General features: G+C 71.3%; 209 protein-coding genes and 2 riboswitches (1 of these 211 cut by a window edge). Of the genes, 98 read left to right on the plus strand and 111 right to left on the minus strand.

Translation table 11 applies throughout. From position 1 onward, the window contains the following. Window positions 1-231 (plus strand): hypothetical protein (locus tag EMA17_RS53330; protein WP_218042881.1); only part of this gene is annotated, 231 nt, incomplete at its 5' end. A 60-nt stretch (window positions 232-291) separates the two neighbouring features. Then, a complete protein-coding gene (locus tag EMA17_RS17265; protein ID WP_246126730.1) occupies window positions 292-954 on the plus strand; it encodes a response regulator in 663 nt (220 codons plus the stop codon). On the opposite strand, the gene EMA17_RS17270 is transcribed toward EMA17_RS17265, so the two are convergent. Both EMA17_RS17270 and EMA17_RS17275 read right to left on the minus strand, forming a co-directional pair. After that, window positions 845-1,582, minus strand: coding sequence for a CBS domain-containing protein (locus EMA17_RS17270; RefSeq protein WP_126637941.1), 738 nt, complete (start codon window positions 1,580-1,582; stop codon window positions 845-847). The two genes, EMA17_RS17265 and EMA17_RS17270, sit on opposite strands and share 110 nt — an antisense overlap. Next, the gene (locus EMA17_RS17275; protein ID WP_126637942.1) at window positions 1,579-1,830 is read right to left on the minus strand and encodes a hypothetical protein; all 252 of its coding nucleotides are present in this window, start codon (window positions 1,828-1,830) and stop codon (window positions 1,579-1,581) included. The genes EMA17_RS17270 and EMA17_RS17275 overlap by 4 nt, the downstream gene beginning before the upstream one ends. A gap of 270 nt (window positions 1,831-2,100) precedes the next feature. On the opposite strand from EMA17_RS17275, the gene EMA17_RS17280 reads away from it, so the two are divergent. The 3 genes from EMA17_RS17280 (at window position 2,101) to EMA17_RS17290 (ending at window position 5,283) form a co-directional block, all read left to right on the plus strand. Beyond that, on the plus strand, window positions 2,101-2,754 hold the full coding sequence (locus EMA17_RS17280; protein WP_126637943.1) for a hypothetical protein: 654 nt from the start codon (window positions 2,101-2,103) through the stop codon (window positions 2,752-2,754). Window positions 2,755-3,028: 274 nt separating this feature from the next. Beyond that, window positions 3,029-4,141, plus strand: a complete 1,113-nt coding sequence (locus EMA17_RS17285; RefSeq protein WP_126637944.1) for an acetate/propionate family kinase — start codon at window positions 3,029-3,031, stop codon at window positions 4,139-4,141. 233 nt (window positions 4,142-4,374) lie between these two features. Then, window positions 4,375-5,283: a universal stress protein gene (locus EMA17_RS17290; RefSeq protein WP_160161435.1), complete on the plus strand. Its 909-nt coding sequence runs from the start codon at window positions 4,375-4,377 to the stop codon at window positions 5,281-5,283. A gap of 79 nt (window positions 5,284-5,362) precedes the next feature. Here EMA17_RS17290 and EMA17_RS17295 read toward each other — a convergent pair whose 3' ends face one another. From EMA17_RS17295 to EMA17_RS17315, 5 genes are read right to left on the minus strand one after another with little or no spacing between them, the layout of a single operon-like run. Then, window positions 5,363-6,742 carry a Ni/Fe hydrogenase subunit alpha gene (locus EMA17_RS17295; RefSeq protein ID WP_126637946.1) on the minus strand — a complete coding sequence of 460 codons (1,380 nt, stop codon included), beginning with the start codon at window positions 6,740-6,742 and terminating at the stop codon, window positions 5,363-5,365. Next, entirely contained in the window at window positions 6,739-7,545 is an 807-nt protein-coding gene (locus tag EMA17_RS17300; RefSeq protein ID WP_126637947.1) for an NADH-quinone oxidoreductase subunit B family protein, read from the minus strand. The genes EMA17_RS17295 and EMA17_RS17300 overlap by 4 nt, the downstream gene beginning before the upstream one ends. A 1-nt stretch (window position 7,546) precedes the next feature. Further along, entirely contained in the window at window positions 7,547-8,344 is a 798-nt protein-coding gene (locus tag EMA17_RS17305; RefSeq protein ID WP_126637948.1) for an FAD/NAD(P)-binding protein, read from the minus strand. Continuing rightward, a complete protein-coding gene (locus EMA17_RS17310) occupies window positions 8,341-8,799 on the minus strand; it encodes a cyclic nucleotide-binding domain-containing protein (protein WP_126637949.1) in 459 nt (152 codons plus the stop codon). The genes EMA17_RS17305 and EMA17_RS17310 overlap by 4 nt, the downstream gene beginning before the upstream one ends. Further along, entirely contained in the window at window positions 8,796-9,953 is a 1,158-nt protein-coding gene (locus tag EMA17_RS17315) for a 4Fe-4S dicluster domain-containing protein (RefSeq protein ID WP_126637950.1), read from the minus strand. The genes EMA17_RS17310 and EMA17_RS17315 overlap by 4 nt, the downstream gene beginning before the upstream one ends. Window positions 9,954-10,127: 174 nt before the next feature. Here EMA17_RS17315 and EMA17_RS17320 point away from each other — a divergent pair, with 174 nt between their 5' ends. After that, a complete protein-coding gene (locus EMA17_RS17320; protein WP_126637951.1) occupies window positions 10,128-10,694 on the plus strand; it encodes a hydrogenase maturation protease in 567 nt (188 codons plus the stop codon). Between the two features lie 80 nt (window positions 10,695-10,774). Here the strand turns inward: EMA17_RS17320 and EMA17_RS17325 are convergent, their stop codons facing one another. From EMA17_RS17325 to EMA17_RS17335, 3 genes are all read right to left on the minus strand, one after another. Beyond that, a complete protein-coding gene (locus EMA17_RS17325) occupies window positions 10,775-11,245 on the minus strand; it encodes a Crp/Fnr family transcriptional regulator (RefSeq protein WP_126637952.1) in 471 nt (156 codons plus the stop codon). Between the two features lie 10 nt (window positions 11,246-11,255). Next, on the minus strand, window positions 11,256-11,957 hold the full coding sequence (locus tag EMA17_RS17330) for a CBS domain-containing protein (RefSeq protein ID WP_126637953.1): 702 nt from the start codon (window positions 11,955-11,957) through the stop codon (window positions 11,256-11,258). 277 nt (window positions 11,958-12,234) lie between these two features. Continuing rightward, a complete protein-coding gene (locus EMA17_RS17335) occupies window positions 12,235-12,747 on the minus strand; it encodes a universal stress protein (protein WP_126637954.1) in 513 nt (170 codons plus the stop codon). A 392-nt stretch (window positions 12,748-13,139) separates the two neighbouring features. Between EMA17_RS17335 and EMA17_RS17340 the strand changes: the two genes are divergently transcribed. The 3 genes from EMA17_RS17340 to EMA17_RS17345 all read left to right on the plus strand — a co-directional run bounded on the left by EMA17_RS17340 (window position 13,140) and on the right by EMA17_RS17345 (window position 17,271). Next, window positions 13,140-14,024 carry a universal stress protein gene (locus EMA17_RS17340; RefSeq protein ID WP_126637955.1) on the plus strand — a complete coding sequence of 295 codons (885 nt, stop codon included), beginning with the start codon at window positions 13,140-13,142 and terminating at the stop codon, window positions 14,022-14,024. Window positions 14,025-14,062: 38 nt separating this feature from the next. Further along, window positions 14,063-14,635 (plus strand): Rv1733c family protein, encoded by a 573-nt coding sequence (locus tag EMA17_RS51805; protein ID WP_160161436.1) that lies wholly within the window; start codon window positions 14,063-14,065, stop codon window positions 14,633-14,635. Between the two features lie 161 nt (window positions 14,636-14,796). Beyond that, a complete protein-coding gene (locus tag EMA17_RS17345; protein WP_246126731.1) occupies window positions 14,797-17,271 on the plus strand; it encodes a glycoside hydrolase family 65 protein in 2,475 nt (824 codons plus the stop codon). An 11-nt stretch (window positions 17,272-17,282) separates the two neighbouring features. On the opposite strand, the gene EMA17_RS17350 is transcribed toward EMA17_RS17345, so the two are convergent. From EMA17_RS17350 to EMA17_RS51810, 5 genes are all read right to left on the minus strand, one after another. Further along, a complete protein-coding gene (locus tag EMA17_RS17350) occupies window positions 17,283-17,597 on the minus strand; it encodes an SHOCT domain-containing protein (RefSeq protein ID WP_246126732.1) in 315 nt (104 codons plus the stop codon). 218 nt (window positions 17,598-17,815) lie between these two features. After that, window positions 17,816-20,182, minus strand: a complete 2,367-nt coding sequence (locus tag EMA17_RS17355) for a phosphoketolase family protein (RefSeq protein ID WP_126637956.1) — start codon at window positions 20,180-20,182, stop codon at window positions 17,816-17,818. 300 nt (window positions 20,183-20,482) lie between these two features. Further along, window positions 20,483-21,526 carry an Acg family FMN-binding oxidoreductase gene (locus EMA17_RS17360; RefSeq protein WP_246126733.1) on the minus strand — a complete coding sequence of 348 codons (1,044 nt, stop codon included), beginning with the start codon at window positions 21,524-21,526 and terminating at the stop codon, window positions 20,483-20,485. A 171-nt stretch (window positions 21,527-21,697) separates the two neighbouring features. After that, entirely contained in the window at window positions 21,698-24,319 is a 2,622-nt protein-coding gene (locus EMA17_RS17365) for a cation-translocating P-type ATPase (RefSeq protein WP_246126734.1), read from the minus strand. Between the two features lie 651 nt (window positions 24,320-24,970). Further along, the gene (locus EMA17_RS51810) at window positions 24,971-25,657 is read right to left on the minus strand and encodes a TetR/AcrR family transcriptional regulator (protein ID WP_218042883.1); all 687 of its coding nucleotides are present in this window, start codon (window positions 25,655-25,657) and stop codon (window positions 24,971-24,973) included. Window positions 25,658-26,091: 434 nt separating this feature from the next. On the opposite strand from EMA17_RS51810, the gene EMA17_RS54100 reads away from it, so the two are divergent. From EMA17_RS54100 to EMA17_RS17395, 5 genes are all read left to right on the plus strand, one after another. Then, the gene (locus EMA17_RS54100; RefSeq protein ID WP_160161438.1) at window positions 26,092-27,090 is read left to right on the plus strand and encodes a VOC family protein; all 999 of its coding nucleotides are present in this window, start codon (window positions 26,092-26,094) and stop codon (window positions 27,088-27,090) included. After that, on the plus strand, window positions 27,087-27,998 hold the full coding sequence (locus tag EMA17_RS17380) for a fumarylacetoacetate hydrolase family protein (RefSeq protein WP_126637959.1): 912 nt from the start codon (window positions 27,087-27,089) through the stop codon (window positions 27,996-27,998). The genes EMA17_RS54100 and EMA17_RS17380 overlap by 4 nt, the downstream gene beginning before the upstream one ends. Then, window positions 27,995-29,623 (plus strand): bifunctional 3-(3-hydroxy-phenyl)propionate/3-hydroxycinnamic acid hydroxylase MhpA, encoded by a 1,629-nt coding sequence (mhpA, locus tag EMA17_RS17385; protein WP_126637960.1) that lies wholly within the window; start codon window positions 27,995-27,997, stop codon window positions 29,621-29,623. Before EMA17_RS17380 ends, mhpA begins: the two co-directional genes overlap by 4 nt. Before the next feature lie 219 nt (window positions 29,624-29,842). Further along, on the plus strand, window positions 29,843-30,508 hold the full coding sequence (locus EMA17_RS51815) for a hypothetical protein (protein ID WP_160161439.1): 666 nt from the start codon (window positions 29,843-29,845) through the stop codon (window positions 30,506-30,508). A 204-nt stretch (window positions 30,509-30,712) separates the two neighbouring features. Then, a complete protein-coding gene (locus EMA17_RS17395; protein ID WP_246126735.1) occupies window positions 30,713-31,471 on the plus strand; it encodes an MIP/aquaporin family protein in 759 nt (252 codons plus the stop codon). A 667-nt stretch (window positions 31,472-32,138) separates the two neighbouring features. On the opposite strand, the gene EMA17_RS17400 is transcribed toward EMA17_RS17395, so the two are convergent. The 7 genes from EMA17_RS17400 to mgtA all read right to left on the minus strand — a co-directional run bounded on the left by EMA17_RS17400 (window position 32,139) and on the right by mgtA (window position 39,268). Then, window positions 32,139-32,855, minus strand: a complete 717-nt coding sequence (locus tag EMA17_RS17400) for a cation efflux transmembrane domain-containing protein (protein WP_126637962.1) — start codon at window positions 32,853-32,855, stop codon at window positions 32,139-32,141. Continuing rightward, window positions 32,852-33,190, minus strand: a complete 339-nt coding sequence (locus EMA17_RS17405) for an ArsR/SmtB family transcription factor (RefSeq protein ID WP_126637963.1) — start codon at window positions 33,188-33,190, stop codon at window positions 32,852-32,854. Before EMA17_RS17405 ends, EMA17_RS17400 begins: the two co-directional genes overlap by 4 nt. A gap of 232 nt (window positions 33,191-33,422) precedes the next feature. Next, on the minus strand, window positions 33,423-33,878 hold the full coding sequence (locus tag EMA17_RS52945; RefSeq protein ID WP_174861388.1) for a thioredoxin family protein: 456 nt from the start codon (window positions 33,876-33,878) through the stop codon (window positions 33,423-33,425). Between the two features lie 267 nt (window positions 33,879-34,145). Then, entirely contained in the window at window positions 34,146-34,883 is a 738-nt protein-coding gene (locus EMA17_RS17415; RefSeq protein WP_126637964.1) for a DUF4118 domain-containing protein, read from the minus strand. Window positions 34,884-35,154: 271 nt separating this feature from the next. Further along, a complete protein-coding gene (locus EMA17_RS17420) occupies window positions 35,155-35,478 on the minus strand; it encodes a hypothetical protein (protein ID WP_126637965.1) in 324 nt (107 codons plus the stop codon). A gap of 223 nt (window positions 35,479-35,701) precedes the next feature. Beyond that, window positions 35,702-36,430, minus strand: coding sequence for an MgtC/SapB family protein (locus tag EMA17_RS17425; protein WP_126637966.1), 729 nt, complete (start codon window positions 36,428-36,430; stop codon window positions 35,702-35,704). 120 nt (window positions 36,431-36,550) lie between these two features. Beyond that, a complete protein-coding gene (mgtA, locus tag EMA17_RS17430) occupies window positions 36,551-39,268 on the minus strand; it encodes a magnesium-translocating P-type ATPase (RefSeq protein WP_126637967.1) in 2,718 nt (905 codons plus the stop codon). 457 nt (window positions 39,269-39,725) lie between these two features. After that, a riboswitch (M-box (ykoK) riboswitch) is annotated at window positions 39,726-39,900 on the minus strand. A gap of 100 nt (window positions 39,901-40,000) precedes the next feature. Here mgtA and EMA17_RS17435 point away from each other — a divergent pair. Further along, complete coding sequence (locus EMA17_RS17435; RefSeq protein ID WP_246126736.1) at window positions 40,001-40,375, plus strand: ArsR/SmtB family transcription factor; 375 nt, start codon at window positions 40,001-40,003, stop codon at window positions 40,373-40,375. A gap of 47 nt (window positions 40,376-40,422) precedes the next feature. Here the strand turns inward: EMA17_RS17435 and EMA17_RS17440 are convergent, their stop codons facing one another. From EMA17_RS17440 to EMA17_RS17460, 5 genes are all read right to left on the minus strand, one after another. Further along, a complete protein-coding gene (locus tag EMA17_RS17440) occupies window positions 40,423-41,580 on the minus strand; it encodes an epoxide hydrolase family protein (RefSeq protein ID WP_126637968.1) in 1,158 nt (385 codons plus the stop codon). A 156-nt stretch (window positions 41,581-41,736) separates the two neighbouring features. Then, window positions 41,737-42,549, minus strand: coding sequence for a hypothetical protein (locus tag EMA17_RS17445; RefSeq protein ID WP_126637969.1), 813 nt, complete (start codon window positions 42,547-42,549; stop codon window positions 41,737-41,739). 250 nt (window positions 42,550-42,799) lie between these two features. Next, window positions 42,800-43,216, minus strand: a complete 417-nt coding sequence (locus EMA17_RS17450) for an arsenate reductase ArsC (protein ID WP_126637970.1) — start codon at window positions 43,214-43,216, stop codon at window positions 42,800-42,802. Next, entirely contained in the window at window positions 43,209-44,312 is a 1,104-nt protein-coding gene (arsB, locus tag EMA17_RS17455) for an ACR3 family arsenite efflux transporter (protein WP_126637971.1), read from the minus strand. The genes EMA17_RS17450 and arsB overlap by 8 nt, the downstream gene beginning before the upstream one ends. Next, complete coding sequence (locus EMA17_RS17460) at window positions 44,309-44,707, minus strand: ArsR/SmtB family transcription factor (RefSeq protein ID WP_126637972.1); 399 nt, start codon at window positions 44,705-44,707, stop codon at window positions 44,309-44,311. Before EMA17_RS17460 ends, arsB begins: the two co-directional genes overlap by 4 nt. Window positions 44,708-44,788: 81 nt before the next feature. Here EMA17_RS17460 and EMA17_RS17465 point away from each other — a divergent pair, with 81 nt between their 5' ends. Next, window positions 44,789-45,256: an ArsI/CadI family heavy metal resistance metalloenzyme gene (locus EMA17_RS17465; RefSeq protein ID WP_126637973.1), complete on the plus strand. Its 468-nt coding sequence runs from the start codon at window positions 44,789-44,791 to the stop codon at window positions 45,254-45,256. A gap of 93 nt (window positions 45,257-45,349) precedes the next feature. Here EMA17_RS17465 and EMA17_RS17470 read toward each other — a convergent pair whose 3' ends face one another. The 5 genes from EMA17_RS17470 to EMA17_RS17490 form a co-directional block, all read right to left on the minus strand. Continuing rightward, window positions 45,350-47,134 carry an NHL repeat-containing protein gene (locus EMA17_RS17470; RefSeq protein WP_126637974.1) on the minus strand — a complete coding sequence of 595 codons (1,785 nt, stop codon included), beginning with the start codon at window positions 47,132-47,134 and terminating at the stop codon, window positions 45,350-45,352. A 224-nt stretch (window positions 47,135-47,358) separates the two neighbouring features. Beyond that, window positions 47,359-49,713, minus strand: a complete 2,355-nt coding sequence (locus tag EMA17_RS17475; protein ID WP_160161440.1) for a transglutaminase-like domain-containing protein — start codon at window positions 49,711-49,713, stop codon at window positions 47,359-47,361. Next, window positions 49,710-50,873, minus strand: coding sequence for a DUF58 domain-containing protein (locus EMA17_RS17480; RefSeq protein ID WP_126637976.1), 1,164 nt, complete (start codon window positions 50,871-50,873; stop codon window positions 49,710-49,712). Before EMA17_RS17480 ends, EMA17_RS17475 begins: the two co-directional genes overlap by 4 nt. Continuing rightward, window positions 50,870-51,907: an AAA family ATPase gene (locus EMA17_RS17485; RefSeq protein ID WP_126637977.1), complete on the minus strand. Its 1,038-nt coding sequence runs from the start codon at window positions 51,905-51,907 to the stop codon at window positions 50,870-50,872. Before EMA17_RS17485 ends, EMA17_RS17480 begins: the two co-directional genes overlap by 4 nt. A 64-nt stretch (window positions 51,908-51,971) precedes the next feature. Then, window positions 51,972-52,310 carry a hypothetical protein gene (locus tag EMA17_RS17490; protein ID WP_126637978.1) on the minus strand — a complete coding sequence of 113 codons (339 nt, stop codon included), beginning with the start codon at window positions 52,308-52,310 and terminating at the stop codon, window positions 51,972-51,974. 855 nt (window positions 52,311-53,165) lie between these two features. Here EMA17_RS17490 and EMA17_RS17500 point away from each other — a divergent pair. Next, window positions 53,166-53,642 carry a hypothetical protein gene (locus EMA17_RS17500; protein ID WP_126637979.1) on the plus strand — a complete coding sequence of 159 codons (477 nt, stop codon included), beginning with the start codon at window positions 53,166-53,168 and terminating at the stop codon, window positions 53,640-53,642. 147 nt (window positions 53,643-53,789) lie between these two features. On the opposite strand, the gene EMA17_RS17505 is transcribed toward EMA17_RS17500, so the two are convergent. Together EMA17_RS17505 and EMA17_RS17510 are read right to left on the minus strand one after the other, a co-directional pair. Beyond that, on the minus strand, window positions 53,790-54,734 hold the full coding sequence (locus tag EMA17_RS17505) for a universal stress protein (RefSeq protein ID WP_126637980.1): 945 nt from the start codon (window positions 54,732-54,734) through the stop codon (window positions 53,790-53,792). Between the two features lie 99 nt (window positions 54,735-54,833). Next, the gene (locus EMA17_RS17510) at window positions 54,834-55,742 is read right to left on the minus strand and encodes a universal stress protein (RefSeq protein ID WP_126637981.1); all 909 of its coding nucleotides are present in this window, start codon (window positions 55,740-55,742) and stop codon (window positions 54,834-54,836) included. Window positions 55,743-56,210: 468 nt separating this feature from the next. On the opposite strand from EMA17_RS17510, the gene EMA17_RS17515 reads away from it, so the two are divergent. Further along, window positions 56,211-57,479, plus strand: coding sequence for an APC family permease (locus EMA17_RS17515; RefSeq protein WP_126637982.1), 1,269 nt, complete (start codon window positions 56,211-56,213; stop codon window positions 57,477-57,479). A 109-nt stretch (window positions 57,480-57,588) separates the two neighbouring features. Here the strand turns inward: EMA17_RS17515 and EMA17_RS17520 are convergent, their stop codons facing one another. The 4 genes from EMA17_RS17520 to EMA17_RS17535 form a co-directional block, all read right to left on the minus strand. Then, window positions 57,589-58,143: a DUF4303 domain-containing protein gene (locus EMA17_RS17520; protein WP_126637983.1), complete on the minus strand. Its 555-nt coding sequence runs from the start codon at window positions 58,141-58,143 to the stop codon at window positions 57,589-57,591. 216 nt (window positions 58,144-58,359) lie between these two features. After that, window positions 58,360-59,367 carry a PLL family lectin gene (locus EMA17_RS17525; protein WP_246126737.1) on the minus strand — a complete coding sequence of 336 codons (1,008 nt, stop codon included), beginning with the start codon at window positions 59,365-59,367 and terminating at the stop codon, window positions 58,360-58,362. A 601-nt stretch (window positions 59,368-59,968) separates the two neighbouring features. Next, complete coding sequence (locus EMA17_RS17530) at window positions 59,969-61,156, minus strand: GyrI-like domain-containing protein (RefSeq protein ID WP_126637984.1); 1,188 nt, start codon at window positions 61,154-61,156, stop codon at window positions 59,969-59,971. Window positions 61,157-61,258: 102 nt separating this feature from the next. Further along, window positions 61,259-62,203 carry an NADP-dependent oxidoreductase gene (locus EMA17_RS17535; protein WP_126637985.1) on the minus strand — a complete coding sequence of 315 codons (945 nt, stop codon included), beginning with the start codon at window positions 62,201-62,203 and terminating at the stop codon, window positions 61,259-61,261. 84 nt (window positions 62,204-62,287) lie between these two features. Here EMA17_RS17535 and EMA17_RS17540 point away from each other — a divergent pair, with 84 nt between their 5' ends. Both EMA17_RS17540 and EMA17_RS17545 read left to right on the plus strand, forming a co-directional pair. After that, complete coding sequence (locus EMA17_RS17540) at window positions 62,288-62,857, plus strand: TetR/AcrR family transcriptional regulator (protein WP_126637986.1); 570 nt, start codon at window positions 62,288-62,290, stop codon at window positions 62,855-62,857. A 116-nt stretch (window positions 62,858-62,973) separates the two neighbouring features. Next, entirely contained in the window at window positions 62,974-63,414 is a 441-nt protein-coding gene (locus EMA17_RS17545; RefSeq protein WP_126637987.1) for a hypothetical protein, read from the plus strand. A 76-nt stretch (window positions 63,415-63,490) separates the two neighbouring features. Here the strand turns inward: EMA17_RS17545 and EMA17_RS17550 are convergent, their stop codons facing one another. From EMA17_RS17550 to EMA17_RS17560, 3 genes are all read right to left on the minus strand, one after another. Next, entirely contained in the window at window positions 63,491-64,420 is a 930-nt protein-coding gene (locus EMA17_RS17550; RefSeq protein WP_126637988.1) for a TIGR04222 domain-containing membrane protein, read from the minus strand. A 162-nt stretch (window positions 64,421-64,582) separates the two neighbouring features. Beyond that, window positions 64,583-65,428 (minus strand): TIGR04222 domain-containing membrane protein, encoded by an 846-nt coding sequence (locus EMA17_RS17555; protein ID WP_160161441.1) that lies wholly within the window; start codon window positions 65,426-65,428, stop codon window positions 64,583-64,585. Window positions 65,429-65,485: 57 nt separating this feature from the next. Next, entirely contained in the window at window positions 65,486-65,926 is a 441-nt protein-coding gene (locus tag EMA17_RS17560) for a VOC family protein (protein ID WP_126637990.1), read from the minus strand. 317 nt (window positions 65,927-66,243) lie between these two features. On the opposite strand from EMA17_RS17560, the gene EMA17_RS17565 reads away from it, so the two are divergent. The 3 genes from EMA17_RS17565 (at window position 66,244) to EMA17_RS17575 (ending at window position 68,950) form a co-directional block, all read left to right on the plus strand. Then, window positions 66,244-66,858 carry a cysteine hydrolase family protein gene (locus EMA17_RS17565; RefSeq protein WP_126637991.1) on the plus strand — a complete coding sequence of 205 codons (615 nt, stop codon included), beginning with the start codon at window positions 66,244-66,246 and terminating at the stop codon, window positions 66,856-66,858. 285 nt (window positions 66,859-67,143) lie between these two features. Next, complete coding sequence (locus EMA17_RS17570; protein ID WP_126637992.1) at window positions 67,144-67,506, plus strand: peptidase inhibitor family I36 protein; 363 nt, start codon at window positions 67,144-67,146, stop codon at window positions 67,504-67,506. Window positions 67,507-67,630: 124 nt separating this feature from the next. Further along, a complete protein-coding gene (locus EMA17_RS17575) occupies window positions 67,631-68,950 on the plus strand; it encodes an alpha/beta hydrolase (RefSeq protein WP_126637993.1) in 1,320 nt (439 codons plus the stop codon). A gap of 180 nt (window positions 68,951-69,130) precedes the next feature. On the opposite strand, the gene EMA17_RS17580 is transcribed toward EMA17_RS17575, so the two are convergent. The 3 genes from EMA17_RS17580 to EMA17_RS17590 form a co-directional block, all read right to left on the minus strand. After that, a complete protein-coding gene (locus EMA17_RS17580) occupies window positions 69,131-70,084 on the minus strand; it encodes a phosphotransferase family protein (RefSeq protein ID WP_218042887.1) in 954 nt (317 codons plus the stop codon). Window positions 70,085-70,173: 89 nt separating this feature from the next. Then, window positions 70,174-70,671 carry a DinB family protein gene (locus tag EMA17_RS17585; protein WP_126637994.1) on the minus strand — a complete coding sequence of 166 codons (498 nt, stop codon included), beginning with the start codon at window positions 70,669-70,671 and terminating at the stop codon, window positions 70,174-70,176. Between the two features lie 39 nt (window positions 70,672-70,710). Continuing rightward, window positions 70,711-71,583, minus strand: a complete 873-nt coding sequence (locus EMA17_RS17590) for a LysR family transcriptional regulator (RefSeq protein WP_126637995.1) — start codon at window positions 71,581-71,583, stop codon at window positions 70,711-70,713. 94 nt (window positions 71,584-71,677) lie between these two features. Between EMA17_RS17590 and EMA17_RS17595 the strand changes: the two genes are divergently transcribed. From EMA17_RS17595 to EMA17_RS17605, 3 genes are all read left to right on the plus strand, one after another. Then, entirely contained in the window at window positions 71,678-71,995 is a 318-nt protein-coding gene (locus EMA17_RS17595) for a hypothetical protein (protein WP_126637996.1), read from the plus strand. Between the two features lie 181 nt (window positions 71,996-72,176). Next, window positions 72,177-72,917, plus strand: a complete 741-nt coding sequence (locus EMA17_RS17600; RefSeq protein WP_126637997.1) for a hypothetical protein — start codon at window positions 72,177-72,179, stop codon at window positions 72,915-72,917. Window positions 72,918-72,928: 11 nt separating this feature from the next. Next, entirely contained in the window at window positions 72,929-73,576 is a 648-nt protein-coding gene (locus EMA17_RS17605; RefSeq protein ID WP_126637998.1) for a hypothetical protein, read from the plus strand. 369 nt (window positions 73,577-73,945) lie between these two features. On the opposite strand, the gene EMA17_RS17610 is transcribed toward EMA17_RS17605, so the two are convergent. Beyond that, a complete protein-coding gene (locus EMA17_RS17610; RefSeq protein WP_126637999.1) occupies window positions 73,946-74,389 on the minus strand; it encodes a pyridoxamine 5'-phosphate oxidase family protein in 444 nt (147 codons plus the stop codon). Window positions 74,390-74,484: 95 nt separating this feature from the next. After that, the gene (locus tag EMA17_RS17615; protein WP_218042907.1) at window positions 74,485-75,390 is read right to left on the minus strand and encodes an SMP-30/gluconolactonase/LRE family protein; all 906 of its coding nucleotides are present in this window, start codon (window positions 75,388-75,390) and stop codon (window positions 74,485-74,487) included. 413 nt (window positions 75,391-75,803) lie between these two features. On the opposite strand from EMA17_RS17615, the gene EMA17_RS17620 reads away from it, so the two are divergent. Next, a complete protein-coding gene (locus EMA17_RS17620) occupies window positions 75,804-76,421 on the plus strand; it encodes a hypothetical protein (protein ID WP_126638001.1) in 618 nt (205 codons plus the stop codon). A 62-nt stretch (window positions 76,422-76,483) separates the two neighbouring features. Here the strand turns inward: EMA17_RS17620 and EMA17_RS17625 are convergent, their stop codons facing one another. After that, window positions 76,484-79,765, minus strand: coding sequence for an ATP-binding protein (locus EMA17_RS17625; RefSeq protein ID WP_126638002.1), 3,282 nt, complete (start codon window positions 79,763-79,765; stop codon window positions 76,484-76,486). 311 nt (window positions 79,766-80,076) lie between these two features. Here EMA17_RS17625 and EMA17_RS17630 point away from each other — a divergent pair, with 311 nt between their 5' ends. Next, window positions 80,077-81,204 (plus strand): FAD-dependent oxidoreductase, encoded by a 1,128-nt coding sequence (locus tag EMA17_RS17630; protein WP_126638003.1) that lies wholly within the window; start codon window positions 80,077-80,079, stop codon window positions 81,202-81,204. A gap of 120 nt (window positions 81,205-81,324) precedes the next feature. Here the strand turns inward: EMA17_RS17630 and EMA17_RS17635 are convergent, their stop codons facing one another. Continuing rightward, window positions 81,325-82,452: a sensor histidine kinase gene (locus EMA17_RS17635; RefSeq protein ID WP_126638263.1), complete on the minus strand. Its 1,128-nt coding sequence runs from the start codon at window positions 82,450-82,452 to the stop codon at window positions 81,325-81,327. A gap of 64 nt (window positions 82,453-82,516) precedes the next feature. Then, entirely contained in the window at window positions 82,517-83,212 is a 696-nt protein-coding gene (locus EMA17_RS17640; protein ID WP_126638004.1) for a response regulator transcription factor, read from the minus strand. A 211-nt stretch (window positions 83,213-83,423) separates the two neighbouring features. On the opposite strand from EMA17_RS17640, the gene EMA17_RS17645 reads away from it, so the two are divergent. The 4 genes from EMA17_RS17645 (at window position 83,424) to vanX (ending at window position 87,371) form a co-directional block, all read left to right on the plus strand. Further along, a complete protein-coding gene (locus tag EMA17_RS17645; RefSeq protein ID WP_126638005.1) occupies window positions 83,424-84,578 on the plus strand; it encodes a lipid II:glycine glycyltransferase FemX in 1,155 nt (384 codons plus the stop codon). 114 nt (window positions 84,579-84,692) lie between these two features. Then, window positions 84,693-85,733, plus strand: coding sequence for a D-isomer specific 2-hydroxyacid dehydrogenase family protein (locus EMA17_RS17650; RefSeq protein ID WP_126638006.1), 1,041 nt, complete (start codon window positions 84,693-84,695; stop codon window positions 85,731-85,733). Then, a complete protein-coding gene (gene vanA / locus EMA17_RS17655; RefSeq protein WP_126638007.1) occupies window positions 85,726-86,766 on the plus strand; it encodes a D-alanine--(R)-lactate ligase in 1,041 nt (346 codons plus the stop codon). The genes EMA17_RS17650 and vanA overlap by 8 nt, the downstream gene beginning before the upstream one ends. Further along, the gene (vanX, locus tag EMA17_RS17660) at window positions 86,763-87,371 is read left to right on the plus strand and encodes a D-Ala-D-Ala dipeptidase VanX (RefSeq protein WP_126638008.1); all 609 of its coding nucleotides are present in this window, start codon (window positions 86,763-86,765) and stop codon (window positions 87,369-87,371) included. Before vanA ends, vanX begins: the two co-directional genes overlap by 4 nt. 161 nt (window positions 87,372-87,532) lie before the next feature. On the opposite strand, the gene EMA17_RS17665 is transcribed toward vanX, so the two are convergent. The 7 genes from EMA17_RS17665 to EMA17_RS17700 form a co-directional block, all read right to left on the minus strand. Continuing rightward, window positions 87,533-88,036 (minus strand): oxidoreductase, encoded by a 504-nt coding sequence (locus tag EMA17_RS17665; protein ID WP_126638009.1) that lies wholly within the window; start codon window positions 88,034-88,036, stop codon window positions 87,533-87,535. Next, entirely contained in the window at window positions 88,033-88,995 is a 963-nt protein-coding gene (locus EMA17_RS17670) for a class I SAM-dependent methyltransferase (protein WP_126638010.1), read from the minus strand. Before EMA17_RS17670 ends, EMA17_RS17665 begins: the two co-directional genes overlap by 4 nt. Window positions 88,996-89,285: 290 nt before the next feature. After that, complete coding sequence (locus tag EMA17_RS17675; protein ID WP_126638011.1) at window positions 89,286-89,468, minus strand: hypothetical protein; 183 nt, start codon at window positions 89,466-89,468, stop codon at window positions 89,286-89,288. 54 nt (window positions 89,469-89,522) lie between these two features. After that, on the minus strand, window positions 89,523-89,801 hold the full coding sequence (locus EMA17_RS17680) for a hypothetical protein (protein ID WP_126638012.1): 279 nt from the start codon (window positions 89,799-89,801) through the stop codon (window positions 89,523-89,525). Between the two features lie 16 nt (window positions 89,802-89,817). Further along, window positions 89,818-90,336 carry a hypothetical protein gene (locus EMA17_RS17685; protein WP_126638013.1) on the minus strand — a complete coding sequence of 173 codons (519 nt, stop codon included), beginning with the start codon at window positions 90,334-90,336 and terminating at the stop codon, window positions 89,818-89,820. Window positions 90,337-91,344: 1,008 nt separating this feature from the next. After that, window positions 91,345-91,545 (minus strand): hypothetical protein, encoded by a 201-nt coding sequence (locus EMA17_RS17690; RefSeq protein ID WP_126638014.1) that lies wholly within the window; start codon window positions 91,543-91,545, stop codon window positions 91,345-91,347. Between the two features lie 255 nt (window positions 91,546-91,800). Further along, a complete protein-coding gene (locus EMA17_RS17700) occupies window positions 91,801-92,601 on the minus strand; it encodes an SDR family NAD(P)-dependent oxidoreductase (protein ID WP_126638015.1) in 801 nt (266 codons plus the stop codon). 191 nt (window positions 92,602-92,792) lie between these two features. Between EMA17_RS17700 and EMA17_RS17705 the strand changes: the two genes are divergently transcribed. Continuing rightward, window positions 92,793-93,446, plus strand: coding sequence for a TetR/AcrR family transcriptional regulator (locus EMA17_RS17705; RefSeq protein WP_126638016.1), 654 nt, complete (start codon window positions 92,793-92,795; stop codon window positions 93,444-93,446). A 447-nt stretch (window positions 93,447-93,893) separates the two neighbouring features. Here EMA17_RS17705 and EMA17_RS17710 read toward each other — a convergent pair whose 3' ends face one another. Both EMA17_RS17710 and EMA17_RS17715 read right to left on the minus strand, forming a co-directional pair. Beyond that, window positions 93,894-96,335, minus strand: coding sequence for an ABC transporter permease (locus EMA17_RS17710; protein ID WP_246126739.1), 2,442 nt, complete (start codon window positions 96,333-96,335; stop codon window positions 93,894-93,896). After that, the gene (locus EMA17_RS17715) at window positions 96,314-97,087 is read right to left on the minus strand and encodes an ABC transporter ATP-binding protein (RefSeq protein WP_126638017.1); all 774 of its coding nucleotides are present in this window, start codon (window positions 97,085-97,087) and stop codon (window positions 96,314-96,316) included. The genes EMA17_RS17710 and EMA17_RS17715 overlap by 22 nt, the downstream gene beginning before the upstream one ends. 109 nt (window positions 97,088-97,196) lie before the next feature. Between EMA17_RS17715 and EMA17_RS17720 the strand changes: the two genes are divergently transcribed. The 5 genes from EMA17_RS17720 (at window position 97,197) to EMA17_RS17740 (ending at window position 101,605) form a co-directional block, all read left to right on the plus strand. Beyond that, window positions 97,197-98,417: a sensor histidine kinase gene (locus tag EMA17_RS17720; protein ID WP_126638018.1), complete on the plus strand. Its 1,221-nt coding sequence runs from the start codon at window positions 97,197-97,199 to the stop codon at window positions 98,415-98,417. Beyond that, window positions 98,417-99,049 (plus strand): response regulator transcription factor, encoded by a 633-nt coding sequence (locus EMA17_RS17725; RefSeq protein ID WP_218042909.1) that lies wholly within the window; start codon window positions 98,417-98,419, stop codon window positions 99,047-99,049. The genes EMA17_RS17720 and EMA17_RS17725 overlap by 1 nt, the downstream gene beginning before the upstream one ends. A gap of 298 nt (window positions 99,050-99,347) precedes the next feature. Then, entirely contained in the window at window positions 99,348-100,181 is an 834-nt protein-coding gene (locus tag EMA17_RS17730; protein ID WP_126638020.1) for a trypsin-like serine peptidase, read from the plus strand. Window positions 100,182-100,538: 357 nt separating this feature from the next. Next, entirely contained in the window at window positions 100,539-101,195 is a 657-nt protein-coding gene (locus EMA17_RS17735) for a TetR/AcrR family transcriptional regulator (RefSeq protein WP_126638021.1), read from the plus strand. Further along, window positions 101,192-101,605: a Dabb family protein gene (locus tag EMA17_RS17740; protein ID WP_126638022.1), complete on the plus strand. Its 414-nt coding sequence runs from the start codon at window positions 101,192-101,194 to the stop codon at window positions 101,603-101,605. The genes EMA17_RS17735 and EMA17_RS17740 overlap by 4 nt, the downstream gene beginning before the upstream one ends. A gap of 63 nt (window positions 101,606-101,668) precedes the next feature. On the opposite strand, the gene EMA17_RS17745 is transcribed toward EMA17_RS17740, so the two are convergent. Next, complete coding sequence (locus EMA17_RS17745) at window positions 101,669-102,100, minus strand: hypothetical protein (protein ID WP_126638023.1); 432 nt, start codon at window positions 102,098-102,100, stop codon at window positions 101,669-101,671. A gap of 302 nt (window positions 102,101-102,402) precedes the next feature. Here EMA17_RS17745 and EMA17_RS17750 point away from each other — a divergent pair, with 302 nt between their 5' ends. Next, a complete protein-coding gene (locus tag EMA17_RS17750; RefSeq protein ID WP_126638024.1) occupies window positions 102,403-103,056 on the plus strand; it encodes a class I SAM-dependent methyltransferase in 654 nt (217 codons plus the stop codon). Window positions 103,057-103,156: 100 nt separating this feature from the next. Here the strand turns inward: EMA17_RS17750 and EMA17_RS17755 are convergent, their stop codons facing one another. Genes EMA17_RS17755 through EMA17_RS17770 form a run of 4 tightly spaced genes read right to left on the minus strand, consistent with a single transcriptional unit; the run spans window position 103,157 to window position 106,794 of the window. Continuing rightward, the gene (locus tag EMA17_RS17755; protein ID WP_126638025.1) at window positions 103,157-104,359 is read right to left on the minus strand and encodes an ABC transporter permease; all 1,203 of its coding nucleotides are present in this window, start codon (window positions 104,357-104,359) and stop codon (window positions 103,157-103,159) included. Between the two features lies 1 nt (window position 104,360). Next, window positions 104,361-105,107, minus strand: a complete 747-nt coding sequence (locus EMA17_RS17760; protein ID WP_126638026.1) for an ABC transporter ATP-binding protein — start codon at window positions 105,105-105,107, stop codon at window positions 104,361-104,363. Further along, entirely contained in the window at window positions 105,104-106,195 is a 1,092-nt protein-coding gene (locus EMA17_RS17765; RefSeq protein ID WP_126638027.1) for a peptidoglycan-binding protein, read from the minus strand. Before EMA17_RS17765 ends, EMA17_RS17760 begins: the two co-directional genes overlap by 4 nt. Beyond that, window positions 106,192-106,794 (minus strand): hypothetical protein, encoded by a 603-nt coding sequence (locus EMA17_RS17770; protein ID WP_126638028.1) that lies wholly within the window; start codon window positions 106,792-106,794, stop codon window positions 106,192-106,194. The genes EMA17_RS17765 and EMA17_RS17770 overlap by 4 nt, the downstream gene beginning before the upstream one ends. Before the next feature lie 160 nt (window positions 106,795-106,954). Here EMA17_RS17770 and EMA17_RS17775 point away from each other — a divergent pair, with 160 nt between their 5' ends. Continuing rightward, window positions 106,955-107,611, plus strand: coding sequence for a response regulator transcription factor (locus EMA17_RS17775; protein ID WP_126638029.1), 657 nt, complete (start codon window positions 106,955-106,957; stop codon window positions 107,609-107,611). Next, entirely contained in the window at window positions 107,608-108,864 is a 1,257-nt protein-coding gene (locus tag EMA17_RS17780; RefSeq protein WP_126638030.1) for a sensor histidine kinase, read from the plus strand. The genes EMA17_RS17775 and EMA17_RS17780 overlap by 4 nt, the downstream gene beginning before the upstream one ends. On the opposite strand, the gene EMA17_RS17785 is transcribed toward EMA17_RS17780, so the two are convergent. Continuing rightward, window positions 108,815-110,236 carry an alpha/beta hydrolase gene (locus EMA17_RS17785; protein ID WP_246126740.1) on the minus strand — a complete coding sequence of 474 codons (1,422 nt, stop codon included), beginning with the start codon at window positions 110,234-110,236 and terminating at the stop codon, window positions 108,815-108,817. The genes EMA17_RS17780 and EMA17_RS17785 overlap by 50 nt on opposite strands. A gap of 429 nt (window positions 110,237-110,665) precedes the next feature. On the opposite strand from EMA17_RS17785, the gene EMA17_RS17790 reads away from it, so the two are divergent. Then, a complete protein-coding gene (locus EMA17_RS17790) occupies window positions 110,666-112,210 on the plus strand; it encodes a glycosyl hydrolase family 18 protein (protein ID WP_126638031.1) in 1,545 nt (514 codons plus the stop codon). 59 nt (window positions 112,211-112,269) lie between these two features. On the opposite strand, the gene EMA17_RS17795 is transcribed toward EMA17_RS17790, so the two are convergent. From EMA17_RS17795 to EMA17_RS17805, 3 genes are all read right to left on the minus strand, one after another. Beyond that, the gene (locus EMA17_RS17795) at window positions 112,270-112,938 is read right to left on the minus strand and encodes a response regulator (RefSeq protein WP_126638032.1); all 669 of its coding nucleotides are present in this window, start codon (window positions 112,936-112,938) and stop codon (window positions 112,270-112,272) included. Beyond that, window positions 112,935-114,122, minus strand: coding sequence for a sensor histidine kinase (locus EMA17_RS17800; RefSeq protein WP_126638033.1), 1,188 nt, complete (start codon window positions 114,120-114,122; stop codon window positions 112,935-112,937). Before EMA17_RS17800 ends, EMA17_RS17795 begins: the two co-directional genes overlap by 4 nt. A gap of 75 nt (window positions 114,123-114,197) precedes the next feature. Further along, window positions 114,198-116,396, minus strand: a complete 2,199-nt coding sequence (locus EMA17_RS17805; RefSeq protein ID WP_126638034.1) for an MMPL family transporter — start codon at window positions 116,394-116,396, stop codon at window positions 114,198-114,200. A 362-nt stretch (window positions 116,397-116,758) separates the two neighbouring features. On the opposite strand from EMA17_RS17805, the gene EMA17_RS17810 reads away from it, so the two are divergent. Beyond that, window positions 116,759-117,493: a TetR/AcrR family transcriptional regulator gene (locus tag EMA17_RS17810; RefSeq protein ID WP_126638035.1), complete on the plus strand. Its 735-nt coding sequence runs from the start codon at window positions 116,759-116,761 to the stop codon at window positions 117,491-117,493. Here the strand turns inward: EMA17_RS17810 and EMA17_RS17815 are convergent. After that, entirely contained in the window at window positions 117,477-119,567 is a 2,091-nt protein-coding gene (locus tag EMA17_RS17815) for an ATP-binding SpoIIE family protein phosphatase (RefSeq protein ID WP_126638036.1), read from the minus strand. The two genes, EMA17_RS17810 and EMA17_RS17815, sit on opposite strands and share 17 nt — an antisense overlap. Window positions 119,568-119,741: 174 nt before the next feature. On the opposite strand from EMA17_RS17815, the gene EMA17_RS55370 reads away from it, so the two are divergent. Further along, complete coding sequence (locus tag EMA17_RS55370; protein WP_126638037.1) at window positions 119,742-120,413, plus strand: TetR/AcrR family transcriptional regulator; 672 nt, start codon at window positions 119,742-119,744, stop codon at window positions 120,411-120,413. 60 nt (window positions 120,414-120,473) lie between these two features. Here EMA17_RS55370 and EMA17_RS17825 read toward each other — a convergent pair whose 3' ends face one another. Continuing rightward, window positions 120,474-121,415, minus strand: coding sequence for an aldo/keto reductase (locus tag EMA17_RS17825; RefSeq protein ID WP_126638038.1), 942 nt, complete (start codon window positions 121,413-121,415; stop codon window positions 120,474-120,476). 187 nt (window positions 121,416-121,602) lie between these two features. On the opposite strand from EMA17_RS17825, the gene EMA17_RS17830 reads away from it, so the two are divergent. Genes EMA17_RS17830 through EMA17_RS17840 form a run of 3 tightly spaced genes read left to right on the plus strand, consistent with a single transcriptional unit; the run spans window position 121,603 to window position 124,258 of the window. Continuing rightward, window positions 121,603-122,172: a hypothetical protein gene (locus EMA17_RS17830; RefSeq protein WP_126638039.1), complete on the plus strand. Its 570-nt coding sequence runs from the start codon at window positions 121,603-121,605 to the stop codon at window positions 122,170-122,172. 49 nt (window positions 122,173-122,221) lie between these two features. Then, on the plus strand, window positions 122,222-123,004 hold the full coding sequence (locus EMA17_RS17835) for an SDR family NAD(P)-dependent oxidoreductase (RefSeq protein ID WP_126638040.1): 783 nt from the start codon (window positions 122,222-122,224) through the stop codon (window positions 123,002-123,004). Between the two features lie 30 nt (window positions 123,005-123,034). Further along, window positions 123,035-124,258: a DegT/DnrJ/EryC1/StrS family aminotransferase gene (locus EMA17_RS17840; RefSeq protein ID WP_126638041.1), complete on the plus strand. Its 1,224-nt coding sequence runs from the start codon at window positions 123,035-123,037 to the stop codon at window positions 124,256-124,258. Between the two features lie 53 nt (window positions 124,259-124,311). Here the strand turns inward: EMA17_RS17840 and EMA17_RS17845 are convergent, their stop codons facing one another. The 4 genes from EMA17_RS17845 to EMA17_RS17860 all read right to left on the minus strand — a co-directional run bounded on the left by EMA17_RS17845 (window position 124,312) and on the right by EMA17_RS17860 (window position 130,509). Then, window positions 124,312-125,259, minus strand: coding sequence for an alpha/beta hydrolase (locus EMA17_RS17845; RefSeq protein ID WP_126638042.1), 948 nt, complete (start codon window positions 125,257-125,259; stop codon window positions 124,312-124,314). Window positions 125,260-125,312: 53 nt separating this feature from the next. After that, a complete protein-coding gene (locus EMA17_RS17850) occupies window positions 125,313-127,247 on the minus strand; it encodes a flavin-containing monooxygenase (protein WP_126638043.1) in 1,935 nt (644 codons plus the stop codon). Between the two features lie 339 nt (window positions 127,248-127,586). Beyond that, window positions 127,587-129,212, minus strand: coding sequence for an MFS transporter (locus EMA17_RS17855; protein WP_126638044.1), 1,626 nt, complete (start codon window positions 129,210-129,212; stop codon window positions 127,587-127,589). 244 nt (window positions 129,213-129,456) lie between these two features. After that, entirely contained in the window at window positions 129,457-130,509 is a 1,053-nt protein-coding gene (locus EMA17_RS17860) for a hypothetical protein (protein ID WP_126638045.1), read from the minus strand. Between the two features lie 398 nt (window positions 130,510-130,907). On the opposite strand from EMA17_RS17860, the gene EMA17_RS17865 reads away from it, so the two are divergent. Then, window positions 130,908-131,654, plus strand: a complete 747-nt coding sequence (locus EMA17_RS17865) for a FadR/GntR family transcriptional regulator (RefSeq protein WP_126638046.1) — start codon at window positions 130,908-130,910, stop codon at window positions 131,652-131,654. A 64-nt stretch (window positions 131,655-131,718) separates the two neighbouring features. Here EMA17_RS17865 and EMA17_RS17870 read toward each other — a convergent pair whose 3' ends face one another. Continuing rightward, window positions 131,719-133,125, minus strand: coding sequence for an aldehyde dehydrogenase family protein (locus tag EMA17_RS17870; protein ID WP_126638047.1), 1,407 nt, complete (start codon window positions 133,123-133,125; stop codon window positions 131,719-131,721). A gap of 120 nt (window positions 133,126-133,245) precedes the next feature. Between EMA17_RS17870 and EMA17_RS17875 the strand changes: the two genes are divergently transcribed. The 15 genes from EMA17_RS17875 (at window position 133,246) to EMA17_RS17945 (ending at window position 148,096) form a co-directional block, all read left to right on the plus strand. Then, window positions 133,246-134,355 (plus strand): zinc-binding dehydrogenase, encoded by a 1,110-nt coding sequence (locus tag EMA17_RS17875; protein ID WP_126638048.1) that lies wholly within the window; start codon window positions 133,246-133,248, stop codon window positions 134,353-134,355. Between the two features lie 64 nt (window positions 134,356-134,419). Beyond that, window positions 134,420-135,208, plus strand: coding sequence for an enoyl-CoA hydratase/isomerase family protein (locus EMA17_RS17880; RefSeq protein ID WP_126638049.1), 789 nt, complete (start codon window positions 134,420-134,422; stop codon window positions 135,206-135,208). A 1-nt stretch (window position 135,209) separates the two neighbouring features. After that, on the plus strand, window positions 135,210-136,373 hold the full coding sequence (locus tag EMA17_RS17885) for an acyl-CoA dehydrogenase family protein (protein WP_126638050.1): 1,164 nt from the start codon (window positions 135,210-135,212) through the stop codon (window positions 136,371-136,373). Further along, window positions 136,370-137,350 carry an acyl-CoA dehydrogenase family protein gene (locus EMA17_RS17890; protein WP_160161442.1) on the plus strand — a complete coding sequence of 327 codons (981 nt, stop codon included), beginning with the start codon at window positions 136,370-136,372 and terminating at the stop codon, window positions 137,348-137,350. The genes EMA17_RS17885 and EMA17_RS17890 overlap by 4 nt, the downstream gene beginning before the upstream one ends. Before the next feature lie 242 nt (window positions 137,351-137,592). After that, entirely contained in the window at window positions 137,593-139,182 is a 1,590-nt protein-coding gene (locus EMA17_RS17895; RefSeq protein ID WP_126638052.1) for an alkaline phosphatase D family protein, read from the plus strand. A gap of 104 nt (window positions 139,183-139,286) precedes the next feature. Further along, window positions 139,287-139,829 (plus strand): hypothetical protein, encoded by a 543-nt coding sequence (locus tag EMA17_RS17900; protein ID WP_126638053.1) that lies wholly within the window; start codon window positions 139,287-139,289, stop codon window positions 139,827-139,829. 107 nt (window positions 139,830-139,936) lie between these two features. Continuing rightward, complete coding sequence (locus EMA17_RS17905) at window positions 139,937-141,040, plus strand: sensor histidine kinase (protein WP_371863014.1); 1,104 nt, start codon at window positions 139,937-139,939, stop codon at window positions 141,038-141,040. Beyond that, window positions 141,037-141,720, plus strand: coding sequence for a response regulator transcription factor (locus EMA17_RS17910; RefSeq protein ID WP_126638055.1), 684 nt, complete (start codon window positions 141,037-141,039; stop codon window positions 141,718-141,720). The genes EMA17_RS17905 and EMA17_RS17910 overlap by 4 nt, the downstream gene beginning before the upstream one ends. Window positions 141,721-141,834: 114 nt before the next feature. Beyond that, a riboswitch (cobalamin riboswitch) is annotated at window positions 141,835-142,040 on the plus strand. 18 nt (window positions 142,041-142,058) lie between these two features. Then, window positions 142,059-143,117: an ABC transporter substrate-binding protein gene (locus tag EMA17_RS17915; RefSeq protein WP_126638056.1), complete on the plus strand. Its 1,059-nt coding sequence runs from the start codon at window positions 142,059-142,061 to the stop codon at window positions 143,115-143,117. After that, on the plus strand, window positions 143,114-144,199 hold the full coding sequence (locus EMA17_RS17920) for a FecCD family ABC transporter permease (RefSeq protein WP_126638057.1): 1,086 nt from the start codon (window positions 143,114-143,116) through the stop codon (window positions 144,197-144,199). The genes EMA17_RS17915 and EMA17_RS17920 overlap by 4 nt, the downstream gene beginning before the upstream one ends. After that, window positions 144,196-145,011: an ABC transporter ATP-binding protein gene (locus EMA17_RS17925; protein WP_246126741.1), complete on the plus strand. Its 816-nt coding sequence runs from the start codon at window positions 144,196-144,198 to the stop codon at window positions 145,009-145,011. Before EMA17_RS17920 ends, EMA17_RS17925 begins: the two co-directional genes overlap by 4 nt. After that, a complete protein-coding gene (locus tag EMA17_RS17930; protein ID WP_126638058.1) occupies window positions 145,008-145,760 on the plus strand; it encodes a (2Fe-2S) ferredoxin domain-containing protein in 753 nt (250 codons plus the stop codon). The genes EMA17_RS17925 and EMA17_RS17930 overlap by 4 nt, the downstream gene beginning before the upstream one ends. A 191-nt stretch (window positions 145,761-145,951) precedes the next feature. Continuing rightward, entirely contained in the window at window positions 145,952-146,365 is a 414-nt protein-coding gene (locus EMA17_RS17935; protein ID WP_126638059.1) for a VOC family protein, read from the plus strand. A gap of 72 nt (window positions 146,366-146,437) precedes the next feature. Further along, complete coding sequence (locus tag EMA17_RS17940) at window positions 146,438-146,872, plus strand: YdeI/OmpD-associated family protein (RefSeq protein ID WP_126638060.1); 435 nt, start codon at window positions 146,438-146,440, stop codon at window positions 146,870-146,872. Between the two features lie 132 nt (window positions 146,873-147,004). After that, window positions 147,005-148,096 carry a DUF5937 family protein gene (locus EMA17_RS17945; protein ID WP_126638061.1) on the plus strand — a complete coding sequence of 364 codons (1,092 nt, stop codon included), beginning with the start codon at window positions 147,005-147,007 and terminating at the stop codon, window positions 148,094-148,096. A 10-nt stretch (window positions 148,097-148,106) separates the two neighbouring features. On the opposite strand, the gene EMA17_RS17950 is transcribed toward EMA17_RS17945, so the two are convergent. Continuing rightward, window positions 148,107-148,715, minus strand: a complete 609-nt coding sequence (locus tag EMA17_RS17950; RefSeq protein WP_246126742.1) for a hypothetical protein — start codon at window positions 148,713-148,715, stop codon at window positions 148,107-148,109. Between the two features lie 160 nt (window positions 148,716-148,875). On the opposite strand from EMA17_RS17950, the gene EMA17_RS17955 reads away from it, so the two are divergent. Next, on the plus strand, window positions 148,876-149,547 hold the full coding sequence (locus EMA17_RS17955; protein ID WP_126638062.1) for an SMI1/KNR4 family protein: 672 nt from the start codon (window positions 148,876-148,878) through the stop codon (window positions 149,545-149,547). Window positions 149,548-149,617: 70 nt separating this feature from the next. Here EMA17_RS17955 and EMA17_RS17960 read toward each other — a convergent pair whose 3' ends face one another. Then, window positions 149,618-150,280, minus strand: coding sequence for a response regulator (locus EMA17_RS17960; RefSeq protein WP_126638063.1), 663 nt, complete (start codon window positions 150,278-150,280; stop codon window positions 149,618-149,620). Next, complete coding sequence (locus tag EMA17_RS17965; protein WP_126638064.1) at window positions 150,255-151,427, minus strand: sensor histidine kinase; 1,173 nt, start codon at window positions 151,425-151,427, stop codon at window positions 150,255-150,257. Before EMA17_RS17965 ends, EMA17_RS17960 begins: the two co-directional genes overlap by 26 nt. A gap of 175 nt (window positions 151,428-151,602) precedes the next feature. On the opposite strand from EMA17_RS17965, the gene EMA17_RS17970 reads away from it, so the two are divergent. Then, window positions 151,603-153,882, plus strand: a complete 2,280-nt coding sequence (locus EMA17_RS17970; RefSeq protein WP_126638065.1) for an MMPL family transporter — start codon at window positions 151,603-151,605, stop codon at window positions 153,880-153,882. 145 nt (window positions 153,883-154,027) lie between these two features. Here the strand turns inward: EMA17_RS17970 and EMA17_RS17975 are convergent, their stop codons facing one another. After that, window positions 154,028-154,600, minus strand: a complete 573-nt coding sequence (locus tag EMA17_RS17975) for a hypothetical protein (protein WP_126638066.1) — start codon at window positions 154,598-154,600, stop codon at window positions 154,028-154,030. 272 nt (window positions 154,601-154,872) lie between these two features. Continuing rightward, entirely contained in the window at window positions 154,873-155,358 is a 486-nt protein-coding gene (locus EMA17_RS17980; protein WP_126638067.1) for a ricin-type beta-trefoil lectin domain protein, read from the minus strand. Window positions 155,359-155,919: 561 nt separating this feature from the next. On the opposite strand from EMA17_RS17980, the gene EMA17_RS17985 reads away from it, so the two are divergent. The 6 genes from EMA17_RS17985 (at window position 155,920) to EMA17_RS18010 (ending at window position 162,762) form a co-directional block, all read left to right on the plus strand. Then, window positions 155,920-157,212: a glycosyl hydrolase family 28-related protein gene (locus tag EMA17_RS17985; protein ID WP_281290514.1), complete on the plus strand. Its 1,293-nt coding sequence runs from the start codon at window positions 155,920-155,922 to the stop codon at window positions 157,210-157,212. A 721-nt stretch (window positions 157,213-157,933) separates the two neighbouring features. After that, complete coding sequence (locus tag EMA17_RS17990; protein WP_160161443.1) at window positions 157,934-158,380, plus strand: nuclear transport factor 2 family protein; 447 nt, start codon at window positions 157,934-157,936, stop codon at window positions 158,378-158,380. Window positions 158,381-158,659: 279 nt separating this feature from the next. Then, window positions 158,660-159,241: a snapalysin family zinc-dependent metalloprotease gene (locus EMA17_RS17995; protein ID WP_126638070.1), complete on the plus strand. Its 582-nt coding sequence runs from the start codon at window positions 158,660-158,662 to the stop codon at window positions 159,239-159,241. A gap of 536 nt (window positions 159,242-159,777) precedes the next feature. Then, on the plus strand, window positions 159,778-160,728 hold the full coding sequence (locus EMA17_RS18000; RefSeq protein WP_218042897.1) for an AraC-like ligand-binding domain-containing protein: 951 nt from the start codon (window positions 159,778-159,780) through the stop codon (window positions 160,726-160,728). 147 nt (window positions 160,729-160,875) lie between these two features. Further along, window positions 160,876-162,321 (plus strand): aldehyde dehydrogenase family protein, encoded by a 1,446-nt coding sequence (locus tag EMA17_RS18005; protein ID WP_126638072.1) that lies wholly within the window; start codon window positions 160,876-160,878, stop codon window positions 162,319-162,321. A gap of 36 nt (window positions 162,322-162,357) precedes the next feature. Beyond that, window positions 162,358-162,762 (plus strand): nuclear transport factor 2 family protein, encoded by a 405-nt coding sequence (locus tag EMA17_RS18010; protein ID WP_126638073.1) that lies wholly within the window; start codon window positions 162,358-162,360, stop codon window positions 162,760-162,762. A gap of 110 nt (window positions 162,763-162,872) precedes the next feature. On the opposite strand, the gene EMA17_RS18015 is transcribed toward EMA17_RS18010, so the two are convergent. From EMA17_RS18015 to EMA17_RS55955, 4 genes are all read right to left on the minus strand, one after another. Further along, window positions 162,873-163,766: a hypothetical protein gene (locus EMA17_RS18015; RefSeq protein ID WP_126638074.1), complete on the minus strand. Its 894-nt coding sequence runs from the start codon at window positions 163,764-163,766 to the stop codon at window positions 162,873-162,875. 10 nt (window positions 163,767-163,776) lie between these two features. Beyond that, window positions 163,777-164,340, minus strand: a complete 564-nt coding sequence (locus EMA17_RS18020) for a C39 family peptidase (protein ID WP_126638075.1) — start codon at window positions 164,338-164,340, stop codon at window positions 163,777-163,779. Window positions 164,341-164,516: 176 nt separating this feature from the next. Continuing rightward, entirely contained in the window at window positions 164,517-165,224 is a 708-nt protein-coding gene (locus tag EMA17_RS18025; protein ID WP_126638076.1) for a hypothetical protein, read from the minus strand. 374 nt (window positions 165,225-165,598) lie between these two features. After that, window positions 165,599-166,366, minus strand: a complete 768-nt coding sequence (locus EMA17_RS55955) for a DUF6229 family protein (protein WP_371863012.1) — start codon at window positions 166,364-166,366, stop codon at window positions 165,599-165,601. Between EMA17_RS55955 and EMA17_RS18035 the strand changes: the two genes are divergently transcribed. From EMA17_RS18035 to EMA17_RS52560, 3 genes are all read left to right on the plus strand, one after another. Next, window positions 166,320-167,150, plus strand: a complete 831-nt coding sequence (locus EMA17_RS18035; RefSeq protein ID WP_246126743.1) for a class I SAM-dependent methyltransferase — start codon at window positions 166,320-166,322, stop codon at window positions 167,148-167,150. The genes EMA17_RS55955 and EMA17_RS18035 overlap by 47 nt on opposite strands. Before the next feature lie 228 nt (window positions 167,151-167,378). Beyond that, window positions 167,379-168,707, plus strand: coding sequence for a hypothetical protein (locus tag EMA17_RS18040; protein WP_126638078.1), 1,329 nt, complete (start codon window positions 167,379-167,381; stop codon window positions 168,705-168,707). A 199-nt stretch (window positions 168,708-168,906) separates the two neighbouring features. Next, entirely contained in the window at window positions 168,907-169,407 is a 501-nt protein-coding gene (locus EMA17_RS52560; protein ID WP_170222189.1) for a DUF5959 family protein, read from the plus strand. Window positions 169,408-170,420: 1,013 nt separating this feature from the next. Here EMA17_RS52560 and EMA17_RS51820 read toward each other — a convergent pair. Continuing rightward, window positions 170,421-170,582: a hypothetical protein gene (locus EMA17_RS51820; RefSeq protein ID WP_160161444.1), complete on the minus strand. Its 162-nt coding sequence runs from the start codon at window positions 170,580-170,582 to the stop codon at window positions 170,421-170,423. Window positions 170,583-170,858: 276 nt separating this feature from the next. Continuing rightward, on the minus strand, window positions 170,859-171,665 hold the full coding sequence (locus tag EMA17_RS18050) for a metallophosphoesterase (RefSeq protein WP_126638079.1): 807 nt from the start codon (window positions 171,663-171,665) through the stop codon (window positions 170,859-170,861). Between the two features lie 166 nt (window positions 171,666-171,831). Here EMA17_RS18050 and EMA17_RS18055 point away from each other — a divergent pair, with 166 nt between their 5' ends. After that, entirely contained in the window at window positions 171,832-173,196 is a 1,365-nt protein-coding gene (locus EMA17_RS18055) for a VWA domain-containing protein (protein ID WP_126638080.1), read from the plus strand. Window positions 173,197-173,307: 111 nt separating this feature from the next. Beyond that, window positions 173,308-173,781 (plus strand): NUDIX hydrolase, encoded by a 474-nt coding sequence (locus tag EMA17_RS18060; protein ID WP_126638081.1) that lies wholly within the window; start codon window positions 173,308-173,310, stop codon window positions 173,779-173,781. A 402-nt stretch (window positions 173,782-174,183) separates the two neighbouring features. Here EMA17_RS18060 and EMA17_RS18065 read toward each other — a convergent pair whose 3' ends face one another. Continuing rightward, window positions 174,184-174,672 carry a MarR family winged helix-turn-helix transcriptional regulator gene (locus EMA17_RS18065; RefSeq protein ID WP_126638082.1) on the minus strand — a complete coding sequence of 163 codons (489 nt, stop codon included), beginning with the start codon at window positions 174,670-174,672 and terminating at the stop codon, window positions 174,184-174,186. Between the two features lie 30 nt (window positions 174,673-174,702). Here EMA17_RS18065 and EMA17_RS18070 point away from each other — a divergent pair, with 30 nt between their 5' ends. Then, entirely contained in the window at window positions 174,703-175,767 is a 1,065-nt protein-coding gene (locus EMA17_RS18070; protein ID WP_126638083.1) for a bifunctional NAD(P)H-dependent oxidoreductase/GNAT family N-acetyltransferase, read from the plus strand. Between the two features lie 214 nt (window positions 175,768-175,981). On the opposite strand, the gene EMA17_RS18075 is transcribed toward EMA17_RS18070, so the two are convergent. The 3 genes from EMA17_RS18075 to EMA17_RS18085 form a co-directional block, all read right to left on the minus strand. Next, window positions 175,982-178,198 (minus strand): MMPL family transporter, encoded by a 2,217-nt coding sequence (locus EMA17_RS18075; protein WP_126638084.1) that lies wholly within the window; start codon window positions 178,196-178,198, stop codon window positions 175,982-175,984. 180 nt (window positions 178,199-178,378) lie between these two features. Then, on the minus strand, window positions 178,379-179,062 hold the full coding sequence (locus EMA17_RS18080; protein WP_126638085.1) for a response regulator transcription factor: 684 nt from the start codon (window positions 179,060-179,062) through the stop codon (window positions 178,379-178,381). Between the two features lie 183 nt (window positions 179,063-179,245). Then, entirely contained in the window at window positions 179,246-180,502 is a 1,257-nt protein-coding gene (locus EMA17_RS18085) for a sensor histidine kinase (protein ID WP_126638086.1), read from the minus strand. Window positions 180,503-180,640: 138 nt separating this feature from the next. Between EMA17_RS18085 and EMA17_RS18090 the strand changes: the two genes are divergently transcribed. Continuing rightward, window positions 180,641-181,243 carry a GNAT family N-acetyltransferase gene (locus tag EMA17_RS18090; protein WP_126638087.1) on the plus strand — a complete coding sequence of 201 codons (603 nt, stop codon included), beginning with the start codon at window positions 180,641-180,643 and terminating at the stop codon, window positions 181,241-181,243. A gap of 135 nt (window positions 181,244-181,378) precedes the next feature. On the opposite strand, the gene EMA17_RS18095 is transcribed toward EMA17_RS18090, so the two are convergent. Then, complete coding sequence (locus EMA17_RS18095; RefSeq protein WP_126638088.1) at window positions 181,379-182,461, minus strand: BUD32 family EKC/KEOPS complex subunit; 1,083 nt, start codon at window positions 182,459-182,461, stop codon at window positions 181,379-181,381. Window positions 182,462-182,591: 130 nt separating this feature from the next. Continuing rightward, on the minus strand, window positions 182,592-183,239 hold the full coding sequence (thpR, locus tag EMA17_RS18100; RefSeq protein WP_246126744.1) for an RNA 2',3'-cyclic phosphodiesterase: 648 nt from the start codon (window positions 183,237-183,239) through the stop codon (window positions 182,592-182,594). A gap of 1,736 nt (window positions 183,240-184,975) precedes the next feature. Between thpR and EMA17_RS18105 the strand changes: the two genes are divergently transcribed. After that, the gene (locus tag EMA17_RS18105) at window positions 184,976-186,178 is read left to right on the plus strand and encodes a hypothetical protein (RefSeq protein WP_126638089.1); all 1,203 of its coding nucleotides are present in this window, start codon (window positions 184,976-184,978) and stop codon (window positions 186,176-186,178) included. Window positions 186,179-186,467: 289 nt separating this feature from the next. On the opposite strand, the gene EMA17_RS18110 is transcribed toward EMA17_RS18105, so the two are convergent. After that, complete coding sequence (locus tag EMA17_RS18110) at window positions 186,468-186,734, minus strand: CGNR zinc finger domain-containing protein (RefSeq protein ID WP_371863013.1); 267 nt, start codon at window positions 186,732-186,734, stop codon at window positions 186,468-186,470. Window positions 186,735-186,790: 56 nt separating this feature from the next. Here EMA17_RS18110 and EMA17_RS18115 point away from each other — a divergent pair, with 56 nt between their 5' ends. The 4 genes from EMA17_RS18115 (at window position 186,791) to EMA17_RS18130 (ending at window position 190,946) form a co-directional block, all read left to right on the plus strand. Beyond that, window positions 186,791-187,342 carry a GNAT family N-acetyltransferase gene (locus EMA17_RS18115; RefSeq protein WP_126638091.1) on the plus strand — a complete coding sequence of 184 codons (552 nt, stop codon included), beginning with the start codon at window positions 186,791-186,793 and terminating at the stop codon, window positions 187,340-187,342. Between the two features lie 64 nt (window positions 187,343-187,406). Next, on the plus strand, window positions 187,407-189,014 hold the full coding sequence (locus tag EMA17_RS18120; protein WP_126638092.1) for an alpha/beta hydrolase: 1,608 nt from the start codon (window positions 187,407-187,409) through the stop codon (window positions 189,012-189,014). 175 nt (window positions 189,015-189,189) lie between these two features. Further along, window positions 189,190-190,161: an ATP-binding cassette domain-containing protein gene (locus tag EMA17_RS18125; protein ID WP_126638093.1), complete on the plus strand. Its 972-nt coding sequence runs from the start codon at window positions 189,190-189,192 to the stop codon at window positions 190,159-190,161. After that, complete coding sequence (locus tag EMA17_RS18130) at window positions 190,158-190,946, plus strand: ABC transporter permease (protein ID WP_126638094.1); 789 nt, start codon at window positions 190,158-190,160, stop codon at window positions 190,944-190,946. Before EMA17_RS18125 ends, EMA17_RS18130 begins: the two co-directional genes overlap by 4 nt. Here EMA17_RS18130 and EMA17_RS18135 read toward each other — a convergent pair. From EMA17_RS18135 to EMA17_RS18165, 7 genes are all read right to left on the minus strand, one after another. Continuing rightward, a complete protein-coding gene (locus EMA17_RS18135; RefSeq protein ID WP_126638095.1) occupies window positions 190,873-194,061 on the minus strand; it encodes an ATP-binding protein in 3,189 nt (1,062 codons plus the stop codon). The genes EMA17_RS18130 and EMA17_RS18135 overlap by 74 nt on opposite strands. Window positions 194,062-194,184: 123 nt before the next feature. Continuing rightward, the gene (locus EMA17_RS18140) at window positions 194,185-195,027 is read right to left on the minus strand and encodes a sugar phosphate nucleotidyltransferase (protein ID WP_126638096.1); all 843 of its coding nucleotides are present in this window, start codon (window positions 195,025-195,027) and stop codon (window positions 194,185-194,187) included. A gap of 222 nt (window positions 195,028-195,249) precedes the next feature. After that, on the minus strand, window positions 195,250-196,179 hold the full coding sequence (locus tag EMA17_RS18145; RefSeq protein ID WP_126638097.1) for a PDR/VanB family oxidoreductase: 930 nt from the start codon (window positions 196,177-196,179) through the stop codon (window positions 195,250-195,252). A gap of 301 nt (window positions 196,180-196,480) precedes the next feature. After that, window positions 196,481-197,347: an alpha/beta fold hydrolase gene (locus EMA17_RS18150; RefSeq protein WP_160161446.1), complete on the minus strand. Its 867-nt coding sequence runs from the start codon at window positions 197,345-197,347 to the stop codon at window positions 196,481-196,483. Between the two features lie 51 nt (window positions 197,348-197,398). Beyond that, entirely contained in the window at window positions 197,399-198,274 is an 876-nt protein-coding gene (locus tag EMA17_RS18155) for a VOC family protein (RefSeq protein WP_126638099.1), read from the minus strand. 21 nt (window positions 198,275-198,295) lie between these two features. Then, window positions 198,296-198,832: an aromatic-ring-hydroxylating dioxygenase subunit beta gene (locus EMA17_RS18160; protein ID WP_126638100.1), complete on the minus strand. Its 537-nt coding sequence runs from the start codon at window positions 198,830-198,832 to the stop codon at window positions 198,296-198,298. Continuing rightward, complete coding sequence (locus EMA17_RS18165; RefSeq protein WP_126638101.1) at window positions 198,825-200,120, minus strand: aromatic ring-hydroxylating oxygenase subunit alpha; 1,296 nt, start codon at window positions 200,118-200,120, stop codon at window positions 198,825-198,827. Before EMA17_RS18165 ends, EMA17_RS18160 begins: the two co-directional genes overlap by 8 nt. Window positions 200,121-200,594: 474 nt before the next feature. Between EMA17_RS18165 and EMA17_RS18170 the strand changes: the two genes are divergently transcribed. Then, window positions 200,595-201,458 carry a helix-turn-helix domain-containing protein gene (locus EMA17_RS18170; RefSeq protein ID WP_126638102.1) on the plus strand — a complete coding sequence of 288 codons (864 nt, stop codon included), beginning with the start codon at window positions 200,595-200,597 and terminating at the stop codon, window positions 201,456-201,458. 73 nt (window positions 201,459-201,531) lie between these two features. On the opposite strand, the gene EMA17_RS18175 is transcribed toward EMA17_RS18170, so the two are convergent. The 3 genes from EMA17_RS18175 to EMA17_RS18185 all read right to left on the minus strand — a co-directional run bounded on the left by EMA17_RS18175 (window position 201,532) and on the right by EMA17_RS18185 (window position 207,515). Beyond that, window positions 201,532-203,211, minus strand: a complete 1,680-nt coding sequence (locus EMA17_RS18175) for a hypothetical protein (RefSeq protein WP_126638103.1) — start codon at window positions 203,209-203,211, stop codon at window positions 201,532-201,534. 1,113 nt (window positions 203,212-204,324) lie between these two features. Beyond that, window positions 204,325-204,840, minus strand: coding sequence for a putative immunity protein (locus tag EMA17_RS18180; RefSeq protein WP_126638104.1), 516 nt, complete (start codon window positions 204,838-204,840; stop codon window positions 204,325-204,327). A gap of 122 nt (window positions 204,841-204,962) precedes the next feature. Continuing rightward, window positions 204,963-207,515 carry a hypothetical protein gene (locus EMA17_RS18185; protein ID WP_126638105.1) on the minus strand — a complete coding sequence of 851 codons (2,553 nt, stop codon included), beginning with the start codon at window positions 207,513-207,515 and terminating at the stop codon, window positions 204,963-204,965. Between the two features lie 592 nt (window positions 207,516-208,107). Between EMA17_RS18185 and EMA17_RS18190 the strand changes: the two genes are divergently transcribed. The 3 genes from EMA17_RS18190 to EMA17_RS18200 all read left to right on the plus strand — a co-directional run bounded on the left by EMA17_RS18190 (window position 208,108) and on the right by EMA17_RS18200 (window position 211,100). Continuing rightward, window positions 208,108-209,190: a serine hydrolase domain-containing protein gene (locus EMA17_RS18190; RefSeq protein WP_246126745.1), complete on the plus strand. Its 1,083-nt coding sequence runs from the start codon at window positions 208,108-208,110 to the stop codon at window positions 209,188-209,190. A 165-nt stretch (window positions 209,191-209,355) separates the two neighbouring features. After that, on the plus strand, window positions 209,356-209,925 hold the full coding sequence (locus EMA17_RS18195) for a response regulator transcription factor (RefSeq protein WP_126638106.1): 570 nt from the start codon (window positions 209,356-209,358) through the stop codon (window positions 209,923-209,925). After that, window positions 209,922-211,100, plus strand: coding sequence for a sensor histidine kinase (locus tag EMA17_RS18200; protein ID WP_246126746.1), 1,179 nt, complete (start codon window positions 209,922-209,924; stop codon window positions 211,098-211,100). Before EMA17_RS18195 ends, EMA17_RS18200 begins: the two co-directional genes overlap by 4 nt. A 119-nt stretch (window positions 211,101-211,219) precedes the next feature. Here EMA17_RS18200 and EMA17_RS18205 read toward each other — a convergent pair whose 3' ends face one another. Continuing rightward, a complete protein-coding gene (locus EMA17_RS18205) occupies window positions 211,220-211,933 on the minus strand; it encodes a hypothetical protein (protein ID WP_126638107.1) in 714 nt (237 codons plus the stop codon). A gap of 114 nt (window positions 211,934-212,047) precedes the next feature. After that, window positions 212,048-212,944 (minus strand): MFS transporter, encoded by an 897-nt coding sequence (locus tag EMA17_RS18210; protein WP_307721551.1) that lies wholly within the window; start codon window positions 212,942-212,944, stop codon window positions 212,048-212,050. Between EMA17_RS18210 and EMA17_RS18215 the strand changes: the two genes are divergently transcribed. Next, complete coding sequence (locus tag EMA17_RS18215) at window positions 212,931-213,377, plus strand: hypothetical protein (protein WP_126638109.1); 447 nt, start codon at window positions 212,931-212,933, stop codon at window positions 213,375-213,377. The two genes, EMA17_RS18210 and EMA17_RS18215, sit on opposite strands and share 14 nt — an antisense overlap. Here EMA17_RS18215 and EMA17_RS18220 read toward each other — a convergent pair. Then, complete coding sequence (locus EMA17_RS18220; RefSeq protein WP_160161447.1) at window positions 213,326-214,030, minus strand: siderophore-interacting protein; 705 nt, start codon at window positions 214,028-214,030, stop codon at window positions 213,326-213,328. The genes EMA17_RS18215 and EMA17_RS18220 overlap by 52 nt on opposite strands. A gap of 177 nt (window positions 214,031-214,207) precedes the next feature. On the opposite strand from EMA17_RS18220, the gene EMA17_RS18225 reads away from it, so the two are divergent. Beyond that, the gene (locus EMA17_RS18225; protein WP_126638111.1) at window positions 214,208-214,804 is read left to right on the plus strand and encodes a TetR/AcrR family transcriptional regulator; all 597 of its coding nucleotides are present in this window, start codon (window positions 214,208-214,210) and stop codon (window positions 214,802-214,804) included. Window positions 214,805-214,885: 81 nt separating this feature from the next. On the opposite strand, the gene EMA17_RS18230 is transcribed toward EMA17_RS18225, so the two are convergent. The 4 genes from EMA17_RS18230 to EMA17_RS53340 all read right to left on the minus strand — a co-directional run bounded on the left by EMA17_RS18230 (window position 214,886) and on the right by EMA17_RS53340 (window position 218,350). Then, window positions 214,886-215,608, minus strand: coding sequence for a superantigen-like protein SSL4 (locus EMA17_RS18230; RefSeq protein WP_126638112.1), 723 nt, complete (start codon window positions 215,606-215,608; stop codon window positions 214,886-214,888). Window positions 215,609-215,795: 187 nt separating this feature from the next. Further along, window positions 215,796-215,918, minus strand: a complete 123-nt coding sequence (locus EMA17_RS55375; protein ID WP_281290517.1) for a hypothetical protein — start codon at window positions 215,916-215,918, stop codon at window positions 215,796-215,798. A gap of 6 nt (window positions 215,919-215,924) precedes the next feature. After that, window positions 215,925-216,986: a hypothetical protein gene (locus EMA17_RS18240; protein WP_126638113.1), complete on the minus strand. Its 1,062-nt coding sequence runs from the start codon at window positions 216,984-216,986 to the stop codon at window positions 215,925-215,927. Window positions 216,987-217,726: 740 nt separating this feature from the next. Beyond that, entirely contained in the window at window positions 217,727-218,350 is a 624-nt protein-coding gene (locus EMA17_RS53340) for an immunity protein Imm33 domain-containing protein (RefSeq protein ID WP_218042899.1), read from the minus strand. Between the two features lie 257 nt (window positions 218,351-218,607). Here EMA17_RS53340 and EMA17_RS18250 point away from each other — a divergent pair, with 257 nt between their 5' ends. Beyond that, window positions 218,608-219,249 carry a hypothetical protein gene (locus EMA17_RS18250; RefSeq protein WP_126638114.1) on the plus strand — a complete coding sequence of 214 codons (642 nt, stop codon included), beginning with the start codon at window positions 218,608-218,610 and terminating at the stop codon, window positions 219,247-219,249. 156 nt (window positions 219,250-219,405) lie between these two features. On the opposite strand, the gene EMA17_RS51825 is transcribed toward EMA17_RS18250, so the two are convergent. Then, a complete protein-coding gene (locus EMA17_RS51825) occupies window positions 219,406-219,564 on the minus strand; it encodes a hypothetical protein (RefSeq protein ID WP_160161448.1) in 159 nt (52 codons plus the stop codon). A 349-nt stretch (window positions 219,565-219,913) separates the two neighbouring features. On the opposite strand from EMA17_RS51825, the gene EMA17_RS18255 reads away from it, so the two are divergent. The 3 genes from EMA17_RS18255 to EMA17_RS18270 all read left to right on the plus strand — a co-directional run bounded on the left by EMA17_RS18255 (window position 219,914) and on the right by EMA17_RS18270 (window position 222,940). Further along, window positions 219,914-220,117 carry a hypothetical protein gene (locus tag EMA17_RS18255; protein WP_126638115.1) on the plus strand — a complete coding sequence of 68 codons (204 nt, stop codon included), beginning with the start codon at window positions 219,914-219,916 and terminating at the stop codon, window positions 220,115-220,117. Window positions 220,118-220,303: 186 nt separating this feature from the next. Then, a complete protein-coding gene (locus tag EMA17_RS18260; RefSeq protein WP_126638116.1) occupies window positions 220,304-221,239 on the plus strand; it encodes a hypothetical protein in 936 nt (311 codons plus the stop codon). 1,404 nt (window positions 221,240-222,643) lie between these two features. Next, window positions 222,644-222,940 (plus strand): hypothetical protein, encoded by a 297-nt coding sequence (locus EMA17_RS18270; protein ID WP_126638118.1) that lies wholly within the window; start codon window positions 222,644-222,646, stop codon window positions 222,938-222,940. Window positions 222,941-223,164: 224 nt separating this feature from the next. Here the strand turns inward: EMA17_RS18270 and EMA17_RS18275 are convergent, their stop codons facing one another. Continuing rightward, the gene (locus tag EMA17_RS18275) at window positions 223,165-223,785 is read right to left on the minus strand and encodes a TetR/AcrR family transcriptional regulator (protein ID WP_126638119.1); all 621 of its coding nucleotides are present in this window, start codon (window positions 223,783-223,785) and stop codon (window positions 223,165-223,167) included. Window positions 223,786-223,866: 81 nt separating this feature from the next. Between EMA17_RS18275 and EMA17_RS18280 the strand changes: the two genes are divergently transcribed. The 5 genes from EMA17_RS18280 to EMA17_RS18300 all read left to right on the plus strand — a co-directional run. Then, entirely contained in the window at window positions 223,867-224,691 is an 825-nt protein-coding gene (locus tag EMA17_RS18280) for a dienelactone hydrolase family protein (protein WP_126638120.1), read from the plus strand. A 495-nt stretch (window positions 224,692-225,186) separates the two neighbouring features. Further along, on the plus strand, window positions 225,187-225,390 hold the full coding sequence (locus EMA17_RS18285; RefSeq protein ID WP_126638121.1) for a hypothetical protein: 204 nt from the start codon (window positions 225,187-225,189) through the stop codon (window positions 225,388-225,390). Window positions 225,391-225,534: 144 nt separating this feature from the next. Next, entirely contained in the window at window positions 225,535-226,044 is a 510-nt protein-coding gene (locus EMA17_RS18290; RefSeq protein ID WP_160161449.1) for a MauE/DoxX family redox-associated membrane protein, read from the plus strand. A gap of 187 nt (window positions 226,045-226,231) precedes the next feature. Continuing rightward, window positions 226,232-226,780, plus strand: coding sequence for a TlpA family protein disulfide reductase (locus EMA17_RS18295; protein ID WP_126638123.1), 549 nt, complete (start codon window positions 226,232-226,234; stop codon window positions 226,778-226,780). After that, window positions 226,777-228,004 carry the 5' portion of an ABC transporter ATP-binding protein gene (locus EMA17_RS18300; protein ID WP_126638124.1) on the plus strand. 593 nt of this gene lie beyond the right edge of the window, so only the first 1,228 of its 1,821 coding nucleotides appear in the window; its start codon is at window positions 226,777-226,779; the stop codon falls past the right edge of the window. The genes EMA17_RS18295 and EMA17_RS18300 overlap by 4 nt, the downstream gene beginning before the upstream one ends.

The raw sequence follows: 228,004 nt of genomic DNA on the forward strand, positions 1-228,004 counted from the left end.
GCTCCCGAGGTATCGAAGATCGTCGAAACGCTTCTCGCGCCCATCGTGTCAAACCATGCCCCTCACGTCTTGTCTTCGCCGGACCGGACCCCCGGATCCCGCCTCGTGTACGCCCGCGAACCGGCGCCCGTGATCACCACCCGGCCCCACCACGTCGGCGCGGCGCTCGGGATTCTCACCGACCGTGACCCGCCGACCGTTCTCCTGCGACCGCACCGCCCGATACGGTGACGGACACGGACGCCTACGAGGTCCGACAATGGAGTTGTGTGCGACCTTCGGAGGAGGCCCGTGTCGACATCGCCCATCCGTGTGTTCCTGCTGGACGACCACGAGGTGGTTCGCAGGGGCTTGGCCGACCTTCTCGGCGGTGAACCCGACATCGAGGTGATCGGCGAGTCGGGTTCGGCCGCCGAGGCGGCCCGGCGCATCCCGGCGCTGCGTCCCGATGTCGCCATTCTCGACGGGCGGCTGCCGGACGGCAGCGGCATCGACGTGTGCCGCGAGGTGCGTTCGCGTTTCCCCGAGATCAACGCGTTGATCCTGACCTCGTACGACGACGAGGACGCGCTGTTCGCGGCGATCATGGCCGGCGCGGCGGGCTACGTGCTCAAACAGATCCGCGGCCGGGACCTGATCGCCGCCGTCCGCACGGTCGCCGCCGGACAGTCGCTGCTCGACCCGGCGGTGACCACGCGCGTCCTCGAACGGGTGCGACAGGGACCGGCCGCGGAGCCGGGGCCGACCGGTCTCAGCGAGCGGGAACAACAGGTCCTGGAGCACATCGCCCAGGGTCAGACCAATCGAGAGATCGCCGAGAGCCTGGGCCTGGCGGAGAAGACCGTCAAGAACTACGTTTCGGCGGTTCTGAACAAACTCGGCCTCGAACGCCGGGTCCAGGCGGCGGTGTACATGACCGAGTTGCACCAGGGCAACGAGCGGCATCGGACCTGAGTCCGTGGGTGACCTTCTCGACGCCGTCCACGGCGGCGGAGAGCCGCACCACCACGTCGACGAGGGTGGGGTGGTCGACCTCGCCCGTGAGATGTACGACGGCGTCGCGCACCTCGACCCCGATCGTTCCGGGCTCCAGGCACAGCGCCTCGCCGAGGACCTCACGCTCGATCTCGGCGCGGATCTCCGCGTCCGATCGCACGAGGGCGCCCAGCAGGTCGCAACGACTGACGATGCCCACCAGTCGCCCGGAACGGTCCACCACAGGTAGGCGCTTGACGTGGTGGCGGTCCATCAGTCGAGCCGCCCACAGGGTGCTCGACGTCGTCGTCACGGTGATCACCGGAGCCGTCATCAGCCCCCGGGCGGTCAGCGCCTCTTCGGGTGGCGCTGCCACGTCTTCCCGACCCGAGTCCCGCCGTGTCCGCGACATCCCGGTGCCGGCGACGCGCACGTGCAGCAGGTCCGCCTCCGAGACGATGCCGAGCAGCCGATGGGCGTCGTCCACCACCGGAAGCGCACTCACCTGCCAGGTCTCCAGCACCCCCGCGATGTCACGGAAGCGCGCGCCCGAGCCGACGGTGACGACGTCACGCGTCATCACGTCCCCGATCGTGCCGTGTGTCATGTCGTACCTCCCGTCGTGGGCGTTCGCGGAACGAGCTCGGCGGCGATGCCGTCGGCCCACGCCTCGATCTCGGTCCGGTTCCGGAAGTCGCCGTACCGCCCCCCGACCGGACGGAGGAACAGCCGACCCCGGAAGGCACGCGGGCCGACCCGCGCGTGCAGACCGCGCCCGCGCAGGCGCTCTGCGATGCGGTGGGCGATTGCCCGCGTACCGCCGTGCGCGCTCGCGTACGCGATGAGGACGTTCACCGTGTGTCACCTCCCGGGTGGACACCCTCAGCATGCGCGTGTCGGCGAAGGCGTGACAGGGCCGCGTTGCCCGGCGTCCGGGGCCGTTCGGCCCGGGTGTGTCCCGCGTCCCGATGCGCCACCAGTCCGCGCCACCCGGAGTGGGCCGGCGCGCGGCGGCTCGAACGAACGGGCGTACGGGCTCGGACGAGTCATCTCCGGAGCGACGTTCGGCCCTTCTGCGGGCCTGTCGTCGGCGGGCAGGGTGGGACGCGACCCAGGGGAGGGATCATGCGTCGACGGGGGCTGAAGATCGTGATGACCGAGTCGCACACGGGCGGCTGCGAACCGGTCGCGGGCGAGCTGACCGCGGCCGGGCACAGCGTGCTGCGCTGCCACGGGGGATCGGCGGTCGATTCCGAGGCACCGTGTGTGGCCTGGACGGCGGGGGGTGCGTGCCCACTGCTCGCACCGGACGTCGACGTCGTCGTGGACGTGCGCACCGGGGCCGGGCGGCAGACGGCACGCGAGCAGGGCGCGATGTGCGCGCTCGTGGCCGGTGTGCCGCTGGTGGTCTGTGGACCCGTCGACACCCTCGGCGCGGCCGGGACGCTGTCGCGCGCGGACGTGGTGTGCGGGCCGGCGGACGTCGAGGCCGCGTGCCATCGCGCGTTCTCCCCCGTCGGCCCCACCGCGCACCGGGTGGTGGCGCGTGCGGTGTCCCGCGCGCTCGCCGGGGTGACCGCGCCCGCCGACGTGCACGTCGACCTGACCGCGCGCGAGAGCGTCGTCGTCGCCGACATCACGGTCGCCGCGTCCCCGACGGCCACCGGCTTCCGTCGGGTACGAGGTGCCGTCCGGACGGCCCTCGCCCCCTTCACCCCGACCTGGCCGTATGTCCCGGTGACGCTGTATCACCGCACACCCGGAATCCGGCACGAGTGATCCCGCCGAACACTTCGCAAGCCTCCTCGGGCCCGGCCGTCTTCCGTGCGAGCGGGTCCAACGGCCCTGCCGGAATCCGCGCCGGGGCGGAACCGTCGACAAGTGTCCGGAGGTTTGGACCCGGGTCCGTTCGAGGGAGGTCACCGGTCGCGGGTCGCGTCCCGGAACGGGTGACGCCCGAACCCGTGCGCGTCTCGGTCGCCGAGAGTGCGCGGCGGATGCGATCCCCGTGTCCGCGCATCGAATCCAGATCCATCGTGAGGGAGTACACGTGATGAGCCCGGATCGGGTCCTTGTCGTCAACGCGGGGTCGTCGACGGTGAAAATGTCGGTACTGGAGCCGAACGACACGGTCGTGTGCGCGTCGACCATCGAGTGCCCCGACGAGATTCCGGACGGGGCGGTTTCCGGATTCCTGCGCGAAGCCGGCCCCGTCGACGCGGTCGGTCACCGGGTGGTGCACGGTGGGGCGGAGTTCACCGGCGCGACCCGGCTCGATCCGTCGGTGTTCGCGCGGATCGCCGGCCTCGCGCCGTTGGCGCCGTTGCATCAGGGGCGGGCGCTCGCGGGGATCGACGCGGTTCGCCGGGCGCTGCCGGGCGTGCCGGCGGTCGCCTGCTTCGACACCGCGTTCCACCGCACGCTGCCGGCGGAGGCGAGTACGTACGCCCTGCCGGAGGACTGGCGCACGAAATGGGGGCTGCGCCGGTACGGCTTCCACGGTCTGTCGCACGCGTACGCCGCCCGGCGTGCCTGCGAACTGGCGGGCGTGGACCCGGCGTCGGCGCGGGTGGTGAGCTGCCATCTGGGCGCGGGGGCGTCGCTGGCCGCCGTACGCGGAGGTGAGTCGGTCGACACGACCATGGGGTTCACCCCGGCCGAAGGGTTGGTCATGGCGACCCGGGCGGGCGATGTCGACCCCGGCCTGATCCTGTGGCTCCAGCGCCGGGGGGTCACCGTCGACGACCTCGAACAGGCGCTGGAACACGGCGGGGGCATGGCGGCGCTCGCCGGGCACGGCGGGGACATGCGGGCCATCCGCGCCGCGGCCGAGGCCGGCGATCGGCGCGCCGAAATCGCCCGCCGGATCTACGCCTACCGCCTCCGCGCGAAGATCGCCGCCATGGCCGCCGCGATGGGCGGTCCGGACGTGCTCGCCTTCACCGGGGGAGTCGGCGAACACGACGACGCCATCCGGGCCGACGCCGTCGGCGAACTCGCCTTCCTGGGCGTGCGCCTCGACCCGCGCGCCAACGCCGAAGCACACGGCGACGCCGACGTGGGCGCCCCCGACGCCCCCGTCCGCACGCTCGTCGTCACCGCTCGCGAGGACGTCGAGATCGCCCGACAGACGCGTTCACTGGTCACCTCCGAGAACGGCCAGTGACGTCCCCCGGCAACGCGGCATCGACACTCCAGGACCTGCGTCGGCGACTCGCGCCTGTCGCGGCCTCGACGCGCGTCGGGACGTCCCGGCAGCACCTGGCACCGATGGTCCCGTCCACGGTGCCGCCGGGACGGTCGGTCCGGTGCTCAGGGCCGTCCGGCCCTGTCCGGGGTCCGCCGCGAGCGGGACGGTGGGCGCGAGGCGCCACCCGCTCGTGCGAATGGAGATGTGACATGGACCGGATACCGCTCGTCGTCGCGGCGACCGACGGCTCGCCCGAGGCGACCGCTGCCGTGATCGAGGCCGCCGACGAAGCCGCCCGTCGGGGCGCGGAGTTGGAGATCGTGTTCGCCTGGGAGGGGTCGGTGCACGAGCGGTACGCGGGGTACCGCGAGGTGCTGAGCGACCACGTCGAACGGATCCGCCGGGAGGCCGCCGACGTCGCGCGCTCACGGCAGCCGGGGATCGGGACGCGTTCCCTGGTCGTGCACGACGCCCCCGTCGCCGGATTACTGGAGGTGGCCAAGCGGGCCGACCTGCTGGTCGTGGGCAGTCGTGGGCGAGGTGCGGTCGCCGGGATCCTGCTCGGGTCGGTGAGCCTGGCCCTGGCCGCCCGGGTGCCCTGCCCCGTCCTGGTGGTCCGCAGCCGCGTACACCCCGGGCGTGCGGTGGCCGTCGGCGTCGCCGGCGAGGAAAGTCGACGCGCGCTGGAACGGGCCTTCGCCGAGGCCCGGGCGCGCGACGTGGGCGTGATCGCGGTGCACGCCTGGGACTACCCCGAGATCCCGAGAGCGTTGTGGGAGGCGCGCGGAGCCGAGTCGCCCTACCACCGGGCCGAGGAGTTCGCGCGCCGAGTACTCGCCACGGTGGTTTCGCCGCTGCGGGAGGCAAACCCGCGGATGCCGGTCGAGGAGCGCGTCGTGCGGTCCGGCGCCGCCGCCGCGTTGCTCTCGGCAACGCGGGACGCGGGCCTGATCGTCGTCGGGCGGCATGCTTCGCCGCACCACTTCGGGCCCCGCCTGGGACACGCGACGACCGCGCTGCTTCACCACGCCCACGCACCGCTCCTGGTCGTGCCGTCGGATCCACCCGACGGCCTTGGCTCGTGGGCGGCCGGAACGAGCCGACCGGAAGTCGGCTGATCGGGACGCCGGGAGACGAAGACCCCCGGGTACGTGTATCCGGGAACCGAGCCGCAGTGGTCTTCCGGGCACCGTGCCGTCAGCGTGCGGGGCCGGCTCGGTCCACGGTCAGGTCGAGAAAGTGGGCGGAGCAGGAGATGCACGGGTCGTGATTGCGGATCACGCGTTCGCACAGGGCGGTCAGCGCGGCGTCGGTCGGGTCGCCGGCGTCCAGCCGGTCCTGGACCTGACGGCGCAGGTCCTCTTCGATCGCCCCCTGGTTCTGTGCGGTGGGCGGGACCAGCACGGCGTCGGTGACGGTCCCTCGCGCGTCGAGGGTGTAGCGATGGTAGAGCAGGCCGCGTGGTGCCTCGGTGGCGCCGTGACCGGTGCCGGGGCGCGGTGGCACGGGGACGGCGGGACGCAAGGGGGGTTCGTAGGACGCGATCAGACGCAGCGCCTCGTCGACCGCGTAGAGGACCTCGACGGCGCGGACGATGATGCTGCGGAACGGGTTGCGGCAGACCGCGGCCTGTCGGGGATCGGCCAGCCCGGCGTCCAGGGCGGCCTGGAGCGCGAGCGGGGAGAGCCAGCGCCCGCTGATGGCGTACCGGGCGAGTGAACCGGTCAGGTGGCGGCGGCCGTCCAATCGGGAGTGCAGCGCCGTGGAATGCGGCACTTGGTGTTCGACGACGTGATCGCCGAACGTGGGAAGGGCGAACGTGCGGGTGGGCGGTGCCCGGTTGCCGTCCGGGCGCGGCCCGGCGGTGCGCGGGGCCGGCATGACCGTGGGCGTGCCGGACTCGATGGCGTAGGTTCCGGGTTCCGACAGGGCGAGGAGGTCGTGGTCGCATTCGGCGTCGGGGAACTCGAAGCCGGCCACCCAGCGCACCGTCTGTGCGGCGTCATCGCGTGCCCGAAGCAAAGTCTCCGCGAGGGGGCGTAGTTCGGCGACGGTCGGGACGCGGTGGAAGCCGCCGAGGCGGACGTTGACGGGGTGGATCGCCCGGCCGCCCAGCAGTTCGAGGATCGTGTTGCCGGCCTGCTTGAGCCGCAGGCCGCGTTCGACGTCGCTGCGGTGGGTGCGGGCCAGGTCGATGGCGCTGTCCCGGCCGAGGAAGTCGGGGGCGTGGAGCAGGTGGATGTGCAGGGTCTGGCTTTCGATCCACTCGCCGCAGTAGAGCAGCCGTCGCAGGGCGGCGAGTTGTCCGTCCACCACGACGCCGCAGGCGTCCTCGACCGCACGGCAGGCGCTCAACTGATAGGCGACCGGGCAGATCCCGCAGATCCGTGAGGTGATGTCGGGCGGCTCGGTGTAGGAGCGTCCGCGCAGGAGGGCCTCGAAGAAGCGCGGGGGTTCGTAGATCGCCAGCCGGGCGTGGGTGACCCGGTCACCGATCAGGTTCAGGCGCAGTGCGCTCTCGCCCTCCACCCGGGACAGCGAGCCGACATGCAGCACACGCGAGCCGCGATGAGTCACCGGAGTTCCTCCTCGTCGCGGGAGGCCGCGTCGAATTCCTCGGCGGCGGTGTTGAAGGTGCGCAACACACGCACCACGTCGAGAGTGTCCATGCCGTCGCGGCGAAGCAGCGGGACGAACGCGGGGAGGTTCGTGGAGTCGGAGGGACCGAAGCAGCCGTAGCAGCCGCGCCCCATCGTGGGGCAGAGCGCGCCGCATCCGGCGTGGGTGACCGGGCCGAGACAGGGGGTTCCGTGGGCCACCGTCACGCAGGTGGTGCCGCGCTGCTTGCACTCGAAGCAGACGCTGTGTCGCGGTACACCGGGTGTGCGCCCGGCCAGGTGGGCGGTGATGACCTCCAGCAACTGGCCGCGATCGATGGGGCAGCCGCGCAGCTCGAAGTCGACGGGGACATGGGCGGCGATGGGGGTGGAGGTGGCCAGGGCGGCGACGTAGTCCGGCCGGGCGTAGACGACGGCCTGGAACTCGGCGACATCGGCGTAGTTGCGCAGCGCCTGCACACCGCCGGCCGTCGCGCAGGCGCCGATGGTCACCAGGCGTCGCGAGACGGCCCGCACGTGCCGGATCCGTTCGACGTCCCGGGGCGTGGTGACGGATCCCTCGACCAGGGACAGGTCGTAGGGGCCGGGCGCGGTGGCACTGGACGCTTCGAGGAAGTGTGAGATGTCGACCTTTTCGGCGATGCCGAGGAGTTCGTCCTCGCAGTCCAGCAGGGTGAGCTGGCAGCCGTCGCAGGAGGCGAACTTCCATACGGCGAGTGTCGGACGCCGGGGGGCGCCGCCGGGCGTCTCGTCGGTGGGCACGCTACAACTCCCGGACCATCAGCAGAGGTTCGGCGCGGGTCCAGCCGACGACGGGGCCGTCGCGGCAGAGCAGCAGGGGGCCGAGCTGGCAGTGGCCGCAGTGTCCGGTGCCGCAGTGCATCGTGCGCTCCAGGGAGACCCGGATCCGGTCCGGGTCGACGCCGCGGTGCACCAGGTCGGCGGCGGTGGCCCGGATCATCGGCTCGGGACCGCAGATGAACGCCGCGGTTCGCGGCGGCTCGAAGTCGGCCCGGTCGATCAACGTCGTCACCAGGCCGACCTCTCCGGTCCACGCGGGGCCGGCTCGATCGACGGTGACGCGGACCCCGGCCGCCGCCTGCCAGGGCTCGCCGCAATAGAGGAGGTCGTCGGGCGTCCGTCCGCCGATCAGCACGTTCAGGCGCCGGTAACGCTCGGGTGTGGCGAGTGCGGCCAGTACGAGGGGCCGCAGCGGTGCCAAGCCGATGCCCCCGGCCACCACCACCAGGTCGCGGCCTTCGGCCTCGGAGAGTTCCCAACCGGTGCCGAAGGGGCCGCGCACCCCGACGGTTCGGCCGATTCGCACGTCGTGCAGCGCGCCGGACACGGCTCCGACGGTGCGCACGGTGTGTGCCAGGCGGGGACCGTCGATGTCGCAGACCGACAGCGGGATGTCGCCGACGCCGAAGGCGTACACCATGGCGAACTGCCCCGGAGCGAAAGGCGGCAGGGCCGCGTCGGCGGGTTCCAGGACGATCGTGGCGGTGTCGGGAGTGTCGACCCGGTGTGCCACCACGCGGTAGGGGACGGGGACGGTCATGGTGTGCCGCCGCCGGGGAACCCGTACAGGTCGAGCAGGCGGGTGCGCGTCGCCTTCAGGCGGCGTGCGATCACCTCGGCGACGCAGCGTGTCACCGCGAGTCCGAAGGCCGGGTCCTCCGCACAGGCGAGGCGGACCGGCTCCGCGTCGAACTCGTAGGCGGTGACGGCGGCGTGGCACCGCGCGCCCAGATGCCACCGGTAGGGTTCGAACATCCAGGACCACCCCAGCAGGTCGCCTTCCCCCAGCGTCTCCACCACGGCGGCGCGGCGGCCCGGGACATGGATGTCCAGCGCGACCAGGCCCGAGCGGATGAGCCAGAAACGATCGGCGGCGCCGGCCTCCTCGAAGACGCGGGTCTCGGCGGGAAAGCATGCCTCGCGGGCGAAGGTGAGCAGTCGATCGCGGTGGCCGGGGGCGAGGGCACCGAGGAAGCCGTGCCGGACCACACTCATCCCGCCTCCTGCGCCGTGCTCCGCCCGCGTTCCCGGTTCAGCGCGTGGGCTTCTTCGGTGATGTCGATGCCGACCGGGCACCACACGATGCAACGACCGCATCCGACGCAGCCGGAACTGCCGAATTGGTCGTACCAGGTGCCGAGTTTGTGGGTGGCCCACTGCCGGTATCGGCTGCGGGGGGAGTCGCGGACCGGGCCGGTCGGCACATGGGTGAAGTCCCGATCGAAGCAGGACTCCCAGTGTCGCCACCGCTCGGCGTGGTCACCGGTGAGGTCGGTGACGTCCTCGACGGTGGTGCAGAAGCAGGTCGGGCACACCATCGTGCAGTTGCCGCAGGTCAGACAACGCGACGTCACGTCGTTCCAGCGTTCGGCGTCCAAGGTCTCGCGCATCAGTGTGCGCAGATCGACGAGCGGCATCGTCCGACCCATCCTGTCGGCCGCCTCGGCGACCCGGTCCCGGGCGGCGGACCGGGTGGCGGAGTCGGCGGCGCGGCTCGGCAGTTCGGCGAGGACGGCCGCTCCTTCCCCGCTCCCGGCGCGGACGAGGAAGCGGTGGCCGTCACCGTCGAGCACCTCGGTCAGTGCGAGGTCGTAGCCCGGTCCCACGGCCGGCCCGGTCTCCATCGACACACAGAAGCACGTGGCGCCCGGCTCGGTGCACTCCACGGCCACCAGGAACGCGCCGTCCCGACGGCGGCGGTACGCCGAGTCGCCGTACCGCCCGCCCGTCAGCACGCGGTCCTGTACGGCGATGGCTCGCAGGTCGCAGGGGCGCACCCCGAGAAACGCGTAGGCCGGCACCGGGGTGTCGTCCGCGGTCACCACGATCGTGCCGTCGGCGTCGCGATCGGCGCTCCACTCCCGTACCCGCGGCGGATGCAGGAACGTCTTCCACGACTGCGGGCCCGCGCTGTGCGCGAACGCGGCGCCGTCGTCGCGCGCGACCAGTCGATAGCGTCCGGCCTCCAGTTCCACTCCCCAGCCATAGGGCAGTTCCGCGCCGCCGGAGATCTCCGCGAGGATGATGGCACCGTCGCGGACGGTGGGCCCGACGACCGTGCGCCCTCGCGCGGCGAGGATGGTGATCAGGGCGTCCATGCCGTCCTTGTCGATCACCGCGTCGGCGCTGTCCCGCTCGCACCCCGTCATTCGCCGACCTCCACATGCCGATGCCGATCTCCACCCGAGTATGGTCACGATCCGTGGTCGAACCGTGCTCGACGGTCGTCGCCCCTGCGCCGGATGGTGCAATCGTTCCCTCGTACGGAGTCCGTCGGGGCGCGGTGCGGCCGTCGGGCGACCCGAACGGGGACAGGAAGCGGCATGAGAGCGGGCGGGCGGGTCGTCGTGGTCGGTGTCGGCAACGAATACCGGCGCGACGACGGTGTCGGGTGGGCGGTGGTGGCCCGTCTGGCCGAGCGGGTCACCCGGTCGGCGTGTCGGGCCGATGTCGTGCTGCGGACGTGCGACGGCGACCCTGCCCGGTTGATCACGTTGTGGGACGCTGCCGACTTCGCCGTCGTGGTGGACGCGGCGCACGCCCACCCGGGACACCCCGGCCGGGTACACCGCCTGGAACTCGACGCGAGGCAACTGCCCCGGGGCGGCGGCAGCACGAGTTCGCACGGCCTCGGCCTCGGAGAGGCCGTCGAACTCGCGCGCGTACTGGACCGCCTGCCCGGGCGGCTGGTCGTCTACGCCGTGGAGGGCGCCGACCACAGCCTGGGCAGCGGAATGTCGGGGCCCGTGGCGGCGGCGGTGGAGCCGGTCACCCGACGGATCGCGCAAGAGATCGCCTTCGCATGCCGACCGGTGCCCGATCCCGTCGACAGGGCCCTTCACGGTGGGCGTCGGGACGGTTGTACCCGATGCGGGCCTTCTCGTCGGTGAGTCGCGCGCGGGAGCGCGCGATCCGACGGGACGCCGTCGGATCGGGCTCGGGGCGGCGAACGCGTCGAGACCGCGCCGTCTCAGCGCTCCGCGAGGTCGTCGTTCGCCGCATGGTGTGGTCCGTACAGGTCCAGTAGTCGCAGTCGACTCGCCTGGAGGCGGTCGGCGATCACCTGCGCGCACACGAGGTTGATCGCTCGGCCGAAGTCCGGATCGCGTTCGCATTCGGCCCGCACCGCGCCCGCGTCGAACTCCACGGCCCGGACGGGGCCGACGGCCCGGCCGCCCAGGTGCCATCGGTAGGGAGGGAACAGCCAGCTCCAGCCGACGAGTTCGCCCGGTCCCAGCGTCTCCACGGTCGCCGGGTGCCCGCCGGGGACGTGCACGTCCAGGCAGACGGAGCCACCCTCGACGAGCCAGAAGCTGCGGGCCGGTCGGTCCTCCTCGAACAGGCGCGTGCCGGGCTCGAACGTGACGGGCCGGCCGAAGGCCAGGAGCCGATCCAGGTGTTGTTTGGGGATGAGGCCGATGCGACCGGAGACGTGGAACACGGTGTCCTCCTCAACGGCCGGGCGAGCGGCGACCGAAGTGCGCCGGGCCGGGCGTGATGTGGCTGTCGTCGAAGTCGAAGGTCAGGGTGTGGTTCACGCTCTCGACGCCGTCGACGGCACGACACAGCCGCACCACGATGTCGATGAGACTGCGGTTGTCGACCGCCCCGGACAGACACACCACGGCGTCGCGCACGTCCACCACGATCGTGCCGGGCTCCAGCCACAGGGCGCCGCGCAACACGTCGTGCTCGATCTCGGACCGGATGTCCGCGTCCGGGCGCAGGAACGTGCGCAGCAGGTCGCAGCGGCTGACGATGCCGATCAGGCGACCGTCGGTGTCGACCACGGGGAGGCGCTTGACGCGACGGCGGTCCATCAGGCGCGCGCCGCGCAGTGTGCTGGAGACCGGGTCCACACTCACCACGGGGGTCGTCATCAGGTCGCGTGCGGTGTGACCGTCACCCGTGGTGTGCCGGTTCGTCAGTCGGCGCAGGCCCGTCGGGAAGTGGGCGTCCTCGGCCTGCTCCACCTGGGCGCGCAGCAGGTCCGCCTCCGAAACGATGCCCAGGATCCGCCGCTCGGCGTCGACGACCGGCAGGGCGCTGATCCGCCGGGCATCCAACGCGGCGACGATGTCCCGGAACTCGGCGTCGGGGCCGACGGTGGCGACGTCACGGGTCATGACGTCCTCGATCCTGCGATGCAACATGCGAACCCCCTGGTCGATACGGCGCGTCGCCGAGGTGTGGTGGTGACGTCCTCGGCCGGACACCACGAGCCTGTCGCCGTTGCGAGTGCCGGGACAGGGCCGCTTTGCCCGGTGGGCCGGGTCGTTCGGCCCGGTCCGGCCCGCGCCACGGTGTCGGTGTGCCGTACGACCCGAGCGGGCGCGGCGACGGCCACGCCGCGAGCGTTCGGCAGGCGCGGCTCCGCCACGGCGCACCGCCCCGTCCGGCCGGGCTCGGGCAATCGGGTGATGCGTGGAATCAGGCGTCCGGTGCGGGGACGAACACCACCGGTGTGGCGCTGTGGCGCAGGCAGTACAACCCGGTGGGCCCGGGAATCGTGGGGCATTCGATGCCGCTGGTACCCAGCACCAGCAAGCGGGCGTCCCGCGCACGGGCGACCAGGACCTCGCCCGCCGCGCCGTGCAGCGGGGTGGCCACGATCCGCTCCGGCGGGATCGGCACCCGCACCAGGTTGGCCAGCGCGTGCTCCAGGCGCTCGCGGGCCACGGACAGCCGCGCGTCCGGCCGGTCCAGGGTCGGGCGTTCGGGGTCGGCGTCGGTCCACGCCGCGACCACGTCCAGGACCACGCCGAGTTCGGCGGCCTCGCGTGCGGCCCAGCGCAGGGCGACGGCGGATCCGTACGAACCGTCCAAGCCCACCACGATCCGGCCTTCCGGGCGGTTCTTCGCGCCCTCTTCGGTGGGCACGACGCTTCGTCGAGGCGCCACGCCCGTCGTTTCCCGGTCGAACCGGGTGCCGAGCGATTCCATGTCGAACTCCTTCGGGTGGTCTTGGTGGTCGTGGGTGGCGAGGCGGTGCCGAACGACGGGGCTTGTCGAGCCGATCAGCCGTGGCGCGACGGCGGAAGCGCGGGGAGGTCGTGGAAACCGGTGCGCCGCCGCTCGTCCTCATCGCGCTCGCCTCCTGTGGCTCCGGGGGCCGCGCCCGCGCGGTTCGCCCTGTCTCCACCATCGGGCCCGCGCAACCCCCGGGCACAGGGCCGGTGGGGATGGTCGACCGGGCCGAAAGTCCCGGTCCGGCGGTACCGGGCAGCCCTGTGTCCTTCGGTCGAGCGGGCGCACGCTGAGGACGAGGGGTCGATCGTAGGTCGCGAACCCGACTTCGTCGCCCGGGACGTCGTTCGTCGACGATTGGACAAGTCATGAGCACCGGAACCCATCTCCCCGACCTCGGGGTCCTGGTCGGCTACGACGGCTCGCCCGGTGGCAAACGCGCGCTCGTGTGGGGTGCCCGCGCCGCCGCCGACGCCAAGACGCCGCTCCACCTGACGATGGCCATCCCGGAAGCCGCTCTCGGCGGCCACGCCCGCGCGGACGAGGTCCGCAGGGGCGCCCTGGCCCTCCTGGAAGAGGCGGCGGTCCGGAGCCGGGCGGCACATCCGCACCTGACCGTCGAGACTTCGCTGTTCGAGGGATCGGCCGCGGACACGATCCTGGAGGCAAGTCGGCGGGCGGAGCTGATCGTGCTCGGCACTCGGGGCCACGGCGGTTTCGCCGGGTTGCTGCTCGGGTCGGTGTCGCTGCGGGTGTGCGCGCACACGACCTGTCCCGTGGTGGTCGTGCCCGAGGCAGCCGACGAGGTGGAGACGCCGAGCATCGTCGTGGGCGTCGCCGATCACAGCGACGCGCCGGCGATCGAGTTCGCCGTGGAACGGGCTCGGCTCATCGGCGGCAGGGTTGTTCCCGTCCACGTGTGGACGCTGACCATGGCCGGCTACTTCCCGGGCGTGGTGGCGCCGCCGCTCGGGGACCCCTTGGAGACGGCGGCGACCCACGACCACCTGTTGACCGAGATTCTGGAGCCGATCCGAGCTCGCACGCCGGACGTCACGATCGAGGCGATGGTCACGACCGGCGCGCCCGCCTACGCTCTGATCAGTGTCTCCGCGCACGCGGACCTGCTGGTGGTCGCCGCCCACCGAGCACACGGCCCCTTCCCGATGCGCCTCGGCCCCACCACCCACGCGGTACTCCATCACGCGACCTGTCCGGTGGCCCTGGTGCCGATACCCGCCACCGCGTCATGAACGGCTCCGGGCCGCGAGCACACCGAACGCTCGCCCGCATGCGACGCCGGATCCGCGCCCTGCTCGGCCGTGAGCCGCTGTACCGGCGATGTGACGTCGTCCATCTGCGGTCGACGCTCGCGCTGACGCTCCTGGCCCTGATTCTGGTCCCGTTGGTCGTTTTGGCGGCCGTCCATGCCCAGGCCCGCTCCGGCGAGGCGACCCGGAATCGCCAACTGGCGCACAAGCACCAGGTTTCCGCCGTACTGCTGGTCAAGCCACCCACGGTGGCCGAGCCCGGCGCCGAGACGGTGTCGGCCGGCGTGCGATGGGTCGCGGCCGACGGCACCGCCCACACCGACGACGCGCCGGTGCCGCTCGGCGGGGAGGCGGGCGACACGACTCGAATCTGGCTCGACGTCGAGGGCCGGCCCACGACGCCCCCACCGACCCACAGCGCGATCGTCGACAACGCGATCACCACCGGCATGCTCGTGCTCGCCGCGTCGCTCCTGGTCACCGCAGGGGTCTTCGCCTTGGAGCGACTGCTGATCTCCCGCCGGCGGGACCACGGTTGGGAGCGTGAGTGGGCGGCGGTCGAGCCGGGTTGGACCGGTCGCATCGAGCACTGAGGGCACGAGGGGCCGACGATCGGAGCACGCACGGGAAGCGAACGCGACACCATACCGGCGGCCGGAAGCCGTGACACGGTGTAACGCCGTGCTGATCGTCGGGTTCACCGCCCGTGGCACGCGAGCGCGCGACCCGGTGGAGGGCGCGCGTACCCTGAAAGATGTTCGGCACCTACGTGCCGGTGCGCGCCGAGGTGGTGGTCGATCCGATGAGCGGACCCCGACGTCCACCGGCGCAGGACCCCTGGATCCTCGCCTTCCACGGCTTCGACACCCGGGACGAGGGCCGCCGGGAGGCGTTGTGCGCGCTCGGCAACGGTTACCTGGTGACCCGAGGGGCGGCCCCGGAGTCGGGGGCCGACGGGATCCACTACCCGGGCACCTACCTCGCCGGTGCCTACGATCGTGTCGCTTCGACGATCGACGGCCGGCGGGTGGAGAACGAGGATCTGATCAACTGCCCCAACTGGCTGCCGCTCACGTTCCGAGCCGGTGGCGCGGTCGCGTGGTTCGGCGAGGACCCCACGACGCGGATCGTGTCCCAGCGCCTGGAACTCGACCTGCGTCGGGGGGTACTGACGCGGGACGCCCTGGTCGTCGACGCGGCCGACCGGCGCACGCGGCTGCGTCAACGGCGGCTCGTGAGTCTCGCCGAACCGCACGTCGCGGCCCTGGAAACGGTGCTGACCCCGGAGAACTGGTCCGGCCCCCTGCACATCCGCGCCGCACTGGACGGAACCGTCGCCAATACCGGAGTCGCCCGCTACCGGAGCCTGGTCGGTCGCCACCTGACCCCGGCCGGTCAAGGGGCCGGGAAGGAGGCCCTGTGGCTGCGGGTACAAGCCGTCGGGTCCCCGCTGCAGATCGCCGTGGCCGCGCGCGGTCGCCTCCACCGCGACGGTGGGACGATCGAGGCCGAGCCCGAATTCGAGTCACCTCCCGGCAGACCGGCGCAGGTCTTCACGAGCGAAGCCGTCGCGGGCCGGTCGGTGACCGTCGAGAAGACGGTGGCCGTGTACACCTCCAGGGACCCGGCCCTCGGCGATCCACGGACCGCGGCTCTGCGGACCCTCTCGCGAACGGGTTCCTTCGACACCCTGCTGCACGACCACGCCATCCGCTGGGAACAGCTGTGGCGCCGATTCCGCACCGATACGGAGTTCACCGACCGTGCCGGCGAGGACAACACCCTTCACCTGCACCTGTTTCACACCGCACAGACCTACTCCGAACACACCGTCGACCTCGACGTCGGCATGCCGGCCCGGGGCTGGCACGGCGAGGGATATCGCGGACACGTCTTCTGGGACGAGTTGTTCGTGCTGCGAACGCTCAACCTGCGTACGCCGCGGATCAGCCGCGCCGTGCTGCGATACCGGTACCGGCGCCTGGACGCCGCCAGACGCGCCGCCGCGGACATCGGCCTGCGCGGGGCCATGTACCCGTGGCAAAGTGCCGCCGACGGTACCGAGCAGGCCCCGAGCACCCACCTCAACCCGATGTCCGGACGGTGGCTCCCCGACCGCACACACCTGCAACGCCACGTCGGCCTGGCCGTCGCCTACAACACCTGGCAGTACTACCAGGCCACCGGCGACCTCGACTTCCTCGACACGACCGGCGCGGAAATGCTGCTGGAGATCGCCCGTTTCTGGGCCGACATCGCCCGATACGACCCCGCCCTGGAGCGCTATCGGATCCGCGGCGTGATGGGTCCGGACGAGTATCACGACGCCTACCCGTGGGCCGACCACCCCGGCATCGACGACAACACCTACACGAACGTGCTCGCGTCGTGGGTGCTCTCCCGCGCGCTCGACGCGCTCGACGCGCTCCCGGGATACCGACGCGACGAGTTGACCGAACGACTCGACCTGACCCACGACGAACTCGACCGATGGCACACCGTCGCCCGTCGACTCCACGTCCCCTTCCACGACGGCGTGCCCAGTCAGTTCGCCGGATACGAGCGCCTCGCCGAACTGGACTGGCGGCACTACCGCCGGCTGTACCCGGACAATCGACGCCTCGATCGCATCCTCGAGGCCGAGGGCGACAGCGTGAACCGCTACAAGGCATCCAAACAGGCCGACGTTCTGATGCTCCACTACCTTTTCCCGGCCCGGGAGATCCGCCTGCTGCTGCGACGCCTCGGCTACCCGGCCGGACACGAGATGACACAGCGTACGGTCGACTACTACCGGGCACGAACCGTGCACGGATCGACGCTCAGTTCGGTGGTGCACGCCTGGGTGCTGGCCCGCACCGACCGCCGGCGATCATGGCGGTTCTTCCGCGACGCACTCGGCGGTGACGTCCACGACGTGCAGGGAGGAACCACCGCCGAAGGCATCCACCTCGGAGCCATGGCCGGGACGGTGGACCTGGTGCAACGCTGCTACACCGGGCTGGACACGCGCGGTGACGTGCTTTGGCTCGACCCCTGCCTCCCCGCCCGCCTGCGTCGGTTGGAGGTCGAGCTGTGCTATCGAGGGCACTGGGGCGTGGTGGTCGAGGTCGGCCGACGGCACGTGACCGTGAGCCTGCGCCCGGGCCAGAGCGGCTCGGTCCCGATCGGGATCCGCGGTTCGGTGGTCGACATCCCGGCCGGCGGCAGCCGCACCTTCACCCTCTGACGTACACGCGTTTACGTGGGACCTGTGCCCTTGCGTGGTGTGTGCGCCCCGGCAGTCAGTACCGCCAAGCGCTCCCGGTACTCCTCGGTGTCGATCTCGCCGCGGGCGTAGCGCCGGGCCAGTACCTCGGTCGCCGACGAACCGGCCGGCTCCGAGGGGCCGCGACCGTGCGAGGCGCCTCGGGCCAGGAACCATACCGCCGCGACGATCACCGCGATCAGGACCAGCATCAGCACCGACCCCCATATCCAGTTCCAGCCGTCGTCCTCGTACATGTGCCCCACGTGCCGGGCGGGCGCCACTGCCAGGGCCGAAGCCAACTCCATTGCCCTCACCTTCCTCGGACGCCGAATCGACTTCCACTTTCATGGTGCGTCGGAGACGCGACCCGCGCCGGAGCCCTACGACCCACCCGATGGGGCCGTTCGACCCTCTCGGGGGGCGGCACGGGACTGTGGGGACGAGTGAGCGCGTACGGGCCCGCGAAGTGGGCCGCGGTGCGGCCCGGTTCGGGCGTCGCGTTCCTTCGCGGGCCCGATTCGCGTCAGTGCGGATCGCGGGCGTCGCTCGACCAGGTCCAGTCGCGTACCTCCGGCATGTCCTCGCCGTGTTCGAGGATCCAGGCGCGGTGTCGGGTGCGGGCGTCGACCATGGCCTGGCGTACCGTCGCGGCGCGGGCGCCCAGGCCGGGGACGCGGTCGATGACGTCGATCACCCGCTGGTAGCGGTCCGTGTCGTTGAGGACGACCATGTCGAACGGGGTCGTCGTGGTGCCGTACTCCTTGTAGCCGCGCACGTGCAGGTGGGCGTGGTTGTGCCGGCGGTAGGCGAGGCGGTGGATCAGCCACGGGTAGCCGTGGTACGCGAACACGACCGGGACGTCGGTGCCGAACAGGGCGTCGTACTCCGTGTCGGGCATGCCGTGCGGATGCTCCGTCTCGGGGAGCAGCCGCATCAGGTCGACCACGTTGACCACGCGCACGCGCAGGTCCGGCAGATGACGGCGGATCAGGTCGACGGCGGCGAGGGTTTCCAGCGTGGGTACGTCGCCGGCGCAGGCCAGCACGACATCGGGGTCGCCGTCGTCGTTGGAGGCCCACTCCCAGATCCCGGCGCCGCGTGTGCAGTGCAGGACGGCCTCGTCCATGGTCAGCCAGTCGGGGGTCGGGGTCTTGCCGGCGACGATGACGTTGACCAGGCCGCGGCTGCGCAGGGCGTGATCGCCCACCGACAGAAGGGTGTTGGTGTCCGGGGGCAGGTAGACGCGGACGACTTCGGGGCGTTTGTTGATGACGTTGTCGACGAAGCCGGGGTCCTGGTGGGAGAAGCCGTTCTGGTCCTGGCGCCAGACGTGGGAGGTGAGCAGGTAGTTGAGCGAGGCGATGGGCGGGCGCCAGTCGATCTCGCGACTGGCGTGCAGCCACTTGGCGTGTTGGTTGAACATCGAGGAGACGATGTGCGTGAACGCCTCGTAGCAGGAGAACACGCCGTGTCGGCCGGTGAGCAGATAGCCCTCCAACATGCCCTGGCAGGTGTGTTCGGACAGGATCTCCACCACGCGCCCGTCGGGGGCCAGGTGGGTGTCGAGGTCGGTGACCGGCTCCTGCCACGCCTTGGCGGTGGCGCGGTAGACGGCGCCGAGCCGGTTGGACTCGGTCTCGTCGGGGCCGAACAGCCGGAAGTCGCGGCGGGTCGCGGTGCGGGCGAACACCTCGCGCAGGAACTCGCCCAGCGCGCGGGTGGGTTCGGAGGAGGACGCGCCGGGTTCGGTGACCTTGACCGCGAAGTCGTGCGGGTCCGGCAGCGGCAACTCCCGCAGCAGTGTGCCGCCGTTGGCCTCGGGGACCGCGCCGAGGCGGGTGTCGCCGGCGGGGACGTTGGCGAGCACGATCGGGGTGGGGTGCCCGTCGGCGTCGAAGAGCTCGTCGGGGCGATAGGACCGCATCCACGCGTCGAGCAGGGCCAGGTGCTCCGGGTTTTCGCGGACGCCCGCCAGCGGGACCTGGTGGGAGCGCCAGGTGCCCTCGACGGGGGTGTCGTCGACGGTGTGCGGGCCGGTCCAGCCCTTGGGGGTGCGCAGTACGAGCATCGGCCATCGGGGGCGGGTGTGCGCGGTTGCCTTGAGGTGCGCGATCTCGTCGAGGGCTTCCTCCAGCGCGGCGGCGAACTCGGCGTGTACGCGGGCGGGTTCGTCGCCCTCGACGTGGATGGGGCGCCAGCCGTATCCGGTGAGCAGCGCGTCGAGTTCGGCGCGCGGCATGCGGGCGAGCAGGGTGGGGTTGGCGATCTTCCAGCCGTTGAGGTGCAGGATCGGCAGGACCGCGCCGTCGGTGCGGGGGCTGAGGAACTTGTTCCCGTGCCAGGAGGCGGCCAGCGGTCCGGTCTCGGCCTCGCCGTCGCCGATCACGCACGCGACGACCAGGTCGGGGTTGTCGAAGGCGGCGCCGAACGCGTGCGAGAGGCTGTATCCGAGCTCGCCGCCCTCGTGGATGGAGCCGGGTACGCCGGGGGCGATGTGGCTGGGCACACCGCCGGGCTGGGAGAACTGTCGGAACAGGGTGGCCATACCGGCCGCGTCCCGGGGGACGTTCGGGTGGCGTTCGCTGTACGTACCGTCCAGCCACGACGCGGCGAGCGCCGAAGGGCCGCCGTGGCCGGGGCCGGTGACGTGGAGCGCGTGCGTGCCGCGTTCGCGGACGACCCGGTTCAGGTGTGCGTAGATCAGGTTCAGACCGGGGGAGGTGCCCCAGTGGCCGAGCAGCCGCGGCTTGATGTGCCCGGGCCGCAACGGCTCGGCGAGCAGCGGGTTCTCGCGCAGGTAGATCTGCCCCACGGCGAGATAATTCGCCGCCCGCCACCAGGCGTCGACCATCGTCAGGTCGGGTGCCTCGGGAGTCGTCGCCGTCGTCATCGCTCGTCCTCTCGTCCGTCGCCGTGATTGCGCTCATGCCCACGCTCGTGCCTTCCACATGTCGGGTGAAGGGCCGAACGGCCCTACGGGACGGGCCACACGGGTCGATGCCGCCCACCATGGGGCGACACCGCGGTCGGACGTCGGTCGTGTGCCGAGGAATCCGTATCGGGTGGGGTGGGCACGACGACCGGCGGGCAGCGGGCGTGCGGGTGCCGGTGGTCGGCTTCCCGGCGAACAGCGCCGCGCGCACCACGGGTTCGGCAGCCCGGGTCGAGGGTGGGGAAGGGTTCACGCCGATCAGGCCCGGCCCGCTCCCGTTCCCGTACCGGTTCCGTTCCGGGCCTTCGTGCCGGCGTCGCCCGCGGCCGACCGCAGTGTCTCCGCCACGGGCCGGCGAGGGGTCGGGGCCCCGGGAGGCCCGTACCCCATCCGCAGCACCATCTGGACGTGGCCGGGGCCGGTCCGCGGGTTGCGCAGGGTCGCGCGGGTATCCGGCCATTCGACGGCCTGGTGCAGGACCGACATGCGCAGGCCGTGGACGGTCGCCAGGAGCCATGCCCGTTCCATGGCCTGACCCGTGCGCAGCCAGTCCTCCGGACGGTCGAAGCGTGTGGTGAGGGTGGCCACCCGGGGCAGTGCCTCGAAGTGCCGCGTCGAGGTGGGAAAGGCGGGCGGGTGCCCGGTGAAGGCGCGCACCGGTACCCGGGCGTCGTGGTCCTGCGGGCCCAGGGCCGCATAGGGGATGCCGTCGGTGGTGAGCTCCTCGACGCGCAGCCACGTGCGGGTTTCCGCCTGTCGGGCGAGGTCCGCGGCCGTGCGTCGTTCGGCCTCGGCCGTCAGGTTCAGGACGCGGCGTGCGTCGGTCTCCTCCAATACGTCCAGGACGACGCCTTCCGCCTCGGCGGCGGTGACGAGTTCACCGACCAGGCGCTCCGGCACGTCACGGTCGGTGAACGGCAGTCGACTGGAGTGCCGATCACCGATCGCCGGGTGGAGGTCCGGGCCGTACGGGTGTGGGTCGTGGGTGAACCGACCGAGATCGAGCACGGCCGCCGGAGCCGGTCCGCTCTCGTGAGGCAGCAGCGTCACGCGCGGATCCCGTCCCAGTCGTCCGGCGGCGACGCGCACGTTGAACACCGCCGCACCGACCGAGATATGCAGGGCCCGGCCGTCGGGATCGGTGAGGGGGACGGCACGCGTCCTGTCCGCGTACACCGCGATCCCGCGACCGTCACTCGTGGGGCGGAAGTACCACGGTTGGCTGTTGTGGAGCGAGGGTGCCGCACCGCCCGCGGCAGCCAGATACCGCACGTCGGCGGGACTCAGGGATGCGTTGGCCATGTCGATCTCTCCCCACGGCCCATCGGTGCGGCCGAATACCGGGAACGGCGCGTCGGGGCCGCTGTCGCGGGGCCGGCGCCGGATACGACCAGTCTCGGCGATCCCGAGCGGGGGCCACAAGGCCGGACGCCCCGAAGGGCCCGGGCCATGGGTCCCGCATCCCACTCGGCGCTATCCGCGGGTTCGCGGCCGGCGCGCCGCGATCCATCGGTCGGCGCGGGCGGCGAGGAAGCCGAGGACGGCGCCCGCGAGCGGGATCGGGAGGTCCCCGGCGGGGAGGGCGTGTGTGCCCAGCAGGTCCCGCAACATCGGCACGTACACCCCGGCCAGGCCCAGGGCGGCGGAGGCGAGGACCGTGATCGGCAGGAACGGGTTGTCGCGGGTGAGCAGCCGGGTCCGCAGGCCCGTGACGACACCGAGCTGCGCGCCGAGCAGGGTCAGGAAGAGCAGGCTCTGCCAGGCTCGTCCGGTGTGGTCGCCCCACGCGCCGGCGGCGAGGCCCACGGCGGTGACGCACAGGCCCAGTCGCAGGACCCGCTGCCACAGGCCGTCGCCGAGAATGCTCTGCTCGGGTGGGCGGGGTGCGCGCGTCATCGTGCCGGGGCCGGCGGGTTCGGCACCGAGGGCGACGCCGGTCAGGCCGTGGGTGAGCAGATTGATCCACAGGATCTGGGCGGCGAGCAGCGGCAGCGGCAGTCCCAGGAGCGGTCCGAGCAACATCACGGCGATCTCGGCGGCGCCTCCGGAGAGGCCGTAGACGAGGAAGCGGCGGATGTTGTCGTAGACGCGCCTGCCCTCCTCCACCGCGACGACGACGGTCCCGATCTCGTCGTCGGCCAGGACCAGGTCCGCCGCCTGGCGGGCCACCTCCGTGCCGCGTCCACCCATGGCGACCCCGATGTCGGCCCGGTGCAGGGCGGGACCGTCGTTGACACCGTCGCCGGTCATCGCGGTGACGTCGCCCCGGGTACGCCAGGCCTGAATGATCGCCGGCTTCTGCTCCGGAGTCGTTCGGGCGAACACCCGTGCGGCGGTGGGATCGGGTGCGGGGTCGTTGCTCAGGTCGGCGCCGGTCAGGACGGTGGTGTCGCCGTCCCGCAGGATGCCCAGACGAGTGGCGACGGCCCGTGCGGTGGACGGGTGATCGCCGGTGATCATCACGGGCGTGATGCCCGCGTCCCGGCATGCGGCGATGGTGGCGCGGGCGGCCTCCCGGGGCGGATCGCTGATCGCGATCAGACCGAGCAGGGACATGCCTTCCTCCGCGTCCTCCGCGCGGTCGGGTACGACGTCGAGACGGCGGGTCGCCACGGCCAGGACCCGGTACCCGTCGGCCGCCAGGAGGTCGGCCTCGTAGCGCGCCGCGTGCAGGCGGTCGGGGTCGGTGGTGACGAAGCGCGGACTCAGGACGACCTCCGGGGCGCCCTTGAGGACGGCCCGAAAGCGGCCGTCGTGGTCGCGGTGCACGGTGGTCATGCGTTTGCGGTCGCTGTCGAAGGGAGCCTCCGCCACCCGGGGGTGCTCCTCGCGCAGCGTGGTGTCGTCGATCCCGACCTTGCCGGCGGCGGCGAGCAGGGCCGCCTCCGTCGGATCCCCGAGCGCCGACCACTCGGGGTCCGTTCCCGGGGGTACGAGCGTGGCGTCGTTGCACAACGACGCCGCGGTGAGCAACTCGCGTATCTCCGGGGCGGAACCTTCGTCGAGCGGTCGCCCGTCGACGAGCACCCGGCCCTCGGGCGCGTAGCCCGTACCGGTGAGTTCGGCCGCCGTCCGGGCGGTCCATACCCGTTCGGCGACCATGCGGCCCTCGGTCAACGTGCCGGTCTTGTCCGTGGCGAGCACCGTGACGGACCCGAGCGTCTCGACGGCGGGCAGGTTGCGGACGATGGCGTGCCGCGCCGCCATCCGCCGCGCGCCCAGGGCCAGTCCCAGGGTGACCACCGCCGGCAACGATTCGGGGACCGCGGCGACCGCCAGACTGATCGCGGTGACCGCCATCGACTCGGTCGGCTCTCCCCGTACCAGGCCCAGGACGAAGACGAGCAGACACAGGCCGACGACCACGGCGGCGAGCACCCGTCCGAGGTGAGCGAGTCTGCGCTGCAACGGGGTCGGTCCGGGGCGGTCCCGCATCAGGGCGGCGATGCGCCCCAGGGCACTGTTCGCGCCGGTCGCGGTGACCTCGGCCAGCGCCCGGCCGCGCATGATCACGGTGCCGGCCCGGAGCACGTTGTCGGCGGTGGTCTCACCGGCCGGATCGAGTGCGGACTTGTCCACCGGCACCGATTCGCCGGTCAGGGCGGCCTCGTCGACGAGCAGGCCCGACGCCTCGTACAGGACGGCGTCGGCGGGCACGATGTCGCCTTCGTCCAGCCGGACGATGTCGCCGGGGACGAGATCCGCGGAGGCCACCTCGCCTTCGGTCCCCTCGCGCAACACCCGCACGGTCGGCACCGACAGGTCCGACAGGGCCGTGACGGCCCGGTCGGCGCGGATCTCCTGAACGACGCCGACCAGGGTGTTGACCGCGACGACGAAGAGGATGACCGCCGTGTCGGCCGCATCCCCGGTCAGCGCGGTCAGGACGGCGGCGGCCAGGAGCACCAGGATCAGCGGATCACGCAATTGGGCCGTCACGCGCGTCCGCACCGGAGTACGCCGCGCCTGTCGGACGACGTTGGGGCCGTGTACGGCGCGCCGCTCGCCCACCTGCTCGCGGGTCAGCCCACGAACGAGAGGGGGGTGCTTCGCCGACGAGGTCGACGAGGTCGGGGCAGGGGGCGTCTGGGGCACGGTCGTTCACCGATCTGTGGAATTCGTCCCGCGGGCGACGGCTCGCGGGGCATGGGTCGACGGCGGCCCGGCCGATCGGATGTGCGGGAGGCGGCCGACCCGATGTACCGAGGGCGAAATCACCGCCGGCATCGGTCGCGGTCGGCGTCCCGCCCGCGCTCCGGCGGTCCGGCCACGACCCGGACAGGTCGCGTGCGCGATCACCGGGACGGCGATGCCGCCGGTGGTCATCGACTCCCTGATCAAGGACGACCGCCGACCCGAGCCCGGGACGACCATCGTCGCGTCGGCGGCCTGCTCCCGCAGGACGACGACACCGTGTCGTTTGTCGACGGGGGCCTGGGTGACCTCGGGCCCCGGCGGTCCGGCGCATGGATCGAGGCGCGGGCGAAGTCGGCGACGTTCGGCCTTCTCGGCAGCCCACGGGACCGCGCGTCGGCCTCCGTCGGTGCTCTCGACCCCGACGGCCACGGGTGCCGATTCCTCGAAGGTGCTCACCACGCGTTCCTCTCCGAACGAACCGACCCGTCTCGTCGGCTCCTTCGCCCGACTCTGCTCCCGACCGCCGTCGACGGGCAGGGCCGTTGGACCCGACGGGTGCGACGAAGGACCCCGGGTCGCGCGATCCTCGGCGGACCGCGACACGCCGGGTCAGAGGATGGGAAGGATGAACCCCAGGCAGTCGTCGACGTGCCTCACCGGCCGTGTCTCGTCCGAGCCGCTCCATTCGATGAGTGCCGTGTCGACGGCCGTGGCGACAAGTGCGGCCAGGCAGGACAGTTCACCTTCGGTGTAGGCCGTTCTCGAGTCGGCGGCGATGAAGGCGCCGACGACTCGGGCGAGGGGGTCTCGCCCATAGGCTCGTTTCACCTGCAGGCCGGGGTTGTCCCGGACGAGCCGAAGGCGGGTTCGGAGAATGCCCAGTTCGCTTTCGGGAAGGGCCAGGGCCGCCTCGATGGACGCCTTGAGCCGTGCCGAGACCGAGCCCTGCCGCGGGGACTGTTCGAGCTGCGCGGAGAGCCGGCACGACAGGTCGTCGAGTCCTTCCCAGACGATCTGTTGTTTCGTGGGGTAGAAGCGGGCCAGGCTGGACCGGCTGATCCCCACGGCGGCTGCGATCTGCGCCGTCCCGACCTCTTCGAACCCGAGTTCCTCGAAAAGGGCCAGTGCGACGTCTCGCACGCGGAAGCGGTCGATGTGCGCCGGCCGTCCCCTGGTGGCGTTCCGAGTCAAGGTTCCCTCCAGATTATAGAACAGCGCCTCATTAACCCTATCCTCTCGCGGCGGCGAGATGGCGGGCGGCGTCGGCGGGGCACCCGCCGACGCCTGCTGTGGCACGGCGGTCCGAATGCACTCACGCGCGGATCCCCCCTGCCCGACTGCCGTCTGTGTCGACCTGCCGGCTTCCGGGGTAGCCGCCCCGCCCTCCGGCCCGCCGAACCTCGGGCCCGGCGGACAGGCTCTCCGGGCTCGCCCGGGCATCCCCGAGACGCGGAGGTCGCCACCCCTTCCCCATTATCGGACAGCGTGCTAAAAATGCTTCCGCGAGCTCGCGGCGAACACCGCTCCGCATCCGGGCCCGCTCTGCCGGAGCGGGGGCGGGGGCACCCCGATGTCCCCGTGACGGCGAGGTATCCCGCGTGGGAAGGCTCCCGGCCGAGTGATCGCCGGACGCGACGTCGTGCGCATCCCCGCGACCCCGATCCCCAGGAAACCCAACGGCATACGGCGTCTCGACGAAGCACGCCCACGACCAGCAGAAAGGGATGGAGATGGACCATCTCGTCGCGCACCTCGCGCACGTCGAAATCCGCACACCCACACTCGAGGAGAGCGTCGCTTTCTTCCACGACCTGATCGGCATGGAGGTCGTCCTCGAACACGGCGATTCGGTCTTCCTCAGGACATGGGGCAACTACCTCCCCTACGACCTGATCCTCACGCGGAGCCCGACGACGGGCCTCGGCCACATCGGATGGCGGGCCAGGAGCGCCGAAGCCCTCGATCTCGCGGCGCGGCGGCTCGGCGCGGACAACGGGGGCCTGGGCTGGCAGGAACCGGCCCCCCGACAGGGAAGGGCGTATCTCTTCGTCGGGCCCAACGGGCAGAAGCAGAAGCTCTTCTGGGACGCCGAGCACTACCGGGCACCTCGGCACCTGGCCTCGCCGCTGCCCACCCGCCCGCAGCGCAACCCCGCCCGCGGTGTCGCGGCGCGCCATCTCGACCACGTGAACTTCCCCTCCGCGGACGTGCTCGGGGACGCGCGGTGGTACGAGAGAAACCTCGGCGTCTTCCTCACCGAATGGACGGAGGTGCCCGAGGGAGGCCCGGCCATCTTCGCGACCCTGTCCACCGGTGCGGCGTTCCAACTGGCCTTCCTGCGCGACGACTCCGGGTACCGGGGCCGGTTCCACCACTTCGCCCTGCAGGTCGACGAGCGCGCCGATGTCCTCCGTGCCGCCGAGATCTTCCGCGAGGCCGGAGTCCCGATCGAATGGGGCCCGGGACGCCATGGGCACGGGGAGTCCTTCTCGGTCTACGTGCGCGAACCCGGGGGAATGCGTCTGGAGATCGTTTCCCCCGGCCTTCAGCGCATCGCTCCGGACCACAAGCCGGTCAAGTGGGCTCCGGCCCAGGGATCCTCCGACTTCCACCTCAGCAACCCGCTGCCGGAGGCGTTCCTCGAAGTCCTGCCGGCCGTCTCGACCACCGACCGACCAGCGTCCGCCATCGACGTGGCCGGACTCGGAAACCCCTGGGGCAACCTGTGAGATTCGCAAACGTCAACGGCCGCTCCACCCTCGTCACGGGCAGCGCCACCGGCATCGACCTGGCCCGCGCCGCCGGGGACGAGAGCCTCGCCGACCCGCACACGGCGCTGTCCCGATGGGAGGAGGTCACCGCGCGGGCGGGCGGGCTCGACCGCGCCTCGCTTCCCCCCGGGGCGAGCGTCACCTGGAGCGAGAACGACCTCCTGTGCCCCTCGCCCGCACCCGGGCAGATCATCTGCATCGGCCTCAACTACGTGAGCCACGCGGTCGAGTCCGGCCTCGCCATTCCCGAGCACCCGTTCGTGTTCGCGAAGTTCGTGTCCGCCCTCGCGGGCCCGTTCGGGCCGGTCACCATCGTCGACGACACGGCCGACTGGGAGGCCGAGGTGGTCGTGGTGATCGGCAGGACCGCCCACCGGGTTCCCGAGTCCGAGGCGTGGGGCCATGTGGCGGGCATCACCGCCGGCCAGGACATCTCCGACCGGGCGGTGCAAAACCGGCTGGGAGTGAACAGCCGGCCCACCTTGGGCAAGTCCCGCCCCGGTTACGGCCCGGTCGGGCCGTTGATCGCCACACCGGACGAGTTCGACGATCGGGACGACATCGGCATCACCTGCACCGTCAACGGTGAGATTGTCCAGAGCGGGTCCACCGGGGACCTCATCTTCGATATCCCGAAGGTGGTCGCCTACCTCTCCGACATCGTCGTGCTGCGGCCCGGCGACCTGATCTTCACCGGAACCCCCTCGGGAGTCGGCATCGGCCGCACGCCTCCGCGTTTCCTGACCGACGGGGACGTCCTCGAAACCACCGTCGAGGGGGTCGGGACCATGCGCCACGAGGTGTGTGCGCAAGGGCCCGGTCCGGCCGGAACGAAGGCCGCGACCCGGTCCGGGAGCACACGATGAACGCGCCGTCGATCGACCTGGACGTCTGCGTCGTCGGATACGGCCCGGTGGGCCAGACGCTGGCGGCCCTGCTCGGGCGCAAGGGCTGGAAGGTCGGCGTGTACGAGCGCTGGGAACTGCCGTATCCGCTTCCCAGGGCCGGGCACGTCGACGACGAGATCGTCCGGGTCCTCCAGTCCATCGGCGTCGCCGACCTGTTCGAGGTACGGGCCGTCCCGGCCACCGAGTACGACTGGGTCGACGGCAAGGGAGACCTCCTCTTCCGGATCGACTGGAGCAAGCCCACCACGTCGTCCTGGCGGTCCGACTACATCTTCTACCAGCCCGATCTCGAAGCCCTGCTCTCGCAGGCGGCCGAGGCCCACGAGAACGTCTCCGTCCACCGGGGCTGGGAAGCGGTCGGCCTCGAACAGCACGAGGACCGGGTGGAGGTGACCTTCCGCGGCGGGACGCAGGACGGACACGGATGGGAACCGAACGGCGCCACCACGACCGTCCACGCCCGCTACGTCGTCGGTGCGGACGGAGCCAACTCGTTCGTCCGGAAAGCTGCCGGCATCACCTGGGACGACTTCGGATTCTCCGAGACGCTCTCCATCGTGGACGTCAGACTCCACGAACCGGACCTGAAGATCGCGATGCCGGCCTCCGGTCAGATGTGCGACCCCGAGCGTCCCGTGACCCTCTTTCGCTGGCTGGCCCGCGAGCACGCCCGGTGGGAGTTCATGCTGATGCCGGGGGAGGACCCCGCCGAACTCGTCGGCGAGGCAAGCTGCTGGAGCAAGCTCGAACGCTGGGGCGTCACCCCCGAGAACGCGACGCTGATCCGACGGACCCTCTACACCTTCAACTCCCTGGTCGCCCACGACTTCGTCGCCGGCCGCGCGATCCTGGCCGGCGACGCCGCGCACCTCATGCCGCCGTTCCTGGGACAGGGGATGTGCTCGGGAATCCGCGACGCCGCCAACCTCGCCTGGAAGCTGGACCTGGTCCTGGACGGCACCACCCCGGACGACATCCTGGAGACCTACACGCGGGAACGACGGGACCACGTCCGCGAGATCACCCGGATCGCGATCACGCTGGGCGCGGTCCTGTGCGAGACCGACCCGCGGAAGGCGGCCGCCCGGGACGCCGCGATCCGCCGGGACGGGCCGCCGCCCGTGCCCCCGCTGCCGGCCCTGACGACGGGCTTCCTCGGCGAGGCCGACGGCGATTCCGGCGCGCGAGGCCGGCTCGGAGTACAGGGCCTCATCGTCCACGAGGACAGGGTCAGGCGGTTCGACGACGTCGCGGGATCGGGCTGGACGTTGTTCTGCGCCGACCGCGCCCTCGCCGAGGACGCCCGCCGGGTCCGTGACGCCGCGTCCGGCTTCGTCGGGATCAACGTGGTCTACGTCTCCAGGGCCCCCGTGGACTTCCCGGGCTCCTACGTCGACTTCGACGGTACGTACGACCGATGGTTCGCCTCCTCGAACGCGCGGGCGATCCTCGTCCGTCCCGACTTCTACACCTACGGACAGGCGAACACCTCCGCGGAGGTGACGGATCTCCTCACCGAAATGATCGGCCGGCTACGGAACCCCCTGGACGCCGCGCCCGGTACGGGCCGTACGGCCCGGTAGCCGACGACACCGACCACCAGGTTGCCCGCGCCCGCGCCCGCGTCGTGGCGGAGTCGGTCCGGCCGGCGTCGAGAGTCCGTCGCCTGCCGCGTCCGCGCGCACGATGTACCGCCCGCCCCCGCCTCATCGAACCGGAGAATTCCTCTCCGGTTATGTTATGGTTTAGAAGCAGAGAAAAACTCTCCGCTTAGGGTTTCATCTTGTCGAAAGGAGCACGCCATGAACGGCGCGCTGACCGTCCGGACCGTGATCGACGGCACGGAGTACACGCGGGACGACGTCCGCCGGTGGGAACTGGACCGTGCCCGGAACGCGCTCGCCCTGCTCAAGAACCGGATCGGCGACGAGTCGATGCGGGAACTGCTCGCCGAGGACCTCCTGGTGGCGGACGAGATCATGGCCCCGCTGCCGGACGCCTCGGGCGGCGTCTGGCGGTCCGCCGTGACCGAGATGGAGATCGGCGGGATCACCGCCGAGGAGTTCCTGACCTGGTGGCAGGGCCGGCTCGCGAGCGCCGACCGGACGGCGTTGCTCTCGGCCAACCCCGAGCACTACCTCGCCAACTCCGCCGACGGGGTGGTCGAGATCGTCGAGACCATCGGCTCCGGGCCGCTGCGCTTCTTCCTCACCTTCCACGACGGCGTCGAGATCGAGGACGAGGGCCACGAAACCTACCCCGTGCGGATCGGCGGCACCGGACGGCTCACGGACGGCACCGAGATCTGCCGCGTCATGCACGAGTTCGGCGACGGTCCGAACGGCCTGCGCATCCGCCTGACGATCCAGTTCCCGACACACGCCCCCGAGCACGTCTTCACCGGCCACCAGTGGCACTTCGCCTGCGAATTCCTCAACTGGCTGGAGGCCGCGCACACCGCCCGCTGACGACGGCCGAACGGCGGTGGGGAACCTCCCGCGCTGCCGGGTTCCCCACCCCGCGCCCCCGCCGGCACGCACCAGACACCATCGAGGTCACCCCTCATGCGGCTCGGAAAACCACCCCCGAATCCGGACCCGCCCTCCTGCACGTCGCTTCCCCCGAAGTCCTCCCCGGCCTCTTCCCCGTCAGGGCCCGCCCGCCCCGGCCGAGTGCCCACGGTCGGCCCGCCCCGACACACCCTGCGGCGAGCCGCACACGAGTTCGGCCTCACCGCGCTGCTGCTCTTCCTCGTCGTCACCGCGATGCGATGGCTGCTCGCGCCCGACTCGCCCGCGGCGATCGGGGACCCGGACCTCGCCCCGGTCGTACTCGGCGCACTCGTCGGCGTGCTGCTCACCGCGCTCATCCTGTCGCCTTCCGGGCGGTACTCCGGCGGACACCTGAACCCCGCCGTCACCGTGGCCCTATGGCGTCTCGGAGCGTTTCCCGGGCGGGCCGTCCTCCCGTACATCGCCGCCCAGGCGGCCGGATCCCTGGCCGGCACCGCGCTCGGCGGCCTCCTTTGGGGGACCACTGCCCGCCACGCCCCCATCGCGTACGCGGCCGTGGTGCCCGCGCCGACCTGGAACGCCGCCGCGGTGCTCGCCGCGGAAGCCGGAGCCATCGCCGTCGTGACGCTCATGCTCGGCGCCTTCCTGCGCCGTCCGTCCTCCCTGCCGCTGCTGCCGTACGCCGTGGGCCTGGCCACCGCTCTCATCATCGCGTCACTGGGCTCCCGCAGTGGCGGATCCGCCAACCCCGCACGGCAGTTCGGCCCGGCGCTGCTGTCCGGGAACACCACCCATCTGTGGATCTACCTGTTCGCCCCGGTGATCGGCGCCTTCATCGGCGGGGGCATCCGACACACGCGCGCCGCACCCGCCCACCGGGCGCGGGCCCGCCACGCCCCCGACACGGACTCCGACTGATCGGCCCCGCTCCCGCGTCGGGTCGCCCGGTTCCTTTCGGGACGGCGGTTCGGGCTTACTGCGAATGGGTTCCGCTGGGCAAACCATCGTGTCGGTTATGTTTTTGGGCGAGCGGTCGCGCTTGACCGACATGCGTGGACGATCCCAAGAGCCGTCGCGCTCGCCGGCGCGGACGTCCGTGCGAGCCCTCGCCGAACCACCTTCCCGACCCGGAGACTTCGTCGCCACGGCGTCTCCGGTGACGGGTGAGCCGCCGTCGGCGCGCGGGACTCGGGCACCTCCCGCGCGCCGACCCCCTCTATCTCGCGGGTTCACGACGCCCGCCCGGAGCTTTCGTGGGCGGCGGGACGGATCGGCGTGATCGTCCCAGGGGCGTGATCGAGTCCGCGGTCGGTCGATGTCGTCGGCCATCGGGCCGAGCGGGTGACCATGCGGGCGCGGTGGGCGAGTGAGCGCGCCGCAGCGGTCGCTCCGGCGGCGCGTCGGTGGGTTCGGCGTCGGTGCCGGGCGCGGAGATCGACTTCCCCGGGCTCGGGCGGAACATTGACGGAAGGCTTATGAACGCTTGTGGATGCGCCCCGGGTGTACGTACGTCGCCGCACCGTCGAAGCACCTGATCGCGACGCGACCGAGGGCGCGGCCCGCCACGCCCGCCTGCCGGGATCGGTCAGCGGCAGGAGCAGCCGGCGGGGCATCCGCATGTGTCGCCGCCGGTTTCGGCGGCGGTCTTCGTGGTGGTCGCGGGTGCGCAGCATCCTTGCCCTCGCCAGGCGTTCAGGCCTTCCTTCGTCGCGATCGCGGCGATGACGAGAGCCGCGATCGGGTCCGCCCAGGTCCAGTCGAGGGTGGCGTTGAGGACGAGGCCGAGGAGCAGGACGGCGGACAGGTAGGTGCACAGCAGGGTCTGCTTGGAGTCGGCGACGGCGCTGGCCGAGCCGAGTTCGCGCCCGGCGCGGCGTTGGGCGGCGGACAGGAACGGCATGATCGCGAGGGACAGCGCGGCCAGGGCGATGCCGGTGACGGAGCGGTCCGCCTCGCCGGATCCGGCAAGAGCACGTGCGGCGTCGGCGGCGACGTACGCGGCGAGCACGAAGAACGAGACCGCGATGATCCGCAGGGTCCGCTGTTCGCGGGCTTCGCGCACGTGGTGGTCGCGGGCGGAGAACTGCCAGGCGACCGCCGCGGCGGAGGACACCTCGATGACGGAGTCGAGGCCGAACCCGACCAGCGCGGTCGAGGACGCGACGGTGCCGGCGGTCAGCGCGACGACCGCCTCGACGACGTTGTAGGCGATCGTCGCGGCGACCAACAGCCGTATCCGGCGCGCCAGTGCCTCGCGGCAGGACGGACTCGGGCCCGGGGACAGGGACATGGGGGCGGTCATCGGCAGCAGTCCCGGGTTTCGGCGTCGGGGCAGGAGGGGTTCGCCTCGACCGCCAGGACGGTGGCGCGCAGGCTGTCCAGCGCGGTCGCGAGCCGGGCGTCGGCGAGTTCGTAGCGACTGCGACGCCCGACGGGGACGGCGACGACCAGGCCGCAGTCGCGCAGGCACGCGAGGTGATTCGACAGACGGGTCCGCGAGACGCCGAGCGCGTCGGCGAGATCCGCCGGGTGCGCGGGCGCCTCGCGCAGGGTGAGCAGGATGCGGCAGCGAAGGGGATCCGCGAGGGCCCGCCCGAACCGGGCCAGCACGTCGACATCGGAGGCGAGATGCAACATCCCGCAACAGTACACGGAATCATGAATTCACCAACACCTGAACTCTGGGGATTCGCGACGTTGCCCGTGCACACGAATGCTCGCCCGGTGCGTACGTCCGACCGGAACAGTCGGGCGAGCCCGAGTGCGGCGAAGGCCATGGCGATCGGGAACGGCACGTGGAACGGCGCCATGCGCAGGACTCGGCCGAGGTCGTCGTCGAACTCGGGCACCCGGGAGGCGATCGCGACGATCAGGGTGGTCTCGTTCGACCATCGGTGAGCGGCGGCTTCGTCGCTCGACGGCCGCCCTCGGCCGGAGCCCGCCGGCCTCTCCCGTCCCGCCCGGTCGGCTCCGAGACGCCCTGGTCGGGATGCCCCTGCTCGCGGGCGGCGCGGGATCGCCCGCCCGGCGGGCCGGCGAGGGCTCCGCGCAAGGCCCGAACGTTCGGAGCCCCTTCGGGGCGGCCGTCCGTGTCCCGGTACAGGCGGCACGACAGGCTCGGCATCGCCCCCGGCACCGCGAACGGGTCGATTCCGTCGATCAGCACGGTGGGCGAGCCGGTCATGCCCCGGCGCACGGCCTCCGTCTCGTCCCGCACCTCGACCACGTCGACCTCGACCGCCCGGCCGTCCAGGGCGGCGGCGATCCGTTGCCGTACGACCGGCAGGTTGGGGCAGTGCGGAACAGCCAGAACGGTGATGCGCATCCTGGTGACCTTTCGCCACGTCGGGCCCCGGTGCGGGAAATGTGTCCCGAGGTCACTCGAGAGTCCTCTCCCCGGCCGTCGACGAGCCCGAAACCACTTCCGCAACATCACCCCGTGTCGTCCTCGGGGGCGCGCGCGGCGAACGGCTCGTGGCCGGTACCGGTCGGGGCGGGACCGTGAAGACCCGCCCTTTCCCCGCCCCCGGTGCCGGAAGCGGCGGAGCCGACGCCGTCGTCCGCCCGCAAGTGACGGAGCGCCGAACCGGGTTCAGCGCGCGGCGTGTTCGAAGGCGCTGCCGACCTGGTCGGCGAGGGTGACCGCGACCAGGCGGGCCCGCAGGGACGGCCGGGAGTCGGGCGTGGGGTCGAGCATGAAGCGGCCGTGGAAGTGGTCGCCCCGGTATACGCGCAGTTCGATCTCCTCGGCGGGTAGGCCGTGTCGGTCGACGTCCCGGGCGCACGGTCCGACGGATACCGACCCGTCCTGTTCCAGGCGCGGGGGCCGGCCGATGAGCCTGCCGTATTCGAACCGGCAACCACGCAGGTCGAGGAGCGCGATCAGGTGGGCCCCGACCGCGTCGACCACGGCGTCCGGCGACGTGGACGAGCGGGTGACGTCGGCGACGTCGCGGACGCGGGAGCGGTGATCGGCGTCGGTGCGGGCGATCATCTGCAGGCGACGGGCACGGGCGGCGATCCGCGAGACCGCCAACCCGACCAGGAGCAGCAGCACCGCCATCAGCACGTCGGCCGAGCGGGCGATGCCGAGGCTCCCATAGGGCCTGGAGAAGAAGAAGTCGAACCACAAGGTGGCCGACAGGGCGGTGAGCGCCCCGGCGAGCCGATGGCCGTTCGCAGCCACCGCGACCACGACCACGACCATGCACAGGGCCACGTTCACGCTCGCGAAATGCGCCCGGAACGGCGCCAGTATCCCCGCGACCGCCACCGGCACCACCACGGCCGCGATCACCGCCACCCGGTCCCGGCGGGGATATCGAGGCATCACCGAACACCTCCATCCACGGAATCACACGGCTCGTCGGTCGCCGAAGCCGGCCGCCGCACTGCCGTCGACACCCTTGCCGTGACCAACCGTGCGGTGGATTGCCAGAGTATGTCCCCGTATCCGAATGGACGCGACGACGCGGCGTCAAGGCAGCGACAAGGTTTTCGGCCGTACCACCAAAGGTGTGACAACGCTCGCCGGAACGGCTGCGCTTGACGCTCACAGGTGACAACCGGGCGGCAGCGGCGCCGCGTTGGTGGCGCTTCGGCTACGCGAACGGGTCGGGAGGACTGTTTCGTGTGCTGCGGTATCCACCGGAAACCGGCGAGCGTCCGCCGTCGTCGGCATCGAATTCCGTATCGAATTCCATGGTGACAGGCGAGGCGGCGCCCGCGGTGAGCGACTCGGCCGCCCGTAGGAGGTCGTGCAACGCCTTCGACACCACCTCCAGTTCACGCGCCAGTCGCTCTTCGGAGGGTTCGTGGAACAGTCGAGTCGCGCGCCAACGCATGGTCCGAAGACGGTGGTGAGCGGATTCGACCGCCGTGCGCAACCCTTCGAGATGCTCTCGACGAACGGGGTCCGAAGGCACCGGAGGCCCTCCTTCGCAGTAGCGATTGCCGCAGTGTTCGGCCGAGTCGACGAATCCGGCCGGTGACGGAGCCCAGGACGTCGACCCGGACTCGGGGCTGTCGGACCGGAGCATTCCCGACGATGGAGACTTCCGCCGCGTTACCGAGCGGTCCATACGTCGCGCATACGCAACGAGACCGCATTCGAACAAGCTCTTGACCCCGCACCAGACTGCATCGCGTTCAGGACGAGGTGGCTCGTTCGTCCGTGTTCGAGTGGTCTTCGGTGACGTGCCAGTGCAGGTCGCGGACGTCCGGGGTGAGGGACAGGCGGGCGACGAGTTGTTCGAGCACGGTTCCGACCGGGCCGGTGACGACGAGGACGGCCTCCAGGCGGGCCGTGTCCGCGTCGTCGCGGCGCACGCTCAGGCCCAGGATCAGGATGTCGGGTGTGTCGAGGGCCTGGACGAGCAGGGCCCGCGTCCGAGCCTCGGACGGCCGGTCGCACACGAGGTGGACGGTGGCGGGGGTGGTGATGTCGCCCTCGCCTTGTGGGGCGTGGTCGATCAGGCGTCCGGCGGGCCGCAGCAGCAGGTGTACGGCCAGGACCGCGGCGGTGCCGATGAAGGCGAGGGCCGGTCGGCCGGAGGCGGCGAGGACGCCGACGGCGGCGGAGCACCACAGGGTCGCGGCGGTGTTCAGGCCGCGGACCCCGGCGCCGTCGCGCAGGATGACGCCGCCGCCGAGGAAGCCGATGCCGGAGACCACGTAGGCGGCGATCTGCGTGTTGTTGCCGGTGTCGGTGATGGCCTCGCCGTGGAGGACGAACAGGGTGGCGCCGGTGGCCACCAGGGCGTTGGTGCGCAGTCCGGCCATCCGGGCGCGCCATTGGCGTTCGATCCCGATGAGCGCGCCGCAGCAGACGCCGACCGCGAGCCGGACGAGGAACTCGGTGGTGGTGATGGTGTGCACGGTCGGCACCTCCTCCTCGGGTGTGTGGGTGTGTGGGTGTCGGACGGGGCGGACGCCCGCGGGTCGTCGCCGGCGTGGGGCCCGTCCGGTGCGGGCCCCACGGGTCGAGCCGAACGTGGGCTACAGCCAGGTGCCGTAGCGCCTGATGTAGCGGGTCTTGACGAACTGGGTGAGGGCGCAGTAGGTGAGCAGGGTCGCGGCCAGGATCGGGAAGTACGTCCAGGGCAGGGACTGCATCCGGAGGGTGTCGGCGAGCGGCGAGAACGGCAGGTAGATGCCGATGGCCATGATGACGCCGGTGAGGACCAGGACCGGTGTGGCGGCGCGGGACTGGACGAAGGGGACCTTGCGGGTGCGGATCATGTGCACGATCAGCGTCTGGGAGAGCAGGCCCTCGATGAACCAGCCGGACTGGAACAGGGTTTGTCGCGCCTCGGTGTCGGCGGAGAAGACCCACCACATGACGCAGTAGGTGGTGATGTCGAAGATCGAGCTGATGGGGCCGATGCGCAGCATGAAGCGGGAGAGGTCGTCGGCGGCCCACTTGCGCGGCTTGCGCAGGTACTCCTTGTCCATCTTGTCCCAGGGGATGGACAGTTGCGAGATGTCGTAGCAGAGGTTCTGCACCAGAAGGTGTACGGCGAGCATCGGCAGGAAGGGCAGGAAGGCGGAGGCGACCAGGACGGAGAAGACGTTGCCGAAGTTCGAACTGGCCGTCATCTTGATGTACTTCATGATGTTGCCGAAGGTCCGACGACCCTCGACGACGCCCTGGTCGAGGACCATGAGGTCCTTCTCCAGGAGGATGATGTCGGCGGATTCCTTGGCGATGTCCACCGCGGTGTCGACGGATATGCCGACGTCGGCGTCGCGCAGCGCGGCGGCGTCGTTGATGCCGTCGCCGAGGTAGCCCACGGTGTGCTCGCCGGCCTGGAGGGCGCGGATGATCCGGGCCTTCTGGACCGGGTTGACCTTGGCGAACACCGTGGACTTCTCGGCGAGTTCGCGCAGTTCGTCGTCGTCGAGCGGGTCGATGTCGCGACCGAGCGGGATGTCGCCGACGTCTAGGCCGACCTCGGTGGCGACCTTGCGGGCGACCGGCTCGCTGTCACCGGTGATCACCTTGACCGCGACGCCGTTCTCGTGGAGGGCGGAGATCGCGGCGGAGGCGGAGGCCTTGGGCGGGTCCAGGAAGGCGACGAAGCCGACGAGGGTCAGTTCGGACTCGTCCGCGACACCGTAGCCGGCGCGCGCCGCCGGTACGGAGCGGGTGGCCACCGCGAGCACGCGCAGGCCTTCGCGGTTCTGCGCCTCGGCGACCTCGCGTACTCGCTCGCGGGCCGCGTCGGTGAGCACGATCTCCCGCCGGCCCTCGCGCACCGTGGCGCAGATGTCCAGGATCTCGTCCACCGCACCCTTGGCGATCAGTACGCGGGCACCCTTTTCGCGCTCCAGGATCACCGACATGCGGCGGCGGGTGAAGTCGAAGGGGATCTCGTCGATCTTGGTGAAGCGGGCGGCGGCGAGCAGCCGGTCCCCTTCCTCGACGTGGTCGATGATCGCCCGGTCGAGGAGGTTCTTGAGGCCGGTCTGGAAGGAGCTGTTGAGGTAGGCGTATTCGAGAACCTCGTCGTCCGGTCGCCCGAGGGTGTCGAGGTGGCGTTCGAGGACGATGCGGTCCTCGGTGAGGGTGCCGGTCTTGTCCGTGCACAGCACGTCCATCGCGCCGAAGTTCTGGATGGCGTTGAGGCGCTTGACGATCACCTTGCGCCCGGACATCGCGATCGCGCCGCGAGCCAGGTTGGCGGTGACGATCACCGGCAACATCTCGGGCGTGAGGCCGACGGCCACCGACACCGCGAACAGGAACGCCTCGGGCCAGTCGCCCTTGGTCACCCCGTTGATCACCAGCACGATCGGGGTCATCACCAGCATGAAGCGGATCAGCACCCAACTCACCGACCGCACACCACGATCGAAGCTTGTCTCCGGGCGGGCCCCGGCCAGGTTCTTGGCCATCGACCCGAAGTAGGTCCCCGCCCCGGTCGCGGCCACCACCGCGGTGGCCGACCCGGACACCACAGAGGTGCCCATCAGGCACAGCACGGACGACTCCAGCGGCTCCCCGCCGTCGGCCGCCCGCCCGTCCGCGGCTTTCTCCGCGACCGCGCCGAGCGTGTCGTACTTCTCCACGGGCAACGACTCGCCGGACAACACGGCCTGGGAGACGAACAGGTCCTTGGAGGTGAGCAGTCGGCAGTCGGCGGGGATCATGTCGCCGGCGGCGAGGCGTACGACGTCACCGGGGACCAGGTGCTCGATCGGCACTTCGCGCTCCACCGGGTCGGCGGTGCGGTTGGCGCGGCGTATCACGGTGGCGGTGGTGGTCACCATCGCCTTCAGCGCCTCGGCCGCCTCGGTGGAGCGGAACTCCTGCCAGAACCTGAGGAATACGCTGACCAGGACCATCGTGGTCAGGGTGATCATGCCCTTGAGGTCGTCGGTCAGGAAGAAGACCAGGTCCAGGCAGATCAGCACGACGATGAACGGGTTCTTGACCGTCGACGCCAGTTGTGCGACCCAGTGCGGCGGGCGGTCGTGGCCGACGACGTTCTCGCCGTACTTCTCCAGCCGTTCGACCGCGTCGCGTTCGGTCAGGCCGTGCGTGCCGGTGCGCAGGGTGTGCAGGGTCGTGTCCGTCGGGGCGGCGGCCACCGCGGCGAGTTCGGCGCCGATGCGGGCCGTCGCGGCCCCCAGGGTGTCCCCGCGACGGGCCCTGCGGGCCGGACGCCTGGGCCCCGAACGGCCACGCTCCAGTTCTTCCAGGATCTTGGTCATGAAGTCGTCTCGTCTCTCGGTACGTCCCGACGCCGGCCCGGCCGTGCGCGCGGCGGCCCCGAAACGGCGCGCGTGGGCACACCCGCCCGTGTCACGGGCATGGCGAAGGCTCACTCGGACGTCACGAGGCGGCCCGCGAACGCCGAACGGCGCCGGGGCGGAAGGGAATGAAAAGCGGGAGGTATCGGGGAGGGGCCGTCACGAGCCACCCGGACTCGACCGGCGAACGGGCGAGGCGGGACCGCGAAGCGGCGAGACCGCGAACCGGCGAACCTCCGGGTCGACGCGCTACCGAATCGACGCGCCGTGGTCGGCGCGGGAGTACGGGGAGCAGGGCTGGGGCGGGTTGGTACTACTGCCGCTCGGACTCACTGCTCTCACCTCCTCGCTGCCGAACCGACGATGCGCGGCGCGAGGCATGCCGCTCTCCGCACCCCGACGACGGGGCGGGCGAGGGCGTACACCTCCTCGTCAGAGCTTTGGCACCACGCGGCGTATCCGCCCGATCGGGTCGGGAAGCCACTTGGAGTCACCCCTTGGGCCGGGGAGACCTGTCCTGACCTGGAGCGTCTCTCGACGGGGAAGGTCAGTGGCCTGTGTCCGCGTGGAAGCCTCACCGAACGAGGTGCCACAGCCGTCAGTGAACACCCACCCGTCCTTGATAGTCAAGCGGCCACGCAAGTAACGTGGAGTCACCAGCTACTTTCGCGCCCTACCCGGAGACGCCCGACCGTGACCGATACCCCCGCCGCCGACGACGCGTGCCGGCCTCTCGACGCCCGCACCCTCCAGCAGGCCGCCGCGACCTTCGGCATGCTGGCCGCGACCAACCGCCTCCAGATCATGTGGCTGCTCTCCCAGGGCGAGAGCGACGTGGGCACCATCGCGGACAAGGTCGGCGGCACGGTCGCCACGGTCAGTCAACACCTCGCCAAGCTCAAGCAGGCCGGCATGGTCGGCTCCCGCCGAGAGGGCCGCCGCCGGATCTACGTCCTCGACGACCCGCACATCGCCATCCTGGTCGACCAGGTCGTCGCCCACCAACGCGAACAGGACCTCCGCGGCGGCACGTTCACCGACCGCCTCCCCGGCGGAAAACGCGCCTGAGGCCGCTTGCGGCGGCGCACCACCACCCATCCCGACCCGACGAGGCCCTACCGGTCCTGCTTCCGCAGCGGTCGGAAGAAGTCCCGTAGGTCGCGCGCCAGTTGCTCGGGCTCCTCGTGGGCCATGAAGTGCCCGCCGCGTTCGGGGGTGTGCCACTGCCGCAGGTCGGTGAAGGTGCGTTCGGCGAGGCCGCGTGGCATTCCGCGGAACGCCGCTTCGTTGCTCAGCGTCACGGCGCCGGGCACGGTGATCGGCGGCACCGGCCGGTCGTGCGGCCAGTCGTGGTACTCGCGAAACGACGTGCCGATCGACCCGGTCGTCCAGTAGAGCGTGGCCACCGTCAGCAGCGTGTCGCGGTCCCAGCGCGTCGCCACGTCGCCGCCGCAGTCGCTCCAGTCGCGGTACTTGTCCACGATCCACGCCAGCAGTCCCGCCGGGGAATCGATCAGCGCGGCCGCGACGGTGTCCGGGCGGGTGGACATGATCGCGCTGTAGCCGCCGTCGGCCGCGTCGTACACGGCCAGCGCGTCGAGGAACCGCTGCTCCTCGGGCGTCGGCGGCGCCGCGCCGAAGTCGGTCGGGACCACCGACGAGGTGACCAGCACGCCGGCCACCTCGTTCGGGAACAGCGCGCCGAGCCACTGCGTGACCCCGCCGCCGATGTCGCCGCCCTCGGCACCGAAGCGCGGGTAGCCGAGCACGTCGGTCATGAGCGCGTGCCACGTCCGGGCGACGGCGCGCCGCGTGAACGGGCCGCTCGGCGGCTCGGAGAAGGCGAACCCGGGCAGCGACGGGATCACCACGTCGAACGCGTCCGCCGGGTCTTCGCCGTGCGCGCCCGGGTCGGTCAGCAGTTCGGCGATCCGCAACATCTCCACGAAGCTGCTCGGCCATCCGTGGCTGAGGACCAGCGGCAGCGGCGCCGGTCCTCGGTCCGGGCCCTTGCCGCGCATGTGCACGAAGTGCACCTTGCGGCCGTCGACTTCGGCACGGAAGTGCGGGTACGCGTTCAGTCGGGCCTCGGCCGCCCGCCAGTCGAAGCCGTCCGCCCAGTACGCGACGAGTTCGCGCAGCTCGCCGGGATCGACCCCGGCCGGCCGACGCGCCGCGTTCGTCGCGGTGGTGAACCGAGTGCGTACCAGCCGCTCGCGCAGGTCGTCGAGCACGTGGCCGGGGACCGAGATGTGGAATCGCTCTGTGCTCATGTGTCCTTCGGTGGTTCATCCGCCGGCAGGGCGCGCGTCCCGGTACGACCGGGGCGCGGCCGGCGCGGGCCTCGCGTCGGTAGCTGCCAACGCCGACCGGCCTTCGCTGATTCCGGACGGCCGTGAGCAGGCGGCGCGACGACGCGTGGCGTTCGGTCAGTCGTAGTCGATGTCGCCGCACCCGCCGCCGCATCCCTCGCCGTTCGGCGGCACGGACACCACCGGACGATACGAGTGGGAGGTCAGGATCGCCTCCACGTCCCGGTCCAACCCCGCTCGATCCCGCTCGAGCCGCCGGCAGCAGTGGTCCACCAACTCGGACGCGTCGTTGGCCGCCGGCAGGGAGGCGAGGGCGAACCGGGCGAGCAGCCAGGGCGCCGGCAGGAACGGGACGACCCAGGCGACACGCAGGGCGGGGTGGACGGAATGCGCGTTCAGCGCCGCCGCGCCCGGCACGGTGAGCAGGCACCCACCCATCATGAAGCTCGCCATCCAGATGGCGGCCTCCGCGGCCTGGCGCGACGGTGGGGCGTCGTTCGCGCGCAGATCGTAGAGAAGACGGACGTGGGTGTCACGAACGGCGGCGTAGGGGGCGTGCTCGCCCAACTCGTACGGCTTGTAGCCCTCGTCCGGCAGGAGCCGCGAGAGCGGGAAGAGCGCGGCGGCGCGCACGAGAGGATCGCCCGAGGGCCGCGTCTCGCGGGTGGCCACGGGCGTGACGACGCCCTCGCGCGAGACGTGCACGCGTCCCAGGGCGTGCAGCCGCAGCAGTACCAGCCGGTCGACCAGCACGGTGCCGCCGACGATTCGGGCGGCCTCGTATCCGTTCACGCCCGAACGCACGAGACGGGTCGCGACGTACTCCCGGGTGCGCACTCCGGAGGAGACCACGAGCGCGCACACGCCGTACACCAACGCCCAACACGCCACCAGGACGGACAGCGTGGCGGCCACGGACCCGACGGTCACGACGCGTCACCCCCGGTCCGCGATTCGAACCGGGACGGCGCGAAGACCGCCCCGGCATCGCACGATCACGTCGGCGCGACGGACCCCGGACCGTACCGCCGAGGGGTCGTCGGCCCCGAACACCTTGCCGCACCCGCCCGGGAGGGAACAAGACGCCTCGGCTCGCGCCGTGAGAATCCACAATCGGAAGGCGATCGTCGGTGTGCGGTCCACGCCGACGCCGGCGTGGACGGCCGACGGGGGGCGCCTGTCAGGCCGCCTCGACGCCGAGTTCGGCGAGCAGGGCGCGGACGCGTCGTTCGATCTCGTCGCGGATCGACCGTACGGCCTCGACACCCTGTCCGGCCGGGTCGTCGAGCCTCCAGTCGAGGTATCGCTTGCCGGGGAAGATCGGGCACGTGTCGCCGCAACCCATGGTGATCACCGCGTCGGACGCGCGGACCGCCTCCGTGGTCAGGATCTTCGGCGTTCGGGCGGACATGTCGATGCCGACCTCCGCCATCGCCGCGACGGCGGCCGGATTCACGGCGTCGGCGGGCGCGGATCCGGCGGAGCGCACCTCGACACGGTCACCGGCGATGTGAGTGAGCCAGGCGGCGGCCATCTGGGACCGTCCGGCGTTGTGGACGCATACGAACAGCACGGATGGTGTGGCGAGTTCAGACACGGGCGGGACCTTCCGGGGCGACGGTCGCGGTGGGTGGGGGGAAGTGTCGCCGGGCGGCGAGGGCGACGTACACCAGGCCGATCAGCACCGGCACCTCGATGAGCGGTCCGACGACTCCGGCAAGGGCCTGTCCGGAGCCGGCGCCGAAGGTGGCGATGGCGACCGCGATGGCGAGTTCGAAGTTGTTGCCCGCGGCGGTGAACGCCAGTGTCGTGGCCCGCGCGTGGTCCAGGCCGACCGCGCGTCCGACGGCCATGGACCCGCCCCACATCAGCGCGAAGTAGGCGAGCAGGGGCAGTGCGATCCGGGCGACGTCGAACGGTTTGGAGGTGACGGCGTCGCCCTGGAGGGCGAAGAGCACGACGATGGTGAACAGGAGCCCGTACAGGGCGAACGGGCCGATCCTGGGAAGCACCCTGGTCTCGTACCAGGTCCGGCCGCGGGCCCTCTCGCCGAGGCGGCGGGTGAGGAACCCGGCCAGGAGCGGGATGCCGAGGAAGATCAGCACGCTGCGGGCGATCTCCCACACGGACACGTCCAGCGCGGTGCGTTCCAGGCCGAGCCATCCGGGCAGCACGTCGAGGTAGAACCAGCCGAGTGCGGCGAAGGCGATCACCTGGAACACCGAGTTGAGCGCGACCAGGACGGCGGCGGCCTCACGGTCGCCGCAGGCGAGGTCGTTCCAGATGATCACCATGGCGATGCAGCGGGCCAGGCCGACGACGATCAGGCCGGTGCGGTACTCGGGCAGGTCGGGCAGCATCAGCCACGCGAGGGCGAACATCAGCGCCGGGCCCACGATCCAGTTCAGGACCAGGGACGGCAGGAGCAGCCGACGATCGCGGGTGACGGTGTCGAGCCGGTCCCAGCGGACCTTCGCGAGCACCGGATACATCATCACCAGCAGGCCGAGCGCGATCGGCAACGAGACCCCGGTGACCGTCACCTTCGCGAGCGCGTCGCCCAGGCCGGGGACGAGTCGGCCCAGGCCGAGGCCGGCGGCCATCGCGATCAGGATCCACACCGCGAGGAAACGGTCGAGGAACGACAGTCGCCCGGCGACCGGTCCCGCCGGGGTCGCGGCCGGGGCGCTCACGCGCCGACCGGAGCGGAGGCGGGTTCGGGGAGGGGGTCGCCGGCGGGGCGGGTGAGGATCGCGGCGAGGCGGTCGGTCATGGCGGGCAGGAGCCGGTAGTACACCCATGTCCCGCGCCGTTCGGAGGCGATCAGCCCGGCCTGCTTCAGCAGCTTGAGGTGGTGGGAGATCGTCGGCTGGGACAGATCGAACGCCGGGGTGAGATCGCAGACGCAGATCTCCCCGCCCGCGCGGGAGGCGATCATCGACAGCAGACGCAGCCGCACCGGGTCGCCCAGCGCCTTGAACACCCGCGCCAGGTCGACGGCCCGGTCCTCGTCCAGCGGGGCGGTCAGCAGCGTGGGGCAACATCCCTCGGTGTCCCGGCCGAGTACCACGAGTTCCTGTTTCGACATTCCTCTATGTTGACATTCTTCGATGCAGCGCGCAAGCTTGTATCGACCGACATCGATACAAGCCGATGGGAGACTGTCGTCATGTCCCGTGTGCAACTCGCGCTCAACGTCGCCGACCTCGAAGCCTCGGTGGCCTTCTACACCAGGCTGTTCGGCGTCGAGCCCGCCAAGCGCCGACCCGGCTACGCCAACTTCGCCGTCACCGACCCACCCTTGAAGCTCGTCCTGATCGAGGGCGAGGCCGGCCAGGACACCCGCCTCGACCACCTCGGCGTCGAGGTCGGCTCCACCGACGACGTCACCGCCGCCACCACCCGCCTCAAGGACGCCGGACTCGCCACGTTCGAGGAGAACGACACCTCCTGCTGCTACGCCCTCCAGGACAAGGTGTGGGTTCACGGCCCGGGCAAGGAGCCGTGGGAGGTCTACGTCGTCAAGGCCGACGCCGACCGGATGGGCAAGCCCCCGACACCGGACACCGACACCTGTTGCCCGGTCGAGCCCCCGAACGCCCCATCACCCACCACGACCTGCACCTGCGGCACCTGACGGCAAACCCGACAGACACCACAACCCGCGCCCCGACCGCTGGTGGTTGCGAATCAGGGGGCGTTCCCGAACTGCAATGGAACGCAATGGCGTTCAACATTTCGGAGGCAGCGTCGAGTGGCCCTGCCATGCGAAAGTGGCGAGCTTGGTCATGCCGGTGATCGACGGGGCACCCGGATTCTTGTCGCCGTTGGCGCGCGCCGATTCGTTGTGAATGAAGGTGTTCAGCACCGTATCGGGCGCGATGACGACGTAGTAGGTGATCCGGAGCGTGACCGACGCCGGCCAGGTGGCGAACTGGGTTCCGTGCCAGGATCCTTCCCGTCCGACGGTGACGAGGTGGTAGTAGGTCCCCTGGCCGTGAACTCCGTTCGTGTCGCAACCGGCGCGTTCGGGAACGGTGATGATGGCCAGGCTCTGCCCCCTGGGCAGCGTTCCCGATACGCGACCACTGGTGTCCAGTCGGCCCTTGTTGTGGATCGGGTCTCTGCTGTCCAGGACCACCGTGTCGCAAAAGTCGTACCCTCCACCACCGTTGATCTGTTCGACCGGTACACGAACCCCCGACCCGGCGGCCGGACAAGCCGATGGTCCCCGTGAAGTCGGCGTCTGCGGCGTGAGGGATGTCTTGACGGGGGTATACCCGGGCTTGTCTCCGCCGGGAGCCCGCGGCGTCGAGGTCGCCTTGCCGGGGCTGTTCCCGGGTTTGCCTCCCGTCGGAGTGGTGGCCGTACCTGTGATTCCCGGTGGGGGTGTCTTCCGAGCACTCGACTCCGAAGCCGTCGCCGTGCGGGGGCCGGCTGTCGTGGGTGGGCGTGATGCGGATGAGGTGTCGGACGAAAGCGCGGTGCTCGGTGTCGTGGCGGCCGACGCGGTGGCCGTGCCGCGCTTCGCGACGGTGCGCACGCGTCCGGTGGGATCGATGATTCCGGCCAGATCGGCATCGGGCTCGTTGAAGAAGACGAGGCCGTCGCGGACTGCGAGTTCCACGTCGGTGCCGGCGGCGGTCAGGGGGACTGTGTGGACGGCCCCCATGGTGCCGTCGCCGCGAAGTTCCACGATCGAGACGGTCCCGCGTGTGAGGTTGGGTATGTACGCCCTCCCGTCCACCTCCACGGGGATCCCGAACACGTCCGAGCCCGGCTCGTCGACCAACACCGCCGCATGGCAACGCCGCTCGGCGGTCGTGGAACAGGACAACAGATGTCCGGAAGCCTTGCTCGTGATCAGCACGTGTGGTGCGTCGGAGGTCCCCACGGTGATGTCATCACCTGCGTCAACACCGGGAAGTTCGATGCTCGGGCCGCTCGGAACGCCTGTATCGGGGGCGAGTGGAATCGCCCGACGGCCCGCCGGGTCGACGACGACCGGGCGGTCTGCCGCGGTGGTGATGCGTGCGCCGGGGCCCGCTCCCGTTTCCGTCGGGCCGCCGGTGTACGCGGTCCAGATCGATCCGGACGACCGATCGACAAACCATGGACCCGCTCCGGGAGTTCCGCGGCCACCGGTGTCCACGAGCGTCACGGTCTGTTCCGCCCCGCGCGTCGAGCTGTACGTGACGGGCCCGATGGCTTTCAACGTTTCGGGGTTCACGGTGGCGAACCGACCACCGCGGGTGTCGATGATGTACAGCGCGGTCGGGGTGACCCGCAACTCCGTTGGGCCGGACTCCGGCCATGGGTCGGCCCCGACGGTGAGACGGCCCGTGGCCCCGTCGATGCGGGTGACGCCACCCTGTGGGCCGACGACATAGCCGGTCGTGCCCAGTTGGGCGGTGCGAACACGATCGTCCCCGTCGGAACGGAAGGCAATGTTCGTGGTGACACGGACGGAAGCGCCGTCCAACAGGGTCGCCTGTGCCGGATGGTTCGATGCCAACCACAGCGCTCCGGAGCCCAACCGCACCCGAGTCCCGGGATGGCCGCGGTGGTTCGGAGCCAAGGCCGCCACGACCAGGGTGACGACCGCGCAAGCGGCGACGACCTTCGCGAGTCGGCCGGGCACGACCCTGCGCCGATCACCGTGGCGGCGGTGGGCGAGGGTAGTGGCTCGGAGGGTTCCCTCGGGAGCGTCGTGCGCTGCGGCGGGTCGGGATCGGCGCGTCATGGCACCCCTGTCGACGGGTCCGGACGGGCGGTGAGAGGTTCATCGGTGCGATGGCGGCCACGTCGACCGTCATGTGCTCGTGGGAGTCGCCGAAGTGACCGTGGCGTCAGACGAACCCGGATACGGGAGCGTCGACGAGGAAGGAGCCTGTATCGGATGTCGCGCTCCAACGTCCAGGCCCGGGCGACTCGTCGTGGCTCGACGGGATCGTCGCTGTAGACGACGTCACTGATCATCGCCGCCATCTGCTCGAACGCTTCGAGGTATGCGCGCCGATCCGGTCGGTCGATGCGGAGGGGCATCTCCCTCAAGTGGGCGACGAGTTCGAGCGCGGTTGCGCCGGTCGGCAGGACGAGGCCACGGTCGGTGTGACAATCGCGAACCTCGAGCCAAGCCCCGAGGATACGATCGCGTGGGCACCTCGCGCGGCGCCGAACACGTTTGCGCCGGGCTTTGAGAGCGGATACGGCAAGCGCGGCCGAGCCGATACCGGCGACGGCCGACGCTACGAGCAGCCACATCGTCGCGATCAATACCCGGGTCACGGCATGGGACGACGGATACCCGTTCCGGGACGATGCGCCGGGGCCGGCGGAGGGTGGGCTCGGGGGTGCCGACGGTGGGACCACCCGGGTCGACGGCGGTACGGGTTCCCGCGTGGTGCGCGGCGGGACGGTGGTGCGTCCTTCGGCGTCGAAGGCCACCCAACCGAATCGCTCGGTGCGGATCTCGACCCAGGTGGTGGCATCGGCGGTGGTGACGGTCGTACTGCCGCCGACCGGAGGCCGCAGACGGTAGCCGACGGCCACCCGCGCCGAGAACCCCTGTGAACGAGCCAGTACCGCCAACAGAGCCGCGTGCTGGGCGACGTTTCCACCGGTCGCGATGTCGGGGGACGTGCCGGTCAGGTCGACCAACTGTCGATACGTCGTGCCCGGGGGAGCCTGATCGTCCTCCGGGAGTGAACGCACGTACTCCTGCAGCGCCGCCAGTCGGGCACGGGGCGTGTCCCGGTTCGCGACGTGGTTGCGTGCGGTCTCCGCGAGAGCGTCCGGTGTGTCCGGGGGAGGTGTGTAGGCGGCCACGTCGGCGCCGACGCGGGGCTGGTCGTCCACCGGACTCGGAATCCTCGCGGTCAGTTCGTACTCGCCGTGCGTCGAGGAGACGTTCGGCAGGAGGAGGCTGCCCGACTCGGCCCCCATCGCGAGCCGGCCCTCGGTGTCCTCGCCGCGCATGACGACGTGCGTGGTGTTCCCGACCGTGGGCAGAAAGGGGCCCGCGAACTGATGGAGGAACACCCTGGCGGTGACCGACGCATCCGACGCGAGTGCGGGATCGACGGGAATTGTGCCGGTGGTGGCGGTGAAGGTCTGGTGGGTACGCCACACCGACCCGTCGTATTCTTCCAGAGTCACGCTGCGGACGCGTTGAACACGGGCGGCACCCGGACCTCGTAGAGAGACCGTGAAGAGCGGGCGGGCCGGTTTCTCCTGGCGTTCGGCGACGATTCGGGCGAGGGGAGTGGCCGCGTCGGGCAGTTCGACGCGGGGCGCGTACCAGCGGCGGGGATCCAGCCGCTCGTGCTCTACCGGGGCAGGGATCAGCGCCCCCGCCGCCAGGGCCGACGCGAGGACGAGCGCCAGATATGCCACCGCTCGCACGCGGCGCGCGCGTGTCACCGACTGGTCGGCCCCCTGACTCGTGGCCCTCACGAACGGAGTCCCGGGAGCACGGCCGATCAGCAACAGACCGACGGCACCCGCGAGTATCGTCGCGGGCATCAAGTAGGTTCCAGGTTCGGGCGCGACCAGCAGCAACGCGATCCCGAACGCGACGAGCGGCGGCAGACCCGCCGCCAAACGAGTCGTGGGCCGCAGGGCCAACGTTGCCGCGCAGAAGGCGGACAACCAGGTGACGACGGCGGGTGTGGTCAAGAGATCGGCGTCGACATCGGCGGGCAACATCACGGTCAACATGCGGGCCCAGCCGCCGGTCAAGTCGTGCGTGAAGGCTGTGCCTTCTCGGAGTATCGGCGACCCGGAGCGCGGTTCGTCGTGGTCGCCCATCGTGCGCACCACGACGATCAACGTCAGCAGACCCGAACCCACCACGCCTGCGCCGGCCAGGCCGCCCCGCCATCTCGACCACCGCGAACGACACACGAACAACAGCCAACCGGTGAGCGCCCCCGATAGGGACGCGGCGGCGAGAGGTGGGCGGTAGCCGTCGCCGTCGAAGAAGCCGCCATAGACGCCACAGGCCGCGATGGTGGCGAGAAGGGAAAAACCGATGGCACCGGCCGAAGACCACGACCACGACGCGACTCCCGGACGATCGGCGCGCCGGTTCACGCCGGGCCGTTCCACAGCGCGGCGAACTCTCGGGCGGTGCGAGCCCGGCATACGGTCATCGATCCCGTGTGATGGATCGACGGTCGGGAGTGGTCGCCCATCTTGACGATCAGACACGAGCGCCGGTCGGACCAGGCCCGAACCACGTGCGTCGGCGGTCCCGGCGACTTGCCGCCGGTGACTACGAGAAGCACGTCGGGGTGGTGCCGTGCGATCAGAGCAGGCAACCGCTCCAGACCACCCCCGTCGGTGCCGGGACCGACGACGGCCAGTCGATCCAGAATCGAACTCGCCCGTGGCGGTGTGTCGATGTCTTGATCACCCGACGATTCGACCGGCCCGGTGGTGCACAACGACACGTATCCGTGTGCCCGAATCGCGGCGACGCTCAGTGAGGCGGCCACCTGGACGGCCTCCTCGAAGAGGGCGCCGGGAGGGACGGCCGGGCCGGTGTCCAGCACGACGAGCCGTCCGGACTGTTCGGATTCCACGAAGTGCCGCACGATCAGCGGCCCGAGGCCGCCGGTACGCAACGTCGCCCCCCAGTCGATCGAGCGCCGATCGTCGCCGTCTTGGTATGTCCGCAAGGAGTGGAAGACCGATCCTCCCTGGCGCATCGACGATGCGGCGACGTCCGTTCCCTCGGCCGACGTTCCGCGAAGAGCGGTGTTGAGGAACTGCACCCGCGGGTGCACCCACAGCACGGATGATCGACCACTCCGGCGCACCGTGCGCAACAGCCCGAGCGGGTCACCGATCAGCAGCGTCGGCGGTTCCACCACGAAGCGACCGCGGCGGTCGGTGGGTAGGGCCGCGACCACGCGCTCCTCGGAGCGGCGAGGTGTTGCCGGGAGACGGATCGACATCGGCCCCGAGGGGAGACCGCGCAACTGCGCCGTCAAGGGGGGTGATCGTAGCCGGCCGGGGTTGCGCACGGTCATCTCCACGGTGACTGCTTCACCCGTCTCCACCGCTGTCGATTGCAGTTCCCAGTCGATTCGGGGTCGCCGGTACAGGGTCGTCGACACCAGGAGCAACGCGCCGAGCAGGCCCAAGAGAGCGACTTCGGCGAGCATGATCAACTCCGGTGCCCCGACCCACGAGCCGACCGCGACGAACAACACGACCAGGACCGCGGTAATTTTCCCGACGTATGTCATCGGCGATACCTCGTCCCCCAGCCATCGGGAGGGGGGACCGACGCCACGACGTCCCGAACGAGATTGCTCGGATCAGGCGCCCGACCTTCGCTGTTCACACGAGGGACCAGGCGGTGTGCCAGGACCGGCACGGTCAGAGCCTTGATGTCGTCCGCCGTTACCATCGGACTCATTCGACTGGCCGCGCGCGCCTGGGCCGCCAAGGTGAGAGCGATCCCCGCACGGGGGCTCATCCCCACCTCGATGCCCGGATGTTCGCGTGAGGCGGCGGCAATGTCGACGACGTAATATCTTATTTCCTCGTTCACGACGACATGGCGCACGATATCGATCATTTCCAGGAGTTGGTGTCGATCGACGACCTGGGGAAGCGCCCCGGAATCTCTTCGCCGAGCGGCATCCGCGATGATCGACATCTCCGCGTCCCGGTCCGGGTAGCCGAGGTCGAGGCGCATCATGAAGCGGTCCATCTGGGCCAGGGGAAGTGCGTATGTTCCGGCTTGATCGACGGGATTCTGCGTCGCGATACACAGGAAGGGATCGGGCACACGATGGTCTTGGCCGTCGGCGGTCACCTGGCTCTCCGCCATGACTTCCAGGAGCGCGGCCTGTGTCCTGGGTGAGGCTCGGTTGAGTTCGTCCGCGATCACGATGTTGGCGAAGATCGGCCCCTTACGAAAAGTGAAGCGAGTCACCTCCCGCTCGGATTTCGCCCATCGACCGAGAGGGTCGACCGGCACCATCGTTCCGGTCACATCGGACGGCATGAGATCGGGAGTGAATTGAATTCGATGCAGCACCACATCCTTCACGGACTGCGCGATTGATTTCGCCAGGGACGTCTTGGCGACTCCGGGGCGATCCTCGAGCAGTACGTGTCCTTCGGCGAACAGGCAGAACAGCACCAACCGAACACTGTTCCTTTGTTTGCTCCCGCGGATGAAGCTGCACACGCTGGTTGTGAACGCCTCGAAATTCCGGTGAAAATACTCGAGGTCGAGCCTGGTCGGGGCCGAGTCGTCCGAAGTGGTCATCGCGTCCCCTCGGAGGGTTGAACGGTTGCCGTCGGTCGTGCGCGGCGTCCTTGCCGAACCGCGATCAGGCCCGGGTCTTCGACACCGATTGGGTGGCCACCGGGCGGGCGCCCTGCGGCAGGGCCGTGCGATGGATGTCCCATGAGGTCGTGCCGTCGTTCGCCTGGTTCTCCGCCAGCGACGGTGTGGCCGCGGCATCGGCCAGGACTACGAGCAGGTCTCGACTGGTCCCGACCTGGGCGCCGCTCAGGTCCAACGGGAGCTCGTGATCGCCCGGTGTGGTCGGTACGGGTGCCTTCGCGTAGAACCTGGTACTGGGCGGTGACCCGATATTGGGTACTTTCGCCACCAACCACAGTGAGGAACCCTCGGGGACGGGCGTGGCGTCCAGCGTGATACGCACCGTCGCGTGGCTCCCCATCCCGGGCAGACCGTCGGCGGAAGTCACACTCGCGATGCGGACGCCGATCGGCGCGGAGGCCGTCGTCCTCGTGCTCGGTGGGTCGGTCGGTCGTGGGGTGGTCGAGGACGAGGACGAGGGCGAGGGCGGGGGCTCGGTGGTCGGCGGAGCGGGAGTGGGCGGAGGGGGCGAAGGCGAAGGTGGGGCGTGGGTGGGACGCGCCGAGTCGCCGGCGACGGTGCCGCCGCGGCCGTCGGACGAATCGCTTCGTGTCACGAGCACGTAAAGGGCGGCGATCACCGCGCCGATCAGGACCAAGGAAAGGATTTTCAAGCTCGCGAGCCTTTTCATGAGGCTCTTCATCGCAATGCTCCGCCGGCCGGCGGTCGTTGTGGATCGACCGGTGAAACGATCATGGAATCGATTTCCATGGGACCCCCGCCCCGAAAGGTGCAGACTGCATGCACTTCCAGCTCGATGGTGCCGATCCGACGGATGGCAAACGTCACCCCTGGCGCACCGTCGGCGGCGCTTCCGATGTCGGCCAGTATCCACCTCGCCGGCGCTTGGCGGTGCCGAACTCGAGAATGCCCCGAAAGATATTCCCCGGGTACTACAAGTCGGTCTCGTTCACCGCGTTCGGAAGACTTCTCGAGGGACGGCGGGCACCCTGTCCCAAGAACTTCCACACCGTTCCGCGTCGATCGGATCGAGGTTGCGATGATCTCCGCCGGCGAAATTTGGGAATCAGAATCGTTTCTGCCCGTAGTCGCTCTCGTCGTGGGGACGATAACGGCTGCCATCAGTACTTGGGCCTCGTTGCACGCGGCTCACCCCAGGCTCCGGTTGGTCTATGGAATGCCGTCCGCCACGGCCTTGATGAGCGCGCTGCCCGCGGTCGTACCCACTCTCGCCGTGAGCTGGGGGACGCAGATTCTGGTCCATCCGCACGTGGTCCAGGTACGGGTGGCCAACACGGGACGTCGAGACATCCTGCGCGGTGCGTTCGACGGGAATCAACCGATCGGCATCGATGTGGGGGAGCCCATCCTCGCCGTCCTGGCCACCAGTAGCCCCTGCCCGAGCAGCACCGCGGGCAGCGAACTCCTCATCCCGCCCAGGCTTTTGAAGAAGGACGAGGCGCTGACGTTTTCGCTGCTCGTGGACGGGGCCGCCCCTCGCCTGGTCGGATGTCGGGCGCAACTCAACGATGTCGAGGTGCACAACGAGGCGGATGACGCACGTCAAGCGGCGGTGCGACTGGCCGTCCTGACCCGGGTCGGCGTTGCCATCGCGACCTTCGGCCTGGTGCTGTGGATCGCGACGCTGGTATGAGGTGAGCCGCGTGCGGCGAAGCGGGCGGGATCCCTGCCGGCCTCACCGCACGCCGCCGCAGCGGTCTCGCACGCCAACTCCGGGTCGAGGATGCGGTTCCGCATATGCGGTGTCCCGGGGGTCGTGGGTTGGGGGTGTGGGTGGGATTCAGGGGGTTTCTTCGGGGTTTTGGGTCTTGGTGGGCTCGGGGTGGTTGTGGGTGGGGATGAGGAGGATGGGGGAGTGGGCGTGGTGTAGGGCTGTGTGGATGGCTCGGCCCAGGTTGGGGCCGAAGCGGCCGGTGGGGCGGTGGGCGGCGAGGACCAGGAGGTCGGCGTCGGCGCTTGCGGTGATCAGGGCGTGGGCGGCGGTGTCCAGGACGGCGTCCTCGGTGACGGGGACGTCCGGGTGCTTGTCGCGGAAGGGCTTGACGGCGGTGATCAGGGTGGTTTCCGCCATCGTGCGCCAGTCGTCGATGATCGACACGGCCGGGGCGAACGCCAGGCCGCCGGCCATCGACGCGGGGTAGCGCCACGCGTGGATGGCGCGTACGGGCAGGTTCCGGGCCGCTGCCTGGGCGAAGGCGGCCTCCAGGGCGGGGCCGCAGTCGTCGGCGGAGACGCCGACCACGATCGGCTTCGCCGGACGGTCGGCGGCGGTGTCGTGGTCGGGGTGGACGACCAGGATCGGGCAGCGGGCCGCCGCCGAGACGGGGAGGCTGACCGAGCCCATCAGGAGACCGGCGAAGCCGCCCATCCCTCGGCTGCCGACGACGAGCAGGGCGGCGCGGTCGCTCGCGGCCTCCAACGCGTCGATGGCGTTGGCGAGTTCGACCGTGGCGAGTACCGGCAGGCCCTCGTGCCTGGCGCGTGCGCGGTCGGCGCCTCGGTCGACGATCGCGCGGGCGTTCTCGCGCAGCTGCTGCCCGAAGCGGTCGTCGCCGCCGGCGACTTCGACCCATTCCAGGGCGTGCAGCACCTCGAGGATGGTGTGTCGTCGGGCGGCCTCGTCGGCGGCCAGGTCCACCGCTCGTTCGGCGCCGGGGGAGCCGTCGAAGCCGACGACGACGTGCCCCTGGAGCGGAGCCGGACGGGGGGTCGATTCCCGGGTCATGGCGGGGATTCCCTTCGAGGAGGTGAGAGGAGGTGAGAGGCGGGGGTGGGGGTGGGACGTCGAGGCCGACCGTGCGCCGATGCCCGGTTCGGCCGGGGCTCAGTCGTGGTCGGCGGACGTCTCGTCCGCCGAGGTGGGGACGATCACCAGCGGGCAGCGAGCGTGGTGGATCAAGCCCTGACCGACCGAGCCGAGCAGCAGACCCGCGAAGCCGCCGCGCCCGCGCGAGCCGACGACCAGGCACAGCGCGTGCTCGGCGGCCTCGCGCAGGACCGCGACCGGGTGTCCCACGGCGACCTCGCGGTGTACCGGCACGCTCGGGTACTTCTCCGTCCATCCGGCGAGTGTCTCGGCGAGCCGCAGCCGGCCCTCCTGCATCTCCTCGCGCATCCGCAGCCCGGCCAACAACCCGCCGGACATCTGACGGACGTTGACGGCCACGATCGTGGCGCCGCGCCGGGCCGCCTCGTCGAAGGCGTACGCCACGGCCGGTTCGGAATGCCGCGCCCCGTCCACCGCGACCACGATGGTCGGCGGCTCGCCGCTCGTGTGCTCGGGCTCTCGGACGACGACGACCGGACAGGTCGCGTGCGCGGCGATCGGTACCGCGATTCCGCCGGTGGTCAACATCTCCGCGGCCGTGGACAGGCGGCGCGAGCCGAGCACGATCATCGCCGCGTCCCGGGAGTGTTCGCGCAGCGCGGCCACGGGCGGTCCATCCGCCAGGACCGACTCGGTGCTCAGCCGAGGGTGGCGGGTCGCGACCGACTCGCGGGCTTCGTCCAGGGCTCGGACGCCGGTCGCGCGGAAACGTTCGCCCCAGGTCAGGCGGTGTGGGTTCGACTCGGGGTGACGGTCGGCGCCGATCGGCCAGTCGAGCGCGTGCACCAGGCGCAGCGGCAGGCCTCGGCGGGCGGCCTCGTCGGCGGCCCAGACCACGGCGAGGCGGCCCGCGTCGGTGTGCTCGACGCCGACGACGATCGGTGTTGCTCCCACGTGCGCGGTCACGGTCGACTCCCCTTTCCCGGGGCCGAACGATCGCCTGCCGGCCCGTGCCTCGAACACTGCCCGCCCTGCCGGGACCCGGGCAGGGCCATTGGACCCGAGTCCCCGGACCGGTCGGCCCTGCCCGGCATGTGGGTCGGCGCGATGTCGGCGGCGAATCCGTACCGGTGCTCGGCCTGCGGGCGCTGTTCGGCCTCGGCGGCGTGGTCACCGAGGTCCCGGCGGACCACGGCGCACCCCGTCGACCGCCTCGGACGTGCACACGCTGCTCGTGGGCTTGCGGGGGCGCCGCTGCTCCACGGCCACCGGGGGCGGCGCCGCCCGCATCCGCCTCGCGCCGAGCCCCGGCCGCCCGGCTCCCGCAGTTCCCCTCGTCGTCATCCGTGCGACATCCCCTTCCGATATCGTGCACCGCTGTCGAAGTGCCCGTTCCATCGGCTCCCTGCGGCCGTCGTCGTCGAGGAGTGAGTGATGGGTACGTCCGCGGCGCCCGCCGGCGGGGGAGGTCTGGAACGGCGTCTGGGCGTGTCCGACGCCGTGGTGATCGGATTGGGCTCGATGATCGGGGCCGGGATCTTCGCCTCGCTGGCCCCGGCCGCGTCGGCGGCCGGATCCGGACTGCTGCTCGGCCTGGCGCTGGCGGCGGTGGTGGCGTACTGCAACGCGACGTCCTCGGCGCGGTTGGCGGCCCGCTACCCGCAGTCGGGCGGCACGTACGTCTACGGGCGCGAGCGGCTCGGCGACTTCTGGGGATACCTGGCCGGGTGGGGCTTCGTGGTCGGCAAGACCGCCTCGTGCGCGGCGATGGCGCTGACGGTCGGCTCGTACGTGTGGCCCGAACAGGCGCACGCGGTCGCCGTCGCCGCGGTGGTGGTGCTGACGGCGGTGAACTACGCGGGCGTGCGGAAGTCCGCGCTGTTGACCCGGGCGGTGGTCGCGGTCGTCCTGGCGGTGCTGGCCACGGTGGTCGTGGTGTGCCTGACGTCGGGCTCCGTGGTCGCGACGCGGCTGGATGTCGGTGCGGACACCTCCGCGGGCGGGGTGTTGCAGGCCGCCGGGCTGTTGTTCTTCGCCTTCGCCGGGTACGCGCGCATCGCCACGCTGGGCGAAGAGGTCCGGGATCCGAAGCGGACCATCCCCCGCGCGATCCCGTCGGCCCTCGGCATCACCCTCGTGGTCTACGCGGCGGTCGCCGTCGCCGTCCTGCTGGTGCTGGGGCCGGATCGACTCTCCGACGCCGCCGCGCCGCTGGTCGAAGCGGTCCGCGCGGCGGGTGTCCCGGGCCTGGCCCCCGTGGTCCGGGTCGGCGCCGCCGTCGCCGCCCTCGGTTCGCTCCTGGCGCTGATCCTGGGCGTCTCCCGTACCACCCTGGCGATGGCCCGCGACCGGCACCTGCCGCATGCCCTGGCCGCCGTGCATCCGCGCTTCCACGTCCCGCACCGTGCCGAGCTCGCCGTCGGCTGCGTCGTCGCGGTCCTGGCCGCCACGACGGACGTACGCGGCGCCATCGGCTTCTCCTCCTTCGGCGTGTTGGCCTACTACGCGATCGCCAACGCCGCCGCCTGGACCCTCGCCCCCGAAGAGGGCCGCCCGGCCCGGATCGTGCCGATCGTCGGCACGTCGGGCTGCCTGGTCCTGGCGTTCGCCCTGCCGCTCGCCTCGGTACTCGCCGGAGCCGCCGTGATCACGGCCGGCGCCGCGGCCTACGGCGTCCGCAGAGCGATCGACCGCGACACCTGACGGATCTTCGCCGACCCGGGACCGGACTCGGCTCGGGCGTCGCGTTCACCCGCGACGCGGGTATCGGCCGCCCCGGCGTGTGTTGCCGCGGGTGCGGGCGCGGTGATGGTCACCGGGAGCTTCGGAGTGGTGACGCGGGCGAATTGTCGGCCACGTACGCGGCGGCGGCCGCGGGAGGGTTCAAGGCGCGGGCGCGGGCGGTGTTTTCGGCATCGTCGCCGGGGACCTCGACGACGGCGACGATGGACAGGCGTTGCTCGCCGCCGCCGAAGAGCCCTTCCGCGTCGAGGCGGGCCATGGCCGTGACCATCGCGCGCAGGCGCAGTTCGAACTCGACGTCCCCCTCGTCGTCGGGGAGTTCGAAGACTTGCGGTCGGGCGTCGAAGAGGCTTCTGATCGGGGCGAGGTGCCGCTCCCCATAGGTGCAGAAGGGCGAGTCCGCGTAGGACCACCGCAACATGTCCGCCTCGGCCGCGGATTCGCCCGCCGCGGTGGCCAGGGCCTGGGTCGACCAGGCCGACAGGGACGGGCCGAAGGCCTCGCCCGGCGTGACCAACGCGCAGTAGTAGAAGTCGTGTTCCGGGTATTCCCGGAACAGGTCCGAGACGGCGGCACGGGTGGCCCGGTACACGGCTTCGGTGAGGTCCGCCTCGGTCGGTATCACGTCGACTCCCTTGTGCGCGTTCGAGCGGAACCCCGGCCGACGCCGCCCGCAGGGGCCAACTCTCGCAGACGGACAACCGCCCGTCCCGCGGTGCGGTGGAAGCGGAAGCCGATGCCGCGAGTGGGCCGTGTCGCGGAGCCGGCGATGGGCTGCTCGGCCACGCGACCACGGTGCGGACGCCGGGCGGCGGGCACCGTGGTCGCGCGGATCGTCAGGTCACGGCCGCAGCGCACCGTCGAACTGCTGCCACCCCTGCCAGTTGCCGCCGGGCGTACCTTGGACGCGGTGGTAGATCGCCCCGCCGCTGTTGACGCCGAACAATTCGATCCGCCCATTGGCGTTGGTTTCGGCGGCCACTTGGCTCAGGGATCCGTCGAACTGCTCCCATCCGGACCAGCCGCCGGGGGCGGTGGGGCTCTGCGAGCGGTGGTAGATCGCGCCATTGGAGTTGGCGCCGAAGATTTCGAGCCTCCCGTCGGCGTTGCGCGCCGCGGCGATCGAGCTCAGCGCACCGTCGAATTGGACCCACCCCGACCAGGCTCCGCCCGGGGTGGTCTGCCAGCGGTGGTAGATCGCCCCGCCGCTGTTGACGCCGAACAACTCGACCCGTCCGTCGGCGTTGGTTTCGGCGGCCACTTGGTTCAAGGATCCGTCGAACTGCTCCCATCCGGACCAGCCGCCGGGGGCGGTGGGGCTCTGCGAGCGGTGGTAGATCGCGCCATTGGAGTTGGCGCCGAAGATTTCGAGCCTCCCGTCGGCGTTGCGCGCCGCGGCGATCGAAGTCAGCGCACCGTCGAATTGGACCCACCCCGACCAGGCTCCGCCCGGGGTGGTCTGCCAGCGGTGGTAGATCGCCCCGCCGCTGTTGACCCCGAATAACTCCACCCGTCCGTCGGCATTGGTCTCCGAGGCCACCGCGTGCAGCGCCCCGTCGAATTGCGCCCACCCACCCCAAGGGCCGCCGATGGCGGTCTGGGCGCGGTGGTAGATCGCGTCGCCGCTGTTGACCCCGAAGAGTTCGAGGCGTCCGTCGGCGTTGCGAGCCGCACCGATCGAGGAGCCCCAGATGTCCACGGCGGCGGCGCGCGCGTTCGTGGTCGGGGCGGCCGCCTCCGTGTTCGCGGAGGCGCTGCTCGTCAGGGTCAGACCGGTGGTGGTGGCAAGTGCCACCGCGAGCGAGGAGGCGCCGATCAGCCTGGTGAGGCGCCCGATTCGAGTTCCCATGTCATGCCTTTCAGATGGTGGGGAACGCAATGCACGCATGCCCGGATCCACGTCGCCGAGGACCCGGCCGCGATGCTTGGTGTCGGTACGTGTTGCGGGAATCACGCTACGCACATCCCTCGCGTCCCGGGAACCACAGCCGCACCGGGATGTAAGAACGCAGCAAGTTCCTTTGCCGGTAGGGGAGTTCGAGCCGGGGTCCGATGTGATCCTCGTCGGCCGGCACGCCGGTGGTACGCCGACGCGCGTGTGTGGAACGACCGTGGTGGGGGCTCGTCGCGGTGGCGGCATGGACGTTCGCCCGGAACGCGCCCGGCAACAGCGTCTCCCCGTACCCGCGTCTGATCCGATCCGCGGCGCCCGTGCGTTCGGGCGGTGATCCGCAACGGGGTCACCGCCCGAACGCACGAAGGCCGACCGGATACGTCCGGTCGGACCGAGAACCGGACCACGACGCACCCGACTCGCCCCCACCCCCGGCATCCGTCGAACGCGTTCCGCCCCCCGGTCTCGACGCGGGGGCGGAACGCGGCCGATTCCGGCTGTCCGGCCGCGCGGCTGTCGATGGGGCGCTCCACCCGGAGTACCGGCAATGGCTCCGTCAGCGGTCGACGGGTTCGACCGGCTGGCGCAGGACGGTCTTCATCTTCTCGGGGGCGGTCTTGCGTGGGTCGCTGAGGTAGATCTCGTGGTGCAGACCCCCGTGCCGCAGGGCGTTGGCTTCGAAGTAGGTGTGGTGGAGTTCGTGCAGGACGGGGCCCTCGTCGTCGTAGGGGCCGATGTGCAGCACCTGGGCGCTGGGTCCTTCGTGGAGCGTCAGGTGTCGTACCTCGGAGATCGTGGGCAGCTTCTTCTTCGCGAGGGCCGCCTCCTTGGCGTCCTCGATCATCTTCTTCGTGACCCAGGGGGGCATGGCGATGAGCATCGTCCAGTTCCAGCTGTCCTTGGCGCGGGTGGTGAACACTTCCGGCCGGTCGGCCCACCACAGCCCCTCCAGCGGGGCGACGACGAAATCGCCGGCGTCCGTGCGCTTGGCGGCGAACTTCAGGGTGTAGGCGACCGCGTACAGGGCGCTGACCGCGTCGGCGTAAGCGGGTGAGGTGTTCGGATCCCCGGCGCCGTCGATGGCGATGAACTGCTGTTCGGGAACGTCGACGATGGCCCACGTGGTGTTCTTGGGCGCGTACAGCCCCTTGTGCTCGCGCTTCACGTCGTACGGGGTCATGCGTGCCGCACCTTTCCGGTCGTGGGGTGGTGTGTCGAGCGATGCCCGGTAGTCGGCCAGCCACGTGGCTTCGGCCGACAGTTGGCCGAGGGCGTGGTCGAAGATCGCGCGGACGAAATCCGGGGCATCCCGGTCCGCGGTGGCGGCCCGGCGGACGTGTTCGACGCGTTCGGCGAGCGCGCGGGAACGTCGATCGAGGGCGGAGAGCAGGCGCTCCCGGTCGATGGCCGGGACGTTGGCCAGGCCCACCAGGATGCGTGGGAACACCGGATGCAGCTCCGCGATCGCCTCCTCGGCCGCGGCGGCGCACTCGCGGTGCCCTTCGGGGGTCGCGGTGTAGACCTTGCGCGTCTTGCCGCCCGCGGCTCGTGTCGGATCGGTCGGGGTGATCAGGCCCCGTTCTCGAAGTCTGTTCAGCAGGTAGTAGATGGAGCTGAAGCCGATCTCCGTCCATTCGCGCATGCCGCGCTCGGAGATCACCTCCTCCAGCTCGTAGCCGTGCCTGGGTTGCTCGACCAAAAGGCCGAGCAACGTCAGTTCGGCAGCGGTCAGGCTTCGGTCCATGCCGCTATTCTAGTACTGGAATAGCGGGAGGTGGGCGAGCGGAACCCGCATGGCGACACCGCCCGTCGGCGGGCTCCGCCGGGCGGAGCGCGGCCGCGTCGTTCAGCGGAGGCGGGGTCCCGGCGTGATCACGATCTTGCCGTGGACGTGGCGTCCGGCCTGCAGGGCGACCGCGTCGCGGATCCGCTCGATCGGGAAGGTCTCGGCGATCGGTACGGTGACCGCGCCGGCGAGGATCGCGTCGGTGATCCGCGCCATGGCGTTCGGGTCCGCGTCGAAACCGCCGGTCGCGCGGACGCCGCCGGGAGGGTTGGGCCCCGCGGCGATCGTGGAGATCCGCTCGGGCGGCACACCGAGCGCGAGCGCGGCCTCGGCGGTCTCGACGCCGAACAAATCGGTCGCCGCGGTCACACCCTCCGGAGCCAGGGCCCGTACCCGCTCCGCCAATCCGGGGCCGTAGGCCACGGGCTCGACACCGAACCGGCGCAGGAACTCGAACGTGCTCTGCGCGGCGGTCCCGATCACCCTGGCCCCGGTGAGCCTCGCGAGTTGTATGGCGAACACGCCCACACCGCCCGCGGCGCCGCCGACCAGGACGGTGTCGCCGGAGCGCGGTTCCACAACCGCCAACGCGGCGGCGGCGCTCATGCCGGCCACCGGAAGCGTGGCCGCCACCTCGTCGCCGATGCCCTCCGGCGTGTGCCAGAGCGGCTCGGCCGCCTCGGTGGGCGTGGTGACCACCACGAAATCGGCAACGGCCCTGCCCAGCGCGCCGCCGTGGACACGGTCGCCCACGGCGAAACCCGTGGCGCGGGTGTCGACCTCGTCGACGACCCCGGCGAAGTCGTAACCGAAGCCGGATGGCACGGTGACGCCGAACCGGGCCGCCACCTCGGGCTGCGCGGCGATCCCCCAGTCCATGGGATTCAGACCGGCTGCCGTGACGCGAACGCGGATCTGGCCCGGTCCGGCATGCGGTTCCGCGACCTCTCGCACCTCCAGCACCTCGGGGCCTCCGAACGTCTCGTAGACAACGGCTCGGCTCATACGTACCTCCAGGAGAAAGCGTGATGGGACTTGGTCTCATCACCGTACATCAAGTCACGGGACCAAGTCCCGTACGATGTCCTCATGGCCCGATGGCAACCCCACGCATCCGAGCGACTCGTCGTCGCCGCCCTTGAACTGTTCGAGGAACGGGGCTACGAGAACACGACGGTGATCCAGATCGCGGAGCGCGCCGGACTGACGAAGAGCACCTTCTTCCGGCACTTTCCGGACAAGCGGGAAGTGCTCTTCGGCGGGGGCGCCGTGAGCGGACTGCTCGTCGAGGGGATCGACGCGGCGCCGGCCGGAGCCGGTCCGCTCGAAGCGGTGGCGCATGCCCTGGAGGTGATCGGCGCGGAGGTCTTCACCTCCGATCGTCGCGAGTTCGGCGCCCGGCGGTCGGCGGCGATCGCCGCCAACCCCGAACTGCGGGAACGCGAAGCGTTGAAGGGACTCCGCGTCACCGCGTCGATGACCGACGCGCTCAAGCGCCGCGGCGTTCCCGACCTGGCCGCGCGCGTGGCCGCCGAACTGGGCGCACTCGCCTGGAAGATCGCCTACGAGCGCTGGACGGACGCAGCCAACGGCGACACCTTCGGCGAACTCGCGCGACGAACACTCGCCGAGGTACGGGCGGCCGGCGCCGTGTGCTGACGGCGGCCTCCCGGCCCGGACCCGTACCCGCCGTCCGCACGCGCGGTGCCCGCTGCCGAGGCTTCGTCGAGGTCCTGGTGTGCCGGGACGGTCGCCGGGCAGGCTAGTTTGCTCGGATGAGTCTTCTTGATGACGTGGCCGAACGCGATGGCCGGCGGTGCTGGGTGTGCGACGAACCCGTGGACCTCGACAAGTCGGTGAACGACCCGCAAGGACCCAGCGTCGACAGTCGGACCGCCGACCGGAAGGCCAAGATCGCCGAGCGGCTCGCGCACCGCGCGTGCAACAGCCGCAAGGGCGCGGTCAAGGTGGCCATCGCCTGGCCGGAGCGCCTGTACGTGGTCGAGCCCGCGCCGTTGCTCGCCGTTGCCGCGAGGCTGGAGCGCAAGGGGGGCCGTGAGATCGTGGGCCGCTGTCCGACCGCGCGGGACGCTCGGGAGGCGGCGGATTGGCTGGTGGACCGGTTCTCCCGACTGGTACCGGGCCTGCCGGTGACCGCCGACGTCGAGGCGGGAGGCGGCCAGTTCCTGGTCGTCCTGACCACCGGCCGCCGCTGACCGGGTGCGGGACCGCATCGGCCGCGTCGTCGACCGCCACGGCGGTCCCCGCCACGACACGGGCGGCGCGGTCCGCTCAATCGCCGCCGCATCCGCAACCGCCGCATCCGCCACAACCGCCGCATCCGTCGGCGGCGCAGCCGCTTTCGGAATTCCATACGTCGAAGGCGAACTCGACTTGGTGGTCGCCCGACCGTCCAGCCGCCTTCAGCAGTGCCGTACGCGCCCCGGAAGGCTCCAGGGCGGTGATGCCGAGACAGGCGACCGCCATGAGCGACGTGGCCCGCGCGGCCGTTCCGCCGCCGGCCGGACGTCCGGCCCGAAGCGCCTTGACGTCGGTGCGCACCGCCTTCACGACCCGGCGTCCCGTGGCACTCGCCCGAACCGGCGCTTCCGCCAACGTGATCGCGATGGCGAACACGCCGGGGAGGGACAGGGCGAGCAGGAACGTGGACGCCCATCCGAGGCCGTCCCCGAACACCGAGGGCAACACGACCAAGAGGATTCCGCCGGTCGCGACGGCGAACATCACGTAGGTCGGGATTCGAGCCCGTCGCCGGGTCCCGGGCGCGACGACGAGACCTCGCTCGACCAGACTCCCCTCCAACGCGACGAGCGGCGCGTCGGGCCGGCGCAGTGCCTCGACGGCACCGCTCCGCGTTCCGTCGCGGCGCAACGCGTCGAGCACGGAGCACTCGACCGGATCGTCGTCGTGGACATCGTTCCCGACATCGGGGTGGGAGAGGACCGTGACGTGCCCGTCGGACTCGACCCTGATCCGGCCCCGTTCGAGCAGCGCCGCGAGCGCCGTGTCCGCCACCCGGGCCGCGCCGCCCGCCAGGAACGCCATGTCGTGGCCGCCGATCGAGTGCGGGTCGGCGTTGCGGTCGACCCGACCGCGCGCCAGACGACGCCACACGAGCGCGAGGACCCATCCGAAGCCGGTGACGGCGAGATACAGGACCGGGTATTGCAGATCCCACCGACTCAACGTCGCGAAAGACATGCCGACCCCCTGGTGTACGGCTGTCACGCACCCTGCGATCGGAACATAGCCAGGCCCGTACGCCGCGCGTCAGAGGCAGTTCCCTCTCCTCGCGACGACGGCCCACGCATCGTCACGTTTCCCCGCGTGCCGCGCCGGGTCGAGTCGGTTGGGCGAGCCCGTTCACGGTTCGTCCCGGATTCCGCGTTCGTCGATCGACGCGTCGAACCCCATGACGCGGGCGTGAATCGACTGTCGGGCGGACTTCAGGAGGACGGTGCGCGCCGGGGAGTCCGGCAGGGCCGCGAGGCCGAGGCAGGGCACCGCCATGAGCGACGCGGTCTCCGTGGTCGTCGCCGCGACGGGGCGTCCGGCCCGGTGCGACGACACGTCGGCGGCCAGGGCCCTGCGGGTCGCTCGTCCCGCGGCGGTCTCCCGGACCGGCGTGACCAGTGTGTAGGCGATCCGATAGGTGACGAGCGCGAGCAGGATCGCCGCGAGCGCCGGTACCCCTTCGACGACCCTCGTGAGCACCAGGCCCACCGCGACCGGGGCGACGGCGAAGATCACCGCGCCCGGGACGCAGGCCGCCAGGCGCATCCCGGGCGGGGCGACGAGACCGCGGGCGATCAGCCTGCACTGGGCGTCGAAGGCCGGCGAGTCGGAACTCCGCAGCGCGGTGACGACCTCGTGGCGGGTCGCCCCCGCGCGACCCAGCGCGTCGAACACGTAGCGCGGAGCGGGGGCGTCCGGACGGACGGTCTTCGCGGGCGTGACGCGTCCGTCCCGGTCCACCCGGATCCACCGCCGATCGAGCAACCACGCGAGCGCCGTGTCGGCCACCCGGGCATAGCCTCCGGCCAGGAACGCGACGTCGTAGGCGTCGAGTTCGCCGACGTCGACGGGTGCGCCGGTCCGGCCGCGCACCAGCCGGCGGGCCACCAGCCCGACGGCCCAGAGAACGATGGTGATGCTCACGAGCACGATCACGATCGACACGCCGACCCCCCAGGCCACGGCTGTCACCACGTTGCGACCGAAGGTTATCAACGAACCCGTCCCGGACGGGGAGAAGACGCCCCCCGCTCAGCGCAGTTGCTCGGCGAGGCCGACGATGATGCCCTCCGGGCCGCGGAGATAGCAGAGCAGATGGCTGTCCTCGAACCGGACGATCTCGCCGACGAGTTCGGCGCCGTGGGGGCGCAGGCGGGCAACGGTGTCCTCGAGGTCGTCGACGGCGAACATGACGCGGTGCGTGCCCAGGATGTTGTGCGGCCGGTCGCGCGGTCCCGCGCTGATCGGCGCGGGGCTGCGGTACCTCGCCAGTTCGAGCCGGCTGTGCCCGTCCGGGGTCCGGACCATCGCGATGTCACAGTGGACGCCGTCGAGTCCGGTGCACCCGTCGGCGACCGGGCCCTCGACCTCGGCCCTGCCCTCCAACTCCATACCGAGTTCCACGAAGAACGCGATGGCGGCGTCCATGTCCTCGACGACGATGCCCACATTGTCCATCCGCTGAATCGCCATGCCGATTTCTCCTTCATCCTCGTGCGTCCGGTGCCGGCTGCCGATGTTCCCGGGACGGAGCCGGTGACACGTTCTCGACATCCGCGGACCGCCGGACTTCGAAAAATTCGGATCGTGCCTCGGTACGGCGGCGGCGTCGCGGTGGCGTGCCCCGATCGGGTGGACTTCGGAGGAGTGTGCCGACGTCCGGATCGGTGAATTGTTCGGACACCACCCGACCGGCTCATGGTCCGAGGTTGTCGTTGTGCCGGTGGTCCGTGTCCGGGTCCGGCAGACTGGCCGATGCCGTCGACGGTCCAGGCCACGAAGGAGCCGCCATGTCCGAGACCCTCCGCCTCGATCCGGCGAGGACCGCACTCGTCCTGATCGAGTACCAGAACGATTTCACCAGCGAGGGCGGGGCCCTCAACGGCGCCGTCGCCGCGGTGATGGCGAAGACCGGAATGCTCGCGAACACCGTGGCCCTGGTCGAGGCCGCCCGCGCCGCGGGCGTCACCATCATGCACGCACCCATCACCTTCGCCGCCGGTTACGGTGAACTGTCCCGTCACCCGTACGGCATCCTCAAGGGCGTCGTGGACGGCTCGGCCTTCGTCAAGAACACCTGGGGCGCCGCGATCGTGGACGAACTCGCGCCGGCCGATGGGGACATCGTGATCGAGGGCAAACGCGGGCTCGACACCTTCGCGAGCACGAACCTCGACTTCATCCTGCGCGGCAGGGGGATCGAGACGATCATTCTCGGCGGCTTCCTCACCAACTGCTGTGTCGAGTCGACGATGCGCACCGGGTACGAGAACGGTTTCCGCGTCATCACCCTGTCGGACTGCGTCGCCGCCACATCCCAGGAGGAGCACGAGAACGCGATCACCTACGACTACCCCATGTTCTCGCTGCCCATGACGTCGGCCGAGGTCATCGCCCGCCTCTGACGAGACGCCGCGGCGGGCCCGGACCCACCGTGGAGGCGACCTGCCCGAACCGCCGGTTCGGGCAGGCCGCGCGGTTCACACGTGCGAGGTCGTGGTCCATCGGGTCGACGGGCATCCATTCGGGTGATCGTGGGTTCGGCCCCGCTCGGAAGCGGTCGCGGATGCGTACGATCCTCACGTCGGCCGTCCCGGGCCGCCGACGCAACGGGAGTGGGCGATCGGCGGCGAAGGGGCTTTCGTCGGCGCCTTCGGGGGATTCCCGTCCGTGTGAAAGGAAGTGGCACCATGACCTCCAGGACACGCGCCGCCGCGATGGCCGCCGCACTGCTGGTCGGAGCCGGCGCGATCGCCGCCTCCCCGGCATCGGCGAGAGTGGCGTGGCCGTGTGCCGAGGGGAAGTTCTGCGTCTACCACGGCGCGAACGGCACGGGCCCGCACTACGAACTCCAGGACGGCGCCTCCGATCTGAGCGTGCTGGCCGGCGGGCTCAACGACCACGTGTGGTCGGTCCGGAACAACACCAAGGACGACTGGTGCCTGTTCCGCGACGCCGGGTACAAGAACAAGATCCTCGACATCCTCGACGGCCAGACGATCAACCTGCAGTCGCCGCAGCGGGACCAGGTCAGTTCCACCCGCCGCTGCTGACCCGCGCGAGAGTCGCGGACAGGTGGCTCGGCGTCCGCTGCAACCCTTCGGTTCCCATTCACGTATGCCTTTGAGATCACCGGAGTCGTCGAGATCCCCGGTGCGCGAGGACATGGAGGCATACATGAGGATTCGGGACTTCCGGCGAGCCGCGATCGGGAGTGGTCGGGCCCGAACGTGCTTCGCCGCGGCGGCTGTCGCGGCGCTGCTCGTGGTGCCGGCGCCGGCCCAGGCGGCGGAGGCGTCGGGTGAGGTGCAAGCCGGCTCGCACCGGGTCGCGTCGGTGCGGTACGACCTCGGCGACCGGGCCTTCGTGCCGCCGCCGGTCGAGGCGGGCCAGTACGAGGGGGCGAACGAGCTTGCCGGGGTGGTCCATTACCCGACCGACCTGGCCCGCGGGCGCTTCCCGCTGGTGGTGATCCAACACGGCCTGTGGGACACCTGCGCCGACCGCAGGGCCTCGGTCGACCTCGCGGCGGCGCTCAAGGCCAGGGACGCGGCCATCGCGGCCGGCGACACCGTCGAGGCCGAGCGGCAGCAGAAGTCGGCCGACGTCGCCGCCGACAAGTTGCGCGGTTGGCCGTGTGCGCCCGGGACCGAACAGATCTCCAGCAAGAACGGATACGACTACCTCGCCCGGGACTTGGCCGCCCAGGGCTTCGTGGTGGTGTCCATCGGTACCAACGGCATCAACGCGACGTCGTTCGGGCAGGCGCCCACGGTCTACCACGCCCGGGCCGCGCTGCTCAATCGGCATCTGGCCATGTGGCAGCGGTTGTCCGCGACCGGCGGCGGCGAACTCGCGCACCGCTTCACCGATCCGCGTGACGGCAGGCCCCGTCGGGTCGACTTCCGCGGACGCGTGGACATGGCGAACGTCGGCACGGTGGGCCACTCGATGGGCGGCGGCGGGGTCATGCAGCAGGCCGCCGACCTCCGCCGGGGCGACTGGCCGGCGGGTGTGACGGTGAAGGGCGTGTTCGGCCTGGCGCCGACCGCCAATTGGGACAACGAGCCGGTCACCCGCGTCCCGTTCGCGGTGATGTGGGGGACGTGCGACGCGGTGCGTGGCGGCAACTACTTCGAGTGGAACGCCGGACGGAACACCGTCCCGATCCACAAATTCACCGTACACGGGGCCAATCACGCCTTCTTCAACACCCAGTGGTCACCGAGCAGCGGTCAGGTCAGCGCGCAAGACGACGCGACACCGGGCAGCAAACCCGGCACGTGCCTCTCGTGGGACGGCCGCGACGTCGACGAGGTCGCGTTGACCGAGCCCACTCAACGCACGCTCACGTCCGCGTACGTCTCGGCGTTCTTCCGCCGCTACCTCCACGGTGAGACCACGTTCGACCCGATCCTGGCCGGCACGCGGCGCCCGCCGGGCGTCCCGGCCGACGTCGTCGACACCCGGGTCGGCCCCCCGCTCCCGACCGGCTGAGCGCCCGGACCCGGCGGGCCGTGCGAAGCGGCCTGTCGGGTCCCGGCCACGTGGCACGCCGCCCCGATGCCCCACCGCCCCGTGCCGGCGAGGAGGGGCCGCGTCGCGACGACGAACGCGAAACGCCTGATCCGAGGTCGGTGGCTGCTCGGCCGGTTTCGGCTCCCGGACCGTCTCGGTTCAGGCCGGCGCGTTCATCAGGGCGGTGACGTAGGCGTCCAGGCGCTCCGCCACGACTCGCGTCGTCAGATCCGGCCTCCCGGCCCGTCGCCATGTCCGCGCCACCGACCGCACTTCCTCCGATGTCGCCAGTCCGTCCCGGACCAGCCAGTACAGCCGCTCGCCCGGGTCCGCGGCCCGCACCCCGCCGGCCTGCTCGTACGCCTCGGGGAACCGCAGACCCCACGCCGGACCGTGCAGCAGCGCGAGATTCACGGAGCAGTGCGCCACGTCGAGGTCCGTCGGGCCCCAGGACGTCGTCGCCCAGTCGACGACCCCGGTGATCCGGGCGTCCGCCGGCTTCGCCGGCGGTATGTCGAACAGTACGTTGCCCGGCTGGAAGTCCCGGTGCAGAAACCGCCCTTCACGGGGCGGCGGTGGCTTGCGGATGATGTCGACGGCGGCGGCCCAGACCATCGTGTCGGCACCCTTCGGAATCACGACGGTGTCCGCGGTCGTCAACGCCACATACTCCCGAGGCCGCTCGGCGGGTCGCAGCGCGTGAATCGCCACGAGTTGCCGGGCCAGAAGCGTGACGCGCAGCTCCAGCGCCTCGTCGTCAAGGACCGTCCGGCCCGTCAGACGGGTCATGAGCAGCGACGGATACTCGCAATGCGCGGCGGTCGGGTCGACCGCGACCAGCCCCGGAGCCGGCACGCCGGTCCCCGGGAGCAGGGACAGGGCACCGGTTTCCCGGTCCAGCCGGTCCTCGGCGTCCGCCACGTCGACGTAGGTCCGCAGCACCAGGTCACGGGTGCCTCCGCCGCGGGTGCCGATGGTCAGCCCACGCATCTCGGCGGAGAGGCCACCGTGCAGCACCTCGGCTCCGACAACGTGTTCACCGGCCTCCAGGTGCCGGCTCACCCAGGTCAGGGTCGACGGTCGGACGGTCGCCGCTTCATCGTGGTCGGTCACCGTGCCACCTCACCATCCGGCGGGCCGTCCGCACGAATTCCTCGCGGGTCCGCCGCGTTCCGATGGGACGAACCGGCGCGGCCTCCTCGTCAGGGGACAACCAGCCGTTGGCGGCCGTCGACGAGTTCGCGAACGGCGTCCAGGTGGCCCGCGTGGGTGGCGGTCTCGGTGATCACGTGCAGGACGATCTCGCGGAGGTTGTCGTACCGCCAGTCGGCGAAGAAGTCCGGCCACCAGTTCGGGGCCGCGTCCAGGTCGGCGCCGGCCAGGAAGGTGTCCGCGAGTTCGCCTTCCCGGCGGTAGAGGGCGAAGATCTCCTCGGGCGTCTTCTCGGGGGCGGGCCGCCACGCGTCGTCCCCGGAGCCGAGGATCTCCTCGATCGCCCCTTGTTCTCCCGCGGCGACCGCGCGGAACCAGAACTTCTCGTCGTCCAGGGCGAGATGGTGCACCAGTCCCAGGCACGTCCAGCCGGACGGGAGTACGGGGCGCCGCAGCGCCTCCTCGTCCAGGCCCTCCAGAATGCCCAGGACGTGCTCGCGCTTGCCGTTGAGGACGTGGAGCAGCGTGGTCAGTTCGGTGTCGGCCATGGGCCGGACCGTATCCGACCTCCCCGACGTCGGCCGGCATCACCCGCGTCCACGCGTCGTCCCCGCGGCCTCCACGGCGGCGGCGACGAAGGAGGCGACCATGCGGCGGCGGTCGTCCCGGGACCACGCGAGGACGAGTTCGCTGTCGGGGGCATCGGTCACGGGCCGGTAGACCAGGTCGGGGTGCATGGGCTGGGCCAGCGAGCGGGGCAGGATCGCGATGGTGCGTCCCAGCCTGATCATGTGCAGGGCCTCGGCCGCGTCCGTGACCTCGGGCCCCTGCCCGGCCGCCTCGGGTGCTCCGGTCCAGCGCACGCCTTTCCAGCGAGGCAGTGTTTCCCGGGCGAGGTCGGCGAGAGTGACCTGCGAGCGCGTGGCGAGCCGGTGGTCCGGCGGCAGGATCGCGACGCGTCCTTCGACCAGCAGGATTTCGTGGTCCAGGCCGGTCATGTCGTCGAACGGCGCGTACAGCAGGGCGACATCGGCGCGGCCGGCGCGGACGTGATCGGCGCGGTCGGTGGCTCCGCCGAAGAGGATGTCCACCCGGCGGGCGTCGGGCCGGCCGGCGTAGGCGGCCAGGATGCCGGACAGGAGGTTCGCGTCACCGCCGGGTTTGATCACCAGGCGCAGGTGGGCCTGCCGATCGCCGGCCCGGCGGGCCTTCTCCGCGGCCGCGCCGACGGCGTCGAGGGCGTGCCGGCCGTGGTGCAGGAGCGCTTCGCCGGCGGGGGTGAGGGCGACGTGCCTGCTGGAGCGCTCCAGCAGTCGCACTCCGAGCCGGGATTCCAGGCGCCGGATCGCCTTGGACAGAGCCGGCTGCGCGATCGCCAGGCAGGCCGCGGCGCGACCGAAGTGCAGTTCCTCGGCCACGGCGACGAAGTACTCCAGCTCGCGGGTCTCCAGCTCGGCCATGCGGAAAGGCTACCGCCCGATCCATTCCCACCGGGCATCGAACGAGACCCGATGGATCTTGGACGGGCGCGAGAAACTCCTGTTCCCTGGAGGCATGATTCACCACACGATGATCGTGGCGTTCGACAATCCGATTCCCGCGAGTGAGCTGGACCGGTACCTCCGGGAGTTCGAGGAACTCGTGCGGGGATCCGGTCTGGTCGAGTCGGTCGCGGTCCGGCGACACATCCGCGTTCCGGGCGACGACCACGCCCCGGTGGCCGTCGCCGACGCCGTCCTGCAACTGCGCCTGACCGACCTCGACGCCCTGAACGCGACCTTCTCGATGCCCGGGGCCGTCGACCTCGTCAAGCGCTGGCAGGGGCGCCACCCGTACAAGGTGCTCTGGGCCAACCACGAACCGCTGCCGTAGCGTTCCCGGGTTCCCGCGGGGCACGGTGGTCGACTCGGACGCGCCCGTCCCGGCTGCCACGCGCGCGGCGGGTCGTCCGGCGAGGTCGGGTTCGGCCGGACCGGACTTCCCGCCGCCCCGCGCGTGGTGTTACCGTCCCACTCAGGTTTTGAACACGTTCAATTGTGAAGGTGGCAAGGTGGTGCGGAACGCTCCGAGTGCCGTCGTCGAACTCCGGCCCGCCGGGCCCGACATGCCGGGCGTGCATGGCCCCGCCCGGCTGCTCGTCGTCCTCGCCCTGGTCATACCCGCACTCGGCCTGACGGTCATGGGAGCGCTCGCTCTGGTGGACGACCTCGAGGCGTTCGAGCGCCGGTGGGTGTTCGTGCTGCTCGCGCTGGGCGGCCTGCCCCTTCCGGCTCTGGCCGCGCTCGCCACCACGCGCGACCGCCGCACGTTCCGGATATGGACGCTGGGCGGGGCCCTGGCGACCGCGTGCTTCGGCTTCTGCACGTTCGCCCTCGGCGTCGGGTTCGTGTACCCGCCGTCCGTGGTGCTGCTCCTGCTCGCCTGCGCGGCGACCTATGCCCCCGCGCGCATCCCGACCAACGCGCCGGCGATCGTGGGCGGTCTCGCGGCGTTCGTGTTCGTGGCGGTGGGCGTCGTGAAGGTGGTGGAGGACTCCGCGGAACGCCGCGCCGACCCGCACACGATCTCGGTGGAGTTCGTGGACGAGGCGAGTGAGCAACGTGCCTTCGACTCCTGGGCGCCGACGGCCGCGGGTGACATCCGCGCGCACGGCGCGAGCGGCTACCTGGACACTGTCTCGCGCAGGGTGCACCGGTTGAAGGTCACCTACGACGCCGACCTGACCGACGCCCGAAAGGCCGAGCTCCTGCAACACCTGCGGTACGAACCCGGCGTCGTGTCCGTACACGAATAGGCTCCCCGGGCTTGCGGCACTCGCCCCGCAAGGCGGCGATGCCGCCGTCGACGGAGGCGCAGAGCGCGCTGTACCGCGGCCTGCTGTCCGGCCGTCGGGTGCTGGTGGTGTCGGACAACGCCGCGCACGCCGAGCAGATCCGTCCGCTGTTGCCCGGTTCGCCCGGCTGCCTGGTGCCGGTGACCAGCCGCAACCGGATGCCGGGCCTGGTCGCCGCGGAGGGGGCCGCGCCGACCGTTGTCGATGTGCTGCCCGCCGTCGAGGCCGGGAAGTTGCCGGCGGGCCGGATCGGGCCGCACCGGGTGGCGGCGAAACCGCGGGCGACCGACGAGATCATCACCCGGTGTGCGGGGCTGCCGCCGGCCCCGGCCGTCGTCGCCGTCCGGGCGGCCGGCCACCGTGACTTCTCGCCGGGTGCGCTCGCCGGCGAGCCGAGCGCCGCCCGCACCACCCTCGACCTGTTCGCCGGCGACGACCAGGCCACCGACGTACGGGCGGTGTTCTCCTGCTCGTACCGCACGCTCGACAGCGCGGCGTCCGGACTCTTCCAACTGCTGGGCCCACACCCCGGACCGGACATCACGCCGCCTGCGCTCGTCAGCCTCGACGACCTCGGCCACGACCAGGCGGAAGCGGTACGCACCCGGTTGCGGCGGTAGCCCCCTCGCCCCGGTGCGCGACGGTGGTCGAGCCGGGTTCGTCGGCGAACCCGGCTCGACCCCGCGCAGCGGAACGGCGGGAAGCAGGTGAAGTCGACCATCGCACGGGCCGGTGCCCGGTCCGGCGTGGAGGCCGCGGGTGCGGCCCGGATCCCGGTTCGCTGTTGCTGGGCGAAGACGCTCCCGCCCGATGGGGGCGCCGCCTGCGCCGAAGCCATCGTCGCGATGCCGACGACCATGGCGGCCAGGACCAGTCGCGCAGGTGGCGGACCACCGATGGCACCCTCGTGGGACGCGGGTACCGGAGGACGGGACGTGGGTCCTCGAACTCCCGGTCCGTGGGCCGGTCGACGTTCCTGTGACCGTGGTCTACCGGCCGTCGGGTGTGACCCTGAAGTCGAAGGTGTGCCACCACGCGGGCCGCATGCGGATCGTGATGTAGCCGGCCGGGGTGTCCTCCGTCGCGTCGATGTAGTCGGTGGCGCGGTCCGGGCCCATGTATCGGGCGGCCAGGTCGAAGCGCTCCCGCCTCGGGGTCGGTTCGATCCCGGTCACCGGACCCTCGACCGACACGTACCGGTAGTCGTCGACTCGGGCCACCTGTGCGCACAACGCGAACCGGCCGGCCTCCTCGATGAGCCGGACCTTGCGCAGACCGGGGGAGGTGATCACCGTGACGAGTCCGCCCGGCCGGTACTCGTACCAGATCGGGACGGCCAACGGGGCACGTCCCGCCTCGGCCGTGACGCTCAGGACGGCGACATGCGGCTCTGCGAGGAAGGCATCCCGTTCCTCGCGGGTCATCGGACGCATGACCGTCAGGCTAGCGCCTTGTCGCATTGCCGAGAGGGAGGCAGGCCGGTCGGCGGCCCCGAGCCGGATGTGAACCCGGGCGCCGGGTCGCCTCCTCAGTCGGCCGGGGGGCGGGCCAGGACGACGATGTCGTCCTGGTGCAGGCTGCCCGCGACCAGCGTTCCGTCGTGTTCGGCGACGCCGGTCACGTAGGCGTACGAACCGTCGTCCGTGCGCAGGTCGTGGACGAGGCGTCCGTCGAGGTCGAACGCCATCACCCAGGCGATGGGGGCGGCCTCGGGGCGGATCGCCCGGGGGAGGTTCCACACCAGCAGCCGAAGAAAACCCGGCAGGGGCAACAACCGGTCCAGCAGCGCGTTTCGAGGCGCCACGATGGATACCCACACCAACCCGTCCCGGCCCAGGCTCATGTTGTCGGGCAGGCCGGGGAGGTTGTCGACGAAAGGCTCCATGGCGCCGGCGTTCGGGCCGGTGAGGCGGTAGCGGCTCACGCGGTATCCGCCGGTCTCGGCCACGAGCAGGTGGGAGGCATCCGGTGCGAGGACGAGGCCGTTGGCGAACTTGAGGTCGTTGCGCAGCACGGTGACGGTGCCGTCGCGGTCGCGGCGGACGAGCAGGCCCGTACAGGAGTGCTCCAGGAAGTCGCCGAGGTGGTGTTCCAGGTCCCAGCGACGCGTGGACACCGTGAACCAGACGGTCCCGTCCGGGCCTTCCACCACGTTGCTCGCGAAGGTGAGCGGCCGGTCCTCGACCGTGTCGACGAGTACTTCGACCGATCCGTCGGCGGACATGCGCAGCAGCCCCCGATCGTGATCGCACACCAGAACGCCGCCGTCGGCGCAGGGTTCGAGCCCCAGCGGCCGGCCTCCGGTGTTCCCGAGCACCGTGCGGGCGCCGGTGGCGGGGTCGACGCGCACGATGCTGCCGTCGTCGAGGCCGGCGAGCAGTAGGCCCCGCTCGTCGAAGATCACGTCCTCGGGGCCGTGACCGCCGGTAGCGATGCGGCGGCCGACGACGAAGCGACCGGTGACGCGCGTACGTCCACGATCGACCGGGGCCGGGGGAGGGGTCCAGCGTCGAGGCGAAATAAGGCGACGGTTCGCGGTCACGACAGGCTCCCTGGCCGGGTGTCGACGATGTTCGATGGCGGGGATGGCGGGGATGGCGGGGATGGCGGGCGCGCGGGGCAGTTCCGACGTGGCGATTCCCCCACGTCAGGATCACCGACCGGATGCGGACCATGCCGTCGAGGAGTTCCTGACGGTGGCGCGTCGTTGCCGGTGACCCATCGAAACGAGAACGCGCCTGTGCGCCTTGGAGGGCCCATGTGGCGGCGGCGATGGCCGGGTGCCGTGGACGACGACACCCCCGAAGCCGTGACGGCCTTGTCGTAAGTGGTGGATAACCTGCGGGAATGAGTAACGCGACGTGGGATGCCCTGGCGGCGACACCCCTTCCGGAGGTGCGGCGCCGCGCGGCCGTCATGGACGAGCTCGCCGAGGTCGCACCGGTGGCGGTGACCGGCGCGCGGCGGCTGGCCTGGAACGATCGGGGCGGCCAGTCCGCGGTCTGGTACTTCGCCGAGGACGGCCGCGTGCTGCTGTCGACCTTCGACCACGAGTCGGCGTTGAACCTGTACGCCGAGGAGGATTTCGCCCTTCAGGAGTCCTTCTACCAGGGTGTCCCCGAACCCCTCGTGGCGCTGGTCCGCGACCGTCCCGAGAACTACGAGTCGCTGAACCTCGCGGACGCGACCACGGGTCGGACGATTCACTACGCCGGCGGTGTGTTCTGGTACGACGGTACGCACTGGCGCGTGTCCGACGGCCTGGCGGACTACTGCCGCCGCGAGGACGTGGACCTGTTCGGCGAGTCCGGCTTCGACTACTGCCTGGACGTCTACCGTTTCGGCCGGGACTTCACCGCGGAGACGGTCGTGGCGGTACGGGACGGGCACCGCAGGTACGGGGACGAGCAGGACAAGGCGGCGGACCTGGCCGCCCTCCGGGAAGTCTTCGACCGGCACGGCTGAGGCATATGCTTCCGATCGTCGAAGCGTCGCTCCGACCCACCACCGGCGCGATCGGGTCCCCCTCATCGACGAGTCTCGGGAGAGGGATTCGTTGCCTTCGTGTCGTATGTTGTCGTGGGTGCCCGGTGCGGCCGGGTCGGGTCGATCTCCTGTATGGCCGTCTGTGGGTCCAGTTCGCAGCCCTTCGTGTACGCCGCGGTGAAGGTGTTCGCGCCGAGTGTGGCTCGTCCTCGGTGGGTGATGTCGCGAACGAGTCGATCGGTGTGGTCGTGTGCGCCGCGCAGTCGGGAGGCGGCGCCGAGGAGGACGGCGGCCTCGCCATACCGTCCGTGCGCCTCGGCGAGCGCGGCCACGTGCACCGCCACCAGCGACATCACCGGCAGGTCCCGGGTCCGCAGCGCCGCCGCGTACGCCTTCGCCAGTTCCTGTTCCGCGCCCGTCACGTCGCCCGCCTCCAGACACAGCGAGGCCCGCGCGCCGGCGACCAGGGTCCGCGCGTGGTCTCCGGGGAACGGGCCGTCGCCGCGTAGACCCCGTTCGGCTCCGTCCAGCAGTTCCCGCGCGCGGTCCAGGTCGCCGAGCCGTACCCGCAGGACGGCTTCCCACGCGTCGACCAGGAACGGCATCGCCGGCGAGTTCGCGCGCAGCGCCCGCTCCCGGGCGGTGTCGATCACCGTGACGACCGGGTCGGTGTCGCCGCGCCGCAGGTGCAGGTCGATCCGGCGCAGGTCGGCGAAGATCTCGTCGTCGAGGCCGAGCGAGCCGAACTCGGCCGCCGACGACCGGGCTTCGCGCAGGTCGGCCAGCGCGCCGTCGAGATCGCCGTCGTACTGCCGCAGTTGGGCGCGCATCGGTAGCGTGTTGGCCAGGCCCCAGCGGTCGCCGACCCGCCGGAAGCAGGTCAGGGCCTCCTCCACGTCGGCGCGCGTCCGGTCGAGCTCGCCCGCGTTCTCGGCCAATTGGGCACGGAACATGCGCGCCAACCCGGACAGCCATACGTCGTCGCCCTCGGCCAGGCGCTCGACGATCGCGGGCGTGGCCTTCTCGGCCCGCAGGAACGCGAGCGGCAGCGCGGCGAGCGCGCCGTACGGGCCGGGCAACTCCGGGTACGCGAGCAGCCGGTCGGCCACCGCGCGGATCTCGGCCTGCTCGTCCGCGCCCTCCTCGGCGCTCGTCGCCGGCCGGGCCCCGATCCGGTTGAGCAGGTGGATCGCGCGGGCGCAGTCGCGCTCGGGCGTCGGCTCGCCGCCGGGCACCGCCAGTGCCTCGCCCAGCCAGTGCGCCGCGTCGAGGCGCCGGCCGAACATCTCCCAGTACCAGGTCAGGTTCAGGGCGAGGGCGACCGCGCCGGGGGCGTCGCCGGTGTCGCACCGGCGACGCAGGGCGGCCAGCGTGTTGTCGTACTCGGCACCGATGGCGCGCATGGCCTCCGGCTGACCGGGCCCGCGCAACCGCGGGTCGTACCGGGCCATCAGCTCGGCGAACCAGTCGCCGGCGAGGTCGCGGACGGTGCCGAGGTCGCCCGTCTCGGCCAGGCGCCCGGTGCCGTACTCGCGCAGCGTCTCCAGCATGCGGTATCGGCCCGGGGTGGGCGTGAGGTGCAGCAGCGACCGGTCGACCAGGGCGGCGAGCAACTCGGGGACCTCGGCGACCCGCACGGCGGTGCCGGCGCAGACCGCGCCGGCCGAGGCGGACGTGATGCCGCCGGCCAGGACCGAGACGCGTTCGGCGACCGTACGCTCGTGCTCGTTCAGCAGATCCCAGCTCCAGGCGATGACCGCGCGCAGGGTGCGATGCCGGGGCAGCGCGGTGCGGCTGCCGGTGGTGAGCAGCCGGAACCGATCGGAGAGCCCGTCGGCGAGTTCGGGCAGCGACAGCGTCCGCAGCCGGGCCGCGGCCAGTTCGAGGGCCAGCGGCATGCCGTCCAGGCCGCGGACCACGCGCCGTACGTCGGGCAGCGTGGTCTCGTCGACCTCGAAGCCGGGGCGCACGGCCACGGCCCGCTCGGTGAACAGGCGTACCGCCGCGGCCTGCCGGGCCCGCGCGACGGTGTCGTTCGGGCCGGGCAGCGCCAGCGGGCCGAGCGGAACGAGCGCTTCGCCGTCGATCGCGAGGGGTTCGCGGCTGGTGGCGAGTACGCGGACCCCCGCACAGCGGGACAGCAGTGGCGCGAGCACGTGGGCCACGGCGTCGATCAGATGCTCGCAGTTGTCGACGAGCAACAGGATGTCCCGGCCGCCGAGTCGATCGGCGAGTACGTCCGACTCGTCGCCCTCGACGCGCGTCCGGGCCTCGAACATCGCGCCGGCGCGCGTCCCGATCCCGGCGAGCAGGGCCGCGCCGACCTTGCCCGGCTCGGTGACCGAGGCGAGGTCGATCAGCCGGACGCCGTCGCGGTATTCGTGGCGTCGGCGGCGGGCGGCCTCGACCGCCAGCCGGGTCTTCCCGACGCCGCCGGGGCCGAGCACGGTGACCAGCCGCCCGGCGGCGAGCAGCGTGTCGATCCGGGCGAGGTCGTCGCCGCGCCCGATGAAGCCGGTCAGCGGCGCGGGCAGATTGCTCCACCCGGTCCGCGCGGCGTCCGGGGCGGGCCGTTCGGCGCGCAGCAGCCGCAGGTGGCGCTCGCGCAGGGCGGCGCCCGGGTCGGCGCCGAGGACATCGGCCAGGGTTTCCCGGACCCGCTCGTACAGCGCCAGGGCATCCGCCTGGCGGCCCTGGGCGGTGAGCGCGTCCATCAGCAGCGCCGCCGCCCGCTCGTGGACCGGGTGCTCGGCGAGCAGGGCGGTCAGGCGGGCGGCGGCCGCGTCGGCACGACCCAGGGACGACTCGGCGTCGGCCAGATCGGCGACGGCCTCGATCGAGGCGTGGGCCAGCCGAGCCGCGACGGCCGGCGCCACCGCGGCGACGACCGCGGGTTCGGCGCCGGGAGGGTCCCCCCACAGCGCCACGGCTTCGCCGAGCACGGCCGCCGCGGCATGCGGGTCGCCGGCGCGCAGGTGGTCACGGCCGGCGGCGGCGAGGCGCTCGAACCGCAGCGCGTCCACGTCGGCCGCGTCCACGTCCAGCCGGTAGCCGCCCGCCGATCGTGTGACGTCGCCGGCCGAACCGAGGGCCCGCCGCAGGCGCGAGACCAGGGCCTGCAGGGCATGGGCGGGATCGGCCGGCGGGTCTTCGGCCCAGATCCCGTCGACCAGGACGTGCGGCACGACCGGGCGACCGCCGACCAGCGCCAGCAGTACGACCAGACCCCGCAACCGCGCACCGGCGACGGGCCGCGCGACGTCCCCGCGAGACACCTCGAAGGCGCCGAGCAGCGTGACCCCGAGCCGCGAACCCCTGTCCATCCCCCGATCCTTGCGCGCGCACCGCCGAGTCCCCAAATCAACCGGTCCCGACCCAGGGAGTCCGCTACCCAGGGAGCCCCCGGCCAAGGGAGTCCCGACCCCTGGAGCCCCCCACCCCGGGTCCGCACCGTCATCACCACCGCACCGCAACCGCATCACACGGCCGGCCGCGCTCGCCGCCGCCGCGTGTGCCGCTGTCAGCGCCGCGTGCGGCCCGTGTGAGCGGCCCGGAGCAGCATTCGAGTGCCCGAACATTCCGGTGGCGACGCCGGAGCCCACCGGGCGGCCTCGATCCCGAAGGAGCCACCACCATGAACAGCCCCGTCACGATCATCGGCGCAGGACTCGGCGGACTCGTCCTGGCCCGCGTCCTGCACGTCCACGGCATCGCGGCCACGGTCCACGAGGCCGATCCATCCCCGACCGCGCGCACCCAGGGCGGGATGCTCGACATCCACGACTACAACGGGCAACTCGCCCTCGATGCAGCCGACTTGATCGACGAGTTCCACGCCATCGTCCTGCCCGGCCGACAGTCGATGCGAGTCCTGGACACCGACGGAACCGTCCTGCTCGACAGGGCCGACGACGGCACGGGAGGACGTCCCGAGGTGCAGCGCGGCGAACTGCGACGGATCCTGCTCGACTCGCTCCCGGCCGGCACCGTCCGGTGGGGGCACAGGGTCGCCGACACCCGGCCCCTGGGCGAAGGGCGTCACGAGGTGACGTTCGCCGACGGCGGCACCCTCGTCACCGACCTGCTGGTCGGCGCGGACGGCGCGTGGTCACGGGTCCGGCCGCTGCTCTCCACCGCCACCCCCGAGTACGCGGGCACCTCCTTCGTCGAGATCCACCTCTTCGACGCCGAAACCCGGCACGCCGCCGCCGCGAAGGCGGTCGGCGGCGGATCGATGATCGCGCCCTCGCCCGGCAAGGAGATCTTCGCCCACCGCGAAGACGGCGACACCCTGCACACCTACGTGGCGCTGACCAAGCCACAGGACTGGTTCGCCGCCATCGACTTCACCGACGCCGCCGCGGCCACCGCGCGGATCGCGCGAGAGTTCGACGGCTGGGCACCGGAGCTCACCGCGCTGATCACCGACGGCGACACCGCACCGGTCCTGCGCCCCCACTACGCCCTGCCGAACGGTCACCGCTGGGACCGGCTGCCGGGCGTCACCCTGCTCGGCGACGCCGCCCACCTCACGGCCCCGAACGGCGAAGGCGCCAACCTGGCCATGCTCGACGGCGCCGAACTCGGCAAGGCCATCGCCGCGCGCCCGCACGACATCGAGGCCGCGCTCGCCGAGTACGAACAGGCCATGTTCCTGCGCCCCACCGAGGACGCCGCATTCGAAGGCGCCGAGATCAAGGGGATCGACTCCGCCGACAACACGGCCCACGGCCTGCTCGACACGATCACCCGAACCGGGTAAGACCCCTCCACCCCCGGGTCCTCCGACGCACGGACGGGCCGGGGGGACGGGCCGGAGGCGGCGGGAAGCCGGAGTTCGGCCGATCTCCCGCGCCGTGGCGGCGAATCCCGGCGGGCCCGCTCAGGGTGTCGCGCCCGCATGCCGGGTCTTCGTGCCGGACACCCGCGTCGAGGTGGGCAGTTCGACGGTGATGCGCAGTCCGCCCCAGGGGCGTGGGGTGATGTCGAGGGATCCGTCGTGTACCCGGACGATGCTCTTGACGATCGCCAGCCCCAGGCCGACGCCCGCGTGGTCGTTGCGGATCCGTTCGGTGCCGCGCTGGAAGGGCTCGGTGAGAGTGGAGACCAGCTGTGCGGAAAGCACCTCGCCGCTGTTCTCGACCGTGAGCACCACGGTGTTCGCGCGGACGCCGGTCTCGACCCACACGGCGCCCTGCTCGGGCAGGTTGTGCACGATGGCGTTGTGGACGAGGTTCGTCGTCATCTGGAGCAGAAGCGCCGGTGACCCGACGGCGGGGGTGATCTCGCCGGAGGCGTCGATGGTGACACCACGTCTCTCGGCGAGGGGGAGCAGTGTTTCGGTGGCTTCCTCCACCAGGAGCGACAGATCGACGGGTTCTCGGGTGACCGAGCCCTGGTCGGTGCGGCTGAGGACGAGCAGCGCCTCGGTGAGTTCGATCGCCCGGGCGTTGACGGCGTGCAGGCGGGCGACGAGTTCGCCGTGATCCTGGGTCGGATTGTTGCGGGCCACGTCGAGAAGCGTTTGCGAGATCGCCAGCGGAGTGCGCAGTTCGTGCGAGGCGTTGGCGGCGAATCTTCGCTGTTCGGCGACGTGTTCCTCCAGCCGGGCCAGCATCGCGTCGAAGGTGTCGGCGAGTTCGCGGAACTCGTCCTTGCGGCCCCGCAACCGGATCCGGTGGGAGAGCGACCCGTCGGCGGCCTTGCGTGTGGCGTCCGTGATGCGGGTCAGCGGCGCGAGCATGCGGCCGGCGAGAATCCATCCGCCCACCAGACCGAACACCAACAGGAAGCTCATGATCGTGGTCGCGACCGGCATGAAGGAGCGCAGGAAGACGATGCGACCGTGTCGGGGGACCAGGCCGCCGCTGTCCCTGATCGGCTTGTAGGGCACATAGCGCCACAGGGACCACCACAGCACGATGAGCAGCAGGACGCCGGCCAGCATGAGGAAGCCGGCGTAGCTGAGGGTGAGTTTGAGGCGAGCGCTCAGTCCGGGAGCCCGTTCCACCGGCTGCTCGGGTGTCCCGTGCACGGCCCGCGGGGGTGCTTTGCCCAGGGGCTGTACGGACGCCCTATGCACCGTCGCCGCCCTCGCGTTCGTGCTCCGATCGGGCGTCCATGCGATACCCGACACCGGGGACGGTGAGGATGATCCAGGGTTCGCCGAGCCGTTTGCGCAGGGCCGAGACCGTGATGCGTACCGCGTTGGTGAACGGGTCGGCGTTCTCGTCCCACGCTCGGGCCAGAAGTTCCTCGGCGCTGACGACACCGCCTTCGGCGCCGACGAGGACTTCGAGCACCGCGAACTGCTTTCTCGTCAGCGCCACGTAGCGCCCGTCGCGGTAGACCTCCCGGCGGAAGGGATCCAGCCGCACACCCGCGATCTCGCGTACCGGGGGCCTGCTGTGCGCACGTCTGCGGTCCAGGGCCCTGAGCCTGAGCACGAGTTCGCGCAGTTCGAACGGCTTGGTGAGGTAGTCGTCGGCGCCGAGTTCGAACCCGGTGACCTTGTCGTCGATGCGGTCGGCGGCGGTGAGCATGAGGATGGGCAGGCCGCTGCCGGAGGCGATGATGCGGGTGGCGATCTCGTCGCCGGAGGGCCCGGGGATGTCCCGGTCGAGGATGGCGATGTGGTAGCTGTTGATGCTCAGCAACTCCAGGGCGGTGTCGCCGTCACCGGCGATGTCGGCCGCGATCGCTTCCAGGCGCAGACCATCGCGGATGGCTTCCGCCATGTAGGGCTCGTCCTCGACGATCAGCACACGCATGCCCCGATGCTACGAGGTGCCGCATATCGTCGGTCTATCGAAAAGCGCATACGTACCGGCAACGGCACGCCGCCTTCACTGACGGAATGTCCTACCGCCAGCCGACACCGACACCGACACCGACACCGACGGCGATCCGGCGTCCTCGTCCGCCACGACCGTCCTCCCCGTCCTCCCCGTCCGGCAGGGCCGACGCGGGGACGAGGCGCCGATGAGCCGAACCGCACCCCGCCGAATCACCCCGGCCGAGGGAACACGCCTGACCGTCGCGTCGATCGGCGCGCACGAGCATTTGGCCTTCGTGCGGGCGCAGCGCTCGGTCAGCTTCCTCCAGACCCCGGCGTGGGGCCGCGTCAAGACCGAGTGGCGCAGCGAATCGGTCGGCTGGTACGACGGCCCGCGGCTGGTCGGCGCCGGGCTCGTCCTGCACCGTCCGGTGCCGCGGCTGGAGCGGTACACGCTGGCCTATCTGCCCGAAGGGCCGACCATCGACTGGACCGGTGAGATCGACGCCTGGCTCCACCCGTTGGCGGTCCATCTCAAGGCACGCGGGGCGTTCGCGATCCGGTTGTGCCCGCCGGTGCGGATGGATACGTGGAGCGCGGAACAGGTCAAGGAGGGCGCCGCCGATCCGGGCATCCGGCGGCTCACCGACATCCCCGGTCGCTCGCCCGACCCGGTCGGTGCCCGTGTGAGCGGCCGGCTGCGGGACGCCGGATGGTTGCCGCAGAGCCCGGAGGACGGCTTCGGGCTCGGCCAGCCGCAGTTCAAGTACGAGATTCCGCTGGTCGGCAGGACCGAGGACGACGTGCTCGGGGGCATGAACCAGCTCTGGCGTCGCAACATCAGGAAGGCGGAGAAGGAAGGCGTCCGGGTCACGATCGACACGGACCTGGCGGCGTTCCACGACCTGTACGTGCACACCGCCGAACGCGACCGCTTCATTCCGCGGCCACTGCGCTACTTCGAGAGCATGTTCGCGGCGATGAGCGCGGAGGATCCGGAGCGGATCAAGCTCTACGTGGCTCGCCACGAGGGCGACCCGGTCGCCGCGACCATCCTGGTCCGCGTCGGTGCCCACGCGTGGTACTCCTACGGCGCCTCCTCCACCGACAAGCGCGAGGTGCGCGGTTCCAACGCGTGCCAGTGGGCGATGATCCGCGACTCGCTGGCGGCCGGCTGCGACGTCTACGACCTGCGGGGCATCACCCCCACGCTCGACGCCGACGACCCGCACGTCGGCCTGATCCGGTTCAAGGTCGGCACGGGTGGTCGGGCGGTGAGGTATGTCGGCGAATGGGACCTGCCCCTGCGACCGATGGTCTATCGGGCATTCGACCTGTACATGAGGCGCCGCGGGCGATGACGCCGCGTGGTGCGCGGAATTGCCGCGCCACGATAATACCGGCGAGTAACATAGCGTCCGCATATCGAAACTCGCATACGTTCCGACAACGCCGCGCCGTCTTGACTGGATGGCATGAGTCATCGCGACCCGATACGAACCGAGGCCCGCCGCACCGAATCCGCGACGTCCTCGTCCTCCTCGGCCGCCCGAACCACGGGAATCACGATCTATGGCTGTGAGCGGGACGAGGCCGCTCTGTTCCGAGAAATGTCACCCCGCTTCGACATCGTGCCGACCATTACCGCGGCGGCGCCATCCGAGGCCAACATCGAGCTGGCGTCGGGAAACCGCTGCATCAGCGTCGGCCACAAGACGCGCATCGCCGATGCCACCCTCCTCGCACTCGGTCGGGTCGGCGTGGCGTACATCTCCACACGAAGCATCGGATACAACCACATCGATGTGAAATACGCGGAGAGCGTCGGGATCTCCGTCGGCAACGTCCGCTATTCCCCCGACAGCGTGGCCGACTACACGCTGATGCTCATTCTGATGGCGCTGCGAAACGCACGGTCCATCATCCGCCGGGCGGACGCGCACGACTACTCGCTGAATGATGTGCGCGGGAAGGAATTGCGTGACCTGACCGTCGGGGTGGTGGGAACCGGGCGTATCGGCGCGGCCGTCGTGGACAGGTTGCGAGGCTTCGGCTGTCGCATAGTGGCCCACGACACCACTCCCAAAGTCGCGGTGAATTACGTCGACCTCGACGAACTGCTTCGCGTGAGCGACATCGTGACGCTGCATACGCCGCTCAATGCGGACACCCACCATCTCATCGACGGCCGACGCATCGGGCGGATGAAGAACGGTGCCTTCATCGTCAACACCGGACGCGGCGCACTGATCGAGACCGAGGCCCTGATCGCGGCGCTGGAGCGTGGCGGACTGGGCGGCGCGGCGCTGGACGTGCTCGAAGGAGAGGAAGGAATCTTCTACGCCGACCGCCGGAACACCTCCGTCGAAAGCAAGTCGTTGCTGCGGCTGCACGAGCTTCCGAACGCCCTGATCAGCCCGCACACCGCCTATTACACGGATCACGCCCTCCGTGACACGGTCGAAAACTCCATCGTCAACTGTCTGAAGTTCGAGAGCGGGGATCAGCGTGGCTGAGACAAGAATCGGGATCATATTCGGGGGCGCTTCCGAAGAGCACCCCATCTCCGTCAAATCGGCGCAGCTGGTCGCGAAGAACCTCGACCCGGAAAAATATCTGCCCTTCTATATCGGGATCACGAAGAGCGGCGGCTGGAAGCTGTGCGACGGCCCCGATACGGACTGGGCGGACGGCGATTGCCGTCCGGTCGTACTGGCACCGGACCCCGACGTGCACGGACTGCTCGTCCTGGAGTCGGGTCGCTACGAGACGATCCGCTTGGATGTGGTGTTGCCCGTGCTGCACGGCAAGCTCGGCGAAGACGGCGCGCCGCAGGGTCTGCTGGAGCTCTCCGGAATCCCCTATGTGGGCTGCGACATCCAAAGCTCCGCGCTGTGCATGGACAAATCCCTCGCCTACGCCGTCGCCGCGGGCGCGGGAATCGACACGCCGAATTTCATCACTCTCACCGCGGACGAGGACATCGACGCCGACGGGATTCTCTATCCCGCGTTCGTGAAGCCGGCCCGTTCCGGATCGTCGTTCGGGGTCGGCAAGGTGTCCCGGCCGGAGGAACTGGCCGATGCCATCGCCGCGGCACGTCGCTACGACTCGAAGATCCTGATCGAAGAGGCCGTCGTCGGCAGCGAGGTCGGCTGCGCGATATTGGGCAACGATCCGGATTTGATCACGGGTGAAGTGGACCGCATCGCGCTGTCGCACGGATTCTTCAAGATCCATCAGGAGGCCACGCCCGAAAGCGGCTCCGACAATTCGACCCCGATCGTGCCCGCCGACATCCCGGCGGAGTCGCACGCTCGTGTCCGGGAGACGGCCAAGGCCATATACCGCGCCCTCGGATGCAGGGGGCTGGCGCGCGTGGACATGTTCCTCACGGCGGACGGAAACGTGGTCCTCAACGAGGTCAACACGCTCCCCGGCCTCACCTCGTACAGCCGCTATCCGCGCATGATGGCAGCCGCCGGGTTCCCGTTGTCGGAAGTGATCGACCGGTTGGTGTCGTTGGCGATCGAAGGAAAGAATCGATGAACGACGACTTCGTCTTCGTCGACGAACTGATGCCCGGAGTGCGGTGGGACGCCAAGTACGCCACCTGGGACAACTTCACCGGCAAGCCCGTGGACGGGTATCGGGCCAATCGGATCGTCGGTACCAGGGCCTTGTGCGCGGCCCTGAAACTGGCGCGGGAAGAGGCCGCATCCCTCGGATTCGACCTGCTTCTCTGGGACGGCTACCGCCCCCAGCGCGCCGTCGATCGATTCCGGGAGTGGGCGACCCGGGCGGAGGACGGCCGGACCAAGGCGCGACACTATCCGAATATCGACAGGGCCGAGATGTTCGAAAAGGGATACGTAGCCGCCAAGTCGGGCCACAGCCGGGGCGGCACCGTCGACCTGACACTCCATCACCTGGATACCGGCGACCTGGCCGCCATGGGCGGCCACCACGACCTGATGGACCCGATCTCGCACCACGGAGCACAGGGGATCACACAGGTCGAAACGACCAACCGGCAATATCTCCGCGCCATCATGGAGGTCGGCGGGTTCAGCGCGTACGACTGCGAGTGGTGGCACTACACGCTGAAGGACGAGCCCTACCCGGACACCTATTTCGATTTCCCCATCGCGTAGTCGGGAGGGCCCCGACGGCCACGCCGAGGCTCCGGCGGTTCGCGAGACCGGTGACGGTCACCCCGAACCGCCGAAGCCCTTGGCGACGAGGCCCCGGGCCGACCCCGCGACGGCCGACGTTACGGTTCGTCACGGTGTCGGTGGGTGTGCGGGTGACGTTCCTAGAGTGGTGTTCGGTACCAGCGTCGGTGTACGTACGGCTCGACGAGGAGGATGCCGCTTCCCGCGGTCGCCGCGACGGCCGCGCCGGCGGATGTTCCCCACCCGGCCGCCACGACGCCGCCCACGACCAGCAGTGGCCGCACCATGGTCAACGGGCCGAGCCCGGCGAGGATGGCGAACGTGGCGACGCGGAACGAGCCCGCGAGGTAGCAGAGCATCGACACCGCGACGATCCCGGCGTAGGGCAGCAGGACGGCGAGCATCCGCCATGCGGCCGCGTCGAGTTCGGCGTACCGGGCGCCGCGGTCGTCGGCCGCGCCGAGCACGGCCAGGGCCACCGCGGCGCTCGTGGCGAGTACCGGCACGCCGGGCAGCAGGCCGCGTCGGGCGGCCCGCAGGTCGGCGGCGCGGCGACGGATGCGGCCGTTGCGACCGCCGGAGGCCCGGAAGCCGGACAGCGCCGCGTCGACCAGGGCGAGGGCCACCAGCAGCAGCGCGCTCACCCGGCGACCCCCTGGAGTCTGCGGGCCTCCTTGCCGAGCGCGGCGCGCAGCGGCCCGACGAGGTCGGGGCGGATGCCGAGTACCGGGCGCAGCGTCGTGCACAGGGGGTTGCTGCGGGTCGTCGGCTCGTGGATCAGCGGTACGAGCGGACGCGCGGCGCGGGCGGCGTGCAACAGGGTCGTGTCGTCGTGGGCGCGGCGGGCGGAGGCGACGCCGTCGTGGCGTCCCAGGGGGTCGCGCATGCGGGCGCGGTGGAAGAGCCAGGCGCCGAACGGGGCGATGCGGGTGGCGGCTATGTCGTAGTGGCAGAAGGCGACGGTGTCCGGAGTCGCCTGGGCGGCGAAGAAGGTGTCGAGGTCGGGGCCGCGGAAGTGGTGCAGGAGGCCGGTGGAGATGTAGACCGTCGCCGCACGGACCGCCGCGCCCGGAGTGGGAATCGTCCCGGGCGCGGTCTCGTCGAGCCGGAAGGCGTTCGCGCGCGTGAACCGACAGGGGAGTCCTTCGTCGTCGGCGAGCCGGGTCGCCTCGGCGACCAGTGCGGCGTGCACGTCGGCGCCCACCACCTCGACGTCGGGGCCCAGCACCTCGTGGGCGGCGAGCCAACGCACGACATGGCCGAGGCCGCAGCCGATGTCGACGACCCGGATACGATCCGGCGCGTCCTCGGCGGAGCGGACCGCGGTGAGCAGCGGTCCCAACAGGTGGGCGAGCCGTTCGGGGATGCGCAGTTCCTCGCTCAGGCGCTGCAGTTCGGTGTGCACGGCGACCAGGCGGCGGTCGACGTACGCCGGGTCGAGGAGGCCGCCGTCGAGCACCGGCAGCCGGGCGGCGATCCGCGCCCCCCGGGACTGACCCGCGGCGCGCAACGTCGCGACCACGTCGGCGCGTGCGACCGGCACCCGATCGAGCGAGCCGGGATGGTGGTCGACGATCAGGTCGGAGACTTCGAGAGGGGACACCGGAGCACGGTACGCCGCATGCTCCCGCACCCGTCGACCGACCTCCTCGCCCCCGGAGTTCGTCGCGGTGCGGCAACTCGTCGTGAGTGTCGAGTCGCGTCCGCCGTCGACGACTTCCGCGTGCACGACGCGGCGGATCGCCCGTCCGGCGGACGACTGCCCGGACTCGTATCCGGCGCCGAACACGGCCGTCGCGATGGATGCTCCGGTGCCGGTGCCGGTGCCGGTGCCGGTGTCCGCGCCGTAGGGCCGGAAATGGCCGCCGTCCCGGGCATGTTCGGGGTCCGGGGTCAGCCGTCGCGGGCGCTGCGCAGGAGATCGGCGGCGCGGCGGGTGAGGCGCTCCAGGGTTGCCGCGGGCAGGGTGATGTCGTCGGCGACGGGCGTGACGGTGACGGCGGCGAAACCCGATCCGATCCGGATCACGACGGAATCCACGGTCTTGGGGCCGCCGTGTTCGAGGACGACGCGCATGCGCACGTCGTCCGAGTTCGTGGCGGGTGTCGCTCGTCCGCGATTCCCGCACCGCTACCGGGTATCGGCTCCGGTGGCGCAGTTGCGGGGGCCGCCGGCGCGGGCGCGGCGCAGGCGTTCGAACGCCACGCCGAGCGCGACGGCGTTGGCGTAGCCCACCGTTGTCGCGATCGTGCCCATGGTGGGATCGGTTTCCCGCGGCAGGTCCGAGGCCAGGGTGATCCGCCGGTTCGCGCGGTGGGCCGTCGGCGGCTCGCCGACCAACGCGGTGAACCGTTTGGCGAACGCCGCGCGTCGTCGACGTGACGGTTGCGTTCGACGTCGGTCCGACATGCTTCCGCGGGTCGGATCAGGTCAGGTCGATCGTCAGCCGATCGTCGTCCCTGGTCGGGTGTTCGATCGTGATCGTGCCGGTGGCGGCGATGTGGATACCGGTGCCGCCGGTGACCGCGAAGGTGTGTGACCACGGCGTGTAGGTCACCGCGAATTCGGTGACCGACGGCAGCGGGCGCGGGAATCCGGAGGCGGCGGTGATCAGGCCGCCGTTCAGACTCAGGACGAGGTTCGAGACGACGAAGGCGCCGTCCGGCCCCACGGTCACCGGGACGGTGAACGCGCTTTCCGTGCCCGCCGCCTTCCCGTCCGCGTCGGTCAGGTCGTAGCGCACGAAGAATCCGGCGCCCGGCGTCAGGATGTTCGGGATGTTCGCGCCCGACCGCCTGCCGGTCAGGGTGAACTTCCCGGCCCGGGACGGCGCGGCGCCCGCGACACCCCCGGCCCCGACGGCCAGGCCCGTGCCGGCCGCGGCGGCCGAGGTCAGGCGCAATGCGCTCCGGCGGTCGAAACTCGTACGGTCGGCACTCGTCATGTGTACCCCGCGTTCGTCGTGGACCGGCGCGCGGATCCGCACACCGTGGCGAGGACTTCCTCCCCAATCGGCACGACGACTGCTCCGCCGCGCACCCGGATTCACCACAATGGGCGAACGTCCCCCATTGCGGTGGGGACCGGCCCGCCGACTCGGCGTGTGCTCGGGTGTGTTCCGCCGGTTGCCACGCGCTCACGTGCCCTCGCATCGGCGAGCCGCTGCCGATGCTCAGCCATCCGTCGCCCGGCCCGGGTCCGCGGCACCAACCGACGGTCGCGACCTCGGCGAGCATCGTGTCCGGCTCGAACGCCGGGGGCAGCGTGCCGACGCGGGTCACCACCGGAGTACCTACCGGCCCGTCCTCGGTCGCCGCGAAGCACGGCGGCATCGTCACGGTGAGGGCGTACCGGATCTCGCCGTCCCGGGCCACGGAGAGGCGGAAGGTCGACGGTTCCCGGGGCGCGCCCGCCTCCCGACGGGAGCCGGGGACGCACCACACTGCCACGGCCCGCGATCCCGACGCGGCCGGGCTGCGCAGCCGGTTCGCGTCGGGGCCGCAGGACTCGGGAGCGAACGCGAATCCCCATCCGGGCGACCCCGTCGTCCGGCCCACCACCATCAGGGCGCGGTCGTCCCACGGATCGGCCGAGCACCGATGTCCCGACGCCACGCGGTGTTCGATCAACTCATCCGAAGTGGCGGGAACGGTCGGTCCGTTCTGCTCCCCGTGGCCGAACAGGGCCATGAGGCACGTGGGTTCGACGCCCTCCACCCGTACGAAGCGGTAGCCGTCGCGAAAGGGCCACGTCTCGCCGGCGAGCCGGTCCAGGCCCTCGGGGTCCGGGGCCGGCACCGGCTCGGGCGGCACGCCGGTGCGGCCCGCGCGGGGCATCGCAAGCAACTCCCGACCGCGTTCCGGCGTGATCACCGCGGCGAGCAGCGGATCCGCGAGCAGACCGACCGACGCCACGACGTCCCCGGCGGGCGGGGATCCACGGCGCGAGGCCGTCACGCAGCACCCCACGCGCCGTCGGTGTCGCCCCACCGAGCGGCCTCACGCGCGTGCGGCACCACGGCGCCGAAGGCGCCGAAGGGCTCGTAGACGAAGGTGGCGTCGGCGATGCGTTGAGCCAACTCGCTTACGTGATCCGGAATTTCATCGACCACCTGTTGAGGCCGCCGCCACGAGCGGTGGATCTCGTGGGCCACGCACGCCGGCAGGAACCGACGCCGTCGGTCCGGTCCGCAGGACGGCGTCGGCGGAGAACACCCGAGAGCCCGACCGTGGTTTCGCCGGCCGACATGGCGCCGAGCCGGGTGATCGCGGTGGGGAACCACGGTGACGGCAACCCGTTTATCCGCTCGTACGTCGAGATCGTGACGGCCGCGTACCGCCACTGAGCGTGTCGGGCCCCACGGCCCGGCCGTTGCGGGGCCGCCCGTGGTGCCCGCCTCTCGGTCGGGTCACGCGTTGGCGCCCGCGTCCACCGTTATCGCGGCGCCGGTGATGTGCCGGCCCTCGGGGCCCGCGAGGAGTGCCACCGTCGCCGCGACGTCGTCCGGGTCCAGAAACCGACCCAGGGCGGTGAGTTCGCGTTGGAGGTTCGCGTCGGCGGCGTCGGCCGGGTTCATGTCGGTGTCGGTCGAGCCCGGGTGGACGACGTTCACCGTGATGCCGCGCGGCCCCAGGTCCCGGGCGAGGCCGCGGGTCAGGCCGCCGAGCGCCGCCTTGCTCATCGCGTACAGCGTGACCCCCGCGAACGGGACCCGCTCGGCCAGCGTGCTGCCGATGCCGATGATGCGCCCGCTCCCGTTCGGCAGGTGGCGTGCCGCCGCCTGCGAGGCCAGGAACACCGCGCGTATGTGCACCGCGATCGTGTGGTCCACCTCCGCCGGCGTGACCTCCTCGATCGGGCCGTTGGGGAAGACACCCGCGTTGTTGACCAGGATGTCCAGTCGCCCGAACTCCTCCGCCGTACGCTCGACCGCCGCCACCACCGCCCTCGGATCGGCGGCGTCCGCGCGCAGTGCCAGCGCGCGGCGACCGAGTGCCTTTACGTCGGCCGCGACCTTGCCCGCCTGCTCCTCGCCCGCGGCGCTGACGTACGTGAACACGACGTCGGCACCGTCGCGCGCGAGCCTGCGTACGATCGCCGCGCCGATCCCCCGGCTGCCGCCGGTGACCAGGGCCGTTCTGCCGGCCGGCACGGCGCCGGCCGGGTCGGCCGTGCCGGTGGCGGTGGTGGTGGCGTGGGTTTCGGCCATCGTGGCCCCTTCGCATGGTGCGGGCCGCGCAGGCCGGACGGCGTGGCGGCGTCTGCTGCCGCAGCGGGTGTCCCTCTGTGCCGCGGCTAATTCTGTGTCGATCGACACAGAACACTTCCACGGAGCATTCGACCACGTCAAGCGATATATTGAAGGAACGACACAGAATTCCCGGAGGAAGGGACGACCCCATGCCGAGAGCCGGCCGCCCCCGGAGCTTCGACCGCGACGCCGCACTCGGACAGGCCATGCGCGTCTTCTGGGAACGTGGTTACGAAGCCACCTCCATGGGGGACCTCACCACCGCCATGGGCATCGGTTCACCCAGCCTGTACGCCGCCTTCGGCTCGAAGGAGCAACTCTTCCGCGAGGCCGTCGTCCTCTACGACGCCACTCTCGGCGCCGCCGTCGACCACGCGCTCACCCGGGAACCCACCGCCCGCGCCGCCGTCGCCGCGATCCTTCGCGCCAACACCCGCACCGCGGACGCGGACGGACCCGCCGGCTGCATGCTTGTGGTCGCCGCCACCAACTGCACCGACGCCAACGCCCCCGTACGCGACCTCCTCGCCACCCGGCGGGACGAGGGGCTGCGCGACCTGCGGCTGCGCCTGGACCGCGGCGTGCGCGACGGCGACCTGCCGCCCGACACAGACACCGAAGCCGTCGCCGCCTACTACACGGCCGTGAACCAGGGCCTGTCCATCCGCGCCCGCGACGGCGCCTCGCGAGCCGAACTCACCCGCACCGCCGACCTGGCCATGGCGACATGGGACGTCGTCACCGCGGCAAGGCCGTCCGGCGTACCGCCCGCCGACGACCCGGCCCGACACGCGGGCGGGTGAAACGACATCCGGATCGAACCGCCGCCCGCCGAGATCCGGCCGCAACCCCTCCTGTTTCGTGAGGCGTTGGTCCAGGCGGATGAGGTCCGGACGTCGGCGGTGCCGGATCGGGCGACGAAGGAGACCCCTGGTCGAACCCGAGTGCCGCCGCGCCGGGGGGCGTCCTCCCCGAATCGCGCCTGTTCGACGCGGGCACAGCCGTCCTCACCCCGCGCGGATGGCTTCCGGCCGACGCGGTGGTCCGCGACCCGGTCGGCCGACCCCACCCGCGCCACACTCACCGCTGCGAGACGGTACGGCCGGTGCGCGGCTTGCGCAGCGCCGGCCCACGCCCCACGTGTGGCCTGCATGGCCTGCCGCACGGCCGGCTGGTCCGTGTTCGGCCGCCGTGCCGAAACGGCGGGTGGGGAGTGTGTGTTCGTGGTGGGTCGGATCGGGTGGACCGGTTCATGCCGCGGGTATTCGGTGGCGGTTCGGGCGCAGGGCCAGCCATGCAGGGCCGACGGAGGCGGTGAGGGCGGCGGCGAGGCATGTGGCGATGACGCCGCCGACGAGCGGCCACGGCACGACCAACGGGACCGAGGTGCCGCCGAGATCGCTCAACGCCCAACGCAGGCTCAACAGCGACGGCACGGCGACGACCGCGCCGAGCGCCGTGCCGATGGTCACGACGATGGCCGACTCGGCGGCGATGGCGCACAGCGCCTGCCGGACGGTCGCGCCGGATAGGCGCAGGACACGCAGATCGGGCAGCCGATCGGCGGTGGCCATCATCAGGGTGTTCGCTATCGCGATGGCCGTGTAGCCGACGGAGACCACCACGAGCAGCACGGTGAAGGTCCACACGAGGCGTTGCTCCTCGGCGTCGGCCGACGAGGCGTATGCGGCGACGCTCACCTCCTTGCCGCCCAGCGGCGCCCGCGCGGGATCGGCACCGGTGCGAAAGATGGCCGCCGTCAGCGCCGAGGGATCGTGGGCGCGGACGGTCCCGCGCGGAAACAGGACGTCGTAGGGCGTCGACTCGTCGGCCAGCACGGCGATCACGCGCATCGTCCGGGTGACACCGTCGCGGAAGGTCACCCGCGCGTCGCCGCCGTGTCGCCACCCCAGGCGCGCCGCGGTGCTCTCGGACACCGCCATCGCGGTGGGGCCGCGCAACTCGTCGCACGAGCCCCGGCGAGCCTCGACCCGGTCGCCGATGGCGGCGAATTCGTCGGTGACCACACCCGCCGCCTCGACGACCGAGCCCCCGTCGCCGTAGACCGTCGTGGGTGTCAGCGGGGTGCCCGCCACCTCGGCCACCGCGGCGTCCGTCAGGCCCGGGACGTCGTCGGGCACGATCACGCGCTCGGCCCGCACCGACGCCGCGCGCCGAGCCTCGTACGACTGCGCGGTGGTTGCCACCATGCCCGTGATCAACACCGCGAGGCCGACCGTCGCGAGCACCGGCGCGGCGGTGGCGGCGGTCCGGCGCACGGCCGTCAGCATGCCCTCACGCACGAGCAACCCGATCGCCCCGGCGCCTCGCGACAACGGCCACGTCAGCACCCGCACCACGGGAGGCACGACCGCGGGAGCGAGCATGGTCAGCCCGATGATGAGGGCCATCGGCGGATACAGCCCGAAATCCGCGAGCGCCCGAGGGTCGGCCGTCGCCGTGACCGCCGCCGAGACCACGCCGAGGGCCACGAACAACAGCCCACCGACGACGCGCCCGCGCGACATCGGCCGGTTGTCCACGTCGGCCTCGCGCAGGGCCTCCGAGGGCGCGATCCGCGCGGCACGGCGGGACGCCGACCACACTCCCGCCATGGCCACGACCATGCCCAGCGCGAACGCGCCGACCAGGGGGAGCACGCCGACCTCCACGGTGAAGCCCTCGGGTTCGAAGCCGAGATCGACCAGGACGGCGGCGAGTGTGGGGGACAGCACCCCGCCGAGCACGACGCCCAGCCCGGCCGCGAGCGCGGCGACCACGCCGGCCTCCGCGAACAGCGCGCGACGCACCTGCTTCGGGGTGGCGCCGATGGTGCGCAGCAGACCGAACTCGCGTCGACGCCCCGCGACCGAGAGGGCGAACGTGGACGCCACGACGAACACGGTCGTGAACGCGGCGAGAGCCGTCATCGCGGACAGCACCTGGAGGCCCACCCACCGGGTGAACGCGGCGTGGCCCGGTTCCAGTTCGGCGCGGTCGGAGCCGGTGAGCACCCGACCCTCCGCACCCACCACCGCCCGCACCGCCGCCGGGTCGGGCGCCGCGCCGCCGCCGGCGAGCAGGCCCAACACGCGTACGCCGCCCGCCAGTCGATCCGCTTGGCCATCCGTCAGGTAGATGCCGGGGCCGTCGACGAGACCCGACACCGTGTAGGGCGCGGGTCCGGACGCGGTGAGCACGGTGACCGTGTCGCCGGGGTGCGGCCCGAGCCGGCGGTCGAGCACCACCTCGTGGTCGCCGACGGGTGGCCGGCCCGCGACCGGCGCGTGGGCCGCGAGCGCGGCGCTCGACCAACCGTGCCCCAACGGGTCGTCGAGCCGGGGATCGCCCACGGGGCGCCCGCCGATCACCACCTGCGCGTAGAACGAGCGATCCGTGACGACGCGCCCGACTCCGGGGACGGCCGCGAGACGATCCGCGAGCCGCCGTGCCCGTTCCGCCGACCACGGCGGGCCGTCGTCGAACGGAGGCCCCGGCCGCCGGGCCTCACCACTGCGTACGAGCACCGACGCGGCCGCGAACCGCTCCGGGGTCTCGGGCCCCGAGGACAGCAGTACCACGCCGGTCGTCGCGAGGATCGTCACGCCCAGCCCGAGGCCCACGAAGGAACTCAGGAACGAGACCCACCGGGCCCGCATGGTGGCGAGGGTCAGCACAATTCCTCCAGCCACGCCATGCGGGCCGCGATGGTCTCGGCGGGGACGCCGGCCCCGTCCGCGCCGCGGTGGATCTCGTCGGCCACGCGGCCGTCGGTGAGCAGTACCACTCGATCCGCGAAGGCGGCGGCGGTCGGGTCGTGCGTGACCATCACCACCGTCTGGCCGCGCGCGTCGACGACGTCGCGCAGCAGGCGCAGGACGTCGCGCGACGCCTTCGAGTCGAGCGCGCCGGTCGGCTCGTCGGCGAACACCACCGCGGGCCGGGTGATCAACGCGCGCGCGATGGCGACGCGTTGTCGCTGCCCGCCGGACAACTCGGCCGGTCGATGGCGGGCCCGATCCGCGAGCCCCACCTCGGCCAGGGCCGCCGCGACGCGCGCGGGCTCGGGGCGGCGCCCGGCGAGGCGCAGCGGCAGGGCGACGTTCTGCTCGGCGGTGAGCGCGGAGACCAGATTGAAGGACTGGAAGACGAAGCCGACGCGCGAACGCCGCAACAGCGTCGACTCGTGCTCGTCGAGGGCGCGGACGTCGACGCCGTCGACCCGGATCTCGCCGCCGTCGGCGCGGTCGATGCCGGCCGCGCACTGCAACAACGTGGACTTGCCCGAGCCGGAGGCGCCCATCACCGCCGTCAGCGTGCCGCGCGGGAAGTCGAGGGTGATGCCGTCGAGCGCGGTGACCCGCTGGGCGCCCGCGTGGTGCGTCTTCGTCACGCGGAGCAGGCTCACGGCCGGGCCCGTCGGTGTGGATGTCGCTGTGGTCATGCCCTCCAGGAAACCGTCGGCGAACGGCCGGCACATTGGTGCCAGGGCGAGAGCGGGACTAGCCCTGGCACTACCGACACGGCCGTCGCCCGCCGGTTAACGTCGTCGCATGTTCGCGCAAGCCTCCTGGGACTCGATCGGTCGGCGACCGGTGCGTTTCCTGTTGTCTCCGGTGCCATGGCGGGCCCTGTTCTATCTCGGGGCGAGTTGGGCCGTCGGGGCGGTCGTGGTGGTGACGGTGACGGCGGTCGTGGCCATCGGCGTCGCGACGTGGGAGACATCGGTCGGCCCGGCGCTCACCCCGGCGCTCGGGCTCGTGGCGCTCGCGTGCATGGCGGTCGCCGCCGCGCCGTTCGAGCGGTGGCGGCTGCGGCTCATCGGCGCTCCCGTCGCGGCGCCGGAACGGTCGGGCGGTGTGCGGGCGCGGCTGCGCGAGCCCGCCGGGCGGCGCGAACTGGGCTACGCGCTGGTCTCGTTGCTCGGGCTGTGGTGGGTGGATCTGGGCATCGCGTCGGTGGCGTTGGTGATTCCGGGGATGCTGGTCTCGGCGCCGTTGCAGCCCACGGCGCCGTTGTGGATGGCGGTGGTGCTGCCGATGGTGGGGGTCGTGCTGCTGCCGGTGGCGCTGTTCCTGATCGCGGCGTGGGCGGGCGTGCGGGCGACGATGACCCGCGCCGTGCTCGCGCCTCGCGAGGCGGAGTTGATCGAGGTGGTCCGGTCCAGGGCGCGTCTGGTCGACGCGTTCGAGACGGAGCGCCGGCGGATCGAGCGTGATCTGCACGACGGCGCGCAACAACGCCTGGTCGCGCTGAGCATGAAACTGGGCCTGGCCTCGCTCGACCTGCCGGCCGGGTCGCCCGCCGCCCGTCAGGTCCGGGAGGCACACGAGATGGCGCGGGCGGCGCTGTCCGACCTGCGTGAGCTGATTCGCGGTGTGCACCCCCAGGTGCTCACCGAACGGGGACTGCCGGCCGCCGTCCGCGATGTCGCGGGGCGCTCGCCGGTCCCGGTCGACGTCGATGTCGAACTGGCCGAACGATTGCCCACGGCCGTGGAGGTGACCGCCTACTTCGTGGTGTGCGAGGCGTTGACGAACGTGGCCAAGCACAGCGGTGCGCAACGGTGCGCGATCCGCGGGCGGGTGGCCGACGGGCTGCTGGCGTTGGAGGTGCGCGACGGCGGTGCGGGCGGTGCCGACCCGGAGGCGGGCACCGGGCTGATCGGTCTGGTCGATCGACTCGCGGTCCTCGACGGCAGAATGTTGTTGTCCAGCCCGATGGGTGGCCCGACCCTGTTGCGAGTGGAGATCCCGTGTCCGGCCTCAGAGTAGTGCTCGCGGAGGACGCCGTGCTGTTGCGCGAGGGGCTGGTGGGTCTGCTCGAGCGCTTCGGCCACGAAGTGGCCGCCGCAGTGGGCGACGGTCCTTCGCTGATCGCCGCCACGCGGGAGCATCGCCCCGATGTCGTGATCGCCGACGTGCGCATGCCGCCCGATTTCACCGACGAAGGGCTGCGCGCCGCGCGCGAACTCCAGGCGACACTGCCGTCGTTGGCCGTTCTGGTACTGAGCCAGTATGTCGAGCAGACCTTCGCGGAGGAGCTTTTCGACACGCGCGGCGCCTCGGGCATGGGTTATCTGCTGAAGGAACGCATCGGCGATGTCGAGGAGTTCGCCGACGCCCTGACCCGCGTCGCCAGGGGCGGAACCGTGGTCGACCCCGAGGTGGTCCGCCAACTCCTGGCGCGCCGACGCGATCCCCTGCGGCGCCTGACTCCGCGCGAGCGCGAGGTCCTCGCCCACATGGCCGAGGGGCGTTCCAACGCCGCCATCGCGCGTGCGTTGGTGGTGACGGAGGCCGCCGTGGCCAAACACATCGCGAGCATCCTGACCAAACTCGACCTCCCGCCGGCCCCGGACGACCACCGCCGAGTCCTGGCCGTCCTGGCCTACCTACGCGCCTGAAGCCACCCCGACTCGGCCGCCATATCGAGGCCCCGACACCACCCGAGCCCGGCGCACCGCACTGCCCCGCGGCCGAGAGGAACGCCCGACCCACCGACAACGACCGCCGGTCGACGGGCCCGAACGGCCCACCGGGTTACCGACCGCGCGGCGTGGGTTGCTCCGACGGTCGGCGTGCGCAAAGAAAAACCCAACTCACTTTGGTTACTTGTCTCCCGGGTGTCGAACCCTCAACAATGCGCATGCACCACACAATCGCGCTCCTTCATCGTCCCCACCCTCAAAAGGGGAACCTCACATGAAGAAGTCCATCGTCGGCGCACTGGGCGCCGTCTGTGCCCTGCTGCTCGCTGCCGCGGGCACGGCACCCGCCGTCGGCGCCCCGCCGGCCACCGTCAAGGCGGTCAACTTCGCCGGTACGGTAGCGCTGAGCAACTGTTCGGGATCCGTGATCCGGATGCCCGGCTCGCAACCGGGCGACCCGGCGCTCGTCCTCTCCAACGGCCACTGCCTCGAGACCGGATTTCCCGGTGCCGGCGAGGTCATCACCGACCAGCCGTCGTCCCGTACCTTCTCGCTGCTCGGTGCCTCCGGGTCCAAGGTCGCCACCCTGCGGGCCCACAAGGTCTCGTACGCCACGATGACCGACACGGACATCTCGATCTACGAGCTCACCCAGACCTACACGCAGATTCAGAAGTCGTATGGGATCAGTGCGCTGACCCTCAACGACCGCCACCCGGTGGCCGGTTCGGCGATCAAGGTGGTTTCCGGGTATTGGAAGCGGATCTACAGCTGCAACGTGGACGGCTTCGTCTATCGGCTGAAGGAGGCCGACTGGACCTGGCGGGACTCGGTCCGCTACACGTCGTCCTGCAACACCATCGGCGGTACGTCCGGCTCCCCGGTGATCGACACGGCGACGGGCAAGGTAGTCGCCGTCAACAACACCGGCAACGAGGACGGTGCCACCTGCACGGAGAACAACCCGTGTGAGGTCGACGAGAACGGCAACGTCACCATCCGTCGGGGCATCAACTATGCCCAGGAGACGTACACCATCGTGCCCTGCATAGGTATCGGCAACAAGGTCGACCTGAGCCTGCCGGGCTGTACGCTCCCGAAGCCCTGACGCCCTGACGCCCGCCGGCATGTGTGCCGAAAGGCGAAGCCGCGCACACATGCGGGCGCGCGGGCCGCACCTTGTCGGGACGGCCGGTCCGTCGACCACCCGCACCCCGTGATCCCTGTGTGGCATGCGGGGTGCGGTGGTCGGAAGACCCTGACGGCGGCACTCCGGACGTAGTCCGGGGTGCCGCCGATTCCTTGTCCCGGCGAGCAACCCACCGAGCCGCGAGCGGGAATCGGCAACCTGCGCGTAGGTCCGGGAGCGCCGGTTGTCGTTCGATGTTCGCAACCCCTCTTGACAGAACCGGAGTTCCGGGAAAAGCTAACGGCGTTAGATTTTCTAACGCCGTTAGGAGTTCGGGTGGGCAAGCGGGAAGAGGTTCGTCGGCGGACGTTCGCCGAGATCCTGGACGTCGCCGGCCGCATGGCGGAGGCCGAGGGCTGGCAGGCCGTGACGATCCGGCGGATCGCCGCCGAGATCGGCTACAGCGCACCGGTGATCTACCAGCACTTCGCGAACAAGGAGGCGGTGCTGCGAAAGCTGCTGGAGCGGGCCAATGCCGACCTGCTGGCGCGGATGCGGTCCGCGGTGGCCGACGAGCCGGCGGCACGCGGGCCGCATCTGGCCGCGGCCGCATACCTGGAGTTCGCCCGATCGCAACCCGGCCCGTACCAACTCGTGTCGGGCGGGGCCGGTACGGGCGTCGACGCCGCCACCCGCCGCGCGGCCGCCGCCGAAGTGCTCGCCTTCACCCGCCGGGTCGTCCACGCGTGGGCGGCCGATTCCGCGGCCGGGCCGGTCGACCTCGACGATGCCTGCGACCTGCTGTGGGGCACGTTGCACGGTCTCGCCGGCATCGGGTCGATCGAGGACGTCGGATTCGATCGCGCCCTGCACCTGGCCGAACAGGCGGTGTCGGCGCTGCTCGGCTACTGGTCCGCCCGACCCGCCCCGCCCGCCGACCCCGACGCGCCTCACCCGCACACCCACAGTCCGCATGTCAGGGGAGAGAAATGATCTACCACCACAACCGTTTCGCCTTCAAGGAGACCGTCACCGCCGAGCAGCGCGAGGAGGCCCTGGCGAGCCTGCGCAACCAGGGCGAGTCGATCGACGCGGTCGTGCGGTACGTCGTCGGCAGGGACGTCGGCGGCGACTTCGAGTACGGCGCCGTGTTCGTGCTCGAAGACCTCGACGGGTACTGGGAGTACCTGATGGCGCCCTCCCACGCCCACACCGACCGGATCGGCCTGCCGCTCCTCGAAACCTTCGTCTCCTACGACACCACCGACAGCGACGACCCCGACATCGCCCGCAGGATCGCCGAACTCCACGAACGCCGCTACGCGGGCGACCCGGCCCTCACCAAGCTCGTGGCCGACCTGCCCTCCTACAGCGGCAGCGGCGCGCCCACCCCCAACCTGTAGCCGAACGCGTCGCCGCGGTGCCGGGCTTGTTCCACCACCCGGCACCGCGGCGCGTGGTCGCGGCTACTGGACTCGGCCGCAGCCGTCGGCGATGCCGCCCGCGCGTACGTTGCAGATGCGGAAGCGCACGTCGCGCACGTCGGTGTCGACCAGGGAGAAGCTATACGTCTGGTTGGTACCGATGCCCGCGTAGAACTTCCAACTGTGATCCGTGGTCGATGTTTCGGAGCGCTGCAGCACGGCGCCGGTGACATCGCTGGTGCAGCGGGACTTGGTATTGCTCAGCTTGACGGTGCCCCACGTTTTGTACAGGTTCATCGCCTCGTTGGTGAGTTCCCAGCCGAACGTTCCGGACGCCGTGGTGCATTTGCGGTTGTTGGTGCCGTAGCTCCCGCCGTTGATGGGACCCTCCTGCGCGCTTGCGGCGGAGGGGAGCAGCGCGAGGGCCGCGGCCGTCGCGGTGATGCCGATGAACCGTGCGATTCTGCGTGACATATGGCGTCTCCTGGGTGATCGCGAGTCGGGCCGTCGACGGCGATCGGCCGCCGCGCCCGCCGGGCGGATGTGGTCGAGGAACGACACGGGGATGGGGCCCGTGCCCGCGTCCCCGTGCGAAGGCCGATGGGAACGCCGCTTCTCCCGGACGGGAGCGGTCGTTCCGGGGCCTGCTCCGGATTGCACCAGCGTTCCGGGCCGCCGTCCAGGCCGGCGCGGTGTTCCGCGCCGTCCCGAACATGTCCCGAACAACGACGTTGCGCATCGACCACCCTGTCAGTGGGCTCGTCCATGCTCGCCCGATGACCGAGCTCTCCCACCTGGCCGCTGTCCGTGAGTCGTACGACACCGTCGCGGCCACCTACGTCACACACGTCAAGGGCCCGGCCCAACTGGATCCGGTGTCACGCGCGATGCTCGCCGCGTTCATCGAACTCGTGCGGAGGGCCGACCTCGGGCCGGTCGCGGATCTGGGGTGCGGCCCCGGCAAAGTCACCGCGTATCTGGCCGAGTCGGGGTTGCCCACGTTCGGCGTCGACCTGTCACCCAAGATGATCGAGTCGGCCCGACACGCCTATCCGAGCCTGCGATTCGACGTGGGCTCGATGACCGCACTGGACCTCCCGGACGACGAACTCGGGGGCATCCTGGCCTTCTTCTCCACGCACCACACGCCGCCGGAGCAATTGCCGGTGGTGTTCTCCGAGTTCCACCGCACACTCGCCCCCGGTGGCCGGCTGATGCTGGGCGGCCACATCGGGGACGACGAGCACCTGCGTCCCACACGGGCATACGGTGGTCATCCGGTGTCCTACGAGTCCTACTTTCTGCCGCTCGACCGCATCGCCGAGGTCCTGGGCCAAGCCGGCCTCATCGTCACCGCACGACTGCGGCAGGAACCCGGCGACGGGGCGAAAAGGCCGCATGCCTACCTCCTGGCCCGCAAACCCGAGTGACTCCGCCGGACGCCGAAGACGGCATGCGGGCACCACGGCCGTCGCCGTTGGAGGGAATCGGACCCAGGCGACCGACGGAGCGAACCGAAGGCGCCGCGGATCACGCCGCGGCCAGGGCCTCCGTCGGAGGCAGGCGCGACGCGCGGATGGCCGGGTAGAGGCCGGCGACGGCGCCGATGACCAGGGTGGCGCCGAAGCCGCCCGCCGTCGCCCAGGCCGGGATGACCGCGTCCCAGTTCCGGGTGCTCGCGTACCCGGTGGTGACCGCCATCCCGAGGACGACACCTGCCGATCCGCCGAGTGCGGAGAGCATCAGCGACTCGACCAGGAACTGGGTGCGGATCTGACCGCGGGTGGCGCCCAGCGCGCGGCGGAGGCCGATCTCGGCGCGGCGTTCGAGCACGGTGACGACCATGGTGTTGGCGACCCCGACGCCTCCGACCAACAGCGCCACCGCGCCGAGCCCGAGCAACAGGCCGGTGAACGCCTTGTCGGTCGCCTGCCGCGCCGCCAGCGCGTCCGAGGGACGCGAGACCTTGACCTCGTTGGGGTTCCGCGGGTTGGCCGAACGCGCGAGCACATCGCGCACGGCCGCCACCGCCCTGTCGGACGAACGTGTGTACACGCTGGTCGGGTGCCCGTCGAAGCCGAGGTACGTGCGGGCCGCGGTCCACCCCACCAGGGCCGTCGCGTCGAGTTCGGGCGCGAGCGGCACCGGGTCGAGGATGCCGACGACGGTGAACCGGCGTCCGCCCAGGTACACCTGGACGTCCGGGCCCGGCGCCCCGATGCCGAGCCGGTCCGCCGCCGATCCGCCCAGGACCGTCGCCGGGTAGCGCTCGGTCGCCCCGTTGAACCATGTCCCGAGCCCGACGGTGGCCCCGACGGTCTCGGGCAGTGCGAGATGCGCGGCGGCGACCGTGATGCCGCCGCTCTCCGCGGCCGGGACGCGGTCGTTGCGGTAGACCTTCGCGGACTTGACGACACCGGTCGCGGCAACCCGCCGCACCGGGCCGATGCGGGCGATCGTCGCGGGTGCCTCATCCGGGAGCGACGCGGTGCCGCTGGTCAGCGAATTGCCGGGGGTGACGGTCAGCAGATCGGTGCCCAGCACGGCGAGGCGGGCGTCCAGGTCCGCACGGCCGGACGTGGAGATCCCGGCCACGGCCGTCATCGCCGCGATGCCGATGGCGATGCCGAGCGCGGACAGGAACACCCTCAGCGGACGCGTGCGCAATCCGACGGCACCGACCGCGGCGACATCGCGCGGCCGCAGCCGGGCCGGAGTGTCGACGGTTGCCATGTCAGCCCTCCACCCGTCCGTCGCGCATCGTGATCCGCCGCGGCAGCGACGCCGCGATCTCCCGGTCGTGCGTGATGACCACCACCGCGGTTCCGGCCGCGTGGAGTTCACGCAGCAGGGTCATGACGCCGCGGCCGGACGCCGTGTCGAGGTTGCCCGTCGGTTCGTCGGCGAGCAGCAACACCGGATCGCCCGCCACGGCGCGGGCGATGGCGACGCGTTGCCGTTGCCCGCCGGAGAGTTCGTGCGGCAGGTGGTCGAGCCGGTCGCCGAGGCCGACACGTTCGAGGGTGGCTCGGGCGATGCGGCGGCGCTCGCGCGGCGACAACCCCGCGTACAACAGCCCGTCGGCGACGTTTCCCAACGCGCTGCGTCCGGGAGCGAGGTGGAACTGTTGGAAGACGAACCCGATCCGGCGGGCGCGGAGCGCGGACAGGCGACGGTCGGACAGCGCGGCGACGTCGGATCCGCCGATGCGCACGGTGCCGCTCGTCGGCCGATCGAGGGTGCCGATCAGGTTGAGCATGGTCGACTTGCCGGACCCCGACGGGCCCACGATGCCCACGAGTTCGCCACGCGATATGGCGATGTCCACACCGGCGAGCGCCGTCACTCCGCCGGGGTACTCCTTGCCGACCCCGACGAGTTCGACGTACGACCCGGGCAACTTCTGCTCCACGACGGCCGGTTCGTCCGCGAGCGCGTCCACCGGCAGGTCCGGGAGGGCATCCCCACTCGACAGCCTCATGTCGGCATCCCCACCGTCGTGCCCTGCGCGAGCCCTGAGCCCGTCACCTCGACGCGGCCGCCCGCGAACATGCCGGTCTGCACCGGCACGATCCGCGTCGTGGTCCCCTCGACGACCTGGACGCCATAGCCGCCCTCGGCGAGCGCGAGGAGCGCGGCCACCGGCGCGGTCAGCACGTTCTCGCGGCGCGACGACGTGAACGCGACGTCGATGGAGGCCTGGTCGAGCCCGGCGACGGCCTTCTCGTCGTCCAGGACGACCGTGGCCTTGAGCTTCGTGGTGGGCGTGGCCGGGGCACCGCCGCTCTCCTTGCCCGGATCGATGATCGTGGCGGTCGCGGCGACCTTGCCGGGGACGGTCGTCCGATCCGGCAGCCTGACCGACACGGCGGTGCCGGTCCCGGCCAGACTCGCGTAGGCCATCTCCAGTTCGACGCTCACCACCCGCCTGGTTCCGGTGTAGGTGAGCACGGCCTGCCCCGGCTGCACCGCGTCGCCGAGCGCGGCCTTGTCGACGTCGACGCGGATCTCCCCGGGCGCGTAATGCACGCGCCCGAGCTCGATACCTCCGGTCTCCTCCAGCCCGTTGGCCTTCTGCCACTTCCTCACGGCCGCCGCGGTGCCGTCGGTGTACTTCGTGTCGACGGTGAAACCCGTGTAGCCGAGTTCCGCGAGGTTCCGCTCGAACTGCTCGACGTCGGGCCCTTCGACGCCGGCCGCGAGGTTTCGGTAGGCGGGGAGCGCGCCGTACAGCAGCAGCACCGGCGTGTTGTCCACCCTGTACAGCGGCTTCCCACGAGCGACGGTCGACCCGGGCGCGGCAACGGAGGTGAGCGTGCCGGTGAGCTTGCCGCCGTTGAGGGTCGTGGTGCCGCCGTAGTCGAGCCTGCCGGTCTTGGACGTCGTGTCGACGAGGGTCTCCTTGGTGATCGTGCCGGTGGCCGGGGGCAGTGTGCCGCGCCGAGGCTTCGCGTCGTCCCCGGTGGGCAGCCCGATCCCGGTCGCGGCCGCGGTCGCGGCCCCGGCGGCGAGCACCGCCGCCATCCCGGCGACCACGCGTCCGGCGGTGCGGCGCCTGCGGCGGGTCACGCGCCGGCTCCCGGGCCGCTGGTCTTTTGGCCTCCGTCACCGCCGGGCGGCTTCGGCATGTACGTCGAGCACGCCTGATCGGCGGCCTTGAAGCGCGGGTCGTCCGGTCCCAGGCCCAGGGCGTCGTTGTTGATTTGCAGGCCGCCGTCGGAGGACGGGTCGGGGAACTGCGGGATGCCGTTCTCCCGCATGCACTTGGCGTACCGGCGCAGTTGCTCCGTGACCTTCGGGTCGACCTTCCGGCTCTCGCCGCCGTCGGGCATGAGGCCGCGGCACTTGACCTGCGCGGCGTCGACGACCTTCGGGTCGATGCCTTCGGGGAGGTTCAGCGAGACGCCGCCGTCGCCGCCGAAGGTCGGGTCGGGGAACTGCGGGATGCCGTTCTCGCGCATGCACTTGGCGTAGCGGAGCATCGCGTCGCGGGCGTCGCCGGCGCCCTTGCCGTTTCCGGTCCCGCCACCGCCCGGGGATGCCGAGGTGGTCGCGGTGGGCGTGCCCGCGGAGGCGATCCCGTCGCCGTCGTCGCCCCCGCCGCCGCATCCGGCGAGCGCGCCGAGCATGAGCAGGAGGCCGAGCCCGAGCCCTGTCGTTGTTCGCATCCGGTGATCTCCTCGGGTCGTGGCCGTGCGAGGTCGTGGCCGGGTGAGGCCGCCCTCGTACGGCAGTGGTCGTGGACCCCATTCGAGTCGCCGCCCCGTCATCCCACCGTCATCGCATTCGTTGACGCGGAAGTGACGCCCTCGGCGGGAGGATGGGCGGATGCGAATCCTGGTGGTGGAGGACGAACCGCTCTTCGCGGACGCGGTGGCCGAGTGGCTGCGCGGCGACGCGCACGCGGTGGACGTGGTGTACGACGGCGACACGGCCCTGGGGAACCTCGCCGTCCACGACTACGACGTGGTCGTCCTGGACCGGGACGTGCCCGGTGTGCACGGCGACGACGTGTGCCGCACCATCGCCGCGGGCCAGGGCACGACGCGGGTGCTGATGCTCACCGCCGCGGGCCTGATCGACGACCGCGTGGCGGGCCTGACGCTCGGCGCGGACGACTACCTCGCCAAGCCCGTCGCCTTTCGCGAACTGGGCGCCCGGGTGGTCGCGTTGGGCCGGCGCTCGCGGGCCGCCGCGCCGCCGGTGCTGGAGCGGGCGGGCGTACGGCTGGACCTGCACCGGCGCGAGGTGTACCGAGATGGCCGGTATGTCCCGCTGTCGCGCAAGGAGTTCGCGGTGCTGGCCGAGCTGCTGCGTGCGGACGGCGCCGTGGTGTCGGCCGAACTCCTGTTGGAGAAGGCGTGGGACGAGCACACCGATCCGTTCACGAACGTGGTGCGGATGACGATCCTCAAGCTGCGCCGCAAACTCGGCGAACCGCAACTCGTGGTGACCCAAACGGGAGTGGGGTACCGGATCCCGTGAGGACGAGGCGCGGTGCGGCCCGGTCGGCGCAACCTTCGGGTCTGACGATTCGCGCCCGGCTGACGCTCGTGTACGGCGTGCTGTTCCTGATCGCCGGCGGAGTGGTGCTGGGCGCGACGTATCTGCTGGTGTCCCAGCAGCTGGGAGGCGACTCGCAGGGCACATACAAGAGTTCGGCGACCGGTGGGGCCCCCGTCGGTGGCGGGCCCGTGGGCGACGCCGGGTCCGGGGGCCCGCCGGGCGCGGCGCCGCCGCCGCCCGAGCAGCAGTTCACCCGGTCGACCGACGGCACGCGCGAGGGCGCGCTCAACGCCCTCCTTACGCAGGGCGGCATCGCCCTCGCCGCGGTCGGCATCGCGGCCACGCTGTTCGGCTGGCTCATCGCCGGGCGCATGTTGCAGCCGCTGCACCGCATGACGGAGACGGCGCGGCGCATCGCCGAGGCGCCCGCCGCGGACCGGAACCTGCACGAACGCATCGATCTGGCCGGCCCCGAGGACGAACTCAAACGGCTCGCCGACACGTTCGACCTGATGCTGGAACGCCTGGACCATTCCTTCGACGGCCAACGGCGGTTCATCGCGAACGCCTCGCACGAACTCCGTACACCGCTGGCCCTCAACCAGGCGCTGCTGGAAGTCGCGGTCTTCCGCCGTACCGCGTCGGAGGAGGTGCGCCAGTTGGGCGAGACGCTCCTGGAGATCAACAACCGCCACGAACGGCTGATCGACGGCCTGCTGCTCCTGGCCCGCTCCGAACACGAGGTGCTGGACCGCGCGTTCGTCGACCTCGCGGATGTCGTCGACCACGTCGCGGAGCTGGCGCCCCGGGGGGCCGTCGCCATCGAGATCGAAACCGCCGAGGCCCCGACCACGGGGAACCCGGTGCTGTTGGAACGCCTCGTGCACAACCTCGTCGAGAACGGGACGAGGCACAACACGCCCGAGGGCGGTTGGGTACGCGTCACGAGCCGCACCGGCGCCGACGGATCGGCCGTCGTCGAGGTCTCCAACACCGGACCGGCCGTGCCGAGGTACGAAGTCCCCTCACTCTTCGAGCCGTTCCGCCGCCTCGGCGCCGAACGCCCGGCAACCCGTACGCCCGGCGCCGGCCTCGGCCTGTCGATCGTCCGCGCCGTGGCCCGCGCCCACGGCGGCGACGTCCACGCCGAACCCCGAGAGGGCGGCGGATTGACGGTCACCGTCACCCTCCCGCCCGCCCGGGAACCCGGCGACGGCGCTCCGACACCCTGAACGCGGGTTCGTGGGTCGTCGGGCTCGAAGCGGTGGGGGGATCCGGGCGACAGAACAGGTCGCGCGAGGGTCGAATCCCGGTCGCCAGGAATCGGTCGGCCCCACGCAGCGCGCACGACGGTGCCTCCGGGTCGTAGCCGCCGTGGTTGCCACCGTCCACGGTGATCATGCGCGCCCGGTCGCCCAGGGCCCTGCGCATGCCCAGCGCACCCGCGTAGGGCGTGGCCGGGTCGCGCAGCGTCTGCAGCAGCAGGATGTCGGACGGCCCCCGGTCGGTCACCCGCACCGGTTTCTCGACCGGGTCCGGCCAGAACGCGCACGGCTGGATGTTCGCGCCCGCGCCGCCCAGGATCGGGAACCGGGCACGGCTCGCCGCCACTTCCCGCCGATAGCCGGCGATGTCGCGGGGCGCGCGGGTGTCGCCGCAGGTCACCGCCAACAACACCGCGACCTCGTTGTCCTCGGGTACACCCGGGGTGACCGGGGGCGGACCCCATCGGGGCGCGGGCCCGCCGTGGCGGAGGAACCCGAACCACGCGGCGAATTCGGGGAACTGCAGCGTGTGATAGGCGTTCGACTGCCAGATGGAGCGGAAGAACGCGCCGTCGACGGGGCCCGCGAGCGGGTGTGTCACCGGCGACCGGTCCAGGCGTTCGGCCAGTTCGAGGTAGTTGGCGCGGACCGCGGCCGGGTCGTCGCCGAGGCCCAGGACGGCCGCCCGTTCGGCGGCCCAGGAGGCGAAGTCGCCGAATCGCACGTCGAATCCGCGGTCCCACTCGGCCCATCGTTCGTGCCACGTGCCGTTGGGGTCCGAACTCGCGTCCAGGACGATCCGATCGGTGCGCTCGGGAAACAGTTCGGAGTAGACCGCGCCCAGGTAACTGCCGTACGACGCGCTTCGATACGAGATCCTTCGCTCGCCGAGGGCGATGCGGACGCGGTCCATGTCCCGCGCGGTGTTCGCGGTGGTCACGTGCCGCAACACGTCGCCGCCGTTGGCCAGGCAGTCGCGCGCCAACTCGCGCGCGAACCGCACGTTGGCCTCGATCGCCCCGTCCGGTCCGGGGAACGGGATCACCCGTTCGTGGGGGACCCGGTCGGCGGTGCGTCCGCACGTGACGGGCGTACTGCGTCCGAGACCGCGGGGGTCGAAACCCACGAGGTCGTATCGATCCAGGACTTCCCGAGGGTAGTAATTCGACCACAGTTCGGGCAGATGCAGACTCGGCACACCGGGACCACCGCCGTTGTGCACCAGCACGCCGCGGCGCAGTCCCGGCTTCGCCGTCGAGAGACGGGAGACGGCGATGTCGATCCTGCGCCCCGCCGGCGCCCGGTAGTCGAGCGGGACCTGTACGGTCGTGCATCTCATTCGCGGATCCGCGGGACCGTAAGCCGAAGGCGGACAGTCCCCCCAGACCGGAGCCGGTACCGACGCGGCCGCGCCGGCGGGGACCGTGGACACGAGAATGCACGCCGAGGCGAGCAGCATCGCCGCACGGAGCATCGGGCCCGAGCGTTTCAACATGGTCTGGACCATAGGGAATCGCGGCGCATCGCGACAATCCCCGGAAGCCCTCGAATCGAGCACCGTGCGATCGTGCGATCCGGCCGCCGCCGACGGGAGTTCACGCGCACGGTCGCGAAACTCTGGTCCAGACCAATCTGGTACAGACCATTGACCGGTGGTTCGGACCCTTCCTAGGCTCATGCAGCCGCGACGGGGTGTGTCGTAGCTCTCGACACGCCCGCGCGGCGACGCAGTCTCCCCGTACGTTCGGACCGAGTTCGAGGAGTTCCCTTGAGCACAGGCACCGCACGACCCGTCACGCACACGCGAGACCCCGATCGGCCGGGCACCAGGCGCGGTCGTCTGCTCATCGCTCTGCTCACGGCCCTGCTGTTGCCCCTGGGTGCCCTGGTCGGGCTGACCGGGCCGGCCCATGCCGAGGGCACCGGCGGCTCGGAGACGTCCGGCTGGGGCCGGGACCGGCCGCCGACCGCGCCGGGCAGGCCGCACGCGAGCCACGTCACCGATACGTCGGTCAATCTCTCCTGGCGCGCGGCCAGGGACGACCGGGGCGTGCGCAACTACGACGTGCTGCGCGACGGCGTCAAGGTCGCCACCGTGCGGCACACGTCCTACGTCGACCGCGGCCTCAACACCGGAACCGGCTACACCTACACCGTCGTCGCGCGCGACACGAGGGACCAGGTCGGTCCCGCGAGCGCTCCCGCGAAGGTGCGCACCACCGGCGAAGCGAAGGTCAAGCTGGGCTACTTCACCAACTGGGGCCCCTACCTGGCCAAGAACATCGACACGTCCGGCACGGCCCGCAACATCACCCACATCAACTACGCGTTCGGCAACGTCGTGGACGGCAAGTGTGTGGTCGGCGACCCCTGGGCCGACTACCAGAGGCCCTACACCGCCGCCGACAGCGTCGACGGTGTCGCCGACACCGCGGAGCAGCCGCTGAAGGGCCACTTCAACCAGCTGCGCGAGCTGAAGAAGAAGTACCCGAACCTCAAGATCCTCTACTCGTTCGGCGGCTGGACCTGGTCCGGTGGCTTCACCGAGGCCGTGCGGAACCCGGCCGCGTTCGCCGAGTCGTGCCACAGCGTGGTCGAAGACCCGCGCTGGGCCGACGTGTTCGACGGCATCGACCTGGACTGGGAATACCCGAACGCGTGCGGTCTGACCTGTGACGCGAGCGGCTTCGAGTCGATCAAGACCCTGCTGGACGCCACACGTGCCCGCTTCGGCGCCGGCAACCTGGTCACCGCGGCCATCACGGCCGACGCCGCCCCCGGCGGCAAGCTCGACGTCGCCGACTACGGCGGCGCCTCGGGGGCCGTGGACTGGTACAACGTGATGACGTACGACTTCTTCGGTTCGTGGATGGCGCAGGGTCCGACCGCCCCGCACTCGCCGCTGACGTCGTACCCGGGCATCCCCGTGCCGAACTTCAACTCGGCCGACGCCATCGCCAAGCTCCGGACCAAGGGCGTGCCCGCGAAGAAGCTGCTGCTCGGAATTCCGTTCTACGGTCACGGCTGGACGGGCGTGACCCAGAGCGAACCGGGAGGCACCGCGACCGCGCCCGCGTCGGGTGACGGCAGCTACCGCGCGCTCAAGGTCCGTTGCCCCGCCACCGGCATGGCCGGCGGCACCTCGTACGGCCACTGCGGCAACGAATGGTGGGGCTACGACACGCCGGCCAGCCTCGCCGTCAAGACGAAGTGGGCCAAGGAACAGAAGCTGAGCGGCGCCTTCTTCTGGGAGCTGAGCGGCGACACCGAGAACGGCGAACTCGCCGCAGCGCTCAACGGCGGACTGGGATAACCCACTCGACCCGGGAAAGGTCGCGGCCGGACCGAGTGGGGCCGGCCGCGACCGCGGGCTCAGGCCCCGGGTCTGACGAGGCCGCTCTGATAGGCGATGACGACCAGTTGGGCGCGGTCGCGGGCGCCGAGCTTGGTCATGGCCCGGTTGACGTGGGTCTTCGCGGTGACGGCGGTGACGTGCAGGCGTTCGGCGATGTCGTGGTTGGACAGGCCCAGTGCGGCGAGGATCATCACCTCGCGTTCGCGCGGCGTCAGGAGGTCGAGTCGGCGGCCGGCGCGCGGGTCGGCGGCGGCGGGTTGGGCGACGACCCGCGCGATGAGTTGGCGGGTGGCGGTGGGGGAGAGCAGGGCGTCGCCGGCGGCGACGGTACGGATGGCGTCGAGCAGATCGGGCGGGTCCACGCCCTTGCCCAGGAAGCCGCCGGCTCCGGCGCGCAGGGCGTCGACGAGGTGTTCGTCGACCTCGAACGTGGTGAGGATGAGGATCCGGACGCCGGCGAGGTCCTCGTCGGCGCAGATGCGGGCGGTGGCCTCGATCCCGTCGAGGACGGGCATGCGGATGTCCATCAGGACCACGTCCGCGCGTCGGCTGCGCGCGAGTTCGACCGCCTCGGCACCGTTGGCGGCCTCACCGACGACCTCCATGTCCGGGGCGCTGTCGATGAGGAGTTTGAAGGTGCCGCGCAGGAGTGCCTGGTCGTCGGCGAGGAGGACGCGGATGGTCATCGGGGGGCTCCGGAGTCTCCGGGGGTGAGCGGCAGGGGAAGTTCGGCCGTGACGCGATATCCGCCCCGGTCGCCCGTGCCGGTGTCGAGGGTGCCGCCGAAGGCGTGTGCGCGTTCGCGCATGCCGATCAGGCCGTGCCCGTCGTGGTCCGCGGCGCCGGCCGGGCCGCCCCGGCCGGTGTCGGTGACGTCGACGCGCAGGGTGCCCTCGCCGTAGTCCAGGCGGACGTGGGCGGTGGCGGGTCCGGCGTGCTTGGCCGTGTTGGTGAGTGCTTCCTGGATGATGCGGAACGCGGCGAGCTCGACGGACGGCGCCGCCGGCCGCGGTGTGCCGATGACGGTGACCTCGACCGGGAGCCCGGTACCGCGAAACGACGCGGCGAGGTCGTCCAGATCGGCCAGGGTCGGCGCGGGCGCGCGCGGATCGGTGTCCCCGTCCTGCCGCAACAGCCCCACCGTGGCGCGTAGTTCGTCCAGCGCGGCCCGGCTGGTGTCGGTCAGTTGGGCCAGCGCCCGGTAGGCGGCTTCGGGGTCGGTCAACACCAGATGCCGGGCGACGCCGGCCTGGGCGTTGACCAGGGTGATGTGGTGGGCGACGACGTCGTGCAGGTCACGGGCGATGCGTACGCGCTCGGCGGCGACCCGGCGGGCGGCCTCGTCCTCGCGGGTGCGTTCGGCGCGCTCGGCACGGTCGTGCAGCGTGGCGAGGTAGGCGCGCCGGGAACGGGTGGTGTCCCCGATGGCGACGGCGAGTACGAGTACGTCGAACCACGCGAGCGTGTGCGCGTCGAGGATGCTCCGGGATCGGGCCGCGGCCAGCCCCGCGGTCAGGCCCGCGCAGACGACCAGGCCGATGGCCCAGGCACGAGCCCGGGGCAGCCGCGAGGCCACGGTGTAGAGGGCGACGAGACTCGCGCCCGGCAGCAGCACCGGGTCCGCGACGACGGCGAGTTGCACGCTTTCGACCGCCACGACCGCGGCCAGGACGAGCACGGGCGCGCGGGTGCGCCACACCAGCGGCACACACGCGGCGGCGGTCCACGACACCGGCGCGGCGCGTGGACCGTGCCACCCGGACGGGCCGGCCATCGAGGCGAAGACCGCCAGCACCACCAGCAGCACGGCCGGGAGCGCGTCCCGAGCCCTCGGGTGCCGGGCGAGCCGGTTCCGCGCCGACTTGATCATCTGCACTCCTGTACGGTACGCAGCCGGGACCGGCGCGCGGTGGAACGCGCCGACCCCGGAGCCGGATGTGGCCGCTCAGCGCCCGACGGGCGCCGGCCGGTCGACGGGCCGGACGGGTTCCTCGGGCTCGGGCGCGCCCTCGACGGAGATCCGGGGCAACACCCTGTCCAGCCATCGGGGCAGCCACCAGTTGGCCCGGCCGACCAGGTGCATCAACGCGGGTACCAGGACCATGCGCACCACCAGCGCGTCCAGGGCGATGGCGGCCGCGAGGCCGACGCCGAACGTCGCGATCACCCGCATGCCGCCGCCGGCGAACGCGGCGAACACGGCGAACATTATGGCCGCCGCGACCGCGATGACCCGACCGGTCTCGGCCTGGCCGACCCGGACCGCGCGGTGGTTGTCCCGGGTACGGGTCCATTCCTCGTGCATGCGACTGACCAGGAAGACCTGGTAGTCCATGGACAGTCCGAACATCACACCGATGACCAGGATGGGGATGAACGCCTCGATCGGCCCGGCCGAGCCGACGCCCAGGAGTTCGCTGCCGAACCCGTGCTGGAACACCAGCACGATCGTCCCGAGCGCGGCCCCCAGGGTCAGCACGTTGGTCAGCGCGCCGATCAGCGGTACCAGCAGGCTGCGGAAGGCGATGGTCAGCAGGATGAAACCGAGCACCACGATGATGCCGACGAACAAGGGGAGTTGGGCCACCACGGCGGCGGCGAAGTCGTTGCTCGACGCGGTGGCGCCACCCACGTGGACGCGTAGGGTGCTCTGCCGCTCCGCGGCCGGGATGACGTCGTCGCGCAACCGCTCGATCAGGTCGGTGGTCCGCGCGGACTGCGGGGAGGTGGTCGGTACCACCGAGACAACCGAGAACGTGCGCTCGGGCGAGGCAGCTGGGGCCTGCACGGCGGCGACGCCGTCGGTGTGGGCGAGGCGTTCCACCAGCCGGGCCAGGCCCTGACGGGCCGCGTCGTTGGGGGTCTGGGCGGCCAGCACGAGCGGGCCGTTGAAGCCGGGGCCGAACCCTTCCGCCAGCATGTCGTACGCCTTCCGGCTCGACGACGACGCCGGGTTGTTGCCCGCGTCGGCCGCGCCGAGCCGCAAGGACAGCGCCGGGATCGCGCACACGGTCACGATCACCAGGGCGAGCGCGCCCATCCGCCCGGGCCGGCGCCGGACGTTCGCCGACCAACGACCCCAGAACCCGGCCGCGTCCCGCCGGCGCCGGGGTCCGTTCGCCGCGAGGTCCCGTCGTTGCCGGCGGCCCAGCACCCGCGGACCGAGCATGCCCAACAGGGCCGGCAACAGCGTGACGGCGGCGAGCACGGTCAGCGTCACGGTCAGCGCCGCGCCCAGCGCCATGCCGTCGAGGACGCCGATACCCAGGGTGAGCATGCCCAGGAGGGCGATCACCACCGTCAGGCCGGCGAACACCACCGCCCGCCCGGAGGTGTCCAGGGCCCGCGCCACGGACGCGCCCACGTCGGCGCCGGCCATCAGGCCGCGGCGATGCCGGTCGACGATGAACAGGGCGTAGTCGATGCCCACCCCGAGCCCGATCAACGCGCCCAACGTCGGCGTGACGTCGGACAGGGCCATCACGTGACTCAGCAACATCGTGGCCGACATCGCGGTGAGCACACCCGCCACGGCCGTCACGATCGGCAGCGCCGCCGCCCACGCGGAGCGAAACACCAGGAACAGCACCAGCGCGGCCGCCGCGATGCCGACGACCTCGCTCGACTTCGACGCCGCGGGGGCCGCGGAGAAGGTCTTGCCGCCGAGTTCCACCCGCACGTTGTCGGTGCGGGCGGCACCGGCGATCCGCTCGACCCGGTGCACGTCCGCCTTGTCCAGGGCGTCGCCGGCCTCGGCGAAGTTCACCGTCGCGTAGGCCGTGTCCCGGTCGGCGCCCACCTGTTGGGAGCCCCCGGCCGTGTAGGGACTCTGCACGGCGGCCACGCCGGGCGCGTGCGCGATGGAGTCGAGCACGGCGCTCATGTGCTCGCGCACCGCGGGCGCGGTCGCGTCGGAGCCGTCGACGGTCTGCCAGACCACGATCCCGCTCGCACCCGCCGCGGCCGGTGCGTGTGCCCGCATCAGCTCGACGGCCGTCGCCGACTCGGTGTTCGGCATCTTGGCGTCGCCGTCGAACCTCGGTCCCGCGGACAGCGCCGCGATCCCGAGGGCGAGTAGCACCCCCGCCCACACGAGCACGACGAGCAGCCGGTGCCTGTGGCACCACCGGGCGAGCGGGGACATGGATCCTCCGGGGAGTCTTGCTTGCGGGTGAAGGGGTACGCGCGAGCCCTCGTGCGGCGGACGAGCCGGGAGTCTCGGCGGCCCGTCGACCAAGGGTCGGGGCCCGGTCACCACCATGCCCGGCACGGGCCCCGCGCGTCGTTGCCCGAACGCAGTCATTCGCGCCTACTGCGATCGCGGCAGACCGCGCCGGACGAGGCCACGTCGCGCGGATGTGCGGCGGTCGGCGCGCCGGCCTCCCCGGCCATTTTGTGTAACCGGTATTCTGTTTCCTGATCGCACCCTCGGCGTACGCGTCCGGGCCGCGGCAGCCTGCGGATCGCCCGCTCGGTGCCGGTGAAAAGCACCGTGAAAGGACCTCGATGACCCAGCCGCCGAAGGCCGCGTCCACGCGCGGTCGTGGCCGTCCGCCGCGACTGTCCCGGGAGAAGATCGTCGATGCCGCGGTGGCACTGGTCTACGAGGATCCGCGCACGCCGCTGACGATCAAGCGGGTGGCGGAAGCCGCCGACTCGGCGCCGATGGCGCTGTACCGGTATTTCCCCGATCGCGACGACCTGCTGCACGCGGTGGCCGACCGGGTGTCGTCCGACATGCGGTTCGACGAGCCGACGGGCGCGACCTGGCAGGAGCGGTTGCGCGGCTGGATGTTGCTGAGCATGGAATACCTGCGGCCCTATCCACAGTTGCTGCCGTACATCGCCTCGACCCGCCAACCGAGCTGGCTGCCGTCCTTCGCGCTGCTGACCGAGATGTTGCGGCCGTTGGAACTGGGCGACGAGGACCTGGCCATGGCCATCACGCTCATCGGCACCACCATCGTGGGCCAGGCGACCCTGGCCGCCACGCGCGTGCCCGCGGTCGAGATGTCCGCGGTCCTGCGGGAGGCGCTCGGCGAGGCGGACGCGGAGGAGCGGGCCAGGGTGGGTCCGGTGATCGACGCGCTGCCCGGTGCGTTCGACCGCCTCTACGACGTCGTCATCGACATCACCATCACGGCGGTCGAATCCCTCGCCGGGGACACCTCCACGACGGGGCCCGCGGCGAAGCGGGTGCGCCGGGCACCGACGAACCCGCTCTTCAGCAGCGCTTCGTAGGCAGGGACTGCTCCGCCCAGATGGTCTTGCCGTGTTGCCGGTATCGGCTGCCCCAGCGCCGGGTGAGTTGGGCGACGAGGAACAGCCCGCGACCGCCTTCGTCGGTGGTACGGGCGCGGCGGAGGCGGGGCTGGGTGTTGCTGCCGTCGGAGACCTCGCAGACGAGCACGTCGCCGCGGATCAGCCGCAGGGTGATGGGGCCGTCGCCGCCGTAGCGGAGGGCGTTGGTGACCAGTTCGCTGACGACCAGCTCGGTGGTGAAGGCGAGTTCGTCCAGCCCCCACTCGGCGAGTCGGCGCACCGCCAGGTCGCGGGCCTGTCCGACGCAGGCGGGGTCGGTGGGCAACGCCCATACGGTGCTGTCCCCTTCGGGCAGCGGGTGCACGCGGGCCAGGAGCAGGGTGGCGTCGTCGTCGCGCGGCTCGTGGGCCGGCGCGTCGAGCAGGTCGCGGGCGGCGTCGGCCAGGTCCCGGTGCGTGGCGTCGACGTGCTCGATCCGGTCGAGCAGCGTGCGCATGCCGCCGTCGAGGTCGTGGTCGGGGCCGGTGACCAGGCCGTCGCTGTACAGCACCAGCACGCTGCCGGGCTCCAGGGCGATGTCGGTGAGCTCGAACGGCATACCGCCGACGCCCAGCGGCGGCCCGGGCTCCAGTTCGACGTACCGCGCGCGTCCGTCCGGGCCGACGACGGCGGGCGGCAGGTGTCCGGCGGAAGCCATCCGGCAACGGCCGGAGACCGGATCGTACTCGGCATACAGGCAGGTCGCCCCCGCGATCGCGGTGGAGCCGCCGGGGTCGCCGGGGAGCCGCAGGATCAGGTCGTCGACGTGGGTCAACAACTCGTCCGGCGGCAGATCCAGATCGGCGAGGGCCTGTACGGCGGTACGCAGCCGTCCCATCGTGCCGCTCGCCGCCAGGCCGTGGCCCACCACGTCGCCGACGACGAGGGCCAGCCGCAGGGAGGACAGCGGGATCGCGTCGTACCAGTCGCCGCCGACGCCCGCGGCGGACGCGGTCGGCAGGTAGGCCCCGAACGTCTCGGCGGCCGGCGCGCCGGTGCTCGCGCCGGCCAGGAGGCTGTGTTGCAGGGCCAGCGCGACCCGGCGCTCACGGGTGTATCGACGGGCGTTGTCCACGCTCAGGGCGGCGCGCGAGGCGACCTCCTCCAGCAGTCGGGCGTCGTCCTCGTCGAAGGCGTCCGGGCGCTCGGTGCGCCACAGCTGCACCGCGCCGAGCAGGTGGCCGCGGGCGAACAGCGGCACCGCCAGGATGCTGTGACCGCCGACGGGCAGGACCCGGCGCAGGGTGTCGGGATCCTGGCCCGGCCCGACGACCACTCGCGGTTTCAGCCAGGTCGCCCCGCGCTCCAGGGTCAGCGCCTCCGGCCTGCCCGGCGGGACCAGGGGCGCCTGCCCGACCGGCACGAGATCGACCGGCCACTGTGCGCCGCCCGGCGCGACCGCGGCCCGGATCGCGGGCGTGTAGCCGGTCGCCGGGTCCCGTACGGGCTCGTCGCCGTCCAGGACCGCCCGGGCCAGGTCCACGGCGGCCAGGTCCGCCCAGCGCGGCACGAGCAGGTCGACCAGTTGTTGCGCGGTCTCCGTGACGTCCAAGGACCCGCCGATGGTCGCCGCGCCCTCGTGCACGATGTCGGCTCGTGATTCGGCGCGCACCTGGTCGGTCACGTCGTGGAGGGTCAGCAGGAGTCCGCGCGGCGGACCCTCGCGCGGGGGGACGCGGAAGATCGCGAGCCGCAGATGCAGCGTGCCGCCGCCCGGAATGTGGGCGACGAGCGGTTGCCGGCCGATGACCGGGGCGTCGGCCGTCAGCGCCCGCCGGAGCAGCACGCCGACGTCGTCGATGCCCAGGGCGGCCGGCAGGGTGTCCGCGTGGTCACCGATCCGGACCGCGACGCGACGGAACAGTGCCGCGTCGGCGTTCACGGCGATCACCCGCAGATCGGCGTCGAGCACCACGAGCCCGATCGAGTCCTGGGTGAACAGGGACGCGGCCAGCTGCTCCGCCCACTCGGGGGGCAGCCCGAGCCCTGGGACGAGCCGGTGCTGTTCGTGCATGCTCGGACCGCTTTCGATACCCCGGGAGCCGGCGGGTGCATTCCAGTATCTCCCCGGTGGCCCGAACGGGCAGGTGAAGCCGTCCGGGCCCGCCCGGGGGCGGGCGCGGACGGGGCGAGCGGCGCGTGGCCGGACCGATGTCGGACGTCCGGGTCGGATCGGTACGCTGACGGCATGCCCGCCCCCACGCGCCGATCCGCCGATTCCGCAGGCCGCTCCTCGGCCCCGGACCTGCGTGCCCAGCAGAAGCGGTACACCCGGCAACGACTGATCGCGGCCGCGGCCGGTCTGTTCGAGGCGAAGGGCTACGAGGCCACGACCGTCGACGACATCGTCGCCGAGGCGGGTGCCGCCCGGGCCACGTTCTACCTGCACTTCACCGGCAAGGGCGACATCGTCGCCGAGTTGGCCGACCACATCTGGGCGGACACGGCCGCGATGTTCGCGGCGTTCGGCGAACTGCCCGACTGGTCGCACGCGAGCATCCGGGCGTGGTTGGGCGCGTACGTCACGCGAGGCGAGGAGAACCGGCAGGCGCTGCGGATCTTCGCCGAGCAGCTGCCGCACGCGTTGCGCGACCAGCACCAGGAGCACGTCAAGGAGTTCGTCGCCCTGCTCACCCGCCCGCCCGAGCGCTGGGCACACCTGTCCAAGCCGGAGGCCAAGCGGCGGGCCTACCTGCTGATCACGCAGTTGGAGACGTTCATGCCCTCGTGGATGGCGGGCCGCTGGAGCCGGGAACGCTCCGCCATCCTCGACACGCTGACCGGCATCTGGCGCAACACCCTCGAGGCCGACCGGGTCGATCCCCTCGCGGACGTCGATCCCGCGAGCGCGCGCGGGTGACCCGCGTCGGTCGTCGGCCGACCGGGACACCGGGTTCGTGCGTGGGTACGGCTCCCCGACCTACCCCGGGTGCCCGGCGGCCGCCTCGGTGACGTCCGCGAGCAGTTCGGGGGACGGATCCTCCAGCGCGGCGGCGTTGCCGGCGACCTGCTCGGCGGAGGTGGCGCCGACCAGCACCGAGGCCACGGTCGGCTGGGCGACCAGCCAGGACAGGGCCAGGCCGGTCATGGTGCGCCCGGTGTTCTCGGCCAGCGTCCGCAGTCGCTCGACCACGGCGAAGTTCGCGTCGGTGGCCACGGAGGCGAAGTAGGGCAGGGCCGCCAGCCGCGATCCCTCGGGAAAGCCCTCTTCGCGCCGGTACTTGCCGGTGAGCAGCCCCGAGGCCAGGGGGAAGTACGGGATGACCCCGACCCCGAAGTGCGCGGCCGCGGGTATCGCCTCGTGTTCCGCGGCACGCGAGAGCAGGTTCCACTCCAGTTGGACCGCGGCGAAGCCGACCGTGCCGCGAGCGCGCGAGGTGTGCACGGCGTCGGCCAGTTGCCAGGCGGCGAGGTTGGAGGCGGCGGCGTAGCGGATCTTGCCCGCGCGCACCAGGTCGTCCAGGGCCGCCAGGGTCTCCTCGATCGGCGTCCGCGGATCGGGGTAGTGCTGGAAGTACAGGTCGATGTGGTCGGTGCCCAGCCGGCGCAGACCGGCCTCGCAGGCGCGGATCACGTGTCGCCGGGACGACCCGCCACCGTACGGGCCCGGGGCGATCGCGCCGCCGAACTTCGTGGCGAGCACCACGTCGTCGCGGCGGGCGCCGAGGGCTTTCCCGAGGATCTCCTCGGAGCGTCCGCCCGCGTAGATGTCGGCGGTGTCGAACAGGGTGATGCCGCAGTCCAGGGCGGCGCCGACGACGCGCGAGGCCGCCGCCTGGTCGATGCGCATGCCGAAGTTGTTGCAGCCGAGCCCGAGGGCGGACACCTCGAGCCCGGTCCGACCGACGGTTGTGTAGCGCATGAAGGCTCCTTCGACGAATGGCCGAGGCGACGGGCGCCCGGCAAGTTATGTGTAACGTATACACGAAATCACTCGGCGAACGGGGTCGTCTTCTTGTGAACGTCATCATAACTATGATAGCCATGATTTGACGCTGCGTCAGATCCAGACCGGGCCGACGCGCCCCCCGCGGACGAGGAGTTTCGACATGGCCGAACCCGAGGACGATCCCGTCTCGCGGCGCCTCACCCACGTGGAACTGCTGTACCGCCCCGGTGAGCGCGCGCAGGCCCGGCGACTGCTCGAACTGCTGGGGTGTCGGGTCCTGGACCGGGGCGGCCACTTCTTCAGCGCCTTCGTCGAACCCGGGGTGACCGACTACCGGAGCAACGTCCTGTACGCGTCCGAGGTGACCCCCCGACAGTGGGCCTTCGAACGGCAACTGGCCGCCGAGAGCGCCGACGGGCCGCTCGCCCGGGCACGGTCGGCCTGGGTCGCGGACATGCGGGCGCATCCCCAGTACACGTACCACTTCGGGCTGCGGCTGCCGCCCGAGGACGCACCGGAGGCGGCCCTGGCGCGCGTCGAGGCGGCCGGTCGCGAGGGCGGCGAACTCGCGGGCCGCGTCGAGGTGGTGGCGGTGTTCCGCCCCGGTGATCCCGGCGCCGCGACCGACACCATGATCCAGGCGTTCGTCCGCACCGACATCGTGGCATGCGGCCTGGTCGGCCTCGGGCAACACATCGAACTCCAATGGCACCTGCCCCCCACGCCCTGACCACCACGAGCGCCGCGCTCGTGGGCGACGCCACTCGAAGGGATCCACCATGTACGACCTCGCGGGAAAGGTCGCGCTCGTCACGGGCGCGGCGCAGGGACAGGGGGCCGCGGAGGCGCGCCTGTTCGTCGCCTGCGGCGCGTCGGTGATGCTCGCCGACGTCCTCGTCGAGCAGGGCGCCGCGCTGGCCGACGAGTTGGGCGACAGGGCCGCCTTCGTGCGGCTCGACGTCGCCGACGAGCGGGACTGGGCGACGGCGGTGGACGCGACCGTGTCCCGGTTCGGCGGTATCGACGTCCTGGTCAACAACGCGGCGGCGATGCGAATCGTGGCGCTGGAGGACGAGACGGCCGCCGACTTCCGCCGCATCCTCGACGTCAACCTGCTCGGCCCCTTCCTCGGCATCCGCGCCGTGGCGCCGCACATGCGCGCGGCCGGCGGCGGGTCGATCGTCAACATCGCCTCGGTCAGCGGCGTGCAGGCGCAGGCCTGGGCGTCCGCGTACTCCGCGTCCAAGTGGGGTGTGCGCGGGCTGACCCGCACCGCCGCGCTCGAACTCGGCGAGGCGGGGATCCGGGTCAACGCCATCGTGCCCGGAGCGATTCACACCGCGATGCTGCCGGGCGATCGCAGCGGCTCCGCACAAGACACCAGGTTCGCCCGACTGCCCCTGGGCCGGGCCGGCGAACCCGACGAGATCGCCCACATGGCCGCGTTCCTCGCCTCGCCCGGCGCCTCCTACGCCACCGGCGCCGACTTCACCGTCGACGGCGGCCTCCTCGCCGGCCCGGCCGCGGCCCCGCGCCCCGCCGGCCCGCTGACCTTCCACTGAACCCCCACCGACCACCCGAAGGGCAATCCCATGAGCGAGCAACAACGCGTCGTCTACGCGAGCGCCGTCTACGACCAGGACGAAGTCGACGCCGTCATGGCGGTGCTGACACAGGGTCAGAACGGCCTGCGGATCGGCCCGAACGTCGCCGAGATGGAGCGCCGCGTGGCCGACCTGTTCGGCAAGCGCCACGGCGTCATGGTCAGTTCCGGCTCCGCCGCGCTGTTCCTGGCCCTGGAGATCCTCGACCTGCCGGTCGGCTCCGAGGTGATCACCTCGCCCCTGACGTTCTCCACCGACCTGTCCTGCCTGCTGCGCGCGGGCATGGTGCCGGTGTTCGTGGACGTCGAGCCCGACACCTTCCAGATCGACGTCACCCGGATCGAGGAGATGATCGGCGACGAGACCCGCGCGATCCTCGTGCCCAACCTCGCCGGCAACGCGCCCGACTGGGACGCCATCCGCGCCATCGCCGACCGACACGACCTCAAGGTGATCGAGGACTCCTGCGACGCGGTGGGCGCGACCCTGCGCGGCACGCCCACCGGCGCGCGCTCCGACATCTCGGTCACCAGCTTCTCGCTGTCGCACATCATCACCGCGGCGGGCAGCGGCGGCATGGTCATGCTCGACGACGACGCCATGCGCGACCGCTGCCTGACCCTGCGCGGCTGGGGCCGACGTTCGGAGGCGCAACTGTTCGGGTCCAAGGCCGGTTCCCGGGACTTCTGGACCGACCTGGACGGCATCAGCTACGACAACATGTTCATCTTCGACGAGGCCGGCTGGAACTTCCTGCCCACCGAACTGTGCGCGGCGTTCGGCGTCCAGCAGGTCAGGAAGCTGGACCGCAACTACGAACGCCGGCAGCACAACTTCACCCGGTTCTCCGAAGTGCTGCGCCGCCATCCGAAGCACTTCACGCCGCCCCGGCAGACGGACGGGCTGAACACGGCGTGGTTGTCGTACTGCTTCCTGGTCAGGCCCGACGCCGGGTTCGCCCGCAGCGACCTGCAGCAGTACCTGGAGGGGCACGGCATCGACACCCGTGTGGTGTGGACCGGCAACGCCGCCCGCCAGCCCTTCATGAAGAACGCGACGTTCCGGCAGCCCGCCGCCGGCCTTCCGGGCGCCGACGAGGTGATGGAGTACGGGATGCTGATCTCCTGCAACCACGGCCTCACCGACGACATGATCGACCACGTCGCCGCGCGGATCGACGCGTTCGTCGGCCGACTCGACACACGTTCGTGAGTTCACGCCCGGCCGCGCGAGACGATGGGATCGCGCGGCCGGGCGTGCCGACGTCAATCGGTGGCGAGGGCCGCGCGCAGGGCCGCGCACACCTCGTCGAGTGCCCGCGAGCAGGCCGGGACGGCGGCGAAGTACGACAGGAAGCCGTGCAGCATGCCGGGATACGGACGGAAGTCCACCGCGACGCCGGCTTTCGTCAAGGCGACGGCGTAGGCCGCGAAGTCGTCGCGCCCGTGGTCGTATCCGGGCGCGACGACGATCGCCGGGGGCAGACCGGACAGGTCGCTCGCGTGCAGGGGGGAGAGGTACGGGTCGCGCGGATCGTGCCCGGCCGCGTACGCCGCCCACATGGAACGGGCGGTCTCCGCGCCGACCATGGGCGCGTGGGCCATCTCGGTCCAACCAGCGCGCTCGGACACCGCGTCCAAGCCGGGGTAGGCGAGCAGTTGACAGCGAAACGTCGGCCCGCCGCGGTCGCGGGCCGCCAGGCAGGCGACGGTCGCCAGATTGGCGCCGGCACTGTCCCCGCCCACGGCCACACGCGTGGGGTCGCCGCCGATCTCGGCGGCGTGCCCGGCGACCCACGACGCGGCCGCGTAGAAGTCCGCGGGCCCCGCGGGGTAGGGGTTCTCGGGCGCCAGGCGGTAGTCGACGGACACGACCAACACCTCGGCCCGAACGGCGATCTCCCGGCACAACGCGTCGTGGGTGTCGAGGTCGCAGACGCACCATCCCCCGCCGTGGCCGAAGACCAGCACGGGCAGCGGCGTCGCGGGGGACGGCGTATAGACGCGTACGGGGACGCGGCCGTCCGGGCCGGGCAGGGTGCGGTCCTCGACACGGTGGACCGCGGACCTCGGTTGGCGGGCGGCGGCGACCCTGGCGTGTTCCCGGATCGCTCGCACACTGTCCGCGGTGACGGGGGGCATGGTGGGAACGTCCACCATGAGGGCCGCCAGTTCGGGCGGAAGCAGCGGATAGTCGTTCGGATCGAAGCTCATGACCTACCTCGGGGATGTGGGAGCCGACGGATGTACGGATCGGCCGGGCGGGCTCAGGTGAGGAGGTATTCGTCCTCCCGCGGCGCGCGGGTCATCCACCAGTAGTCGACCAGGCGCCAGGGGTTGGAGACGACCACGCGGCCGGAAGCGTTGCGGTAGTAGCCGCGAACGGAGGGGTGGCTCCAGACGAGACCGTCCAGGGCCCGGTCGACGGTCTCGTTGTAGGCGTCGTGCGCCTGTTCGGTGGGCTCGATCGCGGTGGCGCCGCGGGCGTGCATGAGGCCCAGGCAACCGAGGATGTAGTTGACCTGCGTCTCGCTGACGATGTTGACGCCGGCGCCGTGGTTCGGGGCGGAGTTGGGGCCGCCGATGACGAAGAAGTTCGGGAACCCGGGCACGGTGATCCCGTGCAGGGCGCGGGGGTCCTCCTCGCCCCAGACGTCGCGCAGGGCGACGTGGTCGCGGCCGGTGACGTCGATGCCGTCGAGCATGGGCAGGAGGTGGTACCCGGTGGCCAGGACGACGACGTCGACCTCGACGACCTCGCCGTCGGCGGTGGCCAGGCCCTCGGCGGTGGCGTGGGTGATCGCCGAGGTCTCCAGGCGGACGTGGTCGCGCCGCAACATGCGGTACCAGTCGCAGTCGCGCAGGATGCGCTTGCCGAACGGCGGATAGGCCGGGACGGCCTTCGCGAGGAGGTCGGGCCGGCCGTCGAGTTCCTCGCGGGCGTAGGCGAGCAGCCACTGGCGGGCGTCCTCGTTGGCCCGGGACACCGACTCGGTCATGGTCCAGTCGGGGTCCACGACCACGCGCGGGTAGTTGCCGTCGGCGGTGATCCAGTAGGTGAGGGTGCGGAACCACTCGGCGTAGAACGGCACGTGTCGCATGGCCCAGCGGGCGCCGTCGGGGACGACGAGGCTGTCGGCGCGGCGCGGCATGATCCACGAGGGTTGACGCTGGAAGACGGTGAGTTCACGGACTCGGTCCACGACGGCGGGGCCGAGCTGCATGGCGCTGGCGCCGGTGCCGATCAGGGCGACGCGCTTGCCGGTGAGGTCGACGTCGGGGTCCCAGGCGGCAGTGTGGATCACCGGACCCGCGAACTTCTCCAGGCCGGGGAAGCCGGGGTACATCGGGCCCTGGAAGAACCCTATGGCGCTGATCACGGCGTCGGCCTGCTCCGTGTGTTCGACACCGTCCGGTCCTCGGGTGGTGACGGTCCAGCGGCGGGTGCCCTCGTCGTAGCGGGCGCCGGTGACCTCGGTGTCGAAGGTGGTGTTCTCGCGCAGGCCGTGGGCGTCGGCGCAGGTGCGCAGGTAGTCCCACACCACCCCGCCGTTCGAGTAGTACTCCGGCCAGTCGGGATTGATCTCGAAGGAGAAGGAGTAGAAGTGGCTGGGGGTGTCCACCCCGATGCCGGGATAGCGGTTGGCCAGCCACGTTCCGCCGAAGTCGGCGTTGCGGTCGTAGACGCGGTACCCGTAGCCGGCCTCGGCGAGCTTGATGGCCGCGCACATGCCGCTGAGCCCCGCGCCGACGACCACCACGTGAAAGCCGTTCGGCGGGCTCGCGCGGACCTCGACGGGGACGGCCTCGCGCGCGCTGAAGCCGCCCTGCTCGCGCAGCAGCGGAAGGAACTCGAGGTCGACGTCCTCGCCGACGCAGACGGAGGCCATGCGCCGGAACAGCTCGTCGGGCAGCGGCCGATCGGCATCCGGCGGGGCGGGACGGGTCAGCGCCTCGGCGAGCAGATCGCGGGCCCGGGCGGCGAGGGCCGCCTGTTCGGCCGCCGGTGTCGTCGGCGCGACGGCCGGGGCGAGTTCAGCCAGGAGCGGTGCGTCGCGGGTGAGCTGGATCAACGACATCAACACGATGCGCGGGTCGGCCTGTTCCAACCGTCGTCGGACCTCGGCCCGATCGGTTTGCGGCAGGGGCAGGGCCGCGGCGCGCGGGCGCGGATAGGCGGCTTCGACGGTGGGCGTGGGCATGCGGGCCTCCGGGAGCGTGGTGCGTCGATGGGAGCGATGTGCCTCGATCGCGGTCGGCCCGGGGCGGGATACCTCCCGCCGGCTGACCACCGAGGATGCTCAATGGACACTGTGTCCAGCGAGCCACATGATGCCCATCCGGGTGACAACTGTCCAGAGCCACCGCAGACATCGGATCGTCCGAGGTCAAAAATTTGTGTATCGACCTCTCGAAATTCGTGGGGCGCGTGCGATGGAATGACCGAAGAGCCGCCGCGGGCATGCCCGCGGCGGCTCTTCGGCGAAGCGTCGCCGGCTGGTGGTGGGGGTCGGATCGTTGTCGCGTGGGTGAATCCCGGGTCAATGAACCTCGAGCGCCGCGCCCCCGGTGGCGGGCGTGCGGCCGGTGCGCATGACCACGGCCAGCACGGTGCCGACGAGTGCCGCCGCGGCCAGCACCCACAGGGCGGTGGTCCATCCGGAATCGGTGTACACCTGGGGTATGTCGGTGGTGACCGTGCCCTGCCCGGTGGGGGAGGGCGACGTCATCCGGAACGCGTGCGCGGACAACACCGCCGTCACGACCGCGGTGCCCAGGGCGGCGCCGAACGACTGCGCGACGGCGAGCATCCCGGCCCCGACGCCCGACGACTCCTTCGGTACGGCCTCGACGATGAGGTTGTTGGCGGCCGCGTAGTACATACCCATACCGACGCCGTAGAGGCTCATCACGAGCATCACCGCGAACCAGGTGCCGTGGAAGCCGGCCAGCAGCACCATCGACCCGGTCAGCACGGCCATGGCGGCCACGAGCGGGGCACGCAGGCCGGAGCGTTGTCCCCACCATCCGCCGACCGGGCCGGCGACCATACCGGTCGCCGACATGCCGATGGTGATGTGCACGGCGTACCCGAGCAGACTCAGCCCCAGGGCGTACCCCATCCCGCCCTCGAACCCGATGACTTGACGCATCATCTCGACCGGCGCGTGCGCCTGCGCCGCGGCTCCGGCGAGGATACGATCCGTGATCTCGCCCGCGTCGGTCTGCGCCATGTACGGAACGGCGAGGCCCGCGCCGCCGATCACCACGTTCGCCAGGAATCCGATCGCCAGGACGATCGAGACCTTGGGGGCCCGCAGCAGCCTCGGATCCATCATCGGCGCCGGCGTCCACGTCTCCCAGACCCAGAAGACCACCAGCACCACCAGGCCGGCGAGCAGGTAACCCCAGGCCGAGGGTCTGCTCCAGCCCCAGCTCTGACCCTGGCTCAGGTACACCAGGACGAGCGCGGCGCCCACGCCGACCAGCACCGCGCCCACCCAGTCGAGCTCCTGGCGGGCCCGAACCCTGCTCTCGGGCACCACCCACACCATGAGGGGGATGAGCACGAGCATGTAGACGACCAGGAACCAGAACAACGACCGCCAACTGTGGGACTGCGTCAGTGCGCCGCCCACGAGCGGGGACAACACCCCCGACAACCCGAAGCCCGTCGCCAGCGCGCCGATCGCGACGGGTACGTATCGGCGGGGCACCAGGTCGCGGAGCAGACCCACCGCGATGGCGGTCAGGGCGAAGCAACTCGCCTGCAGGGCCCGGCCGATCAGGAACAGGGTCCAGTCGTGCGTCGTCGCGCACAGCAGGGACCCGGCGAGGAAGGAGACGCTGCCCGCCAGCATGACGCGGCGTTTGCCGTACAGGTCCGCGAGGTTGCCCACGATCGGCGTCGTCGCTCCGCCGACCAGGCCCAGGATGATGACCATCCAGGTGAGGTTGTCCCCGACCTCGGGCCAGGTGTGGCCCACCTGCTGGACCGCCGGCGCGATCATGGCGTATTGCAGGGGCACCACCTCGGCGAACATGATGACGACGGCCACGACCGCGAACACGCGCCCCGGCCCGGCGCCGTCGAGCCGGCCGGTGTCGACCTCGATTTCGTTTCCGACTTTCCCGGCAGGAGGCTCGGCCTCGGTCCGAGTGGCCATGGGGGTTCCTTTCGCGCGGTGGTTCGTCTCCCCGGGACGTGGGCGCGCACGGCGCGACACCGGGGAGGGACGCGGGTTCGAGGGCGGGGGTGAGGTGACCCGGGCGCGTCGACCGCGGCGAACACGGAAGGCGCCGCGGGTGGGACGCCGGGATGTCTCTCCCGGGTCGCGAAGGCTGGTGGGTCCACGCGCCCGTGCGCTCCGTGCGGGAGGGGGCGGACGGGCGCGCGTTTCGCGGGACGGGTCAGACCGCGCCCGGTGTGGCCCAGTCGGTGGTGGGGGCGATCGTGTAGGTCGCGATGAGGGCGCGGATGAAGTCCTTGTCGTTCATGGGGTCCGAGGGTTCGGCGACCTCGACGCCCCGGGCGCGCAGGTCCGCCAGGAGGCGTTCGAAGACGATGTCGTGGGTGAGGTCGTCGGTGTGGTCCATGTTCTTCGCCAGTTCGTCGCGGTCCGCGTAGACCTCGGCGTTCCAGTGCACCAGCAGGCGCATCTCCTCGGGCCGGTAGCGGCGGATCGCCTCGCCGTCGGTGGTGATCGCCCAGTCGTCGCGGGAGGCGTCCCAGCCCAGGAGCGAGCGATTCTTCAGCCCCGGTGTGTCGCGCTCGTCGAGGCGGCCCACCGGGTCGCCGCGGTGGAACATCGCCTCGTTCTGCACGACCACGCCCTTGTTCCACAGGGGGTGGTCCAGGCGCTTGGGGTCGCCGAGCGGCCCGTCGGGCCAATACGTGAACGTGCCGTTCTCGCCCAGGTACCACCACGTGATGACCTGGGCCATCTTCACCAGGTGGTCGGTGAACAGCCCGGAGCGGCCCATGACGTTCAGCAGCCACGTGGGGGAGTTCTCGTAGCGGATGCCGCGGAAGGTGACCGCGTCCAGGTGCGAGGTGAGTGTGCTGTGGTGCGGGCCGCAGAAGTTGAACAGCATCATCGTGGGGCGGGCGTACTCGGCGCCCCAGTACGCCTTCGCCAGGTCCAGGAATCGCGAGTTGTAGAAGCAGTCCGACAACTCGGGGTACAGCACCGTGGAGTTCCGGGCGAAGAACCCGCGGAAGTGGGCGCCGGCGACGTCGTCGAGCGTGAGATCGAGGACCTGGTCGTTGTCCGGACCGCTGGAGGTGGCGACCAGCTCCTCGATCGAGTCGAAGGTCTGGGCGATGATCGTCCGCCACGGGCCGTGCTGCTTGAGGACGTCGAGGATGCGACGGTGCTGGTCGTCGGTGTACACCCCTTCCAGGACCCTGGGCGGTGCCACCGGTCGCAGGATGTCGTTCAGCTGTGTCAGGGTCCGACTCATCGTGGGGTCTCCGTTCCGGGCGGGCCGACGCTCGGTGGCCGCCTGTGAATATTCAGTCCGTACACACATTCCGACCCGCGGAATGCCGACCCCTCGCCGGGCGGAGCGAATCGCCGGACTCGGCGCATGGGGTCGAGGGATTCCGGGGCTGTCGCGATACCGGGAGCAACCCGTCGGAAGTGGTGGTTTCCGGCACAGTAGGCCGACGGGAAGACAAGGTCAACCGGATTTGCGTTGCTGTTACGCGAAAGCCTGCCATCCGTCGGCGCGATGTGCCACCCCCGAATCGTTCGGGATCGCCCCGGAGGCACGGCACGACGCCCGGTACTGTTTCCTGTACAGGAATAGGTCGAGTCGGACACGTTGCCGGTGTTCGCCGGGGATCGGGCGGGGCGGGTATGAGCACGAACATCGAGGACAGGTCCTGGCGTGGGCCCAAGGCGTCGCAACGGCTGGCGCAGGTCCTGGCGCGGCCGATCCTCACCGGCGCCCTGCGTGAGGGCGACCGCCTGCCCAACGAGCAGGAGATGATGCTGCGCTACGAGGCCGGTCGCCCGACCGTGCGCGAGGCGCTGCGACTGTTGGAGACCCGCGGCCTGATCATGCTCAAGAGCGGTCCCGGAGGGGGGCCGATCGTGCGACACCCGGGCAAGGAGAGCCTGGGGGATTCGCTCAGTCTCCTGCTCCAGATCGAGGGCGCCTCCTTCGGCGACGTCGCGGACGCGCGCCGGGCGCTGGAGCCGATGCTCGCCCGGCGCGCGGCGGAGCGGATCACCTCGGAGCAGGTGGTCGAACTCGACGAGACGGTGCGCCTGCTCCGGGACAACCCCGGCGACCAGCAGGTGTTCGCCGTCCAGAACCAGCGATTCCACGCCGTGGTCGCGGAGGCGGCGCGCAGTGTCGTGCTGGACGTGTTCGCCAGTTCGCTGAAGGCGCTGGCGGACGGCGTACGGGTGGGCGTGACCTATTCGGCACGCAAACAGGCCGCCGTCGCGACGGCCCACGAGGTCATCGTGGCGGCCCTGCGCACGGGCGATCCGGACGCCGCGGAGGCGGCGATGCGCGAACACCTCGAGGAGGCCGAGCGGTATTGGCGTCGTCGATACCCAGACCTGATGGGCCGCCCGGTCGAGTGGACGTACTGAGCTCGCGCGACCACGGCCCCGGCCCCGGCCCCGGCCGGGCCCGCCGTGCCGGGGCCCGCCGCGGTCACAGTTGCAGCGACTGCAGTTCGTAGTACTCCGCCAACCCGGCGCGGCCGAACTCGCGGCCGCGGCCGGAGGACTTCACGCCGCCGAAGGGGGCGGCGGTGTGGAAGCGCCCGCCGTTGACGTCGACCTGCCCGGTGCGCAGCCGAAGCGCCACGGCGCCGGCGCTCTCCGGGTCCGGGCCCCAGACCGCGCCGGAGAGGCCGTATCGGGTGCCGTTGGCGATCCGGACGCCCTCGTCCACGTCGTCGTAGGGGGTGATGGCCAGGACCGGGCCGAAGACCTCCTCCTGCCCGAGTTCCGACTCCGGCGCCACGTCGGCGAACACGGTCGGGCGCACGAAGAAGCCGCGGTCGACGCCGTCCGGCGCGTGCGCGCCGCCGGTGGTGAGTCGGGCACCGTCGGCGGCGGCGCGCTCGATGAATCCCCGGACCCGGTCGCGCTGGGCGGCCGAGACCAGTGGCCCCTGTTTGGTGGCCGGGTCGGCGGGATCGCCGAGGGTGAACCGGGCGGCGGTCGCGCCGGCCGCCTCCACCGCCTCGTCGTAGAGCGAACGGTGCACCACCAGGCGGGTCAGCGCGAGGCAGGTCTGGCCGGAGTTGAGGAGGCAACTGTTCACGGTCGCCCGCGCGGCCGCGACCGCGTCGGCGCCCGGAAGCACCAGCGAGGCCGATTTGCCGCCGAGTTCGAGCTGCACGCGCTTGAGGCCGGCCGCGGCGTGCACGGCCAGGCCGGCCGCCGTGGAGCCGGTGAAGGAGACCATGTCCACCTCGGGATGACGTACCAGCGCGTCGCCGATCTCGGGACCGAGGCCGGACACGAGATTGAACACCCCGGGCGGGAAACCGGCCGCGTCCACCGCCTCGGCGAGCAGGTGCGGGACCAGCGGGGCGACCTCGCTCGGCTTGAGCACGACGGGCGAGCCGCTCAGCAGCGCGGGCACGACCTTGGCCACGATCTGGAGCAGCGGGTAGTTCCAGGGGGTGACGGCCACGACCACGCCGACGGGCCGGCGGTACACCAGCGAGTTCGCGACCGCACGGCGTTCCTCGATGCCCTCGGCCGCGGCGAGGAAGTCGTCCACGGCGCCGATCGGCAGCATCGTCTGCAACGCGCGGGCCACGCGTACCGGGGTGCCGACATCGCGCACGACGGCCGAGGTCAGCTCGTCGGCGCGGGCCGCGAGCACGTCCCGGAGCCCGCGCACGAGGGCGACGCGCTCGGACTGCGGCGTCGCCGCCCAGCCGTCCGCCGCACGGCGCGCGGCCCGCACGGCGGCGTCCGCGTCCCGGGCGGTGCCGCGCGGGACGTGATCGTAGACCTGTTCGGTCGTCGGGTCGAGCACGGGGATGGTGGCCGGGGACGAGGGGTGGCGGAAGCGTCCGTCGAGGTACATGGTCGGCGGCATGAGAGTCCTCCCGATGGGGTGGGGGCGGCCGGGGCAGGATGATGGCCCTTGACGATTTCTCGGGTCAATGATCTATTCCATGTACATAGATAGCACGTCGATCGAGAGGCGGATCACCCCATGTTCGAAGGACGCATCGCCCGGTTCGACGCCCCCGGGCAGCCGTTCCGGATCCAGGAGGTCTCACTCGCCGGTCGTGGAATCCTCCCCGGCGAGATCCTGATCCGGGTCACCCGTGCCAACGTCTGCGGCAGCGACCTGCACGCCTGGCACGGCAACTTCGACACCCGCGGCCTCGGCGGCAAGCTCCCCACCGTCCTCGGGCACGAGATGGTCGGACGCGTCGCCGCCCTCGGCGAGGGCACCGGCCGCGACACCGACGGCAAACCCCTGGAGTCGGGCACGCGCGTCGTCTTCCCGTACTTCTTCGGCTGCCACGTCTGCCGGTACTGCGTGTCCGGACGCAGCGCCGGCTGCGCCCGGCTGCGCATGGCCATGCTCACCAGTGCCGCCGAACCGCCCCACTACGTCGGCGCGTTCGGGGACTACTTCGTCCTGCCGCCCGGCGCACTGCTGTACACGGTGCCCGACACGCTCTCCGACGAGGTCGTCTCCGGCGCCAACTGCGCCCTGTCCCAGGTGATGCACAGCCTCGACCGCGCACACCTCGCCTACGGCGAGACCGTCGTCGTCCAGGGCGCCGGCGGCCTGGGCCTGTACGCCACCGCCCTGGCCAAGGCCCGCGGCGCCCGCACCGTGATCGTCCTCGACGCCGTCGCCGAACGCCTCGACCTCGCCCGCGAGATGGGCGCCGACGCCACCGTCGACATCACCGCCGAGACCGACGCGCGATCCCGGATCAGGAAGATCCAGGCGCTCACCGACGGCGGCGCCGACGTCGTGGTCGAACTCGTCGGGTCACCGTCCGTCGTCGACGAGGGCATCCGCATGCTCGGCCGCTTCGGCCGCTACCTCAGCGTCGGCAACATCGGCGCGAAGCGCACCTACGAGGCCGACCCGTCCCGACTGACGATGACCAACAAGAGCGTCATCGGCGTCTCCCTGTACGAACCCGCCGCGCTGGGCCGGAGCCTGGCCTTCCTCGAAGCCGTGCACGACCGGCTGCCCAAGCGGTTCACCGAGAGCACCGTCTTCCCCCTGGACGCCATCGACGAAGCGTTCCGGGCCGCCGACCACCGCGACGTCGTCCGCGCCGCGATCGTGCCCTGAACACCGGCCGGCGCCGCGACGCGCGCACCCGAACCCGCGAACCCATCCCGAACCCGAGGACTCGATGAACAGCACCACCGGACTCGACTACTCCGTCGCCGACCACATCGCCACCATCACCCTCGACCGACCACACCGCAAGAACGCCTTCACCCCGGAGATGGTGGACGCCTGGGCCGAGGCCCTGCTCGGGGCCGAGGCCGACCCCGACGTGCGGGTGGTCGTCGTCACCGGTGCCGGAGACACCTTCTGCTCGGGGGTGGACCTGGACGCCTTCGCCGACCGCGAACGCACCCCCCTGGCGGAGAAGCGGCTCATGTCCCGCATCCACCAGGTGGCCTTCGCCGCCGAGGCGCTGAGCAAGCCCTACCTCGCCGTCGTGGCCGGCGCCGCCGTGGGCGCGGGCATGGACATGGCGCTGATGGCCGACATCCGGATCGCGGGGGAGTCGGCCCGCTTCTGCGAGGGCTACGTCCGCGTCGGCCTCGTACCCGGCGACGGCGGCTGCTGGTACCTGCCCCGCATCGTCGGCACCGCGACCGCCCTGCGCCTGCTGTGGACCGCCGACTTCGTCGAAGCCCCGGAAGCGCTCGCCCTCGGCCTGGTCGGCGCCGTGCATCCCGACGACCGACTCCACGACGCGGCACGCCGGTTCGCCCTGGAACTCGCCGCCCGCCCGCCGCTGGCCGTGCAACTGATCAAGCGCGCCGTACGTGCGGGCGAACGCCAGGACCTGCGCACCGCGCTGGACCTGATCTCCTCCCACCAGGCCGTGATGACCTCCACCGCCGACTCCCGGGAGGCGATGGACGCCTTCCGTACCCGCCGCCCCGGCACCTACACGGGGAAGTGAGATGGCCGGCACGCGAGCACGCGAGACGACCGCCGCGGCGAACGGCCGTGCCGGGACCGGCACCACCGTCGCGGACCTGCGCCGGCAGGTGCGCGACCTCACCGACCGATGGCGGGTCCAGGGCCGCTACACCCCGCGCAGCGACAACTGGATGCGCGGGTTCGACCTCGACTTCAGCCGCGAACTCGCCCGGCGCGGGCTGCTCGGCCTCGCCTGGCCCACCGAGTACGGCGCGGGCCTGGGCCAGGTCGCCCGGCTCGCCGTCACCGAGGAACTCCTGCGCGCCGGCGCGCCGGTGGCCGCCCACTGGATCGGCGAACGCCAGATCGGCCCCGCCGTCCTGGGTCACGGCAGCCCGGAGCTGCGCGCCGAGATCCTGCCGCTCATCGCTCGCGCCGAGGCCGTCTTCTGCCTGGGCATGAGCGAACCCGAAGCCGGATCCGACCTCGCCGCCGTGCGCACCACGGCCGAGGCGGTGCCCGGCGGATGGACGGTCAACGGCCGCAAGATGTGGACCACCGGCGCCCATCACGCCACCCACATCTACCTGCTCGCCCGTACCGCGCGCACCGAACGCCGGCATCACGGCCTCACCGAGTTCCTCGTCGACATGGACACCGCCGGCATCGAGGTCACCCCCATCATCGACCTCGCGGGCGAGCACCACTTCAACGAGGTCACCTTCACCGACGTCCACGTACCCGCCCACCGCCTGCTCGGGACCGTCGGCGAGGGCTGGCGCCGGGTCGTGGAGCAACTGTCGTTCGAACGCGGCGGCCCCGAACGTGTCCTGTCGACCTATCCGTTGCTGGCCCGGTGCGTGCATGCCCTCGCGGACGAGCCGCCACACGCGCGTGACCTGCAGATCGACCTCGGGAGGCTCACCGCGCGCCTGGCCACCCTGCGTCGGCTCGCCCTCGGGGTCGCCCGGCAGGTGGACGAGGGCCGGGCGCCGACGGTCGAGGCCGCCACGCTCAAGTACCTCGGCAACGACTTCGAGAACGACGTGGTCGACTTCGCGCGCCGCGTGTGCCTGCGCGTCCCCGACCCGGACCTGCGGGCCGCGTTCGCCCAGGCGCTGCTCGCCTCGCCGGGATTCACCATCCGAGGGGGCGCCGCCGACGTGCTGCTGTCCCTGATCGCCCGGCAGGAGACTCGCACGTGAACGACGTCCACACCGAACTGCGCGACCTCGTCGACGACATCACCGCCGCGCCCCGTGACCCCGACCGGCTCTGGGACACCGTCGTCGGACTGGGCCTGCACACCATCGGCGTCCCCGAAGACCGCGGCGGTTCCGGCGGCGACTTCGCCGACCTGGCCGCCGTGGTGGGCCGGTTCGCCCACCGGGCGGCGTCCGTACCGGTCGCCGAACACGCCGTGGCCGCCTGGGCGTCGACCCGCGCCGGCAGGCCGCTGCCCGCGGGCGGGCCCCTCGTGGTCGTGTTCGCCGCCGGGGCGGGCGGCCCGTACCCGGCCGTGCCCTGGGGCCGCCGTGCGGCCGGCCTGGTCGTGGTCGGCCCGGACGACGCGGTCCGCTACGCCGACCTCGCCGGGCGGCGGGTCGAGGTGGGGGAGGAGACCAACCCGGCCGGGGAACCGCGCGACGCCGTCGACGCGGGCGACATCCCCCTCGCCGACCTCGCCGAGGCACCCGACGCGGACGCGATCCGGGCCCGGATCGCGACGCTGCGCGCCGCCGCCCTGGCGGGAGCGTGCGCGGGGGCCTACGAACTGACGCGCTCATATGTGCGGGAACGCCGGCAGTTCGCACGCCCCCTCATCGACATCCCCGCCGTCGCCGCCTCCCTCGCGACCATGAAGGTCGCCGGGCTCCAGGTGCAGGCCGCCGTCGACCGCGCCGTGGACCTGCACGCCGGGCCCGCGGGCCCCGAAAGCCTGCTCGCCGCCGCGGCGGTCGCCCGCGTCGTCGCCGCGGAGGCCGCCGACACCGTCGCCGGGCTCGCCCACCGGCTGCACGGGGCGATGGGTGTCACCCGCGAATACGGCCTGCACCCCCTGACCACCCGGCTGTGGGCCTGGCGCGACGAGTACGGCGACGAGGAGTCCTGGGCCCGGCTCCTGGGCACCCACACGACCGACGGCGGTGAACTCGACCTGTGGGAACGGCTCACCGGCTGAGCACCCCGCGGACATCCATTGAGTAACGTCTACGCAAATTTGAGACGGCGAGTGAAGTCGTTGGATTTGTGTACTGGACTATCGTAATTATTGGGTCCACACTCGAGGCGCGATCCCGAGTGCCGACGGTCCGGAACGGGCCGAACGGCATCGCGCGGGCGGTGGTTCGCCGAGAAGCCGGTGCGTACCGATTCGCCGCCGCGACCGATCCCCCCAGACACACCACACCCTCGGAGCCACGCATGACGGGAACTCCCTTGCACCGCCGCGACTTCGTGCGCATCACGGCCGCCTCCGGCGCGGCGGCCGCCGGTATCGTCGCGGCCCCCGGAGCCCGGGCCGCCGCGGCCGCCGAGCCCCGGTCGACGGATGTCGCCCAGCGGCCGTCGTTCCTGCACGGCGTCGCGTCCGGTGACCCGCTGCCCGACGGGGCCGTCATCTGGACCCGCGTCACCCCCGGCCCCGACTGCCACCCGGGTTCGCGGCGCGGCCCGGCCGTCCTCGTGTTCTGGGAGGTCGCCCTCGATCGCGACTTTCGGCACCCGGTGCGCTCCGGTCGCACCCGCACCGACGCCGACCGCGACCACACCGTCCATGTCGACGTGCGCGGCCTGCGTCCCGGCACCACGTATCACTTCCGCTTCCGCACCGCCCACGACAGCTCCCCGGTGGGGCGCACCAGGACCGCGCCCGCCGCCCGGCAGGAGGTCGCGGGCCTGCGCTTCGGTATCGCGACGTGCGCCAACTACGGCAACGGCCACTTCGCCGGCTACCGACACCTGGCCCGGCGCGGCGATCTCGACGCGGTGATCCACCTCGGGGACTACGTCTACGAGTTCGCGACCAAGCCGGGATACGTCCGGGCGATGGAGCCACCCACCGTGTGCCGCACACTGTCCGACTACCGCGCCCGGCACGGCCGGTACCGCACCGACCCCGACCTGCAGGCGATGCACGCCGCGGCGCCGATCATCGCCACGTGGGACGACCACGACGCGTGCAGCGGGTGGTGGTCCGGGGGCGCGGACGAGCACGACCCGGCCGCCGACGGGAGTTGGGCGGACCGCGTCGCGGCGGCGAAACGGGCGTACTTCGAATGGCTGCCGATCCGCCGGGCGGTGCCCGGTTCCACGCAGCGCCGCCTGTCCTTCGGTACTCTCGCCGACCTGACCATGCTCGACCTGCGCAGCTTCCGCTCCCGACAGGTCGCGGCGACCGACACCGCCGGCCTCGACGACCGGGCGCGCACCCTCACCGGCCGCGACCAGATGGGCTGGCTCAAGGACGGCCTCGCGCGCGGCACGGCCGGCTGGCATCTGATCGCCAGTTCCGTCATGGCCGCGCCGTGGTCGCTGCCCAGCGGACGTCCCGAGCCGCCCGTGACCGTCAACCCCGACCAGTGGGACGGCTACCGGGCCGAACAGCGCGAGCTGTTCACCCACCTGCGCGACCACGACAAACGCAACACCGTGTTCCTGTCCGGCGACCTGCACTCCTCGTGGGCCGGCGAGGTCCCGGCACCCGGTGGCGGGGCGCCGGTCGCGGCGCAGTTCGTGATGGCGTCGACGACGTCGACACCCTTCGGCACGCTCTACCCCGGCGGGGTGGGCGCGCAGATCGTCGCGGCGATTCTCGCGCTGAATCCGCACCTGCAATGGGGCGACGCCGAAGCCAACGGCTGCGGTGTACTGGACGTGACCGCCGCACGCGTACAGATGGACTGGTACAGGATCGCCGACCGGACGAAGCCGGACAGCACGGTCACCCACCTGAAGTCGTTCGCCGTCGACGGGGCGACGAAGCGGATGACGCGCGCGACCACGCCGATCTGACGGCGCCGGGCGCCCGGGCCCACCCCCGGGTCCACCCGCGTCTCCACCCGTTGTTCCACCCGTGGGTCCAGGTGCGGAAGGGGCGACGGCGACAGTCTGGGGACATGACTTTCACCGACTGGATCACCGACATCATCCTCGTTCTCATCGTCTTCCGGCAGCTGCGGGAAGACCGGCTGGACCGCAAGACCTTCCTCATCCCGCTGGGGATCGTGGCCTTCGTGGGGTTCAAGTACCTCGACTCGATTCCCACGGCCGGCAACGACCTGGTGTTGATCGGCGCGTTGACGGCGATCGGCGCGGCGCTCGGCGTGGCGGGCGGTGTCTTCACCCGGATCCGTTCCGTCGGCGGGCATCTGCTGATCAAGGCCGGCGCGGTGTCCGCGGTGTTGTGGGTGCTGGGCATGGGCGCGCGGATGGGATTCCAGGTGTGGGTCGACCACGGCGGTGCCGACGACGTCGCCCGCTTCAGTCTCGCCCACCACATCACCACCGGGCAGGCATGGGTGGCGGCGTTCGTGCTGATGGCGCTCACCGAGGTCGTCACGCGGGTGGCCACGATCTTCGTCCGGAGCCGGATGGTGGCCGCCGGCCGGCCGGCGAACGCGGCGGCACGTCCCGTGTCCTCGCTCGACCACGTGGCCTGACCATGGGATATGGTCGCGCCGTGCCCGTATCCGAGAGCGATCCCGTCCCCGGGCCGACCCGGGGACGGGAGCCCGGCCCGCGAGCGACGGCCCGCCACGATCCCCGGGTGCAGTGGGCGGTCAGCCTGAGCGTCATCGCCGTGGGAATCGCGACGATCCGCCCGGTCGGCTTCAGCGGTCGCGGCCTGGCCGTCGTCGTGCTCATCGTGCTCAACTCCCTGTTCCTGCTGGGCCGGAACGTCCCCGAGGACAGGGTCCCCCCACGTGTGGCCGTGGTCTGGATGACGCTGGGCATCGTCGCGGCGGCCGCCCTGATCGGCACCGCCCGCAGCGGTACGGGCTATCTGTTCGCGTACTTCCTCGTCGGCCACATCGGCTACCGCCTCCCGCTCGCGCGGGCGGTCCCGCTCGCGGCGCTGGGTGGGCTGCTCTGCGGCGGCGTGCTGTACTTCCGCCTCGGCCCGGGCCACGAGACGTTGCCCTGGGGCCTCGGATTGTCCGTCGCGCTGCCGGTGGTGATGGGCATCGTCAGCCGTAGTCGGCAGCGGGCGGTGGAGGCCGTGATCGAATCCGCCGAATCCGCCGAGCGCGCCGCCCGCGCCGAGGCCCGGACGGCCGCACTGGCCGAGCGCAGCCGGATCGCCCGGGACGTGCACGACGTCCTCGCGCACTCGCTGGCCGGCATCAACATGCAGCTCGAACTGGTGGACGCCCTCCTGGACACGGGTGACCTGGCCAGGGTCCGCGAGGCCAACGACAAGGCGCACAGTCTGGTCAAGGAGAGCCTGAAGCAGGCCCAATGGACCGTTCACGCGCTGCGCGAGGACGCGCTGCCGCTCATCCCGAGCCTGACCGCCATGGTCGAGTCGTCGGGCCACCGCGACGCGCTCACCGTCGGCGGCACCGTACGTGAACCATCGGCCCGCACGGTCCAGCACCTGCTGCGGATCGCCCAGGAGGCGCTGACCAACGCCGCCCGGCACGCGCCCGGAGGCGACGTACGGGTGGAGGTGACGTTCGCCGCCGCGTCGACGACACTGAGGATCCGCAACGGCCCCGCCACCCGAGAGGCGGCCGGGTCCGGCGGCGGCATGGGACTGATCGGAATGCGCGAACGCATCGCCATGGTGGACGGAACCCTCACCGCCGGACCGATCACCGAGGGACCGGACCGAGGCGGCTGGCAGGTGGAGGCGGTGATCCCGGAATGAGCGACACCACGCGGCACGACGCGCGGTCGGCCGACGTGCCCCGGCGTCTGCGGGTGGTCGTGGCCGACGACCAGGCCGCCGTCCGCGAGCCGCTGGCGGCCGTGCTCGCGCTCTCCGAGGACATCGACGTCGTCGCGGCCGCCGCGGACGGGGACGAGGTGCTCGCCGCCGCCGCCGCGGGTCCGGTGGACGTGGTGCTCATGGACCTGCGCATGCCCCGGACCGACGGCATCGAGGCGACCCGCCGGCTGACCGAGGAACACCCCGGGGTCGCCGTCGTCGTACTCACCACCTTCGCCGACGACGACTCGATCCTGGCCGCGCTGAGCGCGGGTGCGCGCGGCTATCTGACCAAGAACGCGGGACGCCAGGACATCGTCCGCGCCATCCGGGCCGCCGCCGCGGGGCAGTCCGTCCTCGACCGCGAGGTCCAGGACCGGCTGCTGGCCACCGTCCGCACCCGAACCACGGCACCGAGACAAAGCCTTCCCGAAGACATCACACCCCGCGAGCGCGAAGTCCTCGCCCTCATCGGCCAGGGCCTGCCGAACCGCGCCATTGCCGAGAAACTCTTCATCAGCGAGGCCACCGTCAAGACCCACATCAACAACCTGTTCGCCAAGGCCGGCATCCGCGATCGCGCCGACGCGGTACGCCGCGCCCTCGCGGCGGGCCTGTGACGCGGGCCCGTGACGCGGGCCCGGTCGGGGCCGCCTTCGGCGGCGGCTTCGCCGCCGTTGCCCGCTGAATCCGCCCGCCGGGTCGAGCGCCGACGAGGTGCGACGAGTGGTTTGGTAGCCTGGCGCCGCCGTGGTGTACGGGAAGCCGGTTCAATGCCGGCGCGGCCCTCGCCACTGTAGCCGCGGAGTCTCGCGGCCCTCGCCGACCGCTCTCCAGGCGGTCGGGGTCACTGGGTGGATCGGGAACGAGCCAACCGGGAAGGCCGGCCGCGGAGCGTCGATGCGGAAGCCAGGAGACCGGCCACGGCGCGACATGTTCCACGAGGGTTGGAGAACACATGCCCCGCGCTGCCCTGCGCCCGTTTCGATTCGAACGTTTCATACCCCCCGCGCGCGCCCGGCGCTCCCCGCGCTCCGGCCTCGCCGCCGCGGCGCTCCTGCTGGTCGGCGCGCTCGGCGCGTGCACGGGCGCGCCCGAGGCCGACAAGCCCGCCGCCGCGGCCGGGAGCGGCCACCCGACACCGGTGAGCGTGAGCAGGTGCGGCGTCACCACCACCGTGACGGCACCGCCGGCGCGGCTGGTCACCCTCAACCAGGGCGCCACCGAAGTCGCCCTGGCTCTCGATCTGCAGACCCGGATGGCCGGAACGGCGTACCTCGACGACGCGGTCCCGGCGCGGTGGAAGGCGGCCTACGACACCGTCCCGGTGCTCTCCGAGAAGTACCCGTCCAAGGAGAAACTCCTCTCGGCGCGCCCGGACTTCCTCTACGCCTCCTACTCCAGCGCGTTCACCGACAAGGTCGCGGGCACGCGGGACGAACTGGGTTCCCAGGGCATCGCCACCTACCTGTCGCCGCTGGGGTGCGCCGACACCAAGCAGGCGGCGGCGTCCTTCCAGGCAGTATGGGACGAACTGGGCGATGTCGCGGCGGTGTTCGGTGTCGCGCCGCGCGCCGCCGCCATCCGGGACACGCAGCAGCGGCAACTCGCCGAAGTCACGGCCAAGTCGGCGGGCAAGGGCCTGAACGTGCTCTGGTACGACTCGGGTACCAAGACCCCGTACGTCGGCACGGGCCACGGCGGACCCCAGCTCGTGCTCGACGCCGTCGGCGCCCGCAACGTCTTCGACTCGCTGCCCGGCGGCTGGAAGAACGCGAGTTGGGAGCAGGTGATCGCGGCGGACCCCGACGCCATCGTGCTCGCGGACGCCGGGTGGGACACCGCACAGTCCAAGATCGACTACCTCGAACACGACCCCGTGCTGAACAAGCTCAAAGCCGTCCAGCGCCGTGCGTACGTGGTGGTGCCGTTCTCCGAGTCGACCCCCGGCGTGCAACTCGCCGACGGCGCCGTCCGGGTCTCGGCCGGCCTGGGCAACCTGACTCCGCGTCCGTGACCGCGACGGATCGTCCCGCCGCACGGCTCGCCGGCGCGAGTCGTGCGGCGGTGGCCCTGGCCGTCGCGGCGGTGCTGCTGTCGGCCACCGTGTTGCTCGGCCTCGCCGTGGGATCGGTCCACGAGCCGCCGCACGTCGTGGCCGAAGTGGTGCTGCGCCGACTCGGTATCGGTGGCTCCGACGTCACACCGCTGGACGACCGGATCATCTGGCAACTGCGGCTGCCGCGCGTCCTGGGGGCCGCCGCGACGGGCGCGGGACTCGCGGTGTGCGGCGCGGTGTTGCAGACCCTGACCGGCAACGACCTGGCCGACCCCTACCTGCTCGGGATCTCCAACGGCGCCGCCGTCGGCGCGGTCACCGTGATCGTCCTCGGTGTCGGGGTCTCCGGCACCGCGGTGATCGGCGCGCTCCCGGCCGCCGCCTTCGTCGGTGCCCTGCTCGCCGTCCTCGTGGTGCTGACCCTCGCCGGGGCGCACAGCCGGACCCTGCCGGCCTCGCGGACGGTGCTGGCCGGCATCGCGGTGGGGCAGTTGTGCGGCGCGTACACCTCGTTCGTCGTGCTCGTCCTCGGCGACCGCAACGCCGCCCGCGGCGTCATGGAGTGGACGCTGGGTTCGGTGGCCGGGGTGCGGTGGAACACGGCCGTCTTCCTGGTCGCGGTGGCCGTCCTGGGTACGGTGGCGATGCTCGCGGCCGCCCGGGACCTCGACGCGTTCGCGTTCGGCGAGACCGCGGCCCGGTCCGTCGGCGTGCACGTGGAACGTACCCGCTGGGCCCTGATCGCCGCGGCGGCGCTGGTGACCGCGTGTCTGGTCGCCAATACCGGCGTCATCGGATTCGTGGGCCTGGTCGTGCCGCACGTCGTGCGCCTGGTGTGCGGCCCGCGGCACGCCCTCCTGCTGCCCATGTCCGCACTCGTGGGCGCGTCGCTGCTCGTGGGCAGCGACATCGTGGCGCGCTCCGTGCTCCCGGACCAGGAGATCCCCGTCGGCGTCGTCACCGCCGGGCTCGGCGCGCCGTTCTTCGCGTGGCTGTTGTGGCGCCAGGCAGCCGGCAGGTCGGCCGGGAGTCGGCCGTGATCACCGCGAACCCGGCGGGGCCGGCCGCCGAAAACGTCGGCGTGCGCGTCGACGGCGCCACCTTGTTGACGGACGTGACGGTCGGCTTCGCCCACGGCCGGGTGACGGGCCTGCTCGGGCCCAACGGTGCCGGCAAGACGACGCTGCTGCGGGCCCTGGCCGGACTGCGCCGGCCGCAGACGGGCCGAATCCTCCTCGACGGCGACGACCTGTACGGCCTCACCGCCCGCCGACGCGCGCGCCGGGTGGCCTTCATGGAACAGCAGGCCGACACCGCGCTGCCGTTGACGGCGCGCCAGGTCATCGACCTGGGGCGCACGCCGCACCGCGGCCGGTGGCCCGTACTGCCGGGCCTCGCGACCGCCCACGAGCACGCCGTGCTCGCCGAGGCCGCCGCCGCCACCGATGTCGGCGCGCTGCTCGACCGGACCTGGTCGTCCCTGTCCGGCGGCGAGCGCCAGCGCGTGCAACTCGCGCGCGCCCTGGTCCAGGAACCCGAGGTGCTCCTGCTCGACGAGCCCACCAACCACCTCGACCTGCGCTATCAACTCGGCTTCCTCGAAACCGTGCGCGGGCTCGGCATCACCACCGTCGCGGCCCTGCACGACCTCGAACTCGCCGCCGCCTACTGCGACGACGTCACCGTGCTGCTCGACGGCCGACTGGTGGCCCACGGGCCGGTCGCCGAGGTGCTCACCTCCGCCACGATCGCGCACGTCTACGGCGTCGACGCGACCGTGGAGCGGCACCCCCTGCATCACCGACCACACATCCGATGGAACGGCTTGCTTTCCGAGGGGTTCCAGTCATGAGCCAAGACCGCGCGGGAACCTTCGCGGAGTCCGCTTCGGGCCGTACGACGGTCCTGGTCGGCATGTCCGGCACGGAGGTCGATCGCCGGGCCGAACTGCGTACGGCCGCCGTGCCGTCGGACGCCACGACGGCGTTCCTGCAACTGGGCGACCCGTCCCTGTCGGCCGAGCTGACCAGGCTGGCCGACGCGGGCGCGGAGACCGTCGTCGTGATCGGGGTCCGCCTCGGCGCATCCGGTCCGGGCCACTCCTGGCTGCGGCGGATCGCGGCGTACTGGTGGCGCGAGCGTGCCGGACATCGCCCCACGCTGCTCGTCGCCACCCGGCTCGTCGACTCGGCGGAGGCCGCGGCGGAGGCCGCGGCATCGGTCGAACCGATCACCGGCGAGGAACCCGGTCTCACCTCTCCGGTCTGGGAGGAGGTCACCGGCCACCGGCACCAGGTGATGGTGTGCCGCGGGCCGCGCTGCACGGCCAAGGGCGCGGACGAGACCCAGCGTGCGCTGATCCGGCAACTCATGGAGCACGGGCTCGGCGACGACGACGTCCTCGTGACGCAGACGGGATGCCAGTTCCCCTGCAACCAGGCCCCGCTGGTCAGCGTGCAGCCCGACGACGTCTGGTACGGGCACGTGGACCCGGCGGCGATCACCACGATCGTGGCCGACCATCTCGTCGGCGGCCGGCCGAACACGACGCATCGCCTCCCACGGCACAGGAAGGAGCCGGCGGACCGGGCGGAAGACTGACCCGTCCGCCGACGGGCCGGCGGGTGGGCAGCGGGGTTGGCAACCGGAGAGCCGCGTCGGCACCGAGCAGGATCGGAGAAGCCCCGGCCGCCGCGTGGCCCCTAGCGTGATGGTCATGGCAACCGCGGGGCATCCGGGCGTTGGTCCGGATGCCCCGCGGGTACACATCTCTACTGTGCAAGGGGCAAGACATGAAGGCGCACGTCAGCTCGATCCTCCTCGGTGTCCGTGACATGGACCGGGCGAAGCGGTTCTACACCGAGGGGCTCGGTTGGAGGATCGAGAACGACTACGGCGTCTCGGTGTTCTTCGCGTCGGACGGGGCCTCGCCGGTCGGTTTCTACGCCCGTGAGGGTCTGGCGGCCCAGGTGGGGACGGATCCGGAGGGCAGTGGTTTCAGCGGGCTGGTCCTGACCTACGTCGTGCGCAGCGAGGCACGGGTCGACGAGATCATGGCGGAGGCCGTGAAGGCCGGCGCCACGATCCTCAACCCCGCCGGTGCGCTGCCGTGGGGCGGCTACGGCGGCACGTTCGCCGACCCCGACGGCTACGTCTGGAGCGTGGGCTACAGCGACCAGGGCACCGACCAGCCCTACGCGGAGTAGCCGCGATCCCCGGAACCACAGAACGACTGAACGACTGAACGACTGAATCATCGGGACGACAGGAGAAGGATCATGAGGTTTCACACCCTCGTCGAGGCACCCGAACCGATGCGGGGCCTGGAGGTTCCGCCCGAGGTGGTGGCGGCACTCGGCGGGGGTGCGCGGCCGCCGGTGACGATCACGGTCAACGGGCATTCCTGGAAGAGCCGGGTCGCCATCCTGCGCGGCCGCCACCTGCTCGGTCTCGGCAACGCCAACCGGCAGGCCGCGGGGGTCGCGATCGGCGACGAGGTCGAGGTCGAGCTGGAGCTCGACACCGAGCCCCGCGTCGTCGTCGAGCCCGAGGACTTCGCCCGGGCCCTGGACGCCGACCCGCTCGCCCGCGCCGCGTACGACGACCTCGCCCACAGCCACAAGCGCGCACACGTGCGCGCCGTCGAGAGCGCGAAGAAGCCCGAGACGCGCCGACGGCGCATCGAGAAGGCCATCACCACCCTGCGAGGCTGACACCGCCCCGGTGCGACACCCGGGCCGTTGCCACGGCAACACCGTCGTCGGCCCCGTCGCGCGTGGTCGTCGCGATTGACGGTTGTCGTCAATCGACGCGGCCCCGGGCCGGGCACCTGCGATGATCCCGCTGTGAGCCTGACCATCGACATCGCCGGAGTGCCGCCCGAGCGCCTGCTGTTCGCGCTCTCGCCCCTCGCGGAGCTGACCGCGATGTTGCACGTGCTCGCCGAGCCCGCGCACCACCCGGCACACCGCGACTGGGCGGCCGAGACCCGTTCGGCGCTGCGGCCGGAGTTGGCCGGGCAACTGCTCGAAGCGGAGTTCCTGTGGCGCTCCTCGCGCGCGGACTTCCTGCTGCCCGGCCGCCCGGGGGCGACCCTGGCGGACGAGTTGGACCGGGTCGACCGGCTCGACCAGGACACCTATATTTCGACGGCGTTGGTCGCGACCTGCGGTACCGACCGGATGTTGCTCGGCCGGCCGTCGCCGACGCGGGACGGCGCGACGCGCGGGCGGATCCTGGACCTGGCCCGGGCGCGCGGGCCGCGCCAGGCGTCCTTCGCCGACCGGCTGATCGCGGAACCGTCGGTGGTGCGGGCCCACGTGCGGCGCATGCTCGAGGAGTGCGAGGCGTCGTTCTTCGGCGCGGAATGGCGACGCGTGGCACCTCGGCTCGCCGCGGATCTGCGCCTGCGGGCCGACCTCGTGGCCCGGCGCGGCGTGGCCGAGGCGTTGGCCTCGATCTCCGGGGCGGTGGCGCTGGACGAGCGGCGGCAGCGCATCGTGATCGACAAGCTCCAGGACAACACGACCGGCGCGCGCGGCGACGGGGTGACCTTCCTGCCCACCGTGTTCGGCGATCCGCACCTGGTCGCGGTGCACGCGCCGGGATGGCGTCCCGTCGTGCAGTACCCGGTCGTGGGCGGCGACCGGGCGTTCCCCGAGCCGGTGGCGATGGAACTGGTGCGACTGCGGCTCGAGGCCCTGTCGCACCCGGTCCGTCTGCGCCTGGCACGGACGCTCGCGCGAGGTCCGCACACCACGGGCGAGTTGGCCTCGGCCTGGGACCTGAGCGCGCCCGAGGTCTCCCGGCACCTGGCGGTCCTGCGCGAGGCGGGCCTGCTGAGCACGCGACGGCGCGGTCGGTACGTGCTGTACGACCTCGACACGTCCGCGACGGCGGCCCTCGGCACGGATCTGATGGCGGCCATGCTGCGCTGAGCCGGCCGGCTCACCGCGTCCGTGAGGGGAGAGGATCGCGCAGCCTGGCCACGTACCGCCGAAAGGCGCGCGCCTCGGCCGAGACGCCCGTGACGGCGGCGAGACGGTCGGGGAACAACACTCCTCCCGCGTGCAATCGAGGACTCGTCCCGAACCGGTTGCCGTGCAGGCGGCCGGTCACCAGCCGGCCCCGGTGCCAAGGGGTCAACCTGGACCCGCCGGCCACCACCGGGCCGCGGTTGACCTGGAACCAGATCTCGCGCCGGTTGCCGAACAGCACGACACCCTCCCGGAGATCACGCACGTCGGTGTACACGTCGAAGTCCCAGTCGCCCGGCGCCGCCCCCGAACCGCGGCAGCCGCGAAGGCGGCGCACGAACCGGGGCAACTCGACGGCTGCTCCGAACGGAATCACCGCGTCGGCGGATGGTTCACCGGCGATGAAGTAGATCCTGAACTCCAAGCCGTACAGCCGCCCCCGGACCTTCCTGCGGACCCGGAGCGAGAACATGTCCGCGTCGTCGTGGCCGGCGCGGTCCACCGCACGGACACGCCGACTCAGATGCTCGAACGACAGCGTCTCGCGATCGACCAGCAGACCGGGGATACAGGAATCCATCGGAAAAGCCGTCCCGCAAAGGTGTCTCCAGCCGTTTCGCCCCGCCCACCGCGGTGTCGTGGGCACGGGGTGAATCTACGGGCTTCGGGATCGCCCGCGCGCGGTCGAAGTCCTAAGCTGACCACGGCCGAGAGCGCCCGAGGACACCAGGAGTCGGACAATGGCTACACCCACACCGCGCGACGCCCTCCTGGACCTGCGCCGGGCCGCCTCGGCGGGACTGCTCGATCTCGACGGATCCGGCCCTGCCTCGCTCGATGCGGTGCGGATACGGGAGTCCGCCCTGGAGCCGCACTTCGGCACCGTCGCCTGGTCGGTTCCGCCGAGCTACCGGGCGCTGCTCGCGGAGCACAACCGGTTGCGCTGCCATCGGGAGGACGATGGCGGCGAGAGCGAGTTCGTTCTCGTGGACGAGGAGGAACTCGTCGAACTGAACGCCGAGTCGGTACACATGCCCGAGGGGGTCGACCGCGAGCCGGGGCAGTACCTGTCGACCGATCACCTGGTCGGGTTCGCCGAAGCCGGCTACGAGGCGGTGTGGTGCTTCGACGTCACGCAGCCGGGCGCGGACGGTGAGTACCCGGTCTACTACCACCATCAGGACGAGCCGCGGGCACGCTGCCTCGCGGACGGCGCGTGGGAGGAACAGGCCGACGTCGTACCCGACTTCCCGTCGTTCGCGGCCTGGTTCGAGGCGATGGCCGCGGCCTTCACCGCCACGCAACCCCCGTCCTGGTTCGCCGAGTTGGGCACCCCGTCCCTGGTATGGCTCGCCCGTGAAGGCATCTTCCGAACCGGCAACGGGCACCGATCCCGACCGACCCCGACGTGACACCTCCCAGCGCGCCGGCGACGACGGTGGAGCGATCGTCGACATCTCGTCGGCCGGGGCCGCCCTCGGCTCAGGTTCCGGGGAGGATACGACGCGTTTCGTAGGCCCACATCGCGATCTCGACCCGGTTGCGGGCGCCGAGTTTGGCCATCAGGCTCGCCAGGTGCGTCTTCACCGTACTGAGGCTGATGTGCAGTGCGTCGGCGATCTCGGTGTTGGTCAGCCCGCGAGCGACGGCGACGAGCACCTGCTCCTCGCGGGCGGTGACGGGGGAGACCGGCTGGGCCACGGGCCGGCCGGCGGGCAGGTCCGCGAACGCCTGGAGCAGACGGACGGTGACGCTGGGCGCGATGAGCGCCTCACCGCCGGACGCCGACCGTACGGCCTGGGCCAGAAGGTCCGGCCCCGTGTCCTTGAGAAGGAATCCGCGGGCGCCGGCACGCAGCGCGCCGTAGACGTACTCGTCGAGGTCGAAGGTGGTGATGACGACCACGGCCGGCGGGTCGGCGACGCCCGGACCGGCGACCGACCGGGTGGCCTCGAGTCCGTCGATCTCGGGCATGCGGATGTCGAACAGGCAGACGTCGGGGCGCAGTTCGCGGGCGAGAGATACCGCTTCCCGTCCGTCGGCGGCCTCGCCGACCACCTCGATGTCGGGCTGGGCGTTCAGCATGATCCGCAGCCCGGTGCGGATGATGGTCTGGTCGTCAGCGACGAGGACGCGGATGGGCACCGGTTTTGGTCCTCCCTCTCGGCAACTCGGCTTCGACATGCCAGCCCCGGTCGGTGCCGGGGCCGGCTTGTAGTCTGCCGCCGAGCAGGTCGGCGCGCTCACGCAGTCCGGCAAGTCCGTACCCGGCACGGCCTCGGCCGGTGCGCCGGCCGTTGTCGCGCACGCTCACCCGTACCGTGTGCCGTTCCGCGGTGACTCGGACGACGACCTCGGTCGCGTCGACCGCGTGGCGCATGGTGTTGGTCACCGACTCCTGCACGATGCGGTAGACGGCCGCGTCCACGGCCGGGGGCAGCGTGTCCAGTTCGCCGTCGAGCCCCAGGTCGACCCTGAGGTGACCACCCGGGGCGCGCACCAGACGCTCCAGATCCGCGACACCGGCAGGCGGCGCCAGCTCGGCGCCGGCCCCGCGGTTGCGCAGCGTGGCGACCATGGCCCGCATTTCCTCCAGCGTGCGCGCCCCTTCCTCCTCGACCCCCTCCAGCGCCTCGACGGCGGCGGACGGGTCGGTGCCGGCGAGCACTTGGCCCGCCTGGGCGCGGATCACCATGGCCGAAACGTGGTGGGCCACCGTGTCGTGCAGTTCCCGGGCGAGCTGCTCACGTTCGCGGGAGCGAACCTGCTCGTACTGCCGCTCGCGACCGGTCACCCGGAACCGCACGGCGGCCCCGATCAAGCCGGGCAGCAACAGGAAGACGAAGCCCCCGACCTGATGGGCGGCCGGAGTCTCGTCCATGACGGCACACAGTGTGAAGGTGGCCAGGATCACCGCGCTGCCCAGCACGATCTCCCGTCCCGATCCCCACCGGAGCAGCCCGTACACCAGCAGGAGCACGACCACGCCGGTGTCCAGGCCGACGGTCTCGCGTGGTCCGGCGACCAGCGAGGCCAGCTGGAGCAGGATCACCGAGCCGAACGCCAGGGTGACCATCTCCAGTGGGCGGGTCCGGCGCCACAGGGACAGCAGGCACAGCCATACGGCGAACACCGCCGCCACGGGCCGCCACACCACGTTCTCGCGCAGGCCGGCCTCCAGCACCACACCGCCCAGGCACGCGGCGAGCAGGGCCCAGTCCCGCCACACCCGGGCGGGCGCGTCGGGCGGCCGGGGTTCGTTCCACAGGGTTCGCAGGTCGTCTCGCAGCACGCTTCTCAGCCTAGGGGCCGTGCCGTGTCGCGCATCGGCCGAAAGGACGGGGCGCCGCTCCGCCCGGGGGTCGAGCGATCCGCGGCCCACGAGCCGATGCCGCGGAGCGCCGTGGCGACGAACCTCGGCATCGGCGGCCGTACACGGACGGCGGCCGAGGTGGTTGGAGGAACCGATGCTCTCGAAAGCCCTGTTGCGCCTGGGCACAAGCGCAGCCCGCCATCCCTGGCGGGTGATCGCGGCATGGCTGATCGTCGCCGCGCTCGCCGTCCTCGCCGCGATCGCCATCGGCGGGCGGACCGCGGACTCGATGACCGCGCCGGGACTGGACTCCCAACGTGCCGCGCAACTGATCGAGCGGGCCGGCACCGGCCAGGAGGGGATGACCGCCCAAGTGGTCGTCACCCCCCGCGACGGCGGTGCGACGTTCTTCGACCACGGCAGCGCGCGCGCCGCGCTCACACGGCTGCAGACCGAGGTGCGGCGGCTGCCGCACGTGCTCGGCACGAGCGACCCGGCGGGGGCACTCGACGCGGGCGGGGACACCACCGTGCGCGGCGGCCTGGTCTCGGCCGACGGGCGGATCGCGGTCGTCCGGGTGCAGTACCCCGACCAGAGCCGGCTGTCGGCCGACGACCTCGACGCCCTCGTCGATCTCGGCGACCGGCTGCGCGCCGAACTGCCCCTGCGCATCGAGATGGGCGGGAGCCTCTTCTACGCCTTCTCGGACCCCGACGGCGGCGTGAGCGAGCTGATCGGCATCCTCGCCGCGGCCGCGATCCTGTTCCTGGCGTTCGGTTCGCTCGTCGCCGCCGCGCTGCCGATCGGCATGGCGGTCTTCGGGTTGACCGTCGGGGTCGCCACGATGACGGTCCTGGCGGGGGTGACGGACGTCCCGACCTTCGCCCCTGTGCTGGGCAGCATGGTCGGGCTCGGAGTGGGCATCGACTACGCGCTGTTCGTGCTCGCCAGGCACCGGGAGTACCTCGCGCGCGGGCTCGATCCCCGCGAGGCGGCGGGGCGAGCGGTGGCCACGGCGGGCAGGCCCGTGGTCTTCGCCGGCGGCACCGTCGTCGTATCGATCCTCGGCATGGCGGTCGCGAACGTCCCGTTCATGACGGTGGGCGGGTTCGCCGTCTCGATCGTCGTCCTGATCATGGTGCTCGCGTCGGTGACGCTGCTGCCGGCCTTCCTCGGCGCCGCCGGCCCACGCCTGGCCCGGGCCGGCCGGATCGGCCGGGCCCTGCGGACCCGGAAGTCGGGCCGACTCGCACGGCGGCGGGACCCGGCGGCAGGCGCCGCCCACGCCGCCGGGTGGCGTCGCTGGATCGGGCACGTCAGCCGGCACCCGGTGCCGTACGCGGTCGGCGCGGCGGGGTTGCTGCTGACCGCGACGCTGCCCGTGCTCGGCCTGCGCGTCGGCCTGCCCGACGACGGCTCACTGCCCGACAGCCGTACCGAGCGCCGGGCCTACGACCTCGTCGCCGAGGGGTTCGGCCCGGGCACGAACGGTCCCCTCGTCATCGCCGCGGACCCCGCCGGTGATCCGGGAATGCTGGACCGACTCGTCAGCACGGTCGCGACGGATCCGGGCATCGCGTCCGTCGCGCCTACGCACATCGATCGGGCCACCGGCATCGCCACCCTCGTGGTGTTCCCGACCACCAGCCCTCAGGACAGGGCCACCGCCGACACCATCGCCCGGCTGCGCAGCGACGTGCTGCCCACGGCGATCGGGCACGGCCCGGCCAGGGCGCACGTCGGCGGCGCCGCCGCGAGCCTGTCCGATGTGGGCCGACGCACCAGCGAACGCCTGCCGGTGTTCGTCGCCGCCGTGCTGGCGATGTCGTTCCTACTGCTGACGCCGGTCTTCCGCTCGATCCTCGTACCGCTCAAGGCGGTACTGCTGAATCTGCTGAGCATCGGCGCGGCCTACGGCGTCATGGTCGCGGTCTTCCAGTGGGGCTGGGGAGGCGCGCTCATCGGGCTGGAAGCGACGGTTCCGATCGTGTCGTTCATCCCGATGTTCCTCTTCGCCATCCTGTTCGGCCTGTCGATGGACTACGAGGTGTTCCTCCTCTCCCGCGTCCGCGAGGAGTACCTGCGCACCGGCGACAACGGCACGGCGATCGTCGACGGTGTCTCGGGCACCGCCCGGATCATCACCTCGGCCGCCCTCATCATGGTGGCGGTCTTCCTGTCCTTCGCCGTCGCCGAGGACCCCTCCATCAAAATGTTCGGGCTCGGCCTGGCCACCGCGATCTTCATCGACGCCACGGTCGTGCGCATGGTGCTGGTACCGGCGACCATGACACTCCTCGGCCGGGCCAACTGGTGGCTGCCGAAGTGGCTGGACCGGCTGCTTCCCCGCGGCCCGGTCGGCACCGACGACACCGACGACACCGACGCGCGATCCACGGGCGAGGCCCCGCGTGCACGGCTGGTCGACCGTTGACTCGACGCGGGTGGGCGCGGTTTCCGCGGGACGGGTACGCCTGTCCCCGGCGACCGCGTCCGGCCGGATCCGGGGTCGGCCGACGGGCCCGCGCACCCGTACCTTCTTCGGGACGGGACGAACCGCGGGCCGCCCGATACGCGCCCTAGTCGAAGTAGTGCATGCGTCCGCCGCTCAGGACCCGGATCCAGCACCAGGCGGTCCCCGCGGTCCACAGGACCGTGGAGACGATCATGAGCCGGTAGCCCCAGCGGGTCTCGCGTTCGACGATGCGATCGGGCTTCCTCGGGTCGTAGTGCACGACGCGCGGTTCACCGATCGGGGTGTCCTCCCTGCCCCTTCCCCTGACGAGGACACTTCGGCCGTCCGGTGCCTCGACCCGGATCCGGGCGACGTACACCCAGTCCCCATGGCCCTCGTCGTCGGTGACCCAGTGCTTGTCCAGACGCTCCACGAAGCCGTGCAACGCGATCCCGTACCGCTGCAACCGGCGTTGGGTCCACAGACCGAGGAGTGCCGCCGCTTCGAGAAGGCCCAGCAGGGCGCAGGTCGCAGCGGTCGGCAGGTACACGAAGGCGAGGAAGACCGCTCCGAGTACCGCGAGCGCCACCAGGGCGATCACGGGCGCCAGCACGCAACCCAGCAGGCACGCCTGCCTTTTCCCCTTGCGGGTCACCGGTGGCAGGTTCTCCGGATCGGGTAATCGCCGCCAGTCCATGATTCCTCCCCCGGCGCGGATCCCTTGTTCCCCGTGTCGAAGTTACGGGATCCGAGGCGTGAGCGTCCGGTGTTGCGCCAACGATCGGCCGTCGGCTCCGCCGATGGCCGGCGCGCCCACACCGCGGGGTCCTGCCCGCTCCCTCCCGAGTGGCCGCCTCGGGCTCCTCTTGCGTTGGCCGGAGTCCGCTTTCGTCCGGCGGTGGGGAGGCCGGGGAACGTGGCCGTGCCCGGGGCGGCTGTCGGCACGCCCCGGGCACGGTGGTGGTGACGTCAGGCGAGCGCGAGGCTGATCTGGTCGTTGAAGATCACCCAGTGCTGCCCGCGGTCGGCGGTGTCGCACGGCTTCGTGGAGATGTTCGGCGTGCCCCAGGCGTTGGCGAGGCAGTAGCCGGGGGCGAAGGTGAGTGCGATCTGCTGGCCCGAGACGCTCCAATACTGGCCCTGGTCCTTGGGGGCGCACGGCTTGGTGGCGACGTTCGGGGTGTTCCACGCGTTGGCGAGACAGTAGCCGCGCGCTTCGGTGAGGGAGATCTGCTGGCCCGAGACGGTCCAGTGCTGGCCGCGGTCGGCGGTGTCGCACGGCTTCGTGGAGGTGTCCGGGGTGCCCCAGGCGTTGGCGAGGCAGTAGAGGCCCGGTGTACGCGGCGTCGGGTCGGCGGCGGCGTCGTCGGAGGCCCCCGCTCCGCCCACGGGCAGGAGGGAGGCGGTCAGGGTCAGCGCGATGATGGCGAGTGGCTTGCGGAATGTGATTGCCATGAGGCTGGTTCCGTTCTCGCTGTATAGGTCATGCGTTGTCGTGGCCGGCCGAGAGAACGCCTTCTCGTCTCGGCGCGAGCGCAGGGCAATTAGTAGCACCGAGCACCGGGGAGTCGATCCGGGTAGGTGCCGTAATTCACCCAAACGAATGGTTATTGGGGATTCGATGGGAGTTGAGGAGTGAGACGGCGATAATCACCGGATCGCCGACGACAGGGCACCCCCCCGTTGGCCGATGACCCCGCCCCGGTCCGGCGGTTCGGATATCCGGTGACGAACAGTTCCGGTCGAGGGAGGAATCCGAGGTGTCCGGTACGCCCGGTTCCGGGTGGCCGATTCGCGCGAAGGCAACGGGAGGGGACGCGCCCTGGCATCATCCACCGAAGCCGGGCGATCCCGCCCGGCGCTTCCACGGGGGTACGGCACATGAACGGCGAATACTCGTCCGACGAAAGAGCACGACGGCGGGATGGGGAGGACGGAACAAGGCGGCGGGGAGCCGGAGGCCGTCGGGCGTTCCTGACCGGCGCGGTGACGGCGACCACGATCGGCGTCGGGCTCGTGGCGACGACATCGGCCCCGGCGACCGCGGCGGGCAACGGGGCGGACTGGTACGACGTCAAGGCGCACGGCGCGATCGGCGACGGCGTCGCGGACGACACCGCGGCCGTCCAGTCCGCGATCGACGCCGCGTCGCAGGCGGGCGGCACGGTCTACTTCCCCGCCGGCCGATACCTCGTGGCCCCGGTGCCCGTCGCCGGCAAACCCGCCGCCGCGCTGTCCGTGAACGGCGACGGCGTACGCCTGGTCGGCGCCGGCAGCAAGGCCGCCATGCTCGTCAAGAAGGCCGACGGCATCCTCCTGCGGATCTCCGGCACCGGCCCCTCACTCGACGCGAAAGGCACCACGCACCGCCGCTACTGCGCGATCGAGAACCTCGGCCTCAACGGAAACGGCCGCACGGGCCTGCTGCTCGAGCTCTACTACAACAACAACACCCACATTCGCGACGTATACCTGACGAGCAACGCGGACATCGCCGTCGACGCCGTCGAACTGTGGGACTCGCGATTCCACGACATGGTCGTGGAATCCTGCACGGGCCCCGCGGACAGCGGCCGACACCCCAACGTCTGGCTGCGGAACTCCTCCACCGCGAACACCCGGGAATGGGGCTACAGCACCGACAACGTCAACCAGATCCACCTGACCGGGTGCCGCCTGGAGAACTTCGGCACCGGCGCGCTGTGGGTCACCCAGGGCACCGCGGGAACCAACAACCCCAACGGAATCCACATCACCGACTGCAAGTTCGAGACGTCCGCGATGAAGGGCGGACCACACTTCAGGGTCGACGCGTCCTGCCGACACGTCTTCGCCCGCAACATCTACGCGTACGCGGGCAACTTCGCCACCGGGTACGGCACTCCGCAGAACATCATCGACTGGGCCCCCTCCGTGAGCGCGCTGGAGGACACCCTGATCGCGTGCGGCACGACGACGACCGTCAACTCCGGCGTGATCCTGTACTCGGCGAAGGGTCAGACCGGCGTCCTGCGCAACGTCAACGGCCTGTACGGCACCCGACCCGCCGGCACCCACATCTACTACGAACAGAGCTCCACCGGCGACTTCCGCGTCGAGAACTCCTACGGCAACACCGGCGGACAGGCCAGTGGCGCCATCCCCACCCGCAACCAACCCAACCCGCCGCTGCGCCTGGTCGCGGGCCCGGTCACCGACGCGTCGTTCCAATACCCCCCGCTCGACGGCACGATGGCCGTCGACACCGTCGACAGGCGCCTGTACGTCCGCGTCGGCGGCACCTGGACGTGGACCGAACTGCGGGCATGAGCCCACCGGCGGCCCCGACACCCGGCTGCCGACGACACGCCCGCACCGCGACCCGGGTGCGGGCGCGCGTCGCGTGATCCCACCCGCACCGCGCACGCCCGAGTAGCCGGGCGGAGAACACCCGCCCATCACCCGGCCCCGCGCCTCGCTGTACACGCGTCACGAACTGTACGTCGACGCGCGGGGAACGGGGCACCGCCCGGCACGACAGTGCTCGAACAGGACCGCCCCGCAAGGGAGTTCACCCTGGTCCACGACGCCTGGCGGGCAGCCGCCCGCAGCCGCCCGCGGCGAGCGCGACGGCACTCGCGCACCGATCGAGGTCCTGCTGCCGAGCCGTCGCCTGGCGCACGAACACCTCGGTCGACCGCGCGACGGTGACATCCCCGACCGCCCGGCGCCCGGCCCGTCTGTCACCCGACGAGAGGCCGCCGCCCTGGGTGGCCTTCGGCGGCAACATCATCGAGAGCCGACCCGCCTCGGTGTCCGGAGCGCCGTCGGCCGGTGGGTGCGCCGCCCTCGGTCGACCGCCGCTCTTGCCATTTTTGCGTAACCCGTATTTTATTTGCGTACCGGCCCGGTCGAACCCCGTCCACGAGGCGAGGACACCTCGGCCGACATCGATGCCTGCGCCGGACTTCCCTGCCCGCATCCTCGCCCGGGGTCGCGCGCGGACGGGCGACGCGACCTGCCGAGACCGACGACCCTCCAGGAGAACGACGTGCACGACAAGATCGAGGTCCACGAACTGTTGCACCGCTGGTGGTTCGTCTACGACGAGGGCGAATTCGACACGTGGGAGCGGATGTTCACCGACGACGTGTGGTTCACCTCGCGTACGGACACCGGTGACCACCCCTTCGAGGAGTTCATCGCCGCGGACAGGCGAGGCCGCGTCGACGTGCTCGACTGGCAGCTCATGCATCGGCTCGCCAGTCCGTACCCGCTGCGGCACCACGCCACGGACATCCACGTGACCGGTCATACGGACACCGACGTGTCGCTGGCGTCGTACCTGTACGTGACGTCCGTGGAGGAGCGGATGCCGACCCACGTCGCCGGCGGCATCGTGCGGGCGACCGTACGGCGTGTGGGGGACGGGTACCGGTTCGCCGAGGTCCACGTCGTGCTGGACACCATGACCGCCGTGCCGTTCTCGGAGCGGTGACGCGCTCTTCCACCGCGTCGACGACACGGTGGAAGGGGTACGGAGGACGCGAGGCGGGCCGGTTGGACGGACCGGTCCGCCTCGTACGTTGCCCGGGTCGGTCGAGGAGTGATCCAGGAGGAGTCTCGGTCGAGGCACCACGGATGTTATGGCCGACTGATATGCCTGCGAACCCATGAGCACGCACATACTCCCAACGACGAAACCCGTCGACAGGTCGCCGACAACCAAGAGACCTGTGCTCTCCCCGCCACGGACAAGTCGAGTGGAAGGACGCTCATGCCCAACCTCAAGTGGTTCGCGGCAGTCGGGACCGCCGCGGTCGTCACCATGGTCATGGTGCCTGCGCAGCAAGCCGCGTCCGCGCCGTCCAACGCCGCCCCGAACGGCGTTTCGGCGGCGACGACCCTCTACTACGACGACTCTCGAGCCGGTGGCTGGGAAGCGGCCATCGCGGCCGGAGTCGCCACCTGGAACGCGAACGTCACCAACGTGAAGCTGGTGAAGGCGCCGTCCGGTACCCGTGCCCAGATTCGGATCATCGCCACCACCGGCTGGCCGCAGGCAAGCCTGGGTCCGGTCCGCCCGGGTGGACAGGGGTGGGTGGAACTCGGCAGCCAGGCGGTCGACCAGGGCTACGACAAGACCCGCATAGCCGCCCACGAGATCGGCCACAACCTGGGCCTCCCTGACAACAAGCCGGGTCCGTGTTCCAAGCTGATGTCAGGCTCCAGCGCGGGAATCGGCTGTAGGAACCCCGTTCCCGACGCGGCCGAACGATCGCGGGTCGAGTCCGCCTACGGCGGCCGTCCCGCCGCGCAGGCCCCGTCCGACGGTCGGGTGATGGTCGACGCGCCCTGAGGTCCGACGACGAACGCGTCCGCCGACCGTAACGCCCGACCCGCGCGGTGCCCCGTCGTCGCCGCCGGTAGGCCCGACGCCCGACCCGCGGCCCCGAGGCGATGCGCCGTGGCCGGTGGTATCGACACCACCGGCCACGGCCACGCCCGCGCCAGGTCCGCGGTCCCCTGCCCCGTCGGCACATACGGCCCTGACGGCCCGGGCCGATGCCCGACCCGTTGCCGGCCCCGTGGCCCGTTGCCGGCCCCGTGGCCCGTTGCCGGCCCCGTGGCCCGGCGTCGACCCCGCGCAAACTCGCCGGCGTGCGCCGCCGTACCAGCGGGCCGAGACCACCCGGCGTGCGATGAACTCGCTCAGGGCCCAACCAAGCCCCCGTATCGGCTCACACCCGCGGTCCGGTTCGCGATCCGAGCCACCCCCCCGGCCGCCGCCTCGCCCTCGGTCGGCGATGTCCCTCCGATCTGGCGCGCGACACCGCCGGAGGACACAATGACCGCGTACCGAGACACCGGAGGGCTTGGCGTGGCATGGAACTCGTGATCACGACGGACGGCCTGCGCGGTGCCGACCGCTTCGAGTACTGGCGATCGGCCGTCTCCGACACCTTCGTCCCGCTGCGCGCCGAGCCGGCGCGCAGTGCCGGGCGGCCGTTCCGGGGCCGGATGCGGTCCATGGCGTTGGGCGCGCTACAGATCACCGAGGTCTGCGCGGACGCCCACGCCGTATACCGGACCCCTCGCTTGATCACGGCGTCCGGTGGCGAGTACTTCAAGCTGGGCCTCCAGCTCTCCGGGGGATGCGTACTGAGTCAGGACGGCCGGGAAGCGACGCTCGCGGCCGGTGACTTCGCGATATACGACACCACCCGCCCGTACAGCCTGTCCTTCGTGGCCGAATACCGCCAACTGGTGGTGATGTTGCCGCGGCCCCTGCTGGGTGTCCCGTTGCGGGTGATGGATCGGGCCACCGCGCGGCGGCTGTCCGGGCAGCGCGGCTTCGGTGCCCTCGCGGTGAGCCTGTTGCGGCAACTTCCGGAGCACCAGGGGGAGTTCGAGGAAGCCGAGCTGCACCGACTGGGCGACACGGTGAGCGATCTGGTGGCCGGTCTGGTCACGGCCGGGCTCGACCCCGTCGCGTCCGCCGACGGGTCGGGCCGAGGGGTGTCGATCACCACGATCCGGGCCTATATCGAGGACCGGCTCGGCGATCCCGACCTGGGTCCGGAAGGGGTGGCCGCCGCGCACTACGTCTCCACCCGTCATCTGCACCGGCTCTTCCAGGAGGAGGGCACGACCGTGTCCGGCTGGATACGGCAGCGTCGACTGGAGCACTGCCGCCGCGAACTGGGCGATCCCACCCTCCGGGAACGCCCGGTCGGGGCCGTCGCCGCCCGCTGGGGCCTGACCGACGCGGCCCGGTTCAGCCGCACGTTCCGCCGCGTGTACGGATGCAGTCCGCGCGAGTATCGGGCGGCGGCGCTCGGATGAGGCGTCGCGTGGGCGGCCGGAACGCGGACCGGGCCGGCGCCCACGGACAAGTACCGGGCGCCCAAAGACAAGAAGGCCCGACCCCCGAAGGGAGATCCTCGCTCCGGGAGGCGCGCGTCGGACGTGCCGTGACACCAGGGCGGCGGCATGTCGAAGGGCCGGCTTCTCATCGGCGGAGCGTGGACGGCGGCGGCGGACGGTGCGGAGTTCCCCACGCACGACCCGGCGAACGGTGCTCTGCTCGGTCGCCTCGCCGCGGCCGGTCGGCCGGACGTGGACGCCGCGGTCGATGCGGCGAGGGCCGCCCTCGGCGATCCGGCCTGGGCGCGGATCACCGCGGCCGAGCGGGCCCGCCTACTGTGGCGCATCGCCGACCTGATCGAGCGCGACGCCGCCGAGTTGGCCGAACTGGAGACCCGTGACCAGGGCCAGCCGCTGGGGGTGGCGCGCGCGGTGAGCGTGGCGGGAGCCGCCGAGCACTTCCGCTATTACGCGGGGTGGGTGACCAAGATCGAGGGGTCGGTCGCCCCGGTGTCCTTCCCCGACACCCTGCACTACACCCGGCGCGAACCCGTCGGCGTCTGCGCGCTGATCACCCCGTGGAACTTCCCGCTGATGATCGCGGCCTGGAAGATCGCGCCCGCGCTTGCCTGCGGCAATACGGTGATCCTGAAGCCCGCCGAGCAGACCTCGCTGACCTCGGTACACCTGATCCGGCTCTGTCAGGAGGCGGGACTGCCCGACGGGGTGGTCAACCTGCTCACCGGCGGCCCGCGGACGGGACAGGCGCTGGTCGCCCACCGGGGAGTGGACAAGGTCTCGTTCACCGGTTCCACCGCGGTGGGCCGGGAGATCGCCCGGACGAGCGCCGACGACCTCAAGCGGGTCACGCTCGAACTGGGCGGCAAAGCCCCCAGCATCATCGCGCGCGACGCGGACATCGACGCCGCGGTGGCGGGAAACCTCCAGGGCGCGCTGCTGAACAGCGGTCAGGTGTGCGCGGCGTACTCCCGGTTCTACGTGGACCGCGCCCGCGCCGCGGAGTTCACCGACAAGCTCGCCGCGGCCGTCGCCGCGCTCCGGCTGGGCCCGGGACTGGCGGCCGGGACCGACCTCGGCCCCCTGGTCAGCGAGGAGCACCTGAACCGGGTGGAGTCGATGGTCGCCGCGGGCGTCGCCGAGGGCGCCGAGATCGTCACCGGTGGCGGTCGGGCCGACGGCGACCTGGCGCGGGGCAACTTCTACCGGCCCACCGTACTGGCCGGCGTCGGCGACACCATGTCCATCGCCCGCGAGGAGGTGTTCGGCCCGGTGTTGCCGGTGCTCACCTACGAGGACGAGGACGAACTGATCGCCCGCGCCAACGACACCGACTACGGGCTGGCCGCCGCGGTGTGGACCGCGGACCTGCGCACCGCGCACCGGTTGACGGCCGGCATCCGGGCCGGCGCGGTGTTCGTGAACATGCCGCCCATCCCCGACCCGGCGGCGCCCTGGGGCGGGTTCCGCACCAGCGGCTGGGGACGGGAGATGGGCTCGTACGCCCTCGACGCGTTCACCGAGACCAAGGGCGTCTGGCTGCACCACGGCTGAGCGTCCCGCTTCGACGACGAAAGCCGGGTACCCGACATGACCTCCTCCCATCCCCGCCCCCATGCCCACACCCACCCCGACCACGAGGGCGTCCACGCCGCCGTCCTGTCCTATGTGCGCGCGGTGACCGCCGGGGACGGCGACGCCGTCCGGGCCGTCTTCCGCCCCGACGCCCACATGTGGGGCCACCTCGGCGAACGGTTCGTGTCCGCGCCCATCGAGGAGTTCTGCGCGGTGGTGGCCGCCGAGTCCGGCGAGCGGGAATGGTCGGCGCGGTACTCCTGGGAAATCCGCTCCATCGAGGTGAACGGAGAGGTCGCGGTGGCGGTGCTCGAGGAGTCCGGCTACCAGGGTGCCGACTTCGTCAACCATTTCTCCCTGGTGCGTACGGACGGCCGATGGCTGATCGCCGGCAAGACCTTCCACAGCCCGGCCGGCTGACGATCCGTCCCACGGTGTGTGGATGGCTCGCCGGGTCGGGGACGAGGCGAAGGCCCCGTCCCCGACCCGGGGTGCCGGCAGAGTGCGGCGAGGGGTGAGCGGGGTCGGGTTCAGCCGGTGTTCGCGCGCCGGCGTCGGTGGAGGACGATGGCTCCACCCGTGAGGGCGAGTGCCGCGCCGGAACCGGCGAGCAGCGGCGTGGAGGACGACGCTTCGTCCGTCGTGCGCCGGGGGCTGTAGCCGCTGGAGTATCCCTTCGTGTCGTACTCCGAACCGGGCTGTTTGTCGGCGTAGCGGGCCTTGACCAGCTTCTGGTAGTCGCCGAGCGACATCGACGCCCGGCTGTCCAGCCCCTGTCGGGCCTGGTCGTTGAGCGGTTCGACGGTGGTGAGCTTGAGTTGGTACCAGGCGCGGAGCTGCGGCTCGGTGAAGACGAGGGTGCCGACGGTTGCCTTGTCGGCATACGCGGCGTCGGTGTCGCCGTCGCGGATGGCCGCCAGGTGCCAGCCGCCGCCCTGGGTGGGGGTGAGCATGACGGTGGCGGTGCGGCCGTTGACGGTGGTGCTCAGCGAGGAGAGCAGGTACGTCAGCTTCACCGCTTCGGTGGGCAGGGGCGGTGCGGTGCCGGCGACGAATCCGGGAGCGATCTCGTTCAGTGCCACCGGGTCCTTGATGGTGAAGGCCGGGAGGCCCTGGCACGGTTCGGGTGTGTCGGGGATCGTCTGCACCGTCCCGGCGGCCTCGGCGGGCATCGGAGTGCTCAGGAAGCGGCAGACCGAGTCGCGGACGGTGGTGGACCTCACCACGTCGAGGGCCGCCTGGTAGTCGGGGATGTCGGCCGGGAGCGGGTCCTTGGCCGGGGCCGCGTGGGCCGGGCCGGCGACGGACAACAGGACGGACGCGCTCGCCGCGAGGACGATGGACAGGCGGGGGAGGCGAAAGCCGGTTCGCCGGCCGGACGTTGCGGTGCTGTTGGTGTCGCTGGTGCCGTTGGTGTCGCGCATGTCGCCTGCCTTAGCGGGAGATGCCGATGCGGGAGTGCGTCCATTTCGACGAGCTGTTGCTCACGTAGTCGGCGTAGTTCCACCACGTGTACGTGGCTGTGTCCGGCCACGGGTCGCCCACGGCGATCGTGTTGCGCGACGTGTCGAAGCCGTAGACCACGTTCATGTGGCCGCCACCGGAGGTCCAGCCGATCCGGGCGCCGACCGGCCGGGCCGCCTTGACCTCGGTGTACACCTGGTTGAACGTGGCCGCGCTGTTCAGGCCCGAACCCGGATGGGTCATGCCCAGGCTGTTCCAACCCCTGGCCATGTCGTCGAGCGTGGCGGGTTGGTTGTTGCATCCGTAGTACGGCTGTGCGCGGTCGCAGAAGTCGGTCTGTGTGGAGCCGAAGCCCTGGAACTTGGCGATCGTCAGGCCGGAGGCGACCCAACACCACTGGGTTTTCTCCTGCTTGTACATGCCGATGTTGTCCTGACCGGCTTCCGCGTGAGCCGTACCTCCGGCGGTCGTACACAACCCCGAGGCGGCCAGCACGATGGCCGACGCCGCGGTTCCATACCTGAATCTGCCCATGTTGTTGCTGCCTTCCCGTGACGAGACGAGCGGGGGCGATCTGGCACGGACATGACATCGCACCATGGTGAAGTAAAAAAGGGGCATGACGGGAATTTCATTCCAATAGATGCTTTGCCGGGTAATCTTATCTTCCGGCGACTTGGGCGTCGGCGTTGCGAACCCTGCCCGGGTGATCAAGCCTCGTGGCGTCGGTGCGGAAGGTGGTTCGGGAGGTAGGGGCCGAAATGGTCGGCGACGGTGTCCGCGATCGCGGCGGCATCGTGGGAACCGTCGACTTCGATCACGCGGATCCCCAGTCGGTGGGCGGCGCGGACGGCGTCCTCCGCGACGAGGCGGTCGCGGGAGAGCCGGTTGGCCTGCGCCCGAACCGGATCGCTGACGCGGTGCGCGAACGAGGCGGCTCGGGGCAGTTCGCGGAGCTGGTGTCGACGGAACTCCGGAGTGGGCACCATGACGACCATCCGGCGCGGTGAGTCGATGATGGGTGCCACGAGTTCGGGACGGAGCCCCCAGCCCTCGGCGATGATCGGGTGGCCGGAGACGAGCGCGCGCAAGTCGTCCAGTGCCCACTGGAACCGGTGTGGGAAGCCGGCCAGGGTTTGGGCGGCCATCTCTTCCGGTGTGGGGTGCACCCACACCTCGTCCGGGTCGGGCTCGGCGGCGGGCTCGCCGAGGCCGACGCGACGGGCGATCCGGCGATCGTTGTGACCACGGGCGTCGTGGTAGTCGTAGTGGTAGGCGGTGACGCGGTACCGGACGGCAAGGAGTCCGGCAACGGTCGACTTCCCGGCCCACTGGCCGCCGCCGATCCACAGTGCTCGGCGCAAAGTGCCGAAGGGGTCCGGTACTTCGCTGTGCGATCGGGTGTTTCGGCCGGCCATCCGCGGTCCTCCCGAGTCTGGGTGCGGCGCTCGTCGCCTGCGGCGACGTTGCCGGGGGCGATGATGTCGGATCCCGAGCCGGCTCGGCCGCCGCGCGGGCCGGTACGGCGACGGCCTCGGGCAATCGCAATCGCACGGGGCATCGCCAAGGCGGAGACGACTTCCCGGGCCCGCTCTCGACGTCCTCGACGATCGACCGACCGACCCGGGATGGCAACGTCCGCGTGGGTGCGTCGACCCGCGGACATGAACCGGTGCGGGACGTTGCGCTGGTCGGGCTCCCGCCGTGATGCGAGAGCGTCGTCGAGGAGGGCCTGATCACCGCGATGGGGTCGCCTCCGTCGACGTCGGGACCGACGAATCGCTCGGGTTGCTCAGCAACACATGCGGGTGCGGGATATCGAGCACACGGTGCCACAGGTCTGGGCGGCGACGTCGATCTCCGTCAGTCCTCGCTCGGTTGCCGGCCCTCCGATGTAGAGGGAGCCGGCCGGGTTGCGCATGCCTCGCGGTGCTACGGCGCCCGCGCGCCAGGCGTCGACAACCTCGTCGACGGGGCTGCTGTCCGATGTCGTACGCATGGCGACACCTCTCGTCGTCCCTGAATGCTCGGACCTTCGATGCGGACCACAAAGGTACGCAAGCCACACCGTATCGCCGCACCGCAGCCGAACACACCTCCGTGAAAGGGGCGTTGCACGAGCTTTCGGGCCTTCGCCTCCCGGCCGAACGGCCCTGCCAGTTGCGTTTGCCGTCGTGTATCTGCCGGACCAGGGCCCCGAGTTCGCGCTGGATGGCGACGTGCCGTGTGACTGCGGCACGAGGACGTCGACGAAAAGGCGCCCGGTGCTCGGCGGTCGTGACAGGCCACGGGACTCCGGTGGACGTGCTCCCCCGACGGCCCGCGGTGCTTCCCGTGGTTCGCCGTACACGCTGTCACCGTGTCCGGCCCCGTCGTCGGCCGGAAGCGCACTGGCGTCGGCCTGGAGCGGCCACCGGGTGCGGACCGATCGGCCCGGCTTGCCTGCGTCGGCAGAGCGCGGTGGCCGTTGTTCGCTTTGTGTCGGCGCGCTCACTCGTCGTAGGGGTATCGTGATGAGGGTGTCGGGTAGTGGTGCCGACCGGCGGTGGGCCGAGTCCATGCCGGCGGCCTATGAGAAGTACCTCGTGCCGGTGGTGTTCCGGCCCTTCGCCGAGGATCTGGCCGCTCGCGTGGCGGCGGTCGAGGCTCGGCGGATTCTCGAACTGGCCGCGGGGACCGGGGTGGTGACGGCGGAGCTGCTCGCGGCGGCGCCGGCGGCCGAGGTGACGGCCACCGATCTGAACGAGGCCATGGTCGCGTTCGGGTCGGCGCGGGCGCCGGGGGCGGCTTGGCGGCGGGCGGATGCGCAGCGGCTGCCGTTTCCGGACGGTGCCTTCGATCTCGTGGTCTGCCAGTTCGGCGTGATGTTCTTCCCCGATCGGGTCGCGGCTTTCACCGAGGTCCGCCGGGTGCTGGCGCCGGGCGGCCGGTTCCTGTTCAACACCTGGGGTCCGCTGGACACGCACGCCTTCGCAGCCGCGCTGCAGGCCGGGTTGGAGCGGGCCTTTCCGGTCGACCCGCCACGGTTCCTGGCGGCGGTCCCGCACGGCTACGGCGACCCCGCCGTCGTGACCGCCGACCTGACGGCCGCCGGGTTCACCGTCGAGGAGGCGCGGCAGTCGACGCTGGAGGGCCGGGCCGCGTCGGTGGCCGACGTCGCCGTGGGGTTCCTCACCGGGACGCCGGTGCGCGCGGCCGTCGAGGAGCGTGGCGACGGGCCGGGGGTTCGGGCCGCCGTCGTCGAGGAGATGACGGCCCGTCTGGGTCGGGGACCGGTTGCCGCCCCGATGACGGCCTACGTCTTCCGGTGTGCGGTCGAAACCGTGCGGACGCCGAGCCGATGAGGGCGTGAGTCGACCTCGACGCGGGCGCGTTGGCCCACCCGGGCGACGGGCGACAGGCGGCGGGCGGCGGCCAAGTCCACGACCGCCAGGGCCGTCCCGAGTCGCGGACGCGCAGACCATGTCCGGCCAACGGCACCAACGAGCCCGGGAGTTCGTCCGTACGCTGGTTCCTGCGACACAGCCGACGGCCCCGCCGTACCGAGCACGTGATCGAGAGGATGGAGCACGGTGAGCAATGCTTCCCGAGGCAGACTCCGGAACCTGACGGCGCTGCAGGCGATCCGCCGAACCTGGGTGGCGGGCGTGGCGATCGTCGTACTGTTCGCCGCGGCGGCGCCCACGTCCGGCGCCGTGTCGCCGCCCGTCATGCGGTCGATCCGGGCATCCGACTTCACGCTCGCCTACAGCGAGACGTCGGCCGGCGCGCTGGCCGCCCTCGACGCACGGACCCGGCCGGCCACGTTCGGTGCCGTTCTCGACGGCGCGCCGTGGCCGCTGACCACTTCCTGTCCCGAACGCGCCGTCGCGCTGCCCAAGTCGGTGCGGGCGCAGCGCACGATCTGCTGGGGCGACAGCGAGAACGGCGTGGCGGGCGACGTGTCGACGAGCCCCTGGGTGCCGCAGGGCATCGCCGTCTCCGGCGAGGCGAACATCAGCGGCTCGGTGCAGAACCACCGGGCGATCATCGCGAGTTGGACGCGGAACACCGACAACGTGCCGGCCTCGGAGACGGACACCCCGGCGTTCGGGCACAACGACATGCGGCTCGCGTTCGTGAACTACGACGACGAGAACGCGCCGCGCTTTCGCTGGGTACTCCCCGTCCAGGTCGGCCAGGGTGGGAGCGGCCTCACGATGACACCGACGCCCGGACACGGCGGCGGGCTCGCCTGGTATGCCAACTTCGTGTTCATGACCGACACGAACGGCGGGATCCGGGTCTTCGACATCAACCGTATCCGCGCCGTCGAGACGGGCACGAACGTCGGTTGCTCCGCGACCTCGTGCACGGCGGGGAAGCACACGTACGTCATGCCGCAGGTTGCCTACTACCGCGACAATACGTCCCTCACCTTCGACTCCCTCGCGCTGGACCGGAGCAGTACGCCCGACTCGCTGGTGGCCGGCGAGTACCGGCAGGCGTCCGACTCCCTGACGACGCGGGTCGTCAGGTTCCCGTTCACGGCCGACTACCGGCTGACGGGCACGGCGTCCGAGGCGTGGCAGGCCATGGACGTCGGTGGCGCCGACACGGTGAAGAACCTCCAGGGCGCGCAGATCAACGACGGGCGGCTGCTGATGGGCCGCAGCGACGACCCGACCGCCGGTCGACTGTTCCGCGTCGGACCGGACCTCGCGGACACGCCGCAGGACTGCCCGCCGGAGAACGGCGTACGGCCGCACTTCTGCTGGGCGACCGGGGTCGAGGACATGTCGCTGTGGTACTACCCCTCGCAGCAGGACCCGTCGAACGCGAACACCGGCGAACTGTGGACACACACGGAAAAGGAAGGACGACGGGTCATGTTCTCCGTCGCGCTGGCGGACATCTCCTGACCGGGCCGGCGGCACGGCCCACCACCGTGCCGCTCCACGGGGACGACGTCCACCGAAGCAGAAGCCGCCCGGCGGCGCGCGCCACGATCACACGCCCCGCCCCGAAGCGCCCCGGGGAACGGGCCGACGCCCCGGGCTCCGGACGGGCACCGACACACCGCATCTCGGCCTCGCCGCCCGGGGGTACGGTCGGGGCGCGATGCCGGGTGTCGGTGGCCTCAGCCAGAATGACGTGTTCAGCGCGGAGTCGATCAGGGACGTCATGAATACGCTTGCGGCACGTGAACTCATCCGTTTGGAAGATCGATCGGGCAGTGTGATCGTTCGCCTGACCAGGGAGCCACCGTCCCCGTATGGCGACTTCGAGGCGGAGTTGGAGGTCGAGAGCAGTTTCGCGACCGTTCGCGCGAGACTCTCGGTGCGTAGCGAGGACTTCGACGACTGGGCCGAGTGTCTGGATCTTCTGCAAGAAGGCGAACGTGACGAGTACGGCCCTCCGGTGTCCGTGTACTGGTCGAACTCGGGCCGTCAGCCCTGGCTGACCGTCATATCCGACGATCCCATCAGCGTCGAGGTCGGCGACCCGACACAATCCGGCGTCCGCGTACACATCCCGCTCGACCTCCGCTCCGTGGAACGGGCGTGGGTCGAACACGCGCGAGAGCGCCTGCACGCCGTCCGGGACGCGTGGGGCGTGTAGGCACGTTCGCGGGCGGCGGACGGCGGGCGAGGAGCGGAAGTTCTTCTCCGTGTCGTCCCGCGCTTCCTTGGCATCGCCGCGCGGGGTGCCGCACCGACGAACCCCGAGGCAGGAGGCCTGATCAGGGCGGCTCGCGACGCGAGAAAACCTCGCATGTTCGCCATCACGTTGTGCGTGACGAGCGTTCAGGTGCTGCGTCCGGGGCATCAACTCCCGTAGCTCGGGCGGCAATCCGGGCAGCGCGGCCGGATTCGGGACCCGCACCACTACTGCCCGACCGACCCGGACCCGGGCACCGCGACGGACCAGGAGCCGGTCCCCGGGGAAGAACGTGGGCTCCATGCCGGGCCCCTCGACCGTGGCCACCGGATAGCGCCGCCGCATCCAGTGCAGTGCCACCCCGCCCAGCACACCGGCCGCGGCGCCGACGACTGCGAGCGTTCGCCGGTCCGGCCTTCCGGAACTCCTCGAAATCCTCGAACTCCTGCACCCTTCCGACCCGTTCACTGCCTCGCGGGTGGACATCCGTCGGTTCGCGCGGGGGTTCTGCCGAACAGGTCCGTCGTACGACCGCCACTGGCCACCACGCTTCGATTCCGGTCGAGCAGGTACACCGGAGGCGTCCGGGTGTTGTGGAAGGCCGCCTGCCGTATACGTCGGAGTCGGAGACCCGGGCGGAAACGGCGGACGGCGAAATCGTTGCCGACCACCATGGATTCGGATGCGATCGCTTGATCGTTCCGAGGGATCGACGCACGTTTGATTCGTCGGTCGGGACGGGACGAATTGCACGTGCGAGATGTTGTTCCGGGAACAATTGTCGGGCGATCCGCGGAGCGTCGACCCAGTGGGTGATCGGGAGCCCGGTATCGACCGCGTATTGATCGCGTATTGCTCGTGGTCAATCCCGCCGGGAGTTGTTGCGATGGGGAATTCTGTTGCCGTGAAATCGCTTCCGCGAGGTGCTGCGGATAGGAACTGCCTCCTATCCGCAGCGGTTCGGCGGTGCGCGGTCAGCAGCGGCCGATGGCCGTGGTGTCACCACAACCCTCGTTGTAGCAGCACACCTTCATGTAGGCGACACCGCCGGAGCACCAGGTGCGGGTGCTACAGCCGGCTTCGACCGTGGCCTTTTTGGCCACGCGGTTGAGCAGGCGATCGGCGAGACGCATCATGACGTCTCCTCTCCCGGCCGGGTAGGGCCGTTTGTTGGGGTGATCGGATTATTTCCAGTCCCGCCTTTTTTTGGCAAGACCCAAAACTCCAGCCGACCGGAAGTGGTCAAGGAATGCATCGTGATTGTCGTTGCTTTCCCGCCAAGTAATGGCAGGTTCGCATACCAAGGCATGGACATGCGGATACGACGTGCTTGCGGGACGAGGTGGGCGAAAGACGGCGATGTCGCCGGAGTAATGATTCTTCTTGCCGTACGCACCGCCGCACGTGATCGCTCACGCCCGGCGCGCCCCGCGGGCCTCGCCGAAGCGTTCCTCGAACTCGGTGTCGCTCAGGGCCTGGATCTCCTCGCCGGTCATCAGCGCGGTGAAGTGGCGGGGGAGGGGCCTGCCGCGCACGGCCTCGGTGATCGGTCCCACCGCCGTACGCGGCTCGGTGTCGACCCGGCCGTCCGGGTGCAGGGTGTAGGTGCGGTACCCGGGGCCGTCGAGGGTCATGTCGGCGTAGTCGATGCCGTAGAAGGAGGACGGGGATACGTACACCGGGCGGCCCTCGAACTCGCCGGACAACTCGCCGTGCAGGTGGCCCGCCCCGATCGCGCGGATCGTGGGGAAGTCCTCGCCCTTGGCGTTGGGCGCGGTCCGCGGCAGCGGAGGCTGGTGCGGCTGGACGAATACGTGGTCCGCTCGCGAAGCGGTCAGGATCGCGCGGGCGCGGTCGTCCTCGATCGGGGTGAGCGCGGGCTGGGCGGCGGCATGCACCCGGTCGTCGCGATCGTGGTAGGTGCCGTCGGCGCCGAGTTCGCGGCCGTTCGCGTTGGTGTCGAGGAACAACATCAGCCGGTTCCCGATGTGGACGGCGGGCTCCACATGCACGTTGGGGCGGGGGAGACAGGCCCGGATGGCGTCCTGTCGGTCGTGGTTGCCGGCGAGGCAGTACACGGGGGAGGGGAGCGTGTCCAGGACGTCGCCGAGTCGCCCGTACGCACCCGGCTCACCGCGGTCGGCGAGGTCCCCGGTGGGGACGATTCCGATGGCGCGGGCCGCTTCGTGGTCCGTCGCCGGGTTGTCGCGGTGCTTCATGAGCCGTCCTCGCTGAGCAGAGCCGGGTTGCGCGGGGAAGATCCCGAGCGTCCGTAATCGGACACCCCAACCCAACTATGTGGCAGAACTGCCACATGACATCTCGTTCGTGCGTCGCTGCGGCCCCGATCGCCCCGCAACACCGAACACTCGGCAGGATTGCGCCATGACACCGGCATCCTTGAGTCCAGGCGCCAACCTGCGCATCGACTCCACACACGTCCGTGCACAGCTGTCGTGGTCCACAGGGCCCGCCGTGCCCGACATCGACGCGTCGGCGCTGCTGCTCACCGACACCGGACAGGTGCGTACGGACGCCGACTTCGTCTTCTACAACCAGCCGCGCCACCCCTCCGGCGCGGTCACGCACCTCGGCCGGGAACAGACCTCCGAAGGCATCACCGACACGCTCACCATGAACCTCGCCCTCATGGAAGAGGGCGTACACCGAGTCCTGGTCTGTGCCTCGGCCGACGGCGGCACACTCGGCCACGCACCGGGCCTGACCCTCGAACTCCTCGACGTGGCCACGGAAACCGAGATCGCGCGCTTCGAGATGACCGCCGGGATCGAGACGGCCTTCGTCGGCGGTGAGCTGTACCGGCACCGGGGAGGTTGGAAGTTCCGCGCCGTCGGACAGGGCTATGCCTCCGGACTCGCCGGACTCGCGGCGGACTTCGGAATCACGGTCCACAACGACCCCACGGCGGATCCCGTCGCCGCCCAGCCGGTCCCGACCCAACCGGTGACCTTCGCACCGCCCCCGGCGATCCCCGCCGTCGCACCGCCCCGGAACACCGAGGAAACCCTCCCCGAGGAAATGCGCAAGCGGCTGACACTCCGCAAGGAGCAGGTGGCGACAAGCCTACGAAAGCAACAAGCGGAGGGAATCACCGCACGGGTCATCCTCGTCCTGGACGCATCCGGCTCCATGAAGCGGCTCTACTCCCGAGGCATCGTCGCCGAAGTAGTCGAGCGCACCGCAGCCGTGGCGGCACACCTCGAGGACGACGGCGTAATGCAGGCCTGGACGTTCGCCTCGAACCCGGCCCGCCTGCCGGACCTTCACCCGGGCGAACTCCCACAATGGCTGCGGCTCCACGTCCGCCTGGGCCGAATCGAACCCGAGCAAGGACTGCGGCCCGGTCAAGTCGACATGACAGCGGTCGGATTCGGCAACGAGGAACACAAGGTGATCGCCGAGATCCGCTCCTACATCCGGAACCATCCCACCGCAACCCCCACCCTGGTCCTGTTCTTCTCCGACGGCGGCATCTACTTCAACAACGAGATCAAGCGCGAACTCAAGGACGCGTCCACGGAACCGGCGTTCTGGCAGTTCGTGGGCCTCGGCAACGCCGACTACGGCATCCTCAGACGCCTCGACACCATGCGCGGCCGCCACATCGACAACGCCGGCTTCTTCGCCGTCGACGACATCGGCAAAGTCCCCGACCAGGAACTGTACGACCGGCTACTCTCCGAGTTCCCGAAATGGATCACCGCAGCACGTCTCAACAACGTGCTCTGAAGCGGTCGTTCGCCCCCGCGCGGTGCGGCGGGCGGCACGACGATCCGGAAGAAACGACGCGCAAGTACTACCTGCCGGCCATGGGTCAGGGTTCGGAGGGAGGATCGGGGGATGAGTTTCCGGCTGGCGGCGTATGCCGTGTGTATCGAGGGTGGGCGAGTCCTCCTCGCCCACCATGTGCCGCCCGAGGGCGAGAGCAACTGGACGCTTCCCGGAGGCAGGGTCGAGCACGCGGAGGATCCGTTCGACACGGTGATCCGGGAGGTTGCGGAGGAGAGCGGCTGCGACGCGGTGGTCCAACGCCTGCTGGGCGTCGACTCCAGGGTGATCCCCGCAGCCGAACGTGCCCTCCCCGGTGGACCGGAGCATCACAACGTCGGCATCTTCTATCGCGTTCGCATCACCGGCGGCCGGCTCCGACCGGAGCCGAACGGCGACATCGCCGAGTCGGTCTGGACCCCGCTCCCTCACGTTTCCGGACTGCGCCGGTCGTCGTTGGTCGACATCGGCCTCGCCCTGGCACACACGCTCCCGGCAAGCGGCCACGTTGCTCCCGTGCCGGTCGGCGGCCCGATTCGACACTGAGGGACCGCGGAGGCGCCGGAGCGGTCGGTCGTACAAACGATCGTTCCCGCAGGCACTGACGGCGTGGCCGGGCGCTCGCGTGCCGGGGGCACGGTCCTCGTCGACGCGATCGATCCTTTGCCCCAGTGACGGGACTTCGACCGCATGCTGCTCGGTGGCCCCGCGCCGCGTTCGTGCAACTGCCATCGGTACTGCGAGGGCGGCCGAGTGACGGAAAGCCCCGATGCTTGTAGGCGTCGTTCTCGCCTCGAACTTCACCCGATCCGTCCTCGCCCGACCCCGCGCAACCTGCACCCTCAGGGACACCGGGTACTCCCCGGAACGGCATTCGAGCGGGTGCGTGGGGGTGTTCGGCGTTGGTGGGGTGGCTTTGGGGGAATCGGTGGGGTGTTCGGGGGGTGGCTAGTCCGGTTGTGGTCGCCGGGGGGATGGTGCTTGTGGGAATTTGGTGGCGATGTGGCCGAGTTCCGCGAGTTCTCGGGGGTCGAGCAGGTCGATGAAGTGGCGTCGTACCGAGGCGACGTGGGCGGGCGCGGCCTGTCGGAGTGTGTCGAGTCCGTTCTCGGTGAGGATCAGGAGGCAGCCTCTGCCGTCGGCGGGATCCGGTGCGCGGCGGATGAGACCACGTGTCTCCATGCGGGTGGCGTGTCGGGACAGCCGGCTTCGGGACCACTCCATCTTGGCGGCCTGTTCGCGCAGGGTGGCGGTGCCGTCGGTGCGTTCGGACAGGGTGCTGAGCACTTCGTAGTCGGGCTCGGACAGTCCCAGTTCGGCCAGGTCGCGGGCGGTGCGGGCCTGTACGGCGGTGACCATGCGGCGATACGCCCGCCAGACGCGCTCCTCGTCGGGATCGAGCCAGCGAACGGGGTCGTTCGAACTTTTCGTTGACATGTAATCAATCTAGTGCCTAGCTTCGTTTACATGTCAACGAAACGCGTGCGTATTCTCGTGCTGATCTGCAGCACACGCCCCGGAGCCCTCGGCCCGGCCGTCGGCGAGTGGTTGATCGAGACGCTCGCGCCGAGCGTCGCGACGCTCGGCGTGGACCTCGTACCGCTGTCCCTCGGCGATCTGGGGCTGCCCTTCTTGGACGAGGAGGAGCACCCGTCGTCCGGCGTGTACCACCACGAGCACACGCGCCGGTGGAGCAGGTGCGTCGATCGGGCCGACGGCTTCGTCGTCGTGACACCGGAGTACAACTACGGGATGCCCGCGACGTTGAAGAACGCGCTGGACTATCTGGGCCCCGAATGGGCCTGGAAGCCGGTCGGTTTCGTGAGCTACGGCAACACGTCGGCGGGCACCCGGGCGGTTCAGCACGCCAAGCAGGTGGTCACGACCCTGCGGCTCGTCCCCGTGGGCGCGAGCGTGGCGATCAGGATCGGGGACGCGATGCACGGGGACCGCTTCCGCCCCGCGACGCATCTTGCCGACGCCGCCCGGGGGATGCTCGCGGAACTGGTGCGGGTCGCCCACGCCGTGACCCCGCTGCGCGAACGCGGGCACGCGAACGCCGTGCCGGGCCCGGTCGCCGGATCCTACGCACGACGTCTCGTCCCGGACGACGCGCCGGAAGTGACGGTTCTCCAGCGTTGCTGCTGGGTCGAGGAGGCGTTCGCCAACGACACCCTGGCGATGCCCGCACTGCGGGAATCACTCGACGAGGTGCGCGCCTGGCTGGCCGACTGGCACGTCACGGGTCTGTGGCGGGATGGGCGACTGCTCGGCATGGTCCGCGCCCGCCGAACGGGCGCGGACCTGCACATCGGACGGCTCGCCGTCGTTCCCGACCTGCGCGGGTACGGCCTGGGTCGATGGCTGTTGCACGCCGGTGAATCGACCGGTCGGGGATGTCGCCGCGTCCTCCTGTCCACCGGCACCGGGAGCAGCCGCAACCTCGCCCTGTACCGGCGTCAGGGGTACGCGCCGCTTCCCGGATCGACCGAGGACGGTGTGGTCCACCTCGCCAAATCCGTCGCCGCCTGAACGCCGATGCGGTGATCGCCCCGGGGTGGGAACAGTCGCCGCCGCGACGGACACGATGCCGTGTCCGTCGTCGCGTGGACACCGACACCCACCCGGCGGTTAGCGCGCGGTGCCCAGCGTGCCCGCGGTACCGCCGGGGGACCGGAACCGACGCCTTGGGAACAAGGTGTCGGCCGGCACCGGACGGGAGCGAACCGCGGCTCACCGCACGGCACTACCCGGGCCCGTTCGTCTGCTCGGGTTTCGCGGTCTCGGGCGCGTCGATGGACACCCGGGGCAGGCGCCGGTCCAGCCACGCGGGCAACCACCAGTTGGCCCGCCCGATCAGGTGCATCAACGCCGGCACCAGGACGGTGCGCAGCACGAACGCGTCCAGTGCGACGGCCGCGGTCAGACCCACGCCGAACTCGGCGATCACCCGCCGACCGCCGAACACGAAGGCCATGAAGACCGCGACCATGATCGCGGCGGCCGCGGTGATCACCCGGCCGGTCTCGATCTGGCCCACCGCGATCGCCCGCGCGTTGTCCCGACTGCGCACCCACTCCTCGTGCATCCGGCTGATCAGGAACACCTGGTAGTCCATGGACAGGCCGAACAGGATGGCCACCATGATCACCGGAACGGTCGCCTCCACCGGCCCCGCGGCGCCGGCCCCGAGCGCGTCGACGCCCCAGCCGAACTGGAAGACCGCCACCACGATCCCGAACGACGCACACGTGGCCGACAGGTTCATCACCGCGGCCGTGATCGGCACCACCACACTTCGGAAGGCGAGCAGCAGCAACACGAAGCCCAGCGCCACGATCACCGTGACGAACAACGGCAGTTTGTCCCGCAGCACGCCGGCGAAGTCCTTGCCCGTCGCGGTGACGCCGCCGACGTACACCCGCAACGTGGTGGCCCCCTCGGCCGCCGGGATCGGCCCGTCGCGCAGCCGGTCGATCAGGTCCGAGGTGGCCCGGGACTGCGGCGACGTGGTCGGGAACACCCGGACGATGCCGATCCGCGCGTCCGGCGACCACACCGGCGCGCCCACCGCGGCGACCCCCGGCGTGCGACCCACGACACCGGCCAATGTGGTGAGCGCCGCCCGGTCCGCGTCCGAGCGCACCCTCGCGACCAGGTCCAGCGGGCCGTTGAAACCCGGACCGAAACCGTCCGCGAGCATGTCGTACGACTGCCGCGTGGTGCTCGACGTCGCGTCGTTGCCCGCGTCGGACAACCCCAGCCGGATCGAGAGCATCGGGATCGTCGACACCGCGATCACCCCGAGCGCGCACAGCGTCAACACGCGCGGGCGCCGCCGCACCACACCCGCCCAGCGCACCCACACGCCGACCCGCGCCGGGCCCGAGGCCCGAGCCCGCCCGCGCCCCGACGGCCGGCCCGGGCCGGACAACCCGCGGCGTTCGCGCCGACCCGACACCCGTTCGCCGAGCAGTCCGAGCAGCGCCGGCAACAACGTCACCGCGGCGAGCACGGTGCACACCACCGTGGTCGACGCGGCCACCGCGGCGCCGTCGATGTAGCTCATGTCGAGCACGAACAGGCCGAGCAGGGCGACCACGACGGTGCCGCCGGCGAACAACACCGCCCGGCCCGAAGTGTCCATCGCCTCGACCACCGCCTCGCGCACAGACAGGCCCGCGCGCAGTCCCGCGGTGTGCCGGGTGACGATGAACAACGCGTAGTCGATGCCCACGCCCAGGCCGATCAACGTGCCCAGGATCGGCCCCATCGAGCCGATCGACATGGTGTGGCTCAACAACCGGACCAGCATCAGCCCGGTGCCCACGCCGGCCAGCGCGGTCAGGATCGGCAACACCGTCGCGCCGAACGAGCCGAACGCGACGAACAGCACGATCGCGGCGGCCACCACCCCGATCACCTCGCCGGTATGGTCCGAGTCGTCCTCGGTGACCTCCCTGATCACCGCGCCGCCCAACTCGACCCGCAGGCCCGTGGTCCGCGCCGCCCGGGCGGTGTCGATCACCCGCCGGATGTCCGCCTTGGGCACCTCCGCCGACTGCCGGGCGAACGTCACGTCGGCGTAGGCGACCCGACCCCCCTCGGCGATCCGCGCCACCGCGCCGGGATCGGTGCCGTACGGGCCGTCCACGGCGCCGACCGACGCCGACCCGCGGATCCGGTCCAGCGTCGCGCCCATGCGCTCCCGCACGACCGAATCCCGGACGTCGTGGCCCGGTTCCACCTGCCACACCACCGTCGCCACCGCGCCGGACCGCTCCGGCAGCGCCTGCTCCACCAGGTCCATCGCCCGGGTGGACTCCATCCCCGGCAACGAGAAACCGTCGTCGGTGGCCGATCCGGCCCGAAGCCCGGCGACCACCAGGGCGACGAGGGCGAGCGCCCAGACCAAGACCACCAGGGCTCGGCGCCGATGGCACCATTTCGCGAGCGCGGACACTGTGGAACCTCCGACGAGTTCGCCCGATCGGCACCCGGACGGGACACCGACGACGGCGGCGAGCCCCGGATCGGCACGGTCGGCTCGACCCCGCTTCCAGCCTGGCGCCGGTCGGTCCCGGGTCAGTCGGCCCGACGGAGGGTTTCCCGACTACCGCGAACGCCGCAGCCGCGCCCCGATCTACCGCGCGGACAGGCGGTCGCCGACGCGGACCATGCCGGTCTCGTAGGCGATGATCACCAACTGGGCGCGGTCGTGCGCGCCGAGCTTGGCCATGGCCCGGTTCACATGCGTCTTGGCGGTGAGCCGACTGATCCCCAGCCGGTCCGCGATCTGCTCGTTGGTCAGCCCACACGCGGCCAACAACATCGACTCGTGCTCCCGGTCGGTGAGTTCGGCCAGCCGCTCGCGGGCGCGGGCGATGTCGTCCGTCGGGCCGGCCAGGAAACGTTCGATCAGGCTGCGCGTGGCGTCGGGCGACAACAGCGCCTCGCCGCGGGCCACGAGCCGGATGGCGTCCTGCAGTTCGTCCGCCTCCACGCCCTTGCCGAGGAACCCGCTCGCGCCCGCCCGCAACGCGCCGAACACGTACTCGTCGATCTCGAAGGTGGTCAGGATCAGCACCTTCAGCCGGGCCAGAGCGGGGTCGGCGGTGATCAGTCGGGTGGCGGCCAGGCCGTCCAGGTCCGGCATCCGGACGTCCATGAGGATCAGGTCGGCCTCCACCTCCCGGGCCAGCCGCACCGCCTCGTGCCCGTTCGCGGCCTCGCCGACCACCTCCAGATCGGGGGCGGCGTCCACCAGGACCCGGAAGCCGGTGCGGACCAGGGCCTGGTCGTCGGCGATCAGCACACGAGTGGTCACGACGCCTCATCCATCGGTTCGGGAAAGGAACTTCGGCCGGAGAACGGGTGGGACTCCGCCGCGGATTCGTGGTGTCGACGCACGGCGGGTCGGCGCACGGCGTGCCGGCGCACGACGGGTCCACGCACGACAGGTCGGCGCACGACGGCTCGGATCTCGCGCACCACCATCGACGACGCCGCCTCAGCCGACCCCGCCGACGGCGGAACACTCCCGCGACGCGCCGGACACGACGGGGTCCGGCGCGGGCGTCGGCAACACCACCCGCACCCGATAGCCCCCCGCCGCACACGGGCCGGCCGTGAACGTACCACCGAGCGCGAGCGCCCGTTCGCGCATCCCGATCAGGCCGTGACCGGACCCGGCGCCCGGCGCTCCCACCGAACCCGACGGCCCGGCCCGGGTGTTGCCCACCTCGACCCGCACCGCGTCGCGCTCGTACCCGATCCGCACGACCGCGCTCGCGCCGCGCGCGTGTTTGCCGACGTTGGTCAGCGCCTCCTGGACCACGCGGTACGCGGTGAGTTCGACGGCCGCGGGCAGTTCGCGCCGGCGGCCGGTGTCGCGCCGGACCACGGGCACGCCCGCCGCCTCGACCTCCGCGAGCAGCGCCGGCAGCCGATCCAGGCCGGGCGCGGGCTCCATCGACACCGGTACGTCCTCGCGCCGCAACAGCCCCACCGTGGTGCGCATCTCCGCCAACGCCGCGCGGCTCGCCCGGCGGATGTGCCCCGCCGACTCCCGGGCCTGCTCCGGCGCGGTGTCCAGGACCTGCGCGACCACCCCCGCCTGCACGTGGATCAGCGCGATGTGATGCGCGAGCACGTCGTGCAACTCGCGGGCGATCCGCAGCCGTTCCTCCATCACCCGGCGCGCCGCCTCGGCCTCGCGGGTGCGCTCGGCCCGATCGGCGCGGTCCTGGATGGCCCCCACGAAGGCCCGCCCGCTGCGCACCGCGTCGCCGATCGCCGCGCCGAGCCCCATCCACATCAACGGCACTCCGGCCGCCTGCCCCTGCCAGCAGCTTTCGCCGAACAACTGGCCCGCGGCGCCGATTCCGGCCGCCGCGAGCACCGTGGTCCACACCGCGCTGCGCCGCGGGCCCTCCGTCGCGAGCGTGTAGGCGGCGATCGTCGGCGCGAGCAGCAGCGCCGAGCGATAGCCGCCCAGCACGATGAAGACCGCCATGCCCACCGAGGTGACCGCGAGCACCATCCCTGGCCGGCGCCGGCGCACCGCGAGCGCGCCGCAGATCAGCACCGCGTACGCGCTGTCCGGGAAGCGCAACAGGCCGAGCCCGGTGACCCGATCGCCCACGGCCCCGGCGTCCCCCAGCGGCTGGATCACCACGGCGGCGACGAACACGAACGCCGCCAGACTCGCGTCCGTGACCGCCGGATGCTCCCGGATCGTCCCCCGCACCCACGTCAGGTGATTCACGTCGACACGGTATGCGCCCGACGTGTTCGGGCCCGTCCTGCGCAGGTACCATCTCCCGGCTACTGCGCGCGCGGTAGTCACACGGCACGAAGCAATCCTCCGGGGGAACCGTCCCGCCGTCGAGATCGTTGGGAGACCATGCACCAGCACCCGAACGCCCCGCTCGTACGTGCCATCGCCGAGGCGGACGTCCCCGTCGCGGTCGACACCCTCACCCGGGCGTTCGCGGACTATCCGTACACGCGGCACGTGATCGCGGCGGACGACCACGAGGAACGGATCCGGCGTTTCCAGGAGTTGTGCCTGACCCGTATCGGCATGGTGTACGGGCGCGTGTGGGTCGCCGACGCGGGCCTGGCGGTGGCGGTGTGGGCCGTTCCCGGAGGGGACCCCTCGCCGGTGTTCGCCGAACTGGGGCCGATCCTGCGCGAGCTCGGCGGCGACCGGGCGGCGGCCTCCGCGAACGCGGACGCGGCGATGGCCCCGTATCGGCCCACGGAACCGGGATGGTTCCTGGAGACCGTGGCCACCGCCCCCGAGGCCCAGGGGAGGGGTCTGGGCCGCGCGGTGTTGGAGCCCGGCATCGAGGAGGCCGAACGCGCCGACTTCCCGGCGTTCCTGGAGACCTCGAGCGAGGCCAATGTGCGGTTCTACGAACGTCTCGGCTTCGAGGTCACCGCCGACGTCCGGCTTCCCGACGACGGTCCCCGCACCTGGTGCATGCGCAGAAACCCCCGCTGAGCGCCCGGAAACCCGACCGGCGGCGACCGACGGGTGCCGGGGGTTCGGGCGAGCCGGATGGCGTTGCCGCGACCGGTGCGAGCGGTGCCCGACGCGGAGTCGACGTGGCGCCCACCCTCGTGGGCGTGGACGACTTCACGCCGCCCCCGGGCCGTGTCCGCGCGCGTGCCGCTCGATCTCCGCGGCCGGGAACGGTGTCTTCCTGCTCTCGGTGAGCAGTCGGTGGAAGAACGAGTCCACGACGACGGTGGAGCGCGCGTGCCGGTCGATGACGGCCGCGATCTCGGGCGTGATGCCGCCGGGTCGCCGGCCCGTGATCCAGTCGTGCAGGAACGCCACACGTTCGGTGTCACCGCGCACGGCGTCGAGCACGTGGTATTGGAGCAGGTGGCTCGCGGTGTAGCAGTGGTCGTACGCGAGATGGTCCGACAGGAAGTCGGACTCGTCCGCCGAGAGGTCGAAGCGCGAGCTCAGGGCGAGCCCGAAGTCGGCGAAGTAGAGCCGGCGGCCGTCGGTCAGGATGTTGGCGAAGTGGGCGTCGAAGTGCACGAGTCCGCGAGAACTCATGAAGGCGGCCCCATCCGTCAACGCCTCCTCCACCCAGGGCGGGGGCGAGCCGTCCTCGACCTCCGGCACGGCGGTGTCGCGCCGGGCGGCCAACCAGTCTCCGAGTGTGTGCGGCACGTGTTCCAGGAAGACCACCAGGCTGTACGAGGACCGGCCGATGGCCTCCAGCCGGTCACGAACGGCGGGTGATCCCTCCCAGTGCGCGACGGCACCCTCCAGGCCGCCGAACTCGTCGGTGAAACCTTCGGGAGGGGAGTCGGGCAGAACCCGCGCGTGGTACATCAGCGGGAAACCCGGATACTCGTCGCCGAGCACCCAGTTCGTGGTCATGGTGTGCGCGGCGAGCTCCCGCCAGGCACCGAATCCGGCCGAACCCACCCCGTACTGGTAGAACGTCGGCAGTCCGAAGACGTTCGCCGTCGACCGCACGTTCTCCGGGCGCAATTCGAGGTCCGTCAGCGGGATGCGCTTGACGAAGACGCGTGTTCCGTCCAGGTCCAGCTCCGCCGACCTGCCGCCGATGCCCGACCCCACCGCGGTGGCCGCCGCGACCGTCTGCCCGAGTCGGTGGTCGCTGAGCAGGGACAGCCGAGTGCTCACGCTCGCGTAGCCGGCCAGGCGCGCGGCCTCCGGCGTGTCCCGGTCCGGCATCGACGGCTCCTCGTGCCCGAACCAGGGCTTCGGCGATCGTACGTACGGCACCGAGCCTACGCCGGGAAGGCCGGTCGCTCGGATCCGCGTGATCCGGCCGCCGACACTCCCTCGGCCGTGTCCCGTGCGCTCACCGCGAGCCGGACCCCTCGGCACGATCCCGGGTTCCCGTGCGGACGTGCGATGAGAGCCTGCCCACCAGCGGCCACGTCGCCACGTCGTGGTAGCGGGCCGGGCCGTTTCCGATGAGGCTCCGCACCAGGTGCAGCCGGGCCGCGGTCCATGCCACGCCGTCGAATCCGGCGAGATCGGCGGCCGGGGCGGCAAGCCCACCGCCCCGGGGGCGCCGCCCGCCCGTCCCGCGTGGTTGGGCGGCGCGGGCCAGGGTCACATGACCGTGCCACGGCCGATCCTCGATCGGGATATGGCATTTGGCGGCCGCACGCCGTACGGCCACGGCCAGGGCGGCCATCGCCCGCCGATCGCCCCGGACTCCGATCCACAGGGTGCGATCGCCGAAACGGCCGCTGCCGGTGAGCGCGAGGTTCCGCGGCGGATGGCGTGCGGCGACGCGGGCGAGGCGGGTCTCCAGCCCGGTCCGGGTCTTCGGCTCCACCGTGCCGAGGAAGGCGAGAGTGATGTGCCAACCCTGGGGCTCGGTCCAGCGCAGCCCGTCGTACCGGGAACGGATCGGGTCGACGGCACGACGCAGTTCCGCCACCGCTTCGGGGGGCGGCACGAGCGCCACGAACAGCCGCATGGAGCCGTTTTCGATCACCCGTCCATCAGAACACGGCCGTGGCACGACCGCGAACAACCCATCCGCCGAGTGCCGGGTACGGGACGGGGAAGGTACGTCCGTTCCGGGGTGGAGCGTCGACGTGGTGCGGGTGCCGACGGGCCGCGCGTGCGTCTCGTTCGAGCCGGCATGGCGGGTCTCGCCCGCGCCCTTCGGGTTCGGGGCCGGTGCTCCACCGACTGGGTCACCCGCTGTGGTGTGCCGGCGAATCACCGTCGACCGGGGCGACATCAGGACGCAAGTCGCCTACGAAGCAACGCGGTTGGCCGCAGGGCGCGGGTACGCCACCGCGGCATGTCGGCGCCCGGTCTCGCGAAGGCCCCCGACGAGGCGAACACCCCGCGCGAGCGGGTCGGTGAAACGGGAAGCCGATCCAGGCGCCCGGCGGCGTCGGCGGGCCGGCGCGCACGATCGGCCGTCCGACCGAAACGGCCACGGCCGCCCACCGCGGTCGTCGAACGCGGGGGCATCGTCGTCGACGTCGGCGGTGGACGGCGACAACCCCCGCCCGACGGGCCGGGGTTGTGGTCTCCGGACGGCCGGCAGACCGCCGATGAGCAGGGCCGTCGTCAGCTGAAGGAGCGTCATGCCGCGACCTCCGTCCCGGCGGCGCGGGCGCGCGGGGTGAGCGTGGGGTGCCGGTACGGTCGCCGCGCGTCAACTCGGTGGCGAGCAGGGTCGGATGCGCACCGCTGCCGAGGCGCAGCCCGGCGAGGGCGAGCGCCCCGGCCCAGCCGTCGGTGGCCTCGGCCGGCGCGCTCGCCTCGGCCTCGCGCGGCGTCGTGCCCGAAAAGGCGCCGAGGAGATCGCGCGCCTCGTCCGCGGTGAACCGCAGTTGGTGCCAGGTCACCGCGTCCAGCCGCCCGGACAACCGGTATCACCGTCACCGCGCCGGCGGCGGTGCGGAGCAACAGGTCCGGCTGCTCCGCCGGTTGCGGGTTGACGAGGTGTTCGAACTCGTCGAGGACGAGGGCGACGTCGCGCCCGGCCTCGGTGATCCGGTCGCCGAGCTCGGCCGTGCATCCGTCGCTGCCGAGCGGGAACACGCCGTGACCCGGGTCGACGCATCCGGTCGCGCGGGTCGACGCCGCTCCGTCGTGCGCCCAACACCGCGCCGGGTCGTTGTCGCGCGTCGAGCGAGTACCGGGCGACCGCCGCGCCGCCGGGTCGGGCGTCTCGCGATTCGGCCCACTCCGCCAACGCCGAGGTCTTGCCGGTCCCGCCGAAACCAGCGACCGGGCGACCGCCGCCTCCACCAGCGCCCGTACTCGCGGCCTCGGTACATGGATTCCGAGCGGGCGCGGAACCCGGAGCTTCGGGCGCGATGGGCGGCAGACCGACGCCGGATCCGGCGCGCGCGGCGGCAACATGATCCGGCTCGGTCGGCGTCCCGCTCACCCGCGTGGTCCGGGTCACGCGCGGCACGTCGCGCGGCGGCCACCGGCGCGCCCACCGTCCCGCGTCGACCGCTTTCCGCAGGCCAGGGGGCCCGGCCCCACCCGTACCGGCCACCTTCGCCGGCGGTCGAACCGGGCCGACGCGGACCCCTGGCGCGGGTCGATGCCTGCGCCGGGCGGCGTGGCCGGAAAGCCCGACCTTGTGTCGGCCAACCTTTCGCGGCGTCTTGTGACGTCCGGAACGCCTTCCGATACTGGCACCTGGCCACCGCGAACCACTCACCGACCGCACATGTGGCGGTCCCGGGAGGAGACGCCATGCCGCCTTTCGATCACCCTGTCGACGCAACGCTCGCACCCCGCTCGGGTGCCGTGGGGATCCGCGCCGCGAAATTCGACACCAGCGGGGACATCTACACCGAGTTCAGCGGCTTCGAGGTCACGATTCACCTGAGCAGGGAAGCCGTCGAGTGGATCGGCACCATGGAGAAGCTCTTCGACGCGTACCTGGAAGTGTCCATGGAGGCGCTGGAGGAGGTCGCGCCGTTCTTCGACCTGATCAGTGCCTACATCCAGGCCAACGTGACGGCGATCGAGGCCGTCTCCGAGACGGTGCCGGACGGGCGGGTCAAACTGGTGGGGGTCATTCCCTTCGCCGTCCTGGTGCCCGAACCCGACGAGGGCTATGTCCCCCCGGGAGGCTGGAACCCCCCGGCCGTCGTGAACGGCCTGCGGTGGTGGACCGTGAACTCCATCAACCTCTACAAGGGCCGTTGGTGTTTCACGTCCACCAATTCGAACCCGAACGCGTCCTCGGTGTCGTCGATCTACTTCACCACGGACTACGACGGGAACTCCATGCACATCACCCCTCGGGATTTCCGGGACACCTACGGATGGACCGGCCTCAGAGGCCACTCGGAGTTCAACAGCGGGCTGGATACGTGCGTGTACGTCCCCCGCACCGGGATGTGGTGGCTGTTCAACGGCATTTACTGCGCGAGGACGAACGGCTACGGAGACACCGTCACCTGGTCGCCGCAGAGACTGACCGACGTCTGGCGGGGGTTCGCCCGGATCGCCAACGGAGAGTTCGGCCGGGAGGAGAAGGAACATTGGGCCGGCGGCGTCTCCTGTGTCACGGCCGTCGACGACTACTACGTGTTCACCGCCGGAACCCGGGTCGCCTTCATCGCGGCGGGCAGCGGAGACTTCAAAGCCGACTGGCCCCGCCCCGTGGGCCTGACCGACGTATGGCCCGCTCTCGAGAACCTCCCCGCGGCCGGCATCAAGGACGGCAGCGGACCGAAGGCCGTGTGCTGGTACCAACACGGCAACACGAGGACATGGCTCCTGGTCTTCCACAGCAAGATCTTCGTCAACAGCTCCGCCTTCTACAGCCCGGTCGGTTTCATCTACGACTACCTGGCATGTCGATCCGACGTGGCGAACGAGCACTTCAGCTGGAACGCGATGTTCAACTACCTGAACGGCCCCTGGCCCTACCCTCGTTGCGATTGACGGCGTCGCCCCGGGGGTGCGCGCCGCACGGCGAAGACCCGGTCGTCGGCGCGGGTCCGGGGGCGGCGACCCGGCGGTGTCCCGCGCCCACCACCCAGGGCGTGTGGCTGCGCGTGATGTTCGGTCTCCACCGGTAGCAGACCGAGCCGCACCGCCGCCGAATTCGCACCCGTGATCGGCGAATGCACGACAGTGGCGACGATCCGATGCCCGACCGGCCCCGAGGCCGGCCGGGCATCGCGTTCCGGCGCCGTCCGGGCCGGCTTCGGGTGCCCGGATCGGTCCGCGGTCACCGGCTCCGGGCGTACCGCGCTCGGGTCTTGGCGCGATTGCCGCACTCGGCCATCGAACACCACCGCCGCCGCCGCCCGTTCTTCGACACGTCCGCGAACCAGAGCGTGCACTCCGGGTTCGCGCGGCGCCTGATCCGCTCCGGATCGGCGGTGCGCAGCAACTCCAGGTAGACGCACGCCACTTCCCAGGCCGGCCGCCACCCCGGGTCGGCGACGTGCACCCGCACCGTCCCGTGCGCCGCGCGCCCCGCACGCCTTCGCACCGGTCGTCGGCTCGAATTGGGATGCCCATCCAGCCGGGAGCTTGTATGAATACCCCATGTCGATTCGTGTGCGGCTTGCCGATCTGAACCACGCGAACTGGGAGGAGGTGGTCGAGCTGACGGTTTCCCGGGAACAACGCGACTTCATCGCGCCGAACGTGTACTCGATCGCGGAGAGTCGTTTTCTCCCGGGCTTCGTGACCAGGGCGGTGCTGCACGAGGGGCGCGCGGTGGGTTTCGCGATGTACGGACCCGATCCCGACGACGGGGAGATCTGGCTCTACCGCTTGATGATCGACGAGGCCCACCAGGCGCGGGGCCTGGGCCGCGCCGCTCTCCGGGAAGTCGTCACGCACGTGGGGGAGGTCTTCTCGGCACCCCTGCTCCGGCTCGGCGTACGTGCCGACAACGTCGCGGCCAGGACCCTGTACATCTCCGCCGGATTCGTTCCCACCGGCCGGGTCTTCGGCGACGAGGAGGTCTTGGACCTGCGCCTCGCCGATGAGCCCGTCCCGGACCGGACGGACACAGTGCTCGACCGCGTGCGTCGGCCGACGGGTTTTGCCGGTGGCGAGGATATCGGTGTGCCGTGGGGGATCGCCGACTGATAGTCCTTGGCGCGTGATCACTCCTTTTCAGGCGGCGTCCTTCCGTCGTTCCATACCCGTGGCCGTGGCTCTGTTGTTGGCCGCCGGGTGTACCGGAGGCTCCGGTGACGGTGCGTCGAACGCCGCCGCCGGCAAGCCGGTTCCCCCGCAGGTGACGACCGGGACGGCCGCGGCCACCCCACCACCCGCGCCGCCGAAGCCCAAGGGGGCGGCGGACCCGGCGCTGCGGGCCTTCTACGAACAGAAGATTTCCTGGAAGGCGTGCACGGACGACCCCAAGACGAAGAAGAAGAACGAGAGCGAATTCCGGTGCGGGACCTTCAAGGTGCCGCTGGATTACACCGCGCCCGGCGGCAAGTCGCTGGACATCGCCGTCATGCAACACCCGGCCGCCAAGCCCGATCAGCGGATCGGCTCGCTCGTGTTGAACCCCGGCGGACCCGGGGGCTCTGGCCAGGATTTCGTCAAGTACGCATTCGACGAGTTCGACGGTCCTCTGCACGACCGCTACGACATCCTCGGCTTCGACCCGCGCGGTGTGGCCGACAGCGCGCCCGTACGGTGCCTGGACGACAAGGCCCGGGACGAGCGCAACGCCCGGGACTCGCCCCGCGATCCGGTCGAACGCAAGGCGCACGGCGAGCGCAGCGGCAAGGAGTTCTCCGCCGCGTGCCAGGCCGAGTCCGGCGAGTTGTTGCCGTTCGTGGGCACGCGCAACGCGGCTCGGGACATGGACGTCCTGCGCGCCGCGGTCGGTGACGACAAACTGAACTACCTGGGTGTCTCGTACGGAACCTACCTCGGGACCATGTACCTGGACGAGTTCCCCGACCGCGCCGGCCGGATGGTCCTGGACGCGGTGGTGGACCCGGCGGCCGACAAGCTCGACGCGAGCATCGACCAGATCGTCGGCTTCGAGCGCTCGTTCCGTGCGTTCGCCGCCGACTGCGCGGCCCGGGCGGGCTGTCCGCTGGGCGGCGACCCGGTCAAGGCCGCCGAGATCGGCGCGACCTTCCTCGACGCGTTGCAGGACAAGCCGCTGCGCACCGCCTACGACGGCCGCAGGCTGACCGCCTCCCTCGGCTGGACGGGCACCAAGAGCCTGCTGTACGGCGACAAGGAAACCGCGTGGAAGTACCTGCGGGAGGCCCTCGCCCTGGCGATGAACAACAAGGACGGCAGCCACCTGCTGTTCTACGCCGACAACTACGTCGGCCGGGACGAGAAGGGTCACTACGACAACAGCGCGGACTCGCGTTCGGCAATACGCTGCGCCGACGGCGCCGCCCCGGCGCCCTCTCCCGAGCGGATCGAACAGGTCCTGGCGAAGCTCAAGGCGGATGCTCCGCTGCTGTCCAAGGACACCGTCGCCTCGGACGTCGAGGGCCCCGGCTGCGAATTCTGGCCGTACAAGACTCCCGAGAAGCCGCACGTGGTCCGGGCCGAGGGCGCCCCGCCCGTCCTGGTGGTGGGCACGACCGGTGACCCGGCCACGCCGTACGCCGCATCCGAGAAGCTGGCCAAGGACCTCGCGCACGCGAGCCTGCTGACCCTCGAGGGCGAGGGCCACGGCGCGTTCGGCCGCAGCGAGTGCGTCGACGCGGCCGTGGCCGCCTACATCATCGAGGGCAACCCGCCGGCCGCCGGCACGCGGTGCACCGACGGCAAGTAGCCGCCGACCGGCCTCCCCACAGGGCCGGGGGCATCCGGGCTCCGCCGACACGTGAGTCCGCGTCGCGGTGCCGACCGGACAACGGTCCGGCCGGCACCGCGCGTCGTCCTCCGATTCAGGGCGCTGAAACCGTCTTGAAGCCACGCTGAATGCGTGCTGCCCCAACCTCTTCCGCATGACGACAACGACATCGCACACGCCGGCCATCGCGGCCGAGGGCCTGCGCAAGGCATACGGGGGCAGGACGGTGCTCGACGGCATCGACCTGGCCGTGCCGACCGGTAGCGTCTTCTCCCTGCTCGGCCCGAACGGCGCCGGCAAGACCACCGCCGTCAAGATCCTCTCCACGCTCATCCGCGCCGACGGCGGCCGGGCCCGGGTCGCCGGACACGACGTCGCCGGCTCACCCGACGCGGTCCGCGCCGCGATCGGCGTCACCGGGCAGTTCTCCGCCGTCGACGGGCTGATCACCGGCGAGGAGAACATGCTCCTGATGGCCGACCTGCACCACCTCCCCAAACACGAGGGACGCCGCGGCACCGCCGAGTTGCTGGCGCGATTCGACCTCACCGAGGCCGCGAGGAAGCCCGCCTCCACCTACTCCGGCGGCATGAGACGCCGCCTCGATCTCGCCATGACCCTGATCGGCGACCCGCGGATCATCTTCCTCGACGAACCCACCACCGGCCTGGACCCGCGCAGCCGCCACGACATGTGGGGCATCATCCGCGAACGCGTCGCCGACGGCGTCACCGTCTTCCTCACCACCCAATACCTCGACGAGGCCGACGAACTCGCCGACCGCATCGCCGTGCTCCACGACGGCAGGATCGCCGCCGAGGGCACCGCCGACGAACTGAAACGACTCGTCCCCGGCGGACACGTCCGACTCCGCTTCACCGACCCACGCGCCTACGAACGCGCGGCCGCCGCCCTGCACGGCGTCACGTGCGACGACGAGACGTTGTCCCTGCAGATCCCCAGCGACGGCAGCCAACACGCACTGCGCTCCATCCTCGACCGCCTCGACACCGACGACATCGCAGCGGACGAACTCACCGTCCACACCCCCGACCTCGACGACGTCTTCTTCGCCCTCACCGGTGGCACCGACGTCCCCGACCGACCCGAGGTCGCCGCCCGATGACCCCGACCCTCGCCCTACGCGACTCGACCACCATGCTGCGCCGCAACCTCCTGCACGCCCGGCGCTACCCGTCCCTCACCCTCAACATCCTGCTGACGCCGATCGTCCTGCTGCTGCTCTTCGTCTACGTCTTCGGCGACGTGATGAGCGCGGGCATCGACGGCGGCGGCGCCGATCGCGCCGGCTACATCGCCTATCTCGTCCCGGGCATCCTGATGATGACCATCGGCGCATCCCCGACCGGGACCGCGATCTCCGTGTCCATGGACATGACCGAGGGCATCATCGCCCGCTTCCGCACGATGGCGATCCACCGAGGGGCGGTACTCATCGGGCACGTCGTGGCAAGCGTGCTGCAGGCGATCATCAGCGTCGTCCTCGTGGGCGCCGTCGCCGTGGCCATCGGCTTCCGGTCCACCGACGCCACGGCCCTGGACTGGCTCGCGGCGTTCGGCCTGCTCACGCTGGTCGCCGTGGCCTTCACCTGGATCGCGGTCGGCATCGGCCTGGCCGGCCCCAACGCCGAGGCGGCCGGAAACAACGCGCTGCCGCTGATCATCCTCCCGTTGATCTCCAGCGCCTTCGTGCCCATCGACGCGATGCCGGGCTGGTTTCAGCCGATCGCCGAATACCAGCCGTTCACCCCCGCCATCGAAACCCTGCGCGGCCTGTTGCTCGGCACCGAGATCGGCGACAACGGGTGGATCACGCTCATCTGGTGCCTGGGCCTGACCGCCCTCGGATACCACTGGTCGAATTCGCTGTTCCGCCGCGACCCGAAATGAGCGTACGGGCTGCCTCCCGCAGCTCGTCCCGCCCCAGGGCGGCGTACTCCGACACCGCTTCGGCGTACGCCGCCCGGTCGGCGTTCTCGGCCGCCCGCCGGGCGCGGTCCGCCGACATCGTCGGCGTGAACTCGCGCAGCACCCGCAGCCGTTCGGCCAGAGCGATCATCCGCACGGCGCGGGCGTCGCCGGCCGCGAGCTCCGTCACGCCGAGCGCGTGCAGCACCGTCCCAAACACGGGGAGTTCCACCGGTGTGCGGGACGGACCGGAAAGCAGCGTCCACAGCCGCCGCCCCAGCCGAACGACCAGCTCCGCGACGGGCTCGAGACGGCCGGCGTGCGCGTGCGCCGTCACCGCCGCCGCCTGGATCTGCAGCGCCCACGGGTCGAGCCAGGGGTCGCCGCCGTGCATCGTGTCGGCCTCGGACATCCGCTCCACGGCGCGGCGCCACAGGCCGAGCCCGGCCTCCGTCAGTCCGCGGGCGAGCGCGATCTCGGCGCGCGCACCGAGATCGGGGCTGTAGAAGGCGTCGTGCCCTGGGGCGTTGTCGCCCTGGGCCTGCCCCAGCCAGTACTCGGCTTCGTCATACCCGCCGCGCTGCAGGCAGGCGAGGGCGAGAGCCGAGCGGATCCCGATGTAGTCGTGCGCGTCGCCGAGCCGCGGCAACTGCTCGAGCGCCGCCACGAGGTGCGGGTACGCGGCCTCGCCCTGCCCGGTCCTCAAGCACAGCTCGCTCAGCCGGGAATGACCCATGAGCCGCACGAACGGGTTGTCGGCCGAAGCCAGCGCGGCGGACATCCGGCGGGCGGAGACGAGCGCGCGGTCGATGTCGTGCTCGTGCTCCCAGACATAGGTGGCGACACACTCGGCGATGCCGGCGACCAGCGGCTGCTCGTGACCGCAGAGCTCGTGCAGAACGTCGTAGTCGGGAGGCACCATCTCGGGGATCGCGCTCAGCACCGCCGCGGTGGCGCGCAGCAGCGAGTCCGGCGGGGCCGGCGGCAGTCGCCGCAGGGTGACGAGCCGGCGAGTGACATCGGCGTGCGGACCGTAGTCCATGAACAGGCTCGCCACGCACAACACCGCTGCGGCGCGGGCGACTTCGACGTACCGGGGCTCGGGGCGATAGCGCGACAGCAGCGGACCGGTGTCCACGGCCAGGGCGGCGAGGCGGGGGTGGTTGGAGTCGGTGGACCACAGGGCGGCGAGGACGGCGGTGAGGGCGGCGGTGGTGGGGCCGTCCGCACGCGCCAGGGCGTGCCGCAGCGCCGACACGAGGTTGTCCTGCTCGGCCCTGATCCGCTCCCAGGCGGCCCGCGGTTGCGGGCCGAACACCCAGTCGTGGTGGGTGACCCCGAAGTCCCGCGCCCAGAGCAGGAATCGGCCGACGGCCTCCTCGTCCTCGCCCGCCTCCGCCCGCCGGGCCGCGCTGAACTCCCCGACCGTCTCCAACATCCGGAACCGCACGCCGGCCGGGGTGTCCGTGACGGTCAGCAGCGACTGATCGCTCGCCTGCTCCAGGAGGAACAGCGCGTCCCCGCCGAGGACGTGCTCCGCGGCTTCGCCCAGGAAGCCGCCCGGGAAGACGGACAACGTGCGCAGCGCCGCCCTGGCGTCCCGGGAGAGCAGGTTCCAGCTCCACTCCACGACCGCGTGCAGGGTGCGGTGCCGCTCCGGCACGTCCCGTGCTCCGCCGCGAAGGAGTTCGAATCGGTCGCCGAGCCGGCGGGCGATCTCCGCGACCGACAACACCCGCACCCGCGCCGCGGCCAACTCCACCGCGAGCGGCAGCCCGTCGAGCCGGCGACACAGCCCGGCCACCGTGTCCGGCGGCAACTCCACGCCGGGTCGGGCGGCCCGGGCCCGCTGCGTGAACAGTTCGACGCAGGTGTCGAGACCGAGTTCCGGCAGCGCGTACACCGCCTCCGAGGTGAGGTCCAGTGGAGACCGGCTGGTGGCGAGCACCCGCAGGTCCTTCGTGGACGCGACCAGGCCCTGTACGAGGTCGGCGACGCCCCGGACGACCTGCTCGCAGTTGTCCAACACCAGCAGGGCGGGCCCGACGCCGAGCACACCGAGGATGGCGGAGGCCGGGTCGGCCGGGGCGCGACCGCCCAGCGCGCCGGCACGTCCCTCGCCGGCGCCGAGCGCGGAGACCACCTCCGCGGCGACGTCCTCGTCCGCGGTGACACCGGCGAGCGGCACGAAGTACACCGAGCGTTGCTCGGCGCGGCGGCCGACGGCGTGCGCGAGCCGGGTCTTGCCGAGGCCACCGGGGCCCACCACGGTGACGGCACGGAAGGCGCGCAGCAGTTGCTCCACCGCCGCGATGTCCTCGTCCCGTCCCAGCAGCCGGTTCACCTCGTGCGGCACGCCGCGTCCGACCACCGGCGCCTCGGTGCGCAGCAGCTCCCGCTGTACGGCCAGGAGCCCGCCGCCCGGATCCGAGCCGAGTGCCTCGCGCAGCTCGCGGCGGTACGCCTCGTACCGCGTCAGCGCGGCGGACGGGCCCGCCGTCGCCGCCTCGCCGCGCAGCAGTTCGGCGAGCACCTCCTCGTCGCGCGGACGCTCCGCGGCGACCGCGGCCAGCGGCCCCACCGCCTCCGCGTACCGCCCGAGCCGGGCGAGCGCGAGCACCCGCGCGCGTACGAGCGCACCGCGAACGGAGGCGCGCTCGGCGCGCAGCGCGGCCACGGGGTCGGCGGCGGCATCGGCCCCGGCGGGGGTGCCCTCCCACAACGCGAGCCCGGCCTCGGCCGCCGCCAACGACCCCGCGTGGTCCCCGGCCCTGGCCCGGTCCGCGCTCGCGGCCGCGTGCAGCAGCAGGGCCGAGCTGTCGACCCGATCCTCGGCGAGGGCGAGCCGATATCCGGTCGGCGTGCTCGCCAGCACGCCCGCGCCCAACTGCGCCCGCGCCCTGGACACCAGAACCTGCACCGCCTTCGCCGGCCGCTCCGGCAACTCGTCCGGCCACAGCCCGTCCACCAGACGCGCGGTGCTGCAACCCGTACGCAAATCACCCGCGAGCAGCGCGAGGAGAGCCCGCAGCCGGGGCGCGGTGACCTCGCGTCCGCGATAGGCGACACGCGGCAACAGCGTCAGGTCGGTGGTCACCCGTGCAGATTAGCCAAGGCCGCGCCCACCGGACCCGAATCGCTGCGGCCCGCGCAGTCGTCGGGCGCGCCGTGCACGGACGACCCCACGATCGTTCCTCACGTCGGAACCGACGTCGCGGGTCTACCGATTGTCGACGACGACGTGCCGGGACGCCTCCGCCAACCCCTGCTCGTTGCCGAGGTCGAAGTAACTGCCGAGACTGACGGTCACGGCGATCGGAGTGGACCGCATGATTTCCACCAGCCCATCGGTGAGGCGGTACTCCCCGGACTCCTCGTGTTCGCCCACTGCGGCGAGGACGGGAAGGAACTCGCCGGGAAACGCGTACCTGCTGATGTTGATCAGGACCTTCCCGCCCTCGGGCCGGGTTTCGGCGGCGTCCTTCTCGACGAGGTCCGTCAGGTACGTTCGCCCGTCGGTTTCGGCCGTTTCGAGGCGGCCGTAGCGGTCGAGGGAACTCGCCGACGACGGTTGTCCCACGAGGGCGTATCCGCTTCCGCCGCCCGCGTCGCGACCCAGTTCCGCAAGCGTGGATCGCCCGTGCCGCTCGACGAGCAGATCGTCACCGGAGAGAAAGAAGAAGGCGTCGTCGCCGATGAAGTCTCGTGCGAGCAGCACCGGGACGGCGGTGCCGTACCGGTCCTCCAGGTCCTGCTCGATGAAGGTGATCGACGGCACCGAGGCGAGCTCGTCGAGCGAGTGCGCCTTCTCGGCCCAGCCTCGGCGGCCGAGCAACGCACGCAACTCGGTGTCGTCCCCGTAGTACCGCTGGATCTGGGTGCTTCCCCGGCGTACCACGATCGCGATCTCTCCGACGCCCGCGGCAGCGCACTCACGGACGATGTAGTCGATCGTCGGCCGGCGGCCGATGGGCAGCATCGCCTTTTCGATCACCTTCGTGATCGGGAACATACGCGTTCCCAACCCCGCCGCCGCGATGACCGCCTTGCGAATGGTGCCCATCGATGTACCCCTCGAGTCGTGACGGCGGAACCGTTCGCCGCCCTCGGAACGGGCTTCGGCGAACAGGTCACGATAGCGCCGCGCCGGCCCGGACGATCGTCACCCGCCGAACCGGCGCCGATGCGGTGACCCGGGTTCCTCCGGACGTGGTTCCGTCGATGCCGGTCGTGTCACCCCTGCCGGGCGATCCCGAAGTACCGGCAGGACCCGGGTGATTCGAAGTCAGATGTCGAGGACGATCCGCTTGGTGCAGGCGCGCGAGACGCAAATCATGATGTACTCGCCGCTTTGTTTCTCCTCTTCCGTGAGAACGTGATCGCGGTGATCGGGCTCGCCCTCCACCACGAGTGTTTCGCAAGCCCCGCATATGCCTTCGGAGCAGGAGCTCAGCGTGCTCACGCCGGCGTCTTCGAGTGCCTTCAGGATGGTCCCGTCGGCGGGCACGTTCACCGTGATACCGGTGCGCTTGGCCACGACCTCGAACGGTACGTCGCCGGCCACCGGCACGGCGGCGGGCGGAGCCGAGAAGCGCTCCAGGTGGAGCGCGCCCCGAGGCCAGGAGGAGGCCCGCTCCTCGACGGCGTCGAGGAGCCGGCCCGGGCCACAGGTGTAGACCGCGGTGTCCCCGCACGGGTCACCGAGTGCCGTGTCGAGGTCGATCGGCCCGGCCTCGTCGGCGGGATGCACATGCACCCGCGAGGAGTCGAGCTCGTCCAGGAACGCCATCGAGGCCCGGCTGCGGCCGCCGTAGGTGAGCTTCCAGTCCAGTCCCCGGCACTCCGCCTCCCGAATCATCGGGAGCAGCGGGGTGATGCCGATGCCGCCGGCCACGAAGCGGATGCGGGAAGGCGGGTCGAACGGGAAGTGGTTGCGAGGACCCGCCGCGTCGATCAGCGCGCCGACGCGCAACTCGTCGTGGATGAACCGGGAACCGCCCCGGCCGTCGGCCTCCCGCAGGACGCCGACGCGATAGGACTTCCGGTCCGCCGGGTCACCGCACAGCGAATACTGCCGGACCGAGCCGTCGCCGACGGTCAGGTCGATGTGGGCCCCCGGTTGCCATCCGGGCAGGTCCTGCCCGAGCGGATCCACCAGGATGAGGGAGACGACCCCCGCGGCCTCCCATCGGATCTGTCTCACCGACAACTGCATGATTATTTCCTCCGCTTCCCTGTTCAGAAGGTCACACCGATGGGATCGAGCCGTCGTCGACGCGCAATGCGGTGCAGGCGCCACGGCCCGCGCGCGAACTCGTCGCGGTGGCAACCGCCGCGGCGTGCGCGGCGGATCTCCGTAGCGGCCCACCGGGACGGAGGCGATGCCCTCGCGCTCCGCGCGGGAAGCGGCCGGCCGGCGGATACGGGGAGTGTCGATCCGGCCCGGCCCCACGATGTCGGCGACGACGCCGTGGGGAGCCGCTTCCCGCGCGACGGTCGATGGTCGGACGCGGTGGTCAGGCGCGGAGGAACTCGATGACGACCGAGTCGTGCTCCTCGGGCTTCTCCCACTGCGGCCAGTGGCCCGCGTCCGCGATGCAGGAGTACTGCGCATCGGGGATCAGCGAGGCGAGCTTCCGGCCGAACTCCGGACCGGTGCCGGGGTTGTGGTCGCTCCAGAGCACCAGGGTCGACTGTCGGATCCGGCCGAGCATCTGCGGGGTGATGCGGTGTGGGGAGTCGGGCCGGAAGCTGTTCCGCATGACGTCGGTCAGGCCCTCGCGGGTCTCGGGACGTTGGTAGAAGAACTGCCGCAGTGTGACGAGTTCCTCGGTGACGCGGTCGGGTTCGGCCATCAGCCACTCGAGCCGCTTGCGGACCGTCTCGCGGGTCGGGTCGCCGATCGCGGCGAGCGAGCGCTCCCGAAGGGTGTCGCCGGCCGCGAGCCGTTCCGGCGTGACGGGCCCTTCCTCGACCTCGGCACCGGCGGTCGTGTTGAGGATGATCTTTCCGACGCGGTCGGGGTGGTGCAGTGCCGTCCACATGCTCACCCAGCCACCCAGGGACTCGCCCTCGAGGTGGGCGGTGTCGGCGCCGATCGAGTCCATCAAGTCGACGAGCTGTTCGGCGTAGGTCGGCACCATCTCGGTGGTGAAGGGTCGGCCCGAGGAGAAGCCGTGCCAGAGCAGGTCGATGGCGATGACGTGGAAATGCTTGCTCAGTCGCATGATGTTGCGGCTGTACGCCTCGGCGTGGCCGCCGTTCCCGTGCATGAGGATGAGCGGTTCCCCCTCGCCGGCCTCGATCACACGGGTCTTGAACTCCTTGCCTCGATACCCGATCGAGGCACCGACCAGGTCGTTCCACATGCTGTTCACGGACATCGGTCCGCCTCCCTTGCTGCGAGAATTCGACATATCGACCCGCCGGGTCGGTCAGGAACGCTGGTGTCCCCACACCTTGTCGCCGGTGTGGTTGGTGGAAACGTGCGTGGCGGGGTCGATCAGCCGACCGCCGGCGCCGTACTCGAGCCTGAAACCGGACGGCGTCTCGAGGTAGGAAGAGATCATCCGGTCGTTGACGTGCCGACCGAGTCCGACCACCGGCTTGGCGCCCGAGGCGTATACACGATCCAGCGCCCGACCGACCATGTCGACGTGCGTCGGCTCGAGCATCAGGTGGCTGACCGAGGGCGCCGCGGGGTCGCCCTGGATCAGCGCGAGACTGTGATGGCGCTCGTTGACGTGCAGAAAGTTGATCAGCCGGGGCGGCGCGATCAGGTAGTCGCTGAGCCCGAATCCGAGGACGTTGCGGTAGAACTCGTTGCAGGCGTCGAACTCGACGGTGCGGAGCACGATGTGGCCCACCCCGAGCGGGCCGGCGACGAACTCCACGCCCGCGGGCGAGTGGAACGGATCCGGATCGGCGGTCGGGCCCCAGTAGAACTCCATCCGGTTGCCGTCCGGATCGTGGCTGCTGTAGAGCTTCGCGACCCCACGATGCCGGGCCAACCTCGGCGGCTCCTCGACCACGTCGAGGCCGTGCCCCGTGAGCCGGTCGACCAGCGCCGCGAGCGCGTCATGTGACGCGGTCTCCCAGCCGAGGTACGCGAGCCCTTCCTCGGCGCCCGCCGCGACGGCGATCCGCCACGAGCGCTCGTCCATGCGCAGGCGCAGTTCCGTCTCCGCCGCGTCGGTCGCGGATACGTCCTGGAGTCCGAGAATGCCTGTGCCGAATATTCGCCAGTCCTCCAGTCGGGCGCTGGTGAATCCGACGTATCCGAGCGCGCGAATGTATCGGTCCTGTTTCATGACGGGTCCCCTATCCAACGATCAGACGATGTCGGTCATGTCATAGGGCTGTACGTCGGCGTCGAGCACCACCGCGTGGCGGAGAATCTCGAAGCCCTCGCCCTTCGCGGCCAGGAGATCGTCGTACGTGCCGGCGGCGTGGACCTGGGAGTGTCCGTCGAGGCCGGTGCGAACCAACACCACACTCGCCCTGACGTTGAGAGTGCCGTCGCTCTCGACGAAGACGCGCAGGTTGCCGATCAGATGGACGCGGGGCTTCCGCCGCATGCGCCAGTACCCGGAGAGGTAGGCCGCACGGACCTGAAGCGCGACGACCCCTCGCTCCTTCGTCAGGTACAGGCCCGTGTCGGTGTTCTCCCGATCCGTCACGGAGTACTCGGCGTCCTTGTGGAAGAACCCCAGCCAGTCGCGGTAACGGTCCTCGTCCAGGCACGCCGCCCAGTCGGCGTAGAAGCCGCGCACCCGCTCCATCAGGGCCGGGTCGTAGGTGCGGGTGCCACTCGTCGGCGCCGTCCGCGGCTGCACGACCTCGTGCTCGAATACCTGCTGCTCACTCATGAACGAACCCCTTCTCCAACACGATGGGCTCTTCGTCGATGTAGGAATTCCAGAGCTTGTGGAAGCACCGCAGCGAGTACTCGTCGAACTTGTCGCCGACCCTGCCCGGCTTGAGACCGCGGCCCATGTGGGAGGTCGCGAGGCTCGTGCCCTGCAGTCCGCTCTGGGCACGCACCGACGCCTCGAGGTCGTCGGCGGTGATCTTGCCCCAGGAGCCCTGGGAGTCGGCGCCGGTCTCCAGGCGGCGCTTGCGCTCCGCCGCCGACTCGCCGACCTTGCCCATGATGATGAGCTCCACGACCGTGCTGTCCAGACCGAGGGGCGTCGCGACCTCCAGGAAGATGCTGCTGCCGTCGGCGTCGTACTGCAGGTCGAAGTTCGGGAAGACCGCGAAGATCGTGTTGCCGTGCCGGACGTCCCGCTCCCACGCCGCGAGTCGGGCTTCCTGTTCCTGAGCGGTATGGCCGCGACTGGCGGAGTCCTCGACCGTCAGCGTGAGGTTCTCACCCAGCTCGGCGGAGAGGCCGGCGGCGTACTTCTCGATGTTGAAGCCGCCGTACGCCGGGAACGTCAGCATCGAGTGGCCGCTGGCCAACTCGTAATTCCTGCCGGGTTGCATGCCGCCGCGGCCGTCGGCGATCATCCGGTGCAGGAACTGCGGGTGATAGTTGTCCCGGAAATTGTCGGTCCAGAGCTTCCAATTGCCCGGGTAGTCCCATCGGGCGCGGCCGATGACCTCGGTGCCGTCCATGAATTCCCGGAGGTACCGCGCCGCCTCGCCCAGGTAGTCCTCGAAGTTCTCGACGGCCGGGTCGATGGCGGCGAAAACGAGTCCGGCGAACTCCGCGACCTTGACCGGTGTCAAGCCGTACTCGGACTTGTCGAGGCCCTCACCATAGGCCCGCGGGAACGGCACCCCGGTGAGGTCGCCTTTGTCGCTGAAAGTCCAGGCGTGATACATGCACTTCACCGAACCCGGGCACGTGCCCTTGGCACCGAGAAGTACCTCGACCCCGCGGTGGGTGCACGCGTTGTGGAAACCGCGAACGACCCCATCGATGCCGCGCCACACCGCAACCGGCTCCCCGGCGATTCGGGCCGTCCGATAGCTCCCCGCCTCGGGGAGTTCGGAGGTATGGCAAATGAGTTGCCAGGTACGCCGGAAGATCTTGACCCGCTCCTCCTCGAAGAGGCCGGGATCGGTGTAGTTCCTCCGGGGCACCAGCATGGGCGAGGTGCGCGCGTGCCGGTCGAGGGAGGGCGTCGGACGTTCTGCCTGAGCGGTCATGGGTTTGTCTCCCTTCGAGACAGTCGCATCGGGCTGTCACACATGTCCGAACCTCGCCGGGGCATCCGCGAGCGACGGTCCGGCCCCGAGCTCGAATGCGAGGGGGTTCGGCCGAGAACGATCCGCGGGGCCTGGGTCGAGCAGTCCGCGATCGTGGTGGGTGCTGCCGTTCGTCTGAAAGAACCCGCGTTCACCGAAACGCTCCACGCCGTGTCCGAGAGTTTCCGCGGTTGATGTCATGTGTGCTCACTTCGAGATCTCGCTCGGCGAAGGGGGTGCCGTTTTCCCGCGCCGAGGATCCGGGATGGATTCGATCGTTTCGCGGTCGTGGTTTCCGCACCGGAATCACCGGGAACCGGGTGGCTTCAGTGTGGAGGGAATTACCCGCCGTGTGGCAGAGCCGGTCGTTACGCGTTCCAGGTAACGCGTACCGGCAGTACGTGTTCGGCCATCCCGGGCGTACAGTTTCGGACCATGGCAGCCGAAGACAGTGACCTGGGAGGTTTCCTCCGCTCCCGCCGCGCACGCGTGAACCCGACGAGCTTCGGCGGTGCGGCCGGCATCGGGCGGCGGGTACCCGGCCTCCGACGGGAAGAGGTGGCCGCGCTCGCCGGCATCAGCGTCGAGTACTACGCCCGCCTCGAACGTGGTCGGAAAGTGCGTGTCTCCGAGAACGTGCTGAACGCCATCGCACGCGCCCTCGACCTCAACGACCTCGAGGCCACGCATCTCCACGACCTCGCGCACTGCGCGGAGAAGATGCCGACGGCCGCCGGCGCACCGGACCACCACGGCGATGCCGTACGCCCGGCCCTACAGGTGATCACCGATGCGCTCGCTCCGATGCCGGCGTGGATCACCAACTACCGCATGGACTTCCTCGCCGGGAACCGCGAAGCCCGCGCGCTCTACGCGCCCCTCCTCACCAACCCCGAAGACAGGGGCAACCGGGCGCGCTTCATCTTCCTCAACCCGGCCGGCCGAGCCTTCGAGCGCCGATGGGAGGGTGTCGCGGACGAAACAGTGGGAGCGCTCCGGTGGTACGCCACACGTCATCCCGACGATCGTGAACTCTCCAAGCTCATCCTGGACCTCAACTCGCGCAGCACGGAGTTCAGGTCCCGCTGGGACGACCACAACATCATCCACAATCGTTCGGGCGACGTGCATGTGAACCATCCGGCCATCGGCGACCTCGAACTCCCCTACGAGCGCCTCGACGTCACACACGATCCGGGCTTGAGCCTGTTCATCCATGTGGTGGAAGCCGGTTCGCCCCTCGCACGAAGGCTCGCCGCCTTGGTCGGCGACGGCACCTCGGCACCCCCGAGCGCGTAGCCGCACCTCGCCCGCAGGCCCGATACCGCCTCGGTCGACCCCGCCACCCGACACGCCCCACCGGCGGGTTCGGTCAGAGAGTCGGATCCACCGCATGCACCATCGCTCGGTCGCCGTCGCCGGTGAGCAGGAGCGCGCGGCCCGCGCCGACCCCCCAGGGGATGGCGGCGCCGTCCGGCAGCGTCAGCACGCCGGCCGTCGTCACGGCGACGGGGTGGAGGTCGCGCGTGCCGTACACCCGGCCGCCGGCGACGGAGCGGGCCACGACGCCGGGGGTGACCGACGCACGCCCCTCGGCGAGATCGAAGACAACCGGTCCCAAGGCCGCGAGGGGATCGCCGTTCGGGTGGATCCAGGCGCTCGACAAGGATCCGGCGGGGGCGTCGGCGCCGACGAGTACCCGGCCGGAGGAGGAGTCGTGCACGGCGAGCGTTTCGCTGCCGTCCCCCGGGCCGGACCACACGGCGGCGACCACTCCGTGTCCGCCGCCGGCCACGCGCAGTATGCGCGCGCCGGGGCGCGGCGGCAGCGGAGCCACCACGCGGGTCCTCCCGTCGAAGCCGAGCAACTCCCAGGGTCCGGCGGCGCGTCCCGCGAGGACGTGCGCCGTATCGGCGGCCATCGCCACGGTTCCGGGAGACAACCGAACCGGAAAGAGGCCGTCGCCGCGCAGCGCCGCGACCGATCCGTCGGGCCCGGTCACCAGGGGGAGGGCGCCGGCGTAGCTCACGTGGGCGCCGGGCGCGAACTCGACGGTGGTGGGCGGACGCCAGGATCGGGGCGCGCGGAGCGGGGACCACACCACGAGCCGGTTCCCGGTCTCGGCGACGAGCACCGGCGCCGCCGGATCGCCGGTCGCGTGCAGGGCGGCGTCGCCCGCCGGCAGCGGCTCGCCGAGCCCATCGATCCGCCCGTCGTGCGGGTCGAGGAGGGCGACACGGCGGTCCGGCGTGAGGATGGCGAGGACGTCCCCGAGTGCCGCCACGCTCGGCCGCCCGGCTCCCGGCGGCGCGATCGACCGCGACCAGACGGACGTCTGTCGCCGGCCGGTCTGCGCGGTGACCGCGGCGGGCTCGGCACGCGAGGTCGTGCTTGTTCGGGACTCCGCGGACTCGTCGTCCGGCCAGACGAGAACCGCGACGACCGTGACCGCCGTGGCGACCGCGAGGCCGATCGCGGCCGGCGCGACGCGCGAGCCGGAGCGGGCCGGACGCCGCCGGGCGCGGCCGGATCGCGGGGGCGTGGTCGAAGGCGGCCCTTCGGGTGGCGACGGGGCGGTTCCGAGCGGGTTCGGCGCCTGGTACGGGTCGTGCTCGGCCCCGCCGGGTTCGCCCTCGACCCGCTCGTCGGGGGCTCGCCCGTGCGGGTCGTGCTCGTCCGTGCCGGCCCACCACTCGCCGAAGGCGCCGTCGTGGTCGTCGGTCGGGGCCGCATCCTCCTCGTCCGACGGGGTGTCCGCCTCCTCGTCGGGGACGTCCGGGTCGGGATCGGGATGGGGTTCGGCCAAGAACGTGAGCGTCCCGTCCGGGTCGACGAGCAGGGGATGGCGCGTGCCGTTCGGGTCGACGTCGATCGCGCGCACGGGCCGGTCGAGGAGGGACGCGGTGAAGCGGACCTCGTCGATGGCGGCATGCCGGGCCTCGCCTCCCTCGGGAACGTAGACGGGCGTGCCGTCCACGGTCGCGACTCCCTCCTCGGGGTACTCGATGACGAACAGGGGTGTGGCCGGGACGCCGGAGGCGTGGATGGTCAACGGTTCTCCCGAGGTCTCGGACGGTTCGGATGGGCGCGGACGTCGTCGACGACAGGCCGATGGAGCGCGGGTGTCCGGACCGGGCCGGCGCGCGAGGCGTCGAGTGCGGCCCGGCACCGGGATGTCCCCCTGCCACGGTCGGCTCCTCGCTGTCGTTCGATCGGGTGATTCCGGCATCCCGCTTCCGTACCGTCACACGGGCACGCGCCGGTCGCGACATGGGTTCAACGAGCGACCCACGCGCCGGCAACGGATCAGTCGGCGGATCGCGGCGGTGACGGCACCGGAGGACCGGCACGGGTGGGGTCGCGGAGGCCGAACGCATCCCGTGCCGAAGGACATCCGAACCCGAGGGCCGCATCCGAACCGGGCCCGATTTCGTGCGCCACCCCCGCCGTGACGCGTGATTCGCGCCGCCGGGTCGCCACAACACCCCGGTAACTCTCCGGGCACGCGGGCGTTAGCCCCTACAGGACAGACCCCGTGCTCTCGGAGGAACGCGTGCACCTCACTCGACCGGCCACCGCGGCGGCCCTCCTGCTCCTGCTCGTGGCCGCCTGCGACACCGCGCCGGCCACCACCCCCACCCGAGCTCTCGATCCCGCCCTGGCCGCGAACAGGGGGCCCCTTCCGGACGCGGGCCCGCCGGGCGCCTGGCCGTCCGCGACGACTCCCCTCGGCGCGACCGCTCCCGCGACACCCGCGAACCCGGCGGGGACCGTGCCTCCCGACCCGCGGCGAGCGGGCGCGCCCGCCGATGCCCGTTCGACCGTGCCCTCGCCGTCGTCGCGCGGCGCCGGCGGGTCGGATCGGGCCGACCATTCGTCCACATCCGGGACATCGGCCCGACACGGTCAACCCGATCGGGGCACGTCCAAGGCGGGCCCCGTCGACCCCTGGGCCGCCTGTGACTTCGGCTTTCGGTTCAGCGGCCGCAAGGACGACGCCCCCGAAGCCCGTGTGTGCCGCTCCGCGCACGGCTGACAGGGATCGGACGGAGTCCGCGGGTCAGGCGGCCTGCCGGGCGATGTCCTCGGCCGGTCGGTGGGCCCGGTCGTGTGCCGTGGACGTCGACGTGGTGTGCGATCGAGAACGGGGTTCCCGGGGCGGGGTTCAATCGTCGAAGACCGACCAGCAGATGTCGTTGCGGCGTTGTTGGTCCTCGATGACGAGGTCGCGGATCCGTGCCGGGAGCAGGGCCCGTTGCCACGCGCGTTCGCGGCGGCGGACGACTTCGGATTCGGCGCGTGGCGCGGCGGCTCGGGCGGCTTTGAGGGCGTACGCGGCGGCGCCGAGGTCGTGCTCGGGCACGTGGGCCACACAGGCCGCCTGTCCGGCGGCGTAGGCGGCGAACCGGGCGGCCCCGCGCAGTGGTCGCGCGGCGCCCATCGCGTGGCCGCCGAGGGCGCGGGCGCGCATCATGGGGAGTTCGCCGCGCGCCCACGCCCCGGCCGCCTCGATGGCGTGACGCGGACGTGCGTCGTCGGCGACCGCGTCCTCGAAAAGCGGCAGTACCCGCTCGGCGCAGGAGGCGGCCCACAACGCGAGCAGCCGGTGGTCGGCGTCGGTGAGCGAGCCGCCTCGCCGGATGGTGATCAAACGGGTGTCGCGGATCGCGGGCAGGATCATCGTCGGTGCACTCCTCGAGGGCCGGGCATCGTGGGCCGTGTCGCGGCATGGTCGCCGCCCGCCCGCCGGTGTATCACGCCCGGGGCCGCACCGGCGCGGCCCGACATCCGACCACTTCGCCCTCAGCGGAGGGCGGAGGCCGTGGTGGCGAGGAGTTCGGGGAGGGTGCCGGTGAATTCGGGGAACAGGCGGATCGCCACCGTCCAGTGTTCGGCCCGAGCGGGGTCGAAGTCGGTTTCGGCAACGAGACGGGTCAGGTCCTCGGTGAACGGCAGATCGGTTCCGCCGAGGTGGGCGAGGGCGTTGCCCGCGGGGGCGGCCAGGGTGAGGAGGTCGGCGGGGACGAGCCGGCCGTCGTCCAGAGCGCTCGGCAGCCAGTCCGGTTCGTGTACGCCGAGCGGAAAGTCGATGCGTGCCAGGTAGGCGGTCAGGAGGCGCCGTGGGCAGTCGGGGTGTGTGGCGAGGGCCGCCGACAGGTCTTCGGAGAGCGGCTGCCGGTCGTCGGCGGCGATCAGGAGGTCCCACGGGACGGTGATGCCGTACTCGGCTTCGAAGTGCTCCAGCCGCTCGTCGCTCCGGCCGGCGCGGAGGATGTACCCGGCCGCGGCGTCCGGGGTCCGGGCCGCGGCGAGGATTTCGCGGACGGACGCCAACCCTGCCTCGGGCGGCGCCGCCAGTGCGGTGCGGAGCGTACGGTGCGTCGTCGCCGGGAAGGGGTGCTTGGCGCCCGGGCGGCGGCCGGGGTACCGCGTCTCGTCCAGCAGCGAGGCCACGGCGTCGGGGCCGTGGCGTTCCCACAGACCGACCGCGACCCGCAGCCGGCCCACCTCGGTGTTCAGGCGGGTCCGGCCCAGCATCGCGCGGACGAGCATCGGGTCGCCCGAATCGAGCGCGGCGAGCAGCCAGTTGCGCCGGGTCGCGGCGCTGGTGCGGGCGAGCAGGTCGCCGAGGGCCGGGCTGATCGGGATCCGCCCGCTGCCGCCGCCGCGGGGCCTGCCCGCGCATATGCGGACACGTTCGTGTTGGGCGATCCCGCCGAAGTCGTAGAGGCTCGCGTTGACTTCGGGATCGTCGAGATCGAGCAGCCCGTCGACGACGTCGGCCGGCATCTCCCAGTGCGCGGCGTTGGCGACGGCGGCCTCGATGCCGCGTACGGCGTAGGTGTGCGCGCGGACCTTCGCGGACAGCGGGTAGTAGACGGTGAGGTGTTGGACGGCACGCAGGTCGAGTGCGGGGATCACGGCGCACTGCACGTGTTCGGGCGCGGCGTTCAGGAGGGCGTAGAGGTGCGCGCGTGCGCCCTTGGGGGCGTCGGGTGGAAAACGCGCGGCCAGGCCGCGCGGCCAGGTGACCGGGGCGCCCTTGGCGCGCTCGTCGTCGGCGTGGGCCGCGGCGGCGGCGACGAGTTCGTGGCAGGTACCGGGGAATCGGGCGACGAGGTGGTGGAGCGAGATCCACGCCTCGGGGTCGTCACCGAGTGGTTCGATCAGCCGGGCGAGGGCCGGGGCGAGCGCCGCGGGTACGGGGCCGCGATAGCGGGTGGAACCGTCGTCGTCCTCGTCGTCGGGCACGGAGTCCGCCGGGCGGGGACACAGTCGGTGGAGGGCCGCCAGGACCTCGCTCGCCGGAGTGACGACGCGAAGGACCTCGTCGAGGACCAAGCGGTCGTTGTCGATTCCCCAGACGAGGAGGTCGGTCGGCGGATCGTCGTCGAGCACGTCCGACGGCAGCGCGGCGGTGGGCCGCACCGAGCGCAGGCGCCCGGCGTACGACGTATCGAGACCGGCGCGGACGGCCGCGAAGACGAGTGTTTCGGGGCATCCTTCGTGCCGCGTCAGTTCGATCCTGGGGCCGATGGCGTACGGGAGCCGGGCGTCCTCGCGCAGGACCGCCGCCCAGTCGACGCCGCCGGGCGGCGCCTCGACGCGATCGCCGAACCGCAGCCCGAGCAGCCATGCGTCGTGGTCGGCGCGTGGCCGCGGATGGCCGCCGAGCCGCGCTCGGGCGGCGCGCAACACGGCGGCGGGCTCGTGGGCGGCGGCGGCCTCCCGGAACACCGCGGCCGGTTCCGGGTGGTGCGACGCGTGGTCCTCGTCGTGGAACAGCTCCGCGCACGCTTCGAGTTCGGCACGCGCGTCCACGGGCCGAAGGCGCGCGAGGCAGATGTTCAGGACGCGGTCCACGACGATCCACGAGGGCAGGTACGGGGCGAGATGGCGGACCGCGTGCCGGACCAGTTCGGGGAACGGCGCGTACAACGCCGACCGCAACAGCCACGGCGACGTGTGCTCCAGGAGGGGTGTCACGACTTCGGTGTGCCAGTCCGCCGACGCGGGGTCCGCGTCCGCCCAGACCGCCACCCGCACCCGTTCACCGTGGTCGCGGCAGGTGAGCAGCGCATGCCCCACGGCCGGGTCGCCGCGGCGGGCCATGCGCACGGCCGCCTCCTCGTCGAGGTGCCGGTTTCCCGCCAGTCGCACCAGCAGGTCGCGGTCACCCGACGCGAGTACGGTCTCGATCAGTTCCGGGGGCGGGGCGATGTGCTCGGCGGTGAGCGCCTGAAGCGTCTCGATCCTCAGCCGCACCAGCAACTCGGCGGCCGTCGCGGCGGGCGCGAGGCGGTGCGCGGCATACAACGCCGCGCGCCGGACCGTCAGACTCTCGTACGTGATCACCTGGGCTGCCACTCCTCGCCGGGACGGCCGCACCTCCCCGAGCGGAGCGCGGCAGCGATCAGCGTAGGAGGCCCCTCGGACGCCGGGCCCGACCCCGGGAGTACCGGGGCTTCCCGGCCCCACGGCCCGGGATCGCTCCGGCCGCCTCGGGCGGGCCCGGGCACATCGTTGCCTCGCGTGGCAACCCCGTCGGACAGCAGTGGTCCGCGACCCCGCCGAAGCCGTCGCCTCGGAGCGCACCCGGCACACGACACGAACACGCCCCTACGGCAAACGCGTTCACCGACACCATCCGCCGACCGCCGTGGGCATCCCCGCCGGTCGGATCCCACCCACCCCCCGACCGGCTGGAGAAGACCCCCCGATCGGCTGCCGGTCCCCGGCGCGCCGCCGCCTCGCGCGCACCCGGGCCTAGCCTCGTCACGACGGCGGAAGATGCCGACAGGGTGCGCCGGGAACGTCCGTTCCGATGTCCGGTCGCCTGATATCCGTTCGCCGGCCGTCGACGCGGCGACCGTGCCGCGCACCGTCCCGGGCCCTGCCCCCCGAAGAAGGAGACCTCGTGCGACGTAGGACAAGTGTCGTGGCGGCCTTGGCGATCACAGTCCCCCTGCTGACCGCTCCCGCTGCGTCGGCCGCGGCACCGGGGTGTGACACGAAGCCCGTCCGGACCGCGCTGAAGGCGCTGGAGAGTGTCGGCGCCTCGGGGGTCGGCGTGACGGTGAAGAGCCCTCTGTGCGGCGTGGTGAGCGGCGGTGTGGGCCTTGCCGACCTCGCGACGGGCCGCAAGGTCGCCGGCGACGAGCACAGCCGCATCGCCAGCAATACCAAGACCTGGGTGGCCACGGTCGTGCTTCAGCTCGTGGGCGAGGGAAAGCTCGGGCTCGAGGACACCGTGGACCACCATCTGCCCGGACTGATCCGTACCAAGGACTACGACGGACGCAGGATCACCATCCGGCAACTGCTCCAGCACACCAGTGGCCTGCCCGACTACCTGGGGGCACCGTTCTGGGAGAACGAGACCGCGCACCGCTGGGATCACATCGAGCCCCTGCAGACGATCGAGCAGGCGCTGACTCTGCCCCCGCCGGAGGACAAACCCTTCTCCTACTCCAACACCAACACCAACCTGGTCGGTCTGATCGTCGCCGAGGTCACCGGACGGAGCATCGGCACCGAGATCGAGCAGCGGATCGCCAAGCCCCTCGGCCTGCGCGGCACCTACTGGCCCGGCGACCGCACCACGCTGCGCAAGCCGGACCTGCGCGGCTACGTGAAGCGGTCCGGGAAAGTGCTGGACTGGACGGAATGGAACGTATCGGGGGCCGACGCGTCGGGTGCGCTGGTCTCCACCGGTGCCGACGTCACCACCTTCTGGTCCGCGCTGATGAGCGGGAAGCTGCTGGCCCCGGCCCAGCTCGCCGAAATGAAGCGGACCGTTCCCGACCCCACGGTGCCCGGCGCGCGCTACGGCCTGGGGGTCGAACGCCACAACCAACCGTCGGGCCTCGTCACCTGGGGGCACAGCGGCTTCATGGAGACCGGACACAAACTCAGGAACGTGGTCACCGGGGACGGCCGACGGGCCGTGACCCTGCTGATCGGTTCCGAGTTCTTCGACGAGGAAAAGGTCGATTCCATCGTCGACGTACTCATCCGCGACCTCCGCTGACCGGGTACGGCCGTCGGTCACCGGCCGACCGGAGGAATCCGGCCGAGCCGGGCCCCCGGACCGCGACCCACCGACCACCCGCACCGGCCCCGCCGCACCGTCCTCTCGCACACGGGGGCATAGCCTCGTGAGGACGGACCTCGGGGCGGTACGGGAGGAAGATGCATGATCCGGGTGGTGGTCGTGGACGACGAAGCGCTCGTGCGGTCCGGGTTCGAGATGATCCTCGACACCGCCGCCGACGTTCGAGTCGTCGGGACGGCGAACGGCGCCGACGCGGTCGAGACGGTGCGCCGGGAGCGTCCGGACGTCCTGCTGCTCGACATCAGGACGCCGGACGTCGACGGGTTGACCGTGCCGCGCGCCGTACGGGCTCTGCCCCACCCTCCGGTGGTGGCCATGCCGAGGACGTTCGACACCGACGAATACGTCCTGACCGCGCCGCGTTGCGGCGCGGTCGGCTTCCTGCCCGAGGACACCGGCCCCACACAGCCGGCCCAGCTCGCACGCACACCGGCCGGCGGTGGCGTCCTCATGTCGCCGAAGGCGTCCGATGCCATCGTGCGCGGCCATCCGGCGACGGCCACCGATCCGAGCGTGGCCCGCGCCGGCGGCATCAAGGATCACGTCAGCGCGATTCTCGCCAAGCTGCGGGTGGGCAGCCGGGTCCAGGCGGCGCTCCTCGCCCAGCGGGCCGGGCTGCTGTCGGACCGGGGCGACCGGGACGGCCGGTGACCGCCGGGGAGAAGACGACCGCCCGGAAGAAGGTGCCCGCCTGGGCCGTCGACACGGCGCTGGTGGCGTTGGCCGCCTTCGACGTCTGGTGGAACCTGGAGGACTCGGCCGACGCCTCCGTCCTGGTCCTGGTCGCAGGTGCGCTCGCGTCCGGGGCGCTCTTCCTCCGTCGGCGCCTCCCCCTGACCACGTTCGCGCTCACCCTCCCGGCCTGTCTGGTACTCGACCTCCAGGTCGTCTCGGCCGTCGCGCTGTACACCCTGGCCGAGCGCTCCCGCGACCGCCGCCTGCTCGCCGCGTGCGCCATCGCCTCCGCGGCCGCGTCGTCCGTCCCCTGGCCGCGGTCCGACGTCGCCCAGGTCCACGAAACGTGGGTCCTGGTGTACTTCGGGTACCTGCTCGCCGTCGCCGCCGCACCCGTCCTGCTGGGGCAACTGGTCCAGGCACACCGGGACTTGTCCGTGCGCCTGGACGAGATCGAGGAAGCGCGGGAACACGAGCGCCAGCTGCACGCGGAAGCGGTCGTGGCCCGTGAACGCGCCCAACTCGCCCGGGAGATGCACGACGTCGTCGCCCACCAGGTCAGTCTGATCGCGGTACGGGCAGGAGCGCTCCAAGTGGTGGCCCCCGACTCCGACACCCAGGAGGCGGCCCGCACCATCCGCTCGCTCAGCGTCGGCACTCTCGACGAACTGCGCCACATGGTCACCCTGTTGCGTGCCTCCACCGACGCCGGCACCGAGCTCACGCCTCAACCCACTCTGGCCGACCTGCGCCGACTCGTCGCCGACAGCGCGATCCAGGCGACCCTGACCGGCGAACTCCCCGCCGACATCACCACGACCGCCCAGCGCACCGTCTACCGCACCGTGCAGGAAGCCCTCACGAACGTCCGCAAACACGCACCCGGCGCCACTGCGGCGGTGCAACTGTTCCACCACGAACACGAGTTCGGTGTGATGGTCACCAATACCAAGGCGACCCGGCCACCACTGCCCCTGCCCGGTTCGCACCAGGGCCTGATCGGTCTGACCGAACGCGCCGAACTCCTGCACGGCTCCTTCACCGCCGGCCCGCTCTCCGACGGTGGATACCGCGTGCGGCTCGAGATCCCCACCGATGCCGAGGCCCCGTTCACCAGAGGAACCGAGCCGAACCGACCGGATCGAGAGTGACCCGAACACACGAGATCGAGCTCCCTCGGGCGTGAGTTCGGGCGGGAGTTCGGGCGGCGGGAGTTCGGGCGCGAACACGCCCGGCCGGGGGAGCAGGCGCGGGGAGAGGCCGTCGCGGATCAGAGGCAACTCCACGGGCGGTGGCCGCCTGCGCAGGTCGCGGGGGGTTGGGGGAACATCGGGGTGCGGTGCGGGGTGGGTTTCGGCTTGCCGCGCTCGGTTCGGTATCGGGTCGTCACGGATGCGCGGATGACGAACGGGTGCTCGGTGTAGGCGTGTTGCCAACGCACGGGTTTGGCGTACGGGCCGCTACCCCCGGGCGGACCGTATTGCTCGCCCGCCCCCGGAGGTGGTGTCGGGTCCGGGAAGCGCACGTCCGGAACGGGTTGTGGTCCGGCCCAGGTCGCCGTGTCCGGCGTCGACCCGAGCCTGCGTGCCTCGCGCTCGAAGTCGGCCGTCGACGTCGCGGGGTCGTCCGAGCCGTAGAAGCGCACGGTCGTGGACGTGCATGTCACGCCCACCATGCCCGCCTGCGGCTTGGGCCGGGGCGTGGTGTCGCGCCAACACCTGTCGAATCCGAAGCGCTCGAACTCCGTACTCGCCGGCCCGTGGAAGACCCGGAAGGGCACCTCCATGTCGTCCCGGGCACGCCTCTCCTCCGAGCGGTGCCTCTCGTATGCCTCCCGCTCCCTCTCGGCCGCGGCGAACTGCCTTTGGCACGCGTACAGTCCGCCGAGGAAGGTGACGACCGCCAGGGTGATCACGACCAGGACGAAGCGGCCGAGCCACAGCAGGCAACCGGTGATCGGCCGCGTATCGGGACGTGAGGACATGTGCCCATCGTGGCCCGCAACTCCGCCCCGGTCGGCCTTCGTTGCCCACTCGCAACCCGCTCCGTACGGCACGACGCGGCGCGATCGCGCGCCGGCCCCGTCGCGGCTCGTGTTTCAGGACGGATGTACGCTGCCGGCCGTCGCGGGATCGGGGTCCGGTCGTGACGGCGGGCGGGCGGCCCGGGCGGCCCGGGCGGTGGCGAGGCCGGCGATCAGGCCCAGGGGGAGAGCCGAGACCCATACCAGGGCGGGAGTGGTGATGCGGGCGAGGGCGAGTCCGGAGGTGGGGCCGATCGCGGTGCCGATGTCCTGTGTGGTGGACAGGGCGGCCTGGTAGGTGGCGCTGCGCCCCGGTGGGGCGTGGCGGGTGACGAACGCCGAGACGGTGGGGCCGGAGATCATCATGCCGAGGGACGTGACGAGGACGGCCGCGACGAGGGCGGGGTAGCCGAGCCCGGCGGCGGCGAACCCCGCGAGGCCCGCGCCTTGGAGCGCGGCGCCGAGGAAGAGCAGGCGGCCGGTGTCGTGTCGGCGGGTCCAGCGGGTGACGGGGAGTTGGAACACGATGATGGCGAGGGCGTCGAGGGCGAACAGGGCCGCGTAGGCGGTGGTGCCCAGGGGGTGGACTCCGTTCAGGAGTACCAGGCCGTCGGCTTCCCACCAGGTGAAGGTGACGCTGAGCAGGCTGCCGCCGAGGACGAGCAGTGCCAGCCTGCGGTCGCGCAGGATCCGGGTGATCGCGCCGTACACCTCCGAGGCGTTCTCCCCGGTGTCCTGCTCGGCCGTCTCCGGGCCGATGGCGCGGTCGGGGGGAACGGCGAGGAGCACCGTCAGGGCGGCGCCGACGAGCAGGACGCCCGCCGCGGCGAAGACGCCCGACAGCGAGAAGGTGACGGCCGCGGCTCCGAGGATCGGGCCGATCACGCCGCCGATACTGGCCACCACACGGGTCAGGCCGAACGCGTGGGCAAGGTCCTCGTCCGCGTGCAGGTCGCCGATGAGCGCCGCGATCGTGGGGTGGAACGCCGACTCGAAGAGCCCCCGCGGCGAGGAACAGACCCAGCGCGGGTATCGGGCGGTGCACCAGGAAGAGGCTGCCGTAGCCGACGGCCATCCCGGTGGTGGACAGCAGCAGCATGCGGCGGTGGCCGATGCGGTCGGCCAGAGCGCCGCCCGCCAGGCCGCCGGTGAACTCGCCGACGGCCTGGACGAGGAACAGCGCGCCGGCCGCCGCTCCGCTCAGCCCGCCGACCCGATGGGCCCACAGGATGACGAAGGGCAGCATGATGCCGTTGGCCAGGGCGCCGAGCAGCCGGACGGCCAGGAGTCCTCGAAAGGCCGCGGTGACCCGTCGCTTCGTCGGTCCGCCCCGCGCTTCGGGCGCCGTGGAGGTCATGTCGGGTTCCGCGACGTGACGGCGGGGCGGAGTTCGGCGGTCCAGTAGCCCTTGGCGAAGACGTGCTCGGGTCGGACGCCCGCGCCGTGGACGAGTTCGCGGACCGCCCGTACCGCGTGGGCCTCGGCGAGGATGTAGACCTGTTCGAAGCGGCCCGCCCGTATCTCCCGTGCGACCGGGGCGAGCAGCGCCTGCGGGTCGCCCGCCGGGTGGCCGCCGCGCTCGAGCCAGTGCACCCGGCCCGCCGCGATCGGGAGCCGGTCGGCGGGGGATTCGGTCTCGACGACGGCGGTGGCGTCCTGGTCGGCCGGCAGCGCCTCGGTGAGGGCCGCGATCGCCGGCAGGGAGGTTTCGTCGCCGATGAACAGGTGGCCGTCGGCCGGCCGCAGTTCCAACTTCCCCCGGGGGCCGACGAACTCGACGGGCGAACCCGGTTCGGCGCTCGCGGCCCAGGTGCTGCCCGGCCCGCCGCCGGTGTGCAGGACCGCGTCGATGTCCCACTCGCCGACCCGCGGACGGGCGTGCCGGATGGTGTAGTGCCGCTTGACCCGGTTCCCGTGGGCGTCGGCGAGCAGTACCTCGATGTCCTGGGCGGGGCGGGGGGTGAGGCCGATGAGACCCGGTCCGCCCAGGGTGAGTCTGACCGTGCGGGGTGTGAGGTGGCGTCGGGTCAGGACCGTGCAGTGAAGGGTCGGCTTCATGGGTTTCCTCATGGATCTTCCTCCGGTGCGGGTGGTGTCGGGTGGTGTCGGGTGGTGCCGGGTGGTGTCCGGGGACGGCCGGGCATGCCTGTGACCGGCTCCGTTAATTCCGAGGCAGCGTGCCTCGATATGAGGCTAGCATCATTCCGAGACACCGTGTCTTGATAGACTCGTCCCATGCCACCCACAGCGCACGGTCCGGTCACACCGGGACGCCCCCGCAGCGAAGCGGCGCGGATCGCCGTTCTCCACGCCGTCGACGACATGCTCGTCGAACAGGGGTACGCGGCGATGACCATGAAGGGCATCGCCGAGCGCGCCGGAGTCGGGCGCCAGACCGTCTACCGGTGGTGGTCCACCAAGGCCGAGATCCTGCTGGAGGCGAGCACGTCCGACGCCGCCCACGAGTTGGCCGTCGAGCCGCAGGCCGGTCCCGCCGACGAACTCCTCGCCTTCCTCGCGGCGCTGACCGACTTCCTCACCGCCTCGCCGGCCGGCCTGGCCTACCGGGCGCTGCTGGGCGAGGCGCAACACGACACCGCGGTGCGCGATCTGGTCCGCGCCGCCGACCTCGTCGGCACCGCCACCTCGGCCGTACTCGCCCGTGTGCGCCCACACGCCCCCGCCATGCCCGCCCCGCCCCTGGCCGCCGCCCAACTCGCCGGCCCCGTCGTCGCCGTCCTCCTGGAGACGGGCACCCCCCTGACACCGCCCCAACTCGCCGACCACACCCGGCTTCTCCTCGACGCCTGGACAGCCGACCCCCGACACTGAGCCACCCGACACGGCCCGAGCCCGACCCGGATGTGTCGGGTCCCGGTCGGTCCGAAGGGGAATGCGGCCCGGGAGGGGTTCTCAGGAGGGACCGGAGTCGACTTCGATGTCGTAGGACGGCGTCGTGATGGAGCGCAGGGGGGAGTCGAGTTTTTCGACGCGGAGGATGTAGGTGCCCGGAGACAGATCGGCGATGATCTGGTAGCGGCCGGTGAAGCCGGGTTCGGTCCCGGTCCAGTAGCCGGAGCCCAGGCTGTGCTTGAGGATGAATCCGTTGGGCTGCACGATCGCCGGGTAGACCGGGCTGATCGCGCCCCTGACCAGGGTGAAGGACGCCCCGGCATGCGCGTTCGCGCCCGGTGTGGCGGTCAGCTTGAAGGAGAAGTATCGAGTGTTGAACGGGGAGCCGGAGGTGAGCGGCCCGCAGCCCTTGGCGGACACGTGACCGTCGACCACGCCGAGCCGGTGGGGGTCGGTGAAGGTGCCGCTGCCGAGGAGCCCGCCGCAGTCCAGACCCTGGGTTCCGGTGGGCCGGGTGTTGCCGCCGGCCGGAGTACTGCTCCTCTTGGAGGGCGTGGTGGCGATCGGCGACGGGGCGGCCCTGCGGGTCGGTGACGCGGAGGTGGTGGTCGGCGACGGGGGCAGGCCGAGGGTGGGGGGCGGTGTGGGTGCGCTCGGCTGCTGCGGCGCGGAGGTTGCGCTCGAGGTGGGCGTTTTCGCGGCGGTCGTTTTCTCCAGCGACGAGTTGTCGCACCCTCCGGCGATTGGTAACGCGCAGATCAGCAGTATGAGCTTTCGATGCATGGCCTTCCCTGAGAATGGTCGGCGGTCCGGGAGGACCGGGTATGGATGATGGTCTTCTGCCATCGATGGCTCGGAAGGAATGGCCGCCCGGTCCTCCGGGATGCTCCGACCACCGATCGAGAACTGCGGTCATCGCCGTATAGGGGGCCGGTCGGCGGAGAGTTCTCCGGGCCACGGAAGAGTCGGCTCAAGGGCCGGTGTTTCGGATGTGCGCGTCGGCGTGTGGCATCGCCCGTGCCGCGTTCCTCGTCTCGGTGTTGTCCTGGCAGATGGTCTCGACCCGGGTGCCGATGAACCACGAGGAGGCCATGCGATGCTACTCCCAGACCGCACCGGATTTAATTAGACTGGGATATTCTGTTGAATTATTGCCGCCGGTGCGAAACGGAGCCCCCTGGTCGTCGATGATCAATGTCCCTTGTTTGCCCTGATAGGTCCAATCCAGTGCGAGTTTCCAGGCGATAACGCAATCGCATGCCCGCCAATTTATTACCGGGCTTTGTGCCTCGATTCCGAATCTTTGAGTGTCGTTCCCGGCGACTTTGTAACTGAATTCTTCGCCGCCTTCCTGCCTGACGCGTGGATTTGCATCGGCAAAGTCGATTACCATCCGGGGGCTGATGGGTAATCCTGAACCACAGCCGAGTCGGAGAACCACGTTGGTGCCCGGGGCCAGTTTGCTCTCCTGCCGTTCGATCACGCGGATGGCCCGAAGAGTGACGTTGTAGTCGCGCCTCCCCTCGACGGTCACCACGATGGGCGTGGTGCCGTGGTCGATGCCACCGAGTCCGTGGGCCCACTCGGCCGTCGGCTCTCCCGGGGGAACCGGGATGTCTCGAGGGCTTTTGCCGGGGAACGACCAGCCGTGGCACTTGTTCGGGTCCGGTGCGTAGTCCACGCTCGCGGTCAGCGGTGGTGTGTCCGCGACGCCCACGCCCGGCGGGCTCGTGGTGGGGGGTTGTGCACCCGGACCGTCATCACTCGGGAGGATCGACGGGACCGTGGCGGCAGGCGGCTTCTCCGGGCCGGGGACGAGCGGTCCTGCGCCTCGAGTCCGGTTGCCCGAGCCGGTGTCATTCTCCCGCACGGCCACGAAGACGATGACAGCGACAATTCCCATGGCCACCAGGGCCGTCATGGCCACCAGCACAGGCGAGTTCACGTGCATCACGTTGTGGTTTCCGGTGACGACCGTTTTCACGTTGTTCCCCGCCGCCACGCTTCCACCGCTCGCGTGAATGCTCGGCCACTCGGGTGCGGCCTGCGTCGGTGCGACCGGGGCCAACGCCCGATCGGACGTTTCACCTTCCCCGCCGATGCCGGCGGATTCGTCGTCACGGCCGGGGCGAAGACGGGACCGTGTAAAGCGAAAGGTCATGCGCGGGTTTCATTCTCGAAGAGAGTCAAGCCGTCGTGGTCGGCCGCAGTCGCGTGACACCGCCCTCCGCTTCCCGCGACGAATGGTTGGACCGATGGATCGGTCGTGTGCGGAATCGAGATCGTGATCATGCCCGCCTCTTGCGGTCGAAGCTGCCTCCCGACGAACGCATGAAATCGTACTCCGAACGGGCGCGCTATTTCATCGAATCGACTTGTCCGGAACGGCTCGGCCGTCAGGTGTGGCGTGATCATTTCCCCCAAGACGTGGCCATCGACCGTGCGGCACCCTTGGATCACTAATCGCGAGAACACCCGACACCCTGGCGATGTCCCGCCTCCTTTCACGCACAAATGATCAATTTCGGCAACGTCGCAGGCATTCACGATCGCGTGCGACGTGTCGATGCCTATACCAGGAATGCCCCATGGCAGCGATGGGGTCGATGAGATGACGGGGGCGATTGTGGTTCGCGGTGTGCTCAACGCGGGCCGGGGGGTGTCGCGGATATCCCCATGCGGACCGTGTGGGTGGTCATACCCTCGGGCGGCTGTCCGGAGCGAGTCGTCGGGGCACAGTGCCCCGACGACTCGTCCCGACGACTCGTCCCGGCGTCCCGGCGGGGGTTCCCATCAGAGGGTCCCGTCGGGTTCGTGGCGGAATCGGCCTTGTTTGTCGGGTGTCTCCCTGTCCCGGTGGCCCTGATGATCCCTATGCGGGTCCGCGCCCGACTCGGGGGTTCATTCGGGGGGTCGATGATGATCGATGGTCAGCAACTCGGGATCGTGCCAGACGTCCGAATGGCCGGGAGCGATGAGGAACCGCCAACCGGGAGGCAGACCCAGATAGGGAAGTACCCGGGGACATCTGTCGAACAAGTGATCTACATGCACCGGCTGAAAGTAGTCGGGGTCTTGATCCATCTCGCCTTCGCCGGCCCAGAGATACCAGCCGCAGGTCGTCCCCTCGATGGGGTGTCGGAGCCCGTTGATCGGCCATCCGCCCGCTCCGACGTCGCGGGCGACCCCGACGATGGACCCGAGGACCGGCGGCGACCAGGGCACCTGATGCTCGGAGCACAGTTGCCGCTGCTTCCGGTCGGTCTCCGCCACCAGGTCGAGCGTATCGACGAAGGAGTTCTGAAAGTCGCGTTCGGCCTTTCGAAGCGGGCTGCCGAAGAACGCCGCATTCGCTTCGCGCAGGCCGACTTCCAAGACCTGCATGGTCACCAGAACGGCGTCCGCCCCATGAACACCGCTTCCGAACAGATACCGCTGCAAGTCCTCGGGGTCCGGAGACGCCCCCAACTCCGCACGCGCCGTTCGCGCCGCTGCTTCGACACGAGCCCTGCGCTCCGGGTCCACTCGCCGTCTCCTCTCGTCCACGGGCCTCTCGACAACCACTACTGCGGAGCGTCCGGTCATGCTGCCCGGAACCACGTCACGGCTTCACCCTCGATGGTTCAACGAAGAGCCGCCGACCTGCGATCGATCCGTCATGACCGGATTCAATCAGCCACGTCCTCGGGCCACAGGAGCGGCCGGTCGATCGGCACAGGCCCCGGGCGCACGCCGGGTCACCGAAGTGCCCGACAGCCGTGGCCTCCTGGGATCATGCCCTCATGAACGTCTGGGCTCACGACGGCCTGCTCTATGAGGTGGAGTCGGGATACAGCCTGCCGGACGACGCTTGGCGGTACGAGTTGGCGGGCATCTCCGGCGCGCCCGGGACGGGACCGTATCTCGTCGTGCTCATTCCCGACGCCACGCCGGACGACGGTCCCTTCACCCCGAAGCGGGCCGAGCACATCCGGACGGTGATCCACGATGGACGGACCCCATGGCCGGTCCTCCTGCGCTTCGTGGATCTGATCGAGGGCTCCGGCGACGTCACCCACGGCCCCGGGGCAACCTCGAATGTCGGCACCCCGACCTCGTCCAACGACACATGGCAGTTCGCCGACCGGCGATTCGCGGTGAACTCGTACCGCACCGGTGACCGGGATGCCTGGTGTCACGAGCTGTACGAGGTCGCTCCTCGGACGTCCGGGAACAACTCGATCGAGGTGCGAATCCCCGATGTTCGGCCGGCGGACGGTCCGTTCGTCGCCGCGACGGCCGACCGGGCGACGTTCACGGCCCACGGGGCATGGACGCTGCCATGGCCGGTCTTCCGACACTTCCTCGACGTCGTCGAGGCAGCGGGCGACCTCGTTGCGGACGCGACGACAGCCGGCCGTCCCAAGCCTTTGCCGACACCGTGATCGAGGAGGTCGGGATCGCGTCGTCGATCGAGACGTTGAAACGGAACTCGCGAGGATTCACGGGCAACTGCTGAACGCCTCGGTTCTTCGCCCCGTTCGCGACACCGTCCACAACGGATCACCTCGGCTCGCAGCCGCGATCGAAATCGGAGTGCGTCAGATCCGCTCCCCGGCGTCGCCCGCAATGCCGTCCCGCACGACGTAGGCCCGCGCGGTGGGGCTGCCGAAGAGCGCGCAGGTGACGAGGGTGTCGCCCGCTCGCTGTGCGTCCGGGAAGAAGCCCGGGTCCGTCGAGTCGACGTCCCTGCTCGGCATCAACCGGACGTCCGGGCCCCGCTCTTCGAGGGTGCGCGACGAGTTCGACCGCCGGTCGGACCGATCGTGTCGACGAAGTACGCGAGGACGTCGTAGCGACGGGCCGGACGTCGGTCCTGTGCCTGCGGAAGGCGCCTCGCTGTTGTCGGTAGGGACCGAACGCGTCGATCGTTTCGAAGTCGGCGACGAAACCCCGGCCGGCGAGTCTGTGCCGCAGGTCCGAGGGGCGGGTCGATCGCGGCCGAAATCCGGGGAAGGTTGGCCGGATCGGCAGTGCGGAAGCGTTCGATGTTCGTGCTGAATGGGTGGTGATCGAAATCGTCGGCAGCAAAAGGGAGTCGGAGCGGACATGGGCGATCTCGTCGTGTGGATGTCGGCGGGACCGGAACCCGGCGCGATCCTGAATGTTTCGGCACGACCCGAGACCGCCACCGTCGACTACGACCACATCGTCACCTACCACGGCAACGCGGTGGTGGACGTGGGCCCGGGAGCGTACGACCCCGACCGCGAGGCACCGGAACCGACACTCGCCCACGCGCCGTACGCCTGACGCCCCCGGGCCCCGGCCCCGGCCCCGGCCCTGCGGCACGCTGACGCCCGCCCACGTACCGCACCCATCACTCGGGAACAAGGGAGAAGAATGTCGACGTGGACGGCCGTGTCGAACCTTTCGGTGACACTCCAGAACGGCGACCGGAGTTGCGACATCTACGCGAACGGGCGCAACAGGATCGGCGTGACGATCGCTGTCGAGCCGATCGACGAGAACGCGCAGCCCATCCGGATCGACCCGGAACACCTGCTGGCGAACCTGTGGCTCGTCGACTACGCCGACGAGTCGAAGCTTCCTTGGAAGAGCTACGCGAGCTGGTCCTACACCGACGTAGCGAACGAGTTCACCGCGACCCCCGGCGCGTCGAGCGGGCACACCAAGGCCTCGACGGACGACGACGGGACCCAGCGCGTCACGCTCTATGTGTATTGCTCGCCCGAGGCAGACCCGAAGTCGATCGGCGTGCAGGTCAGGACCGACTCCGGCGATGTCGTCAAAAGCTCCCTGAACGGGATGTACCACGGCAAGGTCACCCTCACCCCGAGGGCACCCCTGTCCCATGGGCGGGAGGACATCGACTGGGACTGCTCACGCACCCCCACCGCCAACGGCGACACCGCGGGGAATGTGACGACGCAGGCCTGGAACTACTACCTGTCCCTGAAAGCCGACGAGAACGACTTCGTCTCCTTCTCGGCGAGTCGCTGCTACACCGACGCCGGTTACGACGGGTTCTTCGCATACGACATCACCCCCGACGGTGGGCGTGACAACTTCTACGGCGCGTATGTCTGGTTCCGCGAGCCGCACGATTCCGCCTATTACTCCCCGCAGGACGGACACAGCAGGGGTCAGATCGTCAACTTCCCCGCCGTGAACGCGTGGTGCGACTACGCGACGATCTACGACCGGGAGCATCCCGAGCGATACCTGTGCTTCACCTGGGTGCACTCCACCGCCGGCGGCGGATGGCACATCCCGAACGGGCCGATGCCCGTGTGGAGGGAGTACTGGCCGATGAAGATCGTCGCCAACGACAAGTACGGCAACACGGGCACGTTCTGGGTGGACGGATCGGACGTCACCGACGCGCTCGACATCTATGACCGCGAACCGTGAGAGCCGGAGTCCGTCGGGGATCCTGATCGGGTCGGACGGCACGGTTCTCAGGGGGCACCGGAGACGTTCCGGTCTTCGTCAGCCGTGCTGGATGTGACGGTGTTGCGGCAGGATGCGCACGCGGAAGGTGCTGCGGATTCCCGCTCGGATGTGGATCGGATCGGAATCGTCGATGACGGCCACGGGGCCGTCCGAAAGCGCCCGGCGCCGTACTTCGGCATGGGCCCCGACGACCCGAGGCTTCCGCCGCGTGTGCTGGTACAGGCCGTGCTGTACCTTCCGGGTGGACGACGACGGCCCCGGGTTTCCGACCCGGTTGACCGGCCCGGAATGGGCGCGCGGGCCCTGGGCGGTACGGGTGTTCGGCGCACAGGCGGCCGGCGCCTGCCCGCCGCGTGGGATCGGGCCTCGCCCTGCCGACCGCAATGTGTTCGCAGATCACGGCGTCGGTGCGCCGCGACGGACGCCTCCACCGCGTGGAGTCGGGTTTCCGCCACGGGACGCGGCCGACGGGCCTGGGGTCGGCCGACGAGCATGGAACCAGCGTGCCCGAAAGCCCGGACGGGAACCGCACCTTGCCGCCGTCGCGGCGTCCAGGCGGGCAGGGCGTCCCGGCTCCCGGCGGCACGTACTCCGAGAGCGTCGAGCGTGGGGGAGCAGGTCCGCGACGATGCCCCTCCGGAGCGAACGTGAAGGCGGTGCCGAACGGGCCGTCGCCGTGGCGGCATGGACTGTGCGGCCCCGTCGTCGGTGCCGTCCGCAGGTGGAAGAACACCATGGGCTGTCCGGCGTCTTGCCGTACGAGGGGTTCGTCCCGCCGAGCAGTACCGACGGCTGCCCGACCCGGGCGACGACATCACTCCACACCCGATCCCGCGCGGCGACGCGTACGCCGCCGATTCCAGCACACGATCGGCCACGAGCTGGCCCTGCCGACGCGCGGCGAGGTCACGACCGGGGATCATGCCGCCGGCCCGGCGGAGGCGGAAGTCGTCCGGACGGTCGTGGCGAAGTTCCTCGTACCGTCGAACGAAGACGTCGAGTGCCTCGTGAAGCGTGCAGCCCGACGCTTCTCCGATCGCCTTGAGCGCGGGGATGATCCGGCGCGCCAGGATGTCGCGGTCAACGCTCTCGGGGATCTGTTCCATGAGGCCGTCAGCGTAGTTTCGAGCACGTGCAAGGCGCCAAGGTATCTGCCTCCGGTGGGAAGAGAAGCCCGCATCCGTCCCGGCGACGGCGCCGAGTCGACCGGTGAATCCCCGCCCACCCCCTTCCGCTCTGCGCGGGGGCGGAGTACCGTTCCCGGTCCGTTGGTCTTGGGGAGGTGCCCCTGATGTGGGTGATCCGGGCATTCGCCAACGGCGAACGTGTCACCCGCCGGGCCGTGATGTCCGGGAGGCCGCGGTGCGCTTCGACGAGGAACACCGTGCGATGTACTGCCGTCTCGAACCCGCCCTGCAGGCCCCGCCGGACCCCGCGCTCGAACCGATCAACCGAGCACAGGACGCGAACATGTGTGCGTTCGTCCCGGTGCGCCCGGAAGGACTCCGCACCCCCGGCCGACAGGTCGGCCTCGACGACCTCGTCCCGGGGTTGCCGCGCGAGGACGTCGCCCCGCAACCGCGGGAGACCGTGGACCTGTTGTTCGGCCGGCCGGTGGAGGCCGTCGCGGACCTGATCCGGTGCGGCGAGTCGACCTGAACCCGTCCGCGGGCAACCGGCCTTCCCCTCCTCCGGAGGTCCGCGCGACGCACGGGAACGGCCCCGAACCGCACCCCAGGGGGCGGTAGCGGGGCCGTTCCACGTCGTCCGCCGCGGGGCCACGGCCCGCACACCACGCCGCGAGGCGAATGTGTGGGGTCCGGGCCCGCGTGTTCGTGGAGCCGCGGTCGGTTGAGTAGGAGACAGGGTCTTCGGGGGCGGGGTCAGGTGCCGAGGATGTTCAGGGATAGGCGTTTGGCGCGGTCCAGATCGGTGTCGTCGCCGAAGAGTTGGTAGCGGGTGTTGGCGGCGCGTAGGTAGGCGTCGATGCGGAAGGCGTCGTCGGCCGGGGAGGGGCTGTCGGCGGCGGACAGTTCGGATTCCAGCAGGTGCAGCCACTCGCGGGCGAGGTCGCGGACCGCGTCGGCGACGGGGCCTTCGCGGCGGCCGTATTCGACCGAGGTCGTGGTGATGAAACACCCGCCGGGGAAGACGCCGTCGCGCAGGTAGGCGACCCAGTTGTCGAGCAGGGCGCGGAGCCGGGGCCGTCCCGGGGCGGCGGGCCACGACGGCTCGACGACGTGCCGCAGGTACAGGGCGCGGGCCTCGGCGACGGCGGCGATCTGGATGGCTTCCCGGTTGGCGAACACCGTGAGGATCCCGCTCTTGCTGTGCCCGGTTCGGGCGGCGAGCGCGCCGACGGTGATGGCGTCCAGCCCGTACACCGTCGCGGACATGGCGGCCTGTCGGGCGACTTCGTGCCGGGTCCGGTCGCCGCGGGCGCGGCGGCCGTCGGCGCGGGGCGTGCGGGAATCCGCGGTGGGGTCGGAGGTGTCCGGGGCCATGTGCCGATTGTATGCGATCGATCGGTCGTGTAGCGTGCGGGATAATTACGACCGATCGATCGCATAGTGGAGGCGCGGATCATGGGTGTCGACGGCGGCGTCGGGCTGGACGGTTTCGCGAAACGTGTGCTCTCGCTGTCCGGCGCCGAGAAGACCGTCCACGTGGCCGGGAACGGGCCTGCGGTGGTCGTGATGCCCGAGATGCCGGGCATCAGCCCCGACGTGGTGCGCTTCGCCGGGTGGGTACGCGATGCGGGGTTCACCGTCTACATGCCGTCGCTCTTCGGCGTCGACGGGGCGTATCCCACCGTCGAGCTCGCCGAGCCGATCCTCAAACGGGCCTGTGTCAGCAAGGAGTTCAGGGCGTTCGCGGGCGGCGGCACGAGCCCGGTGACGGTGTGGCTGCGCGCGCTGGCCAGGACCGCGCACGCCGAGTGCGGCGGACCGGGCGTCGGCGCGGTGGGGATGTGCTTCACCGGCAACTTCGCGCTGAGCATGACGCTGGAACCGGCCGTCGTCGCCCCGGTCCTCGGCCAACCGTCACTGCCACTGGACGACCCGGCCGCACTTGAGCTGTCGCCCGAGGACGCGACCGCCATCCGCGAGCGCTTCGAGCGCGACGAACTCACCGCACTCGGACTGCGCTTCGACAACGACAAGTGGTGTACCGGCCAACGCTTCGCCGCCTACGCGCAACTCCTCGGCGACCGCTTCGACGGGCGTGTCCTCCCCGGCGAGCACGCGAACCCCGAACCACCGCCGTTCTTCCGCGACCTGATCCGGACCCCGCACAGCGTGGTCACCGCGCACCTCGTCGACGAGGAAGGCCACCCCACCGTGCGAGCCCGCGACGAAGTCCTCGCCTTCCTCCGCGCCCGCCTGCTCCCCGATCGCGCCACGGCCTGACGGCGGGAGGCGGCTCGACCGCGACGGCACGCCGGAGCCGCTACCGCCATGCCCGACCGTGCCCCGCGCGGCCGGGATGTCCGCGATTTCGTGCTCGCGGACGGGGCGCCCGGGCCACGACCGACTCCTCGTGCCCACCGCGAACAACGCCATCGCGGCGACCCGCCCCGCCTGCCCTGGGCCCTCGACGCGTCGGGCGCACCCGACACTCCTGCCGCCGCGAACTCGGCGTCCGCCTCCGGCGGCAAGGGTGCCTGACACAAGTGGGTTGTCCCGTCGCGGAGTTGCTCATTGCGGTGAACCGGAAGTACTTGTCGCGGCGGCCTCGGCGCCCGGTGGTTCGCATGGTGTTAGCAGGCGGTCGTGGTGCGGAGCCACCCCATATGTGTGAGGGTCCCCAGTCGTCGAACCGCCGGCAGTGTCTGGGGCAGGAACCCAGGTTCGGGCGGATCGCCCGGAGTAACGGGTTTCGCTTCGGAATCGAAAAGGAGAACCATGATCACCGCGATCTCGAACGCGGGCGACAAGCTGATCGCGCTTGTCGCCCCGCGCGAAACGGCCGCCGCCAACTGCTGGGTGGACAACTCCTGGTGTAGCCCCACCGGCTGCACGTTCTGGTGGCAGCGTCGGACCTACCACCACGTCTGCGACAACGGGGACAGCTACACCTCGGTGTCCCTGTGCGGCACGGGCTGCTGACCGGCTGACACCCTTCGGTCCAGGGGCACTTCGGCAGCTGTCGGGGTGCCCCTGGGCCATCCCCCCGGGCGTACGGGAATTGCCCGCCCGGACGCGCGGGCGTCCGTTCGCCGTGACCGATCATCCGGATCAGGAGCAGTGCTCGTGAACCAACTCCTCGTGGCGACCCGGGTGTTCCTCGGGTTGGTGTTCGTCCTTTCGCTGGGTGCGAAGTTGCGTGCGCCCGGCGGGTTCGCGGAGTTCGTGGGATCCGTACGCGGATTGGTGCCCCGACTGCCCGCACGGACCACCGCGGTCGTGGTGGTGGCGGGCGAGGCGACGGTGGTCGTCCTGCTCGCCTGGACCCGGACCGTGTCGCTCGGTCTCGGGGTCGCCCTGCTGCTCTCGGTGGCGTTCACCGTCGCCCTCTGGTCGGCGATCCGGCGCGGCCGGCGGGTGTCCTGCGGCTGCTTCGGGGCCTCCACCACCCCGGTGGGACCGGCACATGTGGTGCGCAACGTGGTGTTGACGGCGTGTGCCGCGGTCGGACTGGCCGCCGGGCCGGCCGGTGCCGACACGTGGGGGCCGGGGACGGCAACGTCGATCGCCGCGGGGGCGGTCGCGGCCGGTTTGGTGGCGCTCACCGACGACGTGGTGGATCTGTTCCGCGCCTGATCCGCGTTGGGCGCATGCCCACACCCGTACGCCCACCCGTACACCCCCACCCACGCACCTCGCCCCGCCCGCGGAACGCCCGCACCCGCGCGCCCACGCACCCGCGCGCCCACGCCCGTTCGCCCCGCCCTGCGTCCCGATCCCGCGCAACCCGAGAAGTTCGACAAGTCCGAGAGGAAGTTGGGCCATGCCATACGTCGTTACGCTCCTGGTGCTCTTCGGGGTGCTGAGTGTGTTCAACCTGGTCATCACTGCCGGACTCGTCCGCCGCCTGCGGGAAAACGGTTCGGCCGGATCGGCGCGCTCGCAGACCGGGCCGATCGTGATGCGCGCGCCCGGTGAACGCGTGGCACCGTTCCGGGCCGTCACCCTCGACGGCGCCGCGATCTCCGAGGCGGTCCTGAACGAGGGCCCCACGCTGGTCGCCACGTTCGGGCAGGGCTGCCCGGAATGCGCGGAACGGCTCCCGGGATTCGTGGCGTATGCCGAGACGTTCCCTGGCGGTCGGGACCGGGTGCTGGCCGTGATGGTCGGAAATCGGGACGATGTGGCCGAGGAGCTGGCTCGCCTGGAACCGGTCGCCCGGGTGGTCCTGGAGGGCCGGGAGGGCACGGTCGCCACCGCGCTGGGGGTCACCGGATACCCGGCGTTCGCGATCCTGGACGAGCACGCGACGGTGCGCGCGTCCGGCCTGCGCCTGGAGAGTGTGACCAGGGCACTCTCGGCTCGGGCATGAACGGCCTACGCCGGATCCCGCACGCCCTGCGGCTGACCTGGGCCGCCGGTCGGGGCCTGACCGCGCTGGCCGTCGTACTGACTCTGTCCTACGCCGCCGTCCCGCTGGCGACCGCCTGGTTGACCCTGGCCTTCCTGAATCGTGTGGTGCGCGGCGGCGCGGCCCAGTCGTCGATCCTGGCCGTCGCGCTCGGCCTGGCCGGCGTGGGTCTGCTGGCCGGGCTTGCCCCGCACGTGGTCCAGTACGCCCAGCGGGAGAGCGAACGCCGGGTCGGACTGCTCGCCCAGGACCGGCTGTTCGCGGTCACCGAACGGTTCGTCGGCCTGGCCCGCTTCGAGGACCCGGCGTTCCTGGACCGAATGCGCCTGGCCCTCCAATCCGGCGGCGCCACCCCGGGCGCGGTGGTCACCGGAACGTTGTCCGTGGTCGGCTCGGCCTTCACCGCCGTCGGCTTCCTCGGCTCGATGTTCTACCTGTCCGCCTGGATGCCGATCCTGGTGCTCGCCTCGGGCGGGGTCGCGCTGGCCGCCGAACTGTGGCTGGCCAAGCGCCGGGCGCACATGTTCTGGCGGATCGGCCCGATCCAGCGCCGGGAGATCTTCTATCGCGGGCTGCTCACCGATGTGCGGGCGGCGAAGGAGATCCGGATCTTCGGCACCGGGTCCCACCTCCGCGAACGTATGCGCACCGAGCGTGGCACGGCCAACGCCGCGCAGAACACGCTGGATCGCCGCGAGGTGCTGCTCCAGAGCGGGGCCGGCGCCACCACCGCGCTGACCGCGGGCGGTGCGCTGATCTGGGCGGCGTACGCCGCCGCCGCCGGGCGGATCACGCCGGGTGAGGTGACCCTGTTGATCGCGGCGATCACCGGCGTACAGACAGCGATGGTCGCGATCGCGCGCGAAACCGCCCGTACCCACCAGCAGTTGCTGCTCTTCCGGCACTACACGGACGTCATGGCCTGTGCGCCGGACCTGCCGGTCGCCGCTGCCCCGCTGCCGGTGGGCGAACTTCGTTCCGGGATCGAGTTCCGTGATGTCTGGTTCCGCTATTCGTCCGAACACCCTTGGGCACTGAGGGGGTTGAACCTCACCATCCCGGCGGGCCGAGCCCTGGCCGTGGTCGGCCGCAACGGCGCCGGCAAGAGCACGCTGATCAAACTGCTCTGCCGGATGTACGACCCCGACCAGGGGCAGATCCTGTGGGACGGGGTCGACCTGCGCG

It is taken from the genome of Embleya hyalina, assembly GCF_003967355.1.
GTDB classification, from domain to species: Bacteria; Actinomycetota; Actinomycetes; order Streptomycetales; family Streptomycetaceae; genus Embleya; species Embleya hyalina.

Excerpts from the sequence above, each read along its gene's own strand:
- EMA17_RS17705 (WP_126638016.1), top strand. The coding sequence starts at position 92,793 with ATGCCGAGAGCCGGCCGCCCCCGGAGCTTCGACCGCGACGCCGCACTC.
- EMA17_RS18250 (WP_126638114.1), top strand. The coding sequence starts at position 218,608 with ATGAACGTCTGGGCTCACGACGGCCTGCTCTATGAGGTGGAGTCGGGA.
- EMA17_RS17405 (WP_126637963.1), bottom strand. The coding sequence starts at position 33,190 with ATGTTGCATCTCGCCTCCGATGTCGACGTGCTGGCCCGGTTCGGGCGG.
- EMA17_RS17865 (WP_126638046.1), top strand. The coding sequence starts at position 130,908 with ATGAGCACGAACATCGAGGACAGGTCCTGGCGTGGGCCCAAGGCGTCG.
- EMA17_RS18170 (WP_126638102.1), top strand. The coding sequence starts at position 200,595 with ATGGCAGCCGAAGACAGTGACCTGGGAGGTTTCCTCCGCTCCCGCCGC.
- EMA17_RS17290 (WP_160161435.1), top strand. The coding sequence starts at position 4,375 with ATGGACCGGATACCGCTCGTCGTCGCGGCGACCGACGGCTCGCCCGAG.
- EMA17_RS17895 (WP_126638052.1), top strand. The coding sequence starts at position 137,593 with ATGACGGGAACTCCCTTGCACCGCCGCGACTTCGTGCGCATCACGGCC.
- EMA17_RS18295 (WP_126638123.1), top strand. The coding sequence starts at position 226,232 with ATGCCATACGTCGTTACGCTCCTGGTGCTCTTCGGGGTGCTGAGTGTG.
- EMA17_RS18255 (WP_126638115.1), top strand. The coding sequence starts at position 219,914 with ATGGGCGATCTCGTCGTGTGGATGTCGGCGGGACCGGAACCCGGCGCG.
- EMA17_RS18005 (WP_126638072.1), top strand. The coding sequence starts at position 160,876 with ATGTCGAAGGGCCGGCTTCTCATCGGCGGAGCGTGGACGGCGGCGGCG.
- EMA17_RS17955 (WP_126638062.1), top strand. The coding sequence starts at position 148,876 with ATGGCTACACCCACACCGCGCGACGCCCTCCTGGACCTGCGCCGGGCC.
- EMA17_RS18275 (WP_126638119.1), bottom strand. The coding sequence starts at position 223,785 with ATGGCCCCGGACACCTCCGACCCCACCGCGGATTCCCGCACGCCCCGC.
- EMA17_RS17830 (WP_126638039.1), top strand. The coding sequence starts at position 121,603 with ATGGCCGAACCCGAGGACGATCCCGTCTCGCGGCGCCTCACCCACGTG.
- EMA17_RS18165 (WP_126638101.1), bottom strand. The coding sequence starts at position 200,120 with ATGACCGCTCAGGCAGAACGTCCGACGCCCTCCCTCGACCGGCACGCG.
- EMA17_RS17885 (WP_126638050.1), top strand. The coding sequence starts at position 135,210 with ATGGCCGGCACGCGAGCACGCGAGACGACCGCCGCGGCGAACGGCCGT.
- EMA17_RS17720 (WP_126638018.1), top strand. The coding sequence starts at position 97,197 with ATGTTCGCGCAAGCCTCCTGGGACTCGATCGGTCGGCGACCGGTGCGT.
- EMA17_RS18010 (WP_126638073.1), top strand. The coding sequence starts at position 162,358 with ATGACCTCCTCCCATCCCCGCCCCCATGCCCACACCCACCCCGACCAC.
- EMA17_RS17845 (WP_126638042.1), bottom strand. The coding sequence starts at position 125,259 with ATGAGCTTCGATCCGAACGACTATCCGCTGCTTCCGCCCGAACTGGCG.
- EMA17_RS17805 (WP_126638034.1), bottom strand. The coding sequence starts at position 116,396 with ATGTCCCCGCTCGCCCGGTGGTGCCACAGGCACCGGCTGCTCGTCGTG.
- EMA17_RS18105 (WP_126638089.1), top strand. The coding sequence starts at position 184,976 with ATGCCGCCTTTCGATCACCCTGTCGACGCAACGCTCGCACCCCGCTCG.
- EMA17_RS17980 (WP_126638067.1), bottom strand. The coding sequence starts at position 155,358 with ATGGCAATCACATTCCGCAAGCCACTCGCCATCATCGCGCTGACCCTG.
- EMA17_RS17530 (WP_126637984.1), bottom strand. The coding sequence starts at position 61,156 with ATGGACCGAAGCCTGACCGCTGCCGAACTGACGTTGCTCGGCCTTTTG.
- EMA17_RS17350 (WP_246126732.1), bottom strand. The coding sequence starts at position 17,597 with ATGGAGTTGGCTTCGGCCCTGGCAGTGGCGCCCGCCCGGCACGTGGGG.
- EMA17_RS17730 (WP_126638020.1), top strand. The coding sequence starts at position 99,348 with ATGAAGAAGTCCATCGTCGGCGCACTGGGCGCCGTCTGTGCCCTGCTG.
- EMA17_RS55375 (WP_281290517.1), bottom strand. The coding sequence starts at position 215,918 with ATGGCCTCCTCGTGGTTCATCGGCACCCGGGTCGAGACCATCTGCCAG.
- EMA17_RS17840 (WP_126638041.1), top strand. The coding sequence starts at position 123,035 with ATGAGCGAGCAACAACGCGTCGTCTACGCGAGCGCCGTCTACGACCAG.
- EMA17_RS17330 (WP_126637953.1), bottom strand. The coding sequence starts at position 11,957 with ATGTTGCATCGCAGGATCGAGGACGTCATGACCCGTGACGTCGCCACC.
- EMA17_RS18070 (WP_126638083.1), top strand. The coding sequence starts at position 174,703 with ATGTCAACGAAACGCGTGCGTATTCTCGTGCTGATCTGCAGCACACGC.
- EMA17_RS51820 (WP_160161444.1), bottom strand. The coding sequence starts at position 170,582 with ATGATGCGTCTCGCCGATCGCCTGCTCAACCGCGTGGCCAAAAAGGCC.
- EMA17_RS18180 (WP_126638104.1), bottom strand. The coding sequence starts at position 204,840 with ATGATCCTGCCCGCGATCCGCGACACCCGTTTGATCACCATCCGGCGA.
- EMA17_RS51815 (WP_160161439.1), top strand. The coding sequence starts at position 29,843 with ATGAACGGCGCGCTGACCGTCCGGACCGTGATCGACGGCACGGAGTAC.
- EMA17_RS17565 (WP_126637991.1), top strand. The coding sequence starts at position 66,244 with ATGTCCGAGACCCTCCGCCTCGATCCGGCGAGGACCGCACTCGTCCTG.
- EMA17_RS18160 (WP_126638100.1), bottom strand. The coding sequence starts at position 198,832 with ATGAGTGAGCAGCAGGTATTCGAGCACGAGGTCGTGCAGCCGCGGACG.
- EMA17_RS17815 (WP_126638036.1), bottom strand. The coding sequence starts at position 119,567 with ATGCACGAACAGCACCGGCTCGTCCCAGGGCTCGGGCTGCCCCCCGAG.
- EMA17_RS17810 (WP_126638035.1), top strand. The coding sequence starts at position 116,759 with ATGACCCAGCCGCCGAAGGCCGCGTCCACGCGCGGTCGTGGCCGTCCG.
- EMA17_RS17785 (WP_246126740.1), bottom strand. The coding sequence starts at position 110,236 with ATGAGATGCACGACCGTACAGGTCCCGCTCGACTACCGGGCGCCGGCG.
- EMA17_RS17270 (WP_126637941.1), bottom strand. The coding sequence starts at position 1,582 with ATGACACACGGCACGATCGGGGACGTGATGACGCGTGACGTCGTCACC.
- EMA17_RS17345 (WP_246126731.1), top strand. The coding sequence starts at position 14,797 with ATGTTCGGCACCTACGTGCCGGTGCGCGCCGAGGTGGTGGTCGATCCG.
- mgtA (WP_126637967.1), bottom strand. The coding sequence starts at position 39,268 with ATGACCAAGATCCTGGAAGAACTGGAGCGTGGCCGTTCGGGGCCCAGG.
- EMA17_RS17500 (WP_126637979.1), top strand. The coding sequence starts at position 53,166 with ATGCCGTCCGCCACGGCCTTGATGAGCGCGCTGCCCGCGGTCGTACCC.
- EMA17_RS17440 (WP_126637968.1), bottom strand. The coding sequence starts at position 41,580 with ATGAGCACAGAGCGATTCCACATCTCGGTCCCCGGCCACGTGCTCGAC.
- EMA17_RS17825 (WP_126638038.1), bottom strand. The coding sequence starts at position 121,415 with ATGCGCTACACAACCGTCGGTCGGACCGGGCTCGAGGTGTCCGCCCTC.
- EMA17_RS17835 (WP_126638040.1), top strand. The coding sequence starts at position 122,222 with ATGTACGACCTCGCGGGAAAGGTCGCGCTCGTCACGGGCGCGGCGCAG.
- EMA17_RS18015 (WP_126638074.1), bottom strand. The coding sequence starts at position 163,766 with ATGCGCGACACCAACGGCACCAGCGACACCAACAGCACCGCAACGTCC.
- EMA17_RS17875 (WP_126638048.1), top strand. The coding sequence starts at position 133,246 with ATGTTCGAAGGACGCATCGCCCGGTTCGACGCCCCCGGGCAGCCGTTC.
- EMA17_RS17740 (WP_126638022.1), top strand. The coding sequence starts at position 101,192 with ATGATCTACCACCACAACCGTTTCGCCTTCAAGGAGACCGTCACCGCC.
- EMA17_RS18065 (WP_126638082.1), bottom strand. The coding sequence starts at position 174,672 with ATGTCAACGAAAAGTTCGAACGACCCCGTTCGCTGGCTCGATCCCGAC.
- EMA17_RS17480 (WP_126637976.1), bottom strand. The coding sequence starts at position 50,873 with ATGACATACGTCGGGAAAATTACCGCGGTCCTGGTCGTGTTGTTCGTC.
- EMA17_RS17970 (WP_126638065.1), top strand. The coding sequence starts at position 151,603 with ATGCTCTCGAAAGCCCTGTTGCGCCTGGGCACAAGCGCAGCCCGCCAT.
- EMA17_RS17640 (WP_126638004.1), bottom strand. The coding sequence starts at position 83,212 with ATGCGTGTGCTGATCGTCGAGGACGAGCCCTACATGGCGGAAGCCATC.
- EMA17_RS17745 (WP_126638023.1), bottom strand. The coding sequence starts at position 102,100 with ATGTCACGCAGAATCGCACGGTTCATCGGCATCACCGCGACGGCCGCG.
- EMA17_RS17930 (WP_126638058.1), top strand. The coding sequence starts at position 145,008 with ATGAGCCAAGACCGCGCGGGAACCTTCGCGGAGTCCGCTTCGGGCCGT.
- EMA17_RS18240 (WP_126638113.1), bottom strand. The coding sequence starts at position 216,986 with ATGACCTTTCGCTTTACACGGTCCCGTCTTCGCCCCGGCCGTGACGAC.
- EMA17_RS17595 (WP_126637996.1), top strand. The coding sequence starts at position 71,678 with ATGATTCACCACACGATGATCGTGGCGTTCGACAATCCGATTCCCGCG.
- EMA17_RS17415 (WP_126637964.1), bottom strand. The coding sequence starts at position 34,883 with ATGCCTCGATATCCCCGCCGGGACCGGGTGGCGGTGATCGCGGCCGTG.
- EMA17_RS17340 (WP_126637955.1), top strand. The coding sequence starts at position 13,140 with ATGAGCACCGGAACCCATCTCCCCGACCTCGGGGTCCTGGTCGGCTAC.
- EMA17_RS17320 (WP_126637951.1), top strand. The coding sequence starts at position 10,128 with ATGAGAGCGGGCGGGCGGGTCGTCGTGGTCGGTGTCGGCAACGAATAC.
- EMA17_RS18090 (WP_126638087.1), top strand. The coding sequence starts at position 180,641 with ATGCACCAGCACCCGAACGCCCCGCTCGTACGTGCCATCGCCGAGGCG.
- EMA17_RS18020 (WP_126638075.1), bottom strand. The coding sequence starts at position 164,340 with ATGGGCAGATTCAGGTATGGAACCGCGGCGTCGGCCATCGTGCTGGCC.
- EMA17_RS17800 (WP_126638033.1), bottom strand. The coding sequence starts at position 114,122 with ATGATCAAGTCGGCGCGGAACCGGCTCGCCCGGCACCCGAGGGCTCGG.
- EMA17_RS17310 (WP_126637949.1), bottom strand. The coding sequence starts at position 8,799 with ATGAGTGTGGTCCGGCACGGCTTCCTCGGTGCCCTCGCCCCCGGCCAC.
- EMA17_RS17975 (WP_126638066.1), bottom strand. The coding sequence starts at position 154,600 with ATGGACTGGCGGCGATTACCCGATCCGGAGAACCTGCCACCGGTGACC.
- EMA17_RS17880 (WP_126638049.1), top strand. The coding sequence starts at position 134,420 with ATGAACAGCACCACCGGACTCGACTACTCCGTCGCCGACCACATCGCC.
- EMA17_RS55370 (WP_126638037.1), top strand. The coding sequence starts at position 119,742 with ATGCCCGCCCCCACGCGCCGATCCGCCGATTCCGCAGGCCGCTCCTCG.
- EMA17_RS17995 (WP_126638070.1), top strand. The coding sequence starts at position 158,660 with ATGCCCAACCTCAAGTGGTTCGCGGCAGTCGGGACCGCCGCGGTCGTC.
- EMA17_RS17465 (WP_126637973.1), top strand. The coding sequence starts at position 44,789 with ATGTCCCGTGTGCAACTCGCGCTCAACGTCGCCGACCTCGAAGCCTCG.
- EMA17_RS18095 (WP_126638088.1), bottom strand. The coding sequence starts at position 182,461 with ATGCCGGACCGGGACACGCCGGAGGCCGCGCGCCTGGCCGGCTACGCG.
- EMA17_RS17870 (WP_126638047.1), bottom strand. The coding sequence starts at position 133,125 with ATGCCGCCGACCATGTACCTCGACGGACGCTTCCGCCACCCCTCGTCC.
- EMA17_RS51825 (WP_160161448.1), bottom strand. The coding sequence starts at position 219,564 with ATGCCGAGCAGGGACGTCGACTCGACGGACCCGGGCTTCTTCCCGGAC.
- EMA17_RS18145 (WP_126638097.1), bottom strand. The coding sequence starts at position 196,179 with ATGCAGTTGTCGGTGAGACAGATCCGATGGGAGGCCGCGGGGGTCGTC.
- vanX (WP_126638008.1), top strand. The coding sequence starts at position 86,763 with ATGAACGACGACTTCGTCTTCGTCGACGAACTGATGCCCGGAGTGCGG.
- EMA17_RS18285 (WP_126638121.1), top strand. The coding sequence starts at position 225,187 with ATGATCACCGCGATCTCGAACGCGGGCGACAAGCTGATCGCGCTTGTC.
- EMA17_RS17550 (WP_126637988.1), bottom strand. The coding sequence starts at position 64,420 with ATGTCTTTCGCGACGTTGAGTCGGTGGGATCTGCAATACCCGGTCCTG.
- EMA17_RS17700 (WP_126638015.1), bottom strand. The coding sequence starts at position 92,601 with ATGGCCGAAACCCACGCCACCACCACCGCCACCGGCACGGCCGACCCG.
- EMA17_RS17515 (WP_126637982.1), top strand. The coding sequence starts at position 56,211 with ATGGGTACGTCCGCGGCGCCCGCCGGCGGGGGAGGTCTGGAACGGCGT.
- EMA17_RS18115 (WP_126638091.1), top strand. The coding sequence starts at position 186,791 with ATGTCGATTCGTGTGCGGCTTGCCGATCTGAACCACGCGAACTGGGAG.
- EMA17_RS18055 (WP_126638080.1), top strand. The coding sequence starts at position 171,832 with ATGACACCGGCATCCTTGAGTCCAGGCGCCAACCTGCGCATCGACTCC.
- EMA17_RS18280 (WP_126638120.1), top strand. The coding sequence starts at position 223,867 with ATGGGTGTCGACGGCGGCGTCGGGCTGGACGGTTTCGCGAAACGTGTG.
- EMA17_RS17675 (WP_126638011.1), bottom strand. The coding sequence starts at position 89,468 with ATGCGCGTCGTCCTCGAACACGGCGGCCCCAAGACCGTGGATTCCGTC.
- EMA17_RS18220 (WP_160161447.1), bottom strand. The coding sequence starts at position 214,030 with ATGAAGCCGACCCTTCACTGCACGGTCCTGACCCGACGCCACCTCACA.
- EMA17_RS18225 (WP_126638111.1), top strand. The coding sequence starts at position 214,208 with ATGCCACCCACAGCGCACGGTCCGGTCACACCGGGACGCCCCCGCAGC.
- EMA17_RS17540 (WP_126637986.1), top strand. The coding sequence starts at position 62,288 with ATGGCCCGATGGCAACCCCACGCATCCGAGCGACTCGTCGTCGCCGCC.
- EMA17_RS17360 (WP_246126733.1), bottom strand. The coding sequence starts at position 21,526 with ATGGCCAACGCATCCCTGAGTCCCGCCGACGTGCGGTATCTGGCTGCC.
- EMA17_RS17630 (WP_126638003.1), top strand. The coding sequence starts at position 80,077 with ATGAACAGCCCCGTCACGATCATCGGCGCAGGACTCGGCGGACTCGTC.
- EMA17_RS17850 (WP_126638043.1), bottom strand. The coding sequence starts at position 127,247 with ATGCCCACGCCCACCGTCGAAGCCGCCTATCCGCGCCCGCGCGCCGCG.
- EMA17_RS18130 (WP_126638094.1), top strand. The coding sequence starts at position 190,158 with ATGACCCCGACCCTCGCCCTACGCGACTCGACCACCATGCTGCGCCGC.
- EMA17_RS18155 (WP_126638099.1), bottom strand. The coding sequence starts at position 198,274 with ATGAAACAGGACCGATACATTCGCGCGCTCGGATACGTCGGATTCACC.
- EMA17_RS17940 (WP_126638060.1), top strand. The coding sequence starts at position 146,438 with ATGAGGTTTCACACCCTCGTCGAGGCACCCGAACCGATGCGGGGCCTG.
- EMA17_RS52945 (WP_174861388.1), bottom strand. The coding sequence starts at position 33,878 with ATGCGCATCACCGTTCTGGCTGTTCCGCACTGCCCCAACCTGCCGGTC.
- EMA17_RS18050 (WP_126638079.1), bottom strand. The coding sequence starts at position 171,665 with ATGAAGCACCGCGACAACCCGGCGACGGACCACGAAGCGGCCCGCGCC.
- EMA17_RS18215 (WP_126638109.1), top strand. The coding sequence starts at position 212,931 with ATGAGCGCCGCGATCGTGGGGTGGAACGCCGACTCGAAGAGCCCCCGC.
- EMA17_RS17315 (WP_126637950.1), bottom strand. The coding sequence starts at position 9,953 with ATGACGGGGTGCGAGCGGGACAGCGCCGACGCGGTGATCGACAAGGAC.
- EMA17_RS17460 (WP_126637972.1), bottom strand. The coding sequence starts at position 44,707 with ATGTCGAAACAGGAACTCGTGGTACTCGGCCGGGACACCGAGGGATGT.
- EMA17_RS17795 (WP_126638032.1), bottom strand. The coding sequence starts at position 112,938 with ATGACCATCCGCGTCCTCCTCGCCGACGACCAGGCACTCCTGCGCGGC.
- EMA17_RS17590 (WP_126637995.1), bottom strand. The coding sequence starts at position 71,583 with ATGGCCGAGCTGGAGACCCGCGAGCTGGAGTACTTCGTCGCCGTGGCC.
- EMA17_RS17610 (WP_126637999.1), bottom strand. The coding sequence starts at position 74,389 with ATGCGTCCGATGACCCGCGAGGAACGGGATGCCTTCCTCGCAGAGCCG.
- EMA17_RS54100 (WP_160161438.1), top strand. The coding sequence starts at position 26,092 with ATGGACCATCTCGTCGCGCACCTCGCGCACGTCGAAATCCGCACACCC.
- EMA17_RS17545 (WP_126637987.1), top strand. The coding sequence starts at position 62,974 with ATGAGTCTTCTTGATGACGTGGCCGAACGCGATGGCCGGCGGTGCTGG.
- EMA17_RS17560 (WP_126637990.1), bottom strand. The coding sequence starts at position 65,926 with ATGGCGATTCAGCGGATGGACAATGTGGGCATCGTCGTCGAGGACATG.
- EMA17_RS18140 (WP_126638096.1), bottom strand. The coding sequence starts at position 195,027 with ATGGGCACCATTCGCAAGGCGGTCATCGCGGCGGCGGGGTTGGGAACG.
- EMA17_RS17755 (WP_126638025.1), bottom strand. The coding sequence starts at position 104,359 with ATGGCAACCGTCGACACTCCGGCCCGGCTGCGGCCGCGCGATGTCGCC.
- EMA17_RS17280 (WP_126637943.1), top strand. The coding sequence starts at position 2,101 with ATGCGTCGACGGGGGCTGAAGATCGTGATGACCGAGTCGCACACGGGC.
- EMA17_RS17305 (WP_126637948.1), bottom strand. The coding sequence starts at position 8,344 with ATGACCGTCCCCGTCCCCTACCGCGTGGTGGCACACCGGGTCGACACT.
- EMA17_RS17900 (WP_126638053.1), top strand. The coding sequence starts at position 139,287 with ATGACTTTCACCGACTGGATCACCGACATCATCCTCGTTCTCATCGTC.
- EMA17_RS17760 (WP_126638026.1), bottom strand. The coding sequence starts at position 105,107 with ATGAGGCTGTCGAGTGGGGATGCCCTCCCGGACCTGCCGGTGGACGCG.
- EMA17_RS17855 (WP_126638044.1), bottom strand. The coding sequence starts at position 129,212 with ATGGCCACTCGGACCGAGGCCGAGCCTCCTGCCGGGAAAGTCGGAAAC.
- EMA17_RS17335 (WP_126637954.1), bottom strand. The coding sequence starts at position 12,747 with ATGGAATCGCTCGGCACCCGGTTCGACCGGGAAACGACGGGCGTGGCG.
- EMA17_RS17910 (WP_126638055.1), top strand. The coding sequence starts at position 141,037 with ATGAGCGACACCACGCGGCACGACGCGCGGTCGGCCGACGTGCCCCGG.
- EMA17_RS17575 (WP_126637993.1), top strand. The coding sequence starts at position 67,631 with ATGAGGATTCGGGACTTCCGGCGAGCCGCGATCGGGAGTGGTCGGGCC.
- EMA17_RS17485 (WP_126637977.1), bottom strand. The coding sequence starts at position 51,907 with ATGACCACTTCGGACGACTCGGCCCCGACCAGGCTCGACCTCGAGTAT.
- EMA17_RS17715 (WP_126638017.1), bottom strand. The coding sequence starts at position 97,087 with ATGACCACAGCGACATCCACACCGACGGGCCCGGCCGTGAGCCTGCTC.
- EMA17_RS17645 (WP_126638005.1), top strand. The coding sequence starts at position 83,424 with ATGAGCCGAACCGCACCCCGCCGAATCACCCCGGCCGAGGGAACACGC.
- EMA17_RS17680 (WP_126638012.1), bottom strand. The coding sequence starts at position 89,801 with ATGTCGGACCGACGTCGAACGCAACCGTCACGTCGACGACGCGCGGCG.
- EMA17_RS17950 (WP_246126742.1), bottom strand. The coding sequence starts at position 148,715 with ATGGATTCCTGTATCCCCGGTCTGCTGGTCGATCGCGAGACGCTGTCG.
- EMA17_RS17915 (WP_126638056.1), top strand. The coding sequence starts at position 142,059 with ATGCCCCGCGCTGCCCTGCGCCCGTTTCGATTCGAACGTTTCATACCC.
- EMA17_RS18025 (WP_126638076.1), bottom strand. The coding sequence starts at position 165,224 with ATGGCCGGCCGAAACACCCGATCGCACAGCGAAGTACCGGACCCCTTC.
- EMA17_RS17400 (WP_126637962.1), bottom strand. The coding sequence starts at position 32,855 with ATGACCGCCCCCATGTCCCTGTCCCCGGGCCCGAGTCCGTCCTGCCGC.
- EMA17_RS55955 (WP_371863012.1), bottom strand. The coding sequence starts at position 166,366 with ATGGACTCGGCCCACCGCCGGTCGGCACCACTACCCGACACCCTCATC.
- EMA17_RS51805 (WP_160161436.1), top strand. The coding sequence starts at position 14,063 with ATGCGACGCCGGATCCGCGCCCTGCTCGGCCGTGAGCCGCTGTACCGG.
- EMA17_RS17750 (WP_126638024.1), top strand. The coding sequence starts at position 102,403 with ATGACCGAGCTCTCCCACCTGGCCGCTGTCCGTGAGTCGTACGACACC.
- EMA17_RS17935 (WP_126638059.1), top strand. The coding sequence starts at position 145,952 with ATGAAGGCGCACGTCAGCTCGATCCTCCTCGGTGTCCGTGACATGGAC.
- EMA17_RS17685 (WP_126638013.1), bottom strand. The coding sequence starts at position 90,336 with ATGACGAGTGCCGACCGTACGAGTTTCGACCGCCGGAGCGCATTGCGC.
- EMA17_RS52560 (WP_170222189.1), top strand. The coding sequence starts at position 168,907 with ATGCCGGGTGTCGGTGGCCTCAGCCAGAATGACGTGTTCAGCGCGGAG.
- EMA17_RS18150 (WP_160161446.1), bottom strand. The coding sequence starts at position 197,347 with ATGTCCGTGAACAGCATGTGGAACGACCTGGTCGGTGCCTCGATCGGG.
- EMA17_RS18035 (WP_246126743.1), top strand. The coding sequence starts at position 166,320 with ATGAGGGTGTCGGGTAGTGGTGCCGACCGGCGGTGGGCCGAGTCCATG.
- EMA17_RS18195 (WP_126638106.1), top strand. The coding sequence starts at position 209,356 with ATGATCCGGGTGGTGGTCGTGGACGACGAAGCGCTCGTGCGGTCCGGG.
- EMA17_RS17355 (WP_126637956.1), bottom strand. The coding sequence starts at position 20,182 with ATGACGACGGCGACGACTCCCGAGGCACCCGACCTGACGATGGTCGAC.
- EMA17_RS17505 (WP_126637980.1), bottom strand. The coding sequence starts at position 54,734 with ATGACCCGGGAATCGACCCCCCGTCCGGCTCCGCTCCAGGGGCACGTC.
- EMA17_RS17525 (WP_246126737.1), bottom strand. The coding sequence starts at position 59,367 with ATGGGAACTCGAATCGGGCGCCTCACCAGGCTGATCGGCGCCTCCTCG.
- EMA17_RS17620 (WP_126638001.1), top strand. The coding sequence starts at position 75,804 with ATGAGTAACGCGACGTGGGATGCCCTGGCGGCGACACCCCTTCCGGAG.
- EMA17_RS17570 (WP_126637992.1), top strand. The coding sequence starts at position 67,144 with ATGACCTCCAGGACACGCGCCGCCGCGATGGCCGCCGCACTGCTGGTC.
- EMA17_RS17625 (WP_126638002.1), bottom strand. The coding sequence starts at position 79,765 with ATGGACAGGGGTTCGCGGCTCGGGGTCACGCTGCTCGGCGCCTTCGAG.
- EMA17_RS17535 (WP_126637985.1), bottom strand. The coding sequence starts at position 62,203 with ATGAGCCGAGCCGTTGTCTACGAGACGTTCGGAGGCCCCGAGGTGCTG.
- EMA17_RS18205 (WP_126638107.1), bottom strand. The coding sequence starts at position 211,933 with ATGTCCTCACGTCCCGATACGCGGCCGATCACCGGTTGCCTGCTGTGG.
- EMA17_RS17860 (WP_126638045.1), bottom strand. The coding sequence starts at position 130,509 with ATGAGTCGGACCCTGACACAGCTGAACGACATCCTGCGACCGGTGGCA.
- EMA17_RS18125 (WP_126638093.1), top strand. The coding sequence starts at position 189,190 with ATGACGACAACGACATCGCACACGCCGGCCATCGCGGCCGAGGGCCTG.
- EMA17_RS17775 (WP_126638029.1), top strand. The coding sequence starts at position 106,955 with ATGCGAATCCTGGTGGTGGAGGACGAACCGCTCTTCGCGGACGCGGTG.
- EMA17_RS17285 (WP_126637944.1), top strand. The coding sequence starts at position 3,029 with ATGAGCCCGGATCGGGTCCTTGTCGTCAACGCGGGGTCGTCGACGGTG.
- EMA17_RS18230 (WP_126638112.1), bottom strand. The coding sequence starts at position 215,608 with ATGCATCGAAAGCTCATACTGCTGATCTGCGCGTTACCAATCGCCGGA.
- EMA17_RS17650 (WP_126638006.1), top strand. The coding sequence starts at position 84,693 with ATGAGTCATCGCGACCCGATACGAACCGAGGCCCGCCGCACCGAATCC.
- mhpA (WP_126637960.1), top strand. The coding sequence starts at position 27,995 with ATGAACGCGCCGTCGATCGACCTGGACGTCTGCGTCGTCGGATACGGC.
- EMA17_RS17585 (WP_126637994.1), bottom strand. The coding sequence starts at position 70,671 with ATGGCCGACACCGAACTGACCACGCTGCTCCACGTCCTCAACGGCAAG.
- EMA17_RS17770 (WP_126638028.1), bottom strand. The coding sequence starts at position 106,794 with ATGCGAACAACGACAGGGCTCGGGCTCGGCCTCCTGCTCATGCTCGGC.
- EMA17_RS18060 (WP_126638081.1), top strand. The coding sequence starts at position 173,308 with ATGAGTTTCCGGCTGGCGGCGTATGCCGTGTGTATCGAGGGTGGGCGA.